Source organism: Sphingomonas sp. LM7, assembly GCF_002002925.1.
GTDB lineage: Bacteria > Pseudomonadota > Alphaproteobacteria > Sphingomonadales > Sphingomonadaceae > Sphingomonas.
Genome location: NZ_CP019511.1, coordinates 963401 through 1187135, shown reverse-complemented (window position 1 = coordinate 1187135; position 223735 = coordinate 963401). Strand labels below are relative to the sequence as shown.

Sequence of the window (223735 nt, the reverse complement as noted above, 5' to 3'; positions counted from 1 at the left end):
GCTCGTCGAGGAATTGCGGAGTGAGGCTCATTGGGGTGGCGCTGGCGACTTGGTGTTTGGCGTCTCAGGTTTCTCGACTTCGCTCGAAACAGACGGTGTAGAGGTATTTCCGTTCGTTTCGAGCGAAGTCGAGAAACGCTGCTTCGGAGGACGGGCAAAGAACGAGACCTGCTTCCAGTCGCCCGCGATCAGTGCTTCTTTCTTCGCGCGGGACCAGCCGCCGACGATGTGCTCGGTTTCCATCGCTTCGATCCGGCTGAAGAAGGTTTCGCTCCACACCAGTTCAACCGGGAGGCGGCGTGAGGTGTACCCGCAGACGCCGCTCTGATGCTCGCCGATCCGGCGTTCGAGATTATCGGTGTGGCCGGTGTAGTACCGACCATCCGCACATCTCAGCATGTATGCCCAGAACGCCATCCTTGGCTTCTACCCTCCGTTCGCTTTGAGCGTAGTCGAGAAGCTTGTCCCAAGTCTCCGTTTCTCGACTTCGCTCGAAACGAACGGGGGAGGAGCCAGGCCTGCGGTTACGAAAGCGCCGCCTTCACCGCCGCGCTCGCCTTGCTCATGTCCAGCGTGGTCGCATGGCGCGCCTTGAGCTCGGCCATTACGCGGCCCATGTCCTTCATGCCGCTCGCGCCAAGCTCGGCCTTGATTGTCTCGATCGCCGCGGCGGTCTCTTCCGCGCTCATCTGCTTCGGCAAAAACCGCTCGATCACCGCCACCTCTGCGGCTTCGGCGTCGGCAAGCTCCTGGCGGCCGCCCTTGGTGTACATCTCGATCGATTCGCGGCGCTGCTTGACCATTTTCTGGAGCACTTCGACCACCAATGCGTCGTCGTCCTCGGGCGCCTTGCCGGTGCGCGCCTCGATGTCGCGATTCTTGATCGCCGACTGGATCAGGGTGATGGCGCCCCGGCTCGTCTTGTCACCGGCCTTCATGGCGGCGATCTGCGCGGCCTTGATGTCGTCGCGAATCATGCTGTCTCTCGATAAACGGAAAGCGCATACCCCTAGCCGATGCCGCGGCGTCCGTGAACCGGTTGACGTAAGGCGGGGAGGGGTCTAGCCGCCACGACTTAGCGACATCGTCACAAACCCAAATGGAGCGCCACCCTTAAATGGCCGAAGCCAAACCCATGTCTGCGCCTCCCGGAGCCACGGGAGTATTGGTACTGGCGTCGGGCGACGTGGTGTGGGGAAGGGGATTCGGTGCCGAGGGGCAGGCGGTCGGCGAAGTGTGCTTCCACACTGCGATGACCGGCTATCAGGAAATCATGACCGACCCGTCCTTCGCCGGGCAGATCATCAATTTCACCTTCCCGCACATCGGCAATGTCGGCGCCAACCCCGACGATGTCGAAGCCGACAATCCCCACGCGCTGGGGATGATCGTCCGCGAGGACGTCACCGAGCCGAGCAACTTCCGTTCGACCGAGCATCTCGACGCGTGGATGAAGAAGCACGCCCGGATCGGGCTGTCGGGGATCGACACCCGTGCGCTGACCAGGCGCATCCGCGCCGGCGGGGCGCCCAACGGCGTGATTGCGCATTCGGCTTCGGGCGAGTTCGACATTCCGCTGCTGCTCGAAATGGCGCGGGCGTGGCCGGGGCTGGAGGGCATGGACCTTGCCATTTCGGTCACCGCCGAGACCCATTTCGGCTGGGAAGGCGGCGTGTGGCGGCTCGGGTTTGGGTATGGAGACACAGGCTTCTCGACTTCGCTCGAAGCGAACGGAGAGGAGCGCGGCGCATCCAGTCAGCCGTTCGTTTCGAGCGAAGTCGAGAAACGCGCTTCCGAAAAGCCCCACATCGTCGCGATCGACTACGGCTCGAAGCACAACATTTTCCGCAATCTGGTCCAGGCCGGCGCCAAGGTGACCGTGCTCCCCGCCACCGCGACCTTCGAGCAGGCGATGAGCTTCGCGCCCGACGGCTTCTTCCTCTCGAACGGCCCGGGCGACCCCGCCGCGACTGCGGACTATGCCGTGCCGGTGATCCGCGCGATGCTCGACAGCGGCAAGCCGGTGTTCGGCATCTGCCTGGGCCACCAGCTGATGGCGCTGGCAGTGGGCGCGCAGACCAGCAAGATGTTCCAGGGCCATCGCGGCGCCAACCACCCGGTCAAGCGGCTGAGCGACGGCGCGGTCGAGATCACCAGCATGAACCACGGCTTCGCGGTGTTGAGCGAGACGCTGCCCGCGAACGCGCGCGAGACACATGTGTCGCTGTTCGACGGGTCCAATGCGGGCTTCGAACTGACCGACCGGCCGGCGTTCGCGGTGCAGTATCACCCCGAGGCGAGCCCGGGGCCGCAGGACAGCCTGTATCTGTTCGAGAAGTTCGTCGGAATGCTACAGTGAGCGACGAGGTGCCGACTTGGACACTCGACGAGCATCTTCGTCGTGGTGAGGAAGTCATAGGGTTACTTCCGACCGTTGAGGCAGATTATGCCCGCGTTTGCTTTCATTTGAACCCGGCTGACTACAATGAAGAGGAGCCGTGGAGCGAGGAAGCGTCCTACAATCAGATCGCTAAGCCATTGTTCGATGCCGCACGCCTGCCGCTCAGCGTGGACTATGTTGGCGGAACGAGCGGCATTGAAGCGTGGGAAAACGTGGTTCCTACGGTCGAATGGTTACACGAGCGCATTCCGGTGCTTGTTGGCCTCGCCGATAGGGCAGGCTTACAGTTTGGCGGATGGTCATTTGAACCGCGTGAACCGCGCGATATTTCATATTTTAGCTGCGGTCCGACACTCGATGTCGTGAATCGGTATTCACCAGAGGGACAGGCCGCGATTGACGATCTGATAGCCTCCAGCACGTCCAAGGCAGTCGACAAATAATGCCCAAACGCACCGACATCTCCTCCATCCTCGTCATCGGCGCGGGGCCGATCGTGATCGGCCAGGCGTGCGAGTTCGATTATTCGGGCACGCAGGCGATCAAGGCCCTCAAGGAAGAGGGCTATCGCATCGTCCTGGTCAATTCGAACCCGGCGACGATCATGACCGATCCCGAGCTGGCCGACGCGACTTATGTCGAGCCGATCACGCCGGCGATCGTCGCCAAGATCATCGAGAAGGAGCGCCCCGACGCGGTGCTCCCCACGATGGGCGGGCAGACCGCGCTCAACACCGCGCTGGCGCTGGCCAATGACGGCACGCTGGAGAAGTTCGGCTGCATCATGATCGGTGCGGACGCCGAGGCGATCGACAAGGCCGAGGACCGGCTGAAGTTCAAGGACGCGATGACCAAGATCGGGCTCGAAAGCGCCCGCAGCCACATTGCGCATACCGAAGCCGAAGCGCTGGCCGGGCTCGACCATGTCGGGCTGCCGGCGATCATTCGCCCGAGCTTCACCATGGGCGGATCGGGTGGCGGCATCGCCTATAATCGCGAGGAATTCCTGAGCATCGTCCGCTCGGGGCTCGATTTGTCGCCTACCACCGAAGTGCTGATCGAGGAATCGCTGCTCGGCTGGAAGGAATATGAGATGGAAGTCGTCCGCGACCGTGCGGACAATTGCATCATCATCTGCAGCATCGAGAATGTCGATGCGATGGGCACGCACACCGGCGACTCGATCACCGTCGCGCCGGCGCTGACGCTGACCGACAAGGAATACCAGATCATGCGCAATGCATCGATCGCGGTGCTTCGCGAAATCGGCGTCGAAACCGGCGGTTCGAACGTGCAGTTCGCAGTCAATCCGAAGGACGGCCGGCTGATCGTCATCGAGATGAACCCGCGCGTTTCGCGTTCGTCGGCGCTGGCTTCCAAGGCGACCGGCTTCCCGATCGCCAAGGTCGCGGCCAAGCTGGCGGTGGGCTATACGCTCGACGAGATCATGAACGACATCACCGGGGCGACTCCAGCGAGCTTCGAACCGACGATCGATTACGTCGTCACCAAGATCCCGCGCTTCGCGTTCGAGAAGTTCAAGGGCGCCGAGGCGACGCTCGGCACGGCGATGAAGTCGGTCGGCGAGGTCATGGCGATCGGCCGCAACATCCACGAATCGATGCAGAAGGCGCTGCGGGGTCTGGAGACCGGGCTGAGCGGCTTCAACCAGGTCGACCGGCTCGCCGGCGCGCCGCGCGACGTGATCGAGGCGGCGCTGGCCGTCCGCTCGCCCGACCGGCTGCTGATCGCGGCGCAGGCGCTGCGCGAAGGCTTCACTGTCGCCGAAGTGCAGGCACTGACCGCCTATGACCCGTGGTTCCTCGAACGCATCGCCGAGATTGTGGCAGCCGAGGAGCAAGTGTGCCGTGGCGGTCTGCCGCAGGATGCCCCGGGCATGCGCAAGCTCAAGTCGATGGGGTTCAGCGACAAAAGGCTCGCCTATCTCGCGCTCAAGTCGATGAACATGCGCGAGGGCACCGCCGCGATGGCGCGCAGCCATGGCCTGATCGGCGAGATCGCCAAGGCAATGACCGGCGGGGTGACCGAAGCTGATGTCCGGAAACACCGGCACAAGCTGGGCGTGCGCCCGGTGTTCAAGCGGATCGATACGTGTGCCGCCGAGTTCGACGCCAAGACGCCGTACATGTACTCGACCTATGAGGCGCCGAGCTTCGGCGAGCCCGAGAACGAGTCGATGCCCACCGATCGCAAGAAGATCGTCATCCTCGGCGGCGGTCCGAACCGGATCGGGCAGGGGATCGAGTTCGATTATTGCTGCTGCCACGCCTGCTTCGCGCTGGCGGACGCGGGCTATGAAACGATCATGGTCAATTGCAATCCGGAGACGGTGAGCACCGATTATGACACGTCGGACCGGCTCTATTTCGAGCCGCTGACTGCCGAGGACGTGCTCGAGATCCTCGAGGTCGAGAAGTCGAATGGCGAGCTGGTCGGGGTGATCGTCCAGTTCGGCGGACAGACTCCGCTCAACCTGGCGCAGGCGCTGGAGGATGCCGGCATCCCGATCCTCGGCACCTCGCCCGACGCGATCGACCTGGCCGAGGATCGCGAGCGCTTCGCCGATCTGGTCGCCAAGCTCGGGCTCAAGCAGCCCGCCAACGGCCTCGCCCGCAGCCGCGACGAAGCGGTGGCGGCGGCCGAGCGGATAGGCTTCCCGGTGCTGATGCGGCCGAGCTATGTGCTCGGCGGGCGGGCGATGGAGATCGTCGACACGCTCCAGCAACTCGACGATTATATCCAGACCGCGGTGCAGGTCTCCGGGGATTCTCCGGTCCTGATCGACCAGTATCTGCGCGACGCGATCGAAGTCGACGTCGATGCGATTGCCGATGGCGACGATGTCGTCGTCGCAGGCGTGCTCCAGCATATCGAGGAAGCCGGCGTCCATTCGGGCGACAGTGCCTGCTCGATCCCGCCTTATTCGCTGTCGGCCGAGATCGTCGCCGAGATCGAGCGCCAGACCGAGGCGCTGGCGCGCGCGCTCAAGGTCAAGGGGCTGATGAACATCCAGTTCGCAGTCAAGGACGGCGAAGTCTATCTTATCGAAGTCAATCCGCGCGCCAGCCGCACGGTGCCGTTCGTGGCGAAGGCGATCGGCATTCCCGTCGCCAAGATTGCCGCGCGGGTGATGGCCGGCGAGAAGCTCAAGAATCTGCCGAAGATCGACCGCGACATCGATTATATTGCAGTCAAGGAAGCGGTGTTCCCCTGGGCGCGCTTCCCGGGCGTCGATCCGGTGCTCTCACCGGAAATGAAATCCACCGGCGAAGTCATGGGCATCGATCGCGATTTCGCTACGGCCTTCGCCAAGGCGCAGCTGGGCGCCGGGACGGTGCTGCCGTCGTCGGGGACGTTGTTCGTCAGCGTCAAGGCCAGCGACAAGGCTGTGGTGCTCCCCGGGGTGCGGATCCTCGCCGGTCTGGGCTTCAAGATCATCGCTACCAGCGGCACCGCCGATTTTCTGGAGGCCGAGGGCATAACGGTGGAGCGGGTCAACAAGGTCGCGCAGGGCCGGCCGCATATCGTCGACCGGATCCAGGACGGCGATGTCGCGCTGATCTTCAACACCACCGAGGGCTGGCAGTCGCTCAAGGACTCAGCGAGCATCCGCGCCACCGCGATGGCGCAGAAGATCCCGTATTTCACCACGGCGCCGGCCAGCGTGGCGACGGCGCGGGCGATCGAGGCGCTCGGCCTGCACAGCCTCGACGTGCAGCCGCTGCAGGCGTTCTACGCGGGGCGAAGCTAGATCGTCATCCCGGCGAAAGCCGATATCGTGCCACGGACTGCGCCTTTGCCCGACATCCCGGCGTTCCGCGGGATGACGGAAAGGCGACGAATTGCGGCGTCAATCGGGCAGGCGCTTGATGTTTGTCCCTTGCAGTCTTATTATTCGCACTCGCACAATTGAACTCCCCCAACTGATGTTAATGTGCGGGCGTACCCGAATGTGGGACGCTTGGGGATCGAGGCGTTTAAGGGACGGGATGTAATGGCGACGGTCGAGAAGATGCCGATGCTCAAGGAGGGCTACGAGAAGCTCACCGCAGAGCTGAAGCGCCTCAAAACGGAGCGCCCGCTGATCGTGGACGCGATCGAGGAAGCGCGCGCGCATGGCGATCTTTCGGAAAACGCCGAATATCATGCTGCCAAGGAGCAGCAGGGCCAGAACGAAGCGACGATCTCGGACATCGAAGGCAAGCTCAGCCGCGCCCAGATCATCGATCCCAAGGACCTGTCGGGCGACAAGGTCGTCTTCGGCGCGACGGTGACGTTGCTCGACGAGGACGACAAGCCGATCCGTTACCAGATCGTCAGCGAGACCGAGGCGGACGCCAGCAAGGGCCGCATCTCGTATAATTCGCCGATCGGTCGCGCGCTGATCGGACGCAAGGTCGACGAGGAAGTCGAAGTGTCGGTTCCGGCCGGCGACCGCTATTACGTCGTCTCCAAGATCGAGTTCATCTGAACGGAATCCATCTCCCGCCGGGTCGCTTCACCGACGCGCTGGTTGCGCTGTCGGTGTTTGCGCTCGTCTTCGTGGGCGCGGTGCTCGGGTTCGAGGCGGCCGCGATCGGCTTCGGCTTCGTGCCGCTGGAATTTTCGAGCGGCGCGTGGAACAGCGACGTGGCGCGCGCCTTGCTCTCCCCGCTGGCATCGCTTTTCATTCCGCCGGATGCGATCTCGGCGATCTTCAACCTCATTTTCCTCCTCATCGCGGGCCGATATGTCGAGCGCGCGATCGGGCCGGCCGGGCTGATCGCGACCTTCGTCGTTTCCGGCTATTGCGGCGCGCTCGGGCGATTGCTGCTGACGCCGCAATCGCCGATCCCCAGCGCCGGCATGGACCCCGCATTGTTCGGGGTGATCGGCTGCTATTTCATGCTGTACGGCGTGCCCGAGGCGCTGCCGACGTGGCGGCGCTTCGGCCGGGCGGGGCAGATCGCCAGCCTGGCGCTGATCTGGATCGGCATCCAGCTGGCATTCGCGCTAGCGTCTCAGCGCTTCGATCCCTCGACGAGCCTCGTGGCGCCGATCTTCGGCCTGGTCGCGGGTATCGTCATCGCGCGGCCGCTGTTGGCGTGGCGCTATCGCGGCGCGTGACCGGGATGTTCGGGTAAGGCGAGCGAAAATGAGTCGGTTGACTGCCACCGGGGCGATCGCACTGGCGACGGTGACGGTCAGCGTGGTGGTGATGCTCGCGCCCGAAACGATCGATGTGCCGATGCGCGCCGGGTTCATCCCCGCGCGGCTCAGCGGGGTCGAGACCGACTATGCGGCCATTCCGACATGGTTGACGCCGCTCAGCTCGGCCTTCGTCCATGCCGGGGTACTGCATCTGTTCAGCAATTTGCTGATCCTGCTCTTCACCGGCTGGCAATGCGAACGCGCGGTGGGCGCGCGCGGGATCGCGATCCTCTATCTGGTCGGGGCGTATGCGGCTGCGTTTGCGCAGTGGCTGCCGGAGCCTATGGCGATCACGCCGATGGTGGGCGCAAGCGGGGCAGCTTCGGCGGTATTCGGCGCCTATTCGCTGCTGTTCGCGCGGTCGCGCGCGATTGCGCTAGGGCCGATCCCGGCGCTGGCGATCCAGGCGCTATGGCTCGCGGCCGCCTGGGCCGGCGTGAACCTGCTGGCAGCCTACGCCCTCCGGCTGGAGGGCATCGCGATCGCGGCGGCGGCGCATATCGGCGGATTCGTCGCCGGTCTGGTGCTCGCCAGGCCACTGCTCAAGTGGCGCTGGCGCAGGACCTGAGGCGAGCTCAGGCCGCCGGCTTGTCCAGATCGGGCTCGAGCAGCCGGTGCAGATGCACCACGACATAGCGCATCTCGGCATCGTCGACGGTGCGCTGCGCGGCGGCACGCCACGCCTTTTCAGCGCTGGCATAATCGGGGAACACCCCGACCACGTCGAGCTTGGACGGATCGGCGAAGTCGAGCGTCTGGGGATCGGTCACGCGACCGCCGAAGACGAGGTGCAGCTTGCTCATGGAAACTCCTGGGGAGAGCGATTTGACACTGCCCTTACCGGGCAAAACCTTAACCGCTCAACCCCGATCTCATCCTTAGGCCTTCTGGCCGGCGCTCTTCGCGGCGTCGAGGATGTTGCCGAACAGCGCAGTCACCTTTTCTTTGGTGGCGTCGCGGCCGGGGAGGAGCGTATCGATCTCCTGCCGGCCGGCGTCCTTTACCGCCTGGGCGGTGCTGGTGACGCGGTCGGCGATCTGGCGGCCGACGGGTGCGAGCAGCTCGCGCTCCTTCGCGGCGCGGGGGAGCAGCACGCCGACCAGCACGCCGAGCGCGACGCCGCCGGCGAGCAGAGCGGCGGGATTATCGCCGATGCTCTCCACTGCATCGCGTGCACGGCCCTTGCTGGTGTCGTTTGCGGCGGCGCCGGACTGCGCATTGCTGCTGGGAGTAGTCATTTGGACGGTCCTTTCTTCGCGGGCTTCGCGGATGTCTTGGTGCTCAAACCATCGGCAGCGGGGGCGGTTTCATTGCGACGGCGAAGCATGTCGGCGATCCAGCCGCGGGCGAATACCAGCCCGACCGTCCCGGCGATCGCTGCGGCGGCGAAGGGGCGGGCGCGTACGGCTTCCGCGCCCTTGCGCGCAGTGGAGGCGACACCCTGTGCGGCGGTCTCGACGGCGTTCTGCGCGAGGTTTGACGGCTTCAGCCGCTCCTGCACCTCGCCCAGCGTCTCGAACAGCCGCGAGCGCGCGGCCTGGACCTGTGCCTCTGCAGCAAGGATTTCCGGATCGCTGCTCATGGCTTGCTACCGAACAGGCGCTGAATGCGCTTATAGGCGAGCCAGCCTAGCAGGGCGGACACTGCCAGTGCGGCGACGATGACGATCAACGTTGCCCAGCCGGGCCCTACCAGGGGCGCCAGCGACAGGATTAGGCCGACGAGCAGTGCAGTGACCGTGCAAAGGGCGATTACCAATGCCGCTGCACCGAGGATCAGTCCGCCCTTGGCCTCGCCGAGCTTGCTAGCCGCGAGCGTGCGGTAATAGCCGATTTCGGCGCGGGCATAGCCTTTGCCGTCCTCGACCAGCCGCCCGATCAGCGTGCCGATGCTTTCTTCCTGTTCTTCTGGTGCCACCCCCCGGTGCTCCCTCAGGCGTCTTTGGGCGGCGTAGAGGCCGCATCGACGCCCGACTTGATCAGGCGCGCGAGTACGAAGCCGACTGCGGCGGCCGCGCCGACGGCGATCACCGGGCTTTTCTTCACGAGTTCGGTCGCGTCGGTGATGAGATCATCGACTTCCTTGCCGCGCAGGCTGTCGGCAAAGCTCGAAATACCCTGGGCGGCCGATCGGGCATATTTGCCATATTCCTCGCCGAGCCGCGCATCGACGTCGAGCGCGGCGCCTTCGAACATCTTGGCGACCTCGTCGAGCGCGGTCGTCGCGCGTTCCTTGCCCTGGCCGGCATATTCGCGGGCGCGGTCGGCAGCCTGGCTGCCGAGCTTCGACGCCTCGTCCTTGAGCTGCTGAGTCGCGCCGGGCTTGGCTGGACCCGTATCGTCAGGCGTCTCGAAGTTGATCGCCGGGCGGGTGTCACCGTTGGCGGTGTCGGGCGCGCTGGTCCCGGTGGTGTTCGGAGCGGTTGCGTCGGAATTCTTTTCGTCAGCCATGACTTGGGCCCTTTCTGTTTCAAGGCAGAGAACCATGGCCACCTGCGCCGGTTCCATCCTCTGCGTTGCCCGGGGGCGCCGGAGCGGTTAGAGGCTCGCGCGCGCCCTTGGGCAATCCAGATATACCCTAAGTAGGGAGACCGTTACGTGACCGCAATCATCGACATCCATGCCCGCCAGATCCTCGACAGCCGGGGGAACCCCACCGTCGAGGTGGATGTGCTGCTGGAGGACGGCAGTTTCGGCCGCGCCGCAGTGCCATCGGGCGCCTCCACTGGCGCGCACGAAGCCGTGGAGAAGCGCGACGGCGACAAGTCGCGCTGGCTCGGCAAGGGCGTCGAAGGCGCGGTGCAGGCCGTGAACAGCGAGATCGCCGAGGAAGTGCTGGGGCTCGACGCCGAGGACCAGGCCGATCTCGATCGCGCGATGATCGAACTGGACGGCACCGAGAACAAGGGCCGGCTGGGCGCGAATGCGATCCTGGGCGTCAGCCTCGCCGCAGCCAAGGCGGCTGCCGATGCGCGTGGCCTGCCGCTCTACCGCTATGTCGGCGGGGTCAACGCGCACGTCCTGCCGGTGCCGATGATGAACATCATCAACGGCGGCGAGCATGCCGACAACCCGATCGACTTCCAGGAATTCATGATCGTGCCGGTGGGTGCCGAGAATATCGTCGAGGCCGTGCGCTGCGGCTCGGAGATCTTCCATACGCTCAAGAAGAAGCTGCACGAGAAGGGCCTGGCGACCGGCGTAGGCGACGAGGGCGGCTTCGCGCCGAACATCGCGAGCACGACCGAGGCGCTGGACTTCATCATGTCGAGCATCGAGGCGGCGGGCTACAAGCCGGGCGACGACGTGATGCTCGCGCTCGATTGCGCTGCGACCGAATATTACAAGGACGGCGCCTATAAGATGGTGGGCGAGGGCAAGACGCTCTCTTCGCTCGAGAATGTCGATTTCCTCGCCGGGCTGGCGGCGAAATACCCGATCTTCTCGATCGAGGACGGCATGGCCGAGGACGATTGGGAGGGCTGGAAGGCGCTCACCGACGCGATCGGCGGCAAGGTTCAGCTGGTCGGCGACGATCTGTTCGTCACCAACCCCAAGCGCCTCAAGCGCGGCATCGACGGTAGCTATGCCAATTCGCTGCTGGTGAAGGTCAACCAGATCGGCACGCTGACCGAGACGCTGGAGGCGGTCAGCCTCGCGCAGCGTTCGTCCTACACCGCGGTGATGTCGCACCGCTCGGGCGAGACCGAGGACGCGACGATCGCCGACCTCGCCGTCGCCACGAACTGCGGTCAGATCAAGACGGGTTCGCTGGCGCGTTCGGACCGGCTCGCCAAGTACAACCAGCTCATCCGCATCGAGGAAGAACTGGGCGACGCTGCGCGCTATGCGGGGCGCTCGGTGCTCAAGGGCTGATCCATTTTGCCACCCCGGCCTTGTGCCGGGGTGGCGCGGCATTTCTCTGGCCGCCGGGCGGCTAAGTGAAAGTGCGGCCTTGATTAACGGGCGTGGTTACGCGAGAATCAACCTATGTCGCGCAACTCTCCGATCCGTACCCTGTTGCGCCGCGCGGGGCTTCCCGCCGCGGTGCTGATCGCTGTCGGCTTTTTCGGATACAATGCGGTTCTGGGCCCGACCGGCGTGGTCGCGGCCAAGGAGTTCAAGGCCGAGTTGGCGCAGAAGAACGTCGAATATGCGGCGCTCGCCAAGAAGCGCGCAGAGCTGAAGAACCGCGTCGAGTTGCTCGATCCCAAGCGTGGCGCCGATCCCGACATGGTCGATGAACTGGTGCGCAAGCAGCTCAACGTTGCGCGTCCCGACGAAGTGATCGTCCCGCTGGACAAATAATAGTCGCTGCGCTGCGGCGCGAACTCTCCCATTGTAACAAAATCATGGTACGCATGCCTGTCATCCTGGAGGCGTTTCCCATGTTGCTGTCGAAGCATTTCGCGATTCTGTCGATCTCCTGCCTCGCTGCTGCCGGCCCGGCATATGCGCAGAGTGCGCCCGACCTGGCCGACCTGGTCGGCGCCCGCGCCGCCGGTGGCGAGACGCAGCTCGAGGCGCGCGGCTATCAATTCGTCACCACCAACACGGTGCGCGACACCAAATGGTCGTTCTGGTGGGGTGATCGGCAGCGCCAGTGCATCTCGGTTGCGACGAGCAACGGGCGCTATGGCGCGATCCAGCAGGTCCCCGAGGCGAATTGCAACCAGCAGCCGGCGCGACCACCGCGGCCCGACCGGCCGGTGGCCGATCGTCCGCGTCCAGACCAGGACGACGGTTATGGCGATCGCGGCGGGCCTTCGCTGACGTTGATCTGCTACGGCGCCGGCAGCGCCCCCGCTGCGCAATTCCAGTCGGGCTATGTCTATAATTCGCGCACGCACCGCTACGAGCCGCAATATGGCACGACGTTGGGCCGCGAAGGCTTCGCGTCGGACGTGCAGATCGAGATCTGGCATGGGCGCGGGCGCATCCACCTGGGCGGCAAACTGGTCTCTCCGATCCATTCGGGCGGGCAGAATGGCTGGTGGGACCTGAGCGACCTCGTCGTCACGCCCGACCGGATTACCGGCGGCTACCGGCTCAACGGAATGAACAAGCCGCGCGTCGAGATCGACCGGCGAACACGGCAGATCCGGATCCGTGCCGCGACCAACTTCGTTGGCCGTTGCGATGTCGGCGATTGGCGCGGCGGCGGCGGGTTCTGACCGACACCGTCGTGGCTCAGGCGAGCAGCGGCGCGATCAATATGATTGCGATGACGCACTCGACCATGCCGACCGTGGCGACCCAGAAGCCGCGAAGCAGCGAGATGCCGAGTTCGCGCGAAAACCAGCGCGTCTGAAGGCTGCCATACCAGAGCAAGGCCGCGACGATCAGCGCGAAACCGACGGGCCGGAGCTGTGGCCAAGGCAATTGCGTGGCGATGCTGCCGAGACCCAGCAGCAGCGCGAACATCCCAGCCGGATAGCATTGGCTATAAAAGGGCTGCCGCAAGGTGTCGCGGGTCAGCGCGCTCTTCTGCTTGCGGATCAGGCGCACGGCCATCAGCAGCGGGAAGATGCTGAACACCAGCAGCCGCATCAGCAGCAGCGTCGTATCGTCAGTAATCAGGCTGGCTAAGCCGGTCTTGTCGGCGACGAGGCTACTCTGGCCGAGCACCGTCAGCTCTACGACGTGGCTGAGAATCAGCGTCAGCAGCAGGAACAGCGGCGGGCTGAGCGTATCGGTATATTGCTGCTCGACGCTGTCGTGCAGCTCGGCGTCCGAATAGGCCATCATCGCCCACGGATGGCGGAGCGTACGCCACAGCGTTAGCGGATAGAAGACGAGCCAGCTCATCACTTCGTAGAGCAAGTCGTCGAGCGACTTCAGCAGCTGCAGGAACCCCATGGTGCGCTTGGAGCATAGATTTTTCGCGGTGCCTATCGTTGCTGGTCCGTGTCCAACCATGAACGTCGGTCTTTCCCGCGCGTTGACGTTGCGTCGGGGCGGGGAAGGCGCTTATAGGCCCCCCATTCACCTCCCCCGGGCATGAGGATTTCCTGTGGCCAAAGCACCGGCACGAAAAGCTTCCACCGAACCTGCGGTACCGAACCGCGAACGTCCGAACGAACCAGAGCGGTTCAACGCCTCCAAGGAGGAGCTGCTCGGCTTCTACAAGCAGATGCTGCTGATCCGCCGCTTCGAGGAGAAGGCTGGCCAGCTTTACGGCCTCGGCTTCATCGGCGGCTTCTGCCACCTCTATATCGGCCAGGAGGCCGTTGCGGTCGGCCTGCAGTCGGCGCTCGACGGCGACAAAGATTCGGTGATCACGGGTTATCGCGATCACGGCCACATGCTTGCCTATGGCATCGATCCCAAAGTGATCATGGCCGAGCTGACGGGGCGCGGGGCAGGCATCAGCCGCGGCAAGGGCGGCTCGATGCACATGTTCTCGACCGAGAAGAAGTTCTACGGCGGCCATGGCATCGTCGGTGCGCAGGTCTCGCTGGGTACGGGCCTCGCCTTTGCGCACAAGTATAATGAGGACGGCGGCGTCGCGATGGCCTATTTCGGCGACGGCGCGTCGAACCAGGGCCAGGTCTATGAATCGTTCAACATGGCCGAGCTGTGGAAGCTCCCGATCATCTATGTGATCGAGAACAACCAGTACGCGATGGGCACCTCGGTCAACCGGTCGTCCTCGGAGGATCAGCTCTACAAGCGTGGCGAGAGCTTCCGCATCCCCGGCATCCAGGTCGACGGCATGGACGTGCTCGCCTGCCGCGGCGCCGCCGAGGAAGCGCTGGCCTGGGTCCGCGCGGGCAAGGGCCCGATCATCCTCGAGATGAAGACCTATCGCTATCGCGGCCACTCGATGTCCGACCCGGCCAAGTATCGCAGCCGCGAGGAAGTCCAGTCGGTCCGCGACAAGTCCGACCCGATCGAAGCGGTCAAGCGCGAGCTGGATGCGCTCGGCGTCAAGGAAGACGAGCTCAAGGCGCTCGAGCAGGAAATCCGGAAAGTCGTGAACGAATCCGCCGATTTCGCCGAGCAGACCCCCGAACCCGACCCCGCGGAACTATACACCGACGTGCTGGTGGAGACCTATTGAGATGGCGATCGAACTCAAGATGCCGGCGCTGTCGCCGACCATGGAAGAGGGCACGCTCGCCAAGTGGCTCGTCAAGGAAGGCGACACGGTGAAGTCGGGCGACATCCTTGCCGAGATCGAGACCGACAAGGCGACGATGGAATTCGAGGCGATCGACGAAGGCACGATCGCGTCGATTCTGGTCGCCGAGGGCACCGATAACGTGAAGGTCGGCACGGTGATCGCGACAATCGCGGCCGAGGGCGAGGACGCGTCGCCTGCACCGACTCCGGCGCCCGCTGCCGAGGCGCCGAAGGCCGAAGCGCCTGCCGCAGAGCAGAAATCCGCCGAGTCCGAAGCACCGGCGCCCAAGAAGGCCGAAAGCGGCACCGCACAGCTCGCCAGCGACAAGGCGGCGACCGTTGCCGATCCGGCGATCCCGGAGGGCACCGAGATGGTCAAGACGACTGTCCGCGAGGCATTGCGCGATGCGATGGCCGAGGAAATGCGCAAGGACGAGCGCATCTTCGTGATGGGCGAGGAAGTCGCTGAATATCAGGGCGCCTACAAGGTAACCCAGGGCCTGCTCGACGAGTTCGGAGCCAAGCGCGTGATCGATACGCCGATTACCGAATATGGTTTTGCCGGCATCGGCACGGGCGCGGCGATGGGCGGGCTCAAGCCGGTCATCGAGTTCATGACGTTCAACTTCGCGATGCAGGCGATCGATCACATCATCAACTCGGCTGCGAAGACCAATTACATGTCGGGCGGCCAGATGCGCTGCCCGATCGTGTTCCGCGGCCCTAACGGCGCGGCGAGCCGCGTCGGCGCGCAGCACTCCCAGAACTACGGCCCGTGGTACGCCAGCGTTCCCGGCCTGATCGTGATCGCGCCGTATGACGCGGCCGACGCAAAGGGCCTGCTCAAGGCGGCGATCCGCAGCGAAGACCCGGTCGTGTTCCTCGAGAACGAGCTGCTCTACGGTCGCAGCTTCGAAGTGCCCAAGCTCGACGATTACGTCCTGCCGATCGGCAAGGCGCGTATCGTGCGTGCGGGCAAGGACGTGACGATCGTGTCCTACTCGATCGGCGTCGGCCTCGCGCTCGAAGCCGCCGAGACGCTGGCGGGCGAGGGGATCGAAGCCGAGGTCATCGACTTGCGCACGCTGCGCCCGCTCGACACCGCGACGGTGCTCGAGAGCCTGAAGAAGACCAACCGTATGGTCGTGGTCGAGGAAGGCTGGCCGACCTGCTCGATTTCGTCGGAGATCATCGCAGTGGCGATGGAGCAGGGCTTCGACGACCTCGACGCGCCGGTGCTGCGCGTCACCAACGAGGACGTGCCGCTGCCTTATGCGGCCAATCTCGAGAAGCTGGCACTGGTCGATGCGGCGCGCGTGGTCGCCGCGGTGAAGAAGGTTACTTACAAGGGTTGAGCGGCGAGCGGGGCGCCTCGCGCGTCCCGCTTGCGCGTTAGCAGGTCGAAGCGGTTACGCCGGAAACCTTGTAGATCCCGTTCGGGTGCTGCGGATTGGGGTTGTTGGAGCCGTTGGCCAGCTTGGTATCGTCGCTGGTGTCGCGACGGTCGCGGACCATCATCGATGCGGTTTCGACCATGTCGGCGCTGGGTGCCAGCGACGTCTTGATGAGTGGCGTATATTTATAATACACCTCGGCAAACATCACAACGCCGTTCGGCGGCGGCACGGCCTTGTTTCCCGGCCCGATGCCGGTAAGATTGTCCGCGCCCGCCAGTCCATAGCTCGATGCATGCGCCGCCGAGCCCCAGCAACGCTGCCAGCGGATGAGATACTTGCCTGCATGCGCCGTGTCAGGCTCGAGCGACGAGATGATTACCCGGCCATTGGCCTGGAGATTGAGTTCGCTCGCCTGCATCCCGGCACCGGTCAGCAGATCGTTGATATCGGCTTCGGTAATCGTCTTGGACGCGATCGGAGCGCCGGAGCCGATCCGCGCCGCGTTGTCGGCGAGCTGCAAGGCGATCTGGCTGATGCGCATGCGCGTGGTGATATATTGCGTAAGCTCCGCACCAGTCAGCGCCATAGTCAGAAAGATCGGCAGGATGAACGCGAATTCGAGCATAGCGAGCCCGCTCTGGTCCTGACGCAGCCGCGCAAAGAAGGCCTTGGTCCCGATCATGTGCAATTCCTGGAGACGGCGCTGCCATAGGTGCCCTGGTCGGCATACGGCTGGTTGCGCAGCACCGTCGATGCGCTGACCTTTGTGAGGTTCGACCCGCCGACGAGATTGTAGAGCGGGAAGAAGCGGGGATAGGAAACCGTGACCGTATAGAGCGTGGCATCCTTTGCACCGCCCTGGCCGCCATTGCCTCCGTCAGAATCCCAGACATCGTTCAGATTGGCGTCCTGATAGGGTTCGCCATCGTCGCAGCGGCCATTGCCGTTGACGTCGGTCCAGATCTCTGCGCGCGCCGCGGCGGCGTCCTCGAAGGTTCGATAGGAACGCCGGACGATTTTGACGTTTGCGTTGTTGGCCAGCGCCGTGGCCTGGTCGGTGATCTTCTGGTCGAACTTCGCCTGCGCCGTCGCCGACGCGCCGCTCTCCAACGCGGAATCGCGCGCGGTCTTCTGCAGCGCGCCCTGCAGCGTAGCGCGCATGTAGAGCGTGTGGCCGATATCGAAGCCGCCGAGCAGGACCAGCCCCATGACCGGTGCGATGATCGCGAACTCGACGAGTGTCGAACCGCGCTGGTCGCGAAGCAGGCGCCGGCAGCGCTGCGGGAAAGCGAGCGCGCGCATCAGTTCGTCAGTCGCAATGCGGAGATCTGGTCGGCGATCGATTTGAAGGTCTTCTGCAGGTCCGCTTTGTTGTTCGCGCTGTAGTAGCGCCCGTCAGACGCGCAGGTGGTCATGCGAGTGACGGTGCGGGGATCCACATAGCCGAAGGTGATGACCCACAGGGTAACGTCCTTCTTCTTGATCTCCTTGCAGATCGCCTGGGTGCGCGCGTTGACCTGATCCGTGAGCGCGTGACCCTGCGTGCAGCGAATGTCATTGCTCGGAGCCTGATCGGCAGTGGTCTGCAGATGGTCGAACCAGCCGACGCCATAAGCAGTATAGTTCTGCGCGGCAGTGCAAGGATCGCCGTCGGTCATGAAGATCATGTGACGCTGGATTTCACCGCCCTTGGGCGTGGTGGCGTTCTCCGTCTTGAAGATGCCCGTCGGCGACATAAGGCGGGCGCCCCAGATCAGACCGATATCGTGATAGGTGTTCCCGCCCTTGCGCATCGAGTCGACGTACGTCTCGAAAATCGATGCATCCCGCCATTCCTGGAGCTTGCGCGATTCGGCCAGGCAAGAATAGCTGGAGCCATTGGTGTAGTTGGCAGTGGATTTTTGATCGCCCGCAACCCAAGTGCTGAACCCGCCATTGGGCGTATAGATCATGTCCTTCATGACCGGTCCCCACAGCGAGTCCGGGTCGCCCTGGCTGGGTTCGGTATCGATATCGAGATCCATCGCCTCGGCTGGAAGCTTCGTGGCGGTGAAGTCGATATCCTGAAGCGTCTTGCGCTCCGAGATGCACCCGTCCCAGCCGACCGTCTTCATGACGCCGTTGTTGCCGATCCGCAGCTGGACGGAGCTGTTCCACGCGTCCGCACCATTTTTCAGGCCAGCGATGTTTTGGGAGATCGCACCGTAATTCCAGGTGACCTGCGCCGTGTCCTTCCGCGTGTAATTGATCGTCTTGACGCCCGTCGTCTCGCGCTTGTCGTAAACGCAGGTCTTCGGGTTGCTGACATAGCTATCGTATCGATATTCGGTCTTGGTGACCTGAGTTTCCGTCTTGTAGGTCACCGTGCGGAAACCCGGAGACTCCGTGCTCGACAGCTGCGTTGTCGTTGATGACCCATCGGTCGTGGTGGTCGCAGGCACATTGCTCGAGCAATTGTTCGAGGTCGTGCTTCTGCTGAAGGCCTTGTCCTGCCAAGCGCCTGCGGCGTTCCACGCCGTGGCAGTGGTCGAGGTAGGCGTCCCCTGCGTCGGATAGGCTATCGAATCTATCTCACGCGATCGGAAGGTCCAGTTGTCGGCAAAATAGCTGGTGGGCAGCAGCTTCCCGACATTGACGTTGGTGTCGTAGAGAACAAAGCCGAAGCGGACCTGCGTCTCGGCGCCGACGCCGCCGCTGGGATTGCCCGTCGTGCAGTCCTCTGTCGTGTCGAGCCGCGCCACGATCTCGTAGAAGCACTTTACGGCGTCCTTGAGCGATTGCAGCTTGGTCTGGCTGTCGCCCGATGGCGTGTCGCCCATCGACCCGGTGTTATCGAGTACGAACATCACGTCGGTGTTCGGCAGGCGCATGTCCGCTTCGCAGGCGACGGCCAGCGTCTCGGACGTGCGGCCGAAAATGCGCATCAGCGTCATCGGCAGCGCTACCGAGACCTTGCCGGAAACCTTGCCGGCGTTTTCGAGGAATTCTATTGCGGGTTCCGTGCCGCCATAGGCGGTCTTGTCGAAGTTCCCGTCGAAATAGCGCTGGGCGATCTTCAGCGGATAATTGGCCTGAGAGGATCCATCGATGGTGCCGGTCTGGTTCCAGGTTCCCGCGCCCATCGCCTTGCGGCCGGCGAGCGCGCCGGCATCGCAGGCATGTTGCAGCCGCGTCTTGACGATGTACATGCGGCTGATGTCGATGCCTGCACCCACCATTCCGGCAAGCGGAACGATCGCCATCGCCATGATCGCGAGCGTGTTCGCCCGGGTGTCACGCGCGAACCGCGTAAGAAACGCCCTTGCCTCCGTCACGCCTTGCCGATTGCCCACCATGTTCGCGATCCCGGTCCCTGCTCAACGCGGCATAATGCTGCACGCACAGCTAACGTCCCTTAAATCCAGCTGGTTAACGTTACGCTTATGGATCCGGACATGACCGGAGAGGGCTCGATCGGAGAGGGACCTCCGAATCCCGAGCGGGCGCTGGCGCTGTCCTACGCGCCACCGGGCGGCCGCGGGGCGCTCGAGGCGTTGCTTGCGCTCGACGATGCGCTGGCGCTGCTGCTCCGGACGACGCGCGAGCCGGCGCTGGGGCAGCTGAGGCTTGCCTGGTGGCGGGAGGCGCTGGCCAAGCTCGACCAGGCGGCGGCGCCGGCCGAACCCGTGCTGGCGGCGCTTGAACGGGACGTGCTGACTCGCGACGTGGCCGGCGCTGCGCTCGTGCCGATCGTCCATGGCTGGGAAGTATTGATCGAGGAAGAGGCGCTGACGCGCGACGCGCTGCAGCGGTTCGCGGGGGGGCGGGGACAGGTCTTCGTCGTCGCAGGCGCCGCGATCGGTGCCGGCGCTCGCGATCCCCTTGCCGCGGCAGGGCAGGGCTGGGCGCTGGCGGACTTGGCGCGCAATCTTCGTGGGGCGGGGGAAGCCGAAATGGCGCGCGCTTTGGCACTGCCCCTGCTGGAGGAAGCTGCCGCGGCGCGGTGGAGCCGCAATGGCCGCGCGCTGGGTGCGATTGCGCATCTGGCGCGGCTGGACCTGCGCACGCCGCAGGGTGCCGAACCGCCCGTCGGCGCGCCGCATCGTGTCGGCCGGTTGCTGTGGCATCGCCTTACCGGACGGTAGGGGCTTGCCAGCCGGCGTAAGGCGCGTAGCCTGTCCGCTTCGGCAATCGGGGGAGTCCTTCGATGTGGCGTTATTTTGCAGGTGCGGGCGCGGCGCTGTTGCTGGCGTTTTCGGGTATATTCCTGTTTCGCGGTTCGGCAGCGTCCGAAGCGATGCTTCCCGCCGCTCCGGCTGCGCGATCAGCTGCGCTGGCGCCGGAGGAGGCCCTGGCTGCCGAGGCGCCGAGCGCCACTGCCAAGACGCGGGAGCAGAAGCGTTTCGATCGCTATGACAAGGACCGCAACGACGCGGTGACCCGCGACGAATATCTGCTGTTGCGCCGGAAAGCGTTCGCCAAGCTCGACGTCAATCGTGATGGGAAACTCGATTTCGAGGAATGGGCGGTGAAGACGACCGCCAAGTTCGCCGGGGCGGACGCGGATCGCACGGGAGCGCTCACCCGCGCCGAGTTCCTTACGACAGCACCCAAACCGCGGGCTGGGCCCAAGCCCAAATGCGCCTGCCCAAGCGCTCCTGCCAAGGAGGACGTCGAGGACTAGAATCGGCCTCGATTGGAAGCCCTGGCCGGTCGAGGCGAGGGCTATCGCGGCGGGGCGTGCATTTTACAAAACCAAAGGTCACACCAGGGTCACACTATCCCGCACATTCCAGCGGCGGCGTGATCTGGTGGAAAATCGCAGAAGTTCAGCCAACGCGATCTGCGTTCTGGCCGGGATCGACACTGTCAAAGAGCAAGGGGCGAGGGCCTCCGAGCGTCGACCCCAGCAGGCGAAATCCTACATTTCAAGCGGGTTGTCAGGCCGCAGCCAGACGCCCCTCAGCCGCAGAGAAACCGCCACCCCCGAGCGGCACGCGATCAATCCAATTGGGCACAGACCCTAGGCAGGCGCCCAGCTCCGGAATGCCTCGCGGGCACGCGACGTATACATCAGCTTGCGGTCGGCCTTTTTGGTGCGGCCCTCGATCGGCGGGAACAAGCCGAAATTTACGTTCATCGGCTGGTAGGTCTCGACTTCGGCCTCGCCGGTGATGTGGGCGAGCAGCGCGCCAAGCGCGGTCTCGCGCGGCGGGGCGGCGAGCGTCGTGCCGGTGAGTTCGGCGGCGGCGAAGCGGCCGGCGAGCAGGCCGATCGCGGCGCTCTCGATATAACCTTCGCAGCCGGTGATCTGGCCGGCGAAGCGGATGTTGGGGCGCGCCTTGAGCCGCAAGGTCGGATCGAGCAGCTCGGGGGACTTGATGAAGGTGTTGCGGTGGAGCCCGCCCAGACGGGCGAACTCGGCATTTTCGAGCCCGGGGATCGTGCGGAACAGCTCGACTTGCGCGCCGTACTTCAGCTTGGTCTGGAACCCGACCATGTTCCACAGCGTGCCGCTGGCATTGTCCTGGCGAAGCTGGACGACGGCGTAGGGCCAGCGGCCGGTGCGCGGATCATCGAGGCCGACGCCCTTCATCGGGCCATAGCGCAGCGTTTCGACGCCGCGCTCGGCCATCACTTCGATCGGCATGCAGCCTTCGAAATAGGGGACGTTCTCCCACTCGCGATATTCGGTCTTCTCGCCGGCGAGGAGGCCGGCGTGGAAGGCGAGATATTCGTCCTTCGACATCGGGCAGTTGATGTAATCCTTGCCCTCGCCCTTGTTCCAGCGCGACTGATACCAGGCGGTGGTGAAGTCGATGCTCTCGAAATGGACGATCGGGGCAATGGCGTCGAAAAAGGCCAGCGCCTCCTTGCCGGTAGCGGTGCCGATGCTCTCGGCGAGGCCGGGGGCGGTTAGGGGCCCGGTGGCGACGATGGTCAGGCCCTCGGCGGGCAGCTGATCGACGCGTTCGCGGACGATGGTGATGTTGGGATGGGCTTCGAGCGCGGCGGTGACGCCGGCGGAGAAGCCGTCGCGGTCAACGGCCAGCGCCGAGCCGGCGGGGACCTTGTGGATGTCGCCCTGGGTCAGGATCAGCGAGCCGAGGTCGCGCATCTCCTGATGGAGCAAGCCGACGGCGTTGCGCTCGGCATCGTCCGAGCGGAAGCTGTTCGAGCAGACGAGCTCGGCGAGGCTGTCGGTATGGTGGGCGGGCGTCTTCTCGCCCGTGCCGCGCATTTCGGAGAGCTTGACCTTGTGCCCGGCCTGAGCGAGCTGCCAGGCGGCTTCGGAGCCGGCGAGGCCGCCGCCGATGATGTGGATGTCGTGTGTCATTGCCGGTGCCGATAGCGGGATGCGCGGCGCATGACAAAGGCGACGACTGCGGTATGCTCGCGGCATGGACGCTCGCACCGCCCGCCCGCTGCTCCTGCTCGCGCTGATCGCGGGGTGGAGCTTCTATGCCACGCACTGGATCGCCGTGCCGCTGGCCGCGAGCGCGGCGTGGAAGGGCGCCGGGGTCGGGCTGCTCGCGGCGTGGGCGGCGATGCAGGCGCGGACCGCCGACGGATGGCTGATCGCCGGGGCGCTGGGGCTGTACGCGCTGGGCGACGTGCTGATCGAGACGCATGGACTCACCATTGGGGCAGTCGCCTTCCTGGCCGGGCATCTCGTCGCCGCGGCATTGTACCTGCGCAACCGGAGCGGGTCGCTATGGCAGGCCGTGGTGATTGCGCTCACGGTGACCGCAATCTCCTGGGCATTGCCCGCAGACCGCAGCGCGGCGCCGGGGATCGCGCTGTACGCCGCGGGGCTGGGGGCGATGTTCGGGACCGCGGCGACCAGCCGGTTTCCGCTTAGCGTGGCGATGGGCGCGGCGTTGTTCGTCTTCTCGGATCTCCTCATCTTCGGGCAGCTCGGGCCATTGGCGACCTCCGCGCTGCCGGGGTCGCTGATCTGGCCGACCTATTTCGCCGGCCAGGCGTTGATCGCCTGGGGCGTGGTGCGGAGTATTACACATGAAGATCTACACGATCGGATATGAGGCGACGACGATGGCCGAGTTCCTCGCGGCGCTGCACAAGGCGGGCGTCGAGCGGCTGATCGACGTGCGGGCGCTGCCGCTGTCGCGCCGGCCGGGCTTTTCCAAGAATATCCTCGCGGCGAGCCTGAAGGACGCGGGCATCGAATATGTCCACCTGAAGAATCTCGGCACGCCCAAGCCGGGGCGCGACGCAGCCAAGAAAGGCGATGTCGCGACGCTGGAGGCAGTGTACGAAACCCAGCTCGGGCTTCCTGAAGCGCAAGCAGAGGCAGCCAGGATGCGCGCGCTCGCGGCGGAGAAGCCCAGCGCCCTGCTGTGCTACGAGCGCAATCCCGAACATTGCCACCGCACCCTGCTGCTCGATGCCGAGGGCGAGGGCGCCGAAGTGATCGACCTGTTCCCCTGAACTCCAAAGGAGAGACGCCATCATGATCGACCATGTCGGTTTCGCGATTTCGGACATCGCCCGGTCCGACGCCTTCTACGCCGCCGCGCTGGCGCCGCTGGGCATCGCCGAGATCATGCGCGTCACGCCCGAGCAGACCGACAGCGGCGGCACTGCGATCGGCTATGGCGCCGACGACCATCCGTTCTTCTGGATCGGCGACAAGGAGCGGGTGGGGCAGGGCACGCATGTCGCGTTCACCGCACAGAGCCGCGCGCAGGTCGACGCGTTCCACGCCGCGGCGCTGGCGGCGGGCGGGACCGACCATGGCGCCCCGGGCATCCGCCCGCATTATCATCCGAATTATTATGCCGCGTTCGTGCTCGACCCCGACGGGAGCAATATCGAGGCGGTGTGCCACCGGCCCGAATAGCGCGAAAAGCCGGGGCGGCCGGAGCCGCCCCGTAGTTCGAGGAGCCGGCGCCAAAAGGAGGGGGCCCTGCGCCGGCGTCGTTGCCTGTGGCAGCGCGATATTACAGCGATGTGTCGGTTTGTGACGGCAGGGCCGAAAGACGTGGCAGCCTGTAGGATTTGCGCCGCGCAGTTTTACGGTTTTCACGGTGGACCAGCAACGTTGTTGCGTATCGGCGCAACTTCATTGCTTTCGCCCCGGGCGCGCAGAAGGGCTTCGGTGACGCTCACGCCATGGCGCGCTTCGAAGCGGCCCGATGCGCCGTCCATCGCGCGCAGCGCGGCGAAGAGCAGCCTGTTGTCGTAGCGCTCGCGCCAGCCGACCTGCCGCCCGCCCCGGAACATCGCTTCGCGGACCGGGCCGAAGCCGCGGGTGCGGATTTCGTCGATCGCCACGCACTGCGCCTCGTCGAGCGCGTGGCCCCATGCGCGGGAAAAGCCGCTGTCCGGCCCGGCGCGCTTGCGCAGCTGATAGGCGGCGGCAGCCGTCATCCCCACCGACCGCGCCGCCGCGGCGACCACGCCGATGCGCCGCAGGCACTCGATAAACGCAATCTGCCGCTCCGCCGACCACCCGCCGGCGCGCGCAGGCATGGGGTGGGGGGTGAAGAGGAGGAGGTTGTCGGGCTCCTCTTGTGCGGGAGACTGGAGTGATTCTGCAGATTCGAACATATGAAGAACATTGCATATGCGGCATCTTGTAGGAAAGTGATTTCTACAGCGTCGCGCCGGAGCGCATGGCATCCAAGAACAACGTGAAGGCTGGTGAAGGCTGACGGCGGCTGGGATAATAGAGGTGATAGCCGTCGAATGGCTCGCACCAGTCGTCAAGCAGCCGGACTAACACGCCCTCGGCCATCAACCTGGCGACGCGATCCTCGATGAGATGCGCGATCCCGTGACCGCCAAGCGCTGCAGCCACGATCAGATCGACATTATTGAGTACGAGCTGTCCATCGACTTTCACGCGTAACTCGCGACCGTCCTTCTCGAACTCCCACGAATAGACTCCGCCGTTCATCATTCGAAGGTTGATGCAGCTGTGTCCGGCCAGGTCGTGGGGCGTTTCCGGCGTACTCTTCTGCGCGAGATATACCGGTGCGCACACCGTCGCCATTCTGAGCCTCGGCCCGATCCGCACGGCGATCATATCCTGCTCAAGCCGCTCCCCCAGGCGCACTCCGGCATCGAAGCGTTCCGCCACGATATCCGTGAGTTTGGACTCGATATTGAGCTCGATGCGGATGTCGGGATGTTCGGCAGTGAGCCGGTCGATCACAGGCCATAACAAGGTACGTGCGGCGTGCTCCGATGCTGTGATGCGGATCGTGCCTGCCGGTCGTTCGCGAAGCTCGGTCAACGACGCGATCCTCTCATCGATCTCTTCGATCGCTGGTCCGAGCGTCTCGAGGAGTCGCTCTCCAGCCTCGGTAGGCGCGACGCTTCGCGTGGTGCGAGTCAGGAGACGCAGACCCAGCTTGGCTTCCAGCCGTCGCATCGAATGGCTGAGGGCTGATTGCGAGATGCCAAGCTTGGCGGCTGCGCGCGTGAAGCTACGTTCCTCCGCTACAGCGAGGAACATCGCCAGATTGCCAAGCTCTTCCCGTTGCATCGCCGCGCTGACCTCGACCGCTAACTTATGACCTGGAGTCATAGACCCAAGTGATTTGCCATGTCTAATCGAAGCAGTGGTTTGGCTATATCATCGCCGCGAACGGAGAATGGCGCTTGGGAGTTCTCCGGCGCGTCCGAATGAAAGGCCAGTTGATGATCAACGATCGGCAGATTCACATGGGTCGGCGCGGCATTCTCACTGGTGCGGGGGCGCTCGCCGCCTCGCCATTGCTGGCCGCGACGCCTTCAGGCGATGCGAACGGGGTGGGACGTTCGCGCGCCGTCTTTGCCAACGGGCGGCGACGGCTCGGCTCGCTGGAAGTATCCAGCGTGGGGCTGGGCGTCCAGAATCACAGTCGCAAATACACGACCGAGACACCGTATCGGCCAGAGATGGTCAATCTCCTCCGAACTGCATTCGACCATGGCGTGACGTTCTTCGACTGCGCCGAGGCCTATGGTCCCCACGAATGCGAGCGCATCCTCGGCGAGGCCATCCAGCCGTTTCGGGACAAGGTGGTGATCACCTCGAAATTCGGCTGGAACATCGATCTGGAGACTGGCGCGCGGCGTCCAGGCCTCAACAGTCGTCCGGATCACATCAAGCTGGTCGTCGACGGGATGTTGCGACGCCTGCGCACCGATCATATCGACCTGCTGTACCAACACCGCGTAGATCCCGACGTGCCGATCGAGGAGGTGGCAGGTGCGGTCCGGGACCTGATGCGACAAGGCAAGGTCCGGCATTGGGGACTCTCGGAAATGGGGCTCAACACGCTTCGCCGCGCGCATGCGATCGTGCCGGTCACTGCCGTCCAGAGCGAATATTCGATGCTATGGCGCGGCCCTGAGGAGGAAGTTCTTTCCGTGTGCGAAGAGCTGGGCATCGGTTTCGTGCCGTGGAGCCCGCTCGGCGTGCAGCTCCTCACCGGCTGGATCGATGCGAACACGCGGTTTGCAGCGGGCGACATCCGCGCGGTGGAAGGGCGCTTCGCCCCCGAGAACCTTTCGCATAACCTGCAACTCGTGAAACTCGTGAAGCTTTGGGCGGAGCGCAAGCAGGCGGCGCCTGCGCAGATCGCGCTGGCGTGGCTGCTGGCGCAGAAACCGTGGATCGTTCCTATCCCCGGGACGACCAATGCGGCACATTTGCTCCAGAATATCGGCGCGTCGTCGATCCGCTTCACGCCCGACGAGCTGAAGGAACTCGATATGGCGGTGCGTGCAATCGAGATACGCGGGCAGCGGCTGCCCGATGCGGTGCTCGTCCATTCCGGCCGCGAAGCGCCGCCGGCGGTGCGGCAGTGAGCCCGCTTGCCGCGGTGACGGTGGCGACGGCGTTGATCGCCGCTCCCGCGATCGCGCAAGAGCAGCCCGCGCGCGTCGCGCCGGAGGATATGCGCTGGGTGACACCTGCGCTCGCGGGCTACACCGACGAGGTGCTTTTCGGCGAGGTGTGGCGCCGGCGCGACCTGAGCCCGCGCGATCGAAGTCTCGTCACGGTTTCCGCACTGATCGCCGGCGGGCACGTTGCGCAGCTGCCGGGGCATCTCAACCGCGCGCTCGACAATGGCGTAAAGCCAATTGAGATCGGCGCGCTGATAACTCATCTGGCCTTTTACGCGGGCTGGCCGGACGCCGTCTCGGCGCTCGGCGTGGCTCGGCAGGTGCTGGAGTCTCGCGGAATTACCGCCGCCGAGATGCAAGGACCGACGGCTTTGGAGACCAAGGACGATATCTTGCGCATCGTACGAAGGGGCTCGGGACCGGTAACTCGCGGCCCGGCTGACAACTTCACCGGCACGGTGCAGGTTTCCGCACGCTTTGGCCCGGCGGAAGGATCGGGGATTTCCGGGGCAACGGTGCGGTTTGCCCCGGGGGCAAGGACCGCCTGGCACCGCCATGCATCGGGCCAGACGCTGATCGTCACCGAAGGATGCGGCTGGACGCAGCACGAAAATGGCCCCGCCGAGCGGATCTGCGCGGGCGATGTGGCAACGATCGCGCCGGGTCAGAAGCACTGGCACGGTGCCACGGCCAACTCTGCCATGACGCATGTCGCTCTTTCCGAAGGGTCGGGTGTGGCGTGGCTCGAGCATGTTTCGGACGCTGAATATGCGCTGGCCCGCGCTGAGCCCTGAAAGCTGGAGAGCCTGATGAAGAGCCTGATCGCCTTGGCCTGCGCGGTATCGGTGGCTGCCCCCGGCGCGACCCAGACCGCCACTCCGCCGCTGGATCGCTACGGCACACCGATCGCCATCAGCGAAGCACTGGCGCTGATCCGTGGCGGCATGGAGAAAAGCGCTGCCAGAGGACACAAAATGGCGTTCGCCGTGGTCGAGCCGTCCGGCGAACTCGTCGCTTTCGCGCGAATGGACGACGTTCCCTACGGATCGGTTCGGCTCGCCCAGCAAAAGGCCCGGACTTCGGCGCGGCTAAGGATCACGACGGCGGTGATGGAAGAGCGGGTATTGGGCGGCCGATCGGTGCTGCTGTCTTCCGACGAAGTGATCGCGATCGGTGGCGGGGTGCCGATCGTCGTCCAAGGGCGCGTGGTTGGCGCTTTGGGCGTTTCAGGCGGCACGTCTGCCGAGGACGCGTCGATCGCGGCGGCGACGGTCACGGCCCGTTAGGGCGATCGGTTGAAGAGGCGCGGGCAAAGCCCGCGCTGACGTCGGACGGGTTCGGCGGATGCGCCGACGACCCGCTGCCGGGCGTTCGGCGAGTCATCTTTTAGCTCGCGCTAAAATATGCCGCCTCCGCCTTAAGCCGCCTTCCGTCGCTCGGCCATCTCCGCATTGAGCATCTCCGCCAGCAGGAACGCCAGCTCCAGACTCTGCCCCGCGTTCAGCCGCGGGTCGCAATGCGTGTGGTAGCGATCCGCCAGCGATTGCTCGGTGACGTCGATCGCGCCGCCGGTGCATTCGGTGACGTTCTGGCCGGTCATCTCGGCGTGGATGCCGCCGGCGAAAGTGCCCTCGGCGCGGTGGACGGCGAAGAAGCCGCGGACTTCGGCGAGGATGCGCTCGAAGGGGCGGGTCTTGTACCCGTTGGCGGCCTTGACGACGTTGCCGTGCATCGGGTCGCAGCTCCACACCACCGGATGCCCCTCGCGCTTGACCGCGCGGACCAGAGCGGGGAGGCCCTTCTCGATCTTGTCGTGCCCGTAGCGGGTGATCAGCGTCATGCGGCCGGGAACGCGGCCGGGGTTGAGCGTGTCGAGCAGGCGCAGCAGCGCGTCGGGCTCGAGGCTGGGGCCGCACTTCATCCCGATCGGATTGCCGATGCCGCGCAGGAACTCGACATGCGCGCTGTTCTCGAAGCGAGTGCGGTCGCCGATCCACAGGAAGTGCGCGCTGGTATCGTACCAGTCGCCGGTGAGGCTGTCCTGCCGGGTGAGCGCCTGCTCATAGGGGAGGAGCAGCGCCTCGTGGCTGGTGTAGAATTGGGTGCCCTTCAATTGGGGGACGGTGTCGGGGTTGATGCCGCACGCCTCCATGAAATCGAGCGACTCGCCGATGCGGTCGGCGACGTCGGCGAACTTCTTCGACCACGGGCTGCGGCCCATGAAGTCGAGCGTCCATTTGTGCACCTGGTGGAGATTGGCATAGCCGCCGGTGGCGAAGGCGCGCAGCAGGTTGAGCGTCGCGGCGGACTGGCTGTAGCCCTGCACCATGCGCTGTGGATCGGGGATGCGGCTCTCGGGGGTGAAGGCGATGTCGTTGACGTTGTCGCCGCGGTAGCTGGGGAGCTCGACGCCGTTGATCACTTCGGTATCGGCGCTGCGCGGCTTGGCGAACTGGCCGGCCATGCGGCCGAGCTTCACCGTGGGGAGCTTCGACGCGAAGGTGAGGACGACCGCCATCTGGAGGATGACGCGGAAGGTGTCGCGGATGTTGTTGGGGTGGAACTCGGCGAAGCTCTCGGCGCAGTCGCCGCCCTGGAGCAGGAATGCCTCGCCGCGCGAGACCTTGGCGAGCTCGGTGGTGAGCTCGCGCGCCTCGCCGGCGAAGACCAGCGGGGGGTAGGATGCGATCTGGGTGGTCGCGGCGTCGAGCGCTTGCCTGTCGGGGTAATTGGGGAGCTGGCGGGCCTCGGCCTTGGTCCAGCTGTCCGGGGTCCAGCCCATGGGTTGCTCCAGGTTGCGGATGGGGACGTACCAGTCCTGATGATGCGCGATGCCGTTGGCGGCGATCTGGTTGAGCACGGCCGCGGAGGCGCGCTTGCCGTCTTCCTCCCAGCCCTGCACGGTCGAGCCCGGCGTGTCGAACCAGGCGCCGAAAGCGGCGCGGGAAAGGGCGCGTTCCTCACGGAACCGGCGAATCTTGGAGCCTGCGAGCGTGGTCATGGCGAAGGCCTTACCCCCGTGGGGTAAAGGCTGGCAAGGGAATAAATTACCCGGCGCGGGTAAATGTTTCCGGACGGAGCGAACCGCGTTGCTTCGCGTTGGTGCAGCAACAAGGAGATCGCCCATGGACGCGTTGCCCATCGATCTGGACGAGGACCTCGACAACGAGTTCGTGTTCGACGCGGACAGCGAGGATGCCGACGACCATGAATATGTCCCAGATCCGCGGTCGCTATGGGGATCGGAGGCGGCGCGGGCGATGCTGGTGGTGCTGACCCGGCGGCTGGGGCCCGAATTTGCCCGCGAGGTAAGCGACGAGATGGCGGCGCGGACCTTCTCGTATCAGGCGGGCTGCCCCGACGACCGCAGCGACGGCAAGACGATGGAAGCGCTGCTCAACGACGCGTTCTGGGACAAGCTGCTGGCGATGCCGAAGCCCGGTCAGTAGCCGGCTGCGAGGTCGACTTCGTTCTGGAGCGGGCGGCCCTCCAGGAAGGCGTGGAGGTTCTCGACGAACAGGTTGGCGGCGCGGACGAACATGCGGGTCTGGCTGCGGCCCGACAGGTGCATCGAATGGAGGATGTTGGGCGCGGTCCACAGCGGATGCTCGGGCGGGAGTGGCTCGGGAGTCACTGTGTCGAGGAAGGCGCCGGCGATGCGGCGCTTGGTGGTCGCCTCGAGGAGGGCGTCCTGGTCGATCAGCTCGCCGCGGCCGACGTTGATGAGCCAGGCGGAGGGCTTCATCGCGCGGAGTTCTGTCTCGCCGATCATCGCACGGCTGGTGTCGGTGGCGGGGGCGGAAAGGAAGATCCAGTCGAATTCGGAGAGGCGGTCGCGCCAGGCGTCGGGACCGATCGTGCCGGGCGCGCCGGTGCGGGTGACGCCGGTGACGGTGACGCCGAAGCCGGCGAGGCGCTCGCCGATCAGCCGGCCGATCGTGCCGTAGCCGATCACCAGCGCGCTGGTTTCGAACAGCTCGAGCTTGCCCGGCGCGTCGAACGGCCATTCACAGGTGTCGGCGATGCGGACGACCTGGTCGTAGCGCTTGGCGGCGACGAGCGCGCCCATCACCGCATATTCGGCTACGGTGTGGGCATTGACGCCGCTACCATTGGTGACGCGCGTGCCACGGGCGCGAAGCTGTTCGGTGTCGAGCCGGTCGAGCCCGGCATAGATGGTCGACAGCCATTTGAGCCGCTTGCCGGCTGCCACCGCACGGGCCCATTCGGGCGGGCGATTGATGTCGACCCAGCCGATGTCCGCGTCGGCGACCATCGCTTCGGCTTCCTCGGCCGAGGCGAACCAATGGACGTCCAGTCCCGCGGGCAGATGCGGCTCGACCAGCGGACGCGCGAGGGCGGGGAGGACGGCCTTCATCAGGCGAAGCGGCGGGCGTAGCGGTGTTCGAACTCGGCGTCGGACATGACGAGATAGCGCACCGTGTCGATCAGCGCCCACAGGCCGGTGATGACCAGCCCGACCACGGTGATCGAAATCACGATCATCAGCACCCCGGTGCCGTTGCGGCCGAGATAGAAGCGGTGGATGCCGAGCGTGCCGAGGAAGAAGGCGAGCAACGCGGCGACATATTTGTTGCGATCGTTGGCGGGCGGCTGGCGATGGGCGACCGAGGCGGTATCCGAATCGGGCAGCCGGAAGATCCGCATCGCGCGGTTTCCCTCGGTCGCGAAATCGATGCGCACGCCGACCGCAGGGCCACGCTCGTCGCTCCAGTCGCCCGGGCGGAAGCAGTAACGCTGGCCGTCCTCGCCCGAAATCTGGCCCTCGCCGCTGGTGCGATCGACGCCCAGTACCTGTCCGCGCATTCTTGCCCTCCCGTGTTGCCGGGCGTTCTGGCGGATGCGGGGGGCGGGAGGCAAGGGGGCGTTGCATGGATCGACCGCAATTCGTCACCCCGGCACAAGGCCGGGGTGACGGCTTGGGATTGGAGCGCGCGTAGGTCCTAGAGGCTGGGCTTCCAGTCCCAGCCCAGGGGGTCACCGTCCATGACCTCGACGCCGGCGGCGGCGAGTTCGTCGCGGATCGTGTCGGAGCGCTGGAAGTCCTTCACCACGCGCGCCTGCTGGCGCTCGACGAGGCGGTCGCTGATTTCTTCCGGGGTGAGGGTGGCGCTCGCCGGGCGGACGCGAAGTTCCTCGCGGGTGAGAGTGAGGAGGTTCAGCCCGAGGACCTTGTCGAATTCGGCGAGCGCGGCGGCCTTGTCTTCCGGGGAAAGGCGCTTGTCGGCGAGAAGCTCGTCGAGGATCGGCAGCGCACGGGACGTATTGAGATCGTCGGAGACGGCTTCGTCGAGACGATCGAGCCAGGGGCGAACGGCCTCCGCGTCCTGTGCAGCTTCGCTGGTTCCCGCCCCCGAGGCGAGTTCGGGGAGGATTTTGCGGACGGTCATCACCAGCCGCTTCAGCCGGGTGAGTGCCGCGGCGAGGTTCTCTGCGCTGAACTCCAATTCGCTGCGATAATGCGCCTGGAGGCAGAGCAGGCGATAGGCGAGGGGGTGCACGCCCGCGTCGATCAGCGACTGGAGCGTGGTGAAGCCGCCCTTCGACTTGCTCATCTTGCCCTGGCGATCGACCAGGAAATTGTTGTGCATCCAGAAATGCGCGCCGGTGTCGTTGCAGCCGCAATACGCCTGGTTCTGGGCGATCTCGTTGGGGTGATGGATCTCGCGGTGATCGATCCCGCCGGTGTGGATGTCGAACGGCGCGCCGAGATATTTGAGGCTCATCACCGAGCATTCGAGATGCCAGCCGGGCGCGCCTTTGCCCCAGGGCGAGTCCCACTCCATCTGGCGCCGCTCGCCCGGGGGCGATTTGCGCCAGATCGCGAAATCCTGCGCGTGGCGCTTGCCGGCGACCGGATCGATCCGGCCTTCGCGAACATCGTCCTGCGTGCCGGCGAGGCGGCCGTAATCGGCGACCGTGCTGGTGTCGAAATAGAGGCCGCTGTCGAGTTCGTAGCAATGCTCGGGGGCGATCTGCTTGGCGAAATCGATCATCGCCTCGATATGATCGGTGGCGACCGACCAGCGGCTGGGCTGGCGGATGTTGAGGTCGGCGATGTTCTGCTTGAACGCCGCGGTGTAATGCGCGGCGACGTCCCAGATGCTCTTCGCCTGGGCCCTGGCGGCGGCCTCCATCTTGTCGTCGCCGGCATCGGCGTCGCTGGTCAGATGGCCGACATCGGTGATGTTGATGACATGGGTGAGCGCATAGCCCTTCCACGTCAGGACCCGGCTCAGCGTGTCGGTGAAGACATAGGCGCGCAGGTTTCCGAGATGCGCGTAATTATAGACCGTCGGGCCGCACGAATAGACGCGCACGCCCTTTTCAGGGTCGAGCGGGGCGAACGGCTCGAGGCTGCGGGTGAGCGAATTGTAGAGCGTGAGTGTGGCGGACATGCGGATCGCAATACCATCTGCTCCCCTCCCTGCAAGCTAGGGGCCGGGGGACGCTTCGCACGCAAAGCAAAGACGCATCGAGCCTCGCCTTTGCTGACCCACCCCTAACCCCGCCCTGACAGGGACGGGAATAAAGGGGGGAACGCCCTTGATCGCTGTGGGTTGAGCAACGCGAAGCATCCGCGGGATGCGAAGACTGAAAACACTGATTTATATCAATTGGATAGCGAGCGCGCTCGCTTCCGGAGAGGAGATGTCATGTCCGGCAAAGATCTGTCCAGAGGCGGTGCGGGGACTGAAGGTCCATCGCTCGAAAACGACGAGAACGAAGCGCTGCAGAACGAAAGCCGCCAGGCGGTGAAGAACCAGGGCGAGGCGACGCCCGAGGATTATCCCGAACGCCACGAACAGAATTGAGGAGCTCGGCATGAGCGATGTACGCGACGATGCGCCGTCCTATGTTTCGAAGGACAGCGACCTGCAGAAGAGCGAAGCCGCCGGCGGCGAGGGCACCGTATGGGGCCACACCGTTTCGATCATGCGACCGCGCGAGGAGCTGTATGCCTATTGGCGCGACTTCGCGAACCTCGCGACCTTCATGCACAATATCGAGCAGATCACCGTGCTCGATCGCACGCGCTCGCACTGGAAGGTGAAGGGCCCGAACGGCGATTATGAATGGGACTCGGTGGTCACCGAGGACGTGCCGGGCACGCTGATCGCGTGGGAAGCCGAAGGCGACATCAAGAATAGCGGCCGCATCGAGTTTCGCGACGGCCCGCCGGGCCACGGCACCTATGTGCGCGCGGTGCTGGCCTATGATCCGCCCGCCGGCGTGGTCGGCAAGCTGATCGCGACATTCACGCAGAAGGAGCCGCAGATCCAGTCGATGCGCGACCTGCGGCGCTTCAAGCAATTGATGGAAACCGGCGAGATCGCCACGACGACGCCGCCGAACCGCGAAGCCTATTCGTGATGCTCCGTCCGGCTTCCGTTCGTCCCGAGCCCGTCGAAGGGCAGGGGCGCGACCGATAGCCGGCTTCGACAAGCTCAGCCCGAACGGAACGTTGGCCGTTCCCGGCAAAGAAGGAATTTCGAATGCGCGCACTCACCTGGCACGGCAAGCATGACGTGCGGATGGACACCGTCCCCGATCCCGAACTGCTCAATCCACGCGACGCGATCATCAAGATCACCTCGACGGCGATCTGCGGATCGGATCTCCACCTCTACGATTCCTATATCCCGACGCTCGAAAAGGGCGACATCCTCGGCCATGAATTCATGGGCGAAGTCGTCGATGTCGGGCCGAAATCGACGCTGAGGAAGGGCCAGCGCGTAGTGGTGCCCTTCACCATCTCGTGCGGCAGCTGCTTCCATTGCTCGAAGGCGCAATTCTCGGCGTGCGACAACGGCAATCCGGCCGACAATCAGGATCTGGGCCAGACGATGTACGGCGAGCCGATGTCGGCGCTGTTCGGCTATACCCATCTGACCGGCGGCTATCCCGGCGGGCAGGCCGAATATGTCCGCGTGCCCTTTTCCGATGTCGGCCCGATCGTGATCCCCGACGGGCTTGAGGACGACAAGGTACTGTTCCTGTCGGACATCCTGCCGACCGGCTGGATGGCGGCGGAGAATGCCGACATCGAACCTGGCGACACGGTAGCGGTGTGGGGCTGCGGCCCGGTCGGGCTGTTCGCGGTGCAATCGGCGTTCAAGCTCGGTGCGCACCGGGTGATCGCGATCGATCATTTCCCGCACCGGCTATCGCTCGCCGCGGGGTTCGGCGCCGAGACGATCAACTTCGAGCAGACCGACACCTATCATGCGCTGATGGAGATGACCGGCGGGATCGGCCCCGACGCCGTGATCGACGCAGTCGGGCTCGAGGCACACGGCTTCTTCGCCGATAATGTGATCGACCAGATCAAGGCGTCGACCTTTCTCGGCACCGATCGGCCGCATGCGCTGCGCCAGGCGATCCTCGCCTGCCGCAAGGGCGGGCGCGTCTCGGTCCCCGGCGTCTATGGCGGCTTCCTCGACAAATTCCCGTTCGGCGCACTGATGGAGAAGGGACTGCAGGTGAAGACCGGGCAGACCCATGTGCAGAAATACCTGCCCAAGCTGCTCGAGATGATCGGCAATGGCGAGCTGGATACGACGTTCCTGATCTCGCACCGGCTGCCGCTCGAACAGGCGCCCGACGGCTACAAGATGTTCCATGACGAACAGGACAGCTGCACCAAGGTGGTGCTCAAGCCCGGCCTCGAACTGGCCTGAGGAGACAGAAAATGGCGAACAAACTGGCAGTGATCACCGGGGCCTCGACCGGCATCGGCAAGGAAATCGCGAAGATCGCCGTGCGCGAGGGCTATGACCTGATCGTCGTCGCCGACGAGGCGCAGATCGATGCGGCGGCGGGCGAGCTCAAGGGCAATGGCGCCAATGTGACGTCGGTGCAGGCCGATCTTTCGAGCTTCGAGGGCAACGACCAGTTGCTCGCGGCAGTGGGCGGACGGCCGATCGACGTGCTCGTCGCCAATGCCGGGCTCGGGCTGGGCGAGGGGTTCCTGGTGCAGGACGTCGCCGACTGGCGCCGGGTGATCGACACCAATGTCGTCGGCACCACCTATCTGCTCCAGAAGGTGCTCCGCCAGATGGTGGAGCGCGATTCGGGCAATGTGCTGATCACCGGATCGATCGCCGGGCTGATCCCGGGCGCGTGGCAGGCGGTGTATAACGGCACCAAGGCGTATCTCGACAGCCTGGCCTATGCGCTGCGCGAGGAGATCAAGGACACCAACGTCAATGTGACGGTGCTGATGCCCGGGCCGACCGAGACCGAGTTCTTCCGCCGCGCGGGGATGCTCGACACGCCAGTGGGCGAATCGGACAAGGCCGATCCGGCCAAGGTCGCGCAGGACGGCTGGGATGCGATGACGGGTCGGAAGCCGCATGTCGTCTCGGGCTTCGTCAACAAGCTGCAGGCGGCGCTGAGCCACATCACGCCCGACACGATCAATGCCAAAATGCACACCGGCATGGCCAAGCCCAATGACGAAGGCGAGAGCCGCGGCGGGCTCTGACCAGGCTTCCTCTCCCCGTAAGCGGGGAGAGGACCTTTCCGGGGTTTATTCGCCGGCGATCGCGGAGCGGACCATCGCGTTCCAGATCTCGGCGGGATCGCTGCCGGCAGCGCGGCCGGCCTCGACCATCTCGGCAGTCGGTTCGCGCAGCGTGCGGAGTACCGCGGTCGCGCGGCCGATCTCGGCTTCCCAGACGGCATCGACTGCGCCGCCCACGCTGGGGTCCTGTCCGTCGCCATTGATGCTGAGCGCCTCCGCCGCGATCACGCGGGCGATTCGCTCGATCGGTGAAGTGACGGAAATATCGGTCATGCACAGGCTCCTGTCGCGGGTCTCGCAACATGCAACGCCTCCCGCACACCCGCGTTCCTGTCAGGCGGCGAGCGCCGGGGCGGTGCGCGGGCGCAGCACGCCATTGCCCGAACTCCCGCCCGCGACGAGCGGCAGCGCGGTGCCGCAGAACGCGCATTCGGCGGTCATCCGGCCGATCATCCAGTGCGATCGCCCACATCCGGGACAGTGATTGGTTTCCTGCGGGCGATAGGCGATGCGATAGCCGCTGTGCGCCTGGCGGAGGCCGAAATCATACATGCGTCGTCTCCCTTTATCCCGGTGAAAACCGACAAATATCCTCGCTTGTTCCGCCCCCGGCTCGAAACGGCGGCGACGAGGCGTGCTTTTCCGCGGTCGAGTGACGCGAAAACCACAGCGGATGAACGGCGGCTAACGGACGCATTCAGGCTCGCACCATCTGCGGCGTGGCAAAAGAGTCGGCATGTGGAGGCATCGGCCCCCGAAGGAGGATGAAATGATCAAGTCTTTGTTCACTGCCGCGCTCGCCGCGACCGTCACCATCGGCGGCATGGCCGCCACCCCCGCCGCCGCGCAGGATTATGGCCGCGGCTATTATGAGCGCGATTACCGCGACGGCCGCGGCTATCGCGACGACCGCCGCGAGTATCGCCGCAACTATCGCGGCAACCGCTATCGCGACAATTACCGTCGCTGCAGCAGCGGCACCACCGGCACGATCCTCGGCGCAGTCGCCGGCGGCTTGCTGGGTGGCGAGATTGGCCGCGGCAATTCGTATCGCGGCCGCAGCACCACCGGCACGATCATCGGCGCAGGTGCAGGCGCATTGCTCGGCCGCGAAGTCGATGGCGGCAACTGCCGCGGTCGCCGCTAAGCCAATATCCCACGACAGGAAGGGCGTCCGCTGCGAAGCGGGCGCCTTTTTTGCGTATCTATTGGAAAACGCTGGAGGCCCGACCGGGAATCGAACCCGGGTGCGAGGATTTGCAGTCCTCTACGTCACCACTCCGCCATCGGGCCTCGGAAGCGAGGCGGCGAGATGCGCGAGGGGTGGGCCCATGTCAACATAGTTTCAAAATGAGCGCAGCCTCGCTTGGCGGCGACGCCGCAGCGCGATAGAAGCGCAGCGATAGCAACAAGTGTATTGCGCAACTAATACGGTTGTGCGAGAAAGCCGGAGTTATGATGACCCTTTCGGTCGATCCCACGCCCGTCGAAGCAAACCGCTTCGAGGCGATGCGTCATGCGATGGTCGCGAGCCAGCTGCGTACCAACGCGGTGAGTGACTCGCGCGTCGTCGAAGCGATGGCCCGCGTGCCGCGCGAAACCTTCCTGCCGCCCGAACAGCATGCGCTCGCCTATCGCGACACGCTGCTTCCGCTGGTCGGCGGGCGCCACCATAATTCGCCGCTCGCCACCGGGCGGCTGCTGACCGAGGCGCAGGTGCGCGCCGACGATCACGTCCTGCTGGTCGGATCCGCGGGCGGCTATGCCGCGGCGGTGCTCGCGCGGCTCGCCAGGTCGGTGGTCGCGCTGGAGGAAGAGGAGTCGCTGGTCGCGATCGCGCGCGGCGCGCTTGCCGGCGAGCCCAAGGTAGAGATCGTCCAGGGGCCGCTGAATGCCGGCTGGGCGGCAGGCGGACCCTATGACCTGCTCATCATCGACGGCGCAGTGGAAGAACTGCCCGAGGCGCTGATCGCGCAAGTGAAGCCCGGCGGGCGCGTCCTCAGCGGCGTGGTCGACCGGGGTGTAACCCGGCTCGCGGCCGGGCGGCGTACCGAAGGGGGCTTCGGCCTCATGGACTTTATCGACATCGAATGCACCGAACTGCCAGGTTTCCGACGCCTACGGACCTTCACCTTCTGACCAGAAGAAGAGATTGATGCGACTGACTTCCCTGCTCCTGGGCGTGAGCCTGACCGCGCTCGCCGTGCCTGCTGCCGCGCAGACCACGACGACGCGTACCGGCACGTCGACTCCAGTGACGGTCCAGACCGCTCCCCAAACGGCGCCTTCGGCGCTGGCTCCGGCCGCGCAGCCGACGACGAACCTGCGCGAGGCCCTGGTCCAGGCGTACAAGACCAATCCCGACCTTGCCGGGGAGCGCGCCAACCAGCGCGCCAATGACGAGAATGTCCCGATCGCGCGGTCGCAGGGGCGGCCGGGCGTGAGTTCGACCGGATCGCTCAGCAACAGCCTGTACGATACCGACGCGACCTTCGGGCCGAGCCGGAACGGACGGCTGGGACTAGACCTGTCGGTGCCGGTGTTCAACGGCGGCGCGGTGCGCAATTCGGTGCGCGCGGCCGAGACGCGAGTCGAGGCGGGGCAGGCCAATCTGCGCGGCGCTGAATCGGATATCTTCACCCAGGCGGTCACTGTCTATGTCGACGTGCTTCGCGACGAGGCAATCGTCCGGCTCAACCAGCAGAATAGCCGCGTGCTCGAGGTCAACCTCCAGGCGACGCGCGACCGGTTCGAAGTCGGCGATCTGACCCGCACCGACGTCGCCCAGTCCGAGGCGCGACTCGCGCTGGCGCAGAGCCAGCTGCGCACGGCCGAGGCACGGCTGATCGGCAGCCGTGAGAATTATATCCGCGTGATCGGCGTACCCCCCGGCGTGCTCGCCGCACCGCCGGCACTGCCCAATCTGCCCGACGATGTGGTCGTTGCGGAGCAGACGGCGCTCGCAAATAATCCGTTCCTCGAAGCCGCCAAGCTGGCGCGGGACGCTTCGCGCTACGACGTCAGCGTCGCGCGCGCCGGTCGCCTGCCGCAGGTCAGCGTCGGCGTGGGTGGCGATTACTATAACTATCTCGGCTCGGTCGGCAGCCAGGCGGCAACCTCGGGGCTCCAGGGCGACGGCTTCGCGACCACGGTCGGCGCGCAGGTGACGCTGCCGATCTTCCAGGGCGGCCGCCCCGCGGCGCAGGTCCGCCAGGCACAGGCACGCCAGGCAGCGGCGATCGAAGGCGTGACACTCACCGAGCGCGGCGTGATCGCGCAGGCGCGATCGACCTTCGCATCGTACCAGGGCGCGCTGCGCGTGATCGAATCGAATCGCGTCGCAGTCGAGGCCAACCGGTTGAGCCTGGAGGGCGTCCGTGCCGAGAACAGCGTCGGTACGCGCACGATCCTCGACATCCTCAATGCCGAGCAGGAATTGCTCAATTCGCAGGTCAATTACGTGACGGCCGAGCGCGACGCCTATGTTGCGGGCTTCACGATGCTGGCGTCGATGGGGCGTGCGGAGGCCAAGGATCTCGGGCTCGACGGCGGGCCGCTCTACGATCCGGCCGCCAATTACGAGCGCGTCCGCGGCCGCTGGGGCGACTGGAGCGACGACCCCACGCCGACGGGCACCAGCACGCCGACTCTCGGTACGCCGGCGCAGGGCGCGACGGTGACCGCGGCGCCGCTGGATCCTTTGTTGCAGCGATCGGTTGACACCACGCCCAGAAATCCCTGAATTAACCACGGTCAGCCACAGGAGACGTGTCGGCTATGGGGGATATCAGTACCGAGCCGTCGATGGAGGAGATCCTCTCGTCGATCAAACGCATCATCGCCGAGGAAGGCGATGCGGCGGTGGCTTCGCGTACCCGCCGTGGCCGGACCGGTCCGGCGACGACCTCCACCGCACGTGCACCGCGAATCGAGGCCGAAGAGGCTGAGGACGAGCAGGAGGACGAGGTTCTCGAGCTGAGCGATCAGCTCGAGGAAGAGCTCCAGGACGCGCCTGCTCCGGTCGCGGCGGCACCGGTAGAGGCGCCTGCTTCGCCAGTCCGCGAGAAGCGAGTCGACCCGATCCTGTCCGAACGTGCCGTCGAGGCAACGCGCGGACCGCTCGAAGCGCTGTCGCGGATGGTGGTGAAGCCAGAGGTTGCGGGATCGGACACGCTCGAAGGGCTGGTGCGCGAACTGATCAAGCCGATGCTGCGCGACTGGCTCGACGCCAACCTGCCGCAGATCGTCGAGACGATGGTCGCCCGCGAGATCACCCGGATCACCGGGCGGAACTAATTCCTTCTCATGCGGGCGGGCGATTGTATCGTTCGCTACCATCTGCTTATCTCCGCCCATGAAGCATTTCCTGCTCGCGGGCGTCGCGCTCGCTTCCGCTGCTGTGCCGGCTCTGGCGCGGGACCTTACCATCCAGGATGTCGCCTCGCTGTCGCGCGTGGGCGGACCCGCGGTGTCGCCCGACGGCAAATGGCTGGTCTGGCAGCAGCGCGAAACCGATCTCGCGGCCAATCGCGGGCGCTATGATCTGTGGCGGCTCGATCTGGGCCGGAAGGGCGCGGTGCCCGAGAAGCTGGTCGCCGAGGCGGAGGTCAACGAGACCGGGCCGCAATTCTCGAAGGACGGCGCGACGGTGTATTTCCAGTCCGACAAGGGCGGCGAGGATGCCGTGTGGGGCGTGCCGGTCACCGGCGGGGCGGCGACGCAGCTGAGCCGGATCCCCGGCGGGTTCAGCGGGTTCAAGGTCGCGCCGACCGGCGACAGGCTGCTCGTCTGGGCCGATCGCAAGCCCGGCGCGCCGAGCCTCGAGCTGCCCCAGGTCAAGAAGGACGCCAATGCCGGTTCGGGCCGGACCTATGACCAGCTGTTCGTGCGACATTGGGATGCCTGGGCCAATGGCGACCGCTCGCAGCTGTTCGTGCTGCCGTTCGGGGCCGACGGCGCGACCGGCAATGGCGTCGCAATCGGCGGAGACTTGATCGGAGATACGCCGTCCAAGCCGTTCGGCGGCGGCGAGGAACTGGCGTGGAGCCCCGATGGCAAGACCGTCTATTTCGCACTGCGCGAGGCCGGGCGGATCGAGGCGACGTCGACCAATCTCGACATCTTCGCCGCGCCTGCCGACGGATCGGCGGCGCCGGTCAACCTGACTGCCGACAATGACGGCACCGACAACCTTCCGACCGTGTCGCCCGACGGCAAGTGGCTGGCGTATTTCGCGATGGCGCGGGCAACCTACGAAGCCGATCGCCAGGTGCTGATGCTGCGCGACCTCGCCAGCGGGCAAGTACGCGCGCTGACGCAGGACTGGGACCGTTCGGTCGCCTCGATCGCCTGGGCGCCCGACGGCAAGTCGCTCTATGTGACTGCGCAGGATACCCAGGAAGAGCCGATCTTCAGAGTCGATGCGAAGAGCGGCAAGGTGACCCGGCTGACGCAGGAGGGCGTCGTCTCGGCCGTGGTGCCGACGAAGAACGGCGTGGTGTTCAGCATGAACAGCCTGACCGCGCCCGACGATTTCTACCGGCTGAGCGGCAAGAAGGCCGAGCGGCTGACCTCGGTCAACGCAGCCAGGCTGGCGGGGATCGACTTGCCCAAGGTCGAGCGTTTCAGCTTCACCGGCGCGAACAACGACACGGTCTGGGGCTATGCAGTGAAGCCCGCCAGCCTCGCCCAGGGTGCGAAGGCGCCGATTGCGTTCGTTGTCCATGGCGGACCGCAGGGATCGAGCAACAACAGCTGGTCGTACCGCTGGAACCCTGCGGTGTTCGCCGGCGCGGGCTATGCCGTGGTGTCGGTCGATTTCCACGGCTCGACCGGCTACGGCCAGGCCTTCACCGACGCGATCCGCAACAATTGGGGCGGCTGGCCGCTCGAGGACCTGCAAAAGGGCCTTAAGGCGGCGACGGACAAGTTCGCCTATCTGGACGGCGACAATGCCTGCGCGCTGGGGGCCTCGTACGGCGGCTACATGATGAACTGGATCGCGGGGCAATGGCCCGACCGGTTCAAATGCCTCGTCCAGCATGACGGCGTGTTCGATGCGCGGGCGATGGCCTATGAGACCGAAGAATTGTGGTTCGACGAGTGGGAGCACGGGGGCAAAGCCTATTTCGAGGACCCCGAGGCATTCGAGAAGTGGAACCCGGTTCACCATGTCGCCAAGTGGAAGACCCCGATGCTGGTGATCACCGGCGAGAAGGATTTCCGCATCCCCTATACTCAGGGGCTGGCGAGCTTCACGGCGCTCCAGCGGCGCGAGATCCCGTCGCGGCTGGTGGTCTTCCCCGACGAGAACCATTGGGTGCTCAAGCCGAAGAACAGCATGCAATGGTATGGCGAAGTGCTGGGGTGGCTGGGGAAATATACCAAGCCGGCGCAGTAATCCGCTCGGGGGGTGACGTGTCGCGGCGCTCTGGCTAAAGCCCGCGCATGACCGAGCTTCCCAAGACCTTCGACCCCGCCGAAATCGAATCCCGCTGGTACGGCCATTGGGAGACCAAGGGCCTGTTCGCCCCCGAGCGGCCCGGCGCCGATCCGTGGACTTTGGTCAATCCGCCGCCCAACGTGACGGGCAGCCTGCATATCGGGCATGCGCTCGACAACACGCTGCAGGACATTCTGGTCCGTCATGCCCGGCTGAAGGGCAAGGATGCGCGCTGGGTGGTCGGGACCGATCATGCCGGCATCGCCACGCAAATGGTGGTCGAGCGGCAGCTCAACGCCGCGGGCAGCAAGCGCACCGACTTCACGCGCGAGGAATTTGTCGCGAAGGTGTGGGAGTGGAAGGAAGAGAGCGGGGGCGAGATCACCCAGCAGCTCCGCCGGCTCGGCTGCTCGATGGACTGGGCGAACGAGCGCTTCACGATGGACGAGGGCTTCTCGAAAGCGGTCCTCAAGGTGTTCGTCGAGCTGCACAAGCAGGGGCTGATCTATCGCGACAAGCGGCTGGTGAACTGGGATCCGGGCCTCGGCACCGCGATCTCGGACCTCGAGGTCGAGACGCGCGAGATCAAGGGCAATTTCTGGCATCTGCGCTATCCGCTCGAGGACGGCAGCGGATTCATCCAGGTCGCCACCACGCGGCCCGAGACGATGCTCGCCGACATGGCGGTGGCGGTGAATGCCAGCGACGAGCGCTATGCCGCGCTGGTCGGCAAGAAGGTGCGGCTGCCGATCACCGGGCGGCTGATCCCGATCCTCACCGACGACCATGCCGATCCCGAACTGGGTTCGGGCGCAGTCAAGATCACGCCGGGGCACGACTTCAACGATTTCGAAGTCGGCCGCCGCGCCGGGATCGAGGCGCGCGACATGCTCAACATGCTCGACGCCAAGGCGCAGATTACCCAGACCAGCGATGGACTGATCCCGGCGGAACTGCTCGGGCTCGACCGGTTCGAGGCGCGCAAGTTGGTCGTCCAGCGGCTCAAGGACGAGGGCTTCCTCGTGCCGCATGTCGACAAGGATGGCGAGGCACATGATTCCGAGCCGCGCACGATCCAGACGCCCTATGGCGACCGCTCGGGCGTGGTGATCGAGCCGTGGCTGACCGACCAATGGTATGTCGACGCCGCGACGCTGGCGAAGCCGGCGATCGAGGCGGTGCGATCGGGCGCGACCAGGATCGTGCCGAAGAGCTGGGAGAAGACGTACTTCAACTGGATGGAGAACATCCAGCCTTGGTGCGTGAGCCGGCAGCTTTGGTGGGGGCACCGGATTCCGGCTTGGTTTGGGCCGGACGATCTTCCATTCGTCGCAGAGGATGAGGAACAGGCGGGACGCCTCGCGCTCGCCCACTACGAGCAGGAATCGGGCAGGAAGCTGAAGGTTGTCTTTCAGAACAGCGAGAATTTCCGGGCCGGAAACGAGATTGTCGGGTGGATTGGGACTGCCCAAAATGTTGGGTCGAATCCTGTCGACGCCGATACAGTGGTTCTCCGCCAAGATCCCGACGTCCTCGACACGTGGTTCTCCTCTGCCCTCTGGCCGTTCGCGACGATGGGCTGGCCCGACGAGGACGTGAAAGCGCTCGGCCGCTATCCCAATGACGTGCTGATCTCGGGCTTCGACATCCTGTTCTTCTGGGATGCGCGGATGATGATGCAGGGCTTGCACTTCATGAAGGAAGTGCCCTTCAAGACGCTGTATCTCCACGGTTTGGTGCGCGCCGCGGACGGGCAGAAGATGTCCAAGTCCAAGGGCAATGTCGTCAATCCGCTCGGGCTGATCGACCAATATGGCGCCGACGCGCTACGCTTCTTCATGGCGGCGATGGAAAGCCAGGGCCGCGACATTAAGATGGATGAGCGCCGCATCGAGGGCTATCGCAACTTCGCGACCAAGCTGTGGAACGCGGCGCGCTTCGCCCAGTCGAACGGGATCGGCGCGAGCACCACGCTCGAGCCGCCCGCGGCCGAGCTTGCGGTCAATCGCTGGATCATCGCTGAGACCGTTGCGACGGTGCAGGCGCTCGACCTTGCGCTGGCGGACCTGCGCTTCGACGAGGCGGCGAACACGATCTACCAGTTCACCTGGAGCCGCTTCTGCGACTGGTATCTCGAGCTGATCAAGCCGGTGATCCAGGGCGAGGGTAGTGTGCCCGCGACGGGCGCCGGTGCCGATGAGACCCGCGCGGTGGCGGGCTGGGTGCTCGATCAGATCCTGGTGATGCTCCACCCGTTCATGCCGTTCATCACCGAAGAGCTGTGGTCGAAGATGGGCACGCGCGATCATGAGATCATCGTCGCCAAATGGCCGATGGCGGATGCCCGGGCGCTCGATCCGGCGGCGGCGCAGGAGATCGACTGGCTGATCCGGCTGGTGAGCGAGATCCGTGCGGCGCGGACGGAGCTGAATGTGCCGCCGGGTACGCTACTCATTCTCTATGTTGAAGATGATTCGGTTAGTGTAGAAGTTCGGGGCCGCTTGTTTCGCAATAGTGCCGCAATTGAGCGGCTGGCGAAGGTCAAGCCCACATATCTTACGAACTCGGTCGAAGAGGCGGTCATACGGGCCGACCTTGCTGCGGGTTCGATGTCGGTTAGCGCGGAAGGCCTGACTGCATATGCGCCTCTCTCGGGCGTGGTCGATCTCGAAGCCGAGCGTGCGCGGCTGACCAAGGCGATCGCGGCGGCGGAGAAGGAGCGTGACGGGCTTGCCGGTCGTCTCAACAATCCGAGCTTCGTTGAGCGGGCCAAGCCCGAGGCTGTCGAGAAGGCGCGGGCGGACCATGCCGAAAAGGCGGCCGAGGCCGAGCGGCTGTCGGCGGCGCTGACGCGGCTGGGGTGACACTTCCCTCTCCCGTCGGGAGAGGGTTGCGCAGACTTGGTCTCTGCGAAGCAGAGGCTTAGTCGAAGCTGGGTGAGGGGATCACCCTATCGAGAGCGGCAAACCCTCACCCAGCTTCGCTAGGCAGCAAGCTGCCAAGCTGCGCTACCTCTCCCACGGGGAGAGGAAAGTGGACCTAGCTTGCTCTCGGCACCATGACGTCAATCACTGCTGCCGCGATGCGGGCGGTGACCGGGGTGTGCGCCAGCACCTCGCCGTCGATCGATACCGGCAGCGGCGGTTCGGTGGCGATGCGAAGTGACTTGCCGGTGAAGTTGATCGTGTCCTCGTGGCGGGCCTCGCGGCGCAGGACGCTGTTGAGCCAGTTGCGGGCCAGACGGCGGCGGGCATGGCCCTGGACCGCCTGGACGACGATCTCGCCGCTGTCGACGCTGGCTTCGTCGATCAGCTCGGTGCCGCCGTGGAAGCGGCCATTGGCGATGCGGACTTCGACGACGCGCAGCCGCTTCTCCTCCGCGCCTTCTCCGACGATCAGCGTGAAGGGGTGGAAGCGCGTGAATTCATACGCCGCCCAGCCGAGATAGCCGGCGCGGCCGAACCAGCGCTTGAGGCCCGAGGGGATGTTCTCCGCGATCTGCGGCGAGAGGCCCATCGACGCGCAATTGGCGAAATAATCATTGTCGATCATGCCTAGATCGATCCGGCGTAGCTCGCCCTTGGCGATCACATCGATCGCGCCGGGAATGTCGAGCGGAATGCCCAGCGAGCGCGCAAAGCTGTTGGCGGTTCCGAGCGGGAGCACCGCGAGCGCGGCGCCGGTGCCGGTGAGGAAATCGACCAGTCCGCTGATCGTCCCGTCGCCGCCGCCCAGGATGACGAGATCGGGCTTGGCGGCCAGCGCCCTCTTCAGAGTCGGTTCGAGCTGGTCGGGCTCCTCGACGGCATGCGCGTCGACCGGGAAGGGCAGGCCCTTCATCAGGCTGCACGCCTGCTCGAACAGATCCTGCCCGCGCCGGGACTTGGCGTTGACGATCATCGCGGCGGAGCGGATTTGGGGCTTGGACAAGCAGGGAGCACTCCGGGACGTTTCAGAGGTGTAACGCTTGCGCATGGCTACATGATCCCTCAAACGGGCCGGCATGAGTCAGTACCCTGCGCTCCGCCTTCGCCGCACCCGCGCTGCCGCGTGGAGCCGGCGGATGCACGCCGAAACCGTCCTCACCCCCGCCGACCTGATCTGGCCGCTGTTCGTCACCGAAGGCAGCGAGGAGGAGCCGATCGGCTCACTCCCCGGAGTGTCGCGCTGGTCGGTCAAGGCGATAGCCGAACGGGCGAAGGAAGCCGCGGCGCTGGGCATTCCCTGCATCGCGCTGTTTCCCAACACGCCGGCCGGGTTGCGCAGCGACGATGGACGCGAGGCGCTCAATCCCGACAATCTGATGTGCCGCGCGATCCGGGCGATCAAGGATGCCGTGCCCGATATCGGCGTGCTCACCGATGTCGCGCTCGATCCCTATACCAGCCACGGCCATGACGGGATCGTCGATGCCGCGGGCTATGTGATCAACGACGAGACGTCGGCGGTGCTGACCGACCAGGCGCTGGTCCAGGCCGAGGCGGGGGCGGACATCGTCGCGCCTTCGGACATGATGGACGGGCGCGTGGGGCTGATCCGATCGGCGCTGGAGGCCAATGGGCACGTAAACGTCCAGATCATGGCCTACGCCGCCAAATATGCCAGTGCGTTCTACGGCCCGTTCCGCGACGCCGTCGGCAGCCGCGGGCTGCTCAAGGGCGACAAGAAGACCTATCAGATGGACCCGGCCAATGCCGAGGAAGCGCTGCGCGAGGTCGCTCTCGACATTGCCGAGGGCGCCGACAGCGTGATGGTCAAGCCGGGACTGCCGTATCTCGACATCATAGTGCGTGTGAAGAATGCCTTCGAAGTGCCTGTGTTCGCATATCAGGTGTCGGGCGAATATGCGATGATCGAGGCGGCGGCGGCGGCCGGGGCGGGGGAGCGCGAGGCGTTGGTGCTGGAGACGCTGATGGCGTTCAAGCGCGCCGGAACCTCGGGCGTGCTGACCTATCATGCGCCGCTCGCCGCGCGGCTGCTGGGCGCGTGATCAGGACGGAGCGCCTGATCCTCCGAGTGCCCGAGCCCCGCGACCGCGACGGGCTGGTGGCGATGTTCACCAATCAGATATTGATGGCGCAGCTGTTTCCGGGCCTCGACGAAGCAGCCGCGGACGGCGTGATCGCCAAGCATGATCGGCTGCGCAGCGAGGGACTGGGTTTCCTGGCTGTCGAGCGGCGCGAGGATGGCGCATTGGTCGGTTTTTGCGGGCTCAAGCGGGGCGAAGCGCATATGCCGATTGCCGGCGCGATCGAGGCGGGCTGGATCGTCGATTTGCCGTGGTGGCGCCACGGCTATGCTCGCGAAGCGATGCAGGCGGTACTGGCCGATGCCTGGAGCCGGATAGCAGAGGACCGGATCTACGCGATCACCTCGTCAGTGAACCTCAAGAGCCAGGCGCTGATGGAGCGGCTGGGGATGCACCGGCTCGCCGAAGGTGATTATATGAGCGCGAGCTTTCCCGAGGGGCATACGCTTCGCCCTACCGTCACCTTTGCCATCGACCGGCCGGCATGATCGAGACCGAACGCCTGATCCTGCGCGGCTGGCGCGACTCCGACCGCGAGCCCTTTCATGCGATGGGGCAGGACGAACGGGTGATGGCAACGCTCGGGCCCGTGCTGTGGCGCGACGAGACCGATGCGATGATCGACCGGATGACGCGCATTCTCGTCGCCAATGGCTTTACCTTCTGGGCAGTCGAGCGGCGTGCTGACGGCGCTTTCCTGGGCTTTTGCGGGCTCAAGCCCGGCGCCGAGGAGACTCCGATCGAAGGCGAGATCGAGATCGGCTGGCGGCTCGCGCACGAATATTGGGGCAAGGGCTATGCCCGCGAGGCGGCGCAGGCGAGCCTGGATTGGGGCTGGGCGAACCTCGACATAGCCGGGATTGCCGCAATCACCACCGTCGGCAATGTCCGCAGCTGGGGGCTGATGAAGCGGCTGGGCATGGTCCGTGCGCCGCAGGACGACTTCGACCATCCCAAGGCGATCGAGCGGTTGCGGCCACACGTCACCTATCGCATCGCGCGCGGCGCGGTTAAGCCCGGCGAAACCGGACGGAATTAAGCCGGCCGCGAATAGGAGCGTGCATGAACGACGGGCTTGAACGGGAAGGCGCGCAGCGCACGCGGTTCCACTGGCTGTTCGTCGTTGCGATCCTTGCCGGATCCTTCCTGCTCTTCCTTGTCCAGCCGATGGTCGCGCGTATGGCACTGCCCAAGCTGGGCGGCGCGCCCGCGGTGTGGAACAGCGCGATGCTGGTCTATCAGGCGCTGCTGCTGGGCGGCTATGCCTATGCGCATTGGCTCGGCCGGGTGCCGGTGCGTATGCAGGCCGGGATCCACCTCGCGGTGCTCGCGGTGGCGGCGCTGTGGCTGCCGATCGGGCTGACGGCGATGGAGCTTCCTGCCGATGCCGAGCCCGCCTTGTGGGTGCCGTGGCTGTTCGGTGCGTCGATCGGGCCGCTGTTCTTCGCAATCTCGGCCCAGGCGCCGTTGCTCCAGCGCTGGTACAGCGTCGCGAGCGGCGGGCGCGATCCCTATGCGCTGTACGCAGCGTCGAACATCGGGAGCTTCGGCGGACTGATCGCCTACCCGCTGATCGTCGAGCCCGGCCTTGCGCTCAAGGGGCAGAGCCTGTTGTGGACGATCGGCTATGCGCTGGTGTTCGCGCTGGTCGCCGGCTGCGCGACCTTGCTGCCGCGCAAGGCATCGGAAGAACCGCATGTGCCGCATCACAGCCCGCCCGCGGGAAGGCTGCGCGTGCTCCACTGGATCGTCCTTGCCTTCGTCCCTTCGGGACTCATGCTGGCGACCACCACGTTCCTGACTACCGATATCGTCGCGATGCCGATGCTGTGGGTGCTGCCGCTCGGGCTGTATCTGCTGAGCTTCTCGCTTGCCTTCCGCGAAGGCGATACGATTCCCGATCTGCTCGCCAAGTTCACGCCGGTGATCGTGCTGCTGTTCGGCGCGACGCTGATCGCCGGGCACCAGAAGCTTGCGTATCTGAACGCGCTGATCGGGCTGATCCTGTTGTTCGTCGTCGCAGTCGCGCTGCATTCGCGGATGTACCAGCTGCGCCCGGCACCCGACCGGCTGACCGGCTTCTATCTGGCGATGTCGGTGGGCGGCGCGCTGGGCGGCGTGTTCTCGGGGCTGGTCGCGCCGGTGCTGTTCGACTGGACCTATGAATATCCGCTGCTGATCCTCGCCGCGGGCGTCCTGATGCCGCAGGCGTTCCTGCTCCCTGCGCTCGCCAGGCTGTGGCAAGGCGAGGGGCAGCTGCTGCGGATCAAGATACTGGCCGCGGCGCTGGTGGTGGCGATCTTCGTGTGGCTCGGGATCTTCAATCCTGGCGGTGTGCTCGGCGAGATGCACGAGCAGCTTGCGTTTCTCGCGGTCGCCACGGTCGGGCTGATCGCGACGGGCAGGCGCGTCGCCTATGTCGTCGCACTGGCCGGCGGGCTGTTCCTGTTCGGCGGCTATCGCGCGATCGAGACCTCGCTCAGCGGCGACCGCACGCGCAGCTATTTCGGCGTCTACACCGTGAGCGACTTGCCTGACGAGCAGCGGCTCGCCCACGGCACGACGCTGCACGGCATCCAGCTCAAAGGGCTGCGCGCGACGATGCCGACGACCTATTATGTGCCCGGATCGGGCGTCGGCCAGGCGATGCTCGCTGCGCCGGGGCTCTACGGTCCTGCGGCGCGGATCGGCGTGGTCGGGCTCGGGACGGGGACGCTCGCCTGCTACGCGATCCCCGGCCAGCAATGGCGATTCTACGAGATCGACCCCGAAGTGGTGACGATCGCGCGCGATTCGGGGAAGTTCACGTTCCTCCGGCAATGCGCTCCGCAGGCGCAGATGTCGCTCGGCGACGCACGCATCCGGCTGGCCGAGGCGGCGCCGGCGAGCCTCGACATGCTCGCGCTCGACGCCTTTTCGTCGGACGCGGTGCCGATGCACCTGATGACCACCGAGGCGTTCGGCACCTATGGCCGCGTGCTTGCCCCCAACGGATTGTTGCTCGTCCACATCTCCAACCGTTTCCTTGCGCTGGCTCCGGTCGTCGCCGGGGCGGCGGTTCAGGGCGGCTGGCACGCGGCGCGGCTGGTCTATCAGCCCTCGGCACTGGAGCAGCACGATCAGGCGAGCACGTCGGACTGGATCGCGCTGTCGCGCGACCAGGCGACGCTGACGCGGCTGACACAGGGCGATCCGCGCTGGCAGCCGCTGGCCCCCAAGCCCGGCTTCCGCGCCTGGACCGACGATTATGCGTCGGTGGTGCCGGTGATGCGCGCGTTCAATCCGTCGCTGGCGGACGATTAGGCGCCGGCGAGCGCCGCTTCGAGCGCGCCGATCCGGTCGCCCTGCGCGGTCGCGATGGCGTTTCCGGCAGTGATCGCCGAATCGAGCGCGGGATAGGGCGGTTGTCCGGCCTGGCCGCGGGCAATCGCCAGATCTTCGAGTTCCGACACGCTGGCCAGAATCGGCGCGCGGAGCGATTCGAGCGTGCTGAGCGCGGTCTGCGCGTCGAGCCAGGCGTCAGAACCTTCGCGGACGCCGCGCGCGACTGCGACCTTGGCCTCGGCCTCCTGCGCCGCCTTGATGAAGCGCTGGTTGCCCGCAGTCAGCGCCGCGCCGGCCTCTGCGATTCGCTTGTCGAGCGCCGGATCGGGCGCCACCACCGGCGCCGGGCGATCGGGCTCGGCGAGGCTCTGCGATTCGATCGGCCGCGGCAGCAGCGACGGATAGGCGTCGGGGCTCTGGGTGCAGCCGCCAAGGGCCGCAACGAGGATGGGAAGGGCGGCGAGGAGGGGGCTGCGCATGGCCGGTTGCTTAAGCTTGTGGAAAACCTCGCGCAACGGGGTTGCGCTCTAAGAAAAGCGCTTCTAAAGGCTCCCCTCCAATGCGCGCCCGTAGCTCAGCTGGATAGAGCATCAGACTACGAATCTGAGGGTCGGACGTTCGAATCGTTCCGGGCGCGCCAATTGGAAAACCACGGAAATGTGGACGAAGCCGGATCAGCGATGATCCGGCTTTTTCGTATCCGATGGAGAAGCGGCCAATGACGGCGAGGATCGGAACCGCAGGCTGGTCGATACCGCGCGCCGAGGCCGATCGCGTTCCGGGCGCCGGAACGCATCTCCAGCGCTATGGGCAACGGCTGAACGCTGCCGAGATCAACACCAGCTTCTATCGCCCCCACCGGCCCGCGACCTATGCGCGCTGGGCAGAGTCGGTGCCCGACGACTTCCGCTTCGCCGTCAAGCTGCCAAAGGCGATCACGCACAAGGCGCGGCTGGTCGATTGCGAGGATCTGCTCGCGCGGTTCGCCGGCGAGGTGGCGGGGCTCGGCACGAAGCGCGGGCCTCTGCTGGTTCAGATGCCGCCGAGCTTCGCTTATCCGGGCGACGTCGCCGAGCGCTTTTTCGATATGCTGGACGAGTTGGTCGGCGGGCCGGTGGTGGTCGAGCCGCGCCATGCAAGCTGGTACGTGCCCGAAGTCGATGCGATGCTCGCCGAGCGGCGGATCGCGCGCGTCGTCGCCGACCCCCCGGTGCCCGAGGCGGCGCGCATGCCCGGCGGGTGGCCAGATCTCCTTTATATTCGGCTTCACGGCGCGCCGCGGGTCTATTGGTCGAGCTACGATGCCGCGCAGATCGATGCGCTCGCGGCGCGCATCGCGGAAAGCGATGTCGAGACCTGGACGATCTTCGACAACACTGCCTCCGGCGCCGCACTCGGCAACGCGCTCGATCTGGCCGAGCGGCTATTGCCGTAGCGTGGCGATCAGGACCTTCATGTTCTCGATATAGGTGCCGGTGGAGATGCCGATCACGGGATGGTCGGTCTCATAGGGCGAAGTGTCGGTCGCGTCGCCGACCCTGGTGCGGCTGAAGTCGCCTGCGGCCGGGGTGCGGGCGCCGTCGCCGGCATAGGGATTGCTCGTCGCCTTGAGCTCGGTCGGCCACCAGCCGGCGGCGTTGAGCGACTTGACCAGTGCCTCGGGCGCGCGCGTGCCGCCGGCGGTGTTGAGGTCCGACGTCTCGACTTCCTCGACGAGGAAATAGCGTGGCAGCGGCTGGGACGTGCGCAGCGGCGACTCCCTGGCGATCTCCGCGGGGTTCGCGGCGATCAGCTTGTCATATTCGCGGCGCAGCGCGGGGACGTCGACGGCGCGGGTGGCGCTGTAATGGGTGATCGTGTTGGCGGGATCGTAATCGGCATAATATTCGCCGTTGACTACGTTCGAGCCGCGGCGATGGACATAGAGCGGACGATTGGTGCCGATCTCGATAAAGGTGGGATAGGCGCGGCCGTTCCTGACCTGGTCGGCGGGGAGCTTGACCGAGTCGAGCCAGGCGAGCGCCTCGGGCACGCGGGCGAGGAACTTGCGATCGCCGGTGAGGCGATAGAAGCGGAACAGCTGCCTGATGTTTGCCGCGGTGGTGTGCGTCACCAGCGCATCGGGCTCATAGGTGCGCGCGCCGACGGGCTTGAGGTCGAGCGTATATTGCAGCCCCCAGCCGGCCTGGGGGGCGGCCTGCTGCGTGACCAGCGTGATGTTCATCGCGCGGACCAGTGCGTCGCGGATGCGCGCATCGCCGCCGAGCGCCTGACAGGCGTAGAGGAGGAACTGGATGTTCTCGCCCGCGACATCGTCGTTGAAGGTGATGAAGCTGGTGTAATCGGGCTTGCCGTGGTGGCTGAAGTCGCTCTTGAGCGGATAGCGCTGGGGCCAGCCGCCGATCGGATATTGGCTGTCGAGGACGAAGTTCAGCGCCTTGTCGAGCGCGGGGCGGTATTTGGGATCGTGCTTCTCGACATAGAGGCGCAGCAGGAACTGCATCGCTTCGGACGTGCCGGCATCGTCGAAAGTGGCATTGCCCCAGTCGTGCTGGAATTCCTCGAGCCGCCACGCATTCCTGCCGATCGTCTCGTACCAACGCTGCTTCGAGGCCTCGCCGCCGAAATCGCCGAAATAATGCCAGCCGCCGCTCTCATGCTGGATCGCGATCAGCGCATTGGCGGCCTTTTCGGCGGCGTCGTAATAATAGGCGTCGCCGGTGGCGTGATAGGCGTCGAGATAGAGATGGCCCATCGTCGCGGTGCCCGGCGGCTGGACCCAGATCATTGTCGGAAACGCCTCCATCTCGCCCCAGCGGCGCGACATGTCGGGGAGGTAGGACCAGACATAGCCGCCATTGGTAGCGACCTTCTCGACCATGAAGCGCGTGGCGCGCTTCATGGTCGCTTCGACCTTGGCCTTATCGGGTGCGGCGGCGGCGGGGAGCGCGAGGCTCGCCGCGAGTAGAAATCCCAGCACCTTGACCAGCCACGACTGCATGCATCCGCTCCCCGATTCTGTTTTCCAGCGGGAGCTTAGCAATACTGACACCGGTGGCAACGCTATCGGGTCATTCGGGAACATCGAAGGTGTCGAGGATCTTGGCGCCCGCCATGAACACCGCAATCGGGCAGAGCAGGAACAGGGCCTGGCCACCCATGCCGGGGAAGCGATCGAGATAGTGCATGCCGCGCTCCACGGCGCCGGTGCCGAGGCCGTAGATGACGAGATAGGCCTCGAACTTGGTCTTGATCGTGAAGAGGCGGCGAAAGCGCTGGAACATACCGAAAGTTAAGCAAGCCACGGGCCAAGCGCGCAAATCCGCCATTTTCGGAAAAGCGAAGATGGTTACCTGTAAATTAACTCGACAGTTTCGAGGGCTTCGAACAGCGCATTGCGGGCAACCTCGATCTGCGCGACCAGCGCCGGATCGCCGATCCTGTCGGCGTCGATCGCCTCGGGCCAATGTGTTTCGATCACCGACGCGATCCGGTCGAGCCTGGCTTCATCGACGAGGAAGCGGGGATCGATCGTGGCTGGATCGGCGACGACGCGCAGCCTCAGGCACGCGGGACCGCCGCCATTGGCCATCGACTGGCGGACATCGACCACTTCGACTCGGCGGATCGGGCCGTTGCCCGCGATATGCGCCTCGAGCCACGCCCATACGCTCGGGGTCTCGCGGGCTTCTTCGGGGACGATCAGTGCGGTCTCGCCCGAGGGTAGGGTGACCAGCTGGGCGTTGAACAGATAGGAGGAAATCGCCTCGGCCAGGCTGACCTGGGCGGCAGGCACTTCGACGATCTCGACTTCGGGCAGTGCAGCGCGGAGATCGTCGTAGAAGCGCGCCTTGTCGGCGAAGGCGTGCTCGTGCGCGAACAGCACCCGGCCATTGGCGACGGCAACGACATCATTGTGGAACGCGCCGGCGGCGATCGCTTCCTCGGATTGCTGGACGAAGAGCGTGCGGGCGGAGTCGAGCCCGTGGCGGCGGGCGACTGCGTAGCTGGCATCGGCATGCTGGCGGGCGGGGAAGGGGCCGCCGTTGATCCCGTAGACGAAGATTTCGACCCCGGGCGCGTTATGCGATGCAGAGAGGCGCATATGGTTCGCCGCGCCTTCGTCGCCGAACGGGGCGGGGATGGGTTCGTGCACGGCGAAGGCGGGGTTCGCGAAGGCGAGGCGGAGTTGGGCCAGCGTCTCTCGCCATTCGTGGCTGCGATGCGGCATCGTCGCGAGATTGGCGACGGTAAGGTGGCAGCGGCCGTCTGCGGTGTCGGGCGCGGGCGATACGGTCGCGGCATTGGCCGCCCACATCGCTGAAGCCGACATCGCCTGCGCCTGCAGATGCGGCGCGGCGGCGGCATAGTCCGCGGCGAGACTGGCCAGCCAGAGATGGTCGGGGCGGGCATGGGGCAGGAGGATGCCCTGCTTCAGCCCGAGGCGCAGGTTGGTGCGCATCTTGGCGATGCCTTGCAACGCAGCCGCGCGCGGGTGGGCGGTAAGGCCGCGGTTGCGGGTTGCGGCGAGGTTTCCAGGGCTCAGGCCGGCATAATTATGGCTGGGACCGATGATGCCGTCGAAGTTGATCTCAACCAACATGGATGTCACCGCGCGACATGCAGGACCTCGTCGCCGGCCGATACGCCGAGGATCGCCGCGGCGCCGGAGTCGATCGCCACGCCTGCGTCCGATGTCGTTACCGTGCCGAAGCAGACCTGGAAGTTCGCCAGCCGCCCGGTGGCGAGCATCGCGGGTTCGCCGCTGCCGTCGACGCCGGTCACCGTCGCGGACTTCGCCTCGCGGACGGTGCGGACCAGGTCGGTGCGCGCAGTCATCGTCGGGCCGCCGTCGAAGATGTCGATGTAATTCTCGAACGCGAAGCCTTCGTTCTCGAGCATCCGCATCGCAGCGCGGCCCGAGGGATGGGGCAGGCCGATCACCGAGCGGGCGCTCTCCTGGAGCATCGCAGTGTAGATCGGGTGCTTGGGCATCAGATCGGCGATGAACTGGTTGCCATGGGTGGCGTTGAATTCGTCTGCTGCCTGGAAGTTCATCCCGAAGAAGCGGCCGGCGACACCGTCCCAGAAGGGCGAGCCGCCGGCCTCGTCGATCACCCCACGCAATTCGGCGAGGACGCGTTCGGCAAAGCGCGCGCGGTGCCTGGCGATGAACAGATAGCGGCTGCGGGCGAGCAGCATGCCCAGGCCACCGGCGCGTTCGCCGGGATGGAGGAACAGTCCGCCGACTTCGCTCGAGCCCTCAAGATCGTTGACCAAGCTCAGGATCTCGGCGCGAAAAGTCCGATTGAGTTCCTGGCTGTGCTTGGTCACCGTGCCCATGCGGTAGCTGTAGAATGGCCAGTGCTGGCCGACATGGGTAAAGATCTGGCAGGTGCCGCGAACTTCGCCGGTTTCGCTATTTTCCAGCACCAGCAAGAACAGATCGTCGAACAATCCGTCCTCGTCGCGCGCGAAGGCAGCGTGGCTGCGGACCAGCTTGGCGCGCAGCGCGTCCTTTTCGGGCGGCAGATTGGTGAAGCCGCCGCCGGTGAGCTTGGCCATTTCGTAGAGCGGCTGGAGATCCTCGTCGCGGGCGGCGCGGATGCGGAAGGTCATAGCTGGCCTCGTTCGGCGATACGCAGGATGGTCAGCGCCGACAATGCGGCGCGCTCGGGCAGGCTTTCGGGGATCAGAAATTCCTCCGTTGAGTGTATCGCGCCGCCGCGGGCGCCCATCGTATCGACCACCGGCACGCCGCATGCGGCGATGTTGTTGCCGTCGCACACGCCGCCGGTATCCTTCCAGGCCACGGCGATACCGAGATCGGCCCCGACTTCGCGGACCAGCCCGAACAGCTTTTCCGCGCCGGGATCGACTGGCTTTGGCGGGCGATTGAAGCTGCCATGTACTTCGATGCGGACGTCGTGCGACGCCATGACGTCACTCGCGGCACGCTCGATCGCCGCCTTGGCGAGGGCGATGCTCCACTCGTCGCGCGGGCGGAAATTGACCCGCAGGATGGCAAGGTCGGGAACCACGTTGTTGGGGCCTCCGCCGTCGATCCGGGCGGGGTTGACTGCCAGCCCGGGCGCCTTTGCGTCGGCGAGCCGCACTGCCAGCGCGGCGGCGGCGACCAGGGCGTTGCGCCCTTCCTCGGGATTGCGGCCGGCATGCGCGCTGCGGCCATGAACGACGAGCGAGAAATTGCCGGTGCCGCCCCGCGCGCCGGCGAGCGTGCCGTCGGGCAGCGCGGGCTCATAGGTGAGTGCTGCGACCTTGCCGCGCGCGGCGGCTTCGATCAGCCCGCGCGATGCGAACGAGCCGGTCTCCTCGTCCGAATTGATGACGACCTCGTAGCCGAGCCGGCCGGCGAGCGGGCTCGCCTCGAATGCCTCCAGCGCGGCGAGCATCAGCGCCAGCCCGCCCTTCATGTCGGCTGCGCCCGGTGCGTTGAGCCGGCCGTCGTCCAGCCAGCGGCCGGTCTGGAAGGGGTGATCGGCGGGAAACACGGTGTCCATGTGGCCGGTGAACAGCATCTGCACCGGCGCCTCGGGCCGAACCGCAAGATGGAAGTGCCGGCCATGGCCGATCGCCTCGACGTGCCCGTCGGTGGTGACGTTCTCGACCGGGGCGGGATCGACCAGCGCCAGATGCCCAGGCAGCACCGAAAAGGCGTCGGCGAGAGAGTCGGCGATCGTGGCGAGCCCGGCGAGGTTGCGCGTGCCGCTGTTGATCGCGACCCACGCCTCGGTCCGCGCGAGCATCGGCGCTTCCGCCACTCGCTCGATCGCTGCCTGTTCGATGCTGGAAAGCCCGCCCATCCGCGGCTGGTAGCGCGAAATACCGTGCCCGTCATCCCGGCGAACGCTGTGGCCTCATGCAATCGAGGCATGGCGGCGCCAAATTCGCCCCCGTGAAGTCGGGGAGGGCGAGGAGGGGGCATTTCACCAGCGTATCGCACGCGGAGGCGCCCCCTCCGTCATGCTGCGCATGCCACCTCCCCCGCTTCGCGAGGGAGGATTAAACGTCAGAAGTCGACTACTAACGCGGCGCGGCTGGTGGTGTCGGTGGTCTGGCGGCCGATCGGCGGGGTGCTTTCGTACTGCAGCGTGTACGAGAATTGCGCCGAAAGCGGTCCGAACAGCTTGGCGAGCAGCGCGGAGCGGCTCGACACGGTGCTGTTGGCGTCCTGCAGATACGCCGAGGCATTCTGCGTCACCGAGATGCTGCGCGACAGTTTCCAGCCGAAATCCATGCTGCCGCGCGCAGCGAGATTGCTCTCGGTCTTGTCGTCGATGAAGCGGGTCAGGCGGTATGCCGGCCCCAATTCGACGTCGAGCTTGACCTTGGGCGACTTGATCGCGCTGTAGCCGGTGCCGCTCGATACCGAGACGCGGTCGTAGAAGCCCGAGAAGCGATCGCTTTCATACTGCGCGGCGCTGTAAAGATAGGCGCGGTCGTCGAACTTCCAGTTTGGCTCGTAGGCGGCGAGATAGCGCTCGCGCGTGACGATGCCGAGGCTCTCCTGATAATCGGCCTGAAGACGCATCTTGTGCCGCCATTCGAGTGCCTCTCGCTTGACTTCGACCGAGGCGGTGAGCCCAATATTGCGCGTGTTGCCGGTGCTGACATAGCCGCCCAGTTCGGCGCGGCCCTTCACCAGATCGAAGAAATCAGCTTCGCGGATTCGGCGATTGGCCTTGGCGAGGCGCTCATTACGCCAGTCGGCCGCCTTCTTGACGACGAGGTCGGCGCTGGCCGGATCGGCGGTCCTGGCATATTTGACGATTACCGAGACATCACCCTCGCTGCCGGATTCCATCGCGGCATCGAGCATCGACTTGATCGTCGCGGGAATGACGGGATCTTCGGCTGCAGTGTTGGCCAGCAGCAGCGGCAGGGCGAGGAGCAGGGCGCGCATAGCCACACGCTCTAGTCATATTAATAGGGCACCAAAAGGGCAGTGCGCGACGGGCCGATCGTTACGCCCGACGAACCGATCCGAGCTCGGCTGCGAAGGCGTCGAGAATCTGGCGATAGAGGTCGCGTTTGAAAGGTACGATCACGTCGGGAAGCTCGGCGGGTTCGGCCCAGCGCCACGCGCGGAACTCGGGTTCGGCAGTGGCGATGTTGATGTGCGTGTCGTCGCCAAGGAAGCGGAACAGGAACCAGCGCTGCCGCTGCCCGCGCCATTTGCCCTTCCAGACCTTGCCGATCAGGTCGTCGGGCAAGTCGTAGCTGAGTTCCTCGGGCGCTGCGGCGACCAGCTCGACATGCTCGCGCGAAACCCCGGTTTCCTCCCACAGCTCTCGATAGGCGGCGTCGAGCGGATCCTCGCCCGGATCGATCCCGCCCTGCGGCATCTGCCAGGCCTCGAGCGTCGAATCGAGACGCTGGCCGACGAACACCTGGCCGTCGCGGTTGATCAGCATCACGCCGGCGCAGGGGCGGTAGGGAAGGCTGGTGATATCGGTCATGCCGGCGCGACTATCAGATCGGATCGTTCGCGCCACGCAGAAAGGACGCTCATTCGCGCCAGCTTCGATCGATGCGATCGACCAGCCGCACCATCGCGGCGAAGTCCGCCGCGCCGGGGCCGCCGGGCACCTGGGCCATGTGAAGGTCGCGCTGGTGGACCGCGACCACGGCGTCGTCGACGATCAGCGGCGTGCCCATGCTTGCCGTGGCGATCTGGATCTCGCAGGCGCGCTGGAGCGACCAGTGCTTGATGAACGCCTCGGGCAAGGTGCGGCCCATTACCAGGATGCCGTGGTTCTTGAGCAGCATCACGCGCTTGTCGCCGAGATTGGCGAGCAGGCGCTGGCCTTCCTCGTCGCGCACCGTGACGCCTTCGAAATCGTGATAGGCGATCTGGCCGGCGAAGTTGCAGGCATAGAAGTTGGTGGGGCGCAGGCCGCCTTCGACGCTGCTCACTGCCATGCCGGCGGTGGTGTGGGTGTGGGCGATGCAATGCGCGTCGGGCAGATGCCGATGGAACAGCGCATGCTGAACGAAGCCGGCGCGGTTGACCGGATAGGGCGAGCCATCGAGCTTGTTGCCATCGATGTCGATCTTGACGAGATTCGACGCCTTCACTTCGCTGAAGTGCAGCCCGAACGGATTGATCAGGAATGCGCCTTCCTCGCCCGGCACTTTCAGCGTGATGTGGTTGTAGATCATCTCGGACCAGCCGAGGTGATCGAACACGCGGTAGCAGGCGGCGAGCTGCTGGCGCGCCTCCCATTCAGGCGCAGTGATGCCCAGGGGGTTGCCGGCGTCTGGCTGGAGCGCAGTGGCCATCGATCCTCTCCTTATACTTTGGTTGCAATATGCCACGCAGATGCGCGGTCGGGCAACCGCGACGCGGTTTGGCGGTTTTGATGCAAAGAGGAGACAGATCATGGCAACCGATGACCGCCGCATGCACGAGGGCCGCTCGCGCAGCCTTGACGATCGCGAACCGCGCGAGCCGCGCGACGAGGAAAGCGTCATCGGCCGCGACGCCGATGGGCGCGAGGATGAGGTGACCAGCACGACCGACCGCGAGCAGGAAAGCGCGCTTGGCGGGCATGTCGCGACTCGCTCCGGGGCAGCGGAGGCGCCGGAGGACAAGCGGGACTAGTCTCCCGTTCGCCCCGAGCCTGTCGAAGGGCAGGTTTTGCGCAGCGGAGATTGCGTTTCGACAATCTCAGCGCGAACGGGGAGAGGCAACTTCCCCGTCTAGCGGAAGGCGTAGGGCACGACGCTGCGCCGGTCGGCGTCGATCTCGATGACCGAGCCGGCCGGCGGGAAGGCGCGTTGGTCGCAGTCGGTGCGCGGGCAGATGCGACAGCTTGCACCGATTGGGGTAGCAAGGCCGCCTAACCGCAGATCGTCGGCATATACGAAGTCGGCGGCGTGGGCCTCCTCGCAGCCCAGCGCCACCGCGTAGCGGCGGGCGGGACGGGCATAGCTGCCCGATGGCTTGACCAGCCCTTTGGCCATCGAGACGTAGCGGGTGCCGTCGGGCATCTCGGCCAATTGCACGAGGATGCGATCGGGGATCGCCACCGCTTCGTGCACCACCCACAGCGGACAGGCACCGCCCAGCGCCGCGAACTGGAGCCGCGTCGCCGAGTGGCGCTTGGTGATGTTGCCCGCCATGTCGACCCGGCAGAAGAAGAAGGGCAGACCTGCGGCGCCCGGGCGCTGGAGCGTCGAGAGGCGGTGGCAGGCCTGTTCGAAGCTGACGCCGAAGCGTTGGCGCAGGCGATCGATGTCGTGGCGGACTTCACGGGCGCGGGCGCGGAATGCGGTATAGGGCATCAGCAGCGCGCCGGCGGCATAGTTGGCGAGGCCGACACTGAGCAGCTCGCGTGACGCCTGGCTGGCAAGTCCAGCTTCGGCGACGACATGGCGCATCTCGTTGGCGAATTCGTAGCGGACCAGCCGGTGGGCGAGCAGGAAGGCGCGGCTCTCGGGGGGCAGGCCGGAATTGAGTGCGAGCGTGCGGCTGCCCTCGTCGAAGCGGCTGAGCTGGCTGCCGTCTGCATCCTCGCCGGTCACGCGGACGCCGTGCCAGCGGCGCAGGCGGTCTTCGAGAGCCTGGGTGATGGGGCCCTCGTCGAGCGCCTCGGCGAGCGCTTCGCCCGAGCGGTCGATCGCGTCGATGTAATTGCCTTCGGCCTGGAACCAGTCGCGCACTTCTTCCCATGGAAGCGGCGCGGCGTCGCTCGATCCGGTGTCGAAACGGTCGTCTAGGACGCGGAGCTGTTCCTGGCTGCGCCGCCATGCCTCGTGCACCGCGACGAGGCGGCGGGCTAGCAATGGCTGCTGTTCGAGTCCGCGGCGGACGTCCGCCTCGCCCAGCGAGTGTGCGGGGATGCTGGTGTCGGTGGCGGCGTCGATGGTGCGGAGCAGGGTGGAAGTCTCGGCCTCGGCGCCGATATCGGCGGCCTCCATCGGGAATTCGCGGGCCAGCGCGACGAGGACGATGTCGGTGATCGGGCGGCCGTTATTCTCGATCTGCGAGAGATAGGGCACCGAAATGCCGAGCCGCGCGGCCATCGCCGCCTGGCTGAGGCCGAGGCGGCGGCGGAGGTCGCGCAGGCGGAAGCCTTCGAACAGGCGGCGGCGGGGAGCTACCATTCCTCCCTCGCGTAGCGGTGGCAGGCGTAGCCTGACGGAGGGGGTGTAGCCCCAGGGGCGGCGCTTGCGGAGAGGCCCCCTCCGTCGCCTTCGGCGCCACCTCCCCCGCTGTGCGAGAGAGGAATGTGCTGGATCGCGCGCTTCATCTCGCGCACCATATTCTGCAAACCCAACCGCCGCAACTTTGCAAGATTGCAATTGCCTCGCGAACCGGGCCCTGTGCAGAAGGCGCCAGCGCTGGAGACCACCTCCTGGAGACCGGAATGTCGTCGACGATCGAGGAACTGGAGCGCCGCCGCGCCGCTGCCCGTCTAGGCGGCGGGCAGAAGCGCATCGATGCGCAGCATGCCAAGGGCAAGCTCACCGCACGCGAGCGCGTCGAGGTGCTGCTCGACCAGGGATCGTTCGAGGAGCTCGACATGTATGTCGAGCACAACTGCGTCGATTTCGGGATGGAGAGTCAGATCGTCCCCGGCGATGGCGTCGTCACCGGCAGCGGCACGATCAACGGCCGGCTGGTCTTCGTGTTCAGCCAGGACTTCACTGTGTTCGGCGGCTCGCTATCCGAGCGCCACGCGCAGAAGATCTGCAAGGTGATGGACACCGCGATGAAGGTCGGGGCGCCGGTGATCGGGCTTAATGACAGCGGCGGGGCGCGAATCCAGGAGGGGGTCGCGAGCCTTGGCGGGTATGCCGAAGTGTTCCAGCGCAATGTGCTCGCCAGCGGTGTGGTGCCGCAATTGAGCCTGATCATGGGGCCCTGCGCAGGCGGGGCCGTCTATTCGCCCGCGATGACCGACTTCATCTTCATGGTGAAGGATTCGTCGTACATGTTCGTCACCGGCCCAGATGTAGTGAAGACCGTTACAAACGAGATCGTCACGCAGGAGGAACTGGGTGGAGCGGTGACGCATACCACGAAGTCGGGGGTCGCCGATGTGGCCTTCGATAACGATATCGAGGCGCTGCTCGCGGCCCGCGACTTCGTGGACTTCTTGCCGGCATCGAACCGCGAGGACGTGCCCGTGCGTCCCTGCGACGATCCGTGGGACCGGGTCGAGGCAAGCCTCGACACCTTGATCCCGCCCAACGCCAACCAGCCCTATGACATGCATGAATGCGTGCGGAAGGTGCTCGACGAGGGCGACTTCTTCGAGCTGCAGCCGACGCATGCGGGGAACATCCTGATCGGCTTCGGGCGGATCGAGGGGCGCACGGTGGGGGTGGTCGCCAACCAGCCGCTGGTGCTGGCCGGAGTGCTCGATATCAATTCAAGCAAGAAGGCGGCGCGGTTCGTGCGCTTCTGCGACGCGTTCGAGATCCCGATCCTGACCTTCGTCGACGTGCCGGGGTTCCTGCCGGGGGTCGGGCAGGAGCATTCGGGAATCATCAAGCACGGCGCCAAGCTGCTCTTCGCCTATGCCGAGGCGACGGTGCCCAAGATCACGGTGATCACCCGTAAAGCCTATGGCGGCGCGTATGACGTAATGGCATCGAAGCATTTGCGCGGCGACTTGAACTATGCCTGGCCGACCGCGGAGATCGCGGTGATGGGGGCCAAGGGCGCAGTCGAGATCATCTTCCGGGGCAAGACGCCCGAGGAAATCGCCGAGCGGACCGCGGAATATGAGGCGCGCTTCGCCAATCCGTTCGTGGCGGCGAGCAAGGGCTTTATCGACGAGGTCATCCTGCCGCACTCGACGCGCCGGCGGGTGGCGCTCGGGTTACGCAAGCTGCGCGGCAAGCAGCTGGAGAACCCGTGGAAGAAACATGACAATATTCCGCTTTGAACTGCTCGCGTCAGCTTTCTTCGCGTCAACCCCGCTGACTGGATCGGGCGCGCAGCAACCCGCCGGGCCTTCGTGCGACAATATCGATCCCTTCGTGGTTCGGACGTGCGTCGATAAGCGGGTGGCTGCCAAGGAGCGGACGCTGGCCTTGGTCTATTCACAGGCGCGGGCGGCAGTGCGGCGCAATTTCGCCCGCTATGGGCGCGAGGATAATCGGAGCAACCCCGATCATCTTGTGCGATCCCAGGCGTCGTGGAAGCGGTTCGTCGCCGATGATTGCAAGGTCCAGGCGGCATTCGCGGGCGGCTCCAACCCGTCGATAAGCGATCGCGAGACGGGCTGTTACGAAGATGCCTTGGACAAGCGAATCGAGTTTCTTGAGCAACTCGCCAACGGGAGCTTTGGAACGGGATGAAACTCGGTCGCCTCAATCATGTCGGCATCGCGACGCCTTCCATAGCGGATTCGATCGCTTTCTACCGTGACACGATGGGCGCGGAGGTGATCGGTGATCCGTTCGAGTTGCCTGCGCAGGGGGTAAAGGTGTGCTTTGTCGATACGCCCAATACCCAGATCGAGTTGATCGAGCCGCTGGGCGATGCCTCGCCGATCCACGGTTTTCTCGCCAAGAACCCGGCGGGCGGGCAGCACCATCTGTGCTATGAGGTGCCCGACATCCACGAAGCCAAGGCCTGGTTCGAGGCAAAGGGGGCGAAGGTGCTCGGCGAGCCGCGAATGGGGGCGCACGGGACGATGATCTTCTTCGTGCATCCGAAGGACATGGGCGGCGTTCTCACCGAGATCATGGAGACGCCGCGTGACGGGCATTGATCCCGCATTTATCCGTCACCCGGGACTTGGTCCGGGGTCCACCAGGCGGCAGGCGATGGATTTCGTCGTGAGAGCATCGCGCGCGGCGCGGTGGACCCCGGCACCAGGCCGGGGTGACGAAGGAAAAGGTTGATGGCCGAGCACGAACATATCCTCATCGAACGGCGTGGCGACGTGCTCGTGGTCACGCTCAACCGGCCTGAACGGCTCAATGCCGCGCCGACGGCGATGTTCGATGAGATCAAGGCGGCGCTGGCCGACCTGGATGGCGCGCGTGCGGTGCTGCTGCTCGGGGCGGGCCGGGCTTTCTGCTCGGGCGCAGATGTCGCGGGTGGAGCGCTGGGGTCGAGCGATCCGGGCGAGACGACTTATGCTGCGCTGACCGAGCATTATAATCCTGCCTTGCTCGCTATTGCCGAACTTTCCGTACCGGTGGTCAGCGGCGTGCGCGGGCCCGCGGCAGGTATCGGGTGCAGCCTCGCGCTCGCAGCCGACTTCTGCATCGCCGCGAGCAGTGCCTATTTTCTCCAGGCCTTCGTCAATATCGGGCTGGTGCCCGATGGCGGGGCGAGCTGGATGCTGCCGCGGCTGATCGGCCGCAGCCGTGCGCTCGAGATGATGATGCTCGGCGAGCGGGTGCCCGCCAGCAAGGCGCGCGATTGGGGTATGGTCTATGAAGTCGTCCACGAGGACGTCGTCGATAGCGAGGCGTTGCGGCTGGCCGAGCGGCTGGCGGCAGGGCCGACGGTAGCGCTGGGGATGATCCGGCGCCAGCTGCATGCGGCGCTCGACGGGGGCTATGCCGAGGCGATGGAGCGTGAGGCGGGCAACCAGCGCGCGGCGCGTGGGTCGGCGGATTCGATGGAGGGGGGGATGGCGTTCCTCCAGAAGCGTAAGCCGGAGTTCAAGGGCCGGTGATGAGTGTGGACCTAAACTCCCTCTCCCGTCGGGAGAGGGAAGGGCCCCGCTCGGCGCAGCCGAGTGGGAAGGGTGAGGGCTGGTTGCTTTTCACCGCTGCCCTCACCCTTCCGGCGCTTCGCGCCTCCCTCCCTCTCCCAAAGGGAGAGGTAATTTGAGCGACCTCGACGCCTGGGCAAAGCTTGCCGCGAAGGAAGTGAAGGACGCCGATCTCACCTGGCACACGCCCGAGGGGATCGCAGTCAAACCGCTCTACACCGCCGCCGACGCGCCCGATCCGGGACTTCCCGGCTTCGCGCCGTTCACTCGCGGGGTGAAGGCGACGATGTATGCCGGGCGTCCGTGGACGATCCGGCAATATGCGGGCTTCTCGACTGCCGAGGAATCGAACGCCTTTTATCGCCGCAATCTCGCCGCGGGGCAGAAGGGCCTCTCTATCGCGTTCGATCTCGCCACCCATCGCGGCTATGACAGCGATCACCCGCGCGTCACCGGCGATGTGGGCAAGGCGGGGGTGGCGATCGACACGCTTGCCGACATGCAGATCCTGTTCGACGGCATTCCGCTCGACCAGATGTCGGTCAGCATGACGATGAACGGCGCGGTGCTGCCGTGCCTCGCTTTCTACATCGTCGCCGCCGAAGAGCAGGGCGTGCGGCAGGAGCAGCTCACCGGGACCATCCAGAACGATATCCTGAAGGAGTTCATGGTCCGCAACACGTATATCTATCCGCCCGAACCCTCGATGCGGATCATCGCGGACATCATCCAGTACACCGCCGAGCACATGCCGCGGTTCAACTCGATTTCGATCTCGGGCTATCACATGCACGAGGCGGGCGCGACGGCGGTGCAGGAGCTAGCGTTCACGCTGGCCGACGGCATGGCCTATGTCCGCTCGGCGATCGCGCGCGGGCTGAGCATCGACGAGTTCGCCGGCCGGCTGTCGTTCTTCTTCGGCATCGGCATGAACTTCTTCATGGAAGTGGCCAAGCTGCGCGCGGCGCGAATGCTGTGGAGCCGGATCATCGACGGGTTCGGCGGATCGCCGCGCTCGCAGACCTTACGCACGCATTGCCAGACTTCGGGCGTGTCGCTGACCGAACAGGATCCGTACAACAACGTCATCCGCACCACGATCGAGGCGATGGCGGCGACTTTCGGCGGGACCCAGTCGCTCCACACCAACAGCCTCGACGAGGCGGTGGCGCTCCCCACAGACTTTTCCGCCCGGATCGCGCGCAATACCCAACTGATCCTGCAGGAAGAGACCGGGATGACGCACGTCGTCGATCCGCTGGGCGGCAGCTATTATGTCGAGGCGCTGACGCGGGAACTGGCCGACAAGGCCTGGGCGCTGATCGAGGAAGTCGAGGCGCTGGGCGGAATGACCCACGCAGTCGAGAGCGGCATGCCCAAGGAGCATATCGAGCGCGCCGCCGCCGCCCGTCAGGCGCGGGTGGATCGCGGCGAGGACGTGATCGTCGGGGTTAACAAATACCGGCTTGCCGAAGAGGCGCCCATGGACATCCTCAACATCGACAATGCCCGGGTGCGCGCCGACCAGATCAAGCGGATCGCCAAGACGCGCGCCGATCGCGATGCGGACGCAGCCGAGACGGCGCTCGGCAATCTGCGGCGCGGCGCGGCGGGGAGCGACAATCTGCTGGCACTCTGCGTCGAAGCGGCGCGGGCGCGGTGCACGCTCGGCGAGATGTCTGCGGCGATGGAAGTCGCGTTCGGGCGGCATGCGGTGGGCGTGACGCCGATCAAGGGCGTCTACGGCCCGGCGCACGCCCAGGACAAGGGTTGGCTGCGCGCCGAGGAAGGCGTCGAGGCGTTCGAACGGCGGCGGGGGCGTAAGCCGCGCGTGCTGGTCGCCAAGATGGGGCAGGACGGGCATGACCGCGGCGCAAACGTCGTCGCCAGCGCCTTTGCCGATCTGGGGTTCGACGTGGTTTCGGGGCCGCTGTTCCAGACACCGTCGGAGACCTGCGCGCTGGCGATCGAGAAGGACGTCGATGTCGTCGGCGCCTCCAGCCTCGCCGCGGGGCACAAGACGCTGATCCCGGAGTTGGTCGATGCGCTCAAGGAAGCGGGACGGCCCGATATCAAGGTCGTCGCGGGCGGCGTGATCCCGCCGCAGGATTATGAATTCCTCCGCGCTCACGGCGTGCAGGCGATCTTCGGGCCCGGCACCAATCTTGTCAGCGCCGCCGCGGAAGTGCTCAAGCTGCTTGGGCACAACATGCCCCCGGCAGAGGAAGCGGCTGAATGACTGAAGAAGACGAACAGCTGGTGCTCGACGCGGGCGGCGGCGAGGCGCTGCTCTACGATTATTTCAAGCACCTTACCCAGCTGTCTCTGCTCTCGCTGGGCGGGGTGGTGGCGCTGGCCGGTTCGGCGCGTGATGAGCGCGCGATGCTGATCGCGGCACTGGTGGTGATCGGATCCTCGGCGCTGATCTCGTTCAGCGGTGCCGGCGAAATCGTCCGCACCCGCTTCCACGGCAAGCCGACCGCCAAATATCTCGATTTCTACCGCGTCTCCGCGCCGATCCTGCTCTCGCTGGGGCTCGGCATTTTTCTCTATCTGTTCATCAGGACATTGGGACCCGCATGACCCGCAACGACTGGACCCGCGACGAGATCGCCGCATTGTTCGACCTGCCGTTCGGTGAACTGGTGTTCCGCGCGCAGACCGTGCACCGCGCGCATCACGCGCCCGATCAGGTCCAGATGTCGACCCTGCTGTCGATCAAGACCGGCGGCTGCCCCGAGGATTGCGGCTATTGCAACCAGTCGGTGCATGCCGAGACCGGGCTCAAGGCGACCAAGCTGATGGACGTCCGCGCGGTGCTGCAGGCAGCGGCGCAGGCGAAGGACAATGGCTCGTCACGCTTCTGCATGGGCGCGGCGTGGCGGAACCCCAAGGATCGCGACATGCCCGCCATCGTCGAGATGGTGCAGGGAGTCCGCCAGATGGGGATGGAGACCTGCATGACGCTCGGCATGCTGACCGAGCGTCAAGCCGCGATGCTCGCCGATGCCGGGCTCGACTACTACAATCACAATATCGACACTTCGCCCGAGCGATATGGCGAGGTGATCACGACGCGGAGCTTCGAGGAGCGCCTCGATACGCTCGAGCATGTCCGCGAGGCGGGGATCAACGTGTGTTGCGGGGGGATCGTCGGGATGGGCGAGACGCGTGGCGACCGCGTCGGTTTCATCCACGCGCTGGCAACGCTGCCGCGGCATCCCGAGAGCGTGCCGGTCAATGCGCTGGTGCCGGTAAAGGGTACTGTGCTCGGCGACATGCTCGCTGATACGCCGCTGGCCAAGATCGACGATATCGAGTTCGTGCGGACGGTCGCGGTGGCGCGGATCACCATGCCCGCGAGCATGGTACGGCTCTCCGCCGGGCGTGAGAGCATGAGCGATATCACACAGGCGCTTTGCTTCATGGCGGGTGCCAATTCGATCTTCACCGGCGACAAGTTGCTCACCACGGGCAATGCCGGCGACGACAAGGACGCAGCGCTGTTCGCGCGGCTCGGGCTCATGGCGATGCCGGTCCAGGTGAAAGCCGAGCTGGAGGCGGCGGAGTGATCAAGCCAAGCCCTCGCAAGCTGCTGCTCTTCGCAGTGCTTTCGATAGGGTATGGCATCGTTTGGGTAACCGCTGTTTTGCTGACCTCGATCCGGGTGTGCAGCATACAGCCTGACGTCGCCGTCAGCTGCGATCCCACGCCGGTCTACGTGGTCGCTCTGGTGCTGCTCCTACCCTATGCCTGGTTGGCGATACGTTTCTTCCAAAGTCGAATTTCCGGAGTGGATTGAATGCGGGACGTCCCCACCTTTCGCCCGGTGAATGTGCGAGGCGTTGAATGATCCTGCTCACCCTGTTGCTGGTTGGCCTGCAGGCACCGGACTGCACCAATCCGATCACCCAATCGGATATGACGCGCTGCGAGGTCGTGCGCTTCGAGGCCGCGGACCGCGACATGAATCGGCAGTGGAAGCTTACCCTTGCCGCGGAGCGGACTGCCGATCGATCGCCTTCGGGCGACGGGCGCCCCGGCTATGCAGACCAGTTGCTCAAGGCTCAGCGCGCCTGGCTTGCCTATCGCGACGAGCACTGCCGCAGTGACGGCTATCGCATGCGCGGCGGCAGCGCCGAACCGATGCTGATCGCGGGCTGCCGCGCCGAGCTTACCGGGCAACGCACCAAGCAACTCGCTGCCCTTGCCGAGGACCATTGATGTTCAAGAAAATCCTGGTCGCCAATCGCGGCGAGATTGCGTGCCGCGTGATGCGCACCGCCAAGAAGATGGGGATCGCCACCGTTGCGGTCTATTCGGACGCGGATGCGCGGGCACCGCATGTGCTGATGGCGGATGAGAGCGTGCGGCTTGGGCCGGCGCCGGCGGCGGAGAGCTATCTCAAGGCCGAGCTGATCCTGCTTGCCGCCAGGGAGACCGGGGCGGACTGCATCCATCCGGGCTATGGTTTCCTCTCTGAACGGGAGAGCTTCGCGCGCGCCTGCGCCGAGGCGGGAATCGCCTTTGTCGGGCCTCCCCCGAACGCCATCGCGGCGATGGGCGACAAGATCGAGTCGAAGAAGCTCGCCAAGGCGGCGGGGGTGAATGTCGTTCCCGGCTTTGTGGGCGTGATCGACGATACCGAGCATGCCGTGCGCATCTCGGCGGAAATCGGCTATCCGGTGATGATGAAGGCCTCGGCCGGCGGCGGCGGCAAGGGGATGCGGCTGGCCTATACCGAGCAGGACGTCCGCGATGGATTCGAGGCGACCAAGCGCGAGGGGCTGGCGAGCTTCGGCGACGACCGCGTGTTTATCGAGAAGTTCATCGAGCAGCCGCGGCATATCGAGATCCAGGTGCTTGGCGACCAGCACGGCAACATCATCTATCTGGGCGAGCGCGAATGCTCGATTCAGCGGCGGCACCAGAAGGTGGTCGAGGAGGCGCCGTCGCCGTTCGTCACCCCCGAGATGCGCAAGCGGATGGGCGAGCAGGCGGTCGCGCTGTCGCGGGCAGTGGGCTATTATTCGGCGGGGACGGTCGAGCTGATCGTCAGCGGTTCCGACACTAGTGGCGAGGGGTTCTACTTCCTCGAGATGAATACCCGGCTCCAGGTCGAGCATCCGGTGACCGAGGAAATCACCGGAATCGACCTGGTCGAGCAGATGATCCGCGTCGCGGCGGGCGAGAAGCTGGCGTTCACGCAGAACGAGGTGAAACTCACCGGCTGGGCGATCGAGAATCGCGTCTATGCCGAGGATCCGTATCGCGGCTTCCTGCCGAGCACCGGGCGACTGGTGCGCTATCGCCCACCGACCGAGGCGCGCGACGAGGACGGGGTGACTCGCGTCGATGATGGGGTGACCGAGGGCAGCGAGATTTCGATGTTCTACGATCCGATGATCGCCAAGCTGGTGACCTGGGCACCGACCCGCGAAGAGGCCGCCGACCGGCAGGTCGCGGCGCTTGATCGCTTCCGGATCGACGGGATCGGGCATAATATCGACTTCCTCTCGGCGATCATGCAACATCCGCGCTTCCGCGAGGGCGCGCTGACTACCGGATTCATTGCCGAGGAATATCCCGAGGGATTCGAAGGCGCGCCGGCGTCACCCGCGCTGCGGCGCAAGCTGGCCGCGGCGGCGCTGGCAATCGACTATGAGCGCGCCGGCCGGGCTGCCCAGATCGATGGCCAGCTCAATGGTCCGAGCGTGGCGAGCGGCGCGCGTGTCGTCACGGTGGATGGCGAACGCTTCGAGCTCTCGATCGAGGCGCTGGGCGGTATCCAGCTCGTGCGCGGCGCAGGCGAGCCGATGGAATTGATCGGGCATTGGCGCCCCGGCGAGCCGCTGTTCGCTGTGCGGATAGACGAGGAGGCGCTGACCGTCGGCGTCGAGCGCAAAGGGTCGGCGTGGCGGCTGACCGCGCATGGCGCGACACATCGGATCGAAGTGCTGCCGCCGCACATCGCACAATACCGCCATCACATGATCGAGAAGGTCCCGCCGGACATGAGCCGGTTCCTGCTAGCGCCGATGCCCGGGCTGCTCACCCAGCTACATGTTTCGCCGGGCGACAAGGTCGAAGCGGGGCAGGCGCTCGCGGTGGTCGAGGCGATGAAGATGGAGAACATCCTCCGCGCCGAGCGGGCGGGCGTGGTCAGGGCCGCCAATTTCGCGCCGGGCGAGAGCCTCGCGGTGGACGCGGCGATCCTCGAGTTCGAGTAGACGTCAGCGCACAGACCTTCGCCGGTGCGCCTTACGCGAAGCGCTAGACCAGCCCGCGGCCGTCGATGCGGAGTACGGGGACGAAATCTTCCGGGCCGCCGCGGGGCAGCATTACGGTCAGCCCCGCATCGCTGCGCTCGAACTTGACCCGGCCGCCGCCCACTAACGAGACCCGTTCGATCGCGGCGTCGGGCAGCCCCGACTTGCCCAGCGCGACGATGGTCACCGGCTTGTCTGGCCATTCGAGCAACGCCGCGTAGAGTGCGCCCTTGCGGGTAGTGAAACGCACATCCTCGGCGGTGAACGTCACCCTGCCTTCGTTGTGCATGGCGCCGCCTACCTTGGTCGGGCCCTCGCCGAACACGCGCCACGGCCGCGAGCCGAAAATCGCGGCGTCGCCGTTGCGCTGCATCCAGCGGGTGATGCCGGCGAGGATCTTCTCCTCCTCGCTGTCAATGGTGCCGTCGCCGCGCATCGGGATCGAGAGCAGCAGATTGCCGTTCTTCGAGACGATGTCGCACAGCCGCTGGATGACCTTGGCCGCGGGCATGTAGGACTTCTGTTCGTAGCGGGCGCGGTTGTAATGCCAGTCGCCGATGCACGTACACGTCTGCCACGGTTCCTCGCGAAGCCGGTCGCTGAAGCCGCGTTCGACATCGTCGACCAATGCGGTGCGCTGATAGGGGGTGAGTTGCTTTGCGGTCGCGACGACTTCGACTTTGCCGTCGCGGGCGATGCTCTGGCGATAATAGTGCGCCAGCGCCTCCAGCCCGACATTGCCGAAGGGTAGGGCGTAATCGTCGAAATACACCATGTCGGGGCGGTATTTCTCGACCAAATCCTGCTGGCGGAGCAGCCATTTGGCGACGTGGTGCGGATTCTCGGGCGGAGCGAACTCCATCCAGCGGCCGCTATGGACGTCGTGCCAGTCGCGCATGGCTTGCGCGGTCTCGATCCCGTCGGGCGGGACCATCGCGGGACCGGTATAGAGTTCCTGCGGATCAAGCCCATCCCACCAGGTGCCGGCGCCATCGGCTTTGGTCAGCTTGAACGCGTCGTAGCGCTCGCCGGCGCGCGGGCCTTCGGCGTCATAGCCGTATGCCGTCTGCCACCAATGCCAGGCGTGCGCGCTGTGGTTGCTGACTGCGAAGCGCAGGCCGTGCCTGCGCGCGATCTTTTCCCAGGTGCCGACGATGTCGCGCTTCGGGCCGACGCGCAGCGTGTTCCACGCATGATATTTGCTGTCATAGGCGTCGAGATTGTCGTGATGGTTGGCGAGCGCCATGAAATAGCGTGCTCCCGCGCCCTTGTAGAGCTTGACGAGGTGCTCGGGATCCCAGTTTTCGGCCTTCCAGGCATTCTCGATCTCGAGGAAGCCGCGGTCGGCCGGGTGGCCATAGGTCTTGAGGTGATGGGCGTAGAACGGGTCGCCCTGGACATACATTTTCCGGCCGTACCAGTCGCCGAATTCGGGGACGCATTGCGCGCTCCAATGTGCCCAGATCCCGAACTTGGCGTCGCGAAACCAGTCGGGAACGCGAAAGGCGCCGATCAGGCTCGACCAGTCGGGCGCAATCTCCGCGCTGGCCGGCGCTGCTATCCCGCTAGCTGCAGCAACGCCTGCGAAACTTCCCAAAGCCTGCCTGCGCGTGAACCCCATCCCCACACCTTTTCATTCATGAAATCGGTTTTCATGCATGATACTGGGACACCGCTTTTGTGGCAAGGGCGCCGCACCTTCGCTAAATCGACATACGACGGTGCGGAGCCATTCCTTGAATCAGATTTTAATGTAAACCGCCGGCTAACCAACCGGAATCGCACGCGTCCTGCGGCATTCCTGAAAGATTCGGAGCATTATATGGGGGACAGGCGAGGCATCGAGCCCGTCCGTTACTCGACGGCGGGGATCGCCCCGGAGGTACGTCACGAAGTCTGGTCTGACCGCGGCTGGCCCAGCATCGCCGCGCTGTTCGAGTCCACGCCGATCGGGCCGTTCTCGACCTCGGCCGAGAATATCCATCTCGACGGGATCGCGGTGTCCTATTCGACTGGCACCGCCCGGCTGCTCGAGCGCACGCCCGAGCGGATCGCCGCCGACCGGATCGACATTCTCGGCGTCGGCGTGCTGCTCGAAGGCGAGATGCACGGCGTTGCGCAGACGCGCGAGTTCGAAGCGCGTGCCGGCGAGATCTTGTTGTTCGACATCGCCCAGCCGATCACCATGACGATGTCGATCGCCCGGTCGATCCAGCTCGGGATTCCGCGGGCCAAGGCGGAAGCGGAGCTGGGCCCGCTGGCCGGGCTCCACGGGCTGGTGATCGGCCGCGAGGAAGCGGCGCTGCTCTACGGTCATCTCCACAAGCTAAGCGAGGCACTGCAGCGGATTCCTGCCGAGGATGCGCCGCGGCTCGCGCGGACACTGCTCGACCTGCTGGTGCTCGCGGTCCACGCCTCGGCGGGTGTCGAGCGGCCCGAGCCCGAGCCGACGCCCGGCATGGCGGCGAAGGCGCGCGCGGAGATCCACGCCAATCTCGAATCCCCCTCGCTCAGCGTCGCCAGCCTGTGCCGGCGGCTCAAGGTGTCGCGCAGCACGCTGCACCGGCTGTTCGAGAAGGAAGGCGGGGTGCAAACCTATATTCGCGCGAGCCGGCTCAACGCCGCACGCATCGCGCTGCTCGATCCCGAGAATGAGGAACGCATCGGCGCGATGGCCGAGCGGCTCGGCTTCAGCGACGCCGCGCATTTCAGCCGGCTGTTCCGCACGCGCTTCGGCGAGACGCCGAGCCAGTGCCGCGCTGGGCGGCGTGGTCAAGGCTGACCGAGGTCTTCTTCCCTTCGGCCTGAGCTTGTCGAAGGCCATCGCTTCACGGGCGTATGCCCGCGGATAGCCACCCTTCCGAACGGGTGTCTGAACTGCCGAAGCTGTTAGAAGAGCCGGGTCAGCCCATAGAACGCCGCGCCGACCAGCGCGGACGCGGGAATGGTGATGATCCACGCCATCACAACGCTTTGTGCCACGCCCCAGCGCACGGCGGAGGCACGGCGCGCGGTGCCGGCGCCGATGATCGATCCGGTGATCGTGTGCGTGGTCGAGACCGGGATGCCGAGCGCAGACGCAGTGAACAGGATGATCGATCCCGCGAACGACGCGCTGAAGCCCTGGTGCTGCGAGAGCTTGGTGATGCGCGATCCCATCGTCTCGATGATCTTCCAGCCGCCGGTCATCGTGCCGAGCGCGATCGCGACATAGCAGCTGATCGCCACCCAATGCGGCACTTCGAAATCGCCGCTTAGCCGGCCGGTAGAATAGAGCAGCACGGTGATGATGCCCATCGTCTTCTGCGCGTCGTTGAGGCCGTGGCTCAGCGAATAGGCGGCCGAAGAGACAAGATGCAGCCCGCGAAAGCTGCGCTCGGCGGTCCGCGCGGTGGCGCGGTGGAGCAGCCATGAGCTGACCAGCATCACCAGCATTGCCAGCAACATGCCCAAGGTCGGCGATAGCACGATCGCCAGCAACGTCTTGTTGAGTCCGGTCCAGTGGATGCCGCTCAGCCCGCCATGCGCCACGCCCGCGCCGATCAGTCCGCCGACCAGCGCATGGCTGCTCGACGACGGAATACCCTTAAGCCAGGTCAGCACGTTCCAGAACATCGCCCCGCCCAGCGCGCCGAAGATCACCGCGGGGGTGACGACGTCCTTGTCGACCAGTCCCTTGCCGATCGTCTCGGCGACGGCGTGTAGCGAGGGGATCGCGATGGTCAGGAAATAGGCGGCAAAGTTGAACACCGCAGCGAACAGCACCGCCTGCACCGGCGACAACAGCCGCGTCGCGACCACCGTGGCGATTGAATTGGCGGCATCGTGGAGACCGTTCAGAAAATCGAACGCCAGCGCGACGGCGATAAGGCCGATCAGCAGGGGCAGGGCTAGTTCGTGCATGTCAGATCGTCAGGCGTGGTCGATGACGATGCCGTCGATCTCGTTCGCGACATCCTCGAACGCATCGACGATCCGCTCGAGATGCTTGTAGAGCTCGCGCTCGACGACGAACTTGAGCGTGTCGGTCGCGCCATGCTCCTTGAGCGAGCGCTTGAGCCCGGCGGCGTGGATGTCGTCGGCATGCCCCTCCATGCGGACCAGACGCTCGGTCAGCTCATGCAGCCGGGCGCTGTTCTGCGCGACGTTGCGGAGCAGCGGCATTGCCTCAACGGTGACGCGTGCGGCATCGACGATGATGCCCGCCATGTCCTTCATCTCCGGCTGGAAGCTCGCGACTTCATAAAGTGCGATCGCGTTGACCGTTGCCTGCATCTCGTCGATCGAATCGTCGAGCGCATTGATGAGGCTGGTGATCGCGCCGCGATCGAACGGCGTCAGGAAGGTTTTCCGGACCGTCTGGAGCACTTCGCGCGTGATATTGTCGGCGTCGTGCTCGCGCTCAATGACTTCGCGGATATGCTCGGTGCCTGCGGGTCCGCCTTCGAGCAGGCGCGCGAGCGCATCAGCGCCGGCCATCACCGTCGTCGAATGCGCCTCGAACAATTCGAAGAAGTTGCCCGTGCGGGGCAACAGGCGCTGAAACCAAGCGAACATCGGACCTAACCTCGATTTTTCAGCGACGGCGCCTAGCATGCCGGTGCGCTGGGTTGCAGCCTTGAACTCGGACGCGCCGAACGAGCGGATCAGATCGCGAAGATCGGGCTCCTCCACGGCGTCCGCCGCTTCGGCAAGCGTGAACCACCGCCGCTCGCGTTCGCCGCGTTCCTTCCAGTCGGGAAGCTCGCGCGTCACCGCCAGTGGAAAGACGTCGACATCCATCATCAACGATGCCCCGCTGCCGCGGCGCTTGCGATAGCGATACGAGCCGAGCGGGGTTGGGCAGACGGGGCCGACCACGCCGGCTTCCTCTTCGGCCTCCTGCGCGGCTGCGGCATGCGGCGCCATGCCCGACATCGGATTACCCTTGGGCACGACCCAGCGGCCGGTGCCGCGCGACGTGATCAGCAGGATGCGAACCGCGGCGTCCACCGACGGGTCTTCGGTCCGATAGGGTAGGGCGGCAATCTGGCGAATGACTGGGTTCCCGGGCTGCCGGCGCGGATGGCCGGGCCGCCGCCATGGCTCCAATCGGGGTGCAATTCAAGCGAGATGGCAGCGCCGCCGTTGCCGCGGCGGCGCGCTCAGCAGGCCGCGAAGCTGCGGTCAGGCAATGTGTGACTGGTCAGGCGGATCTCTTCGTCGAGCATTGGGGCGGCGACCGCGGCACGCGCGCGGAAATGGGCGCCGATCGCCCCGCGCCGCCGGACCTGGAGCTTTTCGAGGATATTGTGGATGTGATTCTTTACCGTTGCCGGCCCGATGCGGAGCTCGATAGCGATCTCCTTGTTCGACAGGCCTTCGGACGCCAGCGCCGCGATCTCGCGCTCGCGCCGAGTGAGCGCGGAGCCGGGCTGTACCTGCGCCGGGGTGCCGGACAGAGCGGCGACGCGGCGACAGAGCATTGCGACCAGCTGCGGCGCGCAGCCGACTTCGCCGGCCATCGCCTGTTCGATCGCGTGCTCCAGCTCGGCGAGGGTGCCGTCGCGCCCGATAAAGCCGATCAGCCCCGCTTCGGCGCAGGCGAGGCTGGTCGCGGCGCTGCCGATGCCGAACCCGACTACCGGCAGTTGTGAGCGGATCGCGCGAAGCTGGCGTGCGACGATCAGGGACTCGGGCACCGACGCGTCGAGCAGGATTGCGTCGACGCCGAGCGTCGGCAGCTGTGCCACCGCCTCGATCCCGCTCAGCGCATTGACGATCGTCATGCGGCCCGACTGGGCAAGACCACGCGCCACACCCTCGCGGTACAGCAGTACGTCGCTGACAACGAGAACACGGATCGTGCGGCGACCATCGCCGGTCCTGACTTGACTCATAATCATCGTTCACAACTCCGAACGCGCGACAACGCATGCTACGGGCAGTCAGATCACGAAACTGTTCGGGTATCCCCGCCCGCAATAACGAACTGGTAAGCGTCAAATTGTCTGGGCCCGAGATCCGCCTTGTCGCAAATTGCATCGGGTGCAGAGCGCGGCGATGGCAGGAACCTATCACGGGATCGGGTTTTACGTAAAGGGCGTAACGACTCTTCCGTGGGGTCCGGTCTTCGGTTGACCTTACGGCAGGGGCGCCCTGTGCCACAGGATCTAGACCGATTGGTCTATTCGCATTGAAATCGCAGCAATGCTTGCCTGGCTGGCCGTCAGCCTACACCCCGAACGTTTCTGGAAATGGTCTGGCCCGCGCCATGGGCCATTTGTCGACCGTCCGGGCGATGGTCGCGAATCCGGCCTGCTCTAGGCTTGCTTCATTCCGCTTGAGGGGGAGGCAAAGATTGCGATTCGCATCCAGCTCGGCCCGATGCCCACGATGCTCAGTGAGATCGTAGTGCAGATGCTAGGCGATCGCGGCACCCTGATCGCGGGGCCCAGCGCGCCCGGCAGCGATCCGCTGGTGGCGGCGCGCGATAGCGGCGCCCAGCTGCTGGTCGTCCAGTCCGCGCCCGGCGACACGATCGAGCAAATCTTCGCGCTTCCCGACATCGCCATCCTGATGATCTCGGAGGATGGCCGCCAGGGCCGTCTCGTCCGGCTCGCACAGCAGGCAGTCGAACTCGACCGCACATCGATGTCCGCGCTGGTGCTGCAAGTGGCAGGGCACGCCTGATGGCCAATTACCGCGCCATCGCCGCTGCCAGCGCGACGATCCTCGGGCTGCTTCGCGATCGCTTCCCGAGCGCGGATTTCGGCGGACCGCTCACGATCGAACTCTATCAGCCCAAGGACTTCGGAAGTCCGATGAAGGAGGGGCTGGCGATCTGCCTGTGGCGCGTCACGCCCAACATCTCGCGGCGCGCGCTCGGCCCGCGTACCGACATCCATGGCCGGCGGTTCAAGGCATCGCTGCCCGTCGATCTCTACTACCTGATCGTGCCCTTTGCCGACGATGCCGAGCGCCAGCAGCGGCTGCTTGGCTGGATGCTGCGCGCGATGCACGAGTTGGGCCCGCTGGTCGCCAGCGAGCTCAACCATTTCCTCGCCGAGAGCGACATCTTCGCCGAAGCCGAGTCGCTCGATATGGTCAACGATCCGCTGGCGATCGCCGACCAACTGACCCTGTGGGACCGTATCAAGCACATGCCGCCCGCCGCGACCTATGCGATGCGGATGCTCCTTCTCGACAGCGAGGAACGGCTGGACGAATATCCGATCGTCACCGAGCGCGAGCTCGACATGGGCGTGCTTCAGTGACTGCGGTCAAGCAGCTCGAACGCGTCGTTCGCCCCGCGCCGATCGGCCTGCGTTTCCGCGACGTTGCGACCGGCGGCGTGGTCGGCCAGGGCCTGCGCGTCACCGTCACCTCGATGCGCAATCCGGCGCGCCACGCGACGCTCGACGTTAATGGCAAGGGCGTCTGGTACGCGCGTCGCTTCCCGGGTTTCTCCGACGACGCGCTTGCCAATGCCCCGGACTGGACGCTGCTGCGCCAGCCGTGCCTCGTCGAAGTCGATGACCCCGCCGGCCGTTTCCTGCCGCTGCGTATCGTGATCGACTTGCCCGAGCGCGGCATCGTCGATTGGCCGGGATGGGGCGATTTGCCGCAGGACCTGCTCCTCCCGCTGGCGAACGACGCCAGCCCGCCGGCGATCTCGCCCGACGCGCTCCCGCTCTTCTCCAGCGCGGGACGCACCGCGCCGGCCCCGCTCGCCGAAATCCGCTGCCAGCTGCTGCGCGACGATGGCGGGCCGGCGGCATGGGCACTGCTCACGGCGTCACACGGCGGCGAGGTCCGCGCGATCGGCCAGGCTGATGCGCAGGGCAGGGCAGTATTGTTCTTCCCCTATCCCGAGCGGCCGCGCGCCTCGCTCGCCACCTCGCCCCCGGCGATCACCGATTTCCGCTGGGCGATCGAGGTCGCCGCCCATTGGGACGGGCTCGATCCCGCAAAGCCGCCCGAATTCGCCGCGCTGATGGCGCAGCTCGATCATCCGCGCACGCTGTTTGCGTCCACGCTTTCGCCGCCCGAGCCGCTGCCCTCGCAGCTGCTCAGCTTCGGGCGCGGCCTCGTGCTGCGCACCGATTCCACTCCCGATGGCCCGTCCTCCTGTCTCGTCATGGCGGCGTCATGAAAACCCAAGGAGAACCGTGATGCCCGAATATCTCGCGCCTGGCGTGTTCGTGGAGGAAGTCTCCTTCCGCGCGAAGTCGATCGAAGGCGTTTCCACGACTACCACCGGCTTTGTCGGCGCGACGCGTTATGGGCCGGTCGATATCGAGCCGGAGATCGTCACCAGCCTCGTCGAATTCGAACGTGCCTATGGCGGCAAGGCCAAGCTCGAATTCTCGGACGGCGGCGAGAGCGACAATTACATGTGGAACGCCGTCCGCGCGTTCTTCGAGGAAGGCGGCAAGCGTGCCTATGTCGCCCGCGCCTTCACTCCGGTCACCAACGCTGCGCTGGACGGCTATTCGCGCGCCGACACCGCCGACATCGACGGTGGCTCACCGGCCGACCGGCTAGACTTCGCGGTCCGCGCGCGCTTCCCCGGCCGTGCCGGCGACGCCCGCGTCACCTTCATCCTTTCGCTCGGCCAGAACCGGCTGGCGCGCAATCCCGACGACAGCGTCTCGCTGAAAGGGACGGCTAACCGCGACGTCGTCTGGGTCGGCGCGCCGGTCAACGGCTTCCGCCTGCTGCTATGGGACGAGCTCAACCGCGTCTGGAAGCTTGGCGACGGCGACGATGATCTCGATACCGCGACCGAACTCGCGCCGCTGTTTCCGGCGCCCTCCGATCCGCTGGCCGATCCACTCGACGTCCGGGTGCTGACCGTCACGGTGATCGTCGAGCCGGTGACCGGTGACTTGCCGACCTTCGTCGCCGCCGAGCTGCCGCTCGATCCGTTCCACGAACGCGGCGGCGCACCGGATTCGCTGTTCGCCTATTTCGCCGAAAGTCCCGCCAGCCTGTCGCGCGCGCGCACCATTCCGATCGTGATCGGCCAGTTCGCCAGCCACGGCCTCGACGTGCTCGATGATCTGCGCGACCTTCACGATCTCGACATCACCACTTCGCCACCCGATCTCCTCGACAGCGTCTTGCTCGACGCAGAGAGCAGCAGCACCAAGCGCAGCGTTGTCGTCCGGCTGACGGGTGGCAATGACGGCGCGACGCCACTGCCGGTCGCCTATGCCGGCGAGACCAACGTCATCACCAACCGTTCGAGTGGGCTGGTCGCGTTCGAAGCGCTCGAGGATATCTCGATCGTCTGCGCGCCGGGCGGAATGGTGACCGATACCCCGCGCTCGCGGGCGATCGTCGCCAATCTCATAGGCCATGCCGAGCGGATGAAATACCGGATCGCGGTGGTCGACAGCGCCAAGGGCCAGACGATCTCCGAAGTGCGCGCGCTCAGGGCACTCTACGATTCAAGCCACGCCGCCTTCTATTATCCGTGGGTGCGGATCCTCGATCCGCTGACGGGGCAGGAGAACCATTACCCGCCCTGCGGCTTCGTCGCCGGCATCTATGCCCGCAACGACACCAATCGCGCAGTGTACAAGGCGCCCGCCAACGAAGTCGTCACCCTGGCGATCGGCTTCGAAACGATGCTCAACAAGGCGCATCAGGAAGTGCTGAACCCGGAAGGGATCAACTGCTTCCGCTTCTTCGAGGGCCGCGGCATGCGGCTGTGGGGCGCGCGGACGATGTCGAGCGATCCCGAGTGGAAGTACGTCAACCTGCGACGCTACTTCGCCTATCTCGAGCGCTCGATCGACAAGGGCACGCAATGGGCGGTGTTCGAGCCCAATGGCGAGCGCCTGTGGGCGAACGTCCGCTCGACGATCCAGGATTTCCTGCTCAACGAGTGGCAGAACGGCGCCTTGCTCGGCGACAAGCCGGACAAGTCGTTCTTCGTGAAGTGCGACCGCTCGACCATGTCGCAGAACGACCTCGATAACGGGCGGCTGGTCTGCCTGGTCGGCGTCGCGCCGCTGCGTCCCGCCGAATTCGTCATCTTCCGCATCGGCCAGTGGACGGCCGACCGCAAGATCTGAGGAGACTCATCATGGCCGTCCTGCGCGATCGTCCGTACGTTCAATTCAACTTTCTCGTCGATATCGGCGACGGCAATACCGAGGGGCCGGCCGCCGGTTTCCAGGAGCTGTCCGGCATCGGCATGGAAGTCACCGTCTCGGAGTACCGAACGGGCAATTCCAAGGAAAATTCGGTGATGAAGATCACCGGCATGAACAAGTCGACCGACGTCACGATGAAACGTGGCGTGATCGGATCGCTCAACCTCTACCAGTGGCTCGACGACATCCGGAATGGCAACCAGAATGCCCTCCGCACGGTCAAGGTCACCCTGCAGAACGAGGACCACAGCCAGGCCGTAGTCACCTGGAAGCTGCTTCGCGCGCGGATCATCAAATCGACGATGGGGCCGTTCAACGCAAAGGGCACCGACGTGGCGATGGAAGAAATGGTGCTCGCCTACGAGCGGCTCGAGATGGAGTGAGCCCTTGTACCCGCGTCGCCTCCTTCCCGGCATCGCCGTAGACGTCCCGCTGCCGGCGCATCCCGATGCGCTGCCGCGGATGGACGTGGCGTTGTTCGTCGGCTTTGCCGAGCGCGGACCGACGCATCGGCCCGTCGCGATCGACAGCGTCGCGGCCTATGCGGCGGTGTTCGGCGGCGATGTCGTGCTCGCGCATGGCGAGACGCCGGTGACTGCGGCGCTGGCGCCGAGCGTGCGAAGCTTCTTCTCCAATGGCGGCACGCGCGCCTGGGTGATCCGGGTCGCGCGCACTGCGGCACTCGAACGGCGCTGGCGCGGCGTTAACTCCACCGCCAATGTCGCCGTTGCGCGGACCTTCACGCTGGCCGGGATCCCGGGAGCCAGGGTGCAGGCGAGCAGCGTCGGCAGTTGGGCCGACGACGTCCGCGTTTCGGCGCGGGTCGAGCGCAGGGCAGGGGTGCTTCGGCTGATGCTGCGCGCCGAGCGAGGCGATGTCGGGGTGGTCGCCGGGCCGTTTGGCGTCTCTCCCGACGATCCCGACAGTTGGTGGAACCAGGCTGACGATGACGGCTTCTACGCCGATCCAGCATCTGTAGCCGGCGCGCGTAGCTGGCTCGCGCCAACGGGGTCTCCTGCGACCTGGAATCTGGGCGCGCTAACCGATTTCTGGTCCGAGCCGGTCGGCGCGGACGCAGAGACCCGCACGCCATTGGAACGCGATGGCTTGTCGCGCTTCGATGCCGAGCTCTTCCTCGATCCTGCGCTCGCGGCGATGTCGGTGGCGGCGCTCGGCGACACCGCCGCGCGGATGCGTGACATCGACGGAGTGCCGCTGCTGGGCTTACACGGCGCGTTCGCCGTTCCGGGCGGTGGCGACTTTGCCGAGCCGAGCATGATCGCCGTGCCCGATGCGGTGCAACCGGGCTGGGCGCCCCGCCTGCCCGAGACGCTCGTTCCGCCGGCCAATGTCCAGGGCGAAATCCCCGCACACTGGCGCGACCATCTTGGATCGTGCGCGGTCCCCGAGGCGGAGCCCGGGACAGGCAGGCCGGACGCAACACGCTTTCTCGATTGCAGTACGCGCCTGTTGCTCGCGCCAGTGTTCACTCAGACCGACAGCCCACAGCCGGCAGGCATCGTCGATCTCGAATGGTCGGCGTCCGAACCGGGCGCCGTCTACATCCTCGAAGAGGCGGGCCGTGCCGATTTCGTCGGCGCCGAGGAGATCTGGCGTGGCGAGGCGCTGACCTATGGCGTCCAGGTGTCCCGCGAAGGCGCCTATTATTACCGTGTCCGCGCCGAGCTGGACGGCAATGTCAGCATGGCTTCGGTCACCGGCTTCCTCGTCCAGGACAGCGCATGGCAAGCCGTGCGCGACGCCGATTACGATCCCGAGCCGCTGCTCAAGGTCCGGATTGGGCTGCTCCGCGCCTGCGCGGCGATCGGTGACCAGTTCGCCTTGCTCTCGCTGCCGCGGCACTATCGCGCATGCGATGCCGCCCAGCATGTCGCAACGCTTTCGGCAAGGCTGCCGCAGAACGAAGCCCGCGCGCTCAGTCATGCCGCACTCTATCACCCGTGGATCGCCTCGCCTGTGGGCAGCGACGTCGATCCCGACTGGCTCGTCGTGCCGCCCGAAGGCGCCGTCGCCGGCACCTTTGCGCGCCGCGCCCGCCAGCGCGGGGTATGGCTGGCGCCCGCCAATATCCCGATCGAGGATGTCGTCGCGCTCTCACCCGTCGTCCGCGATCGCGACCGCGAGGATTTTGCCCGTGCCCGGGTCAATCTGATGCGCCGCGCGCCAACCGGCTTCGTGGCGAGCGACGCGATGACGCTGTCGAGCGAATATGACTGGGGGGAAATCAACGTTCGTCGGCTGATGAACCTGATCCGCCGGGTCTGCGTCCGCCGCGGTGCGCCGTTCGTGTTCGAGCCCAATGGCGACGTCACCCGTCGCGCCATCGAGCGCAGCTTCGGCCATATGCTCGACGACATGGTCCGCCGCGGCGCCTTTGCCGGCAAGGGCAAGGACGACAGCTATCGCCTCGTCGTGGATGCGACTGAGAGCGATCGGATGAACGGCCGGCTTGTGGTCGAGATCGCCGTCGCACCGGCACAGCCCCTGCGCTTCCTCACGTTGGTACTCGCCCAGGCTGGCGAGCGGTTCACCGTCGCGGAGGAGCGCTGACATGCCCGACAGCAAGCCGCGGCCCTATCCCTTTCTCGCGTTCAACTTTGCCGTCGAGATCCACCGCGCGGGCGAAGGCAAGCCGCTGGTCGAGGCGGCGTTCTCGGACGTCGATGGGCTCGAGATGACGATGGACGTCAAGACCATCAAGGAGGGCGGCGCCAACAATCGCGCGATCCGCGTCAACGGTGCGGTGGCCTATGCCAACCTAACGCTCAAGCGCGGCATGACCGAGAATTTCGACCTGTGGAAATGGTTCGAGGATTCGGTTGCCGATCCGCGGCTGCGCGCCGACGCCGAAGTGGTGATCCTCGGGCCCGATGGCAGTGAACGTGCGCGCTTCCAGCTTTCGCGCTGCGTGCCGATCAAGATGAAGGCGCCGACGCTGAGCTCGACCGGCGCCGCAGTGGCGATCGAGGAACTGCAGATCGCCTATGAGACGCTCAAATTCGTGCCCGGAAAGGCAGCGGCATGACCGAGCTCGCCAAAGCCCAGCTGATCCAGCTCGACGACGACTTCAAGAACGAGAAGCCGGGCGGGCAGAAGGTCAGCGTCCAGTTCAATCCCGAGACCCTTAAGGTGACCTTCGCCAACCAGCTGGTCCAGCCGCAGGGCGGCGATCAGGCGGCGGGGAATACCGGGCGGCAGTTCGTCGGGGCGGGTACGACCAAGCTGGCGCTGACCTTGTGGTTCGACGTCACGGCGATGATGGAGGACGCCGTCGACGACGTGCGGCGGCTGACCCAGAAGGTGATCTTCTTCATGACGCCGACCCCCGACAAGGCTGACGCCAAGAAAATGGTGCCGCCGGCGACGCGCTTCGTCTGGGGATCGTTCCTGTTCGACGGGATCGTCGAGGGGCTGGAAGAGAGTCTCGAGTACTTCTCGCCCGACGGCAAGCCGCTGCGCGCGCAGATCACGCTGACGCTAGGGCAGCAGAAGATCCTCACTGCCGAGTTCAAGGGCGACGGCAAGGTGCCTTCGTCGCCGGGGCAGAAGCCGATGTCGCAGGCCAAGCAGGGCGACACCGCGCAGAGCATGGCGGCGAAGAACGGCAAGTCCGACTGGAAGGGCATGGCCTCCGCCAACGGCATCGAGGATCCGCTGCGGCTTTCCCCCGGCCAGCTGATCGACGTGCATGCCGGGGCGGGCGTGGGGATCGGTTTCTCCGCGGGCGCCAACATCCAGCCGCCTTCGATCACGCCGCCGAAATTCTCGGCGAGCGCGTCGATCAAGATCAATTGAGGAACAGGCAATGGCGGTCGTCATCAACGAATTCGAAGCGGTCTCCGCGCCAGGGCAGGAGAAGGACGACAAGGCGGCCGGCGATGGGGCGCCCCAGAAGATCGAGGTCTTCCAGCTGCGACCGCCGCTGCGCCGCATCGCCACGCGCCACGCACGGCTGAGGGCACACTGATGCCGGCAACCGCCTCCAACGTCACGCCGCTGCCGATGCGGCCGGCGCGCCCGACGATCGAGATCGACGGGACGCGGGTCGACAAGCTCGAATCCGCGCTGATGACGATGGAGCTCGTCGACAGCGTCGAGGGGATGGCGCGCGCCGAATTGGTGTTCGGCAATTGGGGCGGCGGCGACACGCCGGGCTTCCAGCATTTCGATCGCAAGACGATCGAGTTCGGCAAGCCGGTAAAGGTCAAGCTGGGCGACGACCTGCTGTTCGAAGGCAGGATCAGCGCGGTCACGGCCGACTATGCCGATGGCGCGCCGCCGACGATCGGAGTGCTGATCGAGGACCGGCTGCAGGATCTGCGCATGACGCGGCGCTCGCGCACCTTCGAGCGCGCGACGATCGCCGATGTCGCGAAGAAGATCGCGTCGGAACATGGGCTTACGCCCAAGATCGACCTGACCGGGGCGAGCCAGGTTTGCATCGCGCAGGTCAATCAGAGCGATCTCGCGCTGCTCCATGATCTCGCGCGGCGCGAGGATGCGCTGGTCTGGGTGCAGGGCACCGAGCTGCATCTCGCCAAGCTGCGGCCGGCCGAGAAGGTCGCGTTGCGCTGGGCGGGGTCGCTTCGGGAATTCCATGTCGAGGCCGATCTGGCGAGCCAGCGCACCGCGGTAGTCGCGAGCGGGTGGAACGTCGCCGACAAGAAGGTCGCGACCCACAAGGCTACCGATGCTGCGGTCTCGGGCGAGACCGGCTCGACCGACAGCGGCGCCAAGATCCTGAAGTCGGCGTTCGGCGAGCGCGTCGATACGATTGCCCACGCGCTGCCGCGCGACGATGCCGAGGCGCGCGCGGTTGCCGAGGCGAGCTTCCGCCATATGGCGCGGCGCTTCGTTACCGGCGAGGGCGTCGCCGAGACCAAGGCGGCGCTGCGGGTCGGCGCGACATTGGCGCTGACTGGGCTGGGGAAGCTGTTCGACGGCGACTATCGCGCGACTGCGGTGACCCACCGCTTCGATCAGGCGATGGGCATGCGCAGCGAATTCCGGTGCGAGCGCGCCGGGCTGGGGAGGCCGTGATGCTCCTCGATCTCGATCGCGGCGAAGCGCAGTTCCACGAGCGCCGGAGCGAGGGCTGGGGCGGGCGCTGGTATGGCGTGGTCCCTGCCACCGTCTCCGACATCCAAGACCCGGACGGGCAGGGACGCGTCAAGATCAAGCTCGACTGGTCACCCGATGCCGGGGGCGGGCAGGGCTATGAGGCGTGGGCGCGGATGGCGACGCTGTTCGCGGGCAACGATCGCGGCAGCTGGTTCATTCCCGATGTCGGCGACGAAGTGCTTGTCGCGTTCGAGCATGGCGATCCGCGGCGGCCCTATATCCTCGGCGGCCTGTGGAACGGCAAGGACAAGCCGCCGCAATCGATGGCGAGCGGCAACAACCTCAAGGTCATCCGCAGCCGCAACGGGGTGAAGATCACGCTCGATGACAGCAATGGGAAGGAGACGCTCAAGCTCGAGACGCCCGGCGGGCAGAAGCTGACGATGAAGGACGGGCCGGGCGCGGTCACCATCGAGGATTCGAACGGCAATTCGGTCAAGCTCGAGACTTCGGGGATCACGATCACCGCCGCTGCCAAGGTGACGGTCAATGCCAGCCAGGTCGCGGTCTCGGCGGGGATGGTCAAGGTCGATGCGGGCATGTCGACCTTCTCGGGCATCGTGAAGTGCGACACCTTGATCTCGAACACAGTGATCTCGACGACCTACACGCCGGGCGCGGGGAATATCTGGTGAACGCGCTCGCGCACAAGGTGACGTGGCAGGCGCCGCGGCCGCTCTGGCGGGGGACGACGCCGTTCCAAGCGCGCCCGCAGCTGCTGCGCTTCGCCAGCGACGATTTCATGGAACAGTTGCTCGCGACGCTGGCCGAGGAGCCTGCGCGGATCTCCGACCGGATCGCGCGGCCCGAGACTTGGCGCGATCCGCCGATGCCCGGTGACCTGCTCGACTCCGTCATTCGGGTGCCGCTGCCCGCGCCGATGAAGGAAGCCAAGCGCAAGCGCTTCTGGCGATCGGCACCCGCGGCGCCACCGCCGCCGCTCCCGGTCAACAAGGAGCTCAAGCTCTATCAGCCGGCGCACCTGCGCTACTATCTCGTCGCGGGCACGCTCGCATGCCAGATCCCCGGCCTGCCCGAGCGTGCCGTGGCGGGCGGACACGAGACGGTGGGCTTCGTGATGCGCCGGATGCTCCCCGCGTCTGGCCGTGCCGAAGCCAATGTGCCGCTGGTTGAATATGCCTATGTCCGCGAAGGCGCCGACGCGCGCTGGCAGCGCGTGGAGGCGGACGCCGGGCTGGCGCCGGGCGAGGAACAACTGCCGTTGTTCCCGCTCCAACACCGCGACGAGGAAGGCGCACCGCGGACGATCTGGGCGGGAATGATCCCGGTCGCGCGGCGGGAGGAATATCTCGGCAAGTCAGTGGTAACCGCGCCGGTCTCGCTCGCCGCGGGGCAGATGGCGGCGCTCAAGCCCGGTGCGCCCGCAACTCGGCCCAACACGACGATCGCGCGCACCGCGCAGCTCCGCATCGAAGTGGTCGAGCCTTGGAAGGCGCTGGTCCGCGCGGCGCTCAAGGGTGCCGACGAGTTCATCACCCGGACGCCGGACTCCAAGGAGACCGCCCCCGACCGCGCCGAGCGCGTGAGCGACTATAACTATCAATATCAGCACCAGTCGTGGCTGTTGCTGCTCGATCTGCGCAAGTGGATGGACCTTCATGTTCCGCGCCTCAGCGCCGCGCTGTCCGCGACGACAGTGCCAGCCACCCTGAATGCAGCCGAGCAGGCGGCCTGGCGCGGCTTGAACACCCTTGCGCCGGGCGGCCCTACGCCGCCGGCCGGCAAGACCAAGGCGGCGTCGATGCGCGTGGCGCTGCTCCACATCCGCGAGTTCGAGGACAAGCTTGAAGCGGTAACGACGCATTATGCCGACGGCACCAAGGCCAATGCCGACTGGCCGAACCTGCATTTCCAGCTGGTCGGGATGGTGCCTCCAGGGAGCACCGCGGCCGGCGCGACGTTGGATGGGCCCTATAAGGTGGTGCTCGCGGGCGGCGATCCGTTCAGCGCCGCGCTCGATCCGCCGGCCAATGACGAGACGGTGATCACCGAGCCGAGCGACAGCCCGGACGTGAACATCGATATCGAGAAGCTCGACCGCTTTACCGCGCTGCTGGCGCGCGCGCTGCCCCAGAGCGACGAGGCCAATGTCCAGCCGATCCCGCATGCGATGAAGCTGCGCGACGTGATGATCAAGACCGCGGGCGACCAGGGACTGTTCATCGTCCGCATGGTCCATATGAACGCCGATTGCGGGCCGCTGCATCCGCCGACGCTGTCCAAGGGCACCGAGCAGTTCAAGCTTGCCAGCTTCTTCGACCCCGATGCGCCGGTGCGGCCGATCACGATCACTCTGCCGACCGACACCAGCCCGGCGGGGCTGCGCAAGCACGGGCGCGGTACGGCATTCGTGATGTCGGACCTGCTCTGCGGTCAGGTGCAGCGCGCCAAGGGGTTCGGTTTCATCGACCTGGTGCTCCAGGTACTGCCGTGGCCGTTCCACAAGAGCATCAAGATGAAGAAGGGCGCCGAGGGCGGCGGCTGCAAGGGCGGCAGCAACGTCGACATCGGCATGATCTGCTCGCTGTCGATCCCGATCATCACCTTGTGCGCGCTGATCCTGCTGATCTGCATCGTGTTGCTGCTCGATTTCATCTTCCGCTGGGTACCGTGGTTCATCGCGTGCTTCCCGCTGCCGCGCCTGAAGGGCAAGCCATGAGCCCGTTCGGCAAGAGCCTCGGCTTTCCCCCACGCGTCGGCCCGGACGGGCGGATGCGCTGGTCCGAAGGCGAAACCAATGTGCGCGAATCGATCGCGATCATCCTCAAGGCCGAGGCGGGCGAGCGCATCCAGCTGGTCGATTTCGGGGCTGGGCTGGGACGCTATCTGTTCGAGCCTAACAACCCCGCAACGCATGTCCGCATTGCCGCGTCGATCGAGGATTCGCTGAGCCGCTGGGAGCCGCGCATCGCGCTCGACGGAGTCCATGTGGCGCCTGATCCCTCCGACGCCACCGCCGCGCTCGCCACCATCGCCTATCGCCTCGTCGCGACCGGCGCCGCCGAGCGCACGAGCGTCTCGATCCCGCTGGGGAGAAGCTGATGCCGTTGCCCGCCCCCCGTATCGACGATCGCGACTATCGTGCGCTGGTGGAGGAGACGCTTGCCCGCGTTCCCGTCCACACGCCCGAATGGACCAATTTCAATCCGTCCGATCCGGGCGTCACGATCGTCCAGCTCTTCGCATTCCTCACGGAAAACCTGATCTACCGCGCGAACCAAATCCCCGAGCGCAACCGCGCCAAGTTCCTCAAGCTACTCGGCATCCCGCTGCGCAGCGCCAGCGAGGCACGCGGGATCGTGGCGTTCAAGAACGACAAGGGCGCGCTGGCCACTCAGACGATCCAGCGCGATTTCGAGTTGCTGGCGGGACAGATGCCGTTCCGCACGGTCACCGGGCTCGACGTGCTGCCTGTCGAAGCGCGGCTGTTCGTCAAGCGGCCGGTGCTCAACCCGACGCCCGAGCTGCGCAAATATTACGAGCTGCTCTACGCCTCATACGGCGCAACGCTGCCGGCCAACCTCACGCTGTATCAAAGTGCGCCGTTCGATCCGGCGCAGGGGCCGCTCGACCTGGCCGAGACGATCGACCGGACATTGTGGATCGCGCTGGTGGCGCGCAAGAACGATCTCGGCACCGGCGACGACCCGACCAAGCTGATCCGCGAGGCGATTGCGGGGCGCAACCTGTCGCTTGGCCTCGCGCCTGCCGACGACGTCGAGCAGCTCGAGATTCCGGTGGGCAGTGCGACCACGGCGCCCGCCGACCTGCTGCGCTACGACATCGCCCGACCGAGCGTGAATGGTGAGCTGCTGTTCGTCGGCGGACGGCCTGCACCCGATTGGCGTGCACTCAATGCCCGTGCCGACTTCGATCCGTCGCGCGCGACCGGCGTAGTCGAGATCGGCTTGCCCGAAGCCGACGCGCTAAAGCTCTGGAACAATCTCGATCCGTTCGAGGCGGGCGTGGGCGAGTTGCCGCCGGCGATCGACGACAGTGTGATCGCCGAAACCCTGGTCACCTGGATCCGCGTGCGCGCCTCGTCGGCGGCCGAGGTGCGGCTGCGCTGGGCCGGGATCAACGCGGTCGGCGTCCGCCAGTTCGAGACGATCCGCGCCGAGCGACTGCCCGACGGCGACGGCAGCCCCGACCAGGCTCGCCAGCTCGCCAAGGCGCCGGTGCTCGAAGGCAGCGTCGCGATCGTCAGCGTCTCCCCCGAAGGCACCGAGACCGAATGGAACGCGATCGACGATCTCCTCGCCGCCGCACCAGAAGTTCCCGTGCCCGGCACCACCCAGCAGCTCGGGCCGGCGACATCGTTCCGCGTCGATCCTGAGGCGGGGATCGTCAGCTTCGGCGACGGGCTGGCGGGCAGGCGTCCCGGCTCGGGCGATCGGCTCTATGCGCGGTACGAATATAGCGAAGGGCAGGAGGGCAATGTCGGTCCCAATGCGCTCAAGGTCGGGCCACTGGCACCGCAGGGCTATTCCGGCACCAACCCGATCGCGACCTGGGGCGGCACCGACGCCGAAAGCGTGCGATCGGGCGAGAAGCAGGTCCAGCGGATGCTCCAGCATCGCGATCGGCTGGTCACCGAAGCCGATTTCCGCAGCATCGCGTGGCGCACCCCCGGCGTGTCGATCGGCCGCATCGACGTATTGGCGGCCTGGCACCCCGATCTCGCCCCCGGCGCAATCGGCACCGTTCCGGGCGTGGTGACTCTGCTCGTCGCGCCACGCCACGATCCCGATCATCCCGCGGCACCGCGCCCAGATGCGCCGTTCCTCGATGCGCTGTGCGCCTATCTCGATCCGCGGCGACTGGTGACGACCGAGCTCGTACTGCGGGGTCCGATCTACAAGCGAATCTGGGTCTCGGTCGGGATTGAAGTCGGCGGGGGCTATACGATCGCCGAAGTCGCCGACGCGGTGAAGGTGCGGCTGCGGGCATATCTCAACCCGTTGCCGCCCGAAGGCAGCGATTTCTCGACCACCGATGGTCCGCTCTATGGCCCGGACGTCGATCCGGCGTTGCGCGGCTGGCCGCTCGGTCGACCGGTCCATGCCCGTGCGCTGATGGCGGAGGCGGCGCGTGTTCCCGGTGTCGTCGAGGTCGCCGATATCCAGCTTGCACTCGATACCGGCGCCAAGCTCGACGCGGTGTCGATCACTGGGATCGAACTGCCCGAACTCGCCGGCATCTCGGTGGTGGGTGGCGACCCGATCGACATCAGCCTGTTGCGTGGCGACATCGGCTCGGGCGCCGGTGGCAGCGGTCCGGGCGGCGGCACCGGCGACGGCTCGGCATTGCTGCCGGTCCCCGTCGTGGCGGAGACGTGCTGATGAACGCCGACGGCCAGCGATTCCACCTGTTGCTCGGCGAGACCGACTGGGCGCGTGGCCGCATGGACGATGCGACGACACTGGCGATGGTCTGGGACCTGGCTGTAGGCGATCAGCCCAAGGCTGCGCCGGGCTGGGACGACGAACGCAACGAGCTCACCCTGGCGCCGCTGCGCGATCCGCTGGCATTCACGCCCGGCGAGGCACCGCTGTCGCCCGAGATCCGCCGCGCCGCCGCTGCCGACCGGTTCGGCAATGTTTATTGGATCGGCGATGATGCGACGCAGCTGTTCGTGCGCTCGCGCGGCGATGGCTCGGTAACGCGCTTCTGGCCCGACACGCGTGCCCAGCGCCCCACGCCACAGCTATTCGTCCCGCACGATGATCGTGTGCCGGTAGCGGCGACCTATCGCGCGCTGGCGGCGACCGGCGATGGCTGGCTGATCGCCGCGAGCGACCGCGGGCTCGACAGCTTCGATCTTGTCGCGGGCGGCACACCGCTGCATTTCGATTGGCCGGCGCAGGGCGCGCCTACGGTCACCGATCTCGAACCGCGCTGCGACAGCGGCCTGTGGTTGCTAGACGGCCAGGCAAAGCGCCTGTTTGCGCTGGATGCGCGGGCAACACTGGTCGGCGGCGGGCTGGGCGAGGAAGTGCCCGAGCTGTTCCAGCCGGTCAGCGGTGCGGCACGTACGCGCGCCCCGGGGATTTCGGCCGAGGGGCACGACCTGACGCTGCTCGATCCCGCGATCAATCCGATCGCAATCGCGGCACTGCCCGACGGCGCGGTCGCCATCCTGTCGCGCGCACCGGCCGCGCTGTATCTCTGGCGTGAGGGGGGCGCGCCGCTGGCCGCACTGCAGCTCGATTTCGTGCCGCACGACATGGTCGCGGGCCAAGTGCTCTTGCGCGGCAGCGAGAGCGTGCTGCGCGTGCTGGTCTCCGATGAAACCGGCAACCAACTGCGCGCTTTCCGTCTCGATGACGAGGACGGACTCGAACTCCGCGAGACCGCTGAGAGCTTCCCGCTGCGCCGCCATGGCGGACGTGCCTTGGTCTCGGTCGAGGGTAACGCCAGCTATGACAGCGGCCCGGCGCCCACTTGGCCGCGCGTGGTCGAGAAGCCGCGCCAGCAGTTTCGCGGACTCGCCAGCTTCCGCACTCCGCTGTTCGACAGCCGGATGCCCAGCGCGGTGTGGGACCGGCTGCGGCTTGACGGCTGCGTGCCGCCGGGCACCCGCATCCTGGTCGAGGCCCGCGCGAGCGACGAGGCGGACGATCTGGGCGACTGGCTGGTGCAGCCCTCGCCAATCCTGTCGCGCTCGGGGAGCGAACTGGCGGCGCATTCGGCGGCTGCCCTGGTGACGACCGATCCGCTTGCCCAGCACGGCACCTTCGAGCTGTTGTTCCAGCGGATCGAAGGGCGCTTCCTCGAAGTCCGGCTGACGCTTTCCAGCGACGGCGACTCAAGCCCGCGGCTGCGCGCGCTGCGTGCCTCATGGCCGCGGATCTCCTGGGCCGAGCGCTACCTCCCCGCGCTCTATCGCGAAGATCCCGAGCCCGCCGATTTCCTCGAACGCTTCCTCGCAAACATGCAGGGCACGACCAGCGTGATCGAGGCGCGGATGATCACTGCGCAGGCGTTGTTCGACACCCGGACCGCGCCGGTGGAGGCGCTGGGCTGGCTCGCCGAATGGTTCGACGTCGCGCTCGACCCATCGTGGAGCGAAGCGCGGCGGCGGCTGTTCATCGCCCATGCGATCCGTTTCTTCGGCTGGCGCGGCACGATGCGCGGGCTGGAGAGCGCGCTTGCGCTCGCCTTCGGTCAGCCGCTCGACGGCACCCTGTTCAGCGACGCGGACTGCCGCTGCGAAGGCGCGATCCGCATCGTCGAGAGCTATCGCACGCGCACGCTTGGCCGGATCGGCGCAGGCGACACCAGCAGCGTGGTCGATCTTCCCACGCATGATGCCGGCCTCACCGAACGCGCCAACTGGATCGCCTTCCAGCGCGCCCGCGGCGCGACCGCACCGATGCTGACGCTTCCGCGCCGCGACGTGCCCGCCGCCTTCGCCGTGGCATGGAGCAAGTTCCTCGAGCTCGCATCGCACAATCGCAGCCTGTGGCAGCGCTTTCTCGAAGGGCGTTACCGCCGGCTGCTGCCACTCAACACTGCGCATGGCAGCGACTGGAAGCGCTTCGGCGAGATCGCGCTGGCCGACACCGCACTGGTGACGCCCAAGGCCCGCGCCGACTGGGAGGAATTCGAGAAGGAGTTGCTCCCGATCGATCGCACCGCCCATCGTTTTTCCGTGCTGCTCCCGGTGAGCGCAACCGATGCGACCGATGCCGAGACGCTGCGCCGGCGCGAGGCACTGGCGCGGCGGATCATCAATCTCGAAAAGCCCGCGCACACGATCTTCGACGTGCGCTTCTACTTCGCGATGAACCGGATCGGCGAGGCGCGGCTCGAATACGACACCGCGATCGGCGCGGGCAGCCGCGCACCCGAGCTGCTGCCGCCGGCGATCCTCGGCAAGGCGTATATCGGCGAGAGCTTCATCGGCCCCGACGGGCTTCCCCTCACTCCTGACCGCGCGCGGCTCGCATGTTGAGCCGCGCCCCCCAAAACCTGCCGGAGGCAACTCATGGGCTGCTGTAACGCCACCACTGCAACCGTGCCTGCGATCGGCACGCCAGATCCCGGCCAACACGTCAATTTCGTCAAGGGCATGGTCCTGGGCGTTGCCGACTATGTCCAGGAACACGCCTATCTCGTCGGGCGCAGCGAATGGATGGTTCGCGACCTGATCGGCTATGGCACCGCCAGCGGCCTGGCAGTGCGTGTCGAGGACGATGGCGAGACCAACGGGCCGCGCGTCCACATCACCGCCGGTTCGGCAGCGGCGCCGTCAGGCCGGCTGATCTGCGTCGGGCGTGACCAGTGCGGCTCGCTCAACGGCTGGTTGCAGGACCCCGACAATGCCCGTCGCGTATCGGAGCGCACCGCAGGCTCGCCACCGGCAACCTCGATCACTTTGTACCTGACGCTGTGCTACCGCGACTGCGCGATCGCACCGGTGCCGGTGCCGGGCGAGCCGTGCCGCTCCGAGGCGGCGCTGATGCAGCCGTCGCGGGTTGCCGACGACTATTGCCTCGATTTCGGGCTCGACGCGCCGGAGCAATGGGAGGTCGACGCGATCGCCTCCTTCTCCGCCTGGCTCGACGACATCGCCGATGAAGGTCCCGGATCGCCGCCGCTGGGGCCCGACGATTGGGCCGCTGCGATCCGCGAGGCGCTCGATATCGTCACTGCCGATGTCGAGGATGCTTCGCCGCCGGATTGGGATTCGCCGCCCGTGCCGCCGCTGCCGGTGGGCGTCTCGATCGACGAGTATGACGGCTTCCTCAAGCTCGCTTATCGCATCTGGATCACCGAATATCGCCCGCGGGTGATGGCGCGCCGCTGCAGCGATCCGGCAGGCAGCGAGCAGGATTGTGTACTGCTCGCCGCACTGGAAGTGCCGTTGACGCATATCGGCGGCGACGCCGCGGCGGGTTGGTCGGTTAATGGTGACGCTGTCGACGTCATAGTCGAGCAGGGCCGCCGGCCGCTGATCGCACCCCTCCATCTGGTCCAGACAGCGCTTGGCATCATGACCGACGAGGACCAGAAATGGGCAAGCCCGCCGCCGGGCCCCGAGGGGCCGCAAGGGCCGCAGGGCAATCCGGGCGATCCCGGTGCGCCGGGCGGCGCCGGTCCGATGGGACCGCAGGGACCCATTGGTCCTCAAGGACCCGCGGGTCCGCAGGGACCTATCGGGCCGGGCGGCACCGGATCGGTGGGGCCAGCCGGCCCGGCCGGGCCCGCCGGGGGCACGGGGCCCGTTGGACCGATCGGACCGATTGGACCGGCGGGCCCGCGAGGGCCGGACGGGCAGCAAGGGCCGAAGGGCGACCCTGGCTCGGGAGGCGGGCCATTCAAGCTGCGGCCGCTCTTTGCACATGGTTCGCCGGACATTTCGCTCGATCTGACCAAGGACCACGAGCTCTACGATGTCATCGTGACCTTCGCGCCAACTCGCTTGAAGATGCCGTCGGCGAAGGATGCGGGTGTCGGCCGGACCTTCTTCTTCCGCACGACCGGCGGCGCGCTCGACATGCAGCTCAGTAACAATGACATGATCGACTGGGACTATTCGCTGATCATCCCATCCGACCAGGCACGAACGATCATCTCGGACGGCGAGCGACGCTGGTTCCAGATCGCGGACTTCACTTCGACGAAGAGGGGCTGAGCCATGCCCAGCGATTTCGTCGCGCTGCAGGAGCCGTTCGGAGAGGACGCGATCCGCACGGTCAACTTCTTCAATGGCCGCCTGCTGACCGGCAACGATATGAGCCGCGAACAGGCCGCCCGGCGCGAGGCCGATGCGCGGATCGGTCTCGCGCTCGGCGACGGCATCGCCAACGGGCTCCGCGTGGCGTTCCGGGGCAATATCGCGCCGGGGGGACGTCCTGCGGCTTCGGTCCAGCCCGGCGTGGCGGTGAACCGGCAGGGCGCGATGCTGTGCCTCAAGCACGAAGTTACGCTCGCGCTCGATCGCGCGGCAACGCCGGGGGCGGACAATGTCGCCTGCCTGTTCGGCGATTGTGCGCCGCTTGCCGACGGCGATTATGTCGCGGGGGCAGGGCTGTATCTGCTGACGATCGCACCGGCCTTCACCAGCGAGGGGCGGGCGGCGGTCAGTGGCATGGGCGATGCCAGCCCGCGCTGCGCGCTCGACGTGACAGTGGAGGCCGTGCAGTTCCGCCTGCTCGAGATCCGCAACGAACTCTACGACGCCGATCCCGGTCAGCCCGATTTCCGCAATCGCGTGGCCTATGAGGCGTTTGGCCTGGGCGTGCTGCCCGGCTGGCCTGCGGATCTGCGGGGCAGCGGGCCGCGCGTCGACGATCTGGTCGAGACGATTCGTGGCCATGGCCTCAGCGATGGCGAAGTCCCGCTCGCGCTGATCGCCTTCACCAGCGCCGGCCATGTTTTCACCGACAATTGGAGCGTCCGCCGTCCGATCGGGCTCAGTGATCCCGAGAGCGTGGTCAGCACCATTTCGGAGCCGCGCCGGGCGGGCCTGGGCAGGGCTATGTTCCGTCAGTTCCAAGATGAAATCGCGGGCATCGGCAACCTGCCGTCGGTGGTGGCGAAGGACCGTTTCGCCTTCCTGCCTCCCGCCGGGCTGCTGCCGGGGATCTCCGACAGCCGATTGGCGGAATTCTTCGCCGGGATGACCGTCCGCGGGCCGATGTACCTCGATGCGAGCGCGGTCGAGCCGCTGCTCCGCGAAAGCTTCGCCGCGCCGGCGATCGACACCGCGAGCGAGCATGCGGTCTGGCTCTACCGGATCGCCCAGACCCGGATGGAGAGCAATGCCGACATCCTGCTCTTCGCCAGCGGCCACCTGCCGTACCGCGGCGACGCGCGGTTCAATCTCAACCATTGGGATTACGCGAACTATCCGCTGATCCCGTGACGGAGCGACGAATATGGCGAACAAATTCAATGTGCTCGAAGAAACCCAGTTCTCGGTTGGCGCCGACATAGGCAAGCGTGCGATCACCGACCGCGAACGCCTTATGATGGAAGTGCTGCTCGAGGACCGGGGCTTCTTTGCAGGAGCCGTGGCGGCGCCCGCACCTTCTCCCACGCCATCGCCGACCCCGGCACCAGCTCCAACGCCCTCGCCGAGCCCGACGCCGACTGCCACGCCAGCGCCCACGCCGACAAGGGCAGAGGCGTCGCCGAGGGTGCTCTCCGCAGCGATTGTCCGCCTTGCCATGACCACGGTGCGGCCCGGCGATCTGATCACCGCGGATTTCGCGAACAACCTCGTCGAGGCGCTGATCGGGCTCGATCGCCGGCTCACTCTGCTCGAAGACGATATGGGCAAAGCGATACCGACCACGACGCCGACCACGCTCATCCCAACCCCCACGCCGACGCCATCGCGGTCCAAGCCGATCATCGACAGCGTCGACGTGTTCACGATTTCAGGGCGCGGCACCGCCGTCACTGTCGCCGGCAAGAATCTGGGCGAGGGTCTGCTTGAGCGGGTGCTGCTCGGCGTGACGGAGATCCCGCTCTCCTCGCTGAAATTCTCAGGCACGGGCTTCAGTTTTCTCACCACTGCCGCGATCGTCGGCCGGGCCAGCAACCGGATCACCGTGGAGACCAGTGGCGGCGAGGATAGCGCCGCGCTGCCGGCGAAAACCAAGGCGACACCCACCCCGACGGTGCGGGCGGAAAAATGAGCGAAGCCCAAGCCGGTCTCCGTGTCGATCGGGCGAGGCTCGCCAATGCGCGCCCCGGCGACCGGGATCGGCTGGCCAGCGCATTCGAGCGGGTAACGCCTGCGGCGACGGGCGTGACCGATCGCGGGCTGCTGCTCATTCGGCGCATCCGGATGGCGCGGCCGCTGGGCGCCGGGATGGATGGCTTTGCCAGCGAATTGATCGATCGGATCCGCGCGGAAAAGGCGGCCGCCAGTCGAAACATCTCTGGTGCGGGCAACAGCCTCTGGTTCGAGGACGAAGTCGCGCTTGAAATCGCGATCGTCCGGGCATGGCTCGCCGGCGAAACGCTGCCAGCCGTTATACGACGTGCGGTTCCCCACAGCGATACGCCGCGCCTGCGCTGGCGCCGGGAGATATTGGCGGACGCGCGGAAATTGCCGCGCGTGATCGCGGCTCTTGTCGAGGTCCGGACGGCGGGGCCCTGGCTTGCGCAGTTCGACGCGGCGGAACTGCGCGTCGCCACCGACCTGCTGGTGCGCGCGCATGGCGGCAGCGCAGCCGGAGGCGTTGACCGCATGCTCGGCAGCGTTCGATTGCCGACCGGTAAGAGAGCACCGCCGACTCCCGCCCGCAGGGTAGCTGCAATTGAAGAGGCAGTTGCGCTGGCCAAGCTATGTGCAACCGACGTGGCGGCGCGAGCGCTCATCGCAGTGTCACTCCTCGCGGCACGGCGTCCCGAGTTGCTGGCGACGCAGGCGGCAGGTGAGGCCTACGCGGCGCTCTCCGCGCCTGACTCGCCGCCTGTCACGGAGATATCCACACCGGCGTTAGTCGTATCTCGCACCCCGACCGTCGGGGTGTCGCCGATTGCCGAGCCCTCGAACCAGCGCGCACCGTCCAAGGCGGCGTCACACTCGATCGAGGGACGGCAATCGCGCATCAGCCCTCGGGCCGTCCGGCAGACTCTGGCTGATGTTCGAACGCCTGAGCTACCGGCGCATTCGGCCCCGACTACTCAACCGCAATCATGGTCCGCGCCCGCTGCCGCACCGCCGACCACCCTGCCGTTCGCTGTCGCGAGCGACCATGGCGGCCTGTTCTTCCTGCTCAACATATTCCTCGCGCTCGGCCTTTACGGCGATTTCACGGACCCCAGGCGGCAGCTCCGCGGGCTTTCGCCATTCGAACTGCTCCTGTTGCTTGGTCGGCGGTGGATTGGCCCCGCTTTCATTTCGGACCCGATCGAACCGGTGCTGCGCGCGCTGGCCGGGCTGGGGCCACGCGAGCGGGTCGGTCGCAACTTCGAGGCACCGGCCTGGACGGTTCCGAGCGACTGGCTCGCCTCATGGCCGGCGACAACCGGCCGGCTGGTCTCCAGCCGCTTCGGAAGCAGCCGCCAGCATCCCGCAGGGTTCCCCATCGAAGACCAATGGCGCGTCACGCGTCCAGAGGCGTGGCTGCGCCGCCGCTGGATCGCGTGCCTGGCGCGTTATCTCGAGGCACGCGTCGCGCGGGCGCTGGGCAGTGGGGATCGCGCCGAGGGCGTGGGCACTCTCATTCGGCAGCGTGGGACCATCGAGTTTGATGCCGAGCGAGTCGAGGTGATCTTCGCGCTCGATACGCACCCGCTGGTCATTCGCATGGCAGGGCTCGATCGCGATCCCGGCTGGATACCCGCAGCCGGGCGGGCAATCGGATTCGGTTTCGCATGAGCATCGCGGCGTTCCCTCGCGAGCCTGCGGTGCATCTGCGGCTGGCCCTGCTCGGCGCCGGCGTTTCGATCGCCGAGCGGATCGGCGATGCCGCGCCCGAATGCCTCGGCGAATATGCCGCCGAAGTCGCGACGCTGGCGGGCAAGCCGCTGTCGGCGGCGCAATGGGACGCGCTGCTCGCTGGCTGGTCCGACCCCACCATGCCGCTCGAGCGGCTCCGGGGCGCCGTCGGCGACCCGCTCGCGATCGACTTGCTGCTCGCGGTCGGGCTGGTGGGGGAGGACCCGCGGATCGCCACGCTGCTCGGTGATGCCGACCGGCTGACGCTGGCGACACTGACGGCGCTGTGGCGCAGCTATGCCGGGCGCGATGATCCCGCGGCAGTACGCCGCGCAATCAACCGGCTGCTCCAGATCGGGCTGGTGACGATCGACAATCCCGACGCGCCGCGCTTCGACTGGCGGCTGGCGGTCTCTGCAGCGGCGTGGGACGCGCTGAGTGGCGAGACGCAGGCACCGCCGGGATGCCGGCTGATCCCGCTCGCAGAGCTTCCATTGCTGGATGACTTCATCGCACCCGAAGCCGCGCTGGATCGCGCGCGCCTGCTCGCCGAGGCGATGGCAGAGGACGAGATGCTGGTCCCCGTGCTGCGCGGCCCCGAACGCAATGGTAGGACGACGCTGGCAGGCGCGCTTGCCCGCCGGATGGGCCGGCCCCTGCTCGTCACAACAGTCGATCCACTAGTCTCGGCCGAGGGCTGGGCCCGGATCGGGCTGTTTGCCTTTTTGCACGATGCGGTGGTGGCTCTGGCTATGCCCGTCGGCCCCGGCGAGGTTCGCGAAGTCCCTGGTTTCGCGCTCGATCCCGTGCGGCTCATAGTTATAACCGGAACCAGCGGCGGCATCCGGCTGGCCGACCGCCCTCAGGCGACCCTCGCCGTACCCGCGCCCGAATGCCGCGAGCGTCAGGCGCATTGGCAGGCGGCGCTGCCGCAGATCGAACCCGCCGGCGCGCTGGCGCTGGCCGGCGCGTTCCGCCTCACCGGCGGGACGATCCGGCGCGCCGCAATCGGTGCCGCGCTTACCACCCGCCAGGCGGGCCGCGCCACGATCGCCCGTGCCGATGTCCGCACTGCGCTGCGCGACTTGCAGGACAGTCGGTTGGAGACCGTGGCGGCGCGGATCGATGCCGGCGACCGTCCCGAATTCCTCACGCTGGACGAGATGGGGCAGGAGGAGTTGGACGCGCTTGCCACGCGTTGCCGCAATCGTGAGGCGCTAGGCGCGCATGCCGGGTCCGGCGCCGGGGCCACGGGGGTCCGCGCGCTATTCGCCGGGCCCTCGGGCGCGGGCAAGACGCTGGCGGCGCGGCGGCTGGCGCATGACCTGGCCCGCGACATCTGGCGCATCGATCTTGCCGCCACCGTCAGCAAATATATCGGCGAGACCGAAAAGGCGCTCGATCGCGCCTTCGCCGCTGCCGAGGAGCTCGATACGATCCTGTTGCTCGACGAAGGCGACGCGCTGATGGCGCGGCGGACCGATGTGAGCAACGCCAATGATCGCTACGCCAATCTCGAGACCAACTTCCTGCTCCAGCGGATCGAGACCTTCTCGGGCATCTTGATCGTCACCACCAACGCCCCCGATCGAATCGACAAGGCGTTCCAGCGGCGGATGGACGTGGTGGTGCCGTTCCGCGCGCCCGACGAACTGCGCCGCTACGAGATACTCGAACATCATCTCGGCGAGCATCGCGCTGCAGACGAACTGGTCCAGGAGATCGCGGTACGCTGTGCGCTGTCAGGCGGGCAGCTCCGCAACGTCGCGCTTCATGCGCGGCTGCTGGCGCTCGATGCCGGCGTAACGATCGGCGACGAGATGCTCCGTCGCGCGGTGTTCCGCGAATATCGCAAGCTTGACGCGCATTGTCCGCTGAAGCCGCAGCTTTCGGCGGTGGGCTGAGATGGCATCGTCGGCCCGGCAGAGCGTAGAAACGACGCCAGCCGAAGCGCCGCGCGCCACCGAGCCCGGCCGTGCGCATGACCGCCGCCGCGTCCAGACTGCACTCAAGCTCTCCGATCCCGGCGACGCCGCCGAGCGCGAGGCGGTATCGACTGCGCGGGCGGTGATGAGCATGCCCAATCCGGTGGTGTCGCCGAGGGCAAGGGTGCCGATGCTCGCCGCGCGCGCGCCCTCCGTCGCATCGACGGCGCCTGCCGCGAAGAAGGACCAGGTCTCGCCCGAGCTGACGGCGGAGATCAAGTCGCAGGTCGGCGGCGGCAGGCCGCTTTCGTCGGATACTCGCAGTTTCCTCGAGCCGCGCTTCAAGGCGAATTTCGCCGGGGTCCGCGTTCATACCGGCGGCAAGGCGGAGAACCTCTCCACCCGTCTCGGCGCGCGCGCCTTCACCTACGGCAAGGACATCTTCTTCAACGCCGGTGCCTACCAGCCCGACGGCCCGGAAGGCATGGAACTGCTTGCCCACGAGCTGACTCACACGATCCAGCAGCAGGAAGTCGTCCAGCGCGACGTGATCCAGCGCGAGGCGGTGGTCGTCCAGCAGCGCAGCGAGCCGCAGGTCCAGCGCGGTGTCATCAGCGAGGCGCTCGACTGGATTGCCGACAAGGCCAATGTGATCCCCGGTTTCCGGCTCTTCACGATCGTGATCGGGCGCAATCCGGTCAATATGTCGGCGGTCGATCGCAGCGGCGCCAATATCCTGCGCGCGATGATCGAGTTCATTCCCGGCGGCGGCCTCATCGTCCAGGCGCTCCAGAACCACAATATCTTCGAAAAGGGCGGCAAGTTCATCGAAGAGCAGTTCGTCGCGCTCAAGGGGCTCGGCGGGGCGCTGCGCGATGCGCTGATGGAGTTCGTTGGCTCGCTCGGCTTCCGCGACATCTTCCGGCTCGGTAGCCTGTGGAGCCGCGCCAAGGCGATCTTCACCACGCCGATCGACAAGGCGATCGCCTTTGCCAAGGGCCTCGTCTCGGGCATCGCCGAGATCGTCAAGGACGCGATCATCAAGCCGCTCGGGCGCTGGGCGGCGTCGAACATTCCCAAATGGGATCTGCTCGTCGGCGTGTTCGGCAAGAACCCGATTTCCGACGAAGGCGAGAGCCCGGCCTCGGCACTGATCGGCGCGTTCATGGAGTTGATCGGCCAGAAGGAGATCTGGGAGAACATCAAGAAGGGCAATGCCGTCGCCAAGGCCTGGGCGTGGTTCCAGGGCGCGATGAAGGGTGCGCTGTCGCTGGTCACCTCGATCCCCGGGCGGGTGATGGGCGTGGTGCGCTCGCTGACGATCTTCGACATCGTCACCATCGCAGGCGCCTTTACCAAGATCGTCACTGCCTTCTCCAGCTTTGTCGGCGACTTCATGCGCTGGGCGGGCGGCACCGTGCTGACGCTGCTCGAGATCATTCTGTCGGTCGTCGCGCCGACGGTGATCCCGTACCTCAAGAAGGCGGGCGGCGCCTTCTCGTCGATCATCAAGAATCCGATCGGATTCGTCCGCACGCTGGTAAAGGCCGGAGTCGCGGGATTCCGGCAATTCGCCAAGAATTTCCTCACGCATCTCAAGGCTTCGCTGATCGGCTGGCTGACCGGCTCGCTCGGCGGGCTGGGCATCTACATCCCGTCAGGTTTCACGCTGATCGAGATCCTCAAATTCGTGCTTTCAGTGATGGGGCTGACCTGGGCGAACATACGCGCGAAGCTGGTCGTCGCAACCAACGAGACCGTGGTGCGCGCGCTGGAGACCGGGTTCGACGTCGTCAAGACGCTGGTTACCGAAGGACCCGCCGCGGCGTGGCAGAAGATCGTCGAAACCCTCACCAATCTCAAGCAGATGGCGATCGACGCGGTGATGGACTTCGTGAAGTCCAAGGTGGTCGAGGCGGCGGTCACCAAGCTGCTGTCGATGCTGTCGCCGGCCGGAGCGTTCATTCAGGCGATCATCGCGATCTACAACACGATCATGTTCTTCGTGGAGCGCATCCGCCAGATCGCCGCGGTCGCCGCGTCGTTCATCGATGGGATCGCCGCAATCGCCGCGGGCAACATCGCGCCGGCTGCCAACCGCGTCGAACAGACCATGGCCGGGCTGCTGACCCTGGTGATCAGCTTCCTCGCCCGCATCGCCGGCCTCGGCAGGGTGAGCGACGCGATCACCGGGCTGGTGCGCAAGATCCGTGCGCCGATCGATCGGGCGCTCGACAGCGTCGTGACATGGATCATCGCCACCGCGCGCAGGCTCGGCCGGTTCATCGCCCAGGCCGGGGTGCCGCAGGATCCCAACGAGCGGCTCCGGCTTGCCGCCCGCGCCGCGATCCCCGCTGCCCGGGTCCTGCGCGGCCGCGGCGCCGTGACCGGCCCGATGCTTACCGGCGTGATGGGGGCGATCCAGACCCGCTACGCGCTCACCCAGATCGAGCCCCTCCAGCGCAACGGCGAATGGATGGTGAAGCTCAAGATCAATCCGGAGATCATCACGCCGAGCGGTCTCATCGTGGTCCAGTCGGGCGTCGGCGGCGGCGCCCGATCGGCCGAGGGACCGAATATGGCACCGCTGCTCGAGAAGCTGCGCCAGGTATTCGCGATGTTCGAGATGTGGTCGCGCCGCGGCACGGCCCCCGTGGCGCAACAGATGATGCGCCAGGTGCGGATAACGATGGACATGGCGCAGGGTCTCGCCGAGGATCAGGCGCGCGGCAGAACGGGGCTGGCGCCGCGCTTCGAGGCACTGGGAGCCAGCCTCCGGGCAATTCAGGTTCTCGATCCGCAATACCAGCTCGTATCGATCGGCCAGATGACGATTACGCTCAATCAGGCACGGCACCAGATGCCGCAGCGCACGCTGAGCTACAGGATTCCGTCGAGCTATCCGACCACCCATTCGCTGTACAATACGTACCTGATCGAAGCCCGGCGCCAGTTGCTCGAGCAACAGGCGGGGGTCAATTCGATGGTGGCGTCCGAATGGCTTTCGCGCCGGCCGGCACCGGGCGTTCCGCTCGTCCGTCCACCGGCCGAGGCGGCGATGCGGCGCGAATATGGCGTGCGCGGCGGGCTCGCCGGAACGGGCATGGCGGCACCGCACAATCCAGATCAGGTGCTCGCCGGCTATATCGACCCGACCGGGGCGCCGGCCATCGGCGCAGTCAACGGCTTCATCGGCACGCAGAACCGGACGAATGCCCAACTGCTCCAGGCGATCCTGAACGATCCCAGCGTCGTTCCGCCAGCGGCGTTGCCGGTAACCCAGCTCAATTTCAGGTTGATCATATGAGTGACGCTACCGAGGTCTTTTTGTCCGTCTATGGGAAGTCCGCGGCGCAATCGAAGAGCGAGGACGTCGCGCGGAGGCTGGCGGAGCTGCCTTCGGGCGAGCGCCTGCTCAGCGCACTCGCGCCCGGCCTCTACGACGACGGCTTCCTGTCGATCGCGTCGTTGCGCGAGGAAGTGAGCGATTTGGGCGGGTGGGAGCGCTTCCTGCCGGCCGGTTCGTTCTGGTACGCCGCGTCCGCCCTCGGGATATTGTACATTGCCGCGCCTGACGACCGGATGTGGCTCGTCCACACGCGCGCCGGCAGCGTCATGCAGACGGATTTCGCTCTGGACGAGGCGATCCTGAAGGCGGCGACGCCATCGACCGCGAACGACCTGCTGCTACGGCCCGTCTTCAAGGCGTGGCCGGGCGACACGCAATTGCTTGCGCAGGGCGCGTTGCTCGCGCCGGTGCCGATAACCGCGGACGACCTCTGGCAAGTCGATCGCTACGAGCCGATGACGAGTGCGGACTATCTGGCCGCAAGCGCTGCTTTGTTCGAGCCTCTGGGCCCGGTCCCGGTGAATGTGATGGCAGGCGACTCATGACCCCGCGCATCTCCGCGATCATGCCAACTGCCGACCGGCGTCGCTTCGTGCCTGCGGCGATCGCCCAGTTCCTTGCGCAGGAACGCGACGATGCCGAACTCGTCATCCTCGACGATGGGGCGGACAGCGTCGCCGATCTGATCCCAGGCGATCCCCGCATCCGCTATGTCCGCGAGGAAGCCCGCCGCATCCTCGGCGACAAGCGCAACCAGCTGTGCGAACTCTCGCGCGGCGAGGTTATCGTCCATTGGGACGACGACGACTGGCATGCGCCCGACCGGCTCGCGCGGCAGCTCGCCGCGATCGAGGCGAACGGCGCCGACATTGTCGGACTCGACCGCATTGCCTTCCTCGCCGACGACGGGGCGCAGGCATGGGACTATTGCTGGGGCGGCCGCCAGCGCTGGATTTACGGCGCCAGCATGGCCTATCGCCGCGCGCTCTGGGAGCGCCGGCGCTTTGCCGCGATCCGCAGCGGCGAGGATACCCGGTTCGTGCTCGACGCGCGCGACGCGCATGTCCACGCGATGCCCGACACCGATTGGCTGGTCGCGCGCGTCCATCGCGGCAACACCAGCCCCAAGCGTACGCGAGGCGGTTATTGGACCGAGCGCGCGTCAGGCCCGCTGCTCGATCGCATCGCCTCATGGTCGGGTGCATCGCCGCCGATCGCTGCATTGCCTGTCGCTAATGTCTACGCCTTGCTCGTGCATGAGCGGCCGGAATGCGTGGTCGACTTGGTGCGCAATCTGTGCTGGCACGACGATGCCTCGCCGATCCTGCTGTATGACGGCAGCGCCGCGGGCGACCTGATCGACCCGCAACTGCCCTGGGCACGCTGGGGCGTCGAGATCGTGCCTGCGCCGCGGCCGATGAAATGGGGCAAGCTTCACGACTTCGCGCTCGATTGCATCGGCCATCTCGGCGGCCGCGACTACGACTCGCTTACCATCGTCGATTCGGATCAGATGCAGCTGCGCGGCGGCTATCCCGCATTCCTGGCCAATCAGGGCGGCGTGGCTGGTGTCCTGTCCAGCGACGCCCGGCCCCAGGGCCGCTCGACCCGTATCCCGCCAGCCGCCACTGCGCAGGCCGAGCGAGCGCTGTGGCAGCGCTTTCTCGACCGGTTTGAAGGCGGCGACGCAGCCTTCGTCCACTGGACCTTTTGGCCAGGCACGGTGATCGGCGCCGATTGCGGCCGTGCGATCGCTACGCTGTTCGAAGATCCGCAACTCCAAGACATCCTTGCCGCCTCCAAGCTGTGGGCGACCGAGGAAATCCTGTTCCCGACGCTGGCAAAGCTGCTCGGCTTTCCCGTCGAGCAGAACCCGTGCCGGGGCGACTGGACTCAATATCGCCGGCGCTGGAGCACGCGCGACGTCGATGCGGCGCGGAGCGACGCGCGCACCTTCTGGATGCATCCGGTGCCGCGCGTGCTCGACGATCCGCTGCGCCGCCATCTCCGGGCGATGTCCAGCCAATATCGCCGTGCGCCGCCGGCACCGCTCCCGCAGGCCGTCTCCGAAGATGCCGCGATCCTCGCCGAGATGCGCGCGCTGCCCGGCTGGCTGAGCGATGCCGAGGCCGGCGCACTGCTCGGTGCCGCACGTGCTGCGCTGTCGCGCGATGCGGCTGCGGGCCATCTGGTCGAGATCGGCAGCCATTGCGGCAAGGCCACCGTGCTACTCGGCCGCGCGGCCCAGGCCGCCGAAATCCACGCGCGGGTGACGGCGATCGATCGCTTCGACGGCGTCACCGGCAGCCGGGAAGACAAATTGGCGCGCGATAGCGTCACCCGCGGCCGCTTCGATCAGATGCTCGCCAGTTCGGGACTCGGCGACTGGATCTCGGCGCGCACCGGCGACGCCCGTGCGTTCGCCACCGCCGACCCGGTCGACTTGCTGCTGATCGACGGGCTCCACGACTATCCCGCCGTCGCCGCCGATTTTGCCGCCTTCGAAGCTGCGCTGGCGCCCGCCGCCCGCGTCGCCTTCCACGACTATGCCGATTATTTCCCGGGCGTCGCGGCGTTCGTCGACGAACTCGTCGCTACGGGGGAATGGGAAGTCGAAACCGCCATCGAGACGCTGCGCATCCTGCGCCGAAGGACCTCTCTCGGCCAGCCGGTGGCGCATTCGCTGGCGGCGCACGCATGACCGCGCTGGCGCTGCTCAAGCCGCTGGAGATCCTCGGCACGATGCGCCGGGTGACCGGATGGCTCGACGACAAGGAAGCCGAGTTGCTGATCGCCGCAGCGGTGCACGCGACCCGAGATGGCGGCGTGCGCACCTTTGTCGAGATCGGCAGCTATCAGGGGCGCTCGACGGTGGTGCTCGGGGCGGTGCTGCGCGCGCTCTCGCCGCAATCGCGGCTCTACGCGGTCGATCCGCATCAGGGGACCGTCGGCGCTGCGGACAAGCGGCTCAATCGCAGCGCGCCGACCTTCAGCAGCTTTCTCGCCAACATCACCGGCGCGGGTGTGGCCGAGGTCGTGAAACCGCTTCGCAGCCTGTCCTACGAGACCGAATGGGATCAGCCGATCGATTTGCTGTTCGTCGATGGGCTCCACGACCGGCTCAATGTCGAGCGCGACTTCCGGCACTTCGAAGCGTTTCTCACTCCCGGAGCCGTCGTGCTGTTCCACGATTATGCCGATTATTATCCCGGCGTCGTGGCGTTCGTCGATTTGCTGGTCGCGGGCGAGGGGTGGGCGATCGCCGATCGCGCCGCATCGATGGTAATGCTCCACCGCGTGGTGGGCTAGGTCCCGAAACCAAATGACTGACATCGTTGTGAGACTAACTTTTGCGAGCGGGGTGGTTAGCTGCCGCTCGTCTTCTGCGTGCTCACTTCATCGTCGCCCTGGCCTTGTGCCGGGGTCCACTGTGCGGCACGCGGGCACCTCTCGCCTTTCGCCCCTTGCTTCTCGCCCTCGGCTTGATGGACCCCGGCACAAAGCCGGGGTGACAGGTGGGGAACGGCGACTGCTTAAGGCGGAGCGGCGATTCCCGCTGGCAAACCCAATTAACAAACTTCCGCAACTGGAGCGCTCGCTGAACGGCCGCTCTTGTGAGTCACGGCCTGGAACGGAAAGGGGCCCGCCGTTTCCGGCGAGCCCCTCCCAACATCAGCTTGCTATCAGGCTGCGAGCTTGGCGAACCGCCCGATCGCGCCGTCGAAGGCAACCTCGGATCCGCCGGCGCGTCGCCGCGACGACCAGTCGCGCAGCAGCTCCGCACAGGTGTGGTCGACTGCAGAGCAGCGCGTCAGGTCGAAGCGGACCGGCGAACCAACCGGCGTCGATTCGAGCTTTGCCGACAGCTTGGGCAGCGCGACGAAGGTCGCCGCGCCTTCCAGCGTGATCGTGCGCCCTTCTGCGTCGTCACGCTCGTCGACCTTAAGCCGGAGACGGCGGCCATGCGGCAGCAGCTCGAGCATCGAGAGGGCGATGCCGACCAGCACGCCGGTCAGCAGATCCTCGGCGACGACCAGGACCAGCGTAACCGCCCAGATCGCTGCGGGGAGCAGGCCATAATCCTTGAACAGATGCTTGGCGTGGCTGAAGTTCACCAGCCGTGCGCCGGTGACGACCAGCACTGCACCCAGCGCGGCCATCGGGATCTCGCGCAGCAGCCAGGGCAGCAGCGCAACGAAGCCGAGGATCCACACGCCGTGCATGATCGCCGATAGGCGCGTGGTGGCGCCGGCCTGTACGTTGGCCGAGCTGCGCACGATGACGCCGGTCATCGGCAGCGCGCCCGCGGCGCCGCACAGTAGGTTTCCGATGCCCTGCGCGCGCAGTTCCTTGTTATAGTCGGTGCGTACGCCGTCATGCATGCGATCGACGGCGGCGGCCGAAAGCAGCGTCTCGGCGCTGGCGATGAATGCGATGGCCACGGCCGCGGTAATCACCGTCGGGTCAAGGAAGCGTGCAAGGAAGCTGCTGTCGGGCAGCGCCACTGCGGCTGCGATGTTCTCCGGCACGGTCACGCGGGTGACGTCGATCCCGAGCGAGAAGGCCAGCAGGGTCGCTGCCACCACGCCGATCAGCGCGCCGGGGACGAGCTTGAGCGAAGCAGGACGCAGCTTTTCCCAGCCGAGCATCGCGGCGATCGTGGTGAGGCCGAGGATCAGCGCCAGTTCGGCGGCGCGCAGGTCGGACGAAAGCCCGAGCAGCCGTCCGGGCATTGCCATCAGGTTCTCGAGACCGCTCGACAGCGGCTTGGCGTCGAACAGGACATGATATTGCCCGATCACGATCAGCACGCCGATGCCGGCGAGCATGCCGTGGACCACTGCCGGCGAAATCGCGCGGAACCAGCCGCCGACGCGGAAGATGCCTGCCGCGACCTGGATTGCGCCCGCGAGGATCAGGATCGGCCCGAGCGCGGACAGCCCCTGGTCGCGGACCAGTTCGAACACGATCACCGCCAGGCCGGCGGCGGGGCCGCTGACCTGCAACGGCGAGCCTGCCAGCGCACCGACGACGATGCCGCCGATGATGCCGGTGATCAGGCCTTTTTCAGGTGGAACGCCCGACGCGATCGCGATGCCCATGCACAGGGGCATTGCGACCAGAAAGACGACGACCGACGCGGTCAGGTCGCGCGCGATCCAACCGGTCGCGCGCGTTTCGGCGATACTCATTCCGCGGCCTCCAGCAGCACTTCGCCGGCAAGCCGCTGCGATGCGGCCTGCGCCACGGGCAGATCCTCGGCCTCGTCCAGCGCAACGAAGCGACCGGTGCGGCCGTCGAGCGCGAGCACCTGTCCGGCGCCGATGTCGAAGAACCAGCCGTGCAGCGCGATTTCGCCGCGTGCGATGCCGGCGGCGACCGAGGGATGCGTGCGCAGGTGGTTGAGCTGTGCGACGACGTTCTCGAGGCTGATCGCGCGAACCCGGTCGGCGCTCTCCATTTCGGGATAGCCTTCGTTCACCACTTGCTCGGCGGCGCAGCTATGCTTCAGCCAGGCGGCGACGTTGGGCATTTTCTCGAGCCCGGCGGGGTTCGAGACGGCCTTCATCGCGCCGCAGTCCGAATGGCCGCAGATGATGATGTCGCGGATGCCGAGCACCATCACGGCATATTCGACCGTCGAGGTGACGCCGCCATTCTGCATCGCATAGGGGGGCACGATGTTGCCGGCATTGCGGCAGACGAACAGGTCGCCCGGGGCAGCCTGCATGATATGTTCGGGAACGACGCGCGAATCGGCGCACGAGATCATCAGCGCCTTGGGGCTCTGCCCGTCGCTGGCGAGCTTCGAATAGAGGTCGCTCTGGGTCGGAAACACTTGTTTCGAGAACCCGTAGACCCGTCCGATGAGTTCATTCACAGTGCTAGCTCCAATCACAGGCCCGCGTCGAAGGCGGGCGTGTTATTGAAGTAGGCACTTGGCTTTGCTGCAAAGCAGCGCATCTGTAAGAAATTGTTGCTGCTGCGGTGCAGCGTGTTCAGGCGGCGGGGAGGTGAATTTCGGCGCGCAACCCGCCTTCGGGACGATTTGACAGCGCGAGCACGCCGCCCTCTGCTTCGACTGCGCGCGCGACGATCGATAGTCCCAGCCCGAACCCCACGGTATCGCGCGCGCGCGCATCGTCCAGGCGGACAAAGGGTTCGAGGGCCCGGTCGATCGCTTCTTCGGGAATGCCGGGGCCGTCGTCCTCGATGCGGATGACGGTGGCGTCGTCCTGCTTGACCAGCGTCACCGCCACGCGATCACCATAATGGATGCCGTTCTCGACCAGGTTCATCACCGCGCGCTTCATTGCGATCGGATAGACCACGCGCTCGAGATGGACGGGGCCGGAATAGATTACGTCATGGCCATGGTCGCCCATGTCGTCGGCGATCGTGCTGCACAGGATGGCGAGATCGACTGCCTGCCGCGTCTCGCCGGTGGACTCGCCCGCGAGATAGGCGAGCAGCGAATCGATCATCGCCTGCATCTCGACGATATCGGTTTCGATCTCCTCGCGGACGCCGGCATCGCCGATCGCGTCGGCGCGCAGCCGCAGCCGGGCCAGCGGCGTGCGCAGATCGTGCCCTACCGCGGCGAGTGCCTGCGTCCGGTCGACCAGCAGCCGGTGGATGCGGTTCTGCATCCGGTTGAAGGCGTGGATCACGCGGCGCACTTCGCCGGGGCCGCCCTCCGCCACTTCCTGCATGTCGCCCGCGCCTACGCGCTCGGTGGCATGCGCGAGCCGACGCAGCGGCAGCAAGGTCTGGCGGACCATCACGCCGCCGATCAGGATGATCGCCACTGCAGGCGCCAGCGCGAGCAGGATACGGTCGAGCGAAAAGCCCATGTCATGGACCGGCTCGCGCGTCGCGAACTTCATCCAGCTGCCGTCGGGCAAGGTGGTGCCGCCGACGATCACTGCGTCGCGCGCCGGCCCGACCAGCCGCAGCTGCAGGCCCGCCGTCTTCAAGCTGGGCTCCCAGTCGAGCACCTGGTGGTGGATGCGGTCGAGGGTGGGAGTGACGCGGAGCGAAGTGGGGAGTTCCTCGCTCCACGCGATCCGGTAGCGCGTCGTCGTCAGGTCGGTGGCGAGGGCGGGGCGCAGAGCGGGCGGCTGCTCCGAAAGCAGCTTGCGCGCGATCACGATATGCTCGGCCAGGCGGCGCGCCTCGTCATCCTGCACCGAGAACTGGCTGGCGCGCTCGTAAAAGAAAGTGCTCGCACCGAATTCGATCAGGATCGCCAGCAGCAGGATCGCGAAGATCTGGCCGATCAGGCCCAGCGGCGCCCTGACGAGGCGCATCATTCGCGCGTGACGGGCGCGTTGAACATATAGCCGATGCCGCGCACGGTCACGATTGGGGCCGCGCTGCCGGTGGAGGAAAGCTTGCGCCGCAACCGGCTGACCAGCACGTCCACGCTGCGGTCGGAGCTGTCGCCCAGCCGCGTGCGCGACAGCTCGATCAGCCGTTCGCGCGCGATCACCCGGCCGCTATGCTCGCAAAGGCTGACGAGCAGGTCGAATTCCGCGCCGGTGAGATCCACGACGGCGCCGCTCGGTGAAAGCAGTTCGCGACGCGGCAAATTGAGCGTCCAGCCGTCGAAGCGAACCAGCCCCAGGCTACGCTGCGCGCTTTCCTGCTTGCCGCCCTCGCGACGGAGCACTGCGCGGATCCGCGCAATCAGCTCACGAGTGCCGAACGGCTTGGTCAGATAATCGTCGGCACCGAGCTCGAGCCCGACCACCCGGTCGGTCTCGCTGCCGCGCGCCGAAATGAAGATGATCGGAACCTGGCTCTTCTCGCGGATCATCCGGCAGAGATCGATGCCGCTGGTGCCCGGCAGCATGATGTCGAGGATGATGAGATCGACTGCCGCGCCCTCCAGCGCGAGCCACATTTCCGCGCCGGTCGCGGCGGGCCGCACGGCGAACCCATTCTCCTGCAATGCTCGGGAAGTGAGAGTCCGGAGCGCGGGATCGTCTTCGACAAGGACGATGGTGGGGGCGGTGGTCGTCGTCATCTTGGATTGCAACATCCCGGACGACGTAGAAACCCGCGGGGCAGGGGTCAACGCAGGGAATACACCGCACTGCACAAAACGCAGTGCAGCAACAATTCCTTACGGAAAGGGCGGAGTCGAGCAACGCTGCCTGCGTAGCGGCGGGTGATATCCTCTGGAAAGGAATACCCATGATCGCGACTTTGATCGCTCTTGCTGTCGCTGCCCAGTCCGCGCCGGTTGCCGAAATCCAGTATCGCTCTAACGACGTTGCCGGCGCCCTGAAGCAGGGCTGCAAGGTCCAGCGCGTCCCCGTCGCCGGCGGCCGTACCGAACTGACACCGATCATCCGCTGCCCCGCCGACCAGCTGGCCGGCCCGACCCAGGGCAAGAAGCCTGCAAAGAGCTGAGGCGCCTCGCACGCGGCGGCGATATCGGATAAGGCGCCGCGCATGCTGCTCCTCGTCCTCGCCGCCGCGATGCCGCAGACTGCCCAGTCGATGGATTTCCCCGCGCTCGACACCGCTATCGAGCGGTGTGAGCGCGCGATCGTGCTTCCGGTCTTCGCGACGGAAGCGCAGCGGCGGAGCACGGCGGTCACTGGCTTTTATCGCGAACAGGCCCAGATCGTCGTCGAGCGGATCGCCCTGGCCGACAAACGCCGCGCGATCCGCGAAGGCACTGCGCCGCCCGCCACCGAAGCGATCGTCCCGGCCACCGATCAGGAACTCGCGCTCGGCCAGCTCGCCCTGGACGACCGGCAGCGCGCGCTCGACGAGCGGCGCCGCCTGGAGACGATGCGCCAGGAGGCGATCGACCTGAAACGCCAGTATTTTCTCGTCAGGTGCGGGCCCGGCAAGAAGTCGGGCTGATCGCCGATTCCGCTGCTTACCGAGCTTGCCTTTGATGTAATGATGTAACATTGCGTTCGGCCAAAGGAAGCTGATGCTGTATATCTCGAACCAAACGCCGGGCGGTCATTCGCGCGAGGCGGCACCCTTGGTAGCAAACCCGCCGCGCCCCGCACGCATTCGCTCGATCGATGCGTTGCGCGGGCTGGTCATCCTGCTGATGCTCGTCGATCACACTCGCGAGTTCTTCTATCTCCATGCGCAGGTCGCCGACCCGATGAACCTGGCGGCGACCAGCCCTGACCTGTTCTTCACGCGGCTGGCCGCGCATCTCTGCGCGCCGGTGTTCGTCGCGCTTACCGGGGTGGCGGCATGGCTCTACGCAGCGCCGCGCGGTGGGGCGCCTGCAGCAGCGGCGTTTCTCGCCAAGCGCGGATTGTTCCTGATCGCGCTCGAATGGACGGTGGTGAACTTCGCCTGGACCTTCGATTTCACGCCCGCGACGGTGTTCCTCCAGGTGATCTGGGCGATCGGCCTGTCGATGCTCGCGCTGGCGGCGCTCGTGCACCTGCCGCGCGCCGCGCTGCTCGCAATCGGCCTGGCGATCGTCCTGGGGCACAATCTGCTCGACTCGATCCATGTCGCTCCCGGCACTCTAGGACACGCGCTGTGGGCGGTGCTCCACGATCGCGGATTCATCGATCTGCCCTGGGGCGGGCAGGCGCGGACCTCCTATCCGGTGCTGCCGTGGATCGGCGTGATCGCGGTCGGCTATACGATCGGCCCGTGGTTTGCGCGCGGCGTGGATCCGGCATGGCGCCAGAGGGCGTTATGGGGCGCCGGAGGCGTAGCGCTCGCCGGCTTCGCGGCGCTGCGCGCGTTCAACGGCTATGGCGAGCCGGTGCCGTGGTCATCGGGCGAAACTGCATTGCAGACCGCGATGAGCTTCCTCAACCTCACCAAATATCCGCCCTCGGCCGCTTTCCTGCTCGTGACGCTGGGGCTCGGCGCCTGGCTGCTCGCGGCGCTGGAGAAGCTGCCGGCGCGGCCGGTGGCGATGCTGGCTGTGTTCGGATCGGCGCCGTTGTTCTTTTACATCCTCCACCTCTATCTCCTCCATATCCTAAACCGCCTGGTCGGGCTGTCGCTCGATGCGGAAGGGCTGGTGAGCCTGCCCGATGTCGCTTCGCTATGGCTGGTGGCGATGCTGGTCGCGATACCATGCTGGTTCGCCTGCCGCCGCTTCGGACAGGCCAAGCGCGCAAGCGGCGCATGGTGGATGCGCTATCTCTAGCGCGCGGTAGCCGCGGACCTTAGGCTGGGCGGCGAATGATCCACCTCGTCCATCACCCGGCCTATGTAGCCCCGGCGCCGGCGCGCAGCCAGTATCAATGGAACAAGAACGGATTGGTCCGCGATCTGTTGCGCGCGGAAGGGGAGGGCTTCGTCTGGCACACGCCCGAGCCGATGCCGCGCGACTGGCTGGAGGCGGTGCACGATCCCGAATATGTCGCCGAAGTGCTCGAAGCCCGCGTCCCGCCGCACAAGGAACGCCGCATCGGCTTTCCGGTGACGCCCGAAGTGGCGCTGCGTGCGCAATGCGTCCCCGGGGGGACCTATCTGGCTGCGCAGCTCGCAATGGCGCACGGCTTTGCCGCCAACACCGCAGGGGGCAGCCACCACGCGCTGGCCGACACCGGCGCGGGGTTCTGCGTGTTCAACGATCTCGCACTCGCCGCCGTCCGGCTGGCCGAGGAAGGACGTCGCGTGCTGATCGTCGATTGCGACGTCCATCAGGGCGACGGGACCGCCGCGCTCACCGCGGGGCGGCCGGACATCGCCACCTATTCGATCCATGCTGAGAAGAACTTCCCGGTCCGCAAGGCGCGCTCGACGCTCGACGTGCCGCTCGCCGACGGCACCGGCGACGACGCGTATCTCGCCACGCTCGCTGCGACGCTGGTGCCGCTGCTCGACGATTTCGCGCCCGATCTTGTTCTCTATCAGGCCGGCGTCGATCCGCTGGAAGGCGACCGACTTGGTCGGCTCGCGCTCAGCTACCAGGGCCTGATCGACCGCGACCGCTGGATCGCGCGCAGCTTCGCCGACCGCGGCATCCCCTTCGCCAGCGCGCTCGGCGGCGGCTACGGCCTCGACGCACTCGAAGTATCGCGCCGGCATGTGACGTCGATTTGCACGCTCGGCACAGAGGCGGCAAAGCAGTCGTTGCAGGCCTGACGGAATATTCTACCTTGGGCGTATCGCAAGGGAGGCGTAGACCTCTCACAACGATAGACAAACCGCAGGAATAGGATGGCCATGGCAACTGCCGCGCATCAGCTTACTCCCGAGGAAGCATCGGCCAACCCGCCGGCGGAGGCGATCGTCGTCCGTTTTGCCGGCGATTCCGGCGACGGCATGCAGCTGACCGGTGGGCAGTTCACCCTATCGACGGCACTGGCCGGCAATGATCTCGCTACCTTCCCCGATTTCCCCGCGGAGATCCGCGCGCCGCAGGGCACCTTGTTCGGCGTCTCGGCCTTCCAGATCAATTTCGGCTCGGCCCGGATCGATACGGCGGGCGACCAGCCCGACGTGCTCGTCGCAATGAACCCGGCCGCGCTCAAGACCAATGTAGAGGCACTCAAGCCCGGCGGGCTGATCATCGCCGACGCGGGCGAGTTCGGACAGCGCAACCTCGACAAGGCGAAATACGCTGCCAACCCGCTCGACGACGGCAGCCTCGACAAGTGGCAGCTGCTCAAGCTCGACATCTCGGCGCTCACCGTGGAGGCAGTGAAGCCGTTCGGGTTGGGCAACAAGGAAGCCCTGCGCTGCAAGAACATGTGGACGCTGGGGCTGGCACTGTGGATGTTCGATCGCGAGCGCGAACCGTTGATCGAATGGCTGCGCGTCAAGTTCGCCAAGGCGCCCAATCTCGCCGAGGCCAATATTGCCGCCTTGAACGCCGGCCATGCCTATGGCGAAACCGCCGAACTGGGTGCGATGGGGATCTCCCAGCGCCAGGTCTCGGCCGCGCCCGCCGAGCCGGGGCTCTACCGCACCGTCACTGGGGCGGATTCGATCTCGATGGGCCTCGTCGTCGGCGCCCAGCTCGCCGGGCTGCCGATGTTCTTCGGCGGGTATCCGATCACCCCGGCCTCGGCGATCCTCCACAGCCTGGCGCGCTACAAGGAATATGGCGTCACCACCTTCCAGGCCGAGGACGAGATCGCTGCGATCGCTTCGGCGCTCGGCGCATCCTATGCCGGCTCGCTGGGCGTGACCTCGTCCTCGGGACCCGGCATCGCCTTGAAGGGCGAGGCGATGGGCCTCGCGATCATGACCGAGCTGCCGCTGGTAATCATTAATTCGCAGCGTGGTGGACCCTCGACGGGCCTTCCGACCAAGACCGAACAGTCGGACCTCTACCAGGCGGTCTATGGCCGCAACGGCGACGCACCGATGCCGGTACTCGCCTCGCGCTCGGCCGCGGACTGCTTCGACGTCGCGATCGAGGCGGTGCGGATCGCCACACAGTACATGACGCCGGTGATGATCCTCACCGACGGCTATATCGCCAATGCCGCCGAGCCTTGGAAGGTGCCCGATATGCGCACGTACCAGCCGTTCCCGGTGACCTTCCATACCGAGCAGCCGGCCGAGGGCGAGAAATTCCTCCCTTATGGCCGCGACGCCAGGCTCAAGCGCCCCTGGGTCAAGCCGGGGACGCCGGGACTGCTGCACCGCATCGGCGGGATCGAGAAGGCGGTCGGCACCGGCAATCTCGATTATTCGCCCGCCAACCACCAGGCGATGACCGATATCCGCCGCGACAAGGTGCTCGGCATCGATATCCCCGACCAGACAGTCGAGCAGGGCCAGCAAGGAGGCAAGCTCGTCGTGGTTGGCTGGGGGTCAACCTATGGCCCGATCGCCAGCGCCGTCCGCCGCGCCCGCGCGAAGGGGCGGGACGTATCCCATGTCCATATCCGTCACATCTGGCCGCTGCCGAAGAACCTGGGCGATCTTTTGGCGAGTTACGAGCATATCCTCGTCCCCGAAATGAACACTGGCCAGCTCAAGACCGTGTTGCGTGACCAGTATCTCGTCAACGCGGTGCCGCTCAACAAGGTCTCGGGCCAGCCCTTCACCATCGCCGAGATCGAAGCCGCGATCGGGCGCCACCTCATCAGCGATAAGCCTGAGGAACTGGCCGCCGACAATACGCAGCTTCCGAGCCCGGAGGCGGTAAATCCATAGCTCCCTCTCCCACAAGGGGAGAGGAGTAGAAGGTACGAAGCCATGAACGAGATCACTCCGATCCGCCCAAGCACGCCCAAGGACTGGGAGACCGATCAGGAGGTCCGCTGGTGCCCGGGCTGCGGCGATTATGCGATCCTCAAGGCGGTGCAGCGGACGATGCCCGAGATCGGCGCGACGCCCGAAAACACCGTATTCGTCAGCGGCATCGGCTGCTCGTCGCGCTTCCCCTATTACATGGAGACCTATGGCTTCCACACCATCCACGGCCGCGCGCCGGCGGTGGCGACGGGGGTCAAGCTCGCCAATCCCGATCTCGACGTGTGGATCATCACCGGCGACGGCGATGCGCTGTCGATCGGCGGCAACCACACGATGCATCTCCTCAGACGAAATCTGAACTGCCAGTTCCTGTTGTTCAACAACGAGATCTACGGCCTCACCAAAGGCCAATATTCGCCGACCAGCCGCGAGGGGACGCGCTCGCCTTCCACGCCGTTCGGCTCGGTCGATCACCCGGCCAAGCCCTGCGCCTTCGCGCTCGGCAGCGGCGCCCGCTTCGTCGCCCGCGGGATCGACGTGCACAAGAACCTGCCATCGGTTCTCAAGGCTGCGCACGCGCATCAGGGCGCTGCCTTCGTTGAGATCTTCCAGAACTGCATCGTCTACAATGACGACGTCTTCGAATCCTTCACTGCCAAGCCCAATGCCGCGCTCAACCAGCTCTGGGTGGAACACGGCAAGCCGATGCTCTTCGCCGGCGGTGCCAAGGGGATCGCGCTCGACCGCGAGGCGCTGACGCTCAAGGTTGTCGATGTCGCCGAAGGTGATTGGGAAGCCGCGGGCGTGATCGTCCACAATGTCGTCAACCGCGCCGTCGCGCACATGCTGGTCGAGATGCCGTTCGGGCCGTTCCCGATGGCGCTGGGCGTGCTCTACGACGATCCGGCGCCCACCTTCGAGAGCGCCGTAATCGCGCAGAACCAGGCCGCGGCCGAGGGCAAGAAGCCCGACCTGCAGAAGCTCGTCGCCAAGGGCCAGACCTGGATGGTCGACAAGCAGCCGCACTCGCTGTGATCGGCTAAACCCGCCGGCGCGCGATAAGCGCTTGCCCGCCGGCGGGACGTGCATTTAGGTCGCACAATGAACGCGCCGCAGCGAACCCAGGCCAGCGAGCCTCTCGAGCGTCGCTCGCGCCGGTTTCCCGACATCCTCGCCCCGATCCTGCATCGCCAGATCGACCGGTTCGACCGCGGCATCGCTCAAGGCAGTCTCGAACTGCTCCTGCCCAACGGCCGCGCGCGGCTGCTCGGCGGACGCGCCGACGGCCCCGTTGCCGTCGTCGAGTTGCGCAGCTGGCGCGCAATGCTCCGGCTGGCGCTGGAAGGATCGAGCGGCTGGTACGAAAGCTGGGAGGCGGGGGAGTGGGCCAGCCCCGACCCGGTCCAGCTCTTCGCGCTGTTTAGCCGTAACCGCGCCGGCCTCGCCCGGCCCGCACGCGCCACCGGCCCGTGGCGCGTCGCAAAGCGGGTCTGGCATTGGGCGCGGCGCAACCATCGCGGCGGATCGCGGCGCAACATCGAGTTCCACTACGATCTCGGCAACGACTTCTACCGCCCCTGGCTCGACGCCGGCATGACATATTCGAGCGCGCTGTTCGCCGATCCGGGCCAGTCGCTTGAGGATGCCCAGACCGCCAAGCTCCAGGCGATGCTGGATCGCACCGCGACGGCGTCCGGCGACACGATCCTCGAGATCGGCTGCGGCTGGGGCTCGTTCGCCGAACTGGCGCTGGGGCAGGGACGGCAGATCCATGGCATCACGCTTTCGACCGAACAAAAGGCCTGGGCCGAAGCGCGCACTGCCGGGCAGGACGGCGCCCGCTTCGCGCTCACCGATTATCGCGATGTCACCGGCACTTACGACGCGGTGGTCAGCATCGAAATGGCCGAAGCGGTCGGCCGCCGATACTGGCCTGCTTATCTCGCCGCGATCGCCCGCGCGCTGAAGCCCGGCGGCCGCGCAGCGTTACAGGTCATCACCTTCGACGATGCGCTGTTCGAAGGCTATGCGAACAATGTCGACTTCATCCAGCGCTATATCTTCCCCGGCGGACTGCTGATCCGCACGAGCGAGTTCCAGCGTCTTGCCGCCGCCAACCGTCTTGAATGGCGCGATCAGGTCAATTTCGGTCTCGATTATGCCGAGACACTCCGGCTCTGGCGCGAGAAGTTCGACGCGGCGGCCGCGGCGGGGCTGCTGCCGGCGCAGTTCGACGCGCGCTTCGTCGCCCTGTGGCGCTATTATCTCAAATATTGCGAAGGCGGCTTTCGCGGTGGCGGCATCGACGTCGTCCAGGCGACGCTGGTCAAGGAGGGGTGATGATCAAGGGGATAATGCTGGCGGGTGCGCTGGCGCTGGGAACGATCGCCGGTACGCCGGTCGCGGCGCAGGACACCAGCGGCCTGCGCAAGGTCGGTGCCGAGGTGCTGTTCTGGAGCCAGGCCCAGCGCGACGCCAATTTCCCGCACATGGAAAAGATATTTCCCGGCCATGTCGTCAAGGCCGGCGGCAAGATCCGCAGGCTGCCCGCGGGCACGCCGCTGCCTGTCTCCGATGCCGAGCTTGACGCCTTCATCGCCAGCCAGAACATCTCGGGCCTGATCGTCCTTCAGGACGGCAAGATCCGCCTCGAACGTTATGCGCGGGGCTATGATCGGGACGGGCGCTGGACCAGCTTCTCGGTCGCCAAGTCGTTCACATCGACCCTGGTCGGCGCGGCGATCAGGGACGGCTACATCAAGTCGGTCGATGAGCCGGTGACCCGATACATCCCCGAGCTTGCCGGCAGCGGCTATGACGGCGTCACCATCGCCCAGCTGCTCACCATGACTTCGGGCGTGAAGTGGAACGAGGACTATACCGACGCGAAGTCGGACGTCGCGCGCATGTTCCTCGAAGCCGTCCCAGCGGGCGAGGATCCCACAGTCTACTACATGAAGAAGCTATCGCGCGAGACCGCGCCGGGCAGCAAATGGGTCTACAAGACCGGCGAGACCAATTTGATCGGCGTGCTCGTGATGCGCGCGACCAGGAAGCCACTCGCCGACTATCTCAGCGAAAAGGTCTGGCGGCCGTATGGCATGGAGCAGGACGCCTTCTGGATGGTCGATCCGTCGGGCCACGAAGTCAGCGGCTGCTGCCTGTCGGTGAGTCTGCGCGACTATGCCCGGATGGGCCAGCTCGCGCTCGAAGGCGGCAAGGGGGTCGTCCCGGCCAACTGGTTCGCCGAATCGACTCGGTCCCACGCCGATATCGGTGCGCCGGGCCGCGGATATGGCTATCAATGGTGGACCTATCCGCAGGACCGCTTCGGCGCGCAGGGCATCTTCGGCCAGACGATCCGTGTCGACCCCAAGACTAGGACGGTGATCGTGGTCTCGGCCGCTGCGGACAAGGCCAGCGACCGCGACTACGGCATCGCGCGGACCGCGTTCCTCGACAAGTTGTTCGTGGCGGCTGCCAGATAACCTGCGCTAATCCCCTTCCGCTTGCGGGAGGGGTTCAGGGGAGGGGCTCACGGGGAGGTTCGCGCGACTCACGTAGGTCAGGCCTTTCCCCGACCCCTCTCGCAAGCGGAAGGGGAGCGATTGATCGACACCCTAGCCCTGTTATCCCACTCGCTCGAAATACCCCGTCTCGAATCCGTCGATCGCCAGTTGGGCGATCCGCTCGGCTACCACCTCCGGCGCCTTCACGCTTTCGGCATTTTCGCCCGGAAACGCGCGCGCGCGCATCTTGGTCCGCGTCGCGCCGGGATCAATGATGCCCACGCGTATGCCGCTGACGTGCCGCACTTCCTCGCCATAGCTCAGCAGCAGATTCTCGAACGCCGCCTTCGATGCGCCATAAGGCCCCCAATAGGCCCGCGGCGTGCGACCCACGCTGGAAGTGATGCCCAGCACCCGCGCCTGCGTCGCCGTCCGCAACAGCGGATCGAACGAAGCGAGCATCGCCGCCTGCGCCGTGACGTTGAGCGTCAGCACCTTGGCGAATTCCTTGAAGTCGATTGCAGGCACGGCGCTCAGCGTGCCTAGCGACGCCGCGTTGAGCACCAGCAGGTCGAGCGTGTTCCAGCGCTCGGAAACCGCCGCCGCGAGGCGCGCGACGCTCTCATTCTCGGTCAGGTCCATCGGCGCGATCGTCGCGGAGCCGCCCGACGCGTAGATCGCTTCCTCGACTTCCTCGAGCCCGCCCGCGGTCCGCGCAGTCAGCACTACATGCGCGCCCGCGGCGCCCAGCGCGCGCGCAGTGGCCGCGCCGATGCCGCGGCTGGCGCCGGTGACGAGCGCGATTTTACCCTCAAGCGACTTGTCCGTCATCTATCCACTTCCGTTCGCCCTGAGCTTGTCGAAGGGCGGTTCTTTTCGAGACATGCGCTCATAAAGGAGAACCGCGCTTCGACAAGCTCAGCACGAACGGGAGGGTAGTTCAGCCCACGCGTTCTTCGAGCAGTGCGAACTGGTCGACCGGCTGAAGCTCATCCTGGTCGGTGAGCGTGGTCGGATAGTCGCCGGTGAAGCAGGCGTCGCAATATTTGGGGTGGATGTCGGCGCGGTGCGCCTCGCCCAGCGCCTTGTACAGACCGTCGATGCTGACGAACGCCAGGCTGTCGGCATGGATGAAGTCGGTCATCCCCTCGACGTCGAGCTTGGCGGCGAGCAGCTTGGCCCGCTCGGGCGTATCGACGCCGTAGAAGCACGAATGCCGCGTCGGCGGGGACGCGATGCGCAGATGGACCTCGGCCGCACCTGCTTCGTGCATCATCTGGACGATCTTGAGGCTCGTCGTTCCGCGCACGATCGAATCGTCGATCAGCACGATACGCTTGCCCTTGATCAGTTCCTTGTTGGCGTTGTGCTTGAGCTTGACGCCGAGGTGGCGGACCTTGTCACCCGGCTGGATGAAGGTGCGCCCGACATAATGCGAGCGGATGATCCCCAGCTCGAACGGGATGCCGCTCTGCTGGGCATATCCGATCGCCGCCGGCACGCCCGAATCGGGCACCGGGACGACCAGATCGGCATCGACCGGCGATTCGATCGCCAGCTGCGCGCCGATCGCCTTGCGCACCGAATAGACGCTGCGGTCCTCGGCAATCGAGTCTGGCCGCGAGAAATAGACATATTCGAAGATGCACGGCCGTGCCGCGACCGCGGGAAAGGGCTTGTGCGAGCTGATCTCGCTGCCTTTGACGATCACCAGCTCGCCGGGCTCGACATCGCGGACATATTCGGCGCCGACCACGTCGAGCGCCACCGTCTCGGAGGCGAAGATGATCGAATCGTCGAGCTTGCCCATCACCAGCGGGCGGATGCCCAGCGGATCGCGGCAAGCGATCATGCCCTCGGGCGTCATCACGATCAGCGAATAGGCGCCCTCGACTTGCTTGAGCGCATCGATGAACCGGTCGATCAGCGTTCGATATTGCGAGGTCGCGACGAGGTGAATGATCACTTCGGTGTCGCTGGTCGACTGGAAGATCGCGCCGCGCCGGACCAGGTCCTTGCGAAGTCGCATCGCGTTCGAGATGTTGCCGTTATGCGCCACCGCGAAGCCGCCGCTCGCCAGCTCTGCATAGAGCGGCTGGACGTTGCGGATCGCAGTGTCACCGGTGGTCGCATAGCGGACATGACCCGCCGCCGTGTTGCCGGAAAGGCTGCGGATCACGTCGTCGCGATCGAAATTGCCGGCGACATGGCCCATCGCGCGATGCGTGTGGAACTGATGGCCGTCCCAGCTGGTGATGCCGGCGGCCTCCTGCCCACGGTGCTGGAGTGCATGGAGTCCCAATGCCACCAGCGCCGCAGCGCCTTCGGAATTGGAAACACCGAAAATGCCGCACTCTTCGCGCAGCTTGTCGTCATCAAACGGGTGCGTGGTAAGCATCAGCCCTCAAGGGGTTGGGAACTCTCCGGGGCCATATAGGCAGTTCGCCCGGGTTTGTCGCCGGTTTGTCACGAGGAAATGAACTTCCGGGCGATTTCGTTGGTTTTTCAGGGTGAAAGGAGCCCCGCATGGCCCAGGATCACGGACCCCAGATCAAGAACGACAAGCTTTACGAGGACCTCCGCGCCGACGGTGCATCGAAGGAAAAGGCCGCGCGAATCGCCAATGCGAAAGCCGCCGGCACGCTCGACAAGGGCGGCACTCATCTCGAGAACCGCTCGAAGGACGAACTGTACGACGAAGCCAAGGACATTGGCATCGAAGGCCGCTCGAAAATGGACAAGGACGAGCTGATCGACGCCATCCGCGAGCATTGAGCACCCGCGACGGTAGGGCGCCGGACGATACGGGACTCACCGCGCTTCAAAGGCGGCCTTGGATATCAGCCGGACGTGCACGGCACCCTGCGCCCCCTTGCCGCCCTCGACCGGCGCCAAGGGGGCCTGCAGTGAAACAAGTATATAGCCATCCGGAACGGCGCTGACGAAGATCATGTCGGTCATGCCCTTCGATCGGGCGTCCTGCTGCGCGCGGAAGCCGCTGGCGGTAAGGGCGGCAATGACCTTCTTCTGCACTTCGACGGTCTGAGTGGTGTCGGCGAGAACCAGGTGGCAGTCGTTGGCCTCCGCACTGAAGCCGACAAAGACATTGTTCGGCCGCTTGGCCAGGCTGAACCAGGTCGGGAAGCGGCCATAGTCGGACGCGATGATGTCGGGCACGGCAGCGAGCTTCTTCAACGAAGCGTCTGTAGCCGGAGAAGCGCCGCGGGTAGCGCGAAAACAGACCTCGGGAAGGGCATTGACGAAGATAATGGCAAGCTCGGGATCACCAGTGGCGATCTGCGGCAAGGCGCTTGCTTGTGGTGCGGGATGGGCCAGAAGCGCGGCGGCGAGCAGGGCGTCGAACATGAGGCTCTCTCCGAAAGTTGCCGCGGGGAGCGCAAGCCACGTTAAGGCACGCCTAACCCGCGCGATCACCTTTCGCGTGCCTATCGGATTGGGCTAGAGCCGCGACGTGGACACCAATCGCGAAACGGGCAACGCGCTCGACCCAAAATACGACGCCGCCGGCCTCATCACCGCCGTCGCCACCGACGCAGCGACCGGCGAGCTGCTCATGCTCGCCCATATGAACGCCGAAGCGCTGGAGGCGACCCTCGCCACCGGCGAGGCGCATTTCTGGTCCCGCAGCCGCGCCCGCCTGTGGAAAAAGGGCGAGAGTTCGGGCCATGTCCTCCGCGTCGTCGAGGCGCGCATCGATTGCGACCAGGACGCGCTGTGGCTCAAGGTCGAAGCCGCCGGCCCCGCCTGCCATACCGGCGAGCGCAGCTGCTTCTTCCGTCGCATCGAGGACGGCTGCCTGGTCCGCGACGCATGAGGTTCGCGCTTGCGCTGGCGCTGCTGCTCGCTGCCTGTTCGGGCGGGCAGGGCGGGAACAATGCCGAGCAACCGCAGGATCTCGAAAGCGCGGCGATCGAGCGCGGTCTGGTCCGCGACCCCGACGATAGCGATCTCACCGGCCTCTACGCCCGCGACACCGACCGGATCTGCGTCGTCCGAACCGGCTCGACGTATCGGATCGGCGCCTATGTCGATTATGGCGACCGCATCACCTGCAGCGGCGCCGGCAGCGTCGAGCGCAGCGGCGCCACGCTCAGGATCGCACTCGGCAAGGATGGCTGCAACTTCGACGCGACCTATGACGGCGAGCGGATCAAGTTTCCCGGCGTGCTCCCCGACGCCTGCAAGAAGCTCTGCGCCCGACGCGCCTCGTTCACCGGCCTAGAAGCCGCCCGCCTGAGCGAATCCGCCGCCGAAGCCGCCGCGATGCGCGATGCCGGCGGACGGCGATTGTGCGGGGACTAGCTCTTTGCTTCGGCGAAGGCAGGAGCACCCGCGGGGGAGGTTGCCCCCACCGCCCACCGCTCCTAAAGCCGCGCCATGGCCGATCCCTTCTATATCTCGACAGCAATCCACTATCCCAATGGCCGCCCGCATATCGGCCATGCCTATGAGATGATCGCCGCCGACGCGATCGCGCGCTACCAGCGCCAGCACGGCCGCGACGTCTTCTTCCAGACCGGCACCGACGAGCACGGCCTCAAGATGGTCAAGACCGCGCGCGACCGCGGCATCGAACCGCGCGAGCTGGCCGACGAGATGTCCAGCTATTTCCTTGAGATGGCCGACGTTCTCGATATTTCGTACGACCGTTTCATCCGCACCTCCGAACCCGGGCACTATGCCGCGAGCCAGGCGATCTGGCAGGCGATGCAGGATGCCGGCGACCTCTATCTCGATCGCTACGAGGGCTGGTATTCGGTCCGCGACGAGGCGTTCTACGAAGAGAAGGAACTGACCGAGGGGGAAGGGGGCGTGAAGCTCTCGCCGCAGGGCACCCCCGTCGAGTGGACCGCGGAGGAGACCTGGTTCTTCAAGCTCTCCAAGTACCAGCAGCCCCTGCTCGATCTATACGCCGCCAATCCCGACTTCATCCGCCCGGAATCGCGCCGCAACGAGATCCTGCGCTTCGTCGAGGGCGGACTGGTCGATCTCTCGGTCAGCCGCACCAGCTTCGATTGGGGCGTGCCGGTGCCGGGCTCCCCCGATCACGTGATGTACGTCTGGGTCGACGCGCTCACCAACTACATCACTGGCGCGGGCTATCCCGACGATGCCGATCGCTTCGCCAAATACTGGCCCGCCGACATCCATCTGATCGGCAAGGACATCGTCCGCTTCCACGCCGTCTATTGGCCCGCCTTCCTGATGTCGGCAAAGCTGCCGCTGCCCAGGCAGGTCTTCGGCCACGGCTTCCTGCTCAACCGCGGGGAAAAGATGTCCAAGTCGGTCGGTAACGTCGTCGATCCGATGCAGCTCGCCGAGCTCTATGGCGTCGATGCCTTGCGCTATTTCCTGCTGCGCGACGTCAGCTTCGGCAATGACGGCACGTTCAGCGACGAAGCGATCGTCACCCGCGCCAATGCCGACCTGTCGAACAGCTTCGGCAATCTCGCCCAGCGCGTCCTCGCCTTCATCGCCAAGAATTGCGACGGCCATGTCCCCGAGGGCCGGAGCGAAGAGGCCGACGCCGTCCTCCTCGCCGAAGTGGACGTCGCCTGCGCCGCCTTCCGCACCGCATTCGACGATCTTGCGCTCAGTCAGGGCGTCGAGACGTGGATGACCGGCGTGTTCGCCTGCAACCAATATATCGACGCGCAGGCGCCCTGGGCGCTTCGGAAAACCGATGCCGAGCGGATGAATGCCGTGCTGCGTACGCTGCTCCGCGCGATCCACCGCCTTGCCACTACGATCCTCCCGGTGATCCCGACCTCGGCAGGCAAATTGCTCGCGCAACTCCCCTCGACCGACGACGAGGACTTCCGCATCGCCCCGCCGACCCCCATCTTCCCGCGACTGGAACTGCAGGCGGCGGAGGAAGCGTGAGACTGGCCGACAGCCATTGCCACCTGATCTACAAGGGCCTTGGCGAGCAGCAGCCCGAAGTGCTGGCGCGCGCCCGCGACGCCGGCGTGGTGGCGATGCTCAACATCTCGACGCGGGAAAACGAATGGGATGACGTCATCGCCGTCGCCGAGCGCGAAGCGGACGTCTGGGCGAGCGTCGGCATTCATCCGCACGAAGCCGACCAGCATCCCGATATCGACACGTCGAAGCTGGTCGAGCGCGCTCAGCACCCCCGCGTCGTCGGCATCGGCGAAAGCGGCCTCGATTATTATTACGACCACTCCGACCGCGACCGCCAGCGCGCCAGCTTCCGCGCCCACCTCTCCGCATCGCGCGAAACCGGTCTCCCAATCATCGTCCACACCCGCGACGCCGAGGAAGACACTGCCGAACTCCTCCGCGACGAGATGGGGAAGGGCGCCTTCCCCGGCGTGATCCACTGCTTCACCGCCAGCGGCGCCTTTGCCGACATCGCGCTGGATCTCGGCTTCTACATCTCGATCTCTGGCATCGTGACGTTCAAGAACGCCAGGGACCTGCAGGAAACCGCCGCGCGCCTGCCGCTCGACCGCTTGCTGATAGAGACCGACGCCCCGTTCCTTGCCCCCGTGCCCCATCGCGGCAAGACCGGCGAACCCGCGTTCGTAGCGGACACCTGCCGCTTCCTCGCGCAGCTCCGCGGCGAAGACCCCGAAGCGCTGGCCGAAGCCACTCGCCAGAACTTCCACAAACTGTTCGCCAAGACGCTGGCGTGATCGCGGCGGCGCTCGTTCCCCTGTCGCTTGCGGGAGAGGTCAGGGAAGGGGCCATTCATCGGGCGTTGAAGGCAGGGATTTTCACGCGAAGCCACGAAGGCACGAAGAAGAAGCATAGGTTCGCGCAGAGGCGCAGAGGCGCGGAGGTTGTAGACCGCCACAATTGGGATGGTGCCTTCGACGTGCTGTTTCGACACCCCGCCGCTGACGCGGCGTCATTGCCAGCGCCGCTCTGCTGGTTCTCTGCGCCTTCGCGCCTCTGCGTGATCAACGCATGAAAATCCGCATCCTCGGCTCGGGCACCTCCTCCGGCGTCCCGCGCATCGGCAACGACTGGGGTGCCTGCGATCCGAACGAGCCGCGCAACCGCCGCACCCGCGCCTCGGTCCTCGTCTCAACCGACACCACCCGCATCCTGATCGACACCAGCCCGGACATGCGCGGGCAACTCCTCGCCGCCGACATCGCGGATGTCGATGCAGTGATCTGGACCCACGATCATGCCGATCACACCCACGGCATCGACGATCTCCGCCAGCTCATGCACATCCGCAACGGCGAGCCGGTTCGCGGCTATGCCCGCGCCTTCACCCGCGAGCAGCTCGAAACCAAGTTCCACTACGCATTCTTCGGCCGCGCGCTCTATCGCCCGACGATCGCACTCGAAACCCTGCCCGACAGCCTAACCATCGGCGACATCCGCATCACCGTTGCCGATCAGCCGCACGGCGGCATCACATCCGCCGGACTTCGTTTCGATAGTAAGGATAAATCAATAGGTTATGCTACAGACTTCCATGAGATGACGAGCAAGATGCGCGCGCTCTACACCGGGCTCGACGTCTGGGTCGTCGATGCCTTGCGCCGCGCGCCGCATCCGACGCACCCAACTCTCGCGCAGGTAGTGGGCTGGATAGGGGAGTTGCGCCCGCGCCGTTCCGCACTGGTTCATATGGACAACTCGATGGACTATATCGGACTGACCGCCGAGCTGCCCGAAGGGATCGAGCCCGGCTATGACGGCTTGGAGATTCTGGCGTGAGCGACTGGGACAGCATGGATCTGATCTACCTGGTCGGCGTGCTGGTGCTCGTGCTCAGCGCGCTTTCGGTGCGGAAGCTCTCGATCGGGTTCGTGCTGCGCTCGCTGGTGACCTGGGCGCTGATCATCGTGCTGACCGTGCTCGCGGTGGCGCATCGGCATGAGATCGGTGCATTGTTCGCCGCAGCCTCGACCAGGCTGGGCATCGAAGACCAGCAGGTCGACGGCGAGACCGTTCGCATCCGCATGGCGCCCGACGGCCATTTCTGGGCGCGCGTGATGCTCAACGGCGTCGAACGGCGGATGCTGATCGACAGCGGCGCGACGATCACTGCGATTTCGGCACGCACGGCCTCGGCCGCCGGGATCGGCGAGAGCCGCGGCATGCCGGTGATGATCGAGACTGCAAACGGCACCGTGTCGGCACGGCGCGGCCGGATCGAGAAGCTCGAGATCGGACCGCTCAGGACCGACGATCTCGGCGTGGTGGTTTCGGACAGCTTCGGAAACCTCGACGTGCTCGGCATGAACTTCCTGTCGAAGCTGCACAGCTGGCGCGTCGAGAACAAGACGCTGATCCTCGTGCCCAAGGCCGGTGCCAGTGACGCCGGCACCGACGCAAGCATCGCGCCCGAGCCCGAGCCAAGGCGCCGGGTGCGGAGGGACGACATCTGACATTCGCCACGCGCCTCCGTTTTACATAATGTATATTATCGTTCTTACATTAGCCGTCATTCGGACCCACTTCCCTGCGATCGCAGCACTGCCGCTGCTGGCGATCCCGGCGGTCGTCGAAGCCCAGCCTTCAGACTATCCGGTGGCGTGCTTCTATTCGGACCGCAGCGGCATGCTGGAACATGCCGAAGCCTGCGCGACCGACGCCTCCGAGCAGCCCCGGCTGGCTCCGGCGGTCGTCGCAAGGCTCGGCTACGATCACGGGCTCGCCCAGCTTTCGATCGCGCAGGCCGGCTGGTTCTATCGCCACCGCAATGGCCGAATGGCTCGCATGCTGACCTTCGACAATGGTCCCGATCCGTTCTCGTGGGGCCTCGCGCGGGGCCGGATCGGTGGCCATCTGGCCTATGTCGATCGCCAGCTCCGCGTCCGCATCCGCACCGCCTATGATTGGGGCGAACCGTTCGAGCGCGGCCGCGCCGAGGTCTGCATCGGCTGCAGCCTGATGCCCGTCGATGGCGGCGAGCACCACGTCGTCACCGGCGGCAGATGGGGTATCATCGATTGCCGCGGCATCGAACTCGTGCCGGTCCGCTATCCCTCTGCGGAACTGCACGCGGTCCCGGCGAAGGCCCCGTCACGCGGGTGCAAGCGCTGAAAACGCCTCGCGTGCCTTTGCCGAGGTGCCCGCAGCCCCTATTCCTCGCGCGACTCAGTTGAGGACGCTTTCGTGACCGACATTCCCATCGCCCGACTTACTGCGATCATGGCCCGCCTGCGTGACCCCGTGCACGGCTGCGAATGGGATAGCGTCCAGACCTTCGAGACGATCGCGCCCTACACGATCGAGGAGGCCTATGAAGTCGCCGACGCCATCCATCGCGGCGACGTCGCCGAGCTCAGGGACGAACTTGGCGATCTGCTCCTCCAGGTCGTGTTCCACAGCCGCATTGCCGAGGAAGCCGGCCATTTCGCGCTTCCCGACGTTATCGCATCGATCAGCGACAAGATGGAGCGCCGCCACCCCCACATCTTCGGCGAGGCCGAGAATGGCGGCCATCATCTATGGGAACAAATCAAGGCCGCGGAGCGGGGCGCCAAGGGGCATGAAAGCGCGCTGGCCGGCGTCGCGCTTGGCCTCCCCGCCTTGCTTCGCGCCGAAAAGCTCCAGAAGCGCGCTGCCCGCACCGGCTTCGACTGGCCGGACCCCAGCGGCGCCCGCGCCAAGATTGATGAGGAACTCGCCGAAGTCGAAGCCGCGACGACGCCCGAGCATCGCGCGGAGGAAATCGGCGACCTGCTGTTCGCTGTGGTCAACTGGGCCCGCAAGCACGGTATCGATCCCGAAGCTGCGCTGCGCGGCGCCAATGCCAAGTTCGAGCGCCGTTTCAAGGCGATGGAAGACGAAGCTGGCGACGCATTCGAAGGCCTGGATCTCGATGCGAAGGAAGCGCTGTGGGTCAGCGCAAAGGCGCAGGGCTAGGGTCACGACCCGAATAAGCGATAATCGCGGCCGTTGGCCGGGATCCTGTTTCTTCTGTTTGAATGGCGCTGGCGGCGATCCAATTGCGAAGTAGGATTTCGCGTGCTCAGTTGGCCGGCGGTCGCCGAACCGCCACCCGCTCTTTCAACCGTCGAGCCCAGAAAAGTCCCTCTCGTCACCCCGGCGAGGGCCGGGGCCCGGATTCACATCGCGTCCCCGCGACGTTGCGCTGCGGCCTTCGCCAGCAATCGTGCGACCTATCGACGCCTTTAGCCACCAATGTGGAATGCCCGCAGCGTCACCGTGTCAACGTCGGCGACGCCATGTTCCGCTTTCCCCGGTCGAACCCACAAAATCGGCCGTCGCGCCGAAAAATCGGTTTCCGCGTTTCACAGTGTCCACATTCACCCCTGTCGGGTGAGAAACCGCTCATAGTCGCCCGGCGCCATGCGGACTTCGTACACCGCCGCATCGCCCTCGATCCGCTGCTCGACCACTTCGCCGTGCTGGTGGAGCCAGGCGCCCCCCGCCCCGTCGCCAGCAGGCAGCGTGATCGTGTAGCGCCGGTGTCCCGCGGTCAGCCGTGCAGCGACCGTTTCGATCAGCGTATCGATCCCCTCGCCCGTCCAGGCCGAGATCGGCATCACGTCCTCGCGCTTGCCGGCATCGTCGAGCAACAGCGCGCGCCGCTCCTCGTCGAGCAGGTCGAGCTTGTTCCAGGCCTCGAACCGCGGGGTTTCCAGCGCCACGCCGATCTCGCTCAGCACCTTCTCGACATCGGCGCGCTGGGCGTCGGTATCGGGGTGCGCGATGTCGCGGACATGGATCAGCAGGTCGGCCGACACCACTTCCTCCAGCGTCGCCTTGAACGCCGCGACCAACTGGGTCGGCAGTTCGGAGACGAACCCCACCGTGTCGGAGAGGATCGCCTTGTCGATGCCGGGCAGCGAGATCTGCCGCAAGGTCGGGTCCAGCGTCGCGAAGAGAAGGTTCTCCGCCATGACGTCAGCACCGGTCAAGCGATTGAAAAGCGTGGACTTTCCAGCATTGGTGTAGCCGACCAGCGCGATCACCGGCCACGGCGCGCGCTGGCGCCGGTCGCGGTGGAGCGTCCGCGTTCGGCTGACCTGGTCGAGCTCCTTCTTGAGCCGCGCCATCCGGTCGCGAATCAACCGCCGATCGGCTTCGATCTGTGTCTCGCCGGGTCCGCCGAGAAAGCCGAACCCGCCGCGCTGGCGCTCCAGATGGGTCCAGCTGCGCACCAGCCGGCCCGCCTGGTAATCCAGATGGGCAAGCTCGACCTGCAGCCGCCCCTCGGCAGTACGCGCGCGCTCGCCGAAAATCTCAAGGATCAGCCCGGTGCGATCGATCACCTTGCACTTGAGCGCGGTTTCGAGGTTGCGCTGTTGCACCGGCGTTAAGGCCGCGTCGAAGACCGCGAGCTGAAGCTCCTGATCGCGCACGGTTTCCGCGATCGCCTCGACCTGGCCCGAGCCGATCAGCGTCCCCGGCTTTGGCTGGCGCAGCTTGACTGCGAGCTTCTCGCGCACCTCGACTCCGATCGCCGCGGCAAGCCCGGCGGTCTCTTCGAGACGCGCTTCCGCATCACGCGAGCTGCCGCCCATTTCGGGATAGACGACAATCGCCCGCGCGCCGCGGGAGAACTCGTCGGCGTCGCGATCAAAACCAGTGGACATGGATGCTCAATCGCCGTCGGGCGCCGTTGTTTCCTCGGCGAGGTTGAGCGGATGCGCCGGCTGGATGGTCGACACCGCGTGCTTGTACACCAACTGGGCCATGCCTTCGCGCTGGAGCAGCATGCAGAACAGGTCGAATGCGGCGATCTGGCCTTGGAGCATCACGCCGTTCACCAGGAACATAGTGACGTTTTCCTGCTGGCGGCGCACGGCGTTGAGGAAAATCTCCTGCAAAACCGGGTTCTTGTGCTGGAACTCTCCCGCTGCTTCGAGAAGCGAGGCGAGATCGATCGGGCCCGCGGGCATGATCGTCGAGATGGCATGCTTGTAGATCAGCTGCGACTGGCCGTCGCGGCGGAGGAGCACCGAGAAATTGTCGAACCAGGTGACGATCCCCTGGAGCTTGACGCCCTTCACGAGGAACATCGTCACCGGCACCTTGGAGCGCCGAAGCGAGTTGAGGAAAAGGTCCTGAAGCGAGGTCTGCTTCTCGGCCATCATAGTTTCCTTCTATTCTTGGCGGGCTCGTGTCCCGCTTCGCGCCGGTTCCCGGCGTCGGAATGCCGCGCCACCTTGGTGCGGAGCCTGCAGTCTATTGGTTCGGCGGCGCCGCGTCCAACCTATTCCTCGCGCGTCTCGGTGATGCCCAGCAGCTTCAATTTGCGGTGCAGCGCCGATCGCTCCATCCCGATGAAGCTCGCGGTGCGCGAGATATTGCCGGAGAAGCGGCGGATCTGGACGCGCAGATATTCGCGCTCGAAGGTCTCGCGCGCCTCCTTGAGCGGTGCACCCATGATCGCATTAGCGCCCGTCGCGCCGCCGGCATCGCCGGGCTTGCCGAGCACTTCGGGAGGCAACAGATCAAGGTCGATCCGCCCGATCCGGTCGCCCGGCGCCAGGATGACGGTACGCTCGACGACATTGCGCAGCTGGCGGACATTGCCCGGCCATTCATAGCTCTGCAGCGCGACCATGGCATCGGGCGCCACTTCGGGCGTCGGCACGCGGCGCTCATTCGCGTAGTGCGCCACGAAATGCTCGACGAGCACCGGGATGTCCTCGCGCCGGTCGGTGAGCGGCGGGATCGAGACCGGGACGACGTTCAACCGGTAATAGAGATCCTCGCGGAAGCGCCCCGCGGCGATCTCGGCCATCAGGTCGCGCGCGGTCGCCGATACGACGCGGACGTCGACCTTGACGACGCGCGTACCCCCGACTCGGCTGAAGCTCTGGTCGGTGAGCACGCGCAGTATCCGCGCCTGCGTCGCGATTGGCATGTCGGCGATCTCGTCCAGGAACAGCGTGCCGCCGTGCGCCTGTTCGAGCAGCCCGGGGCGGACGAGGTCGCCCCCCTCCTCCGCACCGAACAATTCCTCCTCGACTCGCTCGGGCGTCATCCGCGCCGCGCTGACGATTACGAAGGGCGCGGCCGAGCGCTGGCTCCAGCCGTGGAGCAGCCGCGCCGCGACTTCCTTGCCGACGCCCGCGCCGCCGTTGATCAGCACCCGGCTTCCGGTCGAGGCGACGCGCTTCAGGGTGGCGCGCACGGTGTTGATCGCCGCGGAATTGCCGGTCAGGTCATTCTCGCGCCCGACCGAGAGTCGCAGCGACACGACTTCGCGGCGCAGCCGTTCGGTCTCGGTCGCGCGCTCGACCAGCAGCAGCAGCCGCTCGGCCTCGAACGGCTTCTCGATGAAGTCGGAAGCGCCCCGGCGGATCGCGGCCACTGCGGTATCGATATTGCCATGTCCCGAGATCACCAGCACCGGGATCGAGGGATCGCGCCGCTTCATCTCGTCGAGCAGTTCGAGCCCGTCGAGCCGCGAGCCCTGCAGCCACACGTCGAGCAGCACCAGGCTGGGCCGGCGCTCGGCGATGGCTTCCAGCGCGGCATCACTATCGGCGGCGCCACGCGTCTCATAGCCTTCGTCTTCCAGCACACCCGCGACCAGTTCGCGGATGTCGCGTTCGTCGTCGACGACGAGGATATCGAGGCTCATGAGGGTTTTCCGGTTCTGGTAAGGGCCGGCGCGCGCGGTTCGGCGGCGTCGGCATCGGTGTTCTGAAGGGCGAGCTTGTCGAGCGCCTCGGTATCGAAGGCGATCGTGACGACGGTGCCGCCGCCCGCATGGTCGCTGAATGCGATCGTGCCGCAATGCTCCTCGACGATCTTCTTGACGATCGCGAGGCCAAGCCCGGTGCCGCGGCTGCGCGTCGTCATGTAGGGCTCGACGATGCGATCGCGCTCGACCGGCAGGCCGACGCCGTTGTCGGCGACGGTCAGGAGGATGCGGTTCTCGTCTTCCTCCCGGATCGTCAGCGAAACTTCGCCTTGCGGCAGCGCCTCGCCCTCGCCACGGGCCTCGATCGCCTCGACGGCGTTCTTGATGACGTTGGTTAGCGCCTGCCCCATCTGGCGGCGATCCGAGACGAGGCTCGGCGGATCGTCGGGGGTATCGAGCTCGAAGCGGATCGTCGGATGCGCGACTTCATGAAGGAACATCGCTTGCCGCGCGATGTCGAGCAGCGACTCGCGCCGGAACAGCGGCTTGGGCATCCGCGCAAACGACGAGAATTCGTCGACCATCCGCCGCAGATCGCCGACCTGGCGGATGATGGTACCGGTAAGCTGGCTGAACACACCCTCCCCGCCTTCGATCTGCTTGCCGTAGCGGCGCTGGAGGCGCTCGGCGGCGAGCTGAATCGGTGTAAGCGGGTTCTTGATTTCGTGCGCGATCCGCCGCGCCACATCGGACCAGGCCGCGCGGCGCTGGTCGAGCAACTGCTGGGTGATGTCGTCAAAGGTGAGAACCTGCCCCGCCTCGTCAGAAGTGATCTTGACCGCGAGCGTCCGCGCCTCGCCGCCCACGGTGACCTGCGCGACCGCCTCGCGCTCGGGCTGGTCGAGCAGTTCGTCGAGCTCGGGCGCAATCGCGCCGAGCGGCTTGCCGGCCCAATCCTGCTCATCACGCCGCAGCAGGGCGAGCGCCGAGGCGTTCATCAGCCGCACCGTCCGGTCCGAGGCGATCGAGATGACCCCGGCGGAGACCCCCGACATCACTGCCTCGATCAGGGCACGGCGGCTTTCGATCTGCGCATTGGCAGTGACCAGCGCGTTGGTCTGTTCCTGCAGCCGGCTCGTCATCTGGTTGAATGCTGCCGACAGCACGCCGATCTCGTCGCGCGTCCGGCGCTCGGGCACCCGCGCATTGAGGTCGCCCGCCGCCACCTTGCGCGCTGCGCCGACCAGTTCGTTGACCGGCCGGACCAGCCGATCCGCGACGGCGAGCGCGATGAACACCACGACTCCGATCACAAGCAGCGAAATCACCAGCAGCGCCACGTTGAATTGCAGCTGAAACGCACGCGTTCGGCTCAGCAGCGTCTGATAGTCGGTGAGTACGGCACGGACACGCTCGACGCGGTCGGCCATCTCCTTGGCCCCTACTTCGCGCGTCGCATAGAGATAGAAGTCGGTGCCCTCGACCCGCGCGAAGGAATAGGTGCGCTGGGCATTGGTGCCGACTACGCTCGGCGCGCCGCTCCGCAGCTTCTTGATATCGTTATACTCGATGTCCTGCATCGGGTTGCGGTCGGAGTTTTTGACGATCGCGATCGTCTGGATCTGCCCCTTGGCGTCCACGGTAAAGAGAACCGCGCTGGCCAGGCTGCGCTGGAACACCGATTGCGCCAGCGTGCTCTTGAATTCGGCGCTGTCGGGCTCCCAGCGATATTCGAACAGCATCCGCCGGACGTCGTTCGCCATCGCTACATTCTCGTTGTCGACATAGCTGAGCAGCTGCGCATAGGATTCCTGCGCCAGCCGCTGCGAATTATCGAGCATGCTTTGCGTGCGGGGCGAGAACCAGAAATCGGCTGCATATTGGAACAGCAGCGACGCGATCACCGCGAGCAGCACCGTCGGCACCGATGCCAGCACCGAGAAGATCGCGACGAGCCGTACATGCAGCCGCCCTTCCCCGCCAGACGGCGATCGCGCCGCGCGCCGCTTAGCTACGCGCCGGCCCAGCAGCACGATGAGCGCACCGCACGAGATCAGATTGGCGACGAGGAGCAGCGCAATCACCGGCGGCGCGAGCAACTGCTCGGACGACCCGCGGCCACTGACGATGGCGTAGGTTACCGTGGCGACCACGATCGCGAGCACCAGCACGCCGAGCTCTACCCCCGGCGTGACGCTCAGCCGCCGCTTGCGCGGTGCAGCTTCTGCAATCTGCTCGGTCACGGCATCCATCGTTGCCTAGATACAACGAGATTGTGGCCGAAAGAACACATAATTTTACGCTAATCGTCGCTAATCGGCACCGGTCGATCGATCCGCGCCCATCTCGATCCCTAGTGTATCGAGTCGTTTTCGCAGCGTGTTGCGGTTGATGCCTAGCGCGCGGGCGGCGCGAAGCTGGTTGTTCTGGTGGCGTGCGAGCATCGCCTCGATCAGCGGGCGCTCGACTTCACCGATGATGCGCTCGTAGAGGCTGCCGTCGTCGAGCGCGCGGGGTTCCTCGATCGCCATGCGCTCCAGGCGGGCGCGAACCGCCGCATCGATCCCCGCATCGCGCGACTCGGGCTGGAAGTGTCCGGCCTCGCCGATCGCCCGGCGGATGGCGTCTGCGTCGATCCACTCGTCTCGGCTCAGCGCAGCGATGCGGCGCATCAAATTCTCGAGCTCGCGGACGTTGCCGGGCCAGTCATAGCCTTCGAGCACCGCCATCGCGCCTTGATCGAGCTGTTTGCGCGGCAGTCCGGCTTCGGCGGCACGGTCGAGGAAATGGCGCGCGAGCAGCGGCACATCCTGCCGGCGTTCGCGCAGTGCGGGCAGGCTGACCGGTACGACGTTGAGCCGGTAGAACAGATCTTCGCGGAACTGGCCGCTCTGGACGAGCTGGCCAAGATCCTTGTTCGTCGCCGCGACGATGCGGACATCGGCGCGGATCGTCCGCGCGCCGCCGACGGTGGTGAATTCCCCAGACTGGAGCACGCGCAGCAAACGGGTCTGCGCGTCCATCGGCATGTCGCCGATCTCGTCGAGGAACAGCGTGCCGCCCGCTGCCTGCTCGAACTTGCCGGCGACGCGAGTCGCCGCGCCGGTAAAGGCGCCGCGTTCGTGCCCGAACAACTCGGCTTCGATCAGGTCGCGCGGGATCGCCGCCATGTTGAGCGCCACGAACGGCGCGCGGCGGCGGGGCCCCAGATCGTGGATCGCCTGCGCCACCAGTTCCTTGCCTGTCCCCGATTCGCCCGAGACGAGCACGGTCAGGTCGTTCGAAACGACGCGCGCGATCACGCGATACACTTCCTGCATCGCCGGCGAGCGGCCGATCAGCGTCGAGCCACTAACGACTTCGATTTCGGCGAATTCGGCAGGCTGACGCTGCCGCCGCGCGATCGCGCCGCGCACCGCCTGGGCGAGCACGTCGAGGTCGAACGGCTTGGGCAAGTAATCGAATGCGCCGACCTCGGTTGCGCGAACCGCAGTCGCCAGCGTGTTCTGCGCCGAGAAGACGATGATCGGCAGTTCGGGATGTTCCTCGGCGAGCCCCGCCGCCACGTCGAGCCCGTTGCCGTCGGGCAGCACCACGTCGGTCACCAGCACGTCGGGCAGCCCGGTGGCCAGCGCACGGCGCAGTTCGGCGATGCTCGCAGCAGTGGTGACCCGGTGCCCCTCCCGCTTGAGCGCCGCAGCAACCACGGTGCGGATCGCGCTGTCGTCATCGACGATCAGGACCGAACCGCTCATGCCGCCCTCGGCAACAGGATTCGGAACAGCGTGACCTCGGGTTCGCGCTCGCGGGCATATTGTACGATGCCGCCCATGTCGCGGACAAGCTTCTCGACCAGCGGCAACCCCAATCCCTTCCCTTCCGGCTTGCCCGACACGAACGGCTCGAACAGATGCTCGGCAATATCGGCGGGCGCGCCGGGCCCATTGTCGATGACGAGTATTTCGATCGGCAGCGGCTGGCGCGGCCGTCCCGCGCCGGTGCTCACCGACATCCCGTGGCGATAGGCAGTCGCCAGCGTGATTCGCGGCTTGGCCAGCCCGCTAAGCGCCTCGGCGGCATTCTTGAGCAGATTGACCAGCACTTGGAGGAGCGCATCGGAATCGACCAGAACCGGCGGCAGCGAGGGATCGAAATGCTCCTCGATCACCATGCCCCGTGCGAACCCGGCTAGCGCCACGCGCCGCGCGTGATCGAGCAACGGATAGATGTTGGTCGGCGCCAGCTTGAGCGGGCGGGTATCGGTGAAGTCCTGCATCCGGTCGATCAGCGCGACGATGCGGTCGACTTCGGTGGTGATCAGCTGAGTGAGCTCGCGCTCCTCACTGCCGCTCTCGAGCAGCTGCGCGGCGCCGCGGATTCCCGAGAGCGGGTTCTTGATCTCATGCGCCAGCATCGCCGCCGCGCCGACTGCGGCGCGCGCGCCCGCGGTGCGATCAGCGCCTTGCGCCACGCGTCGCGATTGGGGCGCATGATGGAGCGTGACGATCCGCCATCCGGGCTGGTCGGCGACCGGTGTTTCGACGAAATCGACACGGACGCGCGGGCCGCGGATCGCTTCGATCTCGATGTCGAACGCCGCAAAGCCGTGGCCGTCGCGGCGATCGGCATAGTCCTCGGGTGGGCGCAGCACTGCGTCATAGGGCTGCCCGACCATCGTCGTTTCGCTGTGATTGAGCAGCAGCTCGCACGCGGAATTGGCATGGGCGATGCGTCCGTCCGGATCAATCACCAGCACCGCAACGGGCAACGCCGCGAACAGCTCGCCAAAGCCAGGTCCCTGTACCGGTTCCTGCTTGGCGCGCCTCAAGCCGCCGCGCGTGAAGACCATGGCGCGTAGAATTCGGCGAGCATGGCGAGCACGCGCACGGGGTCCGAGATCTTGTTGACGTTGTTGCGGAACTCGGCCGAGCCGTGGATGCCCTTGGTGTACCAGCCGATATGCTTGCGCATCATGTTGACGCCGACTTCGTTGCCGTAATGGCTGAGCGTGTCGACATAATGCTCGGTGATCACGCGATATTGCTCGTCATACGAGGGATCGGGAAGCGCCTCCTCGCCGGTCAGCGCGTCCATCACCTGCCGCAGGATCCATGGTTTGCCATAGGCGCCACGGCCGATCATCACGCCGTCGGCACCCGATTGCGCCAGCGCGGTGCGTGCATCCTCGATTGTGCAGATGTCGCCATTGGCGATCACCGGAATCGTCACGGCGTCCTTGACGGTCCGAATGAAGCCCCAGTCTGCCGAGCCCTTGTACATCTGGTTGCGGGTGCGGCCGTGAACGGTGATCATCTTCGCGCCGAGATCCTCGGCGATGCGTGCGAGTTCGGGCGCGTTGAGGCTGTCATGGCACCAGCCCATCCGCATCTTGACGGTGACGGGCACGCTGACCGCCTTGACGCACGCCTCGATCAGCGACGCGGCGAGCTTGAGGTCGCGCATCAGCGCTGACCCCGCATCGCCACTGGTCACCTTGCGCACCGGGCAGCCCATGTTGATATCGACGATCGCCGCGCCGCGCTCTTCGCTGAGCTTGGCCGCTTCCGCCATCTCATAGGGGGTGCAGCCGACCAGCTGCATCGACACCGGATTCTCGATCGGATCCCAGGCGAATTTCTGGAGCGACTGGCGCGTCTCGCGGATAGCCGCCTGACTGGCAACCATCTCGGTAACGTTGAGCCCCGAGCCATAGCGCCGCACCACGCGGCGGAACGGTAAGTCGGTCACACCGGTCATCGGCGCGAGCAGCACCGGCGCTTCGACCCGGACGGGGCCGATCTGGATGGGGGTGAGTTCGCTCATGATATGCCTGAAAAATAGGCAGCGACGCCTAGCCGCGCAAGCCCGCATTGGCAAGGCGGGGCTTCCCCGCTACCCGCCAGCACATGGGAAAGACCGCAGCGCTGATCGTAGCCGCCGGCCAAGGCACGCGTGCAGGGAGCATTGTGCCCAAGCAGTTCGCGCGCGTCGCCGGCAAGCCGATGCTCGCGCACAGCTTCGCAGCGCTGTCGTCGCATCTGGCGATTGATCAGGTGATCGTAGTAATCGGCGAAGGCCAGGAAGGGGCGCTGCGCGAGGGGCTGGGCGATGTCCCGTTCGTCATCGGCGGCGCGACCCGGCGCGAGTCCGTGCGGAACGGCCTCGACGCGATCGACGCCGATCAGGTGCTGATCCACGATGCCGCCCGCCCCTTTCTGTCGCACGCGGTAATCGACGCGCTGCTGACGGCGCTGGAGACACTGGAAGGTGCCCTCCCCGCCCTCCCGGTCGCCGACACCCTCGCACGTGGCGGCGAGGTGCTGGGAGAGACCGTGCCTCGTGACGACCTCGTCCGCGTCCAGACCCCGCAGGCATTTCACATGACCACAATCCGCGAAGCACACCAGGCCTGGCCCACCGATCGCGAGGCGACGGACGATGCCCAGATGGTGCGTGCGCTCGGCCGCGATGTGGCCCTCGTTCCCGGAGACATTGCGCTGGAAAAGATCACCCACCCTGCCGACTTCGCCGCCGCCGAAGCACGGTATGCGGCCGCGATGCAGGTTCGCACGGCCCAGGGTTTCGACGTCCACCGCTTCGCCGAGGGCGAGGAATTGTGGCTGGGCGGCGTGCTGGTCCCGCATTCAAGGGGCCTGTCCGGGCATAGCGATGCCGATGTCGCGCTCCACGCGATCACCGATGCGCTGCTCGGCACAATCGGCGCGGGCGATATCGGCATGCATTTCCCGCCGAGCGATCCACAATGGCGCGGCCAGCGCTCGGCGCGCTTCCTTGAACATGCCGCCGCACTTCTTGCCGGCGATGGTGGGATCATCAACTTCATCGACCTGACGATCATCTGCGAAGCGCCCAAGATCGGTCCGCATCGAGACAGAATCCGCGCCAATATCGCCGAAATTCTCGGCCTGCCCGTCTCGCGCATCAGCGTCAAAGCCACCACCACCGAGCGGCTGGGCTTCACCGGACGTGGCGAAGGCATGGCCGCTCAAGCAATCGCGACCGTCCGGCTCCCTGCGGACAACGCCTGACTCGCTATCGAAACATCTCGGTGGCACAGGGCCTTTCATGGACACGATTCTCCCGACCAAACTCGTCGAGGCTGCGCGAAAAGTGCTCGAGGCCAATCGCGCCGCGGGCCGCAAGATCGCCGTGGCGGAAAGCTGCACCGGCGGCCTCGTCAGCGCCGCGCTGACCGAAATCCCCGGCTCGTCCGACGTGTTCGAGGCCGGCTTCGTCGCCTATTCGAACGAAGCCAAGATGGAGGTCCTCAAGGTCAGCAGCGACGTGCTGGAGACCTTTGGCTCGGTATCGATCGCCGTCGCGTGGAGCATGGCGCAGGGCGCGCTCAAGCGCAGCAACGCCGATGTCGCCGTCGCGATCACCGGGATCGCCGGCCCCGATGGCGGCAGCGAGAAGAAGCCGGTGGGCACCGTGGTGTTCGCCCAGGCCGAGCGCGGCGCGGATCCGCAGCACATCGTCGCCGACGCTCGGCATTTCGAGGATAATGGCCGCGCCGGCGTCCGGCTTCAGGCGGCGCTGTGCGCGCTCGAACTGCTGATGCCGGACGAACCCGCTTCGGAAGAACCTGCCGAGTCGCCGTAAAGCCGGGCAGCGCGTTCCTCGAAGGCGTTGATCATCTTGCGAAGCGCCCGGTCGAACACCTGCCCCGCCAGCATCTCGAACACGCGGTTCTTGAATGCGAAATCGACGCAGAAATCGACCAGGCAGCCGCCCTTGCCGTCGCTGCTGAACTTCCAGTCGTTATGCAGGTGCTTGAGCGGCCCTTCGAGATAATCGACTCGGAGATGCCCGGGCCGCTGCTTCTCGACGCGCGACGTGAAGCTCTCGCGCAGTCCCTTGAACCCGACGATCAGGTCCGCGACCATCTGCGTATCGCTGTTCGAACGCACGCGCACCGCCGAGACCCAGGGCAGGAACTCGCCATAGCGGCCGACATCGGCGACCAGGTCGAACATCTGCTCCGGCGTGTAGGGCAGCGCGCGCGTCTCGCTATGCTTGGGCATCAGACGGCTGTGGCGGCCTTCGCCAGCTTGGCCGCACGCGCGTCGCGCATCTTGGCGAAATCATCCCCGGCGTGATAGCTCGACCGCGTCAACGGCGACGAGGCGACCAGCAGGAAGCCCTTGGCCCGGGCGATCGCCCCATACGAGCCGAACGCCTGAGGCGTGACGAACTCGATCACCTTGGTGTGGCGCGGCGTCGGCTGGAGATACTGGCCCATCGTCAGGAAATCGATGTCGGCGCTGCGCATGTCGTCCATCACCTGATGGACTTCGAGCCGCTCCTCGCCCAGCCCGAGCATGATCCCCGACTTGGTGAAGATCGACGGATCGAGCTTCTTCACCGTCTCCAGCAGCCGCAGCGACGCGTAGTAGCGCGCGCCCGGGCGGATCGTCGGATAGAGCCGGGGCACCGTCTCGAGATTATGATTGTAGACGTCGGGCCGCGCCGCGACGATCATCTCGACTGCCGCTTCGTGCTTGTTCCGGAAATCGGGGGTGAGGATCTCGATCGTCGTCGTCGGGTTCGACTTGCGGATCGCCTCGATCACCTTGACGAACTGCTTCGCGCCGCCATCGGGCAGGTCGTCGCGATCGACCGACGTGATCACGATATGCTGGAGCCCCATCTGCGCCGCGGCATCGGCGACATTCTGCGGCTCCATCGGATCGACTGCGCGCGGCATGCCAGTCTTGACGTTGCAGAAGGCGCACGCGCGCGTGCAGGTGTCGCCCAGGATCATCACCGTTGCGTGCTTCTTCGACCAGCACTCGCCGATGTTCGGGCAGGCGGCTTCCTCGCACACCGTGGTCAGGCTCTTCGAGCGCATCAGCGCGCGGGTCGCGGCAAACCCCTCCGAAGTCGGCGCCTTGACGCGGATCCAGTCGGGTTTCCGCACACGTTCCGGGCGCGGCAGCGGGGACATCTCGTTCATGAGGGCCAGATAGCGATCCGCGCGTGCAGGCACAACAACCGCAGTTGCATCTCGGGTTGCAGTTTTCGATGGCGTACCGGCTTCGCAACGCCGCTGGTTTGACTATGTAGGCGCCATGACCGACTTCAACGCCCTCCTCACCGGCTACCACCGCTTCCGCCACAACGGCTATAGCGAGCAGCGCGAGCGCTGGGACGAATTGTCCGAAGGCCAGAGCCCCAAGGTGATGGTGATCGCCTGCTCGGACAGCCGGGTCGATCCCGCCCAGGTGTTCGATACCTCGCCCGGCGAGGTCTTCGTGGTGCGCAACGTCGCCAACCTCGTTCCCCCGTTCGAGAATGACAGCGGCCGCCACGGCGTCTCCGCCGCGCTGGAATTCGCAGTGACTCAGCTCGAAGTGCCCGAGATCGTCGTGCTCGGCCATGGCGCGTGCGGCGGCGTCCACGCCGCGCTGACCCAGCGCTTCAAGGGTGCGCCCGCAGGCCGTGGCGGCTTCATCGGGCACTGGGTCGACATGCTCGACGAAGCGCGCGAGCGGATCATCGCCGAACATGGCACCGGCGCCGAGGCAATCCACGCACTCGAACTCGAAACCGTCCGCGTCTCGATCGCCAATCTGCGCACCTTCCCCTGCATCCCGGAGCGTGAAGCTGCTGGCAAGCTCAGGATCCACGGCGCCTATTTCGCGATCCGCGACGGCGTTCTGCATGTGATGGACGACGACGGAGCTTTCGCACCGGCATGAAGCGCTGGTCGATCCTGCTCGCGGCGGGTGCACTCGGCGCGACGCCGGCCACTGCCTGTTCGGTAGTTCCGGGATACCGTGTCCCCAGCAACTACGAGCTGGTCGAGAAGGCGGATCTGGTCGTGCTAGCTCGCGTCGTATCGGGACCGGCGCTCGAAGCTCTCAAAGATGGTGACTGGGGCAAAGCGCAGATACGGCTGGAGCCGATTCGAGCGATCAAGGGCACACTTCCGGCCGGGCCGCTCTCCGTCGCCGGCTACACCTCGGTCGCAGGCCAGCCCGCACCACGCTTTCCCACCCCGCTCCATATCGCGCATCCTAGCGCATTCATGGGCGCCTGCGTCCGCCAGCAATATGCGGTCGGCGCGCTTGTCGTCGCCGTGTTCAAGCGCACCGGCAAGCAATTGCACCAGGAAGGCTCGCCCTTCGCCCGCTCGGTCGAGGACGTCGAAGGACTGCAAGGCACGTGGGTTCGTGCGGCCGACAGCTATGCCCGGATCGGCGCGCTGCCGGCGAAAGAGCGGCCGGCAGCGCTGGAAGCCGAAGCGAAGCGGCTGCTCGCGTTGAGCGACGACAACGCCGCACCGGCGATCGCGGCGGACATGCTGGAAACGCGGGATCGATTGCCCGAGTAAGTTAAATCCCCAGCGCCTTCTTCGCCGCCTTCTCCACCTCCGGATCGATCTCGGGCGGCTCCATCGGCACCTTTGCCTCCAGTGCATCGGCGATCGCAGTCAGCGCGGCGATGCGCGCCGCCTTCTTGTCGTTGCCGTCCACCACGATCCAGCGCGCATGGCTGGTGTCGGTGCGCTCGAACATCTCCGCCATTGCCTTGAGATAGTCCGCGCGCCTGGCCCGGTTGCGGTAATCGTCGAGGCCGGTCTTCCAGCGCTTCCATGGATGTGCGAGCCGGTCGCGCAGCCGCTGGTCCTGCGTCGCCTGCGTCACATGGACGAAGACCTTGACCAGAGTCGCGCCGGTCTCGACTTGCTGCGCCTCGAAATCGTTGATCTCGTCATAGCCGCGCTGCCATTCGGCTTCCTTAGCAAAGCCCTCGACTCGCTCGACGAGGACGCGGCCGTACCAACTGCGGTCGAAGACCGCGATGTTATGCTGGGCAGGCAACCGCCGCCAGAAGCGCCAGAGGAAATGATGCGCCAGTTCCTCTACGGTCGGCGCCGAGATCGGCCACACCTCGAAATAGCGCGGGTCCCATTTGGCGGTGAGCCGCTGGATGATCCCGCCCTTCCCCGCCGCATCCCAGCCCTCGAACACGATGATCGCGCGGCGCTTGTGCACGATATGCGCATAATGGATGTGACTGAGTCGCTTCTGGAGCTTCTTCAGCGCCTTCTTGTAGTGCCCGTCAAAGGGCCCGCCGGATTCATAGTCGCTGAGATCGATCGCCATCCCGCCTCCTTGGGTAGCCCACGAACGTACGGGCAGTCAGCGCGATCCCGCAATAAGCCTGGTATCGACTTGGTTGGCGAGCGGATGGCCCGCTTCGGCGTCGGCAATGCTCGCCAGCGTGGTCTGCGCAATCGCCTCCAGCGCTTCTTCGGTCAAAAAGGCCTGGTGACCGGTGACGAGCACGTTGGGGAAGGTGAGCAGACGCTGGAACAGATCGTCCGAGACGATCTCGCTCGACAGATCCTCGAAGAACAGGTCCGCCTCCTGCTCATAGACGTCGAGCGCAACCGCGCCGATCTTCCTGGTTTTGAGACCTCCGATCAGCGCCGCGGTGTCGATCAGCGCGCCGCGGCTGGTGTTGACGATGACGAGCCCGTCGCGGGCGGCCGCGATCGCTGGGGCATCGATCAGGTGGCGAGTCTCGGGTGTCAGCGGGCAATGCAGCGTGACGATCTCGGCCTGCGCGAGCAGCGTTGCCCGATCGACATAGCGGACCCCGATGGCGACGAGTTCGGGATCCTCGACAATGTCGCTCGCCAGTACATCGCAGCCAAAGCCGAGCTTGAGTGCCCGCGCCACCAGTGCGCCGATCTTGCCGGTGCCCACAACCCCGGCGGTGCGGCCATGCAAGTTGCGCCCGATCAGCCCGTCCAGCGCGAAATTATTCTCGCGCACCCGTGCCCATGCTTTGGGGATCTTCCGGTCGACCGCCAGCAGCAGCCCGATCGTGAATTCCGCGACGGCATGCGGCGAATAGGCCGGCACGCGCACCACCGCGAGGCCGAGCCGGTCGGCGGCGGCGAGATCGACATTGTTGAACCCGGCGCAGCGCAGCGCGATCAGCTTCGTCCCGCCGGCTGCCAAGGCTTCGAGCACGCCGGCATCGATGGTGTCGTTGACGAACACGCACACCGCTTCGCAATCTGAAGCGAGCGGCGCCGTGATTGTGTCCAGCCGGGGTTCGAGGAAGCGAAGCTCGTGCCCGAACGCCTGGTTCGCCGCAGTAAGGAAGCGCCGGTCATAGGCTTTGGTGTTGAACACCGCGACGCGCATGACCGGCTCCTTCCTCAGCCCGCAGCCGGATCGACGGCGCCGTCGATGCTCTTCTTGCTGAGGTCCGCAGCCACTTGCGGCGCGAGGCGGATGTTGAGCTCCTTGAGCTGCTTTTCGCTGACGAAGCTCGGCGCCTGCATCATCAGGTCCTCGGCCTTCTGCGTCATCGGAAAGACGATGACTTCGCGGATGTTGGGCTCGTCGGCGAGCAGCATCACGATGCGATCCACACCCGGGGCCGAGCCGCCGTGCGGCGGCGCGCCGAACTTGAAGGCGTTGATCATGCCGGCGAAATTGGTGTCGACATCGGCCTGGGTATAGCCGGCGATCTCGAATGCCTTGTACATGATCTCGGGCTTGTGGTTCCGGATCGCGCCCGAGCTCAGCTCGACGCCGTTGCAGACAATGTCGTACTGGAAGGCGAGGATATCGAGCGGGTCCATCGTCTCCAGCGCTTCCAGCTCGCCCTGCGGCATGCTGAACGGGTTGTGGCTGAAGTCGATCTTGCCGGTGTCTTCGTCGGCCTCGAACATCGGGAAGTCGACGATCCAGCAGAATTCGAACCGGCTCTTGTCGATCAGCTCCAGTTGCTCGCCGACGCGCGTGCGGGCGAGACCGGCGAGCTTGGCCGCCTTGCCCTCGGCGCCGGCCGCGAAGAAGATGCCGTCGTTCGGACCGAGGCCCATAGCGTCGGCGATCGCCTTCATGCCGTCCTGGCCGTGGTTGTTGGCGATCGGGCCGCCGAACACACCGTCCTTCTGGGTCGCATAGCCCAGGCCGGGGAAGCCTTCGGACTGTGCCCAGCTGTTCATCTCGTCGAAGAACTTGCGGCTCTTCTCGTGCGTGTTCGGCGCAGCAATGGCGCGGACGACATTGCCCTCCTCGACCATCGAGGCGAAACGGCCGAAGCCCGAGCCCTTGAAGAAATCGCCGACGTCATGGACGAGCAAGGGATTGCGCAGGTCGGGCTTGTCGCTGCCGTATTTCAGCATCGATTCGCGGTACGGGATGCGCTTGAACGGCAGCGGCGATACGCTGCGGCCCTTGCCGTCGAAATCGGCAAATTCCTCGAACACGCCGTGCAGGACGGGCTCGATCGCTGCGAACACATCGTCCTGCGTGACGAAGCTCATTTCGAAATCGAGCTGGTAGAATTCGCCCGGGCTACGGTCGGCGCGGGCATCCTCGTCGCGGAAGCACGGCGCGATCTGGAAATACCGGTCGAAGCCGGCGACCATCAGCAGCTGCTTGAACATCTGCGGCGCCTGCGGAAGCGCGTAGAACTTGCCCGGATGGACGCGGCTGGGGACCAGATAGTCGCGTGCGCCCTCGGGCGACGACGCAGTCAGGATCGGCGTCTGGAACTCGGTGAAGCCGTGCGAGATCATGCGCTGGCGCAGCGACGAGATCACGTTGGAGCGCAGCACGATGTTCTTGTGGAGCCGCTCGCGGCGCAGATCGAGGAAGCGGTTCTTGAGGCGGATTTCCTCCGGGTACTCGGCATCGCCGAACACCGGCAGCGGCAGGCGCTCGGCCGCCGACTGGACCTTGACGTCGCTCGGATAGATTTCGATCTCGCCGGTTGCGAGCTTGGGATTGAGCGTCTCGGGCGAGCGCGCCGCGACCTTGCCGGTAAATGTCAGCACCGACTCGGCGCCGCAGCCATCGACGATGGGATAGAGATCGGACGTCGTCTCGACGACGATCTGGGTGACCCCGTAATGATCGCGCAGATCGACGAACAGCACATTGGCGTGCTCGCGTGTGCGATGCACCCAGCCCGAGAGGCGGACTTCCTCGCCGACGTTGGCGGCGCGGAGCTGGGCGCAAGTGTGCGATCGATAGGCGTGCATGGTTTCAACTTTTACGTGAAGGGAAACAGTGGCGTGCGCTTTCCCCTCACGCACCCTTTTGTCAACCCGAAGACCAGTATAAGGGCCCCCGATGCATATCCATGGTCTTATCGAGGACAGCACCGCCCTCGCCAATCTCTGTGCCCGTTTCGCCAACAAGCCGTATATCTGCGTGGACACAGAGTTCATGCGGGAAAACAGCTATTGGCCCGAGCTCTGCCTCATCCAGATCGCCGATGACGAGGAAGCCGCCGCGGTCGATCCGATGGGCGGAATCGACATGACGCCTTTGCTCGAGCTGATGACCAACAACGAAGACGTACTCAAGGTCTTCCACGCCGGCGGTCAGGACATCGAGATCGTCTACAATCTCACCGGCAAGACCCCGCACCCGCTGTTCGACACCCAGGTCGCGGCGATGGCGCTCGGCCAGGGCGAGCAGATCGGCTATTCGAACCTCGTCGACACCTATCTCGGCATCACCGTCGACAAGGGCGCCCGTTTCACCGACTGGAGCCGCCGCCCGCTCGACAAGCGCCAGATCGATTACGCCATCTGCGACGTCACGTACCTCTCCGAAATTTTCCCGCGGATGCTGGAGAAGCTCAAGAAGACCGGTCGCGGCGCCTGGCTCGACCAGGAGATGGAGCGGCTCGCCGACCCTGAAAATTACCGCAACGACCCCGACCAGGCATGGCAGCGCGTCCGCGTCTCCAGCCGCAAGCCCGAAGTGCTCGGCCGCCTCAAGGCGCTGGCCCGCTGGCGCGAGATCGAGGCGCAGGGCAAGGATCTGCCGCGCGGCCGCATCATCAAGGACGAAACGCTCGCCGACCTCGCCGGCACGCCGCCGCGCAAGCAGGGCGATCTCGCCAAGGTCCGCGGCCTCTCGCCGGCATGGGGCGGCAATGACATCGGCGGACGGCTGATGGCGGCGCTCGACGGCGCCAAGCCGATGTCGGGCGATGAACTGCCTGCGCGCGACGACCGCAAGCCCGCATTGGGCAAGGACGGCGCGCTCGTCGCAGACCTGCTCAAGCTGCTGCTCAAGATCCGTGCCAAGGAAATCAACGTCGCCGCGCGCTTGCTTGCGCGCTCGGACGATCTCGAGGCGCTCGCCGCGGGCGTACGCACCGACCTGTCGATCCTCGAAGGCTGGCGCTTCGAGCAGTTCGGCCGCGACGCGCTGGAACTGGTCGAGGGTCAGCTTGGGTTCACCGTCCGCAACGGAAAGCTCAAGATGACACGAACCGAGGAGCCCTCATGATCCGCCTCGTCCTTCCCGCCCTCGCCTTCACGACGATGGGCTGCATGCAGACCCTGCCGCCTGCCACCGACGCGCCGGGCGTCGAGTGCAACGCGGCGAAGCTGGACACGTTGGTCGGCAAGACGCGCAGCGCCGCAGTCGAGGCAGAAGCACTGCGCCTGTCCGGCGCGAAGAGCGTGCGCTGGCTTGCGCCCGATTCGGTAGCGACCATGGATTTCCGGGTAGACCGGCTCAATCTGTACACCGACGCCAGCGGCAAGATCACGCGGGCCGGCTGCGGCTGACCCAGCCGCCCTCGGGCTAGACTTCGAGCACGGGCTCGCGCCCGAATGCGGCCGCCAGCGCCTTGTGACGCTTCTCGACTGCTTCGCCATACAGGGCCTCGTCCGTCGGTTCGAGCGACAGCGCCAGCGTTCCGTCCTCCAGCGCGACGTGCGACCGCCTGAGCGGTGCCGCGACACCACCGCTCAGCCGCTGGCCGAGCCGGATCGCGAGACCCCAGAGCCGCGCGCGCTCCAAAGAAGCCTGGTCGGCGAGCTGCTCCAGCTGCGCGGGGGTGCCGAGGCCGCCGCCTAGGGATGTGTAGAGTGACTGGGCGAGGACTGCGCGCCCGATGGCGTCGATTGCGACCCAATTGCCGTGCAACGCGATCTCCATGCCGCGTTCGGCGCGAAATTCGGGATTCGCGCGCCAACCGACATCGGCGAGCAGGCACGCGGCATGGCGGATCCGCGCCCGATCGGGCGCATCGTCGAACAAAGGCGCGATCCAGGCATCGATGACGTCGCCGTGCTCCGGAAAACGGCCCGAGCGCTCGCCCTCGTCGCGCGCCGCGGCGATCAGCGGGTCCTCGCGGCGCTGCTCCGGCGTGAGGCGCTGATAGAGCAGCCCTTCGCGCAACCCATAGGCCGAGACCATGCTGCCGCTGCTGCCGAGATGCTTGAGCACGCTGGCCAGCAGCGCCGTCGCGTCGGGCAATGTCGGAATGCGCGCGCCCGAAATGTCGGGGATCGCCTTGAGCTCGGCCTTAGGGATTTCGGTGAGGATCTGCTGCAGCACGCCGACTCGTTCCAGCGCGATCGGATATTGGTGCACCACCGGCAACGGATAGTCGGTCTGGTGCATGTCGAGCCGCGCCAGCGCGCGCCACGAGCCGCCGACCAGATAGAAAGGCAAGCCCTTGCCGCGCCCGGCCCAGCCCGAATCGGCGATCAGCTTGGCCACGCGCCGGTCGAGCGCGTCCTTGCCCTCCGCGCGGATCGCACCGAGGCGGAGGACGCCAAGCGGAAACGACACGCGATCGGTGACCGTCCCCGCAACCACGCGCACCAGCTCGAGGCTGCCGCCACCGAGATCGCCGACCACGCCATCGGCCTCGGGGATGCCCGAAAGCACGCCCATCCCAGATGCCATCGCCTCTTCGACGCCCGAGAGCAGCTCGACTTCCAGCCCGAGCTTTTCGGCGGCGTGGATGAGCTCACCGCCGTTCGAAGCATCGCGCACCGCGGCAGTCGCGACCGTGCGAAGCTCGCTGACCTGCATTTCGCGCGCCAGCGCGGCGAAGCGCGACAGCGCCGCGCGCGCCCGCTTGAGCCCGCCCTTGTCGATCGCCCCGGTCTCGCTCAGCGCCCGGCCGAGCCCAGCCATCACCTTCTCGTTGAACAGCACCGCGGGGAGCCGCGCCGCGCCTTCGTAGACGACGAGGCGAACCGAGTTCGACCCGATATCGATGATCGCATTGCGGGCCTTGGCAGGCGCAGCGCGTTGCTCCGGCTTGCGGAGAAGCGTGGCCATATATTCAGGTTTCCTTTTTCGGCGCCCGCCGCCGCTTGAGCGACAGCTTGGGCACCGGCTTGCGCTTTTCGAGCGCGGCGCCGCGTCCCGAAAGCGAGGGGTTGGTCATGAAATAATGATGGAGGTTGAACGGCTCGCTGCCCTTTTCGACACGTGCATAGCGGCCGTCGGGCTGGAGCTGCCAGCTCTGCTCGTCATCGAGCAGGTTCGCGACCATCACCTGATCGACCACCTGATCGTGTACCGTCTTGTTGAGGATCGGCAGCATGAATTCGACTCGGCGGTCGAAGTTGCGCGGCATCCAGTCTGCCGAGGAGATGAACACCTTGGCGGCATCGCTGGGAAGCCCCTCGCCGTTGCCGAACGCCCAGATCCGACTGTGCTCGAGGAAGCGCCCGACGATCGACTTGACCCGGATATTCTCGGACAGACCGGGCACGCCGGGGCGCAGGCAGCAGATGCCGCGGATGATCAAGTCGATCTCCACGCCTGCCCCGCTCGCCTCGTACAGTTTCTCGATCACTGCGGGATCGACGACCGAATTCATCTTCGCCCAGATCGCCCCCGGCCTTCCGGCGCGGGCATGGACGATCTCCGCGTCGATCAGCGCCACCAGCTGATTGCGCAGATCGCGCGGGCTGATGTTGAGCAGGTTGAGCGACTCGGGCTCGACATAGCCGGTGACGTAGTTGAACAGCTGCGCCGCATCGCGCCCAAGCCGCGGATCGGCAGTGAAGAAGCTGAGATCGGTATAGATGCGCGCGGTGATCGGGTGATAATTGCCCGTGCCGAAGTGGCAATAGGTGCGGAACTGCCCGCCCTCGCGCCGCACCACCATCGACACCTTGGCGTGGGTCTTCCAGTCGATGAAGCCATAGACGACCTGGACGCCGGCGCGCTCCAGCGCGGTCGCCCAATAGAGGTTCTGCTCCTCGTCGAACCGCGCCTTGAGCTCGACCACCGCAGTGACCGACTTGCCTGCCTCCGCCGCGGCGATCAGCGCATTGATCACTGCGGGCTGCTTGCCGGCGCGGTAGAGGGTCTGCTTGATCGCGACCACGTCGGGATCGCTGGCGGCCTGACCAAGGAACGAGAGCACCACGTCGAAGCTCTCATAGGGATGGTGGACGACGATATCCTTGGCGCGGATCGCCGCGAAGCAATCGCCCCCATATTCGCGGATCCGCTCGGGAAAGCGCGCAACGAAGGGCGTGAACTTCAAGTCGGGCCGATCCTCATCGACCAAGGCGGAGAGATCGCCGATGCCGAGGAAGCCGCCGGTTTCGGTAAGTAGAGCTTCGCTGCCGCCCAGCTCCTCCTTGAGCACCGCTTCGAGCTCCGGCGCTATGCCGTCTTCCATTTCGAGACGGATCACCCTGCCCCGCCGCCGGCGCTTGATCGCCGAGCGGAAGGTCATGACGAGGTCTTCGGCCTCTTCTTCGATTTCGAGATCGCTGTCGCGCAGCACCCGGAACGCCGCCGATCCGAGCACGTCGTAGCCGGGGAAGAGCAGGTGCGAGAAGCGCTTGAGCACCGTCTCGACTGCGACATAGCGCGCCGGTTCGCCCGGTAGCCGCACGAAGCGCGGCATCGTCGTCGGCAGCAGCACCAGCTCGCGGATCGGCTCGCGGTCCGATCGCCGGACGAGATCGAAGATCGCGCTCGATCCCTGATTGGGGATGAATGGAAACGGGTGTGCGGGGTCGAGCGCCTGCGGCGTCAGGATCGGGAAGATCTGCTCGCGAAAATGATTTTCCAGCCAGGCCGCGGTCTCGTCCTCGATCGCATCGGCTTCGAGGACATGGATGTCGACTTCGGCAAGCTTGGCGCGAATGTCGTGCCATACGCTTTGCTGGCTGTCGGCAAGGATTTCGGCCTCGTCGGAAATCGCGACGAGCTGCTGGCTGGGCGTCAACCCGTCGGCCGAGCGCGCCTCGACTCGCTGGAGCTGCTGCCCCATCAGGCCGGCGACGCGCACCATGAAGAACTCGTCGAAGTTCGAACCCGAGATCGACAGGAAGCGCAGCCGCTCAAGCAGGGGGTGTGCCGGATTGCACGCCTCTTCCATCACGCGGCGATTGAACGCGAGCCAGCTCAGCTCGCGATTGAAGTAACGCTTGCCGGTCTCGGCCGGTTGATCGGTCATCGGAACGCCCCCTGCGGCCTGCTTTCGTGCTGCCTTGGTCATTCCCTAGGGTTCGTCCGTTTCGGTTATGAGACCATTTGCCGCGAGCACGGCACGCATCGCCGGGATCGATAGGCGATTGTCCACCGCCTCCATCTCCAGCACATCCGCAACGCGCAGGATCGCCACATGGCTGCGCTCGATCCGCTTCGAAAGCCATGCGATGACTTCGGGCTTGGCATGGAGCAGATGCCGCTCAAAGGCGCGTTCGATGAGCTGAGGCATCAGCACGTCGTCGGGCGCGCCGATTTCGAGCAGGGGCGAGGCTGCGAGCCGCGAGCGCAGATCGGGCAGCTTTACGTCCCAGGCCGGCGGCGCGGCCTCGGCGACGATCAGCAGCGGCCGGCGTTCCTGCTGCGCCTGGTTCCAGGCGTGGAAGACATCGGCTTCCTTCGCGCGATCGGCATCGTCGAAGATCCGTCCGCCGCTCTTGGCCGCGAACACGCGGGCGAGCAGGCTGCGGCCCGATTTGCGCGGGCCGACCAGCAGCGCCGACATCACCGGCCAGGTCGCCCAATGTTCGAGCTGGTGAACTGCCCGCGCGTTCGAATCGCCGACAAGGAATTCCGTCTCGCGCGCTTCGGGCAGTCCGAGCGGCAGGCGCAGCTGGCTCATTTGCCGGCCGGGGTGCTCGTGGGCTGGGGCGACGGCGCGGCGGCGGGCGGCCTCGACCCGCCGGCGCGGCGAATGACGAGCACGCCGGGGCCTTCCTGCACCTGCCAGCCGCGCCCTTCGAGCGCCGCACGCAGGCTGCCGATCGGGCCGTCATAGGACACCCGCATCACCGAGATCCCGCCCAGCGCCAAGCTGGAAGTGACTGCCGATCGCACGCCGGGCACGCTGCGCACCGCCGATTCGGAGGCAGTGAGCACGGCGGCGCTCGGCGTCTCGATCTGCACGGTGAAGCTTGCGGTCGTCGCGCTGGTGGCGCTCGGGGACGGTTCCAGCGCTGCGGCCTCGGCCGCGGCGGCTGCTTCGGCTTCCGCGGCGAGTTCTTCCGGCGTCTTCACGCGCGGCGGCCGGGTTGCGAGCAGCGGATCGGTGTGGAGCAGGCCCGAGGCGAGCGCCTTTTGATAGGCCTGGTCGAGCCGCTGGATTCCCGCGTCGAGCAGCGCATCGAGCGAATCGCCATTGTCGACGCGCAACGCGAAGCTGGTGATCGGCCGGCGATCGGGGCCATGGCTCGCCGCGAACATGCCGATGATCGGTCCGCCGGGATATTCGCGGCGCAACTGCACTTCGGCGACGAGAACGTCGGAGGCGCCATATTGGTCGAGCACTGTGCGCCACCAATTGCGCCCGCGCCGCAGCGTCTGGCCGGCGTTGACCAGCATCGCGTCGGGGCCGGTGGCGCGCAGCCGGACATAGTCGATCGTGCTGCCGCCGCTGCGGAAGCGGTTCCACGCGCGCGACCAGGCGGTCTCGCGCTCGAACACGCGGCCCGCGCCGCCCGAGAATTCGAGCGGGACGAGCAGCATCGGCGACGAGCGCGTCACCGCAGTGGATACGCCGAGGATCGAACCGGCCTTGCCGCGATCGAACAGCACGCCCAATCGGGCGATGTAACGCGTCGGGCCGATCTGCTCGCGTTCGACGACGATGCTGGTGACCAGGGCGTCGAGCGCCGAATCGCTGAGCGTCGATTTCTTGCCGGTGAGCCGCTCGGAGAGCATCTCCCAGCCCTTGCGCTGGGCGAGTCGCCAGCCGCCCTGGCGCGCGGTGTCGGCATCCTTGCCCTTGATATCGACCTGGACGCCGGAGACTTCGAAGCTGCCCGAGGCATCGATCGGCACGGCACTGGCGCCGCCGCCGTCTCCCTGGGCCAACACCACGCCCGCCCCCGCAAGTGCGAGCGCGCCGGCAAGACCGATGGTGAGCGAAATGCGGGACAACTGCATGCGGCCGCCCTTTTGGCGAAGCGGGCGTGGAAATCCAAGAAGTATCCTCGTCGGATATTCTTCAGCGTCACCCCAGCCTTGTGCCGGGGTCCACCGTGCGGCTTGCCCAGCACCTGGAACTTCCTGCTTTTCGTGCGCGGACGGGGGGACCCCGGCACACGGCCGGGGTGACGAAAGAAGAAGTCGGCGCTAAGCGCTTGCCGCATGAGCGAACCCAAAGGTTACACCTACGCCCAGGCGGGTGTCTCGATCGCGGCCGGCAATGCGCTGGTGCGCGCCATCGGCCCGCTGGCCAAATCCACCCGCCGCCCCGGCGCCGACGCCGCGCTGGGCGGGTTTGGCGGGGTGTTCGACCTCAAGGCGGCCGGGTTCAGCGATCCGCTGCTGGTCGCGGCGAACGACGGCGTCGGCACCAAGTTGAAGCTCGCGATCGAGCATGACGCGCATGACGGCGTCGGCGTGGATCTGGTCGCGATGTGCGCCAACGATCTCGTCGTCCAGGGCGCCGAGCCTTTGTTCTTCCTCGATTATTATGCCAGCGGGAAGCTGGTTCCCGAGACCGCCGAGCGCGTCATCGCTTCGATCGCCGAGGGCTGCCGCCAGGCCGGCTGCGCGCTGATCGGCGGCGAGACCGCCGAGATGCCGGGCATGTATGCCGAGGGCGATTACGACCTGGCCGGCTTCTGCGTCGGCGCAGTCGAGCGCGAGCAACTGCTGGACGGCAGCGCGATCCGCCCGGGCGACGTGCTGCTCGGGCTCGCCTCGACCGGCATCCACTCGAACGGCTTCTCGCTGGTCCGCCGACTCGCTGCGGACAAGGGCTGGAAGCTCGATCGCCCGGCGGTGTTCGACCAGGACGTGATCCTGCTCGACGCACTGATGGCGCCTACGCGCATCTATGTCGCCAGCCTGTTGCCCCAGCTGCGCAAGGGCGCGATCCATGGCCTCGCGCATATCACCGGCGGCGGGCTGCTCGAAAATGTGCCGCGCGTGCTTCCCGAGAATTGCCACGCCCGCATCGATGCGAGCGCCTGGCCGCTGCCGCGGCTGATGGCGTTCCTCCAGGCACAGGGGAATATCGAGCCCGAGGAAATGGCGCGGACCTTCAATTGCGGGATCGGCATGGTCGCGGCGGTGGCAGCGCGGGATGCCGATGCGATTGCCGCCGAGCTGACCGAAGCCGGCGAAACGGTGTTCCGCATCGGCGTGGTCGAGGACGGCCAGCGCGGCTGCACGGTGTTCGGCCCCGCCGAGACGTGGAGCGCACGCGCCGACTGGACCGCGACGCATAGTGACTAGGCGCAGGCTCGGCATCCTGATCTCCGGCCGCGGCTCGAACATGGCTTCGCTGGTCGAAGCCTCGCGCGCCGGGGATAGCCCCTACGAAGTCGTCCTCGTCGCCAGCGACAAGCCCGAGGCCGCCGGCCTCCACTGGGCGCAGGAGCATGGCATCGCCACCTTCGCCCAATCGCCCAGGGGCATGCCCAAGCCGGAATACGAAGCGAAGATCGACGCCGCGCTGCGCGACGCCGGAGTCGAGGCGATCGCGCTCGCCGGCCATATGCGGCTGCTCTCGGACGATTTCGTCGCCCGCTGGCGGGGCCGGATCGTCAATATCCACCCCTCGCTGCTGCCGAAGTACAAGGGCCTCGACACCCACGCCCGCGCGCTGGCGATGGGCGACAGCGAGGCCGGCTGCTCGGTCCATATCGTCACCGAGGACCTCGACGGCGGCGAGATTCTCGGCCAGGCCGAGGTGCGGATCGAAGCGCGCGATACTACGGAAACGCTGGCCGAGCGCGTGCTGCGCGAGGAACATCGCCTTTATCCGCGGGTAGTAGCGCAATGGATCCAGCAGCTGCCCCGCTAGACCAGGTCCGCAGCCTCGCGCTCGACCTGCCCGAGGCCGAGGAGCGCGTCAGCCACGGCCAGCCGACCTTCTTCGTTGCGGACAGGATGTTCGCGCAGTTCCGCCACGACCATCATGGCGACGGCCGCACCATCGTCGCCGTCAAGACCGCCGACGCCGAGGAAGCGCGGATGCTGATCGAGGCGGCACCCGACGCCTATTCGCGCGTCGCCTATTTCCGCGCCGAATGGGTCGGGCTGGCGATCGGCGGCGAGGATACCGACTGGGCGCTTGTCGGCGATCGCCTCGCGCGGAGCTGGGAACTGGCCGCGCCGCGCCGACTGCTCGAAGCCGGCGGACGCTGACGGAACGGGCACCGCGCTGCCGAGTTCTTTCCCGCACGGTCGCATCACGCGCAACAAGCGCGAAAGGGAGAGCGCAAAGATGAGCGAAGAGCCCACCTCCCACGAGCCCGAATCCGAACCCGGCATCGCCAGCGCCGAGCAGGGCCTGGTGCTGCTCGACGGTCCGGACGGAGTCGCCATCTCGATGACTCCCGAAGCCGCCGACGCCACCGGCCGCAGCCTGATCGCCGCCGCGCAGGAGGCTTCGACCCAGCGCAGCGATAACCCGCAGAGCTAGGCCCTTGCCCAGCCCCCCCAAGCCCCGCGATAAGGGGCACAGATGATCAAGGTTGCCAGCTACAATATGCGCAAGTCGATCGGCACCGATCGCCGGCGCCGCCCCGAGCGCACGCTGCAGGTGCTGTGCGAGGTCAATGCCGATGTGATCGCGCTGCAGGAGGCCGACCGCCGCTTCGGCACGCGCGAGGCAGTGCTGACCAGCCACCTGCTGTCGGAACATGGCGACTGGAAGGCGATCACCTTCGGGATGCGCGCGCGCTCGATGGGCTGGCACGGCAACGCGCTGCTCGTGCGCAAGGACGCCCAGATCCTCGATTGCGAGGCGATCCACTTGCCGGCGCTCGAGCCGCGCGGCGCGGTGATGGCCGATGTCCGGGTGCGCGGCCAGGTGCTGCGCGTCGTCGGCATGCACCTCGATCTGTCGGGTCTGTGGCGGCGGCGGCAGGCGCATGCGATCATCGCCCACCTCAATGCCAGCGCGCAGCAATATCCGACGGTGCTGATGGGTGACCTCAACGAATGGAGCGCGCAGAGCGGCTGCCTGCGCGACTTCGCCCAGCATTTCCACTTCGCCGATACCGGCAAGAGCTTCCATGCCCGCCGCCCCATGGCGCGGCTCGACCGGATCATGGCAAGCCGCGACCTGACGATCGGTGCGGCCGGGGTGCATGAGAGCCTGAATTCGCGCACCGCATCGGATCATCTGCCGGTCTGGGCCGAAGTCCAGCCCGCCTGATGACCGAAACCCGCGACAAGGAACTGCGGCTCGCGCTCGTCTGCTATGGCGGGATCAGTCTTGCCGTCTACATGCACGGCATCACCAAGGAGATCTGGCGGCTGGCCGGAGCGAGTTGCGCCGCGCGCGAGGGCGAGGCGGGCAACGGCGTCTATCGTACGCTGCTCGACGAGATCCGCGAAACCTCGGGCATCAACCTGCGCGTGCTGGTCGACATCCTGTCGGGCGCCAGCGCGGGCGGGATCAACGCGGTGTTCCTCGCCCAGGCGATCGCCACCGGCCAGTCGCTCGATCCGCTCACCGACATGTGGATCGAGCAGGCCGATGTCGAGGCGCTGCTCGAACCGCGCCATGCGCCGTCGCATCGCTTCGCCAAGATCTGGGCGACGCCGATCGCCTGGATCGTCGCCAATCGCAGCAAGACGATCGACGAGACCGTCGACCCGGCCGCTCGCGACGAAGTCCGGCTCAAGCTCGAGCATTTCGTCCGCTCGCGCTGGTTCGAGCCGCCGTTCGGGGGCAAGCGGCTGCTCGGCATGCTGCTCGACGCGTTCGATGCGATGGCGGCGGGGCCGCGCTACAGGCGCCTGCTGCCCAGCGGCCAGCCGCTCGATCTGTACGTCACCGTCACCGACTTCCGCGGCCATCCCGAAGAGCTTCGGCTCAATTCGCCGGCGCATGTGATCGAGACCGAGCATCGGCTGGTGTTCCGCTTCACCGACCACGGCGCCGAAGGCGATGCATTCGCCGACCCCGCCGCGCTCGCCTTTGCGGCACGGGCGACGTCGAGCTTTCCCGGCGCCTTCCCGCCCGCCACGGTCGAGGAGATCGACAGCTTCCTCGCCGAGCGCGGCACCGAATGGCCGGGGCGCGACGTCTTTCTCGAATCGGTGCTGCCCCAGCAATGGTCCGACAACCGCGCCGAGAAGGCGATCCTGATCGACGGCTCGGTGCTCGCCAACGCCCCCTTCCGCCCCGCGATCGACGCGCTGCGCGAACGTCCGGCCCGCCGCCAGATCGACCGCCGCTTCGTCTTCATCGATCCCGCGCCCGGCGTGCGTTTCGATTTCTACGGCACGCCGCAGGAGAAGCCGGGCTTCTTCCAGACGATCATCGGCGCGCTTTCCGAACTGCCGCGCGAACAGCCGATCCGCGACAATCTGGAGGCGATTTCGGCGCGTTCCGAGCGGATCGAGCGGATGCTGGCGATCGTCACCGAAATCCGCGCCGAAGTGGAAACCCAGGTCGAGGCGCTGTTCGGCTATACGCTGTGGCTCGACTATCCGACTCCCAAACGGCTGTCCGGCTGGCGCCGTCGCGCCCAGGTCGCCGCAGCGGCCAAGGCCGGATATGGCCACACCGCTTATGGCCTGCTCAAGGTCGACGGCACGATCGATCGCATTGCCCGGCTGCTCTATACGATCGGCGACCGCCATGCCCCCGAACGGCTGCGTGAGATCCGCGAGGCCGTCGCGCACGCCGTGCAGGCGCGTGGCGGCGATCGCTTCGGCGCGACGCTGTCCAACGGCGCGAGCCCCCAGACGCTCGAATTCCTGCGCGCCCACGATCTCGGCTTCCGCATCCGCCGGCTGCGCCTGCTCGCCCGGCGGCTGACCGAGATCGACATGCCCAGCTCGCATGCCGAGCTGCTGCCGATGCGCGAGGCGATCTACGAGTCGCTTGCCGCCTATCTGGAGCTCAAGCGCTCGGACACCTTTGCCGATCTTCGCGGCGCCGTGCGCGACATGACCGACGATGCCGGCCCGATCCTCGACCTGCTCGCCGAGCGCATGCAGTTGAAGGCGCTCGACCACGCCACCGACGCGCGCCTGTCCGACGGGTTCAGCGCGCTGTCGAAGGATCTCCGCCGCCCGATGCTGCTCGCGCATCTCGGCTTCCCCTTTTTCGATATCGCCACGCTGCCCCTGCTCCAGGGCGAGGGCATGGACGAATTCGATCCGATCCGCGTCGACCGCATCTCGCCCGACGACGCCGTCGCGATCCGAACGGGCGGCGCCAATGCGACGCTCAAGGGCATCCAGTTCAACAGCTTTGGCGCGTTCTTCAGCCGCGCCTATCGCGAGAACGACTATCTTTGGGGCCGGCTCCATGGCGCCGACCGGCTGATCGACATCGTGCTGTCGTCGCTGCCGTTCGAGGACCGGCTTGGCGAGGATCGCGTGAAGGCGATCAAGCGCAGCGCGTTCCACGCGATCCTCGACGAAGAGGAGCCGCGGCTGAAGGCGATCCCCGGGCTGTTCGCCGAGCTGCGAGCCGAGATCGGCTAGAAATCGCCTTCTCCCACCGGGAGAAGGCAGGGGCCCGCTCGCGTAGCAGGTGGGAAGGATGAGGGCAGCGACTTGCCTTCGCCTCTACCCTCACCCTTCCCACCGCCTTCGGCGGCGGGCCCCTTCCCTCTCCCGATGGGAGAGGGAGAGTTGGCATTGCCCGCCCTCCAGCCTAAGGTCGCCCAGTCGCCACAAGGAAAGGGAAGGCATGCGGTTTCTGAAGGTGCTGTTCTGGCTGTTGCTGGGCGGCCTCGTCGCGGCCTTCGTGATCTATAATGGCGACGAGCGCGTCGATATCCGGCTGTGGGGCGGCCTGATCGCCGATTTCAGCCTGCCGCTGCTGCTCATCCTGACCTTCCTGCTCGGGCTGTTGCCGGCGCTGGTCGCCTATCAGACGTTGCGCTGGCGTTCGCGCCAGCGGCTTGCCGGCCTCGAGCGCGCGCTTGCCGACCTGCGCGCCGTCGCCCCCGAGCCGGTGGTCGTCGTCGATGCCCCTGCCGCACCCGGCCTGCCGCTGCTGGCGGACCGCCAGCCATGAGCTCGCCAATCTATGTCGCGCTCGACACTCCGGACATCGAGCGCGCCAAGGCGATTGCCCAGCGCGTCCGCAACCATGTCGGCGGGATCAAGCTCGGGCTCGAATTCTTCATGGCCAATGGCCGCCACGGCGTGCGTGAAATGGCCGAGATCGGGCTGCCGATCTTTCTCGACCTCAAATTCCACGATATCCCCAATACCGTCGCCAAGGCGATCCAGTCGCTGCGTCCGCTGGAGCCCGCGATCCTGACCGTACATGCCTCGGGCGGGCGATCGATGCTCGAAGACGCCAAGGCGGCTGCGCCGACCGGCACCAAGGTGGTCGCTGTGACGATGCTCACCAGCCTCGACGACCGCGATCTCGTGTCGATCGGGCTCAAGCCGGATCCGCACGAGCAGGTCGTCCGCCTCACCGAACTGGCGCAGTCCGCCGGAGTCGACGGCATCGTCTGCTCGGGCGAGGAAGTCGCCGCCGCGAAGAAGCTCTGGCATGACGGGTTCTTCGTCGTCCCCGGCGTGCGCCCGGCCAATGGCAGCGTCGGCGACCAGAAGCGCGTGGTGACGCCGCGCGCCGCGCTCGATGCTGGCGCCTCGATCCTCGTCGTCGGACGTCCGATCACCCAGGCCGAGGACCCGGATCTGGCTGCACGCGAGATAGAGGCGACGTTATAGCGGGAGAATAGGCGTGGTGCGGTTTGCGGGGTTCGGACTGTTCGCGTGTCTGCTCGCCTTGTTCGGGCTCCACGCCGCAACGCCGCTCCAGTCCGCCAGCTTCGACTGTGCCAGGGCCAGTCATCCCTTGGAAAAGACGATCTGCGAGAGCCCCGGCCTGTCGAAGCTGGATGGCGAAGTCGCCGCGCTCTACAAGACCCGGCTGGCGCAGCTGTTCGACAAGGCGAGCCTCCGCGGCCAGCAGCGCGACTGGCAGCAGATCCTGCGCACCCGCTGCGCGAAGACGTGCGATCCCGCCGCCGTCGAGGCCGAGTATCGTCGCCAGCGCGACACGCTTCGCGCCGTGCAGGAGGAGACCTGGGAGGCGAGCTACAAGACCGCCGATGTCGCCACGCTGAAGATCACCCATATCGACGCCAATCAGTTCGATTTCGCGCTGCTCCGGGATCGCGAAGGCGAGCAGCTCTGCAAATTTCCGGCGGACGACAGCGAAGCCGGTGCGGTGGCCACCCTCGCCTCGCCTGGCCGGGCGAGCTGGAGCGCGGGCGCGTGCAGGATCGATTTCCTCCTCGCCCGCGACAAGACCGGTGCGGTGACCCGGATCGACACCATCGCCTCGGTCGGCTGCAAGCGCCATTGCACGGGCAGTTACGGGCTGAGCGACGCGTTCCTGCCCGCGAACAACTGGGCCGCGGGCAACCAATAGCCCGGCTCTTGCCAAGGGCATCGCGGCGTCGGACACAGCGCGCCATGCCCGACCTCGTCACGATCCGCGTCGCCACGCACGAAGACCTCCCCGCGCTCCATCCGGTGATCGAGCGCGCCTATCGCGGCGAGACCGCGCGCGGCGGCTGGACTCACGAAGCCGATTTGATCGAAGGCGCGCGCACCGACATCGCCACCCTCGCCGCGATCGTCGACGATCCGGCGCAGCGCCTGCTGGTCGCCTTCAGGGACGGCGCGACGATCGGCTGCGTGCAAGTCACCGACAAGGGCGAAGGCCTGGGCTATCTCGGCCTGCTCTGCATCGATCCGACGCTCCAGGCGGGCGGCTATGGCAAGCAGCTCGTCGCCGCCGCCGAGGCAACGGCCCGCGACGATTTCGGCGCGACTGCGATGGAGATGACCGTGATCGACGTTCGCCGCAAGCTGATCGAATATTATGCGCGCCGCGGCTACCGGGTCTCGGGCGAGAAGCGCGACTTCCCGATCGCGCTCGACCCGCCTTTCTTCATGGACGTGCTCGTCAAGCGGCTCGCCTGATCCGCTGGTGACGGCGCGCGCGATTGCACCTAAGGGCGTGCGCATGCCCGTGACAGCCAAGATCTGCGGCCTCTCCACGCCCGAAACGCTCGACGCGGCGATCGCGCACGGCGCCGCGCAAGTAGGGTTTGTGTTCTTTCCGCCCTCGCCGCGTACGCTGTCGTTCGAACAGGCTTCCGGGCTGGCGGACCGCGTACCGGCGCGGGTCCGCAAGGCCGGCGTGTTCGTCGATCCCGACGATGCGCTGCTCGATGCCGCGATCGCCGCCGGGCGCCTCGACATCGTCCAGCTTCACAAGACGGCGCCCGATCGCGCCGCGGCGATCCGCGCCAGCACGGGCCGGGAGGTCTGGGTCGCGGTCGCCGTCAAGCTCCGCACCGATCTGGCCGCGGCTGCCGGCTTTGCAGGCGCCGCCGACCGCATCCTCTATGACGCCAAGACGCCGGATACCGCCGCGCTCCCGGGCGGGATGGGGCTGCGCTTCGACTGGACGTTGCTCCAGGGGTACGCGCATCCGCTGCCCTGGGCGCTTTCCGGCGGGCTCACCCCGGACAATGTCGCCGAGGCGGTCCGGGTCACCGGTGCCGGGGCAGTCGATGTCTCGTCGGGTGTCGAGAGCGCGCCGGGCGTCAAGGATGTGGACAAGATCGCGGCTTTCCTTAAAGCGGTGGCGCAATGCTGAACCGGATCCCACCTGTCCTCTGCCTCGGAAATCGATGGCGCTGATCGCCTGACGACGCATGTCGGCGCCCACGCACCCAATTTCCGGAGAGAGTTTATGACCGATACCGTCACCCTGCCCAATTCGCTGCGCAATCTGCCCGACGATCGCGGGCATTTCGGCCAGTTCGGCGGCCGTTTCGTCGCCGAGACGCTGATGCCGCTGATCCTCGACCTCGAACGCGAATATCGCGCGGCTAGGGCCGATCCCGCCTTCCAGGCGCAGTTCGACGATCTGCTCGAACACTATGTCGGCCGCCCCAGCCCGCTTTATTATGCCGAGCGGCTGACCGAGGCACTGCGCGAAGGCGCACCCGAGGGGCATGGCGCAAAGATCTATTTCAAGCGCGAGGAGCTGAACCACACCGGCGCGCACAAGATCAACAATTGCATCGGCCAGATCCTGCTCGCGATCCGCATGGGCAAGACGCGGATCATCGCCGAGACCGGCGCGGGCCAGCACGGCGTCGCCACCGCCACGGTGGCCGCAAGGTTCGGCCTGCCCTGCACGATCTTCATGGGCGCCAAGGATGTCGAGCGGCAGAAGCCCAACGTCTTCCGGATGAAGCTGCTCGGCGCCGAAGTCACGCCGGTCACTTCGGGGGCCGAGACGCTCAAGGATGCGATGAACGAGGCGATGCGCGACTGGGTCGCCAACGTCCACGACACGTTCTACATCATCGGCACCGCCGCGGGCCCGCATCCCTACCCCGAGCTCGTCCGCGACTTCCAGAGCGTGATCGGCACCGAGGCGCGCGCACAGATCCTCAAGGCCGAGGGGCGTCTACCCGACCTGCTCATCGCCGCGGTCGGCGGCGGATCGAACGCCATCGGGCTGTTCCACCCTTTCCTCGACGATAGCGACGTCGCGATGATCGGCGTCGAAGCGGCGGGCAAGGGCATCGACACCGGCGAGCACGCCGCCAGCCTGACCGGCGGCTCTCCGGGCATCCTCCACGGCAACCGCACCTATCTCCTCCAGGACGAAGACGGCCAGATCACCGAGGCGCATTCGATTTCGGCGGGCCTGGACTATCCCGGCATCGGCCCCGAGCATAGCTGGCTCCACGAGAGCGGCCGCGTCGATTACGTGCCGGTCACCGATCAGGAAGCGCTCGACGCCTTCCAGCTGTGCTGCCGCCTCGAAGGGATCATCCCGGCGCTCGAAAGTTCGCACGCACTCGCAGCAGTGCCCGCCAAGGCACGGGAAATGAAGCGCGACCAGATCATCGTCGTCAACGTCTCGGGCCGCGGCGACAAGGACATCTTTACCGTCGCCGATGCGTTGGGGTTCGAGCTGTGAACGCCGCCCGCTCGCGCCTCTCGGCCGCCTTCGGCAAGGGCCGTCCCGCATTGGTGACCTTCGTCACCGCGGGTGACCCGACCCCCGCCGCCACCGGCGACATCCTCGACGCGCTGGTCGAGGGTGGCGCCGACGTGATCGAGCTGGGCATGCCGTTCACCGACCCCATGGCCGACGGCCCCGCGATCCAGGCGGCGAACCTGCGCAGCCTCGGCGCGGGCACGCGCACCACCGATGTGCTGGCTATCGCCTGTGCATTCCGCGGGCGGCATCCCGGCGTGCCGCTCGTGCTGATGGGCTATGCCAACACTATGACCTGCCCCGATCCGGCGACCTTCGCGGCGATGGCAGTCAATGCCGGCGTCGACGGGATCATCTGCGTCGATATCCCCCCCGAAGAGGCCGACACGCTCGCCCCGTTCCGCGAATACGGCCTCGACGTCATTCGCCTCGCCACGCCGACCACCGACGCCGCCCGCCTGCCGGCAGTGCTCGATGGCGCGAGCGGCTTCCTCTATTATGTCTCGGTTGCCGGGATCACCGGGCTCCAGCAGGCTGCCCAGGCGTCGATCGAAGACGCGGTCGCCAGGCTCAAGGCCGCGACCGACTTGCCCGTCGCCGTCGGCTTCGGCGTCCGCACCCCCGAACAGGCCGCCGCGATCGGCCGCGTTGCGGACGGCGTCGTCGTCGGCTCGGCGATCGTCGATCTGGTCGGCAAGCACGGCACCGATGCACCCGCGCCGGTCCGCGCCTATATCCAATCCCTATCCGCGGCGCTTTCCGCCGCCCCCAAGGAAGTCGCATGAGCTGGATCAGCCGCGTCCGCAACGCCCTCGCCTATGTCACCACCAAGACCAGCGAGGCGCCCGACAACCTCTGGCACAAGTGCAAGGGGTGCGGGACGATGGTGTTCTCCAAGGAGCTCGAGGACAATCTCTACGTCTGCCCGACCTGCGATCATCATGAGCGCATCGGGCCGGCACGGCGATTCGAATATCTGTTCGACAAGGACAGCTATCAGCTGCTCCCGAGCCCCAAGGTCGCCGAGGATCCGCTCAAGTTCCGAGACCAGAAGCCCTACCCTGCCCGGATCAAGGCCGCGCGCGCCGCGACCGGCGAGCCCGACGCGTTCCTGAACGCCAGCGGCACGATCCACGGCCAGAAGGCCGTGATCGGCGTCCAGGACTTCGCCTTCATGGGCGGATCGATGGGCCAGGCGGTCGGCGAGGCGTTCATCGCCGGCGTCGAGGCCGCGATAGCCGCCGGCGCGCCGTATATCGTGTTCACGGCCTCGGGCGGTGCGCGCATGCAGGAGGGTATCCTTAGCCTGATGCAGATGCCGCGCACCACCGTGGCGATCGAGATGCTCCATGATGCCGGGCTTCCCTATATCGTCGTGCTGACGGATCCGACGTCGGGCGGGGTGATGGCGGCCTATGCGATGCTCGGCGACGTCCAGATTGCCGAGCCGCGCGCCACGCTCGCCTTCACCGGCCGCCGCGTGATCGAGAACACGATCCGCGAGAAGCTGCCCGACGATTTCCAGACCTCGGAATATTATCGCGACCACGGCCTGGTCGACATGGTCGAGCACCGCAAGGACCTGCGCGAGGTGCTCGGCCGGCTGATCGGGCTGCTGACGGAAACCAAAGCGGCGGCGTGACGCAAAATTTAGCCCCTCCCTTTCAAGGGAGGGGTTGGGGGTGGGTGCGCGCGTCTGCGCGCTCGCAAAGACTCTCCTCCGGCATGCCAGAAAGCGGCGACCGGGGCATCGAGCCCCGGTCGCCGCAACCCACCCCTTTCCCCTCCCTTGAAAGGGAGGGGTTGGATTGTTCAATGCCCGACTTCGCCACCTCTGCCGATCCCGCCGTCCAGCACCAGCTGGACCGCCTCGCCGCGCTTTCCCCCGGCGCCGACATCCTCGGCCTCGAGCGCATTACCCGCCTGCTCGATCGTGTCGGCAACCCGCATCTGCGCCTGCCCCCGGTGCTCCATGTCGCCGGCACCAATGGCAAGGGCTCGACTTGCGCCTTCCTGCGCGCTGCGATCGAAGCCGCGGGGCTCAGGGTACATGTCTATTCGAGCCCGCACCTCGTCCGCTTCAACGAGCGTATCCGCATCGCCGGCACGCTGATCGACGATGCCGCGCTTGCCCCGTTGCTCGGCGAAGTGCTCGATGCGGGTGGCGACATCGGCGCGAGCTTCTTCGAAGTGACTACTGCGGCGGCGTTCCTCGCCTTTGCCCGCATCCCCGCCGACGCCTGCATCATCGAAGTCGGGCTCGGCGGCCGGCTCGATGCGACCAACGTCCTGCCGAGCCCCGCCGTCACGGCGATCGCCCAGCTCGGCATCGATCATCAATCGTTCCTCGGCGACACGCTGCCGCAGATCGCCGCGGAGAAGGCGGGCATCGCCAAGCCCGGCGTACCGCTGGTGACGATGGCCTATGCCCCAGACATTGCCGATATCGTCGGTCGCTTTGCCGAGACCGTTGCCGCACCGATCGTCGCCGAGGAGCAGAGCTGGTCGTTCGCCGTGCGCGGCGACACGCTGCGCTATCGCGATTCGGCCGGCGAGGTCATCACGCCCCTTCCCGCGCTCGCCGGCCCGCACCAGCCCGGAAACCTTGCTCTCGCCATCGCGATGCTGCGTCACCAGCGCGTGCTGGCGGTCCCGACCGAGGCATTGCACACCGCCGCGCGCACTGCCCGCTGGCCAGCACGCATGCAGCATCTCTCGCCCGGCCCGCTCACGACATTGCTTCCCGAAGGCGCCGAACTCTGGCTGGACGGCGGCCACAACACCAATGCGGCGGAGGCAGTCAGCGCCGCAGTGGCGCGCATCGCCGGCGGCCGGCCGGTCCACCTCGTCCTCGGCATGCTGGAGAACAAGGATGCCGAGGCGATGATCGCGCGGTTTGCGCGGATCGCGTCCTCGCTCGTCGCCGTGCCCGTGCCGGGACACCCGCATCATTCGCCGGAGCGTCTGGCGGCACTGGCGCAGCAAGCGGGAATCGCCGCCACCCAGGCAGCCGATATCCCCGCGGCTCTCGCGGCGATTCGCCCCGATCCGCGCGGCGCGCCGCTCGTGCTGATCCTCGGTTCGCTCTATCTTGCCGGTACGGCGCTCGAAGCGAACGACGAACTGCCCGACTGACGCATTTATTGCGATTGACTTGCAATAGCGGACTGGCGACAATCCCTGCATCGTTCACGCGGGAGTCGTTCATGTCCGCTACCAAGACCCTTGCCGCCACCCTGCCCGTGCTCCAGCCCGAGGATGCCGGCGCCCGCCTGCTGCTGTTCGGGGTTCGTCAGATGGGCGCGCACGGCCTCCACGACGCCTGCACCGCGCATGCTTTCGTTACCGCGTTCGGCAAGGGATTCCAGCGCCCGCTGGTGCTGTTGCGCGCGCTGATGGCGGAGATGTCGACTGCGTCGTCCGGGCCGATCCAGATCGCCCCCTGGTGCTGCCCGCGCATGACCGGCCCCGAAGCTACGCTGCTCGACGTGATCGCGTCGGTCCGCACCAACCGCCCCCGCGCCGACATGCTGCTCGCCGACCTCCTCGGCGTCCGCGATGCAGCAAGCATCGGCTTCACTGCGCATGCGCTGGCGAATGCCTTTGCGGATCTGGCCCTGCCGCTGGACGAGGGCGCGATCGTCTAGACGCGATCGAGTTTGCCGAAAGCAGTCGTCAGGCCGCTCGCGGGCCCCACAGGATGATGGCGGCGCCAACCAGGCAGATTGCAGCGCCGATCAGGTCCCAGCGATCCGGTTTCGCGCCTTCCGCCACCCAGAGCCACAGCACCGCCGACACGATGTAGACGCCGCCATAGGCCGCATAGGCGCGCCCGGCGTTATCGGCCTCCACCAATGTCAGCAGATAGGCGAAGAGGCACAGCGAACCGATGCCCGGCGCGACCCACCACGGCGACTTGTCGAGCCGCAACCACGCCCAGAAGGTGAAGCAGCCGGCGATTTCGGCCAGCGCAGCCCCGATATAGACGAGTGCGCTCGTCATACTCGCTACAACAGCCGCTTCCCGGGCAGCCGGACCGCCGTCACCCGCCAGTTCAGCCCCTGCAATTCGAACACGACCTCGGGTCCCGAACCGCTCGTCGGCACCAGCGTGAATTGCCCGAGCGCGTCGCGCCGCACGCGCATCTCGCCCGGCCTGGCACCGGCGGGCCCCGGCCGCGCCGCCTGCGCCACGCCTGCGCTCGCGAACAGCACCCGCATCGCCTCGGGCGTGATCGCCGCATCGACCAGCGGATCGCCGAACCGCTCGGCCAGCGCCGCCCCGATCGATCCAAGCCCCGATTTGTCGGCATTGCCGAGCCGCGCCTGCAACTGCGCCTTCAGGTCCGCCCGCACCGCCGGATAGTCGATCCTCGCCGAGACCGCGGCCATGTCGCGCGCGTCGGCGGCCTTTTTGAGCGCCATCAGCGTGAGATAGGGCGAGCCCCACAGCCATCCGCCGCCGGCTATCGCCAGCAGGACGGCCAGGGCGATGATCCAGCGCTTCATTGTTTGACCCCTTTCGCGCGCAGCCCGGCAAGCGCCTCGCTGGCCCAGCGATACATGCCCGCGTCGGCGGCGCGCTGGTGCCGGCTCAGCCGCTTCATCCGCCCTTCGACTTCCTCGAGCACGACCAGCGCCTTGCGCTCCCAGCCCTGTTCGATCAACAGCCCGGCATAGCGGCAGCGCGCTTCCTCCCCGGGCATGCGCGTGACGATATCGGCATAGAGGTCCAGCGCCTCCTGCTTGCGCCCGAGATGGTCGAGTACCCGGGCGCGCAGCAGCGTCTGCCGGTCGCGTTCGCTCTGTCCCAGCGGCTCGGGGATCGCGTCGAGCAGCGTCAGTGCCTCGGCCGCCTGGCCGGTCTCGAACAGCGACAGCGCCAGCTTGCCCTGGCTGCGCAGATCGGGTTCGCCCGGAGTCATCGCGATGCTCTCGCGGTACAGCGGCACTGCCTCGCCATGCCGGCCCAGCCCGGCGAGCGCATCGGCAGTGCGCAGCCGGTTCGCGGCGGTGTCGGCCAGCCCCAGCGCGTCTCGGGCACTGCGCAGTTCGCGCTCGGGATCGATCGTGTCGATCGCCCTGGCGCGCGCGGTGCGGACATGCCGGTTGGTGCCGAGCCCCGGCAGCACCTCGACGATCAGATAGGCGATCGCGCTGACCACCGGCAGGAAGATCAGTGCCGTCAGCCACAGCGGGTTGCGGCCGGTGCGCATCAGATGGACGATGCACAGCACCTGCAGCCCGATTACGACGAGGAACGGCATCAGATCGTCGCCTGCTCCGCGGTCACGGCGGGCGCTCTCGGCGCCCCGCGCCACCATTCGGCGAGCACCAGCAGCACCGCGACTCCGCCCAGCCCGGCGGTGACCAGAAAGACCGTGGCATAGCCGTGGATTTCGATCGCCTCGCCCGTCGCGGCGCGGCCGAGCGCGCCGACCAGGAAGGTCATCGACGACAGCAGGGCATATTGCACCGCGCTATATTCGCGCGCGGTGATCGACGAGATATACGCCACGAACGCCGTTCCCGCGAGGCCGCCGGCGATATTCTCGCCCGAGATCGCGACCATCAGGCGGAGCATTCGCGGCTCGATCCCGCTATGGTCGAGCAGAGTCAGATGCGCGAAGCCGTCGATCCACGCCCCGCCGGTTGCGAGATCGGCATAGAGCAGGTTCGATGCCGCCGCGACGATGCCGCCGGCGAGCAGGGTCGGCATCCGCCCCCATGCCGCGAGCATGACGCCGCCCAGCGCCACGCCGATGATCGTCATCACCACGCCGAACAGCTTGGAGGCGAAGGCGACCTCGTCGTTGGTGTATTGCAGCTCGCCCAGATAGAAGGGGAAGGCGAAGGGCGCCCAGATCGAGTCCGCGATCCGATAGAGCAGGATCAGCGCCAGCACGAGGAACGCGCCCCAGCGCAGCCGGTCGACGATCTCGGCCAGCGGCAGGATCAGCGCGCGATAGCTGTGATTGGCGAACGCCTGCAGCGCGCCGGGTGCCGGCTCTGCGGTGGCGGGTGCCTTGGGCAGCCGGTTGGTCCAGCCGGCGATCAGCGCGGGCAGGATCACCGTGGCGACGATGATCCACGGTCCCCAGGTCTGGGTGAACACGCCCGCCGACGGTGCGGTCGTGCCCGGTGCGGGGGGAGTCAGCGCCGCGACCATGAAGCTGCCGAGCATGAAGATCGCCCAGCCCCAGCACACCGCGACGATCGCCAGAACGATCCCGCGCTGCCGGGGCTCGGGCACCGGATGCCCCGCGAGCGGCGTGGCCTCGTCCGCCGGATCGCGCGTCACTTCGGGCGTGAACAGAGTCATCGCTAGCGCCGCCAGCATCACGAAGCCGAAGCCGACATAGACTGTCGGCCAGCTCAGCCGGGCTGCGAGCACCAGCGCCAGCGCGCCGCCGGCCAGCGCCGCGAAGCGATTGCCGAGCTGGTAGATCGCCGAGAGCAGCTCCACCGTCGCCGCTTCGTCGGCGACTTCGATGCGCCAGGCGTCGATCACCACGTCCTGCGTCGCCGAGAGGAAGGCCGCGATCACCGCGAGCACCGCGAAGGTGCCGATCGCCGTCACCGGGTCGGTCGCCGCGAGCATCCACAGCAGCACCGCGAGCGCACCCTGGCACAACACCAGCCACGAACGCCGCCGCCCCAGCCGCGACAGCAACGGCAGCTGCGCCCGGTCCACCACCGGCGACCACAGGAACTTGAAGGCATAGGCCAGCCCGATCCACGACAGCACGCCGATCGTGGCAAGACTGACCTTCAATTCGCCCAGCCACGCATTGAGCGTCCCGATCAGCAGCACGAACGGCAACCCGGAGGCGAACCCCAGCACCAGCATCGCCGCCGTCTTGCGGTTGCGCACCGCCGCACGCACCAGCGCCCAACCCTTCAGTCTCTCGCTCACCCTGAACCCTCGCTTCGTTGCGGGGAAACTAGCGAAAACGCCGGCGAAGGATAGCCATGAACGCGCCGTCCAGCCGGGGGTTTGCGCCGGGCGGCGCCCGGCCGGGCGCTACGCAAGACTCCTGAGAGCGCCCCCGGCCCGCGGGTATCGCCCTATAATGTAAGGGAAACGCTTGCAGGACAGAGCCGATGACCGCCCTTGCCGCCCCCCGCGCCTTTGCGCCGCACTCCAGCCCCTCCTCCGCCGATGCCACCGCGCGTGTCGCCGTATCGCTGTCGATGCTGTCGTGGCTGACTGTCGTCATCGCGCTGTTCTGGCACTGAAATCATGATCCACACCCCCATCCCCGACCGCATCGCCGCCTCCGAGGACGAGCATCGCCTGCCGCCTGCCGCCGGCATCCTCATCGCCATGGGCACGTCGATCGCCCTGTGGGGCACGATCTATATCGGCTGCGTACTCAGCTTCTGACCCGGCCCGGTCAGGCCGCGCCGAGGAAAAGGCTGAAGCTTCCCGGCAGCTTCCGGGGCTTCTTGCCCCCGATCACGGCCTCGATCACTGCGATCGCCGCCAGCAGGTCGCGCTGCGGATAGGGCTTGGCGAGGCATCCCGCCGCCAGCTTGCGCGCCTCGCCGGGGCAACTGCCCGTCACGAACAGCACCTGCACCCCGCGCGCCTGCGCCGCCCGCGCCACTTCGACGCCGCTGCCGTCGACCAGATTGACGTCGACCAGCACCAGGTCGATCGCATCGTCCTCCGCGATCACCGCCAGTGCTCCAGCGACCGAATCGATCGTCGCGACGATCTCGAACCCTTCGCCGCCCAGGAAATGCTCGGTGTCGAACGCGACCAACGGCTCGTCCTCGACCAGCAGGATGCGTTCGATCAGCCGTTTCTTCTTCGCGAACAACATCGCACCGCTTTCAATCGCGGCGTGGCCCCATGCCCCGCAAGCCGCTCCTAACGCGTGAAAACCCTTTACGCGCCGCAATAATTTTTGCCGAGCGAAGCATAATCGCTATAGCGCCGCGGTGTCCCCGTCCAATCCCCCCGAAACCCAGCGCATCGCCAAGCTGCTGGCCCGTGCCGGAATCGCGTCGCGCCGCGAGATCGAACGCATGATTGCCGAAGGGCGCATCGCGCTCGACGGCAAGGTGCTCGATACCCCCGCGACCCTGCTCACCTCGCTCGAAGGCGTGACGGTGGACGGCAGTCCCGTCGCCGCGCCGGCGCCCGCGCGGCTGTTCCGCTATCACAAGCCCGCCGGGCTGCTCACCACCGAGCATGATCCCGTCGGCCGCCCGACGATCTACGATCGCCTGCCCGACGGCCTGCCCCGGGTGATGCCGGTCGGCCGGCTCGACTTGAGCACCGAAGGGCTATTGCTGCTCACCACCGACGGCGAGCTGAAGCGCGAGCTGGAACTCCCCGCCACCGGCGTCGAGCGCAGCTATCGCGCCCGCGCCTATGGCCAGGTCAGCCAGCCCCAGCTCGAGGAGCTGATGCTCGGCGTCGAGATCGAAGGCATCCGCTACGGCTCGATCAACGCCAATATCGAACGCCGCACCGGCGCGAACGTCTGGATCGAAATGACCCTGACGGAGGGCAAGAACCGCGAAGTCCGCCGCGTGCTCGAATATCTCGGGCTCGAAGTGAACCGGCTGATCCGCACCCGCTATGGCCCGTTCTGGCTCGGCGACCTGCCCCCGGGCGATGTCGACGAGATCCGCCAGAACGAATTGCTCACGTTCCGCACGGTGCTGTCCAAGCCGGGCGGCGGTAAGACCGCGTCGAACCTGCAATTCGCCGTCCGCGCGCGCGTCGAACCGGCGCCCAGGCCCCAGCCGGTGGTCGAGCCCGACCGCCGCATGCGCCGCGTGATCCCCAAGGCTGCGCCCGCCGAATCTACGGGTCCGCGCTTCACCCCCCGTGCCACCCCGCCCGCGCGTGGCGAGCGCCCGGCCTATGGCGAAGGCCACCCGCCGCGGACGGAAAGCCGCGGCCCCGGCACGAAGCCACCCGCCCGCACCGAGCGCCCGGACCGCGCAGACCGTCGCCCCCCGAGCGGCGAGTCGCGCCCGAAGCCCGGTGCTTGGGCACCTGCTCGCGCCGAGCGTCCCGCACGCGACGATACCCGTCCCCCGGCCAGGGAGTCGCGTGCTGCACCACGCGGCACGCCACCGGCACGCGCCGAACGTCCGGATCGCGGCGAGGGTCGTCCAACCGGCGGCGAGTCCCGCTTCAAGCCCGGCGCCAAACCACCTGCGCGTGGCGAGCGCCCCGCCCGCGACGACGTCCACCCGCCGACGCGCGAAGCACGCTTCACGCCGCGCAGCACGCCGCCTGCCCGCACCGACCGCCCGGCGCGCGAGGAAACCCGGTCGGTCGGCAAGCCCGCCCGCGCCGCGCGCGCCAAGGCACATCGCGACCAACAGGATCCGCGCGCTGGCGAGATCGTCGATCGTCCCCGCACCACCCGCACGACCCGTCCGACCAAGGGCCCCGCCGGTGGCCGCGGCAAGCCGGCCAAGCCCGGCCGTCCGCCGAGGAGCCGGAAATAATGCGCGTCATCGCCGGTGAATGGCGCGGCCGTCCGCTCGTCGCTCCCAAGGGCGATACCACGCGCCCTACCGCCGATCGCACCCGTGAGGCCTTGTTCTCGATGCTCGCGAGCCGCGTTGGCAGCTTCGAGGAACTGGCCGTCGCCGACCTCTTTGCCGGTTCCGGCGCGCTCGGGCTCGAAGCACTGTCGCGCGGCGCCGCCTCGTGCCTGTTCGTCGAGCACGACAAGGCGGCGCTCGATGCGCTCAAGGTCAATATCGCCAAGCTGGGCGCCAAGGGTGCCGAAGTCCGCGCCACCTCGGCGCTTGCGCTCGGCCCCGCGGTCAAGCCGCTCGATCTGATCCTGATGGACCCGCCCTACGGCACCGGTGCCGGCGTGGTCGCGCTCGACAAGCTCGGTCGCCTCGGCTGGGCCGGCCCCGCCACCTGGATCAGCATCGAGACCGCGAAGACCGAGGAAATCGACCTCGCCGGCTACGAGATCGACGCCAGCCGCGTCCACGGCAAAGCCAGGCTAACGCTCCTGCGCAAGGTCTGAGGTTCGGGCATTCCCATCCCATCCCATATTCGCTCTCGCGGGCACATCCCCCTTACGTCACCCCGGCCCGGTGCCGGGGTCCACGGAGCCGCAAACGAGCCCCTCGAACGTCCAGCTTTTCGCCAAGCCGCGTAGTGGACCCCCGGCACAAGGCCGGGGAGACGGGGCCTAGACTAGCCGCTTCCCCTTGGTTCGGCTGGTCAGATGAAACTGCCCGCATCGGTCGCAGCGGTACGGCCGCATCACCAGTCCCGAGCTGCGCACCACCGCAATCGCTGCGTCCTCCGACGGATACCGCGCCTTGCGGAGGCAGACGCTAAGCTTGGTGCGCACGCCGGGAAACCAGCGCCAGTCCGGCGAGGCTCAACACCGCCGCGCCGGCCAGGTAATAGCCGACCAGCACCAGCCCGCCCTGCGCCACCAGCGCCGCCGCGATCAGCGGAGTCAGCCCGCCGCCGATGATCCCGCCCAGATTGAACGTCACCGACACGCCGGTATAACGCACCCGCGCCGGGAACAGGCTCGGCAGCCAGCCGCCCAGCGGCCCATAGACGAACCCCATCACGAACAGCCCGCCCGCCAGCCACACGAACACGCTCGCCAGCGCCCCCGCGGTGACGAACAGCCCGATCGTCAGCCCCGCGACGATGGTCGCGAAGCATCCGATCGCGAGCACGCGCGTGGCACTGCTGCGGTCGGCCAGGCTGGAGGCGATCCAGATCCCCGCGGCCATGAACAGGATCGCGACCAGCTCGACGGCAAGGAACGTCTCGCGGTCATAACCGAGCCCCTTGGTCGCATAGCCGATGATGAACACCGTCGAGATGTAGAACAGGGCGAAGCACGCAACGGTGCCGACGGTCCCCGCCAGCGTCTGCAGCCAATGGTCGCGGAACAGCTCGCCTACCGGCACGCGCGGCGGCGGCGCGGCTTCCTGCGCGGCGACGAAGGCGGGCGTCTCGGTCAGCGTGACCCGCACCCACAGCCCCAGTCCGACCAGTGCCGCACTGGCGATGAAGGGCAGCCGCCACCCCCATTCGCGGAACTGGTCGTCGCTCAGCAGCGCGCCGAGGATCAGGAAGAAGCCATTGGCGAAGATGAACCCCACGGGCGCCCCAAGCGGCGGAAACGCGCCATAGCGATTTGCCCAGCCCGGCGGCGCATTCTCCACTGCGAGCAGGCTGGCCCCTCCCCACTCGCCACCCAGCCCCAGCCCCTGGCCGAAGCGCAACAGGCACAGCAAGGCCGGCGCCACCCAGCCGATCATCGCATAGGTCGGCAGGAACGCGATCAGCACGGTCGATATGCCCATCAGCATCAGCGACGCGACAAGCGTCGACTTGCGTCCCATCCGGTCGCCGAAATGCCCGAACACAAGTCCCCCCAGCGGCCGCGCGAAGAACGCGACGCTGAAGCTGGCGTAGGACGCGAGCTGCGCCAGCGCCGGATCGGTGGTCGGGAAGAACAAAGCCGGGAACACCAGCGCCGCCGCGGTCGCGTAGATATAGAAATCGTAGAACTCGACCGAGGTGCCGACCAGGCTCGCAAACAGGATGCGGCGATGCGATGCGATCGGTGCGGTGGCCATGGACGTCCCCTCTTTGGGACCGTCCTAGGAAAGAAGCGCGCCTTTGGGGAGCCCCGTTCATCGGCCTGACAGTTTCGCACCTGTATCGAACGCCCACCAACGCAGCACCGGAAATAGGGAGTCGGCCATGCGCGAGTCAGCAGGACACAGATTTGTGTTCGCAATCCTCTTCGCGCTCGCCGCCGGCGTGCTCGTCTATTTCTACAATCCGGTGCAGCATTTCCGCGCCGACCTGCATGCCGATGCCGGCGGGCTCAAGGTCACGCTGGAAATCTCCGCCCATGCGCTGGAAGCCTTTGTCCGCCAGGCCTGAGCGCTATCGCCAGCTATAGGGAGACGGCACTGCCGGCGCGCCGAACTCCGGCTCGGTCGCCTTTTGCGCCAGCGGTTCGGTAAAGCCGTCCAGCATCTTGCCGGCATTGTATGCCGCGTCGAGCGTCTTCTCGTCGGCACCCGCCAGATACGCACCGTTATAGGTCAGGCCGGAGATCGGCCCGCCAGTGATACGGTCGATATGTTCCATCACCTGATCGAACGACATCTTGCCCGGCGCGAGCTGCGACGGCGCGCTGAGCGATGCGAGCTTGTTGCCGCACGCGTCGATCGTCGGTCCCGCCCATTGGCCCAGCGTCGGTGGGGCGTTGATCCGGTCGACCAGCGACGGCGTCGTCGTCGCCTGCATCGCGGCCTGGAGGTTGCCGATATCGACCGGCGAGAGCTGCGCCTCGACGGCCGCCTGCAAGTCCTTGGCTAAGTCCGGGTTGGCCGCCTGCAGCCCGGCAAGCTGCTGGCCGAGCGCGGTGGTGTCGATGCCGAGATTGGTGGTCGCCTTGTCGACCATCGCTTCGGCGACATTCTCGACTGCGTTCATCCGCTCGGCGGCTTCGGCCGCTGCCGCGGCGGCGGAGCTCGCATTGGCGCCGCTGGTGCTGTCCGCGCCGCCCACCGATCCAGCCGAGTCCGTCATCGCATCGCTCCGTCCTAGTTCACACTCGGTGTGAGGTAGGGGCGCGGCGCGCGGGTTTCGCTAGTCGTTCCGATTATCCGGCTCAGCCGAGCTGGAAGAACCGCACTGCGTTGAGCATCAGCCAGTAGAGCCCGCCCGACAGCAGCATCGCCGCGGGCAGAGTCAGCAGCCACGCTGCCGCCAGCTGGGCGATCGTGCGCTTCTGCAGCCCCTGGCCATTGGCGACGGCGGCGCCCGCCACGCCCGAGGACAGGATATGCGTGGTCGATACCGGCAGCCCGAACCGGTCGGCGCTGAGGATCGTCGCGGCGGCGACCAGCTCGGCGGTCGCGCCCATCCCATAGGTCATGTGCTGCTTGCCGATCCGCTCGCCGACGGTGACCACGATCCGCTTCCAGCCGATCATCGTCCCCAGCCCCAGCGCGATCGCGACGACCACCTTCACCCATAGCGGAATGAAGCGCGTGCCGGCCTCCAGGCTCGACTGATAGTCCTTGATCGCCTTGAGTTCGTCGGGCCGGAAGCCGTCGGGCTTCTTGGTCGCCAGCTTGGTGGTGTCGAGCACCAGATACATGTCGTTGCGCACGTTGGACGTGGCCTCGGCCGGAACCTTGCTCAGCGACCCATAGCTCGCGACGCGCTGGGTCAGGTCGGTCGAAAGGCTGTCGAGCGCGGCATAGACCAGCGGGTTGTCGGTCCGGCGCTGCTGGAGCGCGCTGGTCAGCGTTGTGCGGGCCTGATCGGCGGGCATGTCGATCCCGCCGCTTCGCGCGTCGAACGCCGCAGTCGCGGTGTTGGCGGTCTGGACAAACGCGGGAGTCGCGCTGGTCGGCAGCGTGCGGTTGAGCGCATAGGCGGTCGGCGCGCAGCCGATCAGGATCAGCATGATCAGCCCCATGCCCTTCTGGCCGTCGTTCGAGCCATGGCTGAACGACACCGCGGTGCAGGTGAAGATCAGCAGTGCGCGCACGCCGCGCGGCGGCGGCGCATCGCCGTCGGGCGCCTTGTACAGCTCGGGCCGGCGTACCAGCATACGCATCACGAACAGCAGGAGGAGCGCCGCGCCGAACCCGATCAGCGGCGCCATCCACAGCCCGGTCAGCACTTTCTGCGCCTGGCTCCAGTCCACTCCGGCAGTGCCGCCGCGTGATCCCGCCTGGAGGAGCTGGTTGGCGAAGCCGACGCCGAGCACCGATCCGATCAGCGTGTGCGACGAAGAATTGGGCAGCCCGACATACCAGGTGGCGAGGTTCCACAGGACCGCCGCGAGCAGCAGCGCGAAGATCATCGCGAACCCCGACGCGCTCCCCACATTGAGGATCAGGTCCACCGGCAGCAGCGTGATGATCGAATAGGCCACCGCCCCGCTCGAGAACATCACGCCGAGGAAATTGAAGAAGCCCGACCACACCACCGCGAAATGGGCGGGCATCGAATTGGTGTAGATCACCGTCGCGACGGCATTGGCGGTGTCGTGGAAGCCGTTGACGAACTCGAACCCCAGCGCGATCAGCAGCGCCAGCGCGAGGAACGCGAACACCCCCAGCGCCATTTCCTCGCCCACCCCGCGGGTGTCGGCGAGCACGCTCCACCCGGCATAGGCCATTCCGCCGACCAGCAATGCGGCGAACAGCAGCTTGGCGAGGGGATGAGGTTTATAGTCGAATCGCGAGGTCCGCGGCGTTTCGGCCGTCGAAGCCTGGTCCAGTGCGAGTGTGGCCATGATGAAGCCGCCCTGACTCGCCCGCGTGACAAAGTGATGACACCCCCGTCACGAAGCTGTGGACGAGGTTGGATCGAGATTGGAATTCCAAATTCTCCCTCGCTCCCAGGAGCGGGGACCTTAGTCGGTAAAGCACGTCGTCCGCGTTACCTTCACCACTTTGCCGCCGGCGTCCTTCTCCTCGTGACGCCCCGGCTCGCACGGCTTGCGCACTTCGCTCTGGCTGGTTCGCCATGCCACGAACGCCGCGATCACTGCGATCGCCAGCACGATGCCGAGCCTGAGTTTCCGATTACGCCACATGATGCCCCCTTAGCCCGCACAGCGCCCGCGAAGCAACTTGCTCCCGACGCGCGCGTTCCCTACCTGTTCGCCGATGACTCTCCCCGCGCCCTCTCCCCAAGACGCCCCCTATCTGCAGGGCTTGAACACGCCGCAGCGCGAAGCCGTGCTGACCACCGAGGGCCCGGTGCTCGTCCTCGCCGGCGCCGGCACCGGCAAGACCGCCGCGCTCACCGCGCGCCTCGCGCATCTCCTGTTCACCCGGAAGGCGTATCCGAGCGAGATCCTCTCGGTCACCTTCACAAACAAGGCCGCGCGCGAGATGAAGGAACGCGTCGGGCGCCTCGTCGGCGACGCAGTCGAGGGCATGCCGTGGCTCGGCACCTTCCACGCGATCGGGGCCAAAATGCTCCGCCGCCACGCCGAGCTCGTCGGGCTTCAGTCCAACTTCACCATCCTCGACACCGACGACCAGCTGCGCCTGCTCAAACAGCTGATCAGCGCCGCCGACCTCGACGAAAAGCGCTGGCCCGCGCGCCAGCTCGCCGGGCTGATCGACCAGTGGAAGAACAAAGGCCTCACGCCGAAGGACATCGACGCCGGCGAATCCGAAGCCTTCGCCAATGGCAAGGGCCAGGCGCTCTATGCCGCGTACCAGGATCGCCTGCGCACCCTCAATGCCTGCGACTTCGGCGACCTGCTCCTCCACATGCTCGTGATCCTCAAAACCGATCGCGAGATTTTGTCCCAATATCAGAACCGCTTCCGCTACATCATGGTGGACGAGTATCAGGATACCAACAGCGTCCAGTATCTCTGGCTCCGCCTGCTTGCCCAGGAGCGCAAGAACATCTGCTGCGTCGGCGACGACGACCAGTCGATCTATTCGTGGCGCGGCGCGCAGGTCGAGAACATCCTCAAGTTCGAGAAGGATTTCCCCGGCGCCAAGGTGATCCGCCTCGAACAGAATTACCGCTCCACCCCGCACATTCTCGCCGCCGCATCGGGCGTGATTGCCAACAATGGCGGACGCCTCGGCAAGACGTTGTGGACCGAGAAGGACGCGGGCGAGAAGGTCCAGGTGCTCGGCATCTGGGATGGTCCCGAGGAAGCCCGCCGCGTCGGCGAGGATATCGAGGGCCTCCAGCGGGGCGGCACCAGCCTCGACGACGTCGCGATCCTCGTCCGCGCCCAGCACCAGACGCGCGAATTCGAAGACCGCTTCATTTCGATCGGCATGCCCTATCGCATCATCGGCGGCTTCCGCTTCTACGAGCGCGCCGAGATCCGCGACGCGCTCGCCTATCTCCGCGTCGTCGCCCAGCCCGCCGACGACCTGGCCTTCGAACGCATCGTCAACGTCCCCAAGCGCGGCCTGGGCGACAAGGCGCTGGCCAAGGTCCACCAGTTCGCCCGCGCTCAGGGCCTGCCGCTCACCACCGCCGGCGCGCGCATCCTCGACACCGACGAACTTACCCCTCAGGCCCGCCGGTCCTTGGGCAACCTCATCGGCGATATCGCCCGCTGGCGTAGCATGGGCGACACCCTCCCCCATCCCGAGCTCGCGCGCATCATCCTCGACGAGAGCGGCTACACTGCGATGTGGCAGGCCGACCGCACCGCCGAAGCCGCCGGCCGCCTCGAAAATCTGTCCGAGCTCGTCCGCGCGATGGAGGAGTATGAGTCGCTCACCGCCTTCCTCGAGCACGTCTCCCTCGTGATGGACAATGAGGCGCAGGCCGACGAGGCCAAGGTGACGATCATGACGATCCACGCCGCCAAGGGCCTCGAATACGACACGGTGTTCCTCGTCGGCTGGGAAGAAGGCATCTTCCCCTCGCAGCGCGCGCTCGACGAAGGCGGGCTCGCCTCACTGGAGGAGGAACGGCGCCTCGCTTATGTCGCGATCACCCGCGCGCGGCGGAAGGCGACGATCCTCCACGCCGCCAATCGCCGCATCTACGGGCAATGGACCAGCAGCCTCCCCAGCCGCTTCGTTGCCGAATTGCCCGGCGAGCATGTCGAGAGCGAGACCACGATGTCGGGCGGCGCCAGCCTGTGGCAGGCCAATTGGTCCGAGCGCGCCGACCCCTTCGCCGACGTCGCCCGAGGCACCGGCCGCGGCCCCGGCTGGCAGCGCGCCGCAGGGGTGGACGCCAAGAACCCCGGCGGCAGCTTCACCGCCCGCACCTTCTCGCGGGAACCCGCGCGGGTGCTGGAGAGCCACGCGTCGGCGGTCAGCTTCGGCGCCAAGCCGCGTGCGGACCTGTCGGTCGGGCTACGCGTGTTCCACCAGAAGTTCGGCTACGGAGTGATCGCCGAGATCGAAGGCAACAAGCTCGAGATCGACTTCGAGGTCGCCGGGCGGAAGCGGGTTATGGATAGTTTTGTGAGCTTGGGGAGCTGAATACATGAAACTATCGATCGCCCTTATTGTCGCTGCCTTCGCGATCGTGCCCAGTGTTGCCTTCGCCGAGGGCATCACGGTTCAGCAGCGTCCCGAACAAACGCCAGCGGACAGGGTTACCTGCATCAATGCGCTTCGCGCCTTTCGGCTGACTGGACATGATTCGCCGAAATTGGGTGCGAGCATAGTGTATTTGGCGATGCGCAATGCGCAGGATGATCCGAAGGGAGAGACTGTCACCGACCGATACCTGGAAATCCTTTCGGAATTGCAGGATCAGCCTTTGCCTACAGCCACCGAGGCCGAAGCCATGATTAAACGCTGCTACACTGCGGACTCCTTGGCGTCTGGCGATCAGGTTCGCGCATTTCCAGCAAATGCCTTCAAACGTGACCTGGTTTGCCGGGCCGCCCTTTTCTTGGTCATTCAGTCCAGCAGACGGTTAGGCGATACGCCCGAACGAAAGCGTCTGACCGAGGTGGAGACCCGGTTTGCAGCCAAGACCACGCCACAACGCTATTACGAAAATGGTTTGCGTACAGAAGCGGCGATGAAAGCCCTGGTTCTTGAAATAGCGATCAGCTCACTCTCTATCGGTACGAGCTATGCCATCGCAGATGCCTGCTCCACTCTAGCGTAAAGCTTCCAATCCTTTTCTCCTAGCCAAAGCCTAATATGGTCACCAACTAGTTAGAGGACCCACCTGAAACTAGTTTCATGCTCCTAGCTTGCCCACTCTCGCCATGTTGCCCGAGCGTTTGAGAGGGCGGCCGAACGCACCTGGCGACACGATTTCGGGCTTCGCGCAGCGACGCGCTCCATATTGCGATCTCAAACTCAAATGGCCACACGCTGGGCACGCTCGACACTCGCATGGCAGATGCCGCATTTCTGCTCGGCGCCCCAGTCGAGGCGATTTGAAACCTTCCGCCGCATTGCTACGTTCCAAACAACAATCCCGAGCCACGAAAGCGAACGGGCGCCGCAGCACGCTGCCGGCGCCGCGGATCTGGGCCTGTTCGCCGGCCTCGCCCAGCCGGCATGACCTGTCGCCGCCCGCGTTCAGCGCCGCTTCACGCACATTGCCGGAACGTTTCCGGGTCGCCGGCCGTATCGCACGGCACATAGGAGGAGACTTAAACAATGAAGATCATCACCGGCCTCGCGGCGCTCGCCGCAGCGCTCGTCGTCGCCAGCCCCGCCGCTGCGCAGAGCAGCGCGCGCTACGCCACGTCTTCTGCGCAGGATGAGGATGCGCGCTTCGATGCCGCCCAGCGCCGCTTCGATAATGAATATGAGCAATTCCAGGCCGCGCTCGACCGCTATCGCCGCGCCCGCGCCACGCGCTCGTCCTATGACGATCGCCGCCCCGATGTCGGCTATGCCGAGGACGATAATTACGAGCCGTCGCGCTACTACCGCTCAGGCAATTATCAGGAGCGCGTGCTGTCGCAGGAAGACCGCGTCTATCGTGGTGACGACGGCCGCTATTATTGCAAGCGCAGCGACGGCACCACCGGCCTGATCGTCGGCGCGGCTGCAGGCGGACTGTTCGGCAACATCATCGCCGGTCGCCGCTCCAGCACCGTCGGCACATTGCTCGGCGCGATCGCCGGCGGCGCGGCAGGTGCATCGATCGACCGCAACCAGCAGCAGGTTCGCTGCCGCTAAGCCTTTCGGCCGGGATCAGGCTGGGTGGGGTTCCACCGCCAGCAGGGTCTCGGCCGCGAAGCGTTCGTCCTTGGGGTCGAAGATGTTGCTGGGCGTGAAGCCGCGCTCGGCCAGCGCGAAGCCCGCCAGCCCGACCAGCTTGAACAGCCCGAGCTTCTCTTCGCGCGGCGGCACGCCGTCCCGCTCGATCGTCGTCGCGCCGACATAGACTTCGCCGTGGCGCGTGAAGGCGACATGCGGCGCCAGGATCACGCGGCCGCCATTATACGTCGCCTCGACGCAGCGGGTGCGCACGATCGCCTCGAACAGCATCGGCATGGTCGCGGCAGGTGCGGGCGGCGTGTCGGATTCGCTACGGTACATCGTGCGAAATATAAGCGTCATGCCGCAGTGCAGCAAGACCGGGCGGATACGGAAGCGGCCTAGCGTTCCTGCAAGTCGGCGATCGGCACGCGCAGATCGACTTCGACGCCGCTGGCCGGATAGCGGCGCTCGACCTTGCCGGTGCCGATCAGCCCCATGTCGATCAGCCGCGAGCCGAAGCCGATATGCACCGGCGCGTTTACTACCGGGCCGTCGCGCTCGCGCCAGCAGACCACCAGTTCGTCACCTCGCGCGCCGTGTTCGAGGTGCCAGTGCAGCACCACCCGGCCATGTTCGGCGGAGAGCGCGCCATATTTGACTGCATTGGTCGCCAATTCGTGGAGAATCAGCGACAGCCGCAGCGTCGCCGAGGCGCCCAGGTCGATTTCGGGGCCCGCCACGTCGAAGCGGTCGCCGTGCATCGCCAGCAGCCCGTCGGCGAGCTCGGTCAGTGATGCCCGGAGCCACTTGCCGCGGCCCAGCACGTCATGGGCATGGCCGAGCGCGATGACGCGCTTCTCGAACGTCTTGACTGCATCCCTGTCGCCCACTCCGCGCAGCGTTCGGCTGGCAAGCGACTGGACCATCGCCATGGTGTTCTTGAGCCGGTGCGCCAGTTCATCGCGCATCACGTCGGCGGTCTGGCGGGCCAGCACCGCGCCGGTGGTCTCGATCACGGTGTCGATCATCCCGCCGACGCTGCCGTCGGCGAGCCGCAACGGCGAAAAGCAGAAGGTGAACCAGGCCGTCTCCGGCCCGTTGCCGCGATCCATCTCGAGCGGGAAATCCTCGAAATAGCTGGACTCGCCCGAACGGGCCCGCTCGACCAGCGGTCCGACCGCATGCCACACGCCGGCCCAGAGTTCTGCGAAGCTTTGGCCAATGACCTCCTTGTCACCAAGGATGGGGCGGAACGCGTCATTGTAAATGGTGACGAGCTCGGGCCCCCAAGCCAATGCCATCGGGAAGCGTGATTCGAGCACCCATGCCACCGCAGATTGCAACTCGGGAGGCCAGTGCTCCGCCGGGCCCAGCGCCGTCGTCGCCCAATCGAATCGGCGGACCGCGTCGCCCATTGCGCCGCCGCCCATTCTAGCCAGTGCCGACGCCCCCGCCTGCATCCCCGCTGCCCGCCTCTCGCTCAAAATATCGTTCTACCGGACGATGTTAGCAACATCGTGCATAAAGCAAACAGGCTTTGCCGTACGAATCCGGGTTTGCCCGAATTGCGCCCCGAGCAACAGGCTGCGTCAGCTTCCGTACCAACACCATTACGGCCTTCACCGGAGCCGCAGCTTTACGCGCGGTCAGCTAGAAACGAGGCAGAGGGGAAGGAGGAGAACACCCCCCGAATGCCCGTCGATCGCCTGCTTGCCCAACACTGCCGTATCCTGACCAACGTGGAATCCGTCGAACGTTTCTCGGAAGGGCCGCCGCCGCCCCAGAATGACAACATGGCCGACAAGCGCTGGGCGTTCACCCGCGACTTGCTGGTCCATTTCGCGCGAATGGAATCGACCATCTATGGCCCGATGATGAGCGACCGCCGCGAGCACGCGCAAAAGGCGGCAGCGCGCGGAAGCGTCGAGACGGCTGCGCTGATGGCGGAATATCGCGAGCATGTCGCGCGATGGCAGGGGCCGCACCCGGCGGACCGTTGGGAAACCTATCGCCGCGGCGTGACTCGGCTGATGCAGCGGATCCGCGCCCGGCTGGAGGCGGAAGCAATGGAGATCGTTCCCCTGCTTCCGGTCCAGCCCGACGGGACGCGAAGGGCCGGCCCGACACGCGAAAGCTATGTCGCGGAGGCCTGGGAGATCCGCGGCGTGCTGTTCGAAGGCACCAAGCTCCCGCTCTGAGCGCGGCTCAGTGCCAGAAAAGCAGCAGCAGGATGATGATCGGAATCGGAATCCCCAGCAGCCACAACAATATGCCCTTGCCCATCGCTCGTCTCCTGATCGGTTGATTTCGGTGGCGTAAGAACCGCCATCCCCCTGTCGGGTTCCGTACTGGGAACCGGTGCTCTTGTGGCAGGCGCGCATTCGCCCGTTGCGATGCGGCACGCAACGCGCCAAGAGCCGGGCATGCCGATCCACCCCTTCGCCATCGCCAATTTCCGCGCCTATTGGGTGGCGCGCTTCGCCGCCACGCTCGGGCAGATGGCGATGGTGATCGTGATCGGCTGGCAGGTCTACGACATCGCCCGCGAGACCATGACGATCAAGGAAGCCGCGTTCCAGCTCGGCCTGATCGGCGTCGCCCAGTTCCTCCCGCTGCTCGCGCTGTCGCTGTTCGCCGGCTGGCTTGCCGACCGGATCGACCGGCGCTGGATCGCCCGCTGCGCCGTAACGCTCGAAGTCGGGTGCGCGCTCAGCCTGGCATGGCTGACCTATACCGATACGATCACTCTCCCCGCCCTGTTCGGCATCGCCGCCCTGCTCGGCGTCGCGCGCGCCTTTGCCGGCCCCGCGCTGGGCGCGCTGGCGCCAAACCTCGTTCCCAAGGAGAGCCTGCCCACTGCGATCGCGCTCAGCTCGACATCGTGGCAGATCGGCACCGTGATCGGCCCGGCAATGGGCGGCTATCTCTACGCCGCCGGTCCCTCGGTGCCCTATTTCGTCGCGGCCGGCTTGTTCGCGCTCGCGCTGGCGATGCTGCTGCTGATCTCGCCGGTGCCGCGCAGCGCGATGAAGTTCACCGGCAGCCCCTGGGCGCAGATGGTCGACGGCCTCCATTATGTCCGCCGCAACCGGCTCGTTCTCGGCGCGATCTCGCTCGATTTGTTCGCGGTGCTGCTCGGCGGCGCCACTGCGATGCTCCCGGTCTATGCGCGTGACATCCTCCAGGTCGGCTCGGAGGGTCTCGGCCATCTCCGCGCCGCGCCGGCGCTGGGCGCCGTGCTGGTCGGGCTGCTCTTCTCGTGGCGTCCGCTCAAGACCGAAGTCGGCAAGAAAATGCTGATCGCCGTGGCCGTCTTCGGGGTGGCCACCGTGATATTCGGCGCATCGGCACCGTTGTTCGTCGGCTTGCTCGGGCCGAGGGCAATCGGCAGCGACTTCGCTCCTGCCGTGCTGCTCTCGCTCGTCGCATTGTTCATACTCGGCGCTGCCGACATGGTCTCGGTCTATGTCCGCCAGTCATTGATCCAGCTCTACACGCCGGACCAGATGCGCGGCCGCGTCGGCGCGGTGTCGACGCTGTTCGTCTCGGGATCGAACGAACTCGGCGAAGCCGAATCGGGCTTCCTCGCCGCGGCGATCGGTCCGGTCGCCGCAGTGATCGGCGGCGGTATCGGCGCGGTGCTTGTCACCCTGCTATGGGCCAAGCTATTCCCAGAGCTCAGGCGGGCTCGCACCTTCGATCCTCCGGCCAACCTCGAAGTGCCTCCCAAGGAGATGACGACATGAAGGCGAACACGATCCTCGAGACCATCGGCAACACGCCGCACATCCGTGTGCAGAAGCTGTTCCCCGGTGCCGAGGTCTGGATCAAGTCCGAGCGCTCGAACCCCGGCGGCTCGATCAAGGACCGCATCGCACTGGCGATGGTAGAGGCGGCCGAGAAGTCGGGCGATCTCAAGCCCGGCGGGACGATCGTCGAGCCGACCAGCGGCAATACCGGCGTCGGCCTGGCGATGGTCGCCGCGGTCAAGGGCTACAAGCTGATCCTGGTGATGCCCGAGAGCATGAGCCTCGAGCGCCGTCGGCTGATGCTGGCCTATGGCGCCAGCTTCGATCTCACGCCGCGCGAGAAGGGCATGAAGGGCTCGATCGAACGCGCGATGGAGATCGTCGAGACCACCGAAGGCGCCTGGATGCCGCAGCAGTTTGAAAACCCTGCGAATGTCGATGTTCATGCCCGTACCACGGCACAGGAAATCCTGAACGACTTCGCCGACACGCCGATCGACGTGGTGATCACCGGCGTCGGCACCGGTGGCCACATCACCGGCGTCGCCGAGACGCTCAAGAAGAGCTGGCCCAATCTCAAGGTCTTCGCCGTCGAGCCCGAGCTTTCGCCGGTCATCTCGGGCGGTACGCCGGGCCCGCACCCGATCCAGGGCATCGGCGCCGGCTTCGTGCCGCGCAACCTGCACACCGACGCGATCGATGGCGTCATCAAGGTCGATGCCGGCGTCGCCAAGGACATGGCCCGTCGCGCTGCGCGTGAAGAGGGCCTTCTGGTCGGTATCTCGTCGGGCGCCACGCTCGCCGCGATCCTCCAGAAGCTGCCCGACCTGCCCGACAACGCGCGCGTGCTCGGTTTCAACTACGACACCGGCGAACGCTATCTCAGCGTTCCCGACTTCCTGCCCGAGAGCTGAGCCGACGAAACTCCCCTCCCGGCAAGGGAGGGGCAGGGGGTGGATGCGCGCGTCTGCGCGCCCAAAAGACTCAGCGCCGGTCACCAAAGCGCCGAGCAGGGCATCAAGCCCTGCCCGGCGTTGAACCCACCCCTACCCCTTCCCTTTCAGGAAGGGGATTGCCCTGATCACCCCTCTCCAGCGGCGTTTCGGCGCCGCAATGGTTCCAAATCGGCCCGTGCTGCGTTATGGGCGGCGACCCCGCCTGTGGAGCAGCTTTTGTCCGTACCCTCGTTCCCGATCCCGATCTCCCGGCGCCTTCGCGCGCCGCTGGGCTGAGCGAGACCGCCGGTCATGCTGATGCGTCCCGAAGAGCCTGTCGTCGTGCCTGCTGCGTCCGTGGCACCGTGGCTCAAGATCGTGCTCGCCCTGCTGGCGCTGGCCGCGATCGCCGTCCCGCTGCTGATCGTATCCACCGCGCCGCGCGTCATCGTTCACAAGCGCGCGCCCGTGGTGATCTCCAAGCGGGTGGTTCCCAAGCAGGAATTGCCCCCCGTCGAACCGGTCAAGCTCCAGCAAGTCGCGCCTGACGACGCGCGCGCGATCAATGCGGCGATCCCCTTCTCCACGCTCGCCAATCCCGCTGCCCGCGCCTTCCGCCTTTCCGGCGGTGCGGACAGTCAGGCGCGCGCCGTCGATTGCCTTGCGGCGGCGGTCTATTACGAGGCCGGCGACGATGCCGTTGGCCAGCGCGCAGTCGCGCAGGTCATCATCAACCGCATGCGCCATCCCGCCTTCCCCAAGACCGTCTGCGGCGTCGTCTTCCAGGGATCGGAGCGCAGCACCGGCTGCCAGTTCACCTTCACCTGCGACGGGGCGATGCTGCGCTATTCGCCCGGCACCGCGGCCTGGGAGCGCGCGCGCGACGTGTCGCGGATGGCGCTGAACGGCAGCGTCTATCGCCCGGTCGGCCATGCCACGCATTACCACACCAACTGGGTGGTGCCCTATTGGAGCTCCAGCCTGGAGAAGATCACCGCGGTCGATACGCATCTGTTCTTCCGCTGGGCCGGCTGGTGGGGCACGCCCCCGGCATTCAACCGTGGCTATGCCGGCGTCGAGCCAAATGTGTCCCAGATGGCGCGGCTGTCGCCGGTGCATCAGGGCGACACGACCAATCCGCTCGAAACGGCGCTCCAGGGCGACGGCACGTTGATCGATCCCGCGACGATACCCGACAGCGCCGTTCCCAATGCAGTCGGCGCCGGGCTCGATGCCAATCACTTTCTCGTCGTGCTCGACCGCAAGATGAACCCGGATGCGTTCGCCGCGCTCGCGATCAAGACCTGTGGCGAGCGGCTCTACTGCAAGTTCATGGCGTGGACTGACCCCAAGCAGAAGCCGGCCAGGCTCCCCGCCACCCCTGCACAGACCGCGGCCCTCTCGTTCAGCTATCTGCGCGACCAGGCGCAGGGCTATGCCAAGGCGCTTTGGAACTGCCAGCAATATAAGCGGCCGAGCCCGATCCAGTGCATGCGGGTCCAGCCGCCGGTCGCCGTCGCGCCTGCCCCCGCCGCCTCGCCGACACCACTTCCCGATGCGAAGGCGGCCACTGGCCCCGCCACGCTCACCGGTGTCCGCCGCAAGGCCGACCCCGCGCCCGCCCCTGCGCGGCCGGTCACGCTCACGCTTCCTGCAGTGAAACCGGTCGCGGCCCAGGCGTCCCCGCCGGGTAACTGAGGTCGGCGCGGGCCGCGAGTGTCTGCGCTAGTTCGAAGGCGATCGGCTCGGAGACATCGGCGATGTCGGGTGCGGCCCAGCCACCGGCGCCCGCAGTGTCGATCATCACCGTCGCCAGCCCGAGCCGGCGCTGGAGCCAGGTCCGGCGCACCGTGAGCGTCTGCACCGCCGCATAGGGCACCGTCCAGTCGCGCTGCGACAGCACGCCCCGCGCCACCTGCACGCTGGTCGCGCGAAGCCCGTAGCGATGATGGCGCCGTTGCAGGAGTGCGACGCCGACGGGCACCGGCACCAGCGTCAGACCGATCCACAATATCGGCAGCAGTGCACCAGCAATCGCGAACAGGACCAGCACCGGCAGTCCGTGACGAAGCGCCGCGCGCAGGATGTGGCCGCGCGAGACTGGGGTCAGCGTGTCTCCCTCGAATTGCGGCAGTCCTGCGGCATCGATCACCCGCGCCACTTCGTCAGCCCGCGCGAAAGGCGCCATCGCCTGCCGGCCCGAGGCATCGTCACTGCCGCCCAGCGTCTGCATCTCGAGGCTCTGCCAGCCGAACCGGCCGCGCAGCGGCGCGCGATGGACCAGCGCCAGCTGGACGCGGTCCTTGACGATCACCACTTCGCTGCGCGTCAGCAGGCCGCGGATGCGCCGGAAACGGCTGCCCCGCTCGTCGAGACTGAAGCCATACTCGCGCACGAAGGTTTGCGAGACGCCGGCGAGCACGCCCAACCCCAGCGCCAAAGCGAGCACCGCCAGCACTGCACCGATCGTCAGATGGCTGCGCACTTCGCTCTGCGCGAGGCCCATCATCTGCTCCCAATCCAGCTCGATAACGCGGTCCGTCATCTGCAGCACCGCGAAAATCCCCGCGATCCACACTAGCGAGAAGTTGAACATCCCATAGAGCACCACCCGCCCCCCCGACATCGCGAACACGCGCCGTCCGGCCTCCGGATCCTCGCTCTCGACCGCCGCGGCGGCGGGCAATCGCCGCAGTGCGAGCCGCAGCCGCTGCGCCTCGGCCAGCGTGACGCTGTCGAGCACGCCTTCATCCTCGCCACCGCCGCCGGTCTCGATGCGCACCAGCGCCAGCCCCAGCAGACGCGCGAGCGGCTTCTGTTCGAACGATACGTCCTGCACGCGTTCAAGCGGAATCTCGCGCCGGCTGCGATGGAGAATGCCGCTCTCGATCACGAATGCATCGTCGGCCAGCCGGTAGGTCAGATACCACCAGCCTAACCAGGTCCAGAGCGCCATCGCCGCGAGCCCGGCAAGGATCAGCACCACACTAGCCAGCAGCCCGAACTTGGTGCTGGCCGCATAGAGCGCGGGTATGACAAACACGATCGACGGCCCCGATTTGAGCATCCCGATCACGATGGTCGCCGGATGCACCCGGCGTGGTGCGTCATCGTTCACGCGGCGCTGCCGATCCGTGCCCGGATGTCGTCACGGATCTGCTCGGCGGTTTCGCGCGCAACGCCCGGCAGTGTGACGATCGTACTCGCGGTGCCCGCCGTATGGAGCACCAGCCGCGCCACGCCGAAGATACGTTCCAACGGGCCCTGCGCCAAGTCGATATGCTGGACGCGCAGCACCGGCACGATCGTGTGGATGCGTGTCCACCAGCCATGCGCGACATGCAACTCGGTGCCGGTGAACGCATAGCGCCAATGCCGCCAGCGCCGCGGTGGTGCCACCACCGCCAGCCATAAAGCCACGACCAGCGCCACGCCGGCGAGCACGCCCTGGATTGGCAATTCGTCGGCAAACACGATCTCGATGATCGCTGCGATGGCGATCAGGGCCAGCGCCGACACTGCGCCGCGCGCGTGCATCACATGCAATTCACCGCGTTCGATAGGCTGAAGGGGGACATTGGTCAGGCTCATTGCCCGACCATGCTATGCCACCCCTCCCGGCTCAAGCACGATCATGCCGCGCGGAACATCTCCGGGTCGAGCGCCATCACCGCATCGCTGCCGCTCTCGACCTTGCGACGCAGCGCGCCGGCATCGGGAAAGAAGCGCTCGGCATAGAAGCGCGCAGTGACCAGCTTGGCTTCGAGGAACTTCGGGTTGTCGCCGCCCGCTGCCAGCGCTTCCACCGCCGCCTTGGCCATGCGCAGCCACATCAGCCCCAGCGCCACCGTCCCGGTTAGCTGCATATAGGGATAGGCGCCCGCGCCGACATGATTGGGGTTCTGGAAGCCGTTGGCCGCCAGCCACATCGTCGCGCCCTGGAGATGGCCGCGCGCCTTTTCCAGTCCCTCCGCAAAGCTCGCCAGCTTCTCATTGCCCTTTGCGGCAGCGACTTCCTCGGCGACCAGCTTGAAGAAGGCCTGGACCGCGCGGCCGCCATTCTGGGCGAGTTTGCGGCCGACCAGATCCATCGCCTGCACGCCGTTGGTGCCTTCGTAGATCATAGAGATCCGGGCATCGCGGACATACTGCTCCATGCCCCATTCGGCGATGTAGCCGTGGCCGCCATAGACCTGCTGCGCGTCCGTCGCGACCTTATAGCCGATATCGGTTCCGACGCCCTTGATCACCGGGGTGAGCAGCCCGATCAGGTCCGCGGCGAGCTGCCGCTCCTCCTCGCTCGGCGCGGCATGTTCGAGATCGACCTGCAGCGCCCCCCACAGGCAGAGCGCACGCAGCCCCTCGGTCTGCGCCTTGGCTTCCATCAGCATGCGGCGGACGTCGGGATGGACGAACAGCGTATCGGCCTTCTCGTTGGGCTCGGCGGGCCCGGTCAGCGCGCGGCCCTGACGCCGATCATGCGCATACTGGACGGCGTTCTGGTACGCAGTCTCGCCCACTGCCAGCCCCTGCAGCCCGACGCCGAGACGTGCGGCGTTCATCATGATGAACATCGCGGCGAGACCCTTCATCTCATCGCCGACCAGCCAGCCGGTGGCGCCGTCATAGTTCATAACGCACGTCGAATTGGCATGGATGCCCATCTTGTGCTCGATCGAGCCGCACGACACTGCGTTGCGCTGGCCCAGCGCGCCATCGTCGCCGACGAAGAACTTGGGCACCACGAAGAGCGAGATGCCCTTGCTGCTCTCGGGCGCGCCCGGCGTCTTTGCGAGCACCAGATGGATGATGTTGCTCGTCAGGTCGTGCTCGCCCGACGAAATGAAGATCTTGGTCCCGGTAATCGACCAGCTGCCATCGGCATTGGGCTCGGCGCGGGTGCGGATCAGCCCCAGGTCGGTGCCGCAATGCGGCTCGGTAAGGTTCATCGTGCCGCCCCACTCGCCCGACACCATCTTGGGAACGTACTTGGCCTTCTGCTCCTCCGAGCCCTTGACCAGCAACGCCGCGATCGCGCCGTGGGTCAGCCCCGGGTACATCGCGAACGCCATGTTGGCCGAGATCATATATTCCTGAAACGCTGTCGAGACGACGTGCGGCATTTCCTGCCCGCCGAACTCGGCCGGCGCGCTCAGCGTGCCCCAGCCGCTCTCGACGAACGCCTGATATGCTTCCTTGAATCCGTCCGGCGTGGTCACGCTGCCGTCGTCGTGGCGCGTGCAGCCCTGCTGGTCGCCCGAATGGTTGATCGGGAACAGCACGTCGGCGACGAATTGCCCGCCCTGGTCCAGCACCGCCTCGACCACATCGGGCGTCGCATTCTGGAAACCGGGGAGATTGGCATAGCGATCGAGCCCGATCACCGAGTCGAGAATGAAGCGCGTGTCGCGCACGGGCGGCGTATATTGCGGCATTTCAGGTTCCTCAGTGAGCGTCGCTGCTTTCGAGCAGCTGTACGAATTGCTGGAGTTCGGTGATGTGCGCGTCGATATCGCGCTTCTGGTTTTCGAGAAGCTCGATGCGATCGCGGCAGCGCTCGAGTGTCACTTGTTTCTGCACCCGGCGGCCTTCGCCGACATCGTATAGATCGATCATCTCCTTGATCTCGCCAAGGCTGAAGCCGACGCGCTTGCCGCGGAGAATCCAGGCCAGTCGCGCACGATCGGCGTGCGAATAGATTCGCTGGGTGCCCCGCCGCTCGGGCGCGATCAGACCCTCGTCCTCGTAGAAGCGCAGCGCACGCGGCGTGACGCTGAACTCCGCGCAAAGGTCGGAGATGGAGAAGGCGCCCTGCTCGGGACGCGGCTCGATAGGCGCCAGGGCCTCGACGGAAAAGGCAGTAGCGGGCATGCGCCTTTATAGCTTTACCTTTACGTGAACGTCAAGTGCTCAACGCGGTGACAGGCGCGCGATCAGCCCTGACATCTCGAACACGGTGGCGCCCGCATCGAGCGACAGTCCCGTGGCGCCGCCGACCAGCTCGCGCGCGGCGGCATAGGCGTCCAGCGCAACGCGTAGCCCCTCGCCCGACCGCGTGCGCGCCTGTTCGGCGATAAAGCTCGGCGCGCGGTGCAGGAATGCTTCGTAGCGCGGCTGTGCGGCCTTCGGGCCGAGCAGCTTGGCTAGCCGCGAGCGCACTGCGTTCGAAGGGTCGCCGGTCTGGGCGAGCACCGCCATGTCGCCCTCCAGCGCCGCCAGGTCGAGCCCGGCAAACCCCAATGCACGGCCCGGCGAGCCTTCACCCGCACGCACCAGCGCGTCGATCTCGCTCGCGCTCGCCTCGGGAAGCTCGGCGCGCAGGATCCCCGCAACCTGGTCCGAGGCAAGCGCTTCGAACCGCAGCAGCCGGCAGCGCGATCGTATCGTTGGGAGTAATTGCCCCGGAGCATGGCTGACCAGCAGGAAAATCGTCCCCGCTGGCGGCTCTTCCAGGTTCTTGAGCAGCGCGTTGGCGCCGCCGCGTTCGAGATCGTCGATCGAATCGATCACGATCACGCGGCGGCTGCTCAGCGAGGGCTTGGTCGCGAACAGCGGCTGCAGGCTGCGCACCTGCGCGATGGTGATCGACCGCGCCAACGCCTCGTCGGGCTTGGCGGCATCCTTCGGCAGGCGCACCAGCGCGCGGTAATCGGGATGCGCGCCCGCGGCGATCAGATGCGCGGTCTGGGTAGTCTCGGGCACGTCCCAGCCGGGTGAAAGCCTGTGCGGCTCGCTTGCCTCGGCCAGCATCCGCGCGGCGGCGGCACGCGCGAACGCGCCCTTCCCCACCCCCTCGGGTCCAGCGATCAGCCAGGCATGATGCAGCGCCCCGCTGGCCATCGCAGCGGCGAGCGCATCGCGCGCAGATTCGTTGCCGGTCAACATGGCAGCATCAAACTCAAAACGTCATCCCGGCGTTCGCCGGGGTGACGACTATCCGAAGAACGACGTCAGTCCGAGCCACACGCGGCGGAAGAAGCCTGCTTCGCCGACGTCGGCCTGCGCCACCAGCGGCAGAGTCTGGGTGGGCATGCCCGGCGTCTCGACGACGAGGTCGGCGATATGGGCGCCCGCCTTGATCGGTGCCTTTACCGGACCGAGATAGACCAGCTTGCCGGTCATCTTCGGCGTGGTGCCGGCCGGAACCGTCGCATTGAGGTCGCGCGGTGCGATGACCCCGACGCTGCTCGACCCGCCGCCCTGGACTTCGACATCGCCGATCTTCTTGCCCTTCGACGCGATCGGCTGCGGGCTCCATGCGCGGAAGCCCCACTGCATGAAGCGCACCGATTCCTCGGCGCGGCCGCCATAGGAATCGAGCCCGGCGACGACCATCACCAGCCGACGGCCATTCTGTTCGGCCGATCCGGTGAAGCCATAACCAGCCTCGTCGGTGTGCCCGGTCTTCAACCCGTCGGCACCGGCAACGCGGCCAAGCAGGGGATCGCGATTGCCCTGGGTGATCGCCGCGCCGGCGCCCAGGGTCTTGCCCCAGGTATACGACGTACGGCTGTAGAACTGCTTGTAGAGCTGCGGATGATCCTGGATCGTCGCCTTGGCGAGATGCGCAAGGTCGCGCGCAGTCACATAGGTGCGGCCTTCGTCGGGCCAGCCGTTCGACGTGCCGAACTGGCTGTTCGACAGGCCGATCTCCTTGGCCTTGACGTTCATCAGGTTAACGAACGCCTCTTCGGTCCCGGCGATCTTCTCGGCCAGGACGACGCACGCGTCGTTACCCGAAAGCGTGACGATGCCGTTGAGCAGGTCCTCGACGCGCGGCGTCTCGCCTACCGCGAGGAACATCGTCGATCCCTGCGAGTGCCACTTCTTCCACGTCTCGGGGCGTACCTCGACCGTGTCGCTGAGCTTGAGCTTGCCCTGCTTGATCAGGTCGAACGCAACGTAGACGGTCATCATCTTGGCCATCGACGCCGGCGGGATGCGGCGATCGGCATCCTTGGCATAGAGCACCGCGCCCGAGGACAGGTCCTCGATATAGGCGATCGGTGCCGGCGTATCGAAGGGCGGGTTCTGCGCAGTGGTCGGATACGCGACGGCGAGCGCCAGGATCGATGCGGCGAAAAGCTTCTTCATGACGTCCGGGTCCCCGGGTTACTCAGTTGACGGCGATCACGCGCGCGTCCCCATAACCCGCGCGTGCGGCCCCGGCCCGCGCAGCATCCGCCTGCCCTCGCGTCGCGAAGGGGCCGAGCTGCACGCGATGGAGCCCTCCGCCCTGCTTTACGGACCCGCCCATCCTCCGCGCAAGCGCTTGCGCGTTCGCAGCGTTAGAAAGTGCGGCGATCTGGACATAAAAGCCCGGTCCCGAGGCCGGACGGGCCGCGCGGGGCGGCGGCGCGGGCCGCGACACGGCCGGGCGCGTAGCGGCCGGGCGCGCCGGAGATGGTGAAGCAGCCACCGGGGCGGCGGCGAGATGCTTCCGCAGCGCATTGAGCAGCACCGGCGGGGTATCGGGTCGCGCCGCCGCCGGACGGCCCGAACTCAGTGCGAGCATGTCACCCGGCCCTGCGGCCACTTTCCGCACCCGCACCGCCAGCCGTTCGCTGCCGGCCTGGCCAAGCTCGCGCGCGGCACCCGCCGAAAGGGTGATGGGCCGCGCGGCCCCCGGATCGGTCGCGTTGATCAGCAGCACGATCGTCCGACCGTTCTCAAGCGACGTCACTTCGACCAGCGTATCGACCGGCAGCGAGGCATGCACCCCGGTGACGCCCTCGCTCGGATCCTCAACCGCGGCATAGCCGATCTCGTCATAGCGCTGCTCGCCCGGCGCACGCTGCGACGAGCCGCGCGGCCCTTCCAGGCCCACTGCAGGATCGATCTCGCGTTCCTGCGCGGCCTCGATTCGGGGCGCGGCCTGCGGGCGCTGCTGTGGCTGAGGCGGCTGGCGTCCCGGCACGGCATAGCTCGCACCCGGGCCGGTCTGGACCGCATCGGCAGGCGGCAGCACTTCCGCCGTGACTACCGGAGTCCCGGCGATTCCCGAGGCGCCGCGCGCCGGCGGCGTGGCGATGCGCTGCCCCCAGCTTTGTGCGGCGACCGAGCCGGGAAGCTCGGGTCCGTAATTGGCATAACCCCGGTCCCCGCCGCATCCGGCGAGGAGGAGAAGAGCAGCGACTGCGCTAGCGTTCGACTTCATCGGCGAGCAGGCCTACCGACAAAGCGTAAAAATTCGAGCAATTATAATCGAGGATCACGCGATAATTGCCGGTGAGCAGATACGCGGTCCGTCCGGGCCCGTCGGGCTCGAGCAACGTCGCCTGCACGCTATCCGCCGGCCAGCCGCGCCCCTGCATCGTCAGCCCGAGCGCGCGCCATTCGGCGATGCTCTTCCAGCGGCTGTGGCGCTCGAACACGCGCGGGCAGCGCGGCGCGACGGTCCGCCCCACCACGGCCGCACGGTTGAACCCTTCGGGCACGCGCACCGCGACGCCCCAGGGCTGCCCCTTGCGCCAGCCGGCATTGACGAAATAATTGGCGATCGAGGCGAGCGTGTCCGGCTCGCTCGTCCAGATGTCGGCAAGCCCGTCGCCGTCGCCGTCCACTGCCAGCCGCAGATACACGCTCGGCAGGAACTGCGGCCCGCCGAACGCGCCCGCCCAGCTGCCGACCAGCTTCTGTCGCGGCACCCCGCGATCGACCATCTTGAGCGTCGCTATGAATTCGCCCGCGAACAATGCGCGCCGGCGCCCTTCATAGGCAAGGCTGGCAAGCGCGCGCGGCAAATCGAACCCGCCCATCACCTTGCCATAGGCGGTCTCATGTCCCCAGATCGCCACCATGATCGATTCGGGCACGCCGGTCTCGCGCTCGATCCGCTCGAGCCGGCTGCGCACCCGCTGATAGGCGGCGCGCCCCTGCCCGATCCGCGCGGCATCGACATGCTTCACGCGATAGGGCTCGAAGTTGGAGATCGGCGCATTGGGCCGCGTCTCGGGCTGCTGGCGGTCGAGCTCGACCACGCGGGCATTATAGGTCAGCGTCGGGATCACCAGATCGACCGTGCGCCGGCTCACCCCTTCGGCAAGCGCCTGGCGGGCAAGCGTCTGGAGATAGGCCTGGAAGCCGCTTTCGTCCTGCGCGATCGCCGGCGCCGCCGCCGGGCTAGCCACCACCACGGCCACGGCAAGAGCCGCCGCCTTTCCGAATATCGCACGCAAAGCCAACATCCCGGTTTTGTGCCACAGCCGGACGCGGGCATGAACCCCCTGATATTGGCAACCGAGCAAGATTTTGTGGCGAACCGTCGCGGACCGCGATAGCGGGGGCGTCAGCGGAGAGGTGGCCGAGTGGTTTAAGGCAGCGGTCTTGAAAACCGCCGTGGGTGCAAGCTCACCGTGGGTTCGAATCCCACCCTCTCCGCCACTTCCGCCAACGCCAACCGCAGGCAAGCAGAGCAAATCCTAGCGCCGAATGGCGGACACTGCGTGGAAAGCCGCCTGTCTGCTCCCAATAATTTAAACGCATTAGCTGACGTTCAAGGTTCGCCCATCGCTAGATACGCCAATGGCTGACGGGACAGCGACGACCAAATTGGAAGCGCGTCCCTCATGGCATTGCGAGCCAGAACTTCGTATCCTGCTGCCATTTCGGCGTGGATCGCGCGTACCGAGGGGCTCGTGGCAGCAATAGCTAGCGAACGCGATTGCTCCAGCCGCCGTGTATAATAATCCCGCTGTTGATATTCGCTAATGATCTGCCGCGTCATGACTGCCTCCAAGTCTCCAGCGAAGAAATAGCGCAGTCTCACAATTGCTTTCCAACATGAGTTTATTTGCAAAAATATATGCACCCTATCCTGCGGCCTCAATATCCGCGCTCAGGTGCAGGTGCCAAAGCGTCGTGTCACGTTGCGCACGCCAAGATCGTGCCGTCGAAAACGCGTTACTCGTCAGCCTGCTCGGGGATTCAGATGGCTGCCTTGCGGTCGCAATCGTCACGATCGGCCGCTAACGCCCATCATCATTACCGCCTCGGAGCAGCCCCTGTCATGCCGCAGGACGCAGCCGCCGGTGCAGGTAGTTCTCGTCGAAGCCGGCGATTTGCACCAGGCGCGCGGGGTCCGCGATACGAAGGCTGTTCCGGCTCAGTGTCATCACACCGGACTGCCGCAGTTTCTTCAAGACGCGATTGAGGTGCACCGGCGTCATGCCGAGCGCATCGGACAACAGCAATTGGGAGAGCGGCATTTCCAAGCTGGCTTCTAGGGTCAAACCGATATTGCGCCCGCGCAGGTAAAGTTCGCACATCAGATGCGCCGCGCGCTCAAGGCTCGTTCGACGCCCCATGCTGGTGATCCAGGCGCGCATGGTACCTTCATCGACCAGCTGCCCGATTTACATTGCCCGGGCGATGCCGCGATGCTGCTCCATCAGCGCGTCCATCTTCTCCCGGCTGATCGTGGCGACCACCGCCGGTGTGACGGTCTGGATGTTGTGATCCATTTCGGCGAGGAGGCCGATGTGCAGATCGCACGAATCTCCCGGCATCAGAAAGGCCAATATCTGGCGGGTACCGTTCGGCAGAATCTTATAGCGGCAGAGCCAACCGCTCAGCACCACAAACACCGGGCCGGGCCTGTCGCCCTCGCGGATCAAGTCCCTACGTGCTGGCTCCTCGCGCGCTCCCGCCGTGGCGGCTGCGAGCGCGGCGACTTCCTCAACATTGAGAGAGACGAAACCATTTAGCTTTTCGATGAAGCGATTCGCCATGCGCCACTCTGGCACACCGCTGGCAAGGGTAACATTGATAATTATTATAGTGATTTATTGATCTGAATGTGTGTGCAAGGTTCGTTTTCATCTAAGGTCCTAGCATCGTCGGTGAAGTCTTTGGCTCCGGCGGCTGAGGGATATGCGCGCTCTCGCCACCATCCGGAGCGTTGCGATGTCTGATCTTACCAATGACAACGATAGGGCGCGTGGGCCTTCTCTTCGTGAGGCTGATGCGCATGGCCAAGCTGCCATGCTGCTGGTCGAAAGCCTTATCCACGGTCTCATCGAGCGTTCGGTCATCACGGTCGCCGACGCAGTCGAGATCGTGGAGGTAGCCACGGAGGTGAAGGCTGCGATCGGGGCGGACATGGGGGATTCGCCAGCCACGCTCGCGGCTTCCGTCGCCTTGCTTGGTTCCATCGGCGATAGCCTGAAACATGACCTGACTTAAGCCGGCGTTCCGGACAGCGCGCCGGGCATTCTCGCCCCTAAGCGGACCCGATCTTCAACCGTCGCGCTACCTTGTCGCGCCGCGCGTCGAGCTCGCTCCGCGCGCGCTCCATCACTTCGAGCTCGGTCGCTTCGAGCAGGTCGTCGACCACGCCGCGCAGGTGCCGCCGCATGGCGCTCCGCGCGGCATGCGGATCGCGGGCGTGGAGCGCTGCGACGATCGGGCGGTGCTCCTCCACGCGCGGGGTGATGCCGCCGCGCTTGGCGCGGGCGAACATATTCGCGGCGAGCGGCGACTTGGTGCGCAAGTCCCAGAGATATTCGATTACGCTGCGGATCGCCGCATTGCCCGTGGCGGTGGCGATCGCCAGGTGGAAACGGTGGTCGGCATCCATCACCGATGGCTTGCCCGAATCCTCCGCCGCCATCTCGACCAGCAGCGCATCGAGCTCGGCAAGCTGCTCGTCGGTAATCGATACCGCCGCCAGCGCGACCGCTTCGCCTTCGAACAGGATCCGCGCCTCGGTCAGGTCGAACGCGCCGACGTCGAAATTGAGCGAATCCTCGCGCTGTCCGCTGCCATGCTCGCGCCGCGTGACATAAAGCCCCGATCCGTGCCGCGCCTCGATCCAGCCGCGCATTTCGAGCGCGATCATCGCCTCGCGGATCGTCGGGCGGCTGACCTTATATTCTTCGGCAAGGTCGCGCTCGCCGGGCAGGCGCGTGCCGGGCGACCAGCGCCCGCCTTCGATCGCTTCGGTGATCGACGCCGCCACGCGCTGGTACAGCTTGTTGCCCGTGATTTTCATTACGCCCTCACCTGTCGCAACACCCTAGGTTGACACCGATCATACCACAAGGCGATATTGGCCTGACCAATTTCAACACGAGTCTCGACCTTGCCCCGCATTACTTCCGCGCGTGTCATCGTGACCAGCCCCGGCCGCAATTTCGTAACCCTCAAGATCGAGACCGACGAAGGCGTGTACGGGATCGGCGACGCAACCCTGAACGGCCGCGAACTCGCGGTGGCGAGCTATCTGGAAGACCATGTCGTCCCCTGCCTGATCGGCCGCGACGCGCACCAGATCGAGGATATCTGGCAGTATCTCTACAAGGGTGCGTATTGGCGCCGCGGCCCGGTGACGATGACGGCGATCGCCGCGGTCGACATGGCGTTGTGGGATATCAAGGGCAAGATCGCCAACTTGCCGGTCTGGCAGCTGCTCGGCGGCGCCTCGCGCGAAGGCTGCATGGTCTATGGTCATGCCAATGGCAGCGACATTTCCGAGACGATCGAGCGCGCGCAGGAATATCTCGAACAGGGCTACAAAGCGGTCCGTCTCCAGTCGGGCGTCCCCGGCCTTGCCGCGACCTATGGCGTGTCGGGCGAGCGCTTCTACTACGAGCCCGCCAAGGGCTCGCTGCCCGAGGAGACGGTCTGGTCGACCTCCAAATATCTGCGCCACGTGCCCGAATTGTTCGCCAAGGCGCGCGACCAGCTCGGCTGGGACGTCCATCTGCTCCACGATGTCCATCACCGCCTGACGCCGATCGAGGCCGGGCGGCTGGGCAAGGATCTCGAACCCTATCGCCTGTTCTGGCTGGAGGACGCGACGCCGGCCGAGAACCAGGCCGGCTTCCGCATGATCCGCCAGCACACCACCACGCCGCTCGCAGTCGGCGAGATCTTCAATTCGGTGTGGGACGCCAAGCAGCTCATCGAGGAGCAGCTGATCGACTATATCCGCGCCACCGTGGTCCATGCCGGCGGCATCACCCATCTGCGCCGGATCGCCGGGCTCGCCGACCTCCACCAGGTCCGCACCGGCTGCCACGGCGCCACCGACCTTTCGCCGGTCAGCATGGCCGCAGCGCTCAACTTCGGCCTGTCGGTGCCCAATTTCGGCATCCAGGAATATATGCGGCATACGCCCGAGACCGACGCGGTCTTCCCACACGCCTATTCGCTCGCCAACGGCCTGATGCATCCCGGCGACAAGCCGGGCCTGGGCGTGGACATCGACGAGGCGCTCGCCGCCAAATACGAGTATAAGCGCGCCTATCTTCCCGTGAACCGGCTCGAAGACGGGACGATGTTCAACTGGTGAAGTACCTTTTGCGCTTCTGCGAAGGCAGGAGCCGGGGACATCGTATTACTTCGCTGTTCTGGCTTCCTGCTTGCGCTGGAGCGCTGCAGATCTAGGCCATCCACAAACCGCGACTGAAAGGTAAACGCGGCGTCAACCACGTCTTTACGTGCTTCGGTATAGACCTGAGTTGCATGAAGCGCGTGTCGATGTTTGTCGGCATTCCAGGGTTTGGGGGCATATGCCGTTTGATACTGCACAGATCGCCCGTCTCGGTGGCACATGGGGAGCGATGGGATCGCTCGTCGCATCCGATGGCAGCGCGAATCATCCCTGGCTCCGCCGCCTCGCCGAGACCCTCGAGCCGCTGCGCGACCTCGCCGATGCCGCCCATTTCATCTGCGTGCTCCACGGTCGCCATCCCGGCGTGATCGATTATGCGCTGGCACATGCCCAGGTGTCGCTCGAACGCGACTGGCTGGAAGCCGCTGCCGGCGCCTTCGCGACCGAGCGCGCCTATCTCGTCCGCATCGTCGCTGCCGCCGGTCCGCTGCCGAGCACCCCCGGGCACGCCGAATCCGAATCGGCTGCGCATGCCCAGCGCCACGCGCTCGACATGCTCGCCCAGTCTGACCGCGCCGGTTGCGCCGCCGGTGCCGCGCTTGCGATGGTGATCGACTGGGCAACGGTGCGCGGCGTGCTCGATGCCGTCGCCGACCGCTTGGGCCTCAAGGCGCCGGCATCGACTCTCCCGCTCGCCGAGGAGACCGTCAGCGTCGTCGATGCGCTCGCCCGCGAAAGCGCAATGGAGCGCGCGATGCTGTTCGGCGCGCAACAGGTCTTCGCCCAGCATCGCGGCCTGTGGGACCTGCTCGAAGCCCGCGCCAGCGCCCGTACCCGCGCCTGAGTCCTTGCGTCGGGGCACCCTGCCCCTCTACCAAGCGCCATGCGTTTCGAAGGCACCCAAAGCTATGTCGCGACGGAGGACCTCAAGGTCGCCGTCAACGCGGCCGTCACTCTCCGCCGTCCCTTGCTCGTCAAGGGCGAGCCCGGCACCGGCAAGACCGTCCTCGCGTACGAGATCGCCAAGGCGGTGAACGCCCCGCTGATCGAGTGGAACGTCAAGTCGACCACCAAGGCGCAGCAAGGCCTCTACGAATATGATGCGGTCGCCCGGCTGCGCGACGGCCAGCTCGGCGACGAGCGCGTCCACGACATCGCCAATTACATCCGCAAGGGAAAGCTGTGGGAGGCGTTCACTGCGCCGCAGCTCCCCGTGCTGCTGATCGACGAGATCGACAAGGCCGATATCGAATTCCCCAACGACTTGCTCCAGGAGCTCGATCGCATGGAATTCCATGTCTACGAGACCAAGGAGACCGTCCGCGCCGCCGAGCGCCCGATCGTGGTGATCACATCGAACAACGAGAAGGAACTGCCCGACGCGTTCCTGCGCCGCTGCTTCTTCCACTATATCAAGTTCCCGGACCGCGAGACGATGCAGGCGATCATCGACGTCCACTTTCCCGGCATCCAGAAGATCCTGGTCAGCAAGGCAATGGATATCTTCTACGACATCCGCGAGGTCCCAGGGCTCAAGAAGAAGCCGAGCACGTCCGAACTCCTCGACTGGCTCAAATTGCTCCTCCACGAGGAAATGCCGCTCGACGTGCTCCAGTCGAAGGACAGCAGCAAGGCGATCCCGCCGCTCCACGGCGCGCTGCTCAAGAACGAGCAGGACGTGATGCTGTTCGAACGCCTTGCCTTCATGAGCCGGCGGCAGAGCAAGTGACCGGCTATACCGGCCGCTGCGCCTGCGGCGCGGTCACCGCGACGATCACGGGCGACGCGATTGCCGTGCGCCAATGCTGGTGCCGCCAGTGCCAGCAGATCGCTGCGGGCTCGCCGACCACCAATGCGATGTTCGCCACCGATGCGATTGCGTTGGAAGGCGAGCTTGCCAGCACCTCCTATGTCGCGGCGAGCGGCAACACGCTTACCCAGAGCTTCTGCGCGAAATGCTGCACGCCGGTGATGGGTCAGTCCTCGGCACGCCCGCAATTCCGTACCCTTCGCCTGGGTTTCCTCGACGCCCCCAATGATCTCGCCCCGCAAGTCGCGATCTGGACCGAGGACGCCCCTGCCTGGGCGATGATCGATCCCAGCCTGGAAACCTTCCCGCGCCAGCCGCCGGCGCCCGGACCGGCCCCGCGCTAGACAAACATGCGTCGATCCGCATAGCTTCCGAATAGACTCCGGCGCGTTCGAGCCCAGTTCCGCGACAATAGCAGCAGGACGGGTGGCGATATGGCTCCAGGGCGCGACATCGACGACTCGATCGACCTTCTGTCCGCCTCCGAGGAATCGCTGGCGGCAGTTCCCCGGCGGGCGGATTCCAAACGATCGGCCACGCCTGACCCGGCCCTGGGAGTGGCGGCCGGCGCCGCGACCTTCGTCCTGGCGCAGGCCGCACTGCCTGCGGCCGCGACTACGCACATAGACGGCCTGACCGCCGTCGTAGTCGGCGCGGCGGTCAGCCTGGCGCCTTGTCTCGCCGGGCTGAAATCCTTGTGTCACGGCCCCGACGCACGCAAGCCCAAGCTGGCGGCGGGCACGCTGGGAGCAACCGCCGGCGCAAGCCTGGGCGGGCTGATTGCCGGCGCGACGGGTGTCGGCAAGGCAGGGCTGGTGCTTTTCTCGCTGGTCGATGGCGGAATCTTGCTGGCGGCGACCTTGCTGACCGGATGGGTGGCCACCTATTCCGTAGCGCAGGTTCGGGAAAAATCCTGTCCCGGACTGTCCGGCGGACCGCGTCACAGGGGCGATTGCAGCAATCGCATCTGCCCGGATTGCGGCATCTTCTATTTCCCCGACGAAACCGCTCGCGACCTTTCTGCCTCGCCCGATCTATTCCTCAATCTGCGCCAGATCTACAGCTACCTCCAATATCAGGGGCTCGATATTCTGGACAGCGCCTGCCTGCTGCGCGACAATTATCAGGCATTCGCCAAGGCCGGGATCACGCTGATCAATCAGCGAAGCCAATCCATCGAATTCGAACGCGACAAGTTCGATGCTTGGGCCCGCAGCCATGCTCGCACGATCGCCGGCTACCGTACCAGGGGGAGCACGCACATCGCCGAATTCGATCGCACACGTTTCATCCGGGCGATGAACCGCGCAGCCGAGTAAACCAGCGAGGCAGCGCCGTGTCCGACCAGACAACGACATCCTGCCGGCCGGAAACGCAGTTAACCGAATTTTAACCGCTTCCCGATACCCGGTGCTCGGGGGGGTATCTGTATCGGTACCCGTGTATGCGTATAGGTCTCGGTTTCTCTGCCCTGCTTGCCGCCTGTTGCGCGGCCATGCCCGCGCAGGCGCAGTCGCTTCTCGAATATGTCGGCCAGTGCGTTCCCTTCGCCCGTCAAGCCTCGGGGATCCAGATCTATGGCGACGCCTGGACCTGGTGGGACCAGGCCGACGGCCGCTACCAGCGCGGGCAGAAGCCGCGCGTCGGCGCTGTCCTCGCCTTTGCCAAAAGTTCGAAGCTTCAGCTCGGTCATGTTGCCGTGGTCAGCCGCATCGTCGACAAGCGCGTGCTGATGGTCACGCACGCCAACTGGTCGCGCCAGAACGGCAAACGTGGCCATGCCGAGCAGGACGTCACGCTGTTCGACGTCTCGCAGCGCGGCGACTGGAGCCTGGTCAAGGTCTGGTATCGCGATACCGACGGGCTGGGCAGCTCGATCTACCCTGCGCACGGCTTCATCTACGGCACGCCCGATCCGAGCGCGGGCAAGGCGGTCCGCCCTGCCCGTCCCGCCGCCGAGCTGACCAGCCGCCAGCCCGATTATGTCGGTTCGCTGATCGATGCCTATGCCCGCTGACTTGTACCGCCCCCGGCACTGACGCATGACAGACGCCATGCAGGGGGAAGCGGGCGTCGACAGGCGATATTGGTGGCTGCTGGGCGCGATCGTCGCGCTTGGCCTGGCGCTCCGCATCGCCGGTGCCCAGGGCGCGCTGTGGCTCGACGAAGCCTGGTCGGCCAAGCAGGCGCATGATGCCGGAACGCCGCTTGGCGTGTTCCTCAACATCAACCACGACAACAACCACCATCTGAATTCGCTGTGGCTGCTGCTGGTCGGCTTCGACGCGCCGCCGCTGCTCGCCCGCGCGCTGTCGATCGCTACCGGCACTGCCGCGATCCTCGTCGCCGCGGCGATCGGCGCGCGCCGCAGCCTGACGCTCGGGCTGGTCACGGCGCTGCTCTTCGCAGTCTCTCCTGCGCTGGTCACCTTCGGCTCGGAAGCACGCGGCTATGCGCCGATGTCGCTGGCGCTGCTCACCGCGATCCTGCTCGTCGATCGCTGGCTCGCCGGCGAGGCCGAGCGCAGCCCCGCGCTCGCGCTGGCGATTTGCTTCTTCCTCGGCGCCTTTTCGCAGCTGATCCTATTCTTCGGCTTCTGCGCAGTCGCAGGCTGGGTGTTCTTCGCCTTGTGGAAGCGCAGCGGGTTCCGCGAGGCGCTGACCGGATCAATTCGGCTGTTCCTCCCTTCCACAATCGCCCTCGCTCTTGTCGTCACGATCATCCTCGGCGCCGCGGCCGCGCGCACCGGCTTCACCTTCGGCCGCTACGATCCCTACAACCCGCTGGAGTTGCTCCACGGCGTCTCGGAAATGGTGCAATACACCGTCGGCCTGCCGGCGATGAGCATCTGGGGGATCGCCGCGATGCTGGTGCTGCTGGTACTCGCACCCTCGGCAGGCGTGTGGCGCATCGCCTTTCACCGCCTCGCGATCCTCGCCTTCCCGCTGATGCTCGCACTGCTCCGCTCCGGCAATGTCGCGCACCCGCGCTATTATCTCCTCATTGGCATCGCGCTGCTCGTCCTGCTCGCCGAGTTCGTCTGGCTCGGCATGAAGGCCGGCGGCTGGAAGTGCTGGCTCGCCGGCGCCACGCTTGCCGGGATCACGCTCGCCAGCCTCGCGCTCGATGTGGACCTCGCAGTCAACCGCCGCGGCGATGTCGGCGCTGCGATCCGCGCGATGCAGGCCCGCGCGCCGCAGGGCACCCGCCTGTTGCTCGACCGCGAGACCGGTATCGCCACGCTGGAGGCGGCCGCCGCTTCCGCGCACTATCCCCTCACCGTCCAGCTCGAGGATTGCACCGCCGCGCGCTTCTTCCTCGCCGATCGTTTCCGCGGCGAGCAGCCGCCTGCCCGGATCGAGCTGTGCGGCGCCCGCTACACGCCGATCGCCGAGGCGCGCGCGCGCGGCATGTCGGGCACCCACTGGACGCTGTACGAGCGCCAGCCCTAGAAGGGCGCCCATGTTCTTCTCCTTCCTCGACGAGCTGCGCGCCGCCGGCATCCAGGCGAGCCTCAAGGAGCACCTCGTCCTGCTCGAAGCGCTCGACCGCGACATCATCGATCGCACGCCCGAGGCGTTCTACTATCTCGCCCGCGCCACCTTCGTGAAGGACGAGGGCCTGCTCGACCGCTTCGACCAGGTCTTCGCCAAGGTGTTCAAGGGGATCGCCACCAACTACGGGGTCGCCCCGGCCGACATTCCCGAGGACTGGCTCAAGGCGATCGCCGATAAATTCCTCACCCCCGAGGAGATGGAAGCGATCAAGTCGCTCGGCTCGTGGGACGAAATCATGGAGACGCTCAAGGAGCGGCTCGAGGAACAGCATGCCCGCCACCAGGGCGGCAGCAAATGGATCGGCACCGGCGGCACCTCGCCCTTCGGCAATTCAGGCTATAATCCCGAAGGCGTCCGTATCGGCGGCGAGAGCAGGCACAAGCGCGCGCTCAAGGTCTGGGACCAGCGCGAGTTCAAGAATCTCGACAGCACCAAGGAACTCGGCACCCGCAACATCAAGGTCGCGCTGCGCCGCCTGCGCCGTTTCGCCCGCGAAGGCGCCGCCGACGAGCTCGATATCGACGCGACGATCGACGGCACCGCCAAACAGGGCTGGCTCGACGTGCGCATGCGTCCCGAGCGGCACAACGCGGTGAAGCTGCTGCTCTTTCTCGACGTCGGCGGATCGATGGATCCGTTCGTCCGGCTTTGCGAGGAGCTGTTCTCCGCAGCCACATCCGAGTTCAAGAACCTCGAATTCTACTATTTCCACAATTGCCCCTACGAAGGTGTGTGGAAGGACAATCGCCGCCGCTTCACCGAACGCACCCCGACCTGGGACATCCTGCACAAATTCGGCCACGACTATAAGCTGATCTTCGTCGGCGACGCCTCGATGAGCTCCTATGAGATCAGCCATCCCGGCGGCTCGGTCGAGCATTTCAACGAAGAAGCCGGTGGCGTCTGGATGCAGCGGCTGGTCAACACCTATCCTGCCGCAGTCTGGCTTAACGTCCTGCCCGAAGCGCACTGGGGCTATACCCAGTCGGTGCGGATCATCGGCGAGCTGATGCAGGACCGCATGTACCCGCTCACCCTTGCCGGGCTGGACGCAGCAATGCGCGAGCTGAGTAGGAAGCGCTGATTGCTCCCCTCCCTGCTCGCAGGGAGGGGAAATTCTATCTATCGGAGCGCTAAAGCCGGTCGATTGCCCGGTGCAGCCGGCGCAGTACCTCGCCGTCGTTCGCCGGCCCGCTCACCGCTTCGCTTGCCAGCGCCATCAGCCGCACCGCGCCGAAGCTCGCCGCCAGCCCCTTGAGCCGCAGCGCCGCAGATGCCCAGGCATCGGGCGTCTCCGCCGATTTCATCGCACTTACGCAGCGCCTGACGCTGTCGAGGAAGGATTCGCGCAGCTCGGCGATCAGCGCGGGCTCGTCGCCCACCGCTGCCGCCAGCGTCGCATCGATTGCACCGGGATCATACGCCATGCCCCGGGCCTATCCGAACGACGTTAATCACTGGTTTCCGCCATTTGGCGATCCGCCCGATTATGGTACAGTTTGCCGATGAACGGGGGAAAACCAGCGCAAGCAGCCTTCGAGCCGTCCAACGGCAACGAAGAGCTCGTCCTTTCCGACAATTCGGCGCTTCCCGCGCCGCTGGAGGAACTGGAACTCGATGAGGATACCGAGGAGAGCCGCAGCCTCGGCTGGATCGTGCCCACCCTCGCCTCGCTCTCGGTCGTCGTCTGGTTCGCCGCCATGGGCTGGCTGGCATGGCCCACGATCGAGCGCGGCATGGAGCCCGTCGCGCTGATCCAGCTGATCGCCGCGCTCTGCGTGCCCCCCGCACTCATCGGCATCCTCTACATGCTGACATTGCGCACCAGCCGCGCTGAGGCCCGACGCTTCGGTGCCACGGCCCGCGCGATGCGTGCCGAAGCCGCCGCGCTCGATCGCACCATGGCGGTGATCGCCGCCCGGATCGCCGAGAACCGCGCCGCGCTGGCCGAACACGCCACGGCGCTCGCCTCGCTTGGCGAACGCGCCGCCGAGCGCGTCGAGGGCGCTGCCGGCATGGTTGGCGACAAGGCGCGTCAGATGGACGGCAGCATCCGCACCTTCGGCGATGCGATGGATCAGGCCGAAAAGCGTTTCGAGATCATCCTCACCACGTTGCCCAAGGCGCATGAGGAAATGCAGGGCCTTGCCGGCCGGGTCGATGCCGCCGGGCTGCTCGCCAGCCAGCGCGCAGCCTCGCTCGACACCCAGCTCACGGCATTGGCCGAACGCGGCCGCGAAGCCGACCAGATCGCCGGCGGCGCTGCCGAGCGTCTTGCCGCGCACATCGCGCGCATGGAAGCAACCAGCGAGACCGCCAGTACCCGTCTCGAACAAGTCACCGGCCAGATGTCGGTCGAAGTCGATGCCGTGCTCGATCGCGCCGCCGGTGCTGTCGACGAAGCGCGCAAGGGCATCGCCACCCAGGGCGAGGCGATCCTCGCGATGCTCAGCGCCAACCAGGCCGCGCTCGACCGGGCCGGCCGCGACAGCGCCGAAGCGCTGGGCGAGCGCATGGCGACGATCGAGGAGGCCATCGGCCGCATCGGCGCACGCCTTGCCGAAGAGCAGGGCCGCGGCGACATATTGTTCTCCGGCCTGTCCACCGGCGTCGATCGGCTCGACCGCGAACTCCAGGTGCTCCACGCCGCAGGCACCGATCGCACCCAGTCGCTCGCCGCATCCGTCAGCGCGCTCCACGGTTCGATGGAGGCGATGTCCGAAGCGCTGCGCACCGGCGACCAGCTCGCGCGCAAGGCGATCGGAACTTCCGAGGATCTGCTCACTGCGCTCGACGCCTCGGCGCGCGAGATCGACGAGACGCTTCCCGAAGCGCTCGCGCGCCTCGACGCGCGGATCGGCGCGAGCCGCAAGGTCGTCGCCGGCGCCAAGCCCGAACTGCTCGCGCTGGTTACTGCCGCCGAGAGCACGCACGACGCGATCGAGGCGATCGCCGATGTCGTTTCGCAGCAGCGCGACACGCTTGCCAAGACCCAGGCTTCGTTGCTCGAGACGCTCGCCACCGGCAGCCAACAGGCCGCGTCGCTCGGTCACATCGTCGATGATACGATCGAGACTACCCGCCGCTTCGCCGAGACCGCCGCGCCGCAGCTGGTCGATGCACTGGTCAGCGTCCGCGAGACTGCCAGCGCCGCCGCCGCGCATGCCCGCGAGGCACTTGCCACGATCGTCCCCGGCGCCGCAGCCGCGCTTGAGGAAGCCAGCGGGACCGCGCTCAAGCGCGCCGTCGACGCCAGCGTCCGCCGCGAGATGGTCGAGCTGGCCGACAGCACCGAAGCGGCCGTGATCGCTGCGGCGCGCGCGTCGGAACGGCTTACCCAGCAGATGGTGGCGCTGGCCGATACCACCGCAAGGCTCGAAGCGCGGATCGAGGAAGAGCGCGTCGATCGCGAGCGCGCCGACAGCGACAATTTCGCCCGCCGCACTACGCTGCTCATCGAAGCGCTCAACTCGGCGTCTATCGACATCGCCAAGGCGTTCTCAGCCGAAGTCACCGACAGCGCCTGGGCCGCCTATCTCAAGGGCGATCGCGGCGTGTTCACGCGCCGCGCGGTGCGCTTGCTGGACAATGGCGACATGCGCGAGATCGCCCGGCTCTATGATTCCGAGCCTGCGTTCAGCGAGCACGTCAATCGCTACATCCACGATTTCGAGACGATGCTACGCCACGTCCTGGCACTGCGCGACGGCTCGACGCTGGGAGTCACCCTGCTGTCGTCGGACATGGGCAAGCTCTATGTCGCCCTCGCCCAGGCGATCGAGCGACTGCGCACCTGATCTCTCTCCCGACGGGAGAGGGTTGCGCAGACTAAGGTCGCGCGCTTCTGCGCGACCTTAGTCGGAGCTGGGTGAGGGGATCACCTTATCGATGGGGGGAAACCCTCACCTAATTCCCAAGGGAGCGAAAATTTAGTCCTGCCGATGCAGCCAGTCGAGCATCTCGACCGTGACCCACCCGTTGACGTAATTCAGGTAGAACAGCGCGAACAGCACCGTCGCGAGGATCGTAGTGCGGATCACGATCTTGCCCGGCTCGAACCCGTGCGGTGCGCTCTCCGCTTGGCCGGGGACCAGCGCGGCCCCCGCCTCCTGCGAGGTGCGCACGCCGAACGGCAGCACCAAGAACACTGCCAGCGTCCAGAACAGGATGTAGATCGCGAGCATCGACTGCCAGCGCATGGCTCAGAGCTCCACCACCAGCACATCGACCACCGGCTTCTTGCCGGTGAAGCGCACCGCCGCGCGGCGTACTGCCAGCCGAACGCTCTCCCGCAGCTTTTCGATGTCGCGGCCGTCCTTCTTCACGGCCTCCGCAGCTGCAGCGGCGGCTTCCTCGAGGAACGCGTCGCGATCCTCCTCGACCGGAACGCCCTGCACCCGGATTTGCGGCACGCCCTTGAGCCGCCCGCCCTGGATCGCCACCGCGACTGAGATCTGGCCGTACAGCGCGATCCGCCGCCGCTCGTTGATCGTCGTGCCGTCGGCCGGCAGGATCACGTCACCGTCAAGCACCAGCCGGCCCACCGGCGCGTGGCCGATCTGCTTGGGCTTGCCCGGCGCGAGCTTCCAGATCTCGCCATTGCTCTGCGTGATCGTCGTCGGGACGCCCTGTTCCTTGCCGAAACGCGCCTGCTCGTGGAGGTGGCGCAATTCGCCATGCACTGGGACGAGCACTTCCGGACGAATCCAGCGATACATCTCTGCCAGCTCGGGGCGGCCCGGGTGGCCCGAGACATGGACGAAGGCCTGGCGATCGGTAATGATCTCGACGCCCTTGCCGGCCAGCGTGTTCATGATCTTGCCGATCGCGACTTCGTTGCCCGGGATCTGGCGCGACGAGAACACCACGGTATCGCCAGCGTGCAGCTTGAGCGCATGGGTGTCCTCGGCAATGCGGTTGAGCGCTGCGCGGGCCTCGCCCTGGCCACCGGTGGCGATGATCATCACCTGGTTGGGCGGCAACGTCATCGCGGTGTCGAAATCGACCGTCTCGGGGAAATCGAGCAGATAGCCGGTCGCCTTGGCGACGCGCAGGATGCGATCGAGCGAGCGCCCCGCGACGCACAGCTTCCGGCCGCAATCCCGGGCGACTTCGCCCAAGGTCTGCAGCCGCGCCGCGTTCGACGCGAAGGTGGTGACGAGTACGCGCCCCTTGATCGCCGCGACGACCTCGTCGAGGCCCTTGCGCACGTCGATTTCCGAGCCCGATGACTCGGGATTGAAGACGTTGGTCGAATCGCACACGAGCGCCAGAACGCCCTTGTCGCCCACGGCGGTCAGCTCCGCCGCGGTCGAGGCGCCGCCTAGAGCGGGGGATTCGTCGAGCTTCCAGTCGCCGGTGTGGAACACCTTGCCGTACGGCGTCTCGATGAGGATCGCGTTGCCCTCGGGAATCGAATGCGCCAGTCGGTTGAAGGTCAGCGTGAACGGCCCGACGCTGAACGAGCCCTCTTCCTTGATGACGTTGAGCTCGACCTGGTCGGTAATGCCCTCTTCCTCGAGCTTGCCGTAGATGAGCCCCGCGGTGAACGGCGAGGCATAGAGCGGCACGCCCAGATCGGCGGCGAGATAGGGCAGTGCGCCGATATGGTCCTCATGACCGTGGGTCAGCACGATGCCGACCAGATCGTCGAGCCGCTCCTCGATGAACTGGAGGTCGGGGAGGATCACGTCGACGCCGGGATAATTGGCGTCGCCAAAGGTGATGCCGCAATCGACCATCAGCCACTTGCCCTGGGTGCCGTAGAGATTGACGTTCATGCCGATCTCGCCCGAGCCACCGAGTGCGAGGAAGAGGAGTTCGTTGCCTGGAGTCACTTAATTTCCTTGCTGGCTGCGTTCCCACAGCATGGCCAGACCCTGTATGGTCAGGTCTGGTTCGATCGTGTCAAAGACCGATGTATGCTTTTCGAAAAGCACCGCCAGTCCGCCGGTGGCAATGACCTTGAGCGGGCGTCCCACCTCGGCCTTCAGCCGGGCGACGAGGCCCTCGATCATCGCGATATAGCCCCAATAGATGCCGATGTGCATTTGGTCGACCGTGTTACGTCCGACGACGGTGCCGGTCTCGGGCGCGGAGATCGCGATCCGCGGCAGCTTGGCCGCAGCGGTGACCAGCGCGTCGAGTGACAAATTGATCCCCGGCGCGATGATCCCGCCCTTGTACGCGCCGCTATAGTCGACCAGCTCGAACGTCGTCGCGGTGCCGAAGTCGATGACGATCAGGTCGCCCTGGTGCCGGGCATGCGCCGCAATCATGTTCAGCGCGCGATCGGCGCCGAGGCTGCCCGGCTCCTCGACGTCGAGCTGGAAGCCCCATTCGGCGCTGCCCTGCCCGGCGATCACCGCCTCGGCCTTGAAATACTTGCTGCTGAGCACCTGAAGGTTGTGCAACGCGCGCGGGACGACGGTGCCGACGATCACGCCGGTCACCGCCGATCGATCATAGCCTTCGAGGCTGAGCAACTGGCTCAGCCAAACCGCATATTCGTCGGCGGTGCGCCGCGGATCGGTGGCGATGCGCCAGCGCGCGCGGATCTCGCCACCTTCGAGCAGCGCGAACACGACATTGGTGTTGCCGGCATCGACGGCGAGCAGCATTTGCCTCTCCTTCAGAGCAGGAACACGTCGCCCGCGTGAATGACACGGCTGGTGCCGTCGGCCAAGCGCAGGATGAGCGCGCCCTGCGGATCGAGGCCGTCGAACAGCCCGTCGACCGACGACCCGTCCGCCAGCCGCGCGGTGAGCGCCGTGCCCGTCGGATGCGCGCGCGCCAGCCAGCGGTCGCGCACCGGCGCGATGCCCTCGCGCCAGCGCGACAGCCAACGCGCGAAGATCTCGGCCAGCGTCTCGGCGAATATCTCGGGGTCCGGCGCGGGGGCGTGCGCGGCGACGCTGGTGGCGGGGCGACCGAGGTCGTCGGGGTGCTGCGCCAGGTTGACGCCGAAGCCGACGATCACCGCATCCTCTACGCGTTCGAGCAGGATGCCAGAGAGCTTGGCGCCGTCGATCAACAAGTCGTTGGGCCATTTGAGCATCGGCTGCACGCCGAACAGCGACACCGCCTCCTCAAGCGCCACCGCGGCGACCAGCGCGAGCGTCGCGGGCGACGGCTCGCCCGGTCGGACGCGGACGAGCGTGGAAATGTAGAGATTGCCCGCGGGCGAATCCCATGCCCTGCCCTGCCGGCCCTTGCCCGCGTTCTGCCGTTCGGCGCGGAGCCACAGGCCCTCGCTCGCACCGCTTTGCGCGAGTTCGGCCACATCCGCATTGGTCGAGCCCGTCTCGGAGACGGTCCGGATCGTCGGTGTCAGAACAGCGCCTTCGCCGCCGACGCCGTGGCGATTTCGAGATAGCCGAGCAGCGGCCAGCCGAGCGGCGAGATCACTGCGGCACAGACCACCAGCAATGCGCCCTCGACCGGATCGGTCTTGCCCGAAAAGGCTTCGCCCGGCTCGTCGAAGTACATCGTCTTGACGATCTTGAGATAGTAGAACGCGCCGATCGCCGAGGCCGCGGCACCCACTGCCGCGAACACGAACAGCCCGGCATCCACTGCCGCGACGAACACCTGCAACTTGGCAAAGAAGCCGAGCAGCGGCGGGATGCCCGCGAGGCTGAACATGAAGATCGCGAAGGCGAGCGCGAGGCCCGGCCGGGTACGCGACATGCCGGAAAGGCTGGCGATCGTCTCGACCGGCTGGCCGTCGGGACCGCGCATCTGGAGCACGATCAGGAACGAGCCGAGCGTCATGACGACGTAGATCGCCATGTAATAGAGCACGCTCGAAACGCCCGCCTCGCCGCCGGCAGCAAGGCCGATCAGCGCGAAGCCGACATTGTTGATAGACGAATAGGCCAGCAGCCGCTTGATGTTGGTCTGGCCGATCGCCGCGACCGCGCCGAAGACGATCGAGGCAAGCGCCGCGAAGATCACGATCTGGCGCCAGTCGAAGATCGCCGGGCCCATCGCCTCGATCGCGACGCGGGTGGCGAGCGCGATCGCCGCGACCTTGGGCGCCGAAGCGAAGAACGCAGTCACCGGGGTCGGTGCGCCTTCATAGACGTCCGGGGTCCACATGTGGAACGGCACCGCGCTCATCTTGAAGGCGAGGCCGGCGAACACGAACACGAGGCCGAACAGCAGCCCGGTCGAACGACCCTGCGCATAGGCGTCGGCGATCCCGTCGAACAAGGTCGTGCCCGAGAAGCCGTACACCAGGCTGATGCCGTAGAGCAGGATGCCCGAAGCCAGCGCACCGAGGACGAAATATTTCAGGCCCGCTTCGGCCGAGCGCGTGTCGCGGCGCATGAAGCTGGCAAGGACATAGGCGGCGAGGCTCTGCAGCTCGAGGCCGACATAGAGGCTCATCAGGTCGCCGGCGGAGACCATCATTCCCATGCCCGCGGTCGAGAGCAGGATCAGCACCGGATATTCGGGACGCAGATCGTCGCCCGACGTGGTCTGGAAGAAGCGCGGCGCGATCAGGATCGAGACCGCTGCGGCGACGAAGATCAGCGCCTTGGCGAACGCCGCAAAGGCGTCGGCGCGATACAGCCCGTCAAACGCCGAGCCGCCGGCCGAAGCCGGGCCGGCCAGCGCGATGCCCGCGCCGAGCAGCACGGCGATCGCCGCCCAGCTCACCAGCCTGGTCGAGGCCTGGCCGCCCCATGCGGCGACCAGCATCAGCAGGATCGCGCCCCCCGCGAGCACCAGCTCGGGCAGGACCATCATCAATTGCATCGAATAGCTCATCAGTGGGCGCTCCCGTGCGCAGCAGCGGGGGCAGCATGTTCCTCGCCATGCGCCGCGGCGGGCGCAGGCTTGCCGGCGGTCGGCTGTGAGTCACCCGCAGGCGCCGCGCGGCTCATCCGCTCGACCAGCCGCTCGACATCGGGCCGCATCGGCTTGAGGAAGCTCTCGGGGTATACGCCCATCCACAGCACTGCTGCGGCGATCGGGGCAAGCAGCCAGATCTCGCGCGCGTTGAGATCGGGCATCGCGCGGACGTCTTCCTTGGTCAGGTCGCCGAACACAACGCGGCGATAGAGGTACAGCATGTACGCCGCACCCAGGATGATGCCGCTCGTGCCGATCAGCGCGGTCCAGGTCGAGACCTGGTAGATCCCGGCAAGGCCGAGGAACTCACCGACAAAGTTGCTGGTGCCCGGCAGGCCGACCGACGCCATGGTGAACAGCATGAACAGCGCAGCGTAGCGCGGCATGTTGATCGCCAAGCCGCCGTAGCGATCGATCTCGCGGGTGTGCAGGCGATCGTAGATCACGCCGACGCACAGGAACAGCGCGCCCGAGACGAGGCCGTGGCCGAGCATGACCATCATCGCGCCTTCGATACCCTGCTGGTTGAAGGCGAACAGCCCCATCGTCACGATCGCCATGTGCGCGACCGACGAATACGCGATCAGCTTCTTCATGTCCGACTGCACCAGCGCGACCAGCGAGGTGTAGACCACCGCGACGCACGACAGCACGAACACCAGGTTCATGAACTGCGCCGAGGCTTCGGGGAACATCGGCAGGCTGAAGCGCAGGAAGCCGTAGCCGCCGAGCTTGAGCAGCACGCCTGCCAGGATCACCGACCCGGCGGTAGGCGCCTGGACGTGCGCGTCGGGCAGCCAGGTGTGGACCGGCCACATCGGCATCTTGACCGCGAAGCTCGCGAAGAACGCCAGCCACAGCCAGGTCTGCCACTGCGCCGGGAAGTCGTGCGCCATCAGCTCGGGGATCGACGACGTGCCGGCGTTGAGCAGCATCGCGATCATCGCGATGAGCATCAGCAGCGAGCCGAGCAGCGTGTAGAGGAAGAACTTGTACGACGCGTAGATGCGGTTGGCGCCGCCCCAGATGCCGATGATCAGGTACATCGGGATCAGGCCGCCTTCGAAGAAGACGTAGAACAGCAGCAGGTCCTGCGCGGCGAAGGTGCCGATCATCAGGATCAGCGTGGCGAGCATCGCCGCCATATATTCCGGCACGCGCTTCTCGATCGCGACCCAGCTCGCGCCGATGCAGATCGGCATGAGGAAGACCGAGAGCATGATCAGCAGCAATGCGAAGCCGTCGATGCCCAGCGCCCAGGCAAAGTCGACTCCGCCGATGCCGAACAGGCGGACATGCTCGACATATTGCCACTGCGCGGCGCCCGCGCTCATGTCGAAATTGGCCCAGAGGAAGATGCCGAGCGCGAAATCGACCAGGGTTGCCCCCAGCGCGATCCAGCGCGCGCCCTGCGCACCCGCGAACAGACAGGCCACGGCGGCGATCGCGGGGATCGCCAGCATGATGGAGAGGATCGGGAAGCCGGTCATCCTGCGATCACCCAGGTGAGTGCCGCGGTCAGGCCGATCAGCATGATGAACGCATAGGTGTAGAGATATCCCGATTGCAGGCGGACCGCCCCGGCCGAGCCGAGCTGGACCAGCCGGGCGATGCCGTTGGGGCCGAAGCGGTCGATGGTGCCTTCGTCACCCGCCTTCCAGAGCAGCCGGCCGATCGCGAATGCGGGGCGGACGAACAGGAAGTTGTAGAGCTCGTCGAAGTACCATTTGTTGAGCAGGAAGGTGTAGACCACCCGGAAGTTGTCGGCCACCGCAGCCGCGAAACCGGGCTTGCGGATATAAGTGAACCACGCCCCGCCAAGGCCGAGCAGCATCGCGGCGGTCGCCGAGAGCTTCACCCAGGTCGGCACTTCGTGCATCGCATGCATCAGATGCGTGTCGAACGCGATCGCGCCGTTCCAGAAGTGTGCGCCTTCCTCGGCCTCGATGAAGAAGCCATGGAACACGAAGCCCGCGACGATCGCGCCGATCGACAGCAGGGTCAGCGGGATCAGCATCACCCATGGGCTTTCGTGCGGATGATAGCCTGCCGTGCCTTCGACAGCGTGATCGTCGTGCGCGGCATGATGTGCGTCGGGCGTGTGCCCAGCATCCTCGGCCGAAGGCGCTTCATCGTGATGCGCGTCATGACCGTGGCCGTGCGCATCATGCGCCGCGTGCTGGATATGCTCCGAGCCCGCCCAGCGCGGCTTGCCGTAGAAGGTCAGGAACACCAGGCGCCAGCTGTAGAAGCTGGTGAGCAAGGCGACGAACACGCCGACCCAGAAGGCGCTCGGCACCCCGGCAGCCCAGGCCGCCTCGATGATCGCGTCCTTCGAGTGGAAGCCGGCGAAACCGATCGCGAGATGGTTGCCGAACACTGCGGGCAAGCCGACGCCGGTGATCGCCAGCGTACCGAACATCATCGTCCAGAAGGTGAACGGGATGTGCTTCCTTAAGCCGCCATAGAAGCGCATGTCCTGCTCGTGGTGCATCGCGTGGATCACCGAGCCGGCACCGAGGAACAGCAGCGCCTTGAAGAAGGCGTGCGTGAACAGGTGGAACATCGCCGCGCCATAAGCGCCGACGCCCGCCGCGAAGAACATGTAGCCGAGCTGCGAGCAGGTCGAATAGGCGATCACGCGCTTGATGTCGGTCTGCACGAGGCCAACGGTCGCGGCGAACAGGCAGGTCGCGGCGCCGACAAAGGTCACCACGCCCATCGCGACCGGGCTGGTCTCGAACATTGGCGACATCCGGCAGACCATGAACACGCCCGCGGTGACCATCGTCGCCGCGTGGATCAGCGCCGACACCGGGGTCGGGCCTTCCATCGCATCCGGCAACCAGGTGTGGAGGCCAAGCTGCGCCGACTTGCCCATCGCGCCGACGAACAGGAGCAGGCAGAGCACGGTCATCGTATCGAAGCGCGCGCCGAGGAACCCGATCGTCGAGCCCGACATGTTGGGCGCTGCGGCGAGGATCGCGTCGATCTGCACCGTGCCGAACACCAGGAAGGTCCCGAAGATGCCGAGCATGAAGCCCAAGTCACCCACACGGTTCACAACGAACGCCTTGATCGCCGCGGCATTGGCGCTCGGCTTGCGGAACCAGAAGCCGATCAGCAGGTAGGACGCTAGGCCCACGCCTTCCCAGCCGAAGAACATCTGGACGAGGTTGTCGGCGGTCACGAGCATCAGCATCGCGAAGGTGAACAGCGAGAGGTACGCGAAGAAGCGCGGCTGGTCCGGCTCCTCGCTCATATAGCCCCAGCTATAGAGGTGCACGAGCGCCGAGACGCTGGTGATCACCACCAGCATCACTGCGGTGAGCGAGTCGACGCGCAGCGCCCATTCGATCTGCAAATCGCCCGAAGTCATCCAGTTGAGCACCGGGACGACCGTCTTTTCCGCGCCGTGCAAATACGGAAGGAACACCGTCCAGGAGAGGCCACACGCGACGAACAGCGCGCCCGTGGTGACGATCTTGGGGAGCGTGCTGCCGAACGACTTGTTCGCGAGGCCACCTACCACCGCTGCGAGGAGCGGCAGGAATACGATGAGGAGAATCGGCGACATCAGCCCTTCATCCGATTGACGTCGTCGACCGAGATCGTGCCCCGGCTACGGAAGTAGATGACTAGAATGGCGAGCCCGATCGCGGCCTCGCCGGCGGCGACGGTCAGCACGAACATCGCGAACACCTGGCCCACGAGATCGCCGAGGAACGCCGAGAAGGCGACGAGATTGAGGTTCACCGCAAGCAGGATAAGCTCGATCGCCATCAGGATGACGATCAGGTTCTTCCGGTTCATGAAAATGCCTAGCACGCCGAGCGTGAACAGGATCGCGGAGACGACGAGGTAATGGGTGATGCCGATCACAGCTCGACCCCCTGCCCAACCGGTGGGTTCATGTTGCGCGTCGCATCCTTCGAACGGCGATTGATCTGGCGGCTGATATTCTGCGGGCGAACGTCGCTGCGCTGGCGGTAGGTCAGCACGATCGCGCCGATCATCGCGACCAGCAGCACCAGCCCGGCGCCTTCGAACACGAACAGATAGCGCGAG

The 223735-nt window shown here is 66.3% G+C and carries 224 protein-coding genes, 3 tRNA genes and 1 pseudogene (2 of these 228 cut by a window edge); 134 read left to right on the top strand and 94 right to left on the bottom strand.

All coding sequences use genetic code 11. The annotated features are described in order from the left end of the window. From dnaG to BXU08_RS05530, 3 genes are all read right to left on the bottom strand, one after another. Nucleotides 1-31, bottom strand: the beginning of a protein-coding gene (gene dnaG, locus BXU08_RS05540; protein ID WP_077509178.1) for a DNA primase. Its footprint begins 1853 nt before the window's first position; the window shows 31 of its 1884 coding nt (coding positions 1-31); it begins with the start codon at nt 29-31; the stop codon falls past the left edge of the window. Then, nucleotides 28-417 carry a GIY-YIG nuclease family protein gene (locus BXU08_RS05535; RefSeq protein ID WP_077509177.1) on the bottom strand — a complete coding sequence of 130 codons (390 nt, stop codon included), beginning with the start codon at nt 415-417 and terminating at the stop codon, nt 28-30. The genes dnaG and BXU08_RS05535 overlap by 4 nt, the downstream gene beginning before the upstream one ends. A 107-nt stretch (nt 418-524) precedes the next feature. Further along, a complete protein-coding gene (locus tag BXU08_RS05530) occupies nt 525-977 on the bottom strand; it encodes a GatB/YqeY domain-containing protein (protein WP_077509176.1) in 453 nt (150 codons plus the stop codon). Nucleotides 978-1117: 140 nt separating this feature from the next. Between BXU08_RS05530 and carA the strand changes: the two genes are divergently transcribed. The 6 genes from carA to BXU08_RS05505 all read left to right on the top strand — a co-directional run bounded on the left by carA (nt 1118) and on the right by BXU08_RS05505 (nt 8180). Beyond that, on the top strand, nt 1118-2359 hold the full coding sequence (gene carA / locus BXU08_RS05525; protein WP_077509175.1) for a glutamine-hydrolyzing carbamoyl-phosphate synthase small subunit: 1242 nt from the start codon (nt 1118-1120) through the stop codon (nt 2357-2359). Continuing rightward, on the top strand, nt 2356-2844 hold the full coding sequence (locus BXU08_RS19500; RefSeq protein ID WP_150125423.1) for a hypothetical protein: 489 nt from the start codon (nt 2356-2358) through the stop codon (nt 2842-2844). Before carA ends, BXU08_RS19500 begins: the two co-directional genes overlap by 4 nt. Continuing rightward, nucleotides 2844-6173, top strand: a complete 3330-nt coding sequence (gene carB / locus BXU08_RS05520) for a carbamoyl-phosphate synthase large subunit (protein WP_077509174.1) — start codon at nt 2844-2846, stop codon at nt 6171-6173. Before BXU08_RS19500 ends, carB begins: the two co-directional genes overlap by 1 nt. Before the next feature lie 243 nt (nt 6174-6416). After that, nucleotides 6417-6893: a transcription elongation factor GreA gene (gene greA / locus BXU08_RS05515; RefSeq protein ID WP_077509173.1), complete on the top strand. Its 477-nt coding sequence runs from the start codon at nt 6417-6419 to the stop codon at nt 6891-6893. A 53-nt stretch (nt 6894-6946) separates the two neighbouring features. Beyond that, complete coding sequence (locus BXU08_RS05510; protein WP_171982432.1) at nt 6947-7528, top strand: rhomboid family intramembrane serine protease; 582 nt, start codon at nt 6947-6949, stop codon at nt 7526-7528. 28 nt (nt 7529-7556) lie between these two features. Next, entirely contained in the window at nt 7557-8180 is a 624-nt protein-coding gene (locus tag BXU08_RS05505) for a rhomboid family intramembrane serine protease (protein ID WP_077509171.1), read from the top strand. Nucleotides 8181-8187: 7 nt separating this feature from the next. On the opposite strand, the gene BXU08_RS05500 is transcribed toward BXU08_RS05505, so the two are convergent. The 5 genes from BXU08_RS05500 to BXU08_RS05480 all read right to left on the bottom strand — a co-directional run bounded on the left by BXU08_RS05500 (nt 8188) and on the right by BXU08_RS05480 (nt 10062). Continuing rightward, the gene (locus tag BXU08_RS05500) at nt 8188-8415 is read right to left on the bottom strand and encodes a DUF4170 domain-containing protein (RefSeq protein ID WP_077509170.1); all 228 of its coding nucleotides are present in this window, start codon (nt 8413-8415) and stop codon (nt 8188-8190) included. A 75-nt stretch (nt 8416-8490) separates the two neighbouring features. After that, complete coding sequence (locus BXU08_RS05495; protein ID WP_253190516.1) at nt 8491-8850, bottom strand: hypothetical protein; 360 nt, start codon at nt 8848-8850, stop codon at nt 8491-8493. After that, complete coding sequence (locus BXU08_RS05490) at nt 8847-9194, bottom strand: DUF3618 domain-containing protein (RefSeq protein ID WP_077509169.1); 348 nt, start codon at nt 9192-9194, stop codon at nt 8847-8849. Before BXU08_RS05490 ends, BXU08_RS05495 begins: the two co-directional genes overlap by 4 nt. Then, complete coding sequence (locus tag BXU08_RS05485) at nt 9191-9529, bottom strand: phage holin family protein (protein ID WP_077509168.1); 339 nt, start codon at nt 9527-9529, stop codon at nt 9191-9193. Before BXU08_RS05485 ends, BXU08_RS05490 begins: the two co-directional genes overlap by 4 nt. Nucleotides 9530-9543: 14 nt before the next feature. Next, on the bottom strand, nt 9544-10062 hold the full coding sequence (locus tag BXU08_RS05480; protein ID WP_077509167.1) for a hypothetical protein: 519 nt from the start codon (nt 10060-10062) through the stop codon (nt 9544-9546). A gap of 147 nt (nt 10063-10209) precedes the next feature. Here BXU08_RS05480 and eno point away from each other — a divergent pair, with 147 nt between their 5' ends. From eno to BXU08_RS05465, 3 genes are all read left to right on the top strand, one after another. Beyond that, nucleotides 10210-11487: a phosphopyruvate hydratase gene (gene eno / locus BXU08_RS05475; RefSeq protein WP_077509166.1), complete on the top strand. Its 1278-nt coding sequence runs from the start codon at nt 10210-10212 to the stop codon at nt 11485-11487. Between the two features lie 114 nt (nt 11488-11601). Then, nucleotides 11602-11919 (top strand): septum formation initiator family protein, encoded by a 318-nt coding sequence (locus tag BXU08_RS05470; RefSeq protein WP_077509165.1) that lies wholly within the window; start codon nt 11602-11604, stop codon nt 11917-11919. A gap of 80 nt (nt 11920-11999) precedes the next feature. Further along, nucleotides 12000-12785 carry a hypothetical protein gene (locus tag BXU08_RS05465; protein WP_171982431.1) on the top strand — a complete coding sequence of 262 codons (786 nt, stop codon included), beginning with the start codon at nt 12000-12002 and terminating at the stop codon, nt 12783-12785. 16 nt (nt 12786-12801) lie between these two features. Here BXU08_RS05465 and BXU08_RS05460 read toward each other — a convergent pair whose 3' ends face one another. Then, nucleotides 12802-13470: a hypothetical protein gene (locus BXU08_RS05460; RefSeq protein ID WP_077509163.1), complete on the bottom strand. Its 669-nt coding sequence runs from the start codon at nt 13468-13470 to the stop codon at nt 12802-12804. Between the two features lie 154 nt (nt 13471-13624). Here BXU08_RS05460 and pdhA point away from each other — a divergent pair, with 154 nt between their 5' ends. Together pdhA and BXU08_RS05450 are read left to right on the top strand one after the other, a co-directional pair. After that, a complete protein-coding gene (gene pdhA, locus BXU08_RS05455; protein WP_077509162.1) occupies nt 13625-14674 on the top strand; it encodes a pyruvate dehydrogenase (acetyl-transferring) E1 component subunit alpha in 1050 nt (349 codons plus the stop codon). 1 nt (nt 14675) lies between these two features. Next, nucleotides 14676-16091, top strand: a complete 1416-nt coding sequence (locus BXU08_RS05450) for a pyruvate dehydrogenase complex E1 component subunit beta (protein ID WP_077509161.1) — start codon at nt 14676-14678, stop codon at nt 16089-16091. Between the two features lie 37 nt (nt 16092-16128). On the opposite strand, the gene BXU08_RS05445 is transcribed toward BXU08_RS05450, so the two are convergent. Genes BXU08_RS05445 through BXU08_RS05435 form a run of 3 tightly spaced genes read right to left on the bottom strand, consistent with a single transcriptional unit; the run spans nt 16129 to nt 19468 of the window. Further along, the gene (locus tag BXU08_RS05445; RefSeq protein WP_150125422.1) at nt 16129-16815 is read right to left on the bottom strand and encodes a TadE/TadG family type IV pilus assembly protein; all 687 of its coding nucleotides are present in this window, start codon (nt 16813-16815) and stop codon (nt 16129-16131) included. Further along, nucleotides 16812-17435 (bottom strand): TadE/TadG family type IV pilus assembly protein, encoded by a 624-nt coding sequence (locus tag BXU08_RS05440; protein WP_077509160.1) that lies wholly within the window; start codon nt 17433-17435, stop codon nt 16812-16814. The genes BXU08_RS05445 and BXU08_RS05440 overlap by 4 nt, the downstream gene beginning before the upstream one ends. Continuing rightward, nucleotides 17435-19468 (bottom strand): pilus assembly protein, encoded by a 2034-nt coding sequence (locus tag BXU08_RS05435; protein ID WP_077509159.1) that lies wholly within the window; start codon nt 19466-19468, stop codon nt 17435-17437. The genes BXU08_RS05440 and BXU08_RS05435 overlap by 1 nt, the downstream gene beginning before the upstream one ends. Nucleotides 19469-19567: 99 nt before the next feature. Here BXU08_RS05435 and BXU08_RS05430 point away from each other — a divergent pair, with 99 nt between their 5' ends. Together BXU08_RS05430 and BXU08_RS05425 are read left to right on the top strand one after the other, a co-directional pair. Next, nucleotides 19568-20257, top strand: coding sequence for a hypothetical protein (locus tag BXU08_RS05430; RefSeq protein WP_077512037.1), 690 nt, complete (start codon nt 19568-19570; stop codon nt 20255-20257). A gap of 62 nt (nt 20258-20319) precedes the next feature. Next, nucleotides 20320-20796, top strand: a complete 477-nt coding sequence (locus BXU08_RS05425; protein WP_077509158.1) for an EF-hand domain-containing protein — start codon at nt 20320-20322, stop codon at nt 20794-20796. A 339-nt stretch (nt 20797-21135) separates the two neighbouring features. On the opposite strand, the gene trmFO is transcribed toward BXU08_RS05425, so the two are convergent. Continuing rightward, complete coding sequence (gene trmFO, locus BXU08_RS05420; protein WP_077509157.1) at nt 21136-22449, bottom strand: methylenetetrahydrofolate--tRNA-(uracil(54)-C(5))-methyltransferase (FADH(2)-oxidizing) TrmFO; 1314 nt, start codon at nt 22447-22449, stop codon at nt 21136-21138. 64 nt (nt 22450-22513) lie between these two features. Between trmFO and BXU08_RS05415 the strand changes: the two genes are divergently transcribed. The 3 genes from BXU08_RS05415 to BXU08_RS05405 are packed head-to-tail and all read left to right on the top strand — an operon-like array spanning nt 22514 to nt 23976. After that, nucleotides 22514-23158, top strand: a complete 645-nt coding sequence (locus BXU08_RS05415; protein ID WP_077509156.1) for a lysoplasmalogenase family protein — start codon at nt 22514-22516, stop codon at nt 23156-23158. After that, nucleotides 23133-23564 (top strand): DUF488 family protein, encoded by a 432-nt coding sequence (locus tag BXU08_RS05410; RefSeq protein ID WP_077509155.1) that lies wholly within the window; start codon nt 23133-23135, stop codon nt 23562-23564. Before BXU08_RS05415 ends, BXU08_RS05410 begins: the two co-directional genes overlap by 26 nt. Nucleotides 23565-23586: 22 nt before the next feature. Beyond that, nucleotides 23587-23976, top strand: coding sequence for a VOC family protein (locus BXU08_RS05405; RefSeq protein ID WP_077509154.1), 390 nt, complete (start codon nt 23587-23589; stop codon nt 23974-23976). Between the two features lie 182 nt (nt 23977-24158). On the opposite strand, the gene BXU08_RS05400 is transcribed toward BXU08_RS05405, so the two are convergent. Beyond that, on the bottom strand, nt 24159-24686 hold the full coding sequence (locus BXU08_RS05400; RefSeq protein WP_077509153.1) for a hypothetical protein: 528 nt from the start codon (nt 24684-24686) through the stop codon (nt 24159-24161). Nucleotides 24687-24729: 43 nt separating this feature from the next. After that, nucleotides 24730-25626: a LysR family transcriptional regulator gene (locus BXU08_RS05395; protein WP_077512035.1), complete on the bottom strand. Its 897-nt coding sequence runs from the start codon at nt 25624-25626 to the stop codon at nt 24730-24732. A 266-nt stretch (nt 25627-25892) separates the two neighbouring features. Between BXU08_RS05395 and BXU08_RS05390 the strand changes: the two genes are divergently transcribed. Genes BXU08_RS05390 through BXU08_RS05380 form a run of 3 tightly spaced genes read left to right on the top strand, consistent with a single transcriptional unit; the run spans nt 25893 to nt 28261 of the window. Further along, nucleotides 25893-26936 (top strand): aldo/keto reductase, encoded by a 1044-nt coding sequence (locus BXU08_RS05390; RefSeq protein ID WP_376787776.1) that lies wholly within the window; start codon nt 25893-25895, stop codon nt 26934-26936. Beyond that, nucleotides 26933-27769: a carboxymuconolactone decarboxylase family protein gene (locus BXU08_RS20505; protein WP_150125421.1), complete on the top strand. Its 837-nt coding sequence runs from the start codon at nt 26933-26935 to the stop codon at nt 27767-27769. Before BXU08_RS05390 ends, BXU08_RS20505 begins: the two co-directional genes overlap by 4 nt. 15 nt (nt 27770-27784) lie before the next feature. After that, complete coding sequence (locus BXU08_RS05380; RefSeq protein WP_077509152.1) at nt 27785-28261, top strand: heme-binding protein; 477 nt, start codon at nt 27785-27787, stop codon at nt 28259-28261. A 131-nt stretch (nt 28262-28392) separates the two neighbouring features. Here the strand turns inward: BXU08_RS05380 and BXU08_RS05375 are convergent, their stop codons facing one another. Next, nucleotides 28393-29976, bottom strand: a complete 1584-nt coding sequence (locus tag BXU08_RS05375; protein WP_077509151.1) for a class II 3-deoxy-7-phosphoheptulonate synthase — start codon at nt 29974-29976, stop codon at nt 28393-28395. A 124-nt stretch (nt 29977-30100) separates the two neighbouring features. On the opposite strand from BXU08_RS05375, the gene BXU08_RS05370 reads away from it, so the two are divergent. Beyond that, entirely contained in the window at nt 30101-30424 is a 324-nt protein-coding gene (locus BXU08_RS05370) for a hypothetical protein (RefSeq protein ID WP_077509150.1), read from the top strand. On the opposite strand, the gene BXU08_RS05365 is transcribed toward BXU08_RS05370, so the two are convergent. The 3 genes from BXU08_RS05365 to cysS form a co-directional block, all read right to left on the bottom strand. Beyond that, nucleotides 30418-31353 (bottom strand): NAD(P)-dependent oxidoreductase, encoded by a 936-nt coding sequence (locus BXU08_RS05365; RefSeq protein WP_077509149.1) that lies wholly within the window; start codon nt 31351-31353, stop codon nt 30418-30420. The two genes, BXU08_RS05370 and BXU08_RS05365, sit on opposite strands and share 7 nt — an antisense overlap. Beyond that, a complete protein-coding gene (locus tag BXU08_RS05360; protein ID WP_077509148.1) occupies nt 31353-31802 on the bottom strand; it encodes a TM2 domain-containing protein in 450 nt (149 codons plus the stop codon). The genes BXU08_RS05365 and BXU08_RS05360 overlap by 1 nt, the downstream gene beginning before the upstream one ends. A 137-nt stretch (nt 31803-31939) precedes the next feature. Next, on the bottom strand, nt 31940-33394 hold the full coding sequence (gene cysS, locus BXU08_RS05355; protein ID WP_077509147.1) for a cysteine--tRNA ligase: 1455 nt from the start codon (nt 33392-33394) through the stop codon (nt 31940-31942). Nucleotides 33395-33652: 258 nt separating this feature from the next. On the opposite strand from cysS, the gene BXU08_RS19780 reads away from it, so the two are divergent. The 3 genes and pseudogenes from BXU08_RS19780 to BXU08_RS05345 form a co-directional block, all read left to right on the top strand. Beyond that, nucleotides 33653-33811, top strand: a complete 159-nt coding sequence (locus tag BXU08_RS19780; RefSeq protein WP_171982430.1) for a hypothetical protein — start codon at nt 33653-33655, stop codon at nt 33809-33811. A gap of 10 nt (nt 33812-33821) precedes the next feature. Next, nucleotides 33822-34370, top strand: a complete 549-nt coding sequence (locus tag BXU08_RS05350) for an SRPBCC family protein (RefSeq protein ID WP_077509146.1) — start codon at nt 33822-33824, stop codon at nt 34368-34370. A 122-nt stretch (nt 34371-34492) separates the two neighbouring features. Further along, nucleotides 34493-35275 (top strand): annotated as a pseudogene (locus BXU08_RS05345) (alcohol dehydrogenase catalytic domain-containing protein); the annotation flags it as partial. A gap of 146 nt (nt 35276-35421) precedes the next feature. Here BXU08_RS05345 and BXU08_RS20500 read toward each other — a convergent pair. After that, nucleotides 35422-35520 carry a hypothetical protein gene (locus BXU08_RS20500; RefSeq protein WP_366926582.1) on the bottom strand — a complete coding sequence of 33 codons (99 nt, stop codon included), beginning with the start codon at nt 35518-35520 and terminating at the stop codon, nt 35422-35424. A gap of 168 nt (nt 35521-35688) precedes the next feature. On the opposite strand from BXU08_RS20500, the gene BXU08_RS05340 reads away from it, so the two are divergent. Next, nucleotides 35689-36483 (top strand): SDR family oxidoreductase, encoded by a 795-nt coding sequence (locus BXU08_RS05340; RefSeq protein ID WP_077509144.1) that lies wholly within the window; start codon nt 35689-35691, stop codon nt 36481-36483. Nucleotides 36484-36528: 45 nt separating this feature from the next. Here BXU08_RS05340 and BXU08_RS05335 read toward each other — a convergent pair whose 3' ends face one another. Together BXU08_RS05335 and BXU08_RS05330 are read right to left on the bottom strand one after the other, a co-directional pair. Then, entirely contained in the window at nt 36529-36795 is a 267-nt protein-coding gene (locus BXU08_RS05335; protein ID WP_077509143.1) for a hypothetical protein, read from the bottom strand. Nucleotides 36796-36855: 60 nt separating this feature from the next. Further along, nucleotides 36856-37074 carry a hypothetical protein gene (locus tag BXU08_RS05330; RefSeq protein ID WP_077509142.1) on the bottom strand — a complete coding sequence of 73 codons (219 nt, stop codon included), beginning with the start codon at nt 37072-37074 and terminating at the stop codon, nt 36856-36858. A 217-nt stretch (nt 37075-37291) separates the two neighbouring features. On the opposite strand from BXU08_RS05330, the gene BXU08_RS05325 reads away from it, so the two are divergent. Beyond that, nucleotides 37292-37669: a glycine zipper 2TM domain-containing protein gene (locus BXU08_RS05325; protein WP_077509141.1), complete on the top strand. Its 378-nt coding sequence runs from the start codon at nt 37292-37294 to the stop codon at nt 37667-37669. Between the two features lie 72 nt (nt 37670-37741). On the opposite strand, the gene BXU08_RS05320 is transcribed toward BXU08_RS05325, so the two are convergent. Continuing rightward, nucleotides 37742-37815: transfer RNA gene (locus BXU08_RS05320), tRNA-Cys, on the bottom strand. Between the two features lie 162 nt (nt 37816-37977). Between BXU08_RS05320 and BXU08_RS05315 the strand changes: the two genes are divergently transcribed. From BXU08_RS05315 to BXU08_RS05295, 5 genes are read left to right on the top strand one after another with little or no spacing between them, the layout of a single operon-like run. After that, entirely contained in the window at nt 37978-38661 is a 684-nt protein-coding gene (locus BXU08_RS05315) for a protein-L-isoaspartate O-methyltransferase (RefSeq protein ID WP_150125420.1), read from the top strand. A gap of 16 nt (nt 38662-38677) precedes the next feature. Then, nucleotides 38678-40264 carry a TolC family outer membrane protein gene (locus BXU08_RS05310; protein WP_077509140.1) on the top strand — a complete coding sequence of 529 codons (1587 nt, stop codon included), beginning with the start codon at nt 38678-38680 and terminating at the stop codon, nt 40262-40264. A gap of 35 nt (nt 40265-40299) precedes the next feature. Then, nucleotides 40300-40818, top strand: a complete 519-nt coding sequence (locus BXU08_RS05305; RefSeq protein ID WP_077509139.1) for a DUF2497 domain-containing protein — start codon at nt 40300-40302, stop codon at nt 40816-40818. Nucleotides 40819-40876: 58 nt separating this feature from the next. Next, entirely contained in the window at nt 40877-42922 is a 2046-nt protein-coding gene (locus BXU08_RS05300; protein ID WP_077509138.1) for a S9 family peptidase, read from the top strand. A gap of 47 nt (nt 42923-42969) precedes the next feature. After that, nucleotides 42970-45828 (top strand): valine--tRNA ligase, encoded by a 2859-nt coding sequence (locus BXU08_RS05295; RefSeq protein ID WP_077509137.1) that lies wholly within the window; start codon nt 42970-42972, stop codon nt 45826-45828. A 175-nt stretch (nt 45829-46003) separates the two neighbouring features. Here the strand turns inward: BXU08_RS05295 and BXU08_RS05290 are convergent, their stop codons facing one another. Further along, nucleotides 46004-46864, bottom strand: a complete 861-nt coding sequence (locus tag BXU08_RS05290; RefSeq protein WP_077509136.1) for a diacylglycerol kinase family protein — start codon at nt 46862-46864, stop codon at nt 46004-46006. Nucleotides 46865-46967: 103 nt separating this feature from the next. On the opposite strand from BXU08_RS05290, the gene hemB reads away from it, so the two are divergent. Genes hemB through BXU08_RS05270 form a run of 4 tightly spaced genes read left to right on the top strand, consistent with a single transcriptional unit; the run spans nt 46968 to nt 51296 of the window. Then, nucleotides 46968-47954 carry a porphobilinogen synthase gene (gene hemB, locus BXU08_RS05285; protein WP_077509135.1) on the top strand — a complete coding sequence of 329 codons (987 nt, stop codon included), beginning with the start codon at nt 46968-46970 and terminating at the stop codon, nt 47952-47954. Beyond that, complete coding sequence (locus BXU08_RS05280; RefSeq protein WP_077509134.1) at nt 47951-48481, top strand: GNAT family N-acetyltransferase; 531 nt, start codon at nt 47951-47953, stop codon at nt 48479-48481. The genes hemB and BXU08_RS05280 overlap by 4 nt, the downstream gene beginning before the upstream one ends. Further along, nucleotides 48478-49032, top strand: a complete 555-nt coding sequence (locus tag BXU08_RS05275) for a GNAT family N-acetyltransferase (RefSeq protein WP_077509133.1) — start codon at nt 48478-48480, stop codon at nt 49030-49032. The genes BXU08_RS05280 and BXU08_RS05275 overlap by 4 nt, the downstream gene beginning before the upstream one ends. 23 nt (nt 49033-49055) lie before the next feature. Continuing rightward, nucleotides 49056-51296, top strand: coding sequence for a hypothetical protein (locus BXU08_RS05270; protein ID WP_077509132.1), 2241 nt, complete (start codon nt 49056-49058; stop codon nt 51294-51296). Here the strand turns inward: BXU08_RS05270 and BXU08_RS05265 are convergent. After that, on the bottom strand, nt 51293-51796 hold the full coding sequence (locus BXU08_RS05265) for a hypothetical protein (RefSeq protein WP_077509131.1): 504 nt from the start codon (nt 51794-51796) through the stop codon (nt 51293-51295). The genes BXU08_RS05270 and BXU08_RS05265 overlap by 4 nt on opposite strands. 84 nt (nt 51797-51880) lie before the next feature. Here BXU08_RS05265 and BXU08_RS05260 point away from each other — a divergent pair. Both BXU08_RS05260 and BXU08_RS05255 read left to right on the top strand, forming a co-directional pair. Further along, a tRNA-Arg gene (locus tag BXU08_RS05260) sits at nt 51881-51957 on the top strand. 78 nt (nt 51958-52035) lie between these two features. Next, nucleotides 52036-52752, top strand: coding sequence for a DUF72 domain-containing protein (locus BXU08_RS05255; RefSeq protein ID WP_077509130.1), 717 nt, complete (start codon nt 52036-52038; stop codon nt 52750-52752). Here BXU08_RS05255 and BXU08_RS05250 read toward each other — a convergent pair. From BXU08_RS05250 to BXU08_RS05215, 8 genes are all read right to left on the bottom strand, one after another. Next, entirely contained in the window at nt 52741-54318 is a 1578-nt protein-coding gene (locus BXU08_RS05250; protein WP_077509129.1) for a pectate lyase, read from the bottom strand. The genes BXU08_RS05255 and BXU08_RS05250 overlap by 12 nt on opposite strands. A gap of 70 nt (nt 54319-54388) precedes the next feature. Next, the gene (locus BXU08_RS05245; RefSeq protein ID WP_077509128.1) at nt 54389-54601 is read right to left on the bottom strand and encodes a hypothetical protein; all 213 of its coding nucleotides are present in this window, start codon (nt 54599-54601) and stop codon (nt 54389-54391) included. Between the two features lie 65 nt (nt 54602-54666). Further along, nucleotides 54667-55920 (bottom strand): N-succinylarginine dihydrolase, encoded by a 1254-nt coding sequence (locus BXU08_RS05240; RefSeq protein ID WP_077509127.1) that lies wholly within the window; start codon nt 55918-55920, stop codon nt 54667-54669. A gap of 5 nt (nt 55921-55925) precedes the next feature. After that, a complete protein-coding gene (locus BXU08_RS05235; RefSeq protein WP_077509126.1) occupies nt 55926-56936 on the bottom strand; it encodes an arginine N-succinyltransferase in 1011 nt (336 codons plus the stop codon). Beyond that, entirely contained in the window at nt 56933-58141 is a 1209-nt protein-coding gene (locus tag BXU08_RS05230; protein WP_077509125.1) for a hydrolase, read from the bottom strand. Before BXU08_RS05230 ends, BXU08_RS05235 begins: the two co-directional genes overlap by 4 nt. Nucleotides 58142-58347: 206 nt before the next feature. Beyond that, a complete protein-coding gene (locus tag BXU08_RS05225; RefSeq protein WP_077509124.1) occupies nt 58348-59241 on the bottom strand; it encodes a YdiY family protein in 894 nt (297 codons plus the stop codon). Nucleotides 59242-59302: 61 nt separating this feature from the next. Next, nucleotides 59303-59797: an RNA pyrophosphohydrolase gene (locus tag BXU08_RS05220; RefSeq protein ID WP_077509123.1), complete on the bottom strand. Its 495-nt coding sequence runs from the start codon at nt 59795-59797 to the stop codon at nt 59303-59305. Nucleotides 59798-59846: 49 nt separating this feature from the next. Beyond that, nucleotides 59847-60620: a class II aldolase/adducin family protein gene (locus tag BXU08_RS05215; protein ID WP_077509122.1), complete on the bottom strand. Its 774-nt coding sequence runs from the start codon at nt 60618-60620 to the stop codon at nt 59847-59849. A 100-nt stretch (nt 60621-60720) separates the two neighbouring features. Between BXU08_RS05215 and BXU08_RS05210 the strand changes: the two genes are divergently transcribed. Further along, nucleotides 60721-60942: a hypothetical protein gene (locus tag BXU08_RS05210; protein WP_077509121.1), complete on the top strand. Its 222-nt coding sequence runs from the start codon at nt 60721-60723 to the stop codon at nt 60940-60942. A gap of 98 nt (nt 60943-61040) precedes the next feature. On the opposite strand, the gene BXU08_RS05205 is transcribed toward BXU08_RS05210, so the two are convergent. Beyond that, complete coding sequence (locus BXU08_RS05205; RefSeq protein WP_077509120.1) at nt 61041-62447, bottom strand: short-chain fatty acyl-CoA regulator family protein; 1407 nt, start codon at nt 62445-62447, stop codon at nt 61041-61043. A 263-nt stretch (nt 62448-62710) separates the two neighbouring features. On the opposite strand from BXU08_RS05205, the gene BXU08_RS05200 reads away from it, so the two are divergent. The 10 genes from BXU08_RS05200 to BXU08_RS05155 all read left to right on the top strand — a co-directional run bounded on the left by BXU08_RS05200 (nt 62711) and on the right by BXU08_RS05155 (nt 72255). Continuing rightward, nucleotides 62711-64237: an acyl-CoA carboxylase subunit beta gene (locus BXU08_RS05200; protein WP_077509119.1), complete on the top strand. Its 1527-nt coding sequence runs from the start codon at nt 62711-62713 to the stop codon at nt 64235-64237. After that, nucleotides 64218-64652 carry a lysozyme inhibitor LprI family protein gene (locus BXU08_RS05195; protein WP_077509118.1) on the top strand — a complete coding sequence of 145 codons (435 nt, stop codon included), beginning with the start codon at nt 64218-64220 and terminating at the stop codon, nt 64650-64652. Before BXU08_RS05200 ends, BXU08_RS05195 begins: the two co-directional genes overlap by 20 nt. After that, entirely contained in the window at nt 64649-65068 is a 420-nt protein-coding gene (gene mce, locus BXU08_RS05190) for a methylmalonyl-CoA epimerase (RefSeq protein WP_077509117.1), read from the top strand. Before BXU08_RS05195 ends, mce begins: the two co-directional genes overlap by 4 nt. A gap of 132 nt (nt 65069-65200) precedes the next feature. Beyond that, nucleotides 65201-65986, top strand: coding sequence for an enoyl-CoA hydratase-related protein (locus tag BXU08_RS05185; RefSeq protein WP_077509116.1), 786 nt, complete (start codon nt 65201-65203; stop codon nt 65984-65986). A gap of 154 nt (nt 65987-66140) precedes the next feature. Then, nucleotides 66141-68264, top strand: a complete 2124-nt coding sequence (gene scpA, locus BXU08_RS05180; protein WP_077509115.1) for a methylmalonyl-CoA mutase — start codon at nt 66141-66143, stop codon at nt 68262-68264. Then, on the top strand, nt 68261-68608 hold the full coding sequence (locus BXU08_RS05175) for a hypothetical protein (protein WP_077509114.1): 348 nt from the start codon (nt 68261-68263) through the stop codon (nt 68606-68608). The genes scpA and BXU08_RS05175 overlap by 4 nt, the downstream gene beginning before the upstream one ends. After that, a complete protein-coding gene (gene bioB / locus BXU08_RS05170) occupies nt 68605-69597 on the top strand; it encodes a biotin synthase BioB (RefSeq protein ID WP_077509113.1) in 993 nt (330 codons plus the stop codon). Before BXU08_RS05175 ends, bioB begins: the two co-directional genes overlap by 4 nt. Continuing rightward, nucleotides 69594-69827, top strand: coding sequence for a hypothetical protein (locus BXU08_RS05165; protein WP_077509112.1), 234 nt, complete (start codon nt 69594-69596; stop codon nt 69825-69827). Before bioB ends, BXU08_RS05165 begins: the two co-directional genes overlap by 4 nt. Before the next feature lie 47 nt (nt 69828-69874). Continuing rightward, nucleotides 69875-70249, top strand: coding sequence for a lysozyme inhibitor LprI family protein (locus BXU08_RS05160; protein WP_077509111.1), 375 nt, complete (start codon nt 69875-69877; stop codon nt 70247-70249). Beyond that, nucleotides 70249-72255, top strand: a complete 2007-nt coding sequence (locus BXU08_RS05155; RefSeq protein ID WP_077509110.1) for an acetyl/propionyl/methylcrotonyl-CoA carboxylase subunit alpha — start codon at nt 70249-70251, stop codon at nt 72253-72255. The genes BXU08_RS05160 and BXU08_RS05155 overlap by 1 nt, the downstream gene beginning before the upstream one ends. A gap of 43 nt (nt 72256-72298) precedes the next feature. Here the strand turns inward: BXU08_RS05155 and BXU08_RS05150 are convergent, their stop codons facing one another. Further along, on the bottom strand, nt 72299-73915 hold the full coding sequence (locus BXU08_RS05150; protein WP_077509109.1) for an alpha-L-fucosidase: 1617 nt from the start codon (nt 73913-73915) through the stop codon (nt 72299-72301). Between the two features lie 201 nt (nt 73916-74116). On the opposite strand from BXU08_RS05150, the gene BXU08_RS05145 reads away from it, so the two are divergent. After that, the gene (locus BXU08_RS05145; RefSeq protein WP_171982427.1) at nt 74117-75076 is read left to right on the top strand and encodes a helix-turn-helix domain-containing protein; all 960 of its coding nucleotides are present in this window, start codon (nt 74117-74119) and stop codon (nt 75074-75076) included. A 107-nt stretch (nt 75077-75183) separates the two neighbouring features. Here BXU08_RS05145 and BXU08_RS05140 read toward each other — a convergent pair whose 3' ends face one another. The 3 genes from BXU08_RS05140 to BXU08_RS20120 all read right to left on the bottom strand — a co-directional run bounded on the left by BXU08_RS05140 (nt 75184) and on the right by BXU08_RS20120 (nt 78173). Further along, nucleotides 75184-76197 carry an inorganic phosphate transporter gene (locus BXU08_RS05140; RefSeq protein WP_077509107.1) on the bottom strand — a complete coding sequence of 338 codons (1014 nt, stop codon included), beginning with the start codon at nt 76195-76197 and terminating at the stop codon, nt 75184-75186. 9 nt (nt 76198-76206) lie between these two features. Beyond that, a complete protein-coding gene (locus BXU08_RS05135; RefSeq protein WP_253190575.1) occupies nt 76207-77331 on the bottom strand; it encodes a DUF47 family protein in 1125 nt (374 codons plus the stop codon). A gap of 107 nt (nt 77332-77438) precedes the next feature. Further along, nucleotides 77439-78173, bottom strand: a complete 735-nt coding sequence (locus tag BXU08_RS20120) for a response regulator transcription factor (protein ID WP_216352900.1) — start codon at nt 78171-78173, stop codon at nt 77439-77441. A gap of 496 nt (nt 78174-78669) precedes the next feature. Here BXU08_RS20120 and BXU08_RS05125 point away from each other — a divergent pair, with 496 nt between their 5' ends. From BXU08_RS05125 to BXU08_RS05015, 24 genes are read left to right on the top strand one after another with little or no spacing between them, the layout of a single operon-like run. Next, nucleotides 78670-78966, top strand: coding sequence for a hypothetical protein (locus BXU08_RS05125; protein WP_150125419.1), 297 nt, complete (start codon nt 78670-78672; stop codon nt 78964-78966). After that, a complete protein-coding gene (locus BXU08_RS05120) occupies nt 78966-79550 on the top strand; it encodes a Pvc16 family protein (protein ID WP_077509104.1) in 585 nt (194 codons plus the stop codon). The genes BXU08_RS05125 and BXU08_RS05120 overlap by 1 nt, the downstream gene beginning before the upstream one ends. Continuing rightward, the gene (locus BXU08_RS05115; protein WP_077509103.1) at nt 79547-80428 is read left to right on the top strand and encodes a hypothetical protein; all 882 of its coding nucleotides are present in this window, start codon (nt 79547-79549) and stop codon (nt 80426-80428) included. The genes BXU08_RS05120 and BXU08_RS05115 overlap by 4 nt, the downstream gene beginning before the upstream one ends. Nucleotides 80429-80447: 19 nt before the next feature. Further along, complete coding sequence (locus BXU08_RS05110) at nt 80448-82358, top strand: phage tail sheath subtilisin-like domain-containing protein (RefSeq protein ID WP_077509102.1); 1911 nt, start codon at nt 80448-80450, stop codon at nt 82356-82358. A gap of 11 nt (nt 82359-82369) precedes the next feature. After that, entirely contained in the window at nt 82370-82822 is a 453-nt protein-coding gene (locus tag BXU08_RS05105; protein WP_077509101.1) for a phage tail protein, read from the top strand. 4 nt (nt 82823-82826) lie between these two features. Then, nucleotides 82827-85010: a phage tail sheath C-terminal domain-containing protein gene (locus tag BXU08_RS05100; RefSeq protein ID WP_077509100.1), complete on the top strand. Its 2184-nt coding sequence runs from the start codon at nt 82827-82829 to the stop codon at nt 85008-85010. A 1-nt stretch (nt 85011) separates the two neighbouring features. Further along, the gene (locus BXU08_RS05095) at nt 85012-85485 is read left to right on the top strand and encodes a phage tail protein (protein ID WP_077509099.1); all 474 of its coding nucleotides are present in this window, start codon (nt 85012-85014) and stop codon (nt 85483-85485) included. Continuing rightward, nucleotides 85482-86255, top strand: a complete 774-nt coding sequence (locus BXU08_RS05090; RefSeq protein WP_077509098.1) for a peptidoglycan-binding protein — start codon at nt 85482-85484, stop codon at nt 86253-86255. Before BXU08_RS05095 ends, BXU08_RS05090 begins: the two co-directional genes overlap by 4 nt. Before the next feature lie 10 nt (nt 86256-86265). Further along, entirely contained in the window at nt 86266-86427 is a 162-nt protein-coding gene (locus BXU08_RS19770; protein WP_171982426.1) for a hypothetical protein, read from the top strand. After that, nucleotides 86427-87500 carry a phage late control D family protein gene (locus BXU08_RS05085; RefSeq protein ID WP_077509097.1) on the top strand — a complete coding sequence of 358 codons (1074 nt, stop codon included), beginning with the start codon at nt 86427-86429 and terminating at the stop codon, nt 87498-87500. The genes BXU08_RS19770 and BXU08_RS05085 overlap by 1 nt, the downstream gene beginning before the upstream one ends. Then, nucleotides 87500-88216 (top strand): phage baseplate assembly protein V, encoded by a 717-nt coding sequence (locus tag BXU08_RS05080; protein WP_077509096.1) that lies wholly within the window; start codon nt 87500-87502, stop codon nt 88214-88216. The genes BXU08_RS05085 and BXU08_RS05080 overlap by 1 nt, the downstream gene beginning before the upstream one ends. Next, on the top strand, nt 88213-90261 hold the full coding sequence (locus BXU08_RS05075; RefSeq protein WP_077509095.1) for a hypothetical protein: 2049 nt from the start codon (nt 88213-88215) through the stop codon (nt 90259-90261). The genes BXU08_RS05080 and BXU08_RS05075 overlap by 4 nt, the downstream gene beginning before the upstream one ends. Next, on the top strand, nt 90258-90644 hold the full coding sequence (locus BXU08_RS05070) for a GPW/gp25 family protein (protein WP_077509094.1): 387 nt from the start codon (nt 90258-90260) through the stop codon (nt 90642-90644). Before BXU08_RS05075 ends, BXU08_RS05070 begins: the two co-directional genes overlap by 4 nt. After that, nucleotides 90644-92944 carry a baseplate J/gp47 family protein gene (locus tag BXU08_RS05065; RefSeq protein WP_077509093.1) on the top strand — a complete coding sequence of 767 codons (2301 nt, stop codon included), beginning with the start codon at nt 90644-90646 and terminating at the stop codon, nt 92942-92944. Before BXU08_RS05070 ends, BXU08_RS05065 begins: the two co-directional genes overlap by 1 nt. After that, nucleotides 92944-95559: a phage tail protein gene (locus tag BXU08_RS05060; RefSeq protein WP_077509092.1), complete on the top strand. Its 2616-nt coding sequence runs from the start codon at nt 92944-92946 to the stop codon at nt 95557-95559. The genes BXU08_RS05065 and BXU08_RS05060 overlap by 1 nt, the downstream gene beginning before the upstream one ends. Before the next feature lie 33 nt (nt 95560-95592). Beyond that, nucleotides 95593-97242 carry a collagen-like protein gene (locus BXU08_RS20455; RefSeq protein ID WP_216352899.1) on the top strand — a complete coding sequence of 550 codons (1650 nt, stop codon included), beginning with the start codon at nt 95593-95595 and terminating at the stop codon, nt 97240-97242. Nucleotides 97243-97245: 3 nt separating this feature from the next. After that, nucleotides 97246-98475 carry a hypothetical protein gene (locus tag BXU08_RS05050; protein WP_077509091.1) on the top strand — a complete coding sequence of 410 codons (1230 nt, stop codon included), beginning with the start codon at nt 97246-97248 and terminating at the stop codon, nt 98473-98475. A 13-nt stretch (nt 98476-98488) separates the two neighbouring features. Further along, entirely contained in the window at nt 98489-99253 is a 765-nt protein-coding gene (locus BXU08_RS20110) for a hypothetical protein (protein WP_077509090.1), read from the top strand. After that, complete coding sequence (locus tag BXU08_RS05040; RefSeq protein WP_077509089.1) at nt 99250-100947, top strand: hypothetical protein; 1698 nt, start codon at nt 99250-99252, stop codon at nt 100945-100947. Before BXU08_RS20110 ends, BXU08_RS05040 begins: the two co-directional genes overlap by 4 nt. After that, nucleotides 100944-102911 carry an ATP-binding protein gene (locus BXU08_RS05035; protein WP_077509088.1) on the top strand — a complete coding sequence of 656 codons (1968 nt, stop codon included), beginning with the start codon at nt 100944-100946 and terminating at the stop codon, nt 102909-102911. Before BXU08_RS05040 ends, BXU08_RS05035 begins: the two co-directional genes overlap by 4 nt. A 1-nt stretch (nt 102912) precedes the next feature. After that, nucleotides 102913-106239 (top strand): DUF4157 domain-containing protein, encoded by a 3327-nt coding sequence (locus BXU08_RS05030; protein ID WP_077509087.1) that lies wholly within the window; start codon nt 102913-102915, stop codon nt 106237-106239. After that, on the top strand, nt 106236-106826 hold the full coding sequence (locus BXU08_RS05025; protein ID WP_077509086.1) for a hypothetical protein: 591 nt from the start codon (nt 106236-106238) through the stop codon (nt 106824-106826). Before BXU08_RS05030 ends, BXU08_RS05025 begins: the two co-directional genes overlap by 4 nt. Further along, a complete protein-coding gene (locus BXU08_RS05020; RefSeq protein WP_077509085.1) occupies nt 106823-108982 on the top strand; it encodes a glycosyltransferase in 2160 nt (719 codons plus the stop codon). The genes BXU08_RS05025 and BXU08_RS05020 overlap by 4 nt, the downstream gene beginning before the upstream one ends. Next, complete coding sequence (locus tag BXU08_RS05015) at nt 108979-109590, top strand: class I SAM-dependent methyltransferase (protein ID WP_171982425.1); 612 nt, start codon at nt 108979-108981, stop codon at nt 109588-109590. Before BXU08_RS05020 ends, BXU08_RS05015 begins: the two co-directional genes overlap by 4 nt. A gap of 374 nt (nt 109591-109964) precedes the next feature. On the opposite strand, the gene BXU08_RS05010 is transcribed toward BXU08_RS05015, so the two are convergent. The 4 genes from BXU08_RS05010 to BXU08_RS04995 all read right to left on the bottom strand — a co-directional run bounded on the left by BXU08_RS05010 (nt 109965) and on the right by BXU08_RS04995 (nt 114310). Continuing rightward, nucleotides 109965-111473, bottom strand: a complete 1509-nt coding sequence (locus BXU08_RS05010) for a SulP family inorganic anion transporter (RefSeq protein ID WP_150125418.1) — start codon at nt 111471-111473, stop codon at nt 109965-109967. Then, nucleotides 111470-112162: a carbonic anhydrase gene (locus BXU08_RS05005; RefSeq protein WP_077509083.1), complete on the bottom strand. Its 693-nt coding sequence runs from the start codon at nt 112160-112162 to the stop codon at nt 111470-111472. Before BXU08_RS05005 ends, BXU08_RS05010 begins: the two co-directional genes overlap by 4 nt. Nucleotides 112163-112280: 118 nt before the next feature. Further along, nucleotides 112281-113594 (bottom strand): ATP-binding protein, encoded by a 1314-nt coding sequence (locus BXU08_RS05000; protein WP_077509082.1) that lies wholly within the window; start codon nt 113592-113594, stop codon nt 112281-112283. Next, nucleotides 113591-114310, bottom strand: a complete 720-nt coding sequence (locus BXU08_RS04995) for a response regulator transcription factor (RefSeq protein WP_077512023.1) — start codon at nt 114308-114310, stop codon at nt 113591-113593. Before BXU08_RS04995 ends, BXU08_RS05000 begins: the two co-directional genes overlap by 4 nt. A 170-nt stretch (nt 114311-114480) precedes the next feature. Here BXU08_RS04995 and BXU08_RS04990 point away from each other — a divergent pair, with 170 nt between their 5' ends. The 8 genes from BXU08_RS04990 (at nt 114481) to BXU08_RS04955 (ending at nt 122933) form a co-directional block, all read left to right on the top strand. Beyond that, nucleotides 114481-114699, top strand: a complete 219-nt coding sequence (locus tag BXU08_RS04990) for a hypothetical protein (protein WP_077509081.1) — start codon at nt 114481-114483, stop codon at nt 114697-114699. Between the two features lie 42 nt (nt 114700-114741). Next, the gene (locus tag BXU08_RS04985; RefSeq protein WP_077509080.1) at nt 114742-115161 is read left to right on the top strand and encodes a hypothetical protein; all 420 of its coding nucleotides are present in this window, start codon (nt 114742-114744) and stop codon (nt 115159-115161) included. 73 nt (nt 115162-115234) lie between these two features. Then, nucleotides 115235-116434, top strand: a complete 1200-nt coding sequence (locus BXU08_RS04980) for a DUF1624 domain-containing protein (RefSeq protein ID WP_077509079.1) — start codon at nt 115235-115237, stop codon at nt 116432-116434. Between the two features lie 35 nt (nt 116435-116469). After that, nucleotides 116470-117378 carry a histone deacetylase gene (locus BXU08_RS04975; RefSeq protein WP_077509078.1) on the top strand — a complete coding sequence of 303 codons (909 nt, stop codon included), beginning with the start codon at nt 116470-116472 and terminating at the stop codon, nt 117376-117378. Nucleotides 117379-117459: 81 nt separating this feature from the next. Then, entirely contained in the window at nt 117460-119403 is a 1944-nt protein-coding gene (locus BXU08_RS04970) for a 2-oxoacid:acceptor oxidoreductase subunit alpha (protein WP_077512021.1), read from the top strand. A 42-nt stretch (nt 119404-119445) separates the two neighbouring features. Then, nucleotides 119446-120480 (top strand): 2-oxoacid:ferredoxin oxidoreductase subunit beta, encoded by a 1035-nt coding sequence (locus BXU08_RS04965; protein WP_077509077.1) that lies wholly within the window; start codon nt 119446-119448, stop codon nt 120478-120480. A 66-nt stretch (nt 120481-120546) separates the two neighbouring features. Beyond that, a complete protein-coding gene (locus tag BXU08_RS04960) occupies nt 120547-121785 on the top strand; it encodes a cyclopropane-fatty-acyl-phospholipid synthase family protein (protein WP_077509076.1) in 1239 nt (412 codons plus the stop codon). Then, nucleotides 121785-122933: a serine hydrolase gene (locus BXU08_RS04955; RefSeq protein ID WP_253190514.1), complete on the top strand. Its 1149-nt coding sequence runs from the start codon at nt 121785-121787 to the stop codon at nt 122931-122933. Before BXU08_RS04960 ends, BXU08_RS04955 begins: the two co-directional genes overlap by 1 nt. 141 nt (nt 122934-123074) lie before the next feature. Here BXU08_RS04955 and BXU08_RS04950 read toward each other — a convergent pair whose 3' ends face one another. Further along, a complete protein-coding gene (locus BXU08_RS04950; protein ID WP_077509075.1) occupies nt 123075-123785 on the bottom strand; it encodes an SDR family NAD(P)-dependent oxidoreductase in 711 nt (236 codons plus the stop codon). A 109-nt stretch (nt 123786-123894) separates the two neighbouring features. Beyond that, complete coding sequence (gene purF, locus BXU08_RS04945) at nt 123895-125352, bottom strand: amidophosphoribosyltransferase (protein WP_077509074.1); 1458 nt, start codon at nt 125350-125352, stop codon at nt 123895-123897. Nucleotides 125353-125480: 128 nt separating this feature from the next. Between purF and BXU08_RS04940 the strand changes: the two genes are divergently transcribed. Further along, nucleotides 125481-125729, top strand: a complete 249-nt coding sequence (locus BXU08_RS04940; protein WP_077509073.1) for a Rho termination factor N-terminal domain-containing protein — start codon at nt 125481-125483, stop codon at nt 125727-125729. 36 nt (nt 125730-125765) lie between these two features. Here BXU08_RS04940 and BXU08_RS04935 read toward each other — a convergent pair whose 3' ends face one another. Continuing rightward, nucleotides 125766-126320, bottom strand: coding sequence for a hypothetical protein (locus tag BXU08_RS04935; protein WP_077509072.1), 555 nt, complete (start codon nt 126318-126320; stop codon nt 125766-125768). Nucleotides 126321-126426: 106 nt separating this feature from the next. Between BXU08_RS04935 and hisI the strand changes: the two genes are divergently transcribed. From hisI to mazG, 8 genes are all read left to right on the top strand, one after another. Beyond that, on the top strand, nt 126427-126789 hold the full coding sequence (gene hisI, locus BXU08_RS04930) for a phosphoribosyl-AMP cyclohydrolase (protein ID WP_077509071.1): 363 nt from the start codon (nt 126427-126429) through the stop codon (nt 126787-126789). Then, a complete protein-coding gene (locus BXU08_RS04925; RefSeq protein WP_077509070.1) occupies nt 126786-127277 on the top strand; it encodes a hypothetical protein in 492 nt (163 codons plus the stop codon). Before hisI ends, BXU08_RS04925 begins: the two co-directional genes overlap by 4 nt. 75 nt (nt 127278-127352) lie before the next feature. Then, nucleotides 127353-128858 carry a methionine--tRNA ligase gene (gene metG, locus BXU08_RS04920; RefSeq protein WP_077509069.1) on the top strand — a complete coding sequence of 502 codons (1506 nt, stop codon included), beginning with the start codon at nt 127353-127355 and terminating at the stop codon, nt 128856-128858. Continuing rightward, nucleotides 128855-129634 (top strand): TatD family hydrolase, encoded by a 780-nt coding sequence (locus BXU08_RS04915; RefSeq protein ID WP_077509068.1) that lies wholly within the window; start codon nt 128855-128857, stop codon nt 129632-129634. The genes metG and BXU08_RS04915 overlap by 4 nt, the downstream gene beginning before the upstream one ends. Nucleotides 129635-129908: 274 nt before the next feature. Beyond that, nucleotides 129909-130676: an MBL fold metallo-hydrolase gene (locus BXU08_RS04905; protein ID WP_077509066.1), complete on the top strand. Its 768-nt coding sequence runs from the start codon at nt 129909-129911 to the stop codon at nt 130674-130676. Then, complete coding sequence (locus tag BXU08_RS04900; RefSeq protein ID WP_253190513.1) at nt 130673-131350, top strand: TIGR02281 family clan AA aspartic protease; 678 nt, start codon at nt 130673-130675, stop codon at nt 131348-131350. Before BXU08_RS04905 ends, BXU08_RS04900 begins: the two co-directional genes overlap by 4 nt. Nucleotides 131351-131378: 28 nt before the next feature. Beyond that, entirely contained in the window at nt 131379-132008 is a 630-nt protein-coding gene (locus BXU08_RS04895) for a hypothetical protein (RefSeq protein ID WP_077509064.1), read from the top strand. A gap of 72 nt (nt 132009-132080) precedes the next feature. Further along, nucleotides 132081-132833, top strand: coding sequence for a nucleoside triphosphate pyrophosphohydrolase (gene mazG / locus BXU08_RS04890; RefSeq protein ID WP_376787771.1), 753 nt, complete (start codon nt 132081-132083; stop codon nt 132831-132833). Nucleotides 132834-133237: 404 nt separating this feature from the next. Here the strand turns inward: mazG and hflX are convergent, their stop codons facing one another. The 7 genes from hflX to dusB form a co-directional block, all read right to left on the bottom strand. Next, complete coding sequence (gene hflX / locus BXU08_RS04885) at nt 133238-134530, bottom strand: GTPase HflX (RefSeq protein ID WP_077509063.1); 1293 nt, start codon at nt 134528-134530, stop codon at nt 133238-133240. Nucleotides 134531-134536: 6 nt separating this feature from the next. Next, on the bottom strand, nt 134537-135028 hold the full coding sequence (gene hfq / locus BXU08_RS04880) for an RNA chaperone Hfq (RefSeq protein WP_077512015.1): 492 nt from the start codon (nt 135026-135028) through the stop codon (nt 134537-134539). A 122-nt stretch (nt 135029-135150) separates the two neighbouring features. Beyond that, nucleotides 135151-136530 (bottom strand): sigma-54 dependent transcriptional regulator, encoded by a 1380-nt coding sequence (locus tag BXU08_RS04875; RefSeq protein WP_077509062.1) that lies wholly within the window; start codon nt 136528-136530, stop codon nt 135151-135153. Continuing rightward, nucleotides 136527-138785, bottom strand: coding sequence for an ATP-binding protein (locus BXU08_RS04870; RefSeq protein WP_077509061.1), 2259 nt, complete (start codon nt 138783-138785; stop codon nt 136527-136529). The genes BXU08_RS04875 and BXU08_RS04870 overlap by 4 nt, the downstream gene beginning before the upstream one ends. A 60-nt stretch (nt 138786-138845) precedes the next feature. Continuing rightward, nucleotides 138846-140288, bottom strand: a complete 1443-nt coding sequence (gene ntrC / locus BXU08_RS04865) for a nitrogen regulation protein NR(I) (RefSeq protein ID WP_077509060.1) — start codon at nt 140286-140288, stop codon at nt 138846-138848. Further along, nucleotides 140285-141382: a nitrogen regulation protein NR(II) gene (locus BXU08_RS04860; RefSeq protein ID WP_077509059.1), complete on the bottom strand. Its 1098-nt coding sequence runs from the start codon at nt 141380-141382 to the stop codon at nt 140285-140287. Before BXU08_RS04860 ends, ntrC begins: the two co-directional genes overlap by 4 nt. Beyond that, entirely contained in the window at nt 141358-142356 is a 999-nt protein-coding gene (gene dusB / locus BXU08_RS04855) for a tRNA dihydrouridine synthase DusB (protein ID WP_077509058.1), read from the bottom strand. The genes BXU08_RS04860 and dusB overlap by 25 nt, the downstream gene beginning before the upstream one ends. Before the next feature lie 83 nt (nt 142357-142439). On the opposite strand from dusB, the gene BXU08_RS04850 reads away from it, so the two are divergent. Next, nucleotides 142440-143582: a bifunctional 2-C-methyl-D-erythritol 4-phosphate cytidylyltransferase/2-C-methyl-D-erythritol 2,4-cyclodiphosphate synthase gene (locus BXU08_RS04850; protein ID WP_077509057.1), complete on the top strand. Its 1143-nt coding sequence runs from the start codon at nt 142440-142442 to the stop codon at nt 143580-143582. A gap of 37 nt (nt 143583-143619) precedes the next feature. Beyond that, complete coding sequence (locus BXU08_RS04845; RefSeq protein WP_077509056.1) at nt 143620-144156, top strand: CinA family protein; 537 nt, start codon at nt 143620-143622, stop codon at nt 144154-144156. Here the strand turns inward: BXU08_RS04845 and BXU08_RS04840 are convergent. Then, nucleotides 144081-144578 (bottom strand): type II toxin-antitoxin system RatA family toxin, encoded by a 498-nt coding sequence (locus BXU08_RS04840; protein WP_077509055.1) that lies wholly within the window; start codon nt 144576-144578, stop codon nt 144081-144083. The genes BXU08_RS04845 and BXU08_RS04840 overlap by 76 nt on opposite strands. Next, nucleotides 144578-145510 (bottom strand): lipoyl synthase, encoded by a 933-nt coding sequence (lipA, locus tag BXU08_RS04835; protein WP_077509054.1) that lies wholly within the window; start codon nt 145508-145510, stop codon nt 144578-144580. Before lipA ends, BXU08_RS04840 begins: the two co-directional genes overlap by 1 nt. A gap of 115 nt (nt 145511-145625) precedes the next feature. On the opposite strand from lipA, the gene BXU08_RS04830 reads away from it, so the two are divergent. Next, on the top strand, nt 145626-146255 hold the full coding sequence (locus BXU08_RS04830) for a carbonic anhydrase (RefSeq protein WP_077509053.1): 630 nt from the start codon (nt 145626-145628) through the stop codon (nt 146253-146255). After that, a complete protein-coding gene (locus BXU08_RS04825) occupies nt 146252-146890 on the top strand; it encodes a hypothetical protein (protein ID WP_077509052.1) in 639 nt (212 codons plus the stop codon). The genes BXU08_RS04830 and BXU08_RS04825 overlap by 4 nt, the downstream gene beginning before the upstream one ends. A gap of 1 nt (nt 146891) precedes the next feature. Here BXU08_RS04825 and BXU08_RS04820 read toward each other — a convergent pair whose 3' ends face one another. The 3 genes from BXU08_RS04820 to aspS are packed head-to-tail and all read right to left on the bottom strand — an operon-like array spanning nt 146892 to nt 150571. Beyond that, on the bottom strand, nt 146892-147665 hold the full coding sequence (locus BXU08_RS04820) for a polyphosphate kinase 2 family protein (RefSeq protein ID WP_077509051.1): 774 nt from the start codon (nt 147663-147665) through the stop codon (nt 146892-146894). 36 nt (nt 147666-147701) lie between these two features. Further along, nucleotides 147702-148718, bottom strand: coding sequence for a 2-hydroxyacid dehydrogenase (locus tag BXU08_RS04815; RefSeq protein ID WP_077509050.1), 1017 nt, complete (start codon nt 148716-148718; stop codon nt 147702-147704). Between the two features lie 14 nt (nt 148719-148732). Next, a complete protein-coding gene (gene aspS, locus BXU08_RS04810) occupies nt 148733-150571 on the bottom strand; it encodes an aspartate--tRNA ligase (protein WP_077509049.1) in 1839 nt (612 codons plus the stop codon). Nucleotides 150572-150662: 91 nt separating this feature from the next. Between aspS and rnd the strand changes: the two genes are divergently transcribed. Both rnd and BXU08_RS04800 read left to right on the top strand, forming a co-directional pair. Then, nucleotides 150663-151835 (top strand): ribonuclease D, encoded by a 1173-nt coding sequence (gene rnd, locus BXU08_RS04805; protein WP_077509048.1) that lies wholly within the window; start codon nt 150663-150665, stop codon nt 151833-151835. Then, on the top strand, nt 151832-152119 hold the full coding sequence (locus tag BXU08_RS04800) for an I78 family peptidase inhibitor (RefSeq protein ID WP_077509047.1): 288 nt from the start codon (nt 151832-151834) through the stop codon (nt 152117-152119). The genes rnd and BXU08_RS04800 overlap by 4 nt, the downstream gene beginning before the upstream one ends. 16 nt (nt 152120-152135) lie before the next feature. Here the strand turns inward: BXU08_RS04800 and BXU08_RS04795 are convergent, their stop codons facing one another. From BXU08_RS04795 to BXU08_RS04780, 4 genes are read right to left on the bottom strand one after another with little or no spacing between them, the layout of a single operon-like run. After that, on the bottom strand, nt 152136-153629 hold the full coding sequence (locus BXU08_RS04795; protein ID WP_077509046.1) for a Ppx/GppA family phosphatase: 1494 nt from the start codon (nt 153627-153629) through the stop codon (nt 152136-152138). 4 nt (nt 153630-153633) lie between these two features. Continuing rightward, nucleotides 153634-155775, bottom strand: a complete 2142-nt coding sequence (locus BXU08_RS04790) for an RNA degradosome polyphosphate kinase (protein ID WP_253190511.1) — start codon at nt 155773-155775, stop codon at nt 153634-153636. 45 nt (nt 155776-155820) lie between these two features. Further along, a complete protein-coding gene (locus tag BXU08_RS04785) occupies nt 155821-156429 on the bottom strand; it encodes a chromosomal replication initiator DnaA (protein WP_077509044.1) in 609 nt (202 codons plus the stop codon). Continuing rightward, nucleotides 156426-157712, bottom strand: coding sequence for a hypothetical protein (locus BXU08_RS04780; protein WP_077509043.1), 1287 nt, complete (start codon nt 157710-157712; stop codon nt 156426-156428). Before BXU08_RS04780 ends, BXU08_RS04785 begins: the two co-directional genes overlap by 4 nt. Nucleotides 157713-157916: 204 nt before the next feature. Between BXU08_RS04780 and purM the strand changes: the two genes are divergently transcribed. The 16 genes from purM (at nt 157917) to BXU08_RS04700 (ending at nt 171392) form a co-directional block, all read left to right on the top strand. After that, nucleotides 157917-159011, top strand: a complete 1095-nt coding sequence (purM, locus tag BXU08_RS04775) for a phosphoribosylformylglycinamidine cyclo-ligase (RefSeq protein WP_077509042.1) — start codon at nt 157917-157919, stop codon at nt 159009-159011. Nucleotides 159012-159051: 40 nt separating this feature from the next. Continuing rightward, entirely contained in the window at nt 159052-159582 is a 531-nt protein-coding gene (gene purN, locus BXU08_RS04770; RefSeq protein ID WP_077509041.1) for a phosphoribosylglycinamide formyltransferase, read from the top strand. Continuing rightward, nucleotides 159558-159926 carry an MmcQ/YjbR family DNA-binding protein gene (locus tag BXU08_RS04765; RefSeq protein ID WP_077509040.1) on the top strand — a complete coding sequence of 123 codons (369 nt, stop codon included), beginning with the start codon at nt 159558-159560 and terminating at the stop codon, nt 159924-159926. The genes purN and BXU08_RS04765 overlap by 25 nt, the downstream gene beginning before the upstream one ends. A 79-nt stretch (nt 159927-160005) precedes the next feature. Beyond that, nucleotides 160006-160203: a hypothetical protein gene (locus tag BXU08_RS04760; RefSeq protein ID WP_077509039.1), complete on the top strand. Its 198-nt coding sequence runs from the start codon at nt 160006-160008 to the stop codon at nt 160201-160203. Nucleotides 160204-160245: 42 nt separating this feature from the next. Continuing rightward, on the top strand, nt 160246-160941 hold the full coding sequence (locus BXU08_RS04755; RefSeq protein ID WP_077509038.1) for an endonuclease/exonuclease/phosphatase family protein: 696 nt from the start codon (nt 160246-160248) through the stop codon (nt 160939-160941). Beyond that, complete coding sequence (locus BXU08_RS04750) at nt 160941-163229, top strand: patatin-like protein (RefSeq protein WP_077509037.1); 2289 nt, start codon at nt 160941-160943, stop codon at nt 163227-163229. The genes BXU08_RS04755 and BXU08_RS04750 overlap by 1 nt, the downstream gene beginning before the upstream one ends. 208 nt (nt 163230-163437) lie before the next feature. Beyond that, nucleotides 163438-163767: a lipopolysaccharide assembly protein LapA domain-containing protein gene (locus BXU08_RS04745; RefSeq protein ID WP_077509036.1), complete on the top strand. Its 330-nt coding sequence runs from the start codon at nt 163438-163440 to the stop codon at nt 163765-163767. Continuing rightward, nucleotides 163764-164438 (top strand): orotidine-5'-phosphate decarboxylase, encoded by a 675-nt coding sequence (gene pyrF / locus BXU08_RS04740; RefSeq protein WP_077509035.1) that lies wholly within the window; start codon nt 163764-163766, stop codon nt 164436-164438. The genes BXU08_RS04745 and pyrF overlap by 4 nt, the downstream gene beginning before the upstream one ends. A gap of 13 nt (nt 164439-164451) precedes the next feature. Next, entirely contained in the window at nt 164452-165144 is a 693-nt protein-coding gene (locus BXU08_RS04735; protein WP_150125416.1) for a lysozyme inhibitor LprI family protein, read from the top strand. A 44-nt stretch (nt 165145-165188) separates the two neighbouring features. Further along, the gene (locus BXU08_RS04730; protein ID WP_077509033.1) at nt 165189-165701 is read left to right on the top strand and encodes a GNAT family N-acetyltransferase; all 513 of its coding nucleotides are present in this window, start codon (nt 165189-165191) and stop codon (nt 165699-165701) included. A gap of 43 nt (nt 165702-165744) precedes the next feature. Further along, nucleotides 165745-166383, top strand: coding sequence for a phosphoribosylanthranilate isomerase (locus BXU08_RS04725; protein WP_077509032.1), 639 nt, complete (start codon nt 165745-165747; stop codon nt 166381-166383). Nucleotides 166384-166479: 96 nt separating this feature from the next. Next, complete coding sequence (gene trpB, locus BXU08_RS04720; RefSeq protein WP_077509031.1) at nt 166480-167724, top strand: tryptophan synthase subunit beta; 1245 nt, start codon at nt 166480-166482, stop codon at nt 167722-167724. Then, complete coding sequence (trpA, locus tag BXU08_RS04715; RefSeq protein ID WP_077509030.1) at nt 167721-168530, top strand: tryptophan synthase subunit alpha; 810 nt, start codon at nt 167721-167723, stop codon at nt 168528-168530. Before trpB ends, trpA begins: the two co-directional genes overlap by 4 nt. Further along, nucleotides 168527-169387, top strand: a complete 861-nt coding sequence (accD, locus tag BXU08_RS04710) for an acetyl-CoA carboxylase, carboxyltransferase subunit beta (RefSeq protein WP_077509029.1) — start codon at nt 168527-168529, stop codon at nt 169385-169387. The genes trpA and accD overlap by 4 nt, the downstream gene beginning before the upstream one ends. A gap of 173 nt (nt 169388-169560) precedes the next feature. After that, complete coding sequence (locus BXU08_RS04705) at nt 169561-170880, top strand: folylpolyglutamate synthase/dihydrofolate synthase family protein (RefSeq protein ID WP_077509028.1); 1320 nt, start codon at nt 169561-169563, stop codon at nt 170878-170880. 71 nt (nt 170881-170951) lie between these two features. Then, the gene (locus BXU08_RS04700; RefSeq protein ID WP_077509027.1) at nt 170952-171392 is read left to right on the top strand and encodes a DUF6628 family protein; all 441 of its coding nucleotides are present in this window, start codon (nt 170952-170954) and stop codon (nt 171390-171392) included. Between the two features lie 28 nt (nt 171393-171420). Here the strand turns inward: BXU08_RS04700 and BXU08_RS04695 are convergent, their stop codons facing one another. The 4 genes from BXU08_RS04695 to BXU08_RS04680 are packed head-to-tail and all read right to left on the bottom strand — an operon-like array spanning nt 171421 to nt 174660. After that, complete coding sequence (locus BXU08_RS04695) at nt 171421-171747, bottom strand: YnfA family protein (RefSeq protein ID WP_077509026.1); 327 nt, start codon at nt 171745-171747, stop codon at nt 171421-171423. Between the two features lie 5 nt (nt 171748-171752). After that, nucleotides 171753-172253: a DUF2939 domain-containing protein gene (locus BXU08_RS04690; protein ID WP_077509025.1), complete on the bottom strand. Its 501-nt coding sequence runs from the start codon at nt 172251-172253 to the stop codon at nt 171753-171755. After that, a complete protein-coding gene (locus tag BXU08_RS04685) occupies nt 172250-173011 on the bottom strand; it encodes a tetratricopeptide repeat protein (RefSeq protein WP_171982424.1) in 762 nt (253 codons plus the stop codon). Before BXU08_RS04685 ends, BXU08_RS04690 begins: the two co-directional genes overlap by 4 nt. Continuing rightward, complete coding sequence (locus BXU08_RS04680) at nt 173011-174660, bottom strand: MFS transporter (protein ID WP_366926575.1); 1650 nt, start codon at nt 174658-174660, stop codon at nt 173011-173013. Before BXU08_RS04680 ends, BXU08_RS04685 begins: the two co-directional genes overlap by 1 nt. A 188-nt stretch (nt 174661-174848) precedes the next feature. On the opposite strand from BXU08_RS04680, the gene BXU08_RS20450 reads away from it, so the two are divergent. Further along, nucleotides 174849-174983 carry a hypothetical protein gene (locus BXU08_RS20450; protein ID WP_290439639.1) on the top strand — a complete coding sequence of 45 codons (135 nt, stop codon included), beginning with the start codon at nt 174849-174851 and terminating at the stop codon, nt 174981-174983. Between the two features lie 4 nt (nt 174984-174987). After that, entirely contained in the window at nt 174988-175131 is a 144-nt protein-coding gene (locus BXU08_RS19760; protein ID WP_171982423.1) for a hypothetical protein, read from the top strand. 10 nt (nt 175132-175141) lie between these two features. On the opposite strand, the gene BXU08_RS04675 is transcribed toward BXU08_RS19760, so the two are convergent. Beyond that, a complete protein-coding gene (locus BXU08_RS04675; RefSeq protein WP_077509024.1) occupies nt 175142-175573 on the bottom strand; it encodes a response regulator in 432 nt (143 codons plus the stop codon). A 118-nt stretch (nt 175574-175691) separates the two neighbouring features. Here BXU08_RS04675 and BXU08_RS19485 point away from each other — a divergent pair, with 118 nt between their 5' ends. Beyond that, complete coding sequence (locus BXU08_RS19485; protein WP_171982422.1) at nt 175692-177221, top strand: pseudouridine synthase; 1530 nt, start codon at nt 175692-175694, stop codon at nt 177219-177221. Next, a complete protein-coding gene (rsmD, locus tag BXU08_RS04665) occupies nt 177221-177760 on the top strand; it encodes a 16S rRNA (guanine(966)-N(2))-methyltransferase RsmD (protein ID WP_253190510.1) in 540 nt (179 codons plus the stop codon). Before BXU08_RS19485 ends, rsmD begins: the two co-directional genes overlap by 1 nt. A gap of 316 nt (nt 177761-178076) precedes the next feature. On the opposite strand, the gene BXU08_RS04660 is transcribed toward rsmD, so the two are convergent. Further along, complete coding sequence (locus BXU08_RS04660; protein WP_077509023.1) at nt 178077-179348, bottom strand: MFS transporter; 1272 nt, start codon at nt 179346-179348, stop codon at nt 178077-178079. Between the two features lie 154 nt (nt 179349-179502). On the opposite strand from BXU08_RS04660, the gene BXU08_RS04655 reads away from it, so the two are divergent. Next, nucleotides 179503-179661: a hypothetical protein gene (locus tag BXU08_RS04655; RefSeq protein WP_253190509.1), complete on the top strand. Its 159-nt coding sequence runs from the start codon at nt 179503-179505 to the stop codon at nt 179659-179661. Between the two features lie 3 nt (nt 179662-179664). Here the strand turns inward: BXU08_RS04655 and BXU08_RS04650 are convergent, their stop codons facing one another. The 3 genes from BXU08_RS04650 to BXU08_RS04640 all read right to left on the bottom strand — a co-directional run bounded on the left by BXU08_RS04650 (nt 179665) and on the right by BXU08_RS04640 (nt 182341). After that, complete coding sequence (locus BXU08_RS04650; protein WP_077509021.1) at nt 179665-180315, bottom strand: hypothetical protein; 651 nt, start codon at nt 180313-180315, stop codon at nt 179665-179667. Between the two features lie 82 nt (nt 180316-180397). Further along, nucleotides 180398-182038, bottom strand: coding sequence for an inorganic phosphate transporter (locus BXU08_RS04645; RefSeq protein ID WP_077509020.1), 1641 nt, complete (start codon nt 182036-182038; stop codon nt 180398-180400). A gap of 120 nt (nt 182039-182158) precedes the next feature. Further along, nucleotides 182159-182341, bottom strand: a complete 183-nt coding sequence (locus BXU08_RS04640; RefSeq protein ID WP_077509019.1) for a hypothetical protein — start codon at nt 182339-182341, stop codon at nt 182159-182161. 73 nt (nt 182342-182414) lie between these two features. On the opposite strand from BXU08_RS04640, the gene BXU08_RS04635 reads away from it, so the two are divergent. From BXU08_RS04635 to BXU08_RS04625, 3 genes are all read left to right on the top strand, one after another. After that, nucleotides 182415-184727, top strand: coding sequence for an ATP-dependent helicase (locus tag BXU08_RS04635; RefSeq protein ID WP_077509018.1), 2313 nt, complete (start codon nt 182415-182417; stop codon nt 184725-184727). A gap of 4 nt (nt 184728-184731) precedes the next feature. Then, nucleotides 184732-185367 (top strand): hypothetical protein, encoded by a 636-nt coding sequence (locus tag BXU08_RS04630; protein WP_077509017.1) that lies wholly within the window; start codon nt 184732-184734, stop codon nt 185365-185367. A 503-nt stretch (nt 185368-185870) separates the two neighbouring features. Beyond that, a complete protein-coding gene (locus BXU08_RS04625) occupies nt 185871-186398 on the top strand; it encodes a glycine zipper 2TM domain-containing protein (protein WP_077509016.1) in 528 nt (175 codons plus the stop codon). 15 nt (nt 186399-186413) lie between these two features. Here BXU08_RS04625 and BXU08_RS04620 read toward each other — a convergent pair whose 3' ends face one another. Both BXU08_RS04620 and BXU08_RS04615 read right to left on the bottom strand, forming a co-directional pair. Further along, complete coding sequence (locus tag BXU08_RS04620; protein WP_253190508.1) at nt 186414-186782, bottom strand: hypothetical protein; 369 nt, start codon at nt 186780-186782, stop codon at nt 186414-186416. Nucleotides 186783-186820: 38 nt separating this feature from the next. Further along, nucleotides 186821-187906 carry a sensor histidine kinase gene (locus BXU08_RS04615; RefSeq protein ID WP_150125415.1) on the bottom strand — a complete coding sequence of 362 codons (1086 nt, stop codon included), beginning with the start codon at nt 187904-187906 and terminating at the stop codon, nt 186821-186823. Between the two features lie 207 nt (nt 187907-188113). On the opposite strand from BXU08_RS04615, the gene BXU08_RS04610 reads away from it, so the two are divergent. The 4 genes from BXU08_RS04610 to BXU08_RS04595 all read left to right on the top strand — a co-directional run bounded on the left by BXU08_RS04610 (nt 188114) and on the right by BXU08_RS04595 (nt 192804). Next, nucleotides 188114-188620: a hypothetical protein gene (locus tag BXU08_RS04610; RefSeq protein WP_150125414.1), complete on the top strand. Its 507-nt coding sequence runs from the start codon at nt 188114-188116 to the stop codon at nt 188618-188620. A gap of 225 nt (nt 188621-188845) precedes the next feature. Beyond that, nucleotides 188846-190168, top strand: coding sequence for an MFS transporter (locus BXU08_RS04605; protein WP_077509012.1), 1323 nt, complete (start codon nt 188846-188848; stop codon nt 190166-190168). Then, complete coding sequence (gene cysK / locus BXU08_RS04600; RefSeq protein WP_077509011.1) at nt 190165-191085, top strand: cysteine synthase A; 921 nt, start codon at nt 190165-190167, stop codon at nt 191083-191085. The genes BXU08_RS04605 and cysK overlap by 4 nt, the downstream gene beginning before the upstream one ends. Nucleotides 191086-191418: 333 nt before the next feature. Beyond that, nucleotides 191419-192804, top strand: a complete 1386-nt coding sequence (locus BXU08_RS04595; protein WP_366926574.1) for a cell wall hydrolase — start codon at nt 191419-191421, stop codon at nt 192802-192804. Here BXU08_RS04595 and BXU08_RS04590 read toward each other — a convergent pair. Genes BXU08_RS04590 through BXU08_RS04555 form a run of 8 tightly spaced genes read right to left on the bottom strand, consistent with a single transcriptional unit; the run spans nt 192749 to nt 201293 of the window. Next, nucleotides 192749-194224 carry a PH domain-containing protein gene (locus BXU08_RS04590; protein WP_150125412.1) on the bottom strand — a complete coding sequence of 492 codons (1476 nt, stop codon included), beginning with the start codon at nt 194222-194224 and terminating at the stop codon, nt 192749-192751. The two genes, BXU08_RS04595 and BXU08_RS04590, sit on opposite strands and share 56 nt — an antisense overlap. Beyond that, nucleotides 194221-194697 carry a PH domain-containing protein gene (locus BXU08_RS04585; protein ID WP_077509009.1) on the bottom strand — a complete coding sequence of 159 codons (477 nt, stop codon included), beginning with the start codon at nt 194695-194697 and terminating at the stop codon, nt 194221-194223. Before BXU08_RS04585 ends, BXU08_RS04590 begins: the two co-directional genes overlap by 4 nt. Before the next feature lie 41 nt (nt 194698-194738). Next, complete coding sequence (locus BXU08_RS04580) at nt 194739-196541, bottom strand: acyl-CoA dehydrogenase C-terminal domain-containing protein (RefSeq protein WP_077509008.1); 1803 nt, start codon at nt 196539-196541, stop codon at nt 194739-194741. 10 nt (nt 196542-196551) lie between these two features. Beyond that, the gene (locus BXU08_RS04575) at nt 196552-196977 is read right to left on the bottom strand and encodes a MerR family DNA-binding transcriptional regulator (protein ID WP_077509007.1); all 426 of its coding nucleotides are present in this window, start codon (nt 196975-196977) and stop codon (nt 196552-196554) included. Nucleotides 196978-197016: 39 nt separating this feature from the next. Further along, nucleotides 197017-197991 carry an AAA family ATPase gene (locus BXU08_RS04570; RefSeq protein WP_077509006.1) on the bottom strand — a complete coding sequence of 325 codons (975 nt, stop codon included), beginning with the start codon at nt 197989-197991 and terminating at the stop codon, nt 197017-197019. A 48-nt stretch (nt 197992-198039) separates the two neighbouring features. Beyond that, entirely contained in the window at nt 198040-199200 is a 1161-nt protein-coding gene (locus BXU08_RS04565; RefSeq protein WP_077509005.1) for a D-alanyl-D-alanine carboxypeptidase family protein, read from the bottom strand. Between the two features lie 22 nt (nt 199201-199222). Continuing rightward, nucleotides 199223-200263: an SPOR domain-containing protein gene (locus tag BXU08_RS04560; protein WP_077509004.1), complete on the bottom strand. Its 1041-nt coding sequence runs from the start codon at nt 200261-200263 to the stop codon at nt 199223-199225. Then, the gene (locus BXU08_RS04555) at nt 200247-201293 is read right to left on the bottom strand and encodes a lytic transglycosylase domain-containing protein (RefSeq protein WP_077509003.1); all 1047 of its coding nucleotides are present in this window, start codon (nt 201291-201293) and stop codon (nt 200247-200249) included. Before BXU08_RS04555 ends, BXU08_RS04560 begins: the two co-directional genes overlap by 17 nt. Before the next feature lie 106 nt (nt 201294-201399). Here BXU08_RS04555 and BXU08_RS04550 point away from each other — a divergent pair. After that, nucleotides 201400-201489: transfer RNA gene (locus BXU08_RS04550), tRNA-Ser, on the top strand. Nucleotides 201490-201601: 112 nt separating this feature from the next. Here BXU08_RS04550 and BXU08_RS19475 read toward each other — a convergent pair. The 3 genes from BXU08_RS19475 to BXU08_RS20275 all read right to left on the bottom strand — a co-directional run bounded on the left by BXU08_RS19475 (nt 201602) and on the right by BXU08_RS20275 (nt 202835). Continuing rightward, entirely contained in the window at nt 201602-201832 is a 231-nt protein-coding gene (locus BXU08_RS19475; RefSeq protein ID WP_150125411.1) for a hypothetical protein, read from the bottom strand. A gap of 280 nt (nt 201833-202112) precedes the next feature. Beyond that, nucleotides 202113-202433, bottom strand: coding sequence for a Crp/Fnr family transcriptional regulator (locus BXU08_RS20280; RefSeq protein ID WP_253190507.1), 321 nt, complete (start codon nt 202431-202433; stop codon nt 202113-202115). A 27-nt stretch (nt 202434-202460) separates the two neighbouring features. Next, nucleotides 202461-202835, bottom strand: coding sequence for a Crp/Fnr family transcriptional regulator (locus tag BXU08_RS20275; RefSeq protein ID WP_253190506.1), 375 nt, complete (start codon nt 202833-202835; stop codon nt 202461-202463). A 175-nt stretch (nt 202836-203010) separates the two neighbouring features. Here BXU08_RS20275 and BXU08_RS04540 point away from each other — a divergent pair, with 175 nt between their 5' ends. Then, a complete protein-coding gene (locus BXU08_RS04540; RefSeq protein WP_150125410.1) occupies nt 203011-203289 on the top strand; it encodes a hypothetical protein in 279 nt (92 codons plus the stop codon). 37 nt (nt 203290-203326) lie between these two features. Here BXU08_RS04540 and BXU08_RS04535 read toward each other — a convergent pair whose 3' ends face one another. Then, nucleotides 203327-204097 carry a FadR/GntR family transcriptional regulator gene (locus tag BXU08_RS04535; RefSeq protein WP_077509001.1) on the bottom strand — a complete coding sequence of 257 codons (771 nt, stop codon included), beginning with the start codon at nt 204095-204097 and terminating at the stop codon, nt 203327-203329. 90 nt (nt 204098-204187) lie between these two features. On the opposite strand from BXU08_RS04535, the gene manD reads away from it, so the two are divergent. The 8 genes from manD to BXU08_RS04495 all read left to right on the top strand — a co-directional run bounded on the left by manD (nt 204188) and on the right by BXU08_RS04495 (nt 211892). Beyond that, complete coding sequence (manD, locus tag BXU08_RS04530; RefSeq protein ID WP_077509000.1) at nt 204188-205399, top strand: D-mannonate dehydratase ManD; 1212 nt, start codon at nt 204188-204190, stop codon at nt 205397-205399. A gap of 271 nt (nt 205400-205670) precedes the next feature. Then, nucleotides 205671-206285, top strand: coding sequence for a DUF6975 family protein (locus BXU08_RS04525; protein ID WP_253190505.1), 615 nt, complete (start codon nt 205671-205673; stop codon nt 206283-206285). 39 nt (nt 206286-206324) lie between these two features. Further along, complete coding sequence (locus BXU08_RS04520) at nt 206325-207170, top strand: MoxR family ATPase (protein WP_077508998.1); 846 nt, start codon at nt 206325-206327, stop codon at nt 207168-207170. Further along, nucleotides 207167-207595, top strand: a complete 429-nt coding sequence (locus BXU08_RS04515; protein WP_077508997.1) for a GFA family protein — start codon at nt 207167-207169, stop codon at nt 207593-207595. Before BXU08_RS04520 ends, BXU08_RS04515 begins: the two co-directional genes overlap by 4 nt. Before the next feature lie 90 nt (nt 207596-207685). Next, the gene (locus BXU08_RS04510; RefSeq protein WP_077508996.1) at nt 207686-208570 is read left to right on the top strand and encodes a hypothetical protein; all 885 of its coding nucleotides are present in this window, start codon (nt 207686-207688) and stop codon (nt 208568-208570) included. Between the two features lie 176 nt (nt 208571-208746). Next, on the top strand, nt 208747-209268 hold the full coding sequence (locus BXU08_RS04505) for a CHAP domain-containing protein (RefSeq protein WP_253190504.1): 522 nt from the start codon (nt 208747-208749) through the stop codon (nt 209266-209268). A 25-nt stretch (nt 209269-209293) separates the two neighbouring features. Further along, nucleotides 209294-210703: a hypothetical protein gene (locus BXU08_RS04500; RefSeq protein ID WP_150125409.1), complete on the top strand. Its 1410-nt coding sequence runs from the start codon at nt 209294-209296 to the stop codon at nt 210701-210703. A gap of 10 nt (nt 210704-210713) precedes the next feature. After that, nucleotides 210714-211892, top strand: a complete 1179-nt coding sequence (locus tag BXU08_RS04495; RefSeq protein ID WP_077508993.1) for a VWA domain-containing protein — start codon at nt 210714-210716, stop codon at nt 211890-211892. 49 nt (nt 211893-211941) lie between these two features. Here the strand turns inward: BXU08_RS04495 and BXU08_RS04490 are convergent, their stop codons facing one another. Next, complete coding sequence (locus BXU08_RS04490) at nt 211942-212235, bottom strand: Hpt domain-containing protein (protein ID WP_077508992.1); 294 nt, start codon at nt 212233-212235, stop codon at nt 211942-211944. Nucleotides 212236-212313: 78 nt separating this feature from the next. Between BXU08_RS04490 and BXU08_RS04485 the strand changes: the two genes are divergently transcribed. Further along, nucleotides 212314-214605, top strand: a complete 2292-nt coding sequence (locus tag BXU08_RS04485) for a hypothetical protein (RefSeq protein WP_077508991.1) — start codon at nt 212314-212316, stop codon at nt 214603-214605. A gap of 132 nt (nt 214606-214737) precedes the next feature. On the opposite strand, the gene BXU08_RS04480 is transcribed toward BXU08_RS04485, so the two are convergent. The 9 genes in view from BXU08_RS04480 to BXU08_RS04440 are tightly spaced (at most 47 nt apart) and all read right to left on the bottom strand, a layout consistent with a single transcriptional unit that may run on beyond the window. Next, a complete protein-coding gene (locus BXU08_RS04480) occupies nt 214738-215007 on the bottom strand; it encodes a DUF1467 family protein (RefSeq protein ID WP_077508990.1) in 270 nt (89 codons plus the stop codon). Nucleotides 215008-215010: 3 nt separating this feature from the next. After that, nucleotides 215011-216645, bottom strand: coding sequence for a ribonuclease J (locus BXU08_RS04475; RefSeq protein WP_077508989.1), 1635 nt, complete (start codon nt 216643-216645; stop codon nt 215011-215013). Beyond that, nucleotides 216646-217428, bottom strand: coding sequence for a type III pantothenate kinase (locus BXU08_RS04470; RefSeq protein ID WP_077508988.1), 783 nt, complete (start codon nt 217426-217428; stop codon nt 216646-216648). An 11-nt stretch (nt 217429-217439) separates the two neighbouring features. Next, nucleotides 217440-218090, bottom strand: a complete 651-nt coding sequence (locus BXU08_RS04465) for a biotin--[acetyl-CoA-carboxylase] ligase (protein WP_253190503.1) — start codon at nt 218088-218090, stop codon at nt 217440-217442. 47 nt (nt 218091-218137) lie between these two features. Then, the gene (nuoN, locus tag BXU08_RS04460; RefSeq protein WP_077508986.1) at nt 218138-219583 is read right to left on the bottom strand and encodes an NADH-quinone oxidoreductase subunit NuoN; all 1446 of its coding nucleotides are present in this window, start codon (nt 219581-219583) and stop codon (nt 218138-218140) included. Then, entirely contained in the window at nt 219583-221157 is a 1575-nt protein-coding gene (locus BXU08_RS04455) for an NADH-quinone oxidoreductase subunit M (RefSeq protein ID WP_077508985.1), read from the bottom strand. The genes nuoN and BXU08_RS04455 overlap by 1 nt, the downstream gene beginning before the upstream one ends. Further along, complete coding sequence (nuoL, locus tag BXU08_RS04450; RefSeq protein WP_077508984.1) at nt 221154-223244, bottom strand: NADH-quinone oxidoreductase subunit L; 2091 nt, start codon at nt 223242-223244, stop codon at nt 221154-221156. Before nuoL ends, BXU08_RS04455 begins: the two co-directional genes overlap by 4 nt. Next, the gene (gene nuoK / locus BXU08_RS04445) at nt 223244-223549 is read right to left on the bottom strand and encodes an NADH-quinone oxidoreductase subunit NuoK (RefSeq protein WP_077508983.1); all 306 of its coding nucleotides are present in this window, start codon (nt 223547-223549) and stop codon (nt 223244-223246) included. Before nuoK ends, nuoL begins: the two co-directional genes overlap by 1 nt. After that, on the bottom strand, nt 223546-223735 hold the 3' portion of the coding sequence (locus BXU08_RS04440) for an NADH-quinone oxidoreductase subunit J (protein WP_077508982.1). Its footprint extends 422 nt past the window's final position; 190 of the gene's 612 nt are visible here — the last part of the coding sequence; its start codon lies off the right edge, out of view; it ends in the stop codon at nt 223546-223548. The genes nuoK and BXU08_RS04440 overlap by 4 nt, the downstream gene beginning before the upstream one ends.

Bases quoted from the DNA above. Each gene is read 5' to 3' on its own strand.
- BXU08_RS04555 (WP_077509003.1), bottom strand. From the start codon at position 201,293: ATGTTGGCTTTGCGTGCGATATTCGGAAAGGCGGCGGCTCTTGCCGTG.
- BXU08_RS20110 (WP_077509090.1), top strand. From the start codon at position 98,489: ATGGCGAACAAATTCAATGTGCTCGAAGAAACCCAGTTCTCGGTTGGC.
- BXU08_RS20280 (WP_253190507.1), bottom strand. From the start codon at position 202,433: ATGCGCGCCTGGATCACCAGCATGGGGCGTCGAACGAGCCTTGAGCGC.
- BXU08_RS04755 (WP_077509038.1), top strand. From the start codon at position 160,246: ATGATCAAGGTTGCCAGCTACAATATGCGCAAGTCGATCGGCACCGAT.
- BXU08_RS04895 (WP_077509064.1), top strand. From the start codon at position 131,379: ATGTATATTATCGTTCTTACATTAGCCGTCATTCGGACCCACTTCCCT.
- accD (WP_077509029.1), top strand. From the start codon at position 168,527: ATGAGCTGGATCAGCCGCGTCCGCAACGCCCTCGCCTATGTCACCACC.
- BXU08_RS05185 (WP_077509116.1), top strand. From the start codon at position 65,201: ATGGCCGAGCACGAACATATCCTCATCGAACGGCGTGGCGACGTGCTC.
- BXU08_RS04980 (WP_077509079.1), top strand. From the start codon at position 115,235: ATGCTGTATATCTCGAACCAAACGCCGGGCGGTCATTCGCGCGAGGCG.
- BXU08_RS05200 (WP_077509119.1), top strand. From the start codon at position 62,711: ATGTCGTCGACGATCGAGGAACTGGAGCGCCGCCGCGCCGCTGCCCGT.
- BXU08_RS04480 (WP_077508990.1), bottom strand. From the start codon at position 215,007: ATGCGCTGGCAGTCGATGCTCGCGATCTACATCCTGTTCTGGACGCTG.
- BXU08_RS05430 (WP_077512037.1), top strand. From the start codon at position 19,568: ATGACCGGAGAGGGCTCGATCGGAGAGGGACCTCCGAATCCCGAGCGG.
- BXU08_RS05040 (WP_077509089.1), top strand. From the start codon at position 99,250: ATGAGCGAAGCCCAAGCCGGTCTCCGTGTCGATCGGGCGAGGCTCGCC.
- BXU08_RS04965 (WP_077509077.1), top strand. From the start codon at position 119,446: ATGAACGAGATCACTCCGATCCGCCCAAGCACGCCCAAGGACTGGGAG.
- BXU08_RS04585 (WP_077509009.1), bottom strand. From the start codon at position 194,697: ATGAGCCTGACCAATGTCCCCCTTCAGCCTATCGAACGCGGTGAATTG.
- BXU08_RS05030 (WP_077509087.1), top strand. From the start codon at position 102,913: ATGGCATCGTCGGCCCGGCAGAGCGTAGAAACGACGCCAGCCGAAGCG.
- carA (WP_077509175.1), top strand. From the start codon at position 1,118: ATGGCCGAAGCCAAACCCATGTCTGCGCCTCCCGGAGCCACGGGAGTA.
- BXU08_RS05035 (WP_077509088.1), top strand. From the start codon at position 100,944: ATGAGCATCGCGGCGTTCCCTCGCGAGCCTGCGGTGCATCTGCGGCTG.
- BXU08_RS04990 (WP_077509081.1), top strand. From the start codon at position 114,481: ATGATCGCGACTTTGATCGCTCTTGCTGTCGCTGCCCAGTCCGCGCCG.
- BXU08_RS04760 (WP_077509039.1), top strand. From the start codon at position 160,006: ATGAGCGAAGAGCCCACCTCCCACGAGCCCGAATCCGAACCCGGCATC.
- BXU08_RS05300 (WP_077509138.1), top strand. From the start codon at position 40,877: ATGAAGCATTTCCTGCTCGCGGGCGTCGCGCTCGCTTCCGCTGCTGTG.
- trpB (WP_077509031.1), top strand. From the start codon at position 166,480: ATGACCGATACCGTCACCCTGCCCAATTCGCTGCGCAATCTGCCCGAC.
- BXU08_RS05015 (WP_171982425.1), top strand. From the start codon at position 108,979: ATGACCGCGCTGGCGCTGCTCAAGCCGCTGGAGATCCTCGGCACGATG.
- BXU08_RS05270 (WP_077509132.1), top strand. From the start codon at position 49,056: ATGAACGACGGGCTTGAACGGGAAGGCGCGCAGCGCACGCGGTTCCAC.
- BXU08_RS05225 (WP_077509124.1), bottom strand. From the start codon at position 59,241: ATGCGCGCCCTGCTCCTCGCCCTGCCGCTGCTGCTGGCCAACACTGCA.
- BXU08_RS05490 (WP_077509169.1), bottom strand. From the start codon at position 9,194: ATGAGCAGCGATCCGGAAATCCTTGCTGCAGAGGCACAGGTCCAGGCC.
- BXU08_RS04625 (WP_077509016.1), top strand. From the start codon at position 185,871: ATGAAGATCATCACCGGCCTCGCGGCGCTCGCCGCAGCGCTCGTCGTC.
- BXU08_RS05395 (WP_077512035.1), bottom strand. From the start codon at position 25,626: ATGCAACGGGAAGAGCTTGGCAATCTGGCGATGTTCCTCGCTGTAGCG.
- BXU08_RS04905 (WP_077509066.1), top strand. From the start codon at position 129,909: ATGAAAATCCGCATCCTCGGCTCGGGCACCTCCTCCGGCGTCCCGCGC.
- BXU08_RS04525 (WP_253190505.1), top strand. From the start codon at position 205,671: ATGGGATCGCTCGTCGCATCCGATGGCAGCGCGAATCATCCCTGGCTC.
- BXU08_RS05465 (WP_171982431.1), top strand. From the start codon at position 12,000: ATGTTGCTGTCGAAGCATTTCGCGATTCTGTCGATCTCCTGCCTCGCT.
- BXU08_RS04940 (WP_077509073.1), top strand. From the start codon at position 125,481: ATGGCCCAGGATCACGGACCCCAGATCAAGAACGACAAGCTTTACGAG.
- BXU08_RS04490 (WP_077508992.1), bottom strand. From the start codon at position 212,235: ATGGCGTATGATCCCGGTGCAATCGATGCGACGCTGGCGGCAGCGGTG.
- BXU08_RS05235 (WP_077509126.1), bottom strand. From the start codon at position 56,936: ATGACCTTCCGCATCCGCGCCGCCCGCGACGAGGATCTCCAGCCGCTC.
- BXU08_RS05505 (WP_077509171.1), top strand. From the start codon at position 7,557: ATGAGTCGGTTGACTGCCACCGGGGCGATCGCACTGGCGACGGTGACG.
- BXU08_RS04505 (WP_253190504.1), top strand. From the start codon at position 208,747: ATGCCCGCGCAGGCGCAGTCGCTTCTCGAATATGTCGGCCAGTGCGTT.
- BXU08_RS05290 (WP_077509136.1), bottom strand. From the start codon at position 46,864: ATGATCGTCAACGCCAAGTCCCGGCGCGGGCAGGATCTGTTCGAGCAG.
- BXU08_RS04630 (WP_077509017.1), top strand. From the start codon at position 184,732: ATGAAACTATCGATCGCCCTTATTGTCGCTGCCTTCGCGATCGTGCCC.
- BXU08_RS05410 (WP_077509155.1), top strand. From the start codon at position 23,133: ATGAAGATCTACACGATCGGATATGAGGCGACGACGATGGCCGAGTTC.
- rsmD (WP_253190510.1), top strand. From the start codon at position 177,221: ATGCGCGTCATCGCCGGTGAATGGCGCGGCCGTCCGCTCGTCGCTCCC.
- BXU08_RS04695 (WP_077509026.1), bottom strand. From the start codon at position 171,747: ATGACGAGCGCACTCGTCTATATCGGGGCTGCGCTGGCCGAAATCGCC.
- BXU08_RS05020 (WP_077509085.1), top strand. From the start codon at position 106,823: ATGACCCCGCGCATCTCCGCGATCATGCCAACTGCCGACCGGCGTCGC.
- lipA (WP_077509054.1), bottom strand. From the start codon at position 145,510: ATGAACGAGATGTCCCCGCTGCCGCGCCCGGAACGTGTGCGGAAACCC.
- BXU08_RS04975 (WP_077509078.1), top strand. From the start codon at position 116,470: ATGATCCACCTCGTCCATCACCCGGCCTATGTAGCCCCGGCGCCGGCG.
- metG (WP_077509069.1), top strand. From the start codon at position 127,353: ATGGCCGATCCCTTCTATATCTCGACAGCAATCCACTATCCCAATGGC.
- BXU08_RS04640 (WP_077509019.1), bottom strand. From the start codon at position 182,341: ATGTGGCGTAATCGGAAACTCAGGCTCGGCATCGTGCTGGCGATCGCA.
- BXU08_RS05070 (WP_077509094.1), top strand. From the start codon at position 90,258: ATGAGCCCGTTCGGCAAGAGCCTCGGCTTTCCCCCACGCGTCGGCCCG.
- BXU08_RS04970 (WP_077512021.1), top strand. From the start codon at position 117,460: ATGGCAACTGCCGCGCATCAGCTTACTCCCGAGGAAGCATCGGCCAAC.
- BXU08_RS05245 (WP_077509128.1), bottom strand. From the start codon at position 54,601: ATGTTCCAGCGCTTTCGCCGCCTCTTCACGATCAAGACCAAGTTCGAG.
- BXU08_RS04785 (WP_077509044.1), bottom strand. From the start codon at position 156,429: ATGAGCCAGCTGCGCCTGCCGCTCGGACTGCCCGAAGCGCGCGAGACG.
- BXU08_RS04485 (WP_077508991.1), top strand. From the start codon at position 212,314: ATGAACGGGGGAAAACCAGCGCAAGCAGCCTTCGAGCCGTCCAACGGC.
- hflX (WP_077509063.1), bottom strand. From the start codon at position 134,530: ATGTCCACTGGTTTTGATCGCGACGCCGACGAGTTCTCCCGCGGCGCG.
- BXU08_RS04570 (WP_077509006.1), bottom strand. From the start codon at position 197,991: ATGTTGACCGGCAACGAATCTGCGCGCGATGCGCTCGCCGCTGCGATG.
- BXU08_RS04535 (WP_077509001.1), bottom strand. From the start codon at position 204,097: ATGAAAATCACGGGCAACAAGCTGTACCAGCGCGTGGCGGCGTCGATC.
- BXU08_RS05145 (WP_171982427.1), top strand. From the start codon at position 74,117: ATGGGGGACAGGCGAGGCATCGAGCCCGTCCGTTACTCGACGGCGGGG.
- BXU08_RS05175 (WP_077509114.1), top strand. From the start codon at position 68,261: ATGACTGAAGAAGACGAACAGCTGGTGCTCGACGCGGGCGGCGGCGAG.
- BXU08_RS05380 (WP_077509152.1), top strand. From the start codon at position 27,785: ATGAAGAGCCTGATCGCCTTGGCCTGCGCGGTATCGGTGGCTGCCCCC.
- BXU08_RS04765 (WP_077509040.1), top strand. From the start codon at position 159,558: ATGGATCCAGCAGCTGCCCCGCTAGACCAGGTCCGCAGCCTCGCGCTC.
- BXU08_RS04575 (WP_077509007.1), bottom strand. From the start codon at position 196,977: ATGCCCGCTACTGCCTTTTCCGTCGAGGCCCTGGCGCCTATCGAGCCG.
- BXU08_RS04580 (WP_077509008.1), bottom strand. From the start codon at position 196,541: ATGCCGCAATATACGCCGCCCGTGCGCGACACGCGCTTCATTCTCGAC.
- BXU08_RS05310 (WP_077509140.1), top strand. From the start codon at position 38,678: ATGCGACTGACTTCCCTGCTCCTGGGCGTGAGCCTGACCGCGCTCGCC.
- BXU08_RS05495 (WP_253190516.1), bottom strand. From the start codon at position 8,850: ATGACTACTCCCAGCAGCAATGCGCAGTCCGGCGCCGCCGCAAACGAC.
- BXU08_RS05230 (WP_077509125.1), bottom strand. From the start codon at position 58,141: ATGGGCGGGCTTTCCAGCATCGAACAGGCAGCGATCGAGCGAGTGGCG.
- BXU08_RS05250 (WP_077509129.1), bottom strand. From the start codon at position 54,318: ATGCAGTCGTGGCTGGTCAAGGTGCTGGGATTTCTACTCGCGGCGAGC.
- BXU08_RS04690 (WP_077509025.1), bottom strand. From the start codon at position 172,253: ATGAAGCGCTGGATCATCGCCCTGGCCGTCCTGCTGGCGATAGCCGGC.
- BXU08_RS04635 (WP_077509018.1), top strand. From the start codon at position 182,415: ATGACTCTCCCCGCGCCCTCTCCCCAAGACGCCCCCTATCTGCAGGGC.
- BXU08_RS20275 (WP_253190506.1), bottom strand. From the start codon at position 202,835: ATGGCGAATCGCTTCATCGAAAAGCTAAATGGTTTCGTCTCTCTCAAT.
- BXU08_RS05530 (WP_077509176.1), bottom strand. From the start codon at position 977: ATGATTCGCGACGACATCAAGGCCGCGCAGATCGCCGCCATGAAGGCC.
- BXU08_RS05460 (WP_077509163.1), bottom strand. From the start codon at position 13,470: ATGGGGTTCCTGCAGCTGCTGAAGTCGCTCGACGACTTGCTCTACGAA.
- purN (WP_077509041.1), top strand. From the start codon at position 159,052: ATGGCTTCGCTGGTCGAAGCCTCGCGCGCCGGGGATAGCCCCTACGAA.
- carB (WP_077509174.1), top strand. From the start codon at position 2,844: ATGCCCAAACGCACCGACATCTCCTCCATCCTCGTCATCGGCGCGGGG.
- BXU08_RS04825 (WP_077509052.1), top strand. From the start codon at position 146,252: ATGAAGCGCTGGTCGATCCTGCTCGCGGCGGGTGCACTCGGCGCGACG.
- BXU08_RS05365 (WP_077509149.1), bottom strand. From the start codon at position 31,353: ATGAAGGCCGTCCTCCCCGCCCTCGCGCGTCCGCTGGTCGAGCCGCAT.
- BXU08_RS05240 (WP_077509127.1), bottom strand. From the start codon at position 55,920: ATGTTGGTTGAGATCAACTTCGACGGCATCATCGGTCCCAGCCATAAT.
- BXU08_RS05120 (WP_077509104.1), top strand. From the start codon at position 78,966: ATGGCCAATTACCGCGCCATCGCCGCTGCCAGCGCGACGATCCTCGGG.
- hemB (WP_077509135.1), top strand. From the start codon at position 46,968: ATGAGTCAGTACCCTGCGCTCCGCCTTCGCCGCACCCGCGCTGCCGCG.
- BXU08_RS05210 (WP_077509121.1), top strand. From the start codon at position 60,721: ATGGCAACCGATGACCGCCGCATGCACGAGGGCCGCTCGCGCAGCCTT.
- greA (WP_077509173.1), top strand. From the start codon at position 6,417: ATGGCGACGGTCGAGAAGATGCCGATGCTCAAGGAGGGCTACGAGAAG.
- BXU08_RS04650 (WP_077509021.1), bottom strand. From the start codon at position 180,315: ATGACGGACTCGGCTGGATCGGTGGGCGGCGCGGACAGCACCAGCGGC.
- BXU08_RS05140 (WP_077509107.1), bottom strand. From the start codon at position 76,197: ATGCACGAACTAGCCCTGCCCCTGCTGATCGGCCTTATCGCCGTCGCG.
- BXU08_RS04875 (WP_077509062.1), bottom strand. From the start codon at position 136,530: ATGAGCCTCGATATCCTCGTCGTCGACGACGAACGCGACATCCGCGAA.
- BXU08_RS04495 (WP_077508993.1), top strand. From the start codon at position 210,714: ATGTTCTTCTCCTTCCTCGACGAGCTGCGCGCCGCCGGCATCCAGGCG.
- BXU08_RS05330 (WP_077509142.1), bottom strand. From the start codon at position 37,074: ATGTATGATTTCGGCCTCCGCCAGGCGCACAGCGGCTATCGCATCGCC.
- BXU08_RS05050 (WP_077509091.1), top strand. From the start codon at position 97,246: ATGCCCAGCGATTTCGTCGCGCTGCAGGAGCCGTTCGGAGAGGACGCG.
- ntrC (WP_077509060.1), bottom strand. From the start codon at position 140,288: ATGAGCGGTTCGGTCCTGATCGTCGATGACGACAGCGCGATCCGCACC.
- mce (WP_077509117.1), top strand. From the start codon at position 64,649: ATGAAACTCGGTCGCCTCAATCATGTCGGCATCGCGACGCCTTCCATA.
- BXU08_RS05060 (WP_077509092.1), top strand. From the start codon at position 92,944: ATGAACGCCGACGGCCAGCGATTCCACCTGTTGCTCGGCGAGACCGAC.
- BXU08_RS05480 (WP_077509167.1), bottom strand. From the start codon at position 10,062: ATGGCTGACGAAAAGAATTCCGACGCAACCGCTCCGAACACCACCGGG.
- BXU08_RS04605 (WP_077509012.1), top strand. From the start codon at position 188,846: ATGCCGATCCACCCCTTCGCCATCGCCAATTTCCGCGCCTATTGGGTG.
- BXU08_RS05255 (WP_077509130.1), top strand. From the start codon at position 52,036: ATGACGGCGAGGATCGGAACCGCAGGCTGGTCGATACCGCGCGCCGAG.
- BXU08_RS05155 (WP_077509110.1), top strand. From the start codon at position 70,249: ATGTTCAAGAAAATCCTGGTCGCCAATCGCGGCGAGATTGCGTGCCGC.
- BXU08_RS04850 (WP_077509057.1), top strand. From the start codon at position 142,440: ATGGGAAAGACCGCAGCGCTGATCGTAGCCGCCGGCCAAGGCACGCGT.
- BXU08_RS05340 (WP_077509144.1), top strand. From the start codon at position 35,689: ATGGCGAACAAACTGGCAGTGATCACCGGGGCCTCGACCGGCATCGGC.
- purM (WP_077509042.1), top strand. From the start codon at position 157,917: ATGAGCGAACCCAAAGGTTACACCTACGCCCAGGCGGGTGTCTCGATC.
- trmFO (WP_077509157.1), bottom strand. From the start codon at position 22,449: ATGACACACGACATCCACATCATCGGCGGCGGCCTCGCCGGCTCCGAA.
- BXU08_RS04820 (WP_077509051.1), bottom strand. From the start codon at position 147,665: ATGGCGATCGATCTCAGCGACTATGAATCCGGCGGGCCCTTTGACGGG.
- BXU08_RS05425 (WP_077509158.1), top strand. From the start codon at position 20,320: ATGTGGCGTTATTTTGCAGGTGCGGGCGCGGCGCTGTTGCTGGCGTTT.
- BXU08_RS04950 (WP_077509075.1), bottom strand. From the start codon at position 123,785: ATGACGGACAAGTCGCTTGAGGGTAAAATCGCGCTCGTCACCGGCGCC.
- BXU08_RS05090 (WP_077509098.1), top strand. From the start codon at position 85,482: ATGACCGAGCTCGCCAAAGCCCAGCTGATCCAGCTCGACGACGACTTC.
- BXU08_RS20120 (WP_216352900.1), bottom strand. From the start codon at position 78,173: ATGAGTCAAGTCAGGACCGGCGATGGTCGCCGCACGATCCGTGTTCTC.
- BXU08_RS05295 (WP_077509137.1), top strand. From the start codon at position 42,970: ATGACCGAGCTTCCCAAGACCTTCGACCCCGCCGAAATCGAATCCCGC.
- BXU08_RS05025 (WP_077509086.1), top strand. From the start codon at position 106,236: ATGAGTGACGCTACCGAGGTCTTTTTGTCCGTCTATGGGAAGTCCGCG.
- BXU08_RS04700 (WP_077509027.1), top strand. From the start codon at position 170,952: ATGTCCGCTACCAAGACCCTTGCCGCCACCCTGCCCGTGCTCCAGCCC.
- BXU08_RS04935 (WP_077509072.1), bottom strand. From the start codon at position 126,320: ATGTTCGACGCCCTGCTCGCCGCCGCGCTTCTGGCCCATCCCGCACCA.
- BXU08_RS05440 (WP_077509160.1), bottom strand. From the start codon at position 17,435: ATGCGCGCGCTCGCTTTCCCGCAGCGCTGCCGGCGCCTGCTTCGCGAC.
- BXU08_RS04610 (WP_150125414.1), top strand. From the start codon at position 188,114: ATGCCCGTCGATCGCCTGCTTGCCCAACACTGCCGTATCCTGACCAAC.
- BXU08_RS04795 (WP_077509046.1), bottom strand. From the start codon at position 153,629: ATGGCCACGCTTCTCCGCAAGCCGGAGCAACGCGCTGCGCCTGCCAAG.
- BXU08_RS04960 (WP_077509076.1), top strand. From the start codon at position 120,547: ATGAACGCGCCGCAGCGAACCCAGGCCAGCGAGCCTCTCGAGCGTCGC.
- hfq (WP_077512015.1), bottom strand. From the start codon at position 135,028: ATGGCCGAGAAGCAGACCTCGCTTCAGGACCTTTTCCTCAACTCGCTT.
- BXU08_RS04595 (WP_366926574.1), top strand. From the start codon at position 191,419: ATGCTGATGCGTCCCGAAGAGCCTGTCGTCGTGCCTGCTGCGTCCGTG.
- BXU08_RS04565 (WP_077509005.1), bottom strand. From the start codon at position 199,200: ATGAAGAAGCTTTTCGCCGCATCGATCCTGGCGCTCGCCGTCGCGTAT.
- rnd (WP_077509048.1), top strand. From the start codon at position 150,663: ATGCATATCCATGGTCTTATCGAGGACAGCACCGCCCTCGCCAATCTC.
- BXU08_RS04800 (WP_077509047.1), top strand. From the start codon at position 151,832: ATGATCCGCCTCGTCCTTCCCGCCCTCGCCTTCACGACGATGGGCTGC.
- BXU08_RS04790 (WP_253190511.1), bottom strand. From the start codon at position 155,775: ATGACCGATCAACCGGCCGAGACCGGCAAGCGTTACTTCAATCGCGAG.
- BXU08_RS04860 (WP_077509059.1), bottom strand. From the start codon at position 141,382: ATGGTCTTCACGCGCGGCGGCTTGAGGCGCGCCAAGCAGGAACCGGTA.
- BXU08_RS20450 (WP_290439639.1), top strand. From the start codon at position 174,849: ATGACCGCCCTTGCCGCCCCCCGCGCCTTTGCGCCGCACTCCAGCCCC.
- BXU08_RS05500 (WP_077509170.1), bottom strand. From the start codon at position 8,415: ATGAGCAAGCTGCACCTCGTCTTCGGCGGTCGCGTGACCGATCCCCAG.
- BXU08_RS04705 (WP_077509028.1), top strand. From the start codon at position 169,561: ATGCCCGACTTCGCCACCTCTGCCGATCCCGCCGTCCAGCACCAGCTG.
- BXU08_RS04645 (WP_077509020.1), bottom strand. From the start codon at position 182,038: ATGGCCACACTCGCACTGGACCAGGCTTCGACGGCCGAAACGCCGCGG.
- BXU08_RS05150 (WP_077509109.1), bottom strand. From the start codon at position 73,915: ATGGGGTTCACGCGCAGGCAGGCTTTGGGAAGTTTCGCAGGCGTTGCT.
- BXU08_RS05335 (WP_077509143.1), bottom strand. From the start codon at position 36,795: ATGACCGATATTTCCGTCACTTCACCGATCGAGCGAATCGCCCGCGTG.
- BXU08_RS04750 (WP_077509037.1), top strand. From the start codon at position 160,941: ATGACCGAAACCCGCGACAAGGAACTGCGGCTCGCGCTCGTCTGCTAT.
- BXU08_RS05085 (WP_077509097.1), top strand. From the start codon at position 86,427: ATGCCGGCAACCGCCTCCAACGTCACGCCGCTGCCGATGCGGCCGGCG.
- BXU08_RS05445 (WP_150125422.1), bottom strand. From the start codon at position 16,815: ATGATCGGGACCAAGGCCTTCTTTGCGCGGCTGCGTCAGGACCAGAGC.
- BXU08_RS04725 (WP_077509032.1), top strand. From the start codon at position 165,745: ATGCCCGTGACAGCCAAGATCTGCGGCCTCTCCACGCCCGAAACGCTC.
- BXU08_RS05000 (WP_077509082.1), bottom strand. From the start codon at position 113,594: ATGATGCGCCTCGTCAGGGCGCCGCTGGGCCTGATCGGCCAGATCTTC.
- BXU08_RS05450 (WP_077509161.1), top strand. From the start codon at position 14,676: ATGGCGATCGAACTCAAGATGCCGGCGCTGTCGCCGACCATGGAAGAG.
- BXU08_RS04745 (WP_077509036.1), top strand. From the start codon at position 163,438: ATGCGGTTTCTGAAGGTGCTGTTCTGGCTGTTGCTGGGCGGCCTCGTC.
- BXU08_RS05125 (WP_150125419.1), top strand. From the start codon at position 78,670: ATGCTCAGTGAGATCGTAGTGCAGATGCTAGGCGATCGCGGCACCCTG.
- BXU08_RS04675 (WP_077509024.1), bottom strand. From the start codon at position 175,573: ATGTTGTTCGCGAAGAAGAAACGGCTGATCGAACGCATCCTGCTGGTC.
- aspS (WP_077509049.1), bottom strand. From the start codon at position 150,571: ATGCACGCCTATCGATCGCACACTTGCGCCCAGCTCCGCGCCGCCAAC.
- BXU08_RS04955 (WP_253190514.1), top strand. From the start codon at position 121,785: ATGATCAAGGGGATAATGCTGGCGGGTGCGCTGGCGCTGGGAACGATC.
- BXU08_RS04845 (WP_077509056.1), top strand. From the start codon at position 143,620: ATGGACACGATTCTCCCGACCAAACTCGTCGAGGCTGCGCGAAAAGTG.
- BXU08_RS19780 (WP_171982430.1), top strand. From the start codon at position 33,653: ATGTCCGGCAAAGATCTGTCCAGAGGCGGTGCGGGGACTGAAGGTCCA.
- BXU08_RS04510 (WP_077508996.1), top strand. From the start codon at position 207,686: ATGGCTCCAGGGCGCGACATCGACGACTCGATCGACCTTCTGTCCGCC.
- nuoL (WP_077508984.1), bottom strand. From the start codon at position 223,244: ATGTCGCCGATTCTCCTCATCGTATTCCTGCCGCTCCTCGCAGCGGTG.
- BXU08_RS04455 (WP_077508985.1), bottom strand. From the start codon at position 221,157: ATGACCGGCTTCCCGATCCTCTCCATCATGCTGGCGATCCCCGCGATC.
- BXU08_RS05350 (WP_077509146.1), top strand. From the start codon at position 33,822: ATGAGCGATGTACGCGACGATGCGCCGTCCTATGTTTCGAAGGACAGC.
- BXU08_RS04780 (WP_077509043.1), bottom strand. From the start codon at position 157,712: ATGCAGTTGTCCCGCATTTCGCTCACCATCGGTCTTGCCGGCGCGCTC.
- dusB (WP_077509058.1), bottom strand. From the start codon at position 142,356: ATGAGCGAACTCACCCCCATCCAGATCGGCCCCGTCCGGGTCGAAGCG.
- nuoN (WP_077508986.1), bottom strand. From the start codon at position 219,583: ATGAGCTATTCGATGCAATTGATGATGGTCCTGCCCGAGCTGGTGCTC.
- cysS (WP_077509147.1), bottom strand. From the start codon at position 33,394: ATGTCCGCCACACTCACGCTCTACAATTCGCTCACCCGCAGCCTCGAG.
- BXU08_RS05275 (WP_077509133.1), top strand. From the start codon at position 48,478: ATGATCGAGACCGAACGCCTGATCCTGCGCGGCTGGCGCGACTCCGAC.
- BXU08_RS05265 (WP_077509131.1), bottom strand. From the start codon at position 51,796: ATGCGCAGCCCCCTCCTCGCCGCCCTTCCCATCCTCGTTGCGGCCCTT.
- BXU08_RS05010 (WP_150125418.1), bottom strand. From the start codon at position 111,473: ATGAGTATCGCCGAAACGCGCGCGACCGGTTGGATCGCGCGCGACCTG.
- BXU08_RS05370 (WP_077509150.1), top strand. From the start codon at position 30,101: ATGGACGCGTTGCCCATCGATCTGGACGAGGACCTCGACAACGAGTTC.
- BXU08_RS05110 (WP_077509102.1), top strand. From the start codon at position 80,448: ATGCCCGAATATCTCGCGCCTGGCGTGTTCGTGGAGGAAGTCTCCTTC.
- BXU08_RS05160 (WP_077509111.1), top strand. From the start codon at position 69,875: ATGATCCTGCTCACCCTGTTGCTGGTTGGCCTGCAGGCACCGGACTGC.
- BXU08_RS19770 (WP_171982426.1), top strand. From the start codon at position 86,266: ATGGCGGTCGTCATCAACGAATTCGAAGCGGTCTCCGCGCCAGGGCAG.
- BXU08_RS05105 (WP_077509101.1), top strand. From the start codon at position 82,370: ATGGCCGTCCTGCGCGATCGTCCGTACGTTCAATTCAACTTTCTCGTC.
- BXU08_RS05215 (WP_077509122.1), bottom strand. From the start codon at position 60,620: ATGGCCACTGCGCTCCAGCCAGACGCCGGCAACCCCCTGGGCATCACT.
- BXU08_RS05195 (WP_077509118.1), top strand. From the start codon at position 64,218: ATGACAATATTCCGCTTTGAACTGCTCGCGTCAGCTTTCTTCGCGTCA.
- BXU08_RS04830 (WP_077509053.1), top strand. From the start codon at position 145,626: ATGACCGACTTCAACGCCCTCCTCACCGGCTACCACCGCTTCCGCCAC.
- BXU08_RS05065 (WP_077509093.1), top strand. From the start codon at position 90,644: ATGCCGTTGCCCGCCCCCCGTATCGACGATCGCGACTATCGTGCGCTG.
- BXU08_RS04840 (WP_077509055.1), bottom strand. From the start codon at position 144,578: ATGCCCAAGCATAGCGAGACGCGCGCGCTGCCCTACACGCCGGAGCAG.
- BXU08_RS05400 (WP_077509153.1), bottom strand. From the start codon at position 24,686: ATGTTCGAATCTGCAGAATCACTCCAGTCTCCCGCACAAGAGGAGCCC.
- BXU08_RS04985 (WP_077509080.1), top strand. From the start codon at position 114,742: ATGCTGCTCCTCGTCCTCGCCGCCGCGATGCCGCAGACTGCCCAGTCG.
- BXU08_RS05315 (WP_150125420.1), top strand. From the start codon at position 37,978: ATGATGACCCTTTCGGTCGATCCCACGCCCGTCGAAGCAAACCGCTTC.
- BXU08_RS04685 (WP_171982424.1), bottom strand. From the start codon at position 173,011: ATGCCGTTCCTCGTCGTAATCGGGCTGCAGGTGCTGTGCATCGTCCAT.
- BXU08_RS05205 (WP_077509120.1), bottom strand. From the start codon at position 62,447: ATGGTAGCTCCCCGCCGCCGCCTGTTCGAAGGCTTCCGCCTGCGCGAC.
- BXU08_RS05095 (WP_077509099.1), top strand. From the start codon at position 85,012: ATGCCCGACAGCAAGCCGCGGCCCTATCCCTTTCTCGCGTTCAACTTT.
- cysK (WP_077509011.1), top strand. From the start codon at position 190,165: ATGAAGGCGAACACGATCCTCGAGACCATCGGCAACACGCCGCACATC.
- BXU08_RS04500 (WP_150125409.1), top strand. From the start codon at position 209,294: ATGACAGACGCCATGCAGGGGGAAGCGGGCGTCGACAGGCGATATTGG.
- BXU08_RS04620 (WP_253190508.1), bottom strand. From the start codon at position 186,782: ATGACGCTTATATTTCGCACGATGTACCGTAGCGAATCCGACACGCCG.
- bioB (WP_077509113.1), top strand. From the start codon at position 68,605: ATGACCCGCAACGACTGGACCCGCGACGAGATCGCCGCATTGTTCGAC.
- BXU08_RS19760 (WP_171982423.1), top strand. From the start codon at position 174,988: ATGATCCACACCCCCATCCCCGACCGCATCGCCGCCTCCGAGGACGAG.
- BXU08_RS04540 (WP_150125410.1), top strand. From the start codon at position 203,011: ATGTCTGATCTTACCAATGACAACGATAGGGCGCGTGGGCCTTCTCTT.
- BXU08_RS20455 (WP_216352899.1), top strand. From the start codon at position 95,593: ATGGGCTGCTGTAACGCCACCACTGCAACCGTGCCTGCGATCGGCACG.
- BXU08_RS05435 (WP_077509159.1), bottom strand. From the start codon at position 19,468: ATGGTGGGCAATCGGCAAGGCGTGACGGAGGCAAGGGCGTTTCTTACG.
- BXU08_RS04470 (WP_077508988.1), bottom strand. From the start codon at position 217,428: ATGCTGCTCGCCGTCGATGCCGGCAACACCAATGTCGTGTTCGCGCTG.
- BXU08_RS04925 (WP_077509070.1), top strand. From the start codon at position 126,786: ATGAGGTTCGCGCTTGCGCTGGCGCTGCTGCTCGCTGCCTGTTCGGGC.
- BXU08_RS04870 (WP_077509061.1), bottom strand. From the start codon at position 138,785: ATGGATGCCGTGACCGAGCAGATTGCAGAAGCTGCACCGCGCAAGCGG.
- purF (WP_077509074.1), bottom strand. From the start codon at position 125,352: ATGCTTACCACGCACCCGTTTGATGACGACAAGCTGCGCGAAGAGTGC.
- BXU08_RS05360 (WP_077509148.1), bottom strand. From the start codon at position 31,802: ATGCGCGGACAGGTACTGGGCGTCGATCGCACCAGCGGCGAGGGCCAG.
- BXU08_RS04730 (WP_077509033.1), top strand. From the start codon at position 165,189: ATGCCCGACCTCGTCACGATCCGCGTCGCCACGCACGAAGACCTCCCC.
- BXU08_RS04995 (WP_077512023.1), bottom strand. From the start codon at position 114,310: ATGACGACGACCACCGCCCCCACCATCGTCCTTGTCGAAGACGATCCC.
- BXU08_RS05080 (WP_077509096.1), top strand. From the start codon at position 87,500: ATGCTCCTCGATCTCGATCGCGGCGAAGCGCAGTTCCACGAGCGCCGG.
- BXU08_RS05325 (WP_077509141.1), top strand. From the start codon at position 37,292: ATGATCAAGTCTTTGTTCACTGCCGCGCTCGCCGCGACCGTCACCATC.
- BXU08_RS04815 (WP_077509050.1), bottom strand. From the start codon at position 148,718: ATGCGCGTCGCGGTGTTCAACACCAAAGCCTATGACCGGCGCTTCCTT.
- BXU08_RS05415 (WP_077509156.1), top strand. From the start codon at position 22,514: ATGGACGCTCGCACCGCCCGCCCGCTGCTCCTGCTCGCGCTGATCGCG.
- BXU08_RS19475 (WP_150125411.1), bottom strand. From the start codon at position 201,832: ATGACGCGGCAGATCATTAGCGAATATCAACAGCGGGATTATTATACA.
- BXU08_RS04520 (WP_077508998.1), top strand. From the start codon at position 206,325: ATGCGTTTCGAAGGCACCCAAAGCTATGTCGCGACGGAGGACCTCAAG.
- BXU08_RS05220 (WP_077509123.1), bottom strand. From the start codon at position 59,797: ATGACCGATATCACCAGCCTTCCCTACCGCCCCTGCGCCGGCGTGATG.
- BXU08_RS04560 (WP_077509004.1), bottom strand. From the start codon at position 200,263: ATGAAGTCGAACGCTAGCGCAGTCGCTGCTCTTCTCCTCCTCGCCGGA.
- BXU08_RS05470 (WP_077509165.1), top strand. From the start codon at position 11,602: ATGTCGCGCAACTCTCCGATCCGTACCCTGTTGCGCCGCGCGGGGCTT.
- BXU08_RS05305 (WP_077509139.1), top strand. From the start codon at position 40,300: ATGGGGGATATCAGTACCGAGCCGTCGATGGAGGAGATCCTCTCGTCG.
- pyrF (WP_077509035.1), top strand. From the start codon at position 163,764: ATGAGCTCGCCAATCTATGTCGCGCTCGACACTCCGGACATCGAGCGC.
- BXU08_RS05405 (WP_077509154.1), top strand. From the start codon at position 23,587: ATGATCGACCATGTCGGTTTCGCGATTTCGGACATCGCCCGGTCCGAC.
- BXU08_RS04660 (WP_077509023.1), bottom strand. From the start codon at position 179,348: ATGGCCACCGCACCGATCGCATCGCATCGCCGCATCCTGTTTGCGAGC.
- BXU08_RS05375 (WP_077509151.1), bottom strand. From the start codon at position 29,976: ATGACCACGCTCGCAGGCTCCAAGATTCGCCGGTTCCGTGAGGAACGC.
- BXU08_RS05535 (WP_077509177.1), bottom strand. From the start codon at position 417: ATGGCGTTCTGGGCATACATGCTGAGATGTGCGGATGGTCGGTACTAC.